At 49.9% G+C, this 200,144-nt stretch carries 158 protein-coding genes and 2 pseudogenes (1 of these 160 only partly in view); 118 read left to right on the top strand and 42 right to left on the bottom strand.

The genetic code is table 11. The annotated features are described in order from the left end of the window. Nucleotides 1–542: 542 nt before the first annotated feature. Nucleotides 543–977: a DUF2621 domain-containing protein gene (locus ACFQ0N_RS22970; protein WP_379330609.1), complete on the bottom strand. Its 435-nt coding sequence runs from the start codon at nucleotides 975–977 to the stop codon at nucleotides 543–545. 190 nt (nucleotides 978–1,167) lie between these two features. On the opposite strand from ACFQ0N_RS22970, the gene ACFQ0N_RS22965 reads away from it, so the two are divergent. The 3 genes from ACFQ0N_RS22965 to tkt all read left to right on the top strand — a co-directional run bounded on the left by ACFQ0N_RS22965 (nucleotide 1,168) and on the right by tkt (nucleotide 5,399). Beyond that, nucleotides 1,168–2,295 (top strand): deoxyribonuclease IV, encoded by a 1,128-nt coding sequence (locus ACFQ0N_RS22965; RefSeq protein ID WP_379330607.1) that lies wholly within the window; start codon nucleotides 1,168–1,170, stop codon nucleotides 2,293–2,295. A gap of 57 nt (nucleotides 2,296–2,352) precedes the next feature. Further along, complete coding sequence (purU, locus tag ACFQ0N_RS22960) at nucleotides 2,353–3,252, top strand: formyltetrahydrofolate deformylase (protein ID WP_379330605.1); 900 nt, start codon at nucleotides 2,353–2,355, stop codon at nucleotides 3,250–3,252. Nucleotides 3,253–3,380: 128 nt separating this feature from the next. Further along, nucleotides 3,381–5,399, top strand: coding sequence for a transketolase (gene tkt / locus ACFQ0N_RS22955; RefSeq protein WP_379330603.1), 2,019 nt, complete (start codon nucleotides 3,381–3,383; stop codon nucleotides 5,397–5,399). A 74-nt stretch (nucleotides 5,400–5,473) separates the two neighbouring features. Here tkt and ACFQ0N_RS22950 read toward each other — a convergent pair whose 3' ends face one another. Continuing rightward, complete coding sequence (locus ACFQ0N_RS22950; protein WP_379330600.1) at nucleotides 5,474–6,382, bottom strand: NAD(P)-dependent oxidoreductase; 909 nt, start codon at nucleotides 6,380–6,382, stop codon at nucleotides 5,474–5,476. 111 nt (nucleotides 6,383–6,493) lie between these two features. On the opposite strand from ACFQ0N_RS22950, the gene ACFQ0N_RS22945 reads away from it, so the two are divergent. The 8 genes from ACFQ0N_RS22945 to ACFQ0N_RS22910 all read left to right on the top strand — a co-directional run bounded on the left by ACFQ0N_RS22945 (nucleotide 6,494) and on the right by ACFQ0N_RS22910 (nucleotide 13,173). Beyond that, nucleotides 6,494–7,126, top strand: a complete 633-nt coding sequence (locus ACFQ0N_RS22945) for a YigZ family protein (protein ID WP_379330598.1) — start codon at nucleotides 6,494–6,496, stop codon at nucleotides 7,124–7,126. 224 nt (nucleotides 7,127–7,350) lie between these two features. Beyond that, the gene (cysT, locus tag ACFQ0N_RS22940) at nucleotides 7,351–8,157 is read left to right on the top strand and encodes a sulfate ABC transporter permease subunit CysT (RefSeq protein ID WP_379330621.1); all 807 of its coding nucleotides are present in this window, start codon (nucleotides 7,351–7,353) and stop codon (nucleotides 8,155–8,157) included. Further along, nucleotides 8,154–8,951 carry a sulfate ABC transporter permease subunit gene (locus ACFQ0N_RS22935; RefSeq protein WP_379330596.1) on the top strand — a complete coding sequence of 266 codons (798 nt, stop codon included), beginning with the start codon at nucleotides 8,154–8,156 and terminating at the stop codon, nucleotides 8,949–8,951. Before cysT ends, ACFQ0N_RS22935 begins: the two co-directional genes overlap by 4 nt. 3 nt (nucleotides 8,952–8,954) lie before the next feature. Continuing rightward, nucleotides 8,955–10,019, top strand: a complete 1,065-nt coding sequence (locus tag ACFQ0N_RS22930; protein WP_379330594.1) for a sulfate/molybdate ABC transporter ATP-binding protein — start codon at nucleotides 8,955–8,957, stop codon at nucleotides 10,017–10,019. 93 nt (nucleotides 10,020–10,112) lie between these two features. Next, nucleotides 10,113–11,231 (top strand): sulfate ABC transporter substrate-binding protein, encoded by a 1,119-nt coding sequence (locus ACFQ0N_RS22925; protein ID WP_379330592.1) that lies wholly within the window; start codon nucleotides 10,113–10,115, stop codon nucleotides 11,229–11,231. A 238-nt stretch (nucleotides 11,232–11,469) separates the two neighbouring features. Then, nucleotides 11,470–12,621, top strand: coding sequence for a hypothetical protein (locus ACFQ0N_RS22920; RefSeq protein ID WP_379330590.1), 1,152 nt, complete (start codon nucleotides 11,470–11,472; stop codon nucleotides 12,619–12,621). After that, on the top strand, nucleotides 12,608–12,832 hold the full coding sequence (locus ACFQ0N_RS22915) for a hypothetical protein (protein ID WP_379330588.1): 225 nt from the start codon (nucleotides 12,608–12,610) through the stop codon (nucleotides 12,830–12,832). The genes ACFQ0N_RS22920 and ACFQ0N_RS22915 overlap by 14 nt, the downstream gene beginning before the upstream one ends. Before the next feature lie 191 nt (nucleotides 12,833–13,023). Beyond that, a complete protein-coding gene (locus ACFQ0N_RS22910; RefSeq protein WP_379330586.1) occupies nucleotides 13,024–13,173 on the top strand; it encodes a hypothetical protein in 150 nt (49 codons plus the stop codon). A 70-nt stretch (nucleotides 13,174–13,243) separates the two neighbouring features. Here ACFQ0N_RS22910 and ACFQ0N_RS22905 read toward each other — a convergent pair whose 3' ends face one another. The 3 genes from ACFQ0N_RS22905 to ACFQ0N_RS22895 form a co-directional block, all read right to left on the bottom strand. Beyond that, the gene (locus tag ACFQ0N_RS22905; RefSeq protein WP_379330584.1) at nucleotides 13,244–13,519 is read right to left on the bottom strand and encodes a helix-turn-helix domain-containing protein; all 276 of its coding nucleotides are present in this window, start codon (nucleotides 13,517–13,519) and stop codon (nucleotides 13,244–13,246) included. Nucleotides 13,520–13,782: 263 nt separating this feature from the next. Next, on the bottom strand, nucleotides 13,783–14,580 hold the full coding sequence (locus ACFQ0N_RS22900) for a Cof-type HAD-IIB family hydrolase (RefSeq protein ID WP_379330582.1): 798 nt from the start codon (nucleotides 14,578–14,580) through the stop codon (nucleotides 13,783–13,785). Between the two features lie 87 nt (nucleotides 14,581–14,667). Beyond that, nucleotides 14,668–15,714 (bottom strand): hypothetical protein, encoded by a 1,047-nt coding sequence (locus ACFQ0N_RS22895; RefSeq protein ID WP_379330580.1) that lies wholly within the window; start codon nucleotides 15,712–15,714, stop codon nucleotides 14,668–14,670. Between the two features lie 186 nt (nucleotides 15,715–15,900). On the opposite strand from ACFQ0N_RS22895, the gene ACFQ0N_RS22890 reads away from it, so the two are divergent. Beyond that, nucleotides 15,901–17,319, top strand: coding sequence for a S41 family peptidase (locus ACFQ0N_RS22890; protein ID WP_379330578.1), 1,419 nt, complete (start codon nucleotides 15,901–15,903; stop codon nucleotides 17,317–17,319). Between the two features lie 148 nt (nucleotides 17,320–17,467). Here the strand turns inward: ACFQ0N_RS22890 and ACFQ0N_RS22885 are convergent, their stop codons facing one another. Continuing rightward, complete coding sequence (locus tag ACFQ0N_RS22885) at nucleotides 17,468–18,331, bottom strand: hypothetical protein (RefSeq protein ID WP_379330576.1); 864 nt, start codon at nucleotides 18,329–18,331, stop codon at nucleotides 17,468–17,470. A gap of 305 nt (nucleotides 18,332–18,636) precedes the next feature. Here ACFQ0N_RS22885 and ACFQ0N_RS22880 point away from each other — a divergent pair, with 305 nt between their 5' ends. The 13 genes from ACFQ0N_RS22880 to ACFQ0N_RS22820 all read left to right on the top strand — a co-directional run bounded on the left by ACFQ0N_RS22880 (nucleotide 18,637) and on the right by ACFQ0N_RS22820 (nucleotide 37,050). Beyond that, nucleotides 18,637–19,146 carry a sialidase family protein gene (locus ACFQ0N_RS22880; RefSeq protein ID WP_379330573.1) on the top strand — a complete coding sequence of 170 codons (510 nt, stop codon included), beginning with the start codon at nucleotides 18,637–18,639 and terminating at the stop codon, nucleotides 19,144–19,146. Nucleotides 19,147–19,794: 648 nt separating this feature from the next. Beyond that, nucleotides 19,795–22,857, top strand: a complete 3,063-nt coding sequence (locus ACFQ0N_RS22875) for an S-layer homology domain-containing protein (RefSeq protein ID WP_379330571.1) — start codon at nucleotides 19,795–19,797, stop codon at nucleotides 22,855–22,857. A gap of 301 nt (nucleotides 22,858–23,158) precedes the next feature. After that, the gene (locus ACFQ0N_RS22870) at nucleotides 23,159–24,022 is read left to right on the top strand and encodes an ABC transporter permease (RefSeq protein WP_379330619.1); all 864 of its coding nucleotides are present in this window, start codon (nucleotides 23,159–23,161) and stop codon (nucleotides 24,020–24,022) included. A 39-nt stretch (nucleotides 24,023–24,061) separates the two neighbouring features. After that, a complete protein-coding gene (locus tag ACFQ0N_RS22865; protein WP_379330569.1) occupies nucleotides 24,062–24,955 on the top strand; it encodes a carbohydrate ABC transporter permease in 894 nt (297 codons plus the stop codon). 151 nt (nucleotides 24,956–25,106) lie between these two features. Beyond that, nucleotides 25,107–26,786 carry an extracellular solute-binding protein gene (locus ACFQ0N_RS22860; RefSeq protein WP_379330567.1) on the top strand — a complete coding sequence of 560 codons (1,680 nt, stop codon included), beginning with the start codon at nucleotides 25,107–25,109 and terminating at the stop codon, nucleotides 26,784–26,786. A gap of 87 nt (nucleotides 26,787–26,873) precedes the next feature. Continuing rightward, entirely contained in the window at nucleotides 26,874–28,442 is a 1,569-nt protein-coding gene (locus ACFQ0N_RS22855; protein WP_379330565.1) for a response regulator, read from the top strand. A 22-nt stretch (nucleotides 28,443–28,464) separates the two neighbouring features. Beyond that, nucleotides 28,465–30,249 carry a sensor histidine kinase gene (locus ACFQ0N_RS22850; protein WP_379330563.1) on the top strand — a complete coding sequence of 595 codons (1,785 nt, stop codon included), beginning with the start codon at nucleotides 28,465–28,467 and terminating at the stop codon, nucleotides 30,247–30,249. Between the two features lie 519 nt (nucleotides 30,250–30,768). Continuing rightward, a complete protein-coding gene (locus tag ACFQ0N_RS22845) occupies nucleotides 30,769–31,152 on the top strand; it encodes a GntR family transcriptional regulator (protein ID WP_379330561.1) in 384 nt (127 codons plus the stop codon). A 22-nt stretch (nucleotides 31,153–31,174) separates the two neighbouring features. Next, complete coding sequence (locus ACFQ0N_RS22840) at nucleotides 31,175–32,578, top strand: hypothetical protein (protein ID WP_379330559.1); 1,404 nt, start codon at nucleotides 31,175–31,177, stop codon at nucleotides 32,576–32,578. A gap of 80 nt (nucleotides 32,579–32,658) precedes the next feature. Then, a complete protein-coding gene (locus ACFQ0N_RS22835) occupies nucleotides 32,659–33,666 on the top strand; it encodes a hypothetical protein (RefSeq protein WP_379330557.1) in 1,008 nt (335 codons plus the stop codon). A gap of 148 nt (nucleotides 33,667–33,814) precedes the next feature. Continuing rightward, nucleotides 33,815–34,210, top strand: coding sequence for a GNAT family N-acetyltransferase (locus ACFQ0N_RS22830; protein WP_379330555.1), 396 nt, complete (start codon nucleotides 33,815–33,817; stop codon nucleotides 34,208–34,210). Between the two features lie 723 nt (nucleotides 34,211–34,933). After that, nucleotides 34,934–35,425, top strand: coding sequence for an OsmC family protein (locus ACFQ0N_RS22825; protein ID WP_379330553.1), 492 nt, complete (start codon nucleotides 34,934–34,936; stop codon nucleotides 35,423–35,425). After that, the gene (locus tag ACFQ0N_RS22820; RefSeq protein ID WP_379330551.1) at nucleotides 35,422–37,050 is read left to right on the top strand and encodes a sodium:solute symporter family protein; all 1,629 of its coding nucleotides are present in this window, start codon (nucleotides 35,422–35,424) and stop codon (nucleotides 37,048–37,050) included. Before ACFQ0N_RS22825 ends, ACFQ0N_RS22820 begins: the two co-directional genes overlap by 4 nt. Before the next feature lie 48 nt (nucleotides 37,051–37,098). On the opposite strand, the gene ACFQ0N_RS22815 is transcribed toward ACFQ0N_RS22820, so the two are convergent. From ACFQ0N_RS22815 to ACFQ0N_RS22785, 7 genes are all read right to left on the bottom strand, one after another. Then, on the bottom strand, nucleotides 37,099–37,353 hold the full coding sequence (locus tag ACFQ0N_RS22815; protein ID WP_379330549.1) for an HPr family phosphocarrier protein: 255 nt from the start codon (nucleotides 37,351–37,353) through the stop codon (nucleotides 37,099–37,101). A gap of 13 nt (nucleotides 37,354–37,366) precedes the next feature. After that, entirely contained in the window at nucleotides 37,367–38,845 is a 1,479-nt protein-coding gene (locus ACFQ0N_RS22810; protein WP_379330617.1) for a PTS transporter subunit EIIC, read from the bottom strand. 20 nt (nucleotides 38,846–38,865) lie between these two features. Next, entirely contained in the window at nucleotides 38,866–39,360 is a 495-nt protein-coding gene (locus ACFQ0N_RS22805; protein WP_379330547.1) for a PTS sugar transporter subunit IIA, read from the bottom strand. 71 nt (nucleotides 39,361–39,431) lie between these two features. After that, complete coding sequence (locus ACFQ0N_RS22800; RefSeq protein WP_379330545.1) at nucleotides 39,432–40,271, bottom strand: PRD domain-containing protein; 840 nt, start codon at nucleotides 40,269–40,271, stop codon at nucleotides 39,432–39,434. A gap of 300 nt (nucleotides 40,272–40,571) precedes the next feature. Then, nucleotides 40,572–41,417 (bottom strand): carbohydrate ABC transporter permease, encoded by an 846-nt coding sequence (locus ACFQ0N_RS22795; RefSeq protein ID WP_379330543.1) that lies wholly within the window; start codon nucleotides 41,415–41,417, stop codon nucleotides 40,572–40,574. 13 nt (nucleotides 41,418–41,430) lie between these two features. Further along, complete coding sequence (locus ACFQ0N_RS22790; RefSeq protein ID WP_379330541.1) at nucleotides 41,431–42,324, bottom strand: carbohydrate ABC transporter permease; 894 nt, start codon at nucleotides 42,322–42,324, stop codon at nucleotides 41,431–41,433. Between the two features lie 110 nt (nucleotides 42,325–42,434). Then, complete coding sequence (locus ACFQ0N_RS22785) at nucleotides 42,435–43,799, bottom strand: extracellular solute-binding protein (RefSeq protein WP_379330539.1); 1,365 nt, start codon at nucleotides 43,797–43,799, stop codon at nucleotides 42,435–42,437. A gap of 556 nt (nucleotides 43,800–44,355) precedes the next feature. Between ACFQ0N_RS22785 and ACFQ0N_RS22780 the strand changes: the two genes are divergently transcribed. Beyond that, nucleotides 44,356–49,164 carry a beta-N-acetylglucosaminidase domain-containing protein gene (locus ACFQ0N_RS22780; RefSeq protein ID WP_379330537.1) on the top strand — a complete coding sequence of 1,603 codons (4,809 nt, stop codon included), beginning with the start codon at nucleotides 44,356–44,358 and terminating at the stop codon, nucleotides 49,162–49,164. 82 nt (nucleotides 49,165–49,246) lie between these two features. On the opposite strand, the gene ACFQ0N_RS22775 is transcribed toward ACFQ0N_RS22780, so the two are convergent. Then, nucleotides 49,247–50,371, bottom strand: coding sequence for a glycosyl hydrolase family 43 (locus ACFQ0N_RS22775; protein ID WP_379330535.1), 1,125 nt, complete (start codon nucleotides 50,369–50,371; stop codon nucleotides 49,247–49,249). Between the two features lie 20 nt (nucleotides 50,372–50,391). Continuing rightward, the gene (locus ACFQ0N_RS22770) at nucleotides 50,392–51,303 is read right to left on the bottom strand and encodes an ABC transporter permease (RefSeq protein WP_379330533.1); all 912 of its coding nucleotides are present in this window, start codon (nucleotides 51,301–51,303) and stop codon (nucleotides 50,392–50,394) included. Nucleotides 51,304–51,571: 268 nt separating this feature from the next. Between ACFQ0N_RS22770 and ACFQ0N_RS22765 the strand changes: the two genes are divergently transcribed. The 15 genes from ACFQ0N_RS22765 (at nucleotide 51,572) to ACFQ0N_RS22695 (ending at nucleotide 72,883) form a co-directional block, all read left to right on the top strand. Beyond that, nucleotides 51,572–52,611 (top strand): IS630 family transposase gene (locus ACFQ0N_RS22765; RefSeq protein WP_379330531.1). Its coding sequence is split into 2 segments (ribosomal slippage): nucleotides 51,572–52,075 and nucleotides 52,078–52,611, totalling 1,038 coding nucleotides; the frame shifts between segments, so codons are not numbered across the junction. Between the two features lie 257 nt (nucleotides 52,612–52,868). Further along, entirely contained in the window at nucleotides 52,869–54,608 is a 1,740-nt protein-coding gene (locus tag ACFQ0N_RS22760; RefSeq protein ID WP_379330529.1) for a sensor histidine kinase, read from the top strand. Nucleotides 54,609–54,610: 2 nt separating this feature from the next. Continuing rightward, a complete protein-coding gene (locus ACFQ0N_RS22755) occupies nucleotides 54,611–56,296 on the top strand; it encodes a response regulator (RefSeq protein ID WP_379330527.1) in 1,686 nt (561 codons plus the stop codon). Between the two features lie 107 nt (nucleotides 56,297–56,403). Continuing rightward, a complete protein-coding gene (locus ACFQ0N_RS22750) occupies nucleotides 56,404–58,089 on the top strand; it encodes an extracellular solute-binding protein (RefSeq protein ID WP_379330525.1) in 1,686 nt (561 codons plus the stop codon). Nucleotides 58,090–58,181: 92 nt separating this feature from the next. Then, nucleotides 58,182–59,228, top strand: coding sequence for a phosphotriesterase family protein (locus ACFQ0N_RS22745; RefSeq protein WP_379330523.1), 1,047 nt, complete (start codon nucleotides 58,182–58,184; stop codon nucleotides 59,226–59,228). A 16-nt stretch (nucleotides 59,229–59,244) separates the two neighbouring features. Then, entirely contained in the window at nucleotides 59,245–60,030 is a 786-nt protein-coding gene (locus ACFQ0N_RS22740; RefSeq protein WP_379330521.1) for an amidohydrolase family protein, read from the top strand. Further along, nucleotides 60,027–60,863, top strand: a complete 837-nt coding sequence (locus ACFQ0N_RS22735; protein ID WP_379330519.1) for an amidohydrolase family protein — start codon at nucleotides 60,027–60,029, stop codon at nucleotides 60,861–60,863. The genes ACFQ0N_RS22740 and ACFQ0N_RS22735 overlap by 4 nt, the downstream gene beginning before the upstream one ends. A gap of 30 nt (nucleotides 60,864–60,893) precedes the next feature. After that, on the top strand, nucleotides 60,894–62,378 hold the full coding sequence (locus tag ACFQ0N_RS22730) for a hypothetical protein (RefSeq protein WP_379330517.1): 1,485 nt from the start codon (nucleotides 60,894–60,896) through the stop codon (nucleotides 62,376–62,378). Nucleotides 62,379–62,393: 15 nt separating this feature from the next. Next, nucleotides 62,394–63,590: a M24 family metallopeptidase gene (locus ACFQ0N_RS22725; RefSeq protein ID WP_379330515.1), complete on the top strand. Its 1,197-nt coding sequence runs from the start codon at nucleotides 62,394–62,396 to the stop codon at nucleotides 63,588–63,590. A gap of 12 nt (nucleotides 63,591–63,602) precedes the next feature. Continuing rightward, nucleotides 63,603–63,980, top strand: coding sequence for a sensory rhodopsin transducer (locus ACFQ0N_RS22720; RefSeq protein ID WP_379330513.1), 378 nt, complete (start codon nucleotides 63,603–63,605; stop codon nucleotides 63,978–63,980). Continuing rightward, nucleotides 63,977–64,879: an ABC transporter permease gene (locus ACFQ0N_RS22715; protein ID WP_379330511.1), complete on the top strand. Its 903-nt coding sequence runs from the start codon at nucleotides 63,977–63,979 to the stop codon at nucleotides 64,877–64,879. Before ACFQ0N_RS22720 ends, ACFQ0N_RS22715 begins: the two co-directional genes overlap by 4 nt. Nucleotides 64,880–64,932: 53 nt before the next feature. Next, on the top strand, nucleotides 64,933–65,814 hold the full coding sequence (locus ACFQ0N_RS22710; protein WP_379330509.1) for a carbohydrate ABC transporter permease: 882 nt from the start codon (nucleotides 64,933–64,935) through the stop codon (nucleotides 65,812–65,814). A 24-nt stretch (nucleotides 65,815–65,838) separates the two neighbouring features. Then, nucleotides 65,839–67,866 (top strand): hypothetical protein, encoded by a 2,028-nt coding sequence (locus ACFQ0N_RS22705; protein ID WP_379330507.1) that lies wholly within the window; start codon nucleotides 65,839–65,841, stop codon nucleotides 67,864–67,866. A gap of 99 nt (nucleotides 67,867–67,965) precedes the next feature. Beyond that, the gene (locus ACFQ0N_RS22700) at nucleotides 67,966–69,696 is read left to right on the top strand and encodes a hypothetical protein (RefSeq protein ID WP_379330505.1); all 1,731 of its coding nucleotides are present in this window, start codon (nucleotides 67,966–67,968) and stop codon (nucleotides 69,694–69,696) included. A gap of 169 nt (nucleotides 69,697–69,865) precedes the next feature. Then, nucleotides 69,866–72,883 carry an S-layer homology domain-containing protein gene (locus tag ACFQ0N_RS22695; RefSeq protein ID WP_379330503.1) on the top strand — a complete coding sequence of 1,006 codons (3,018 nt, stop codon included), beginning with the start codon at nucleotides 69,866–69,868 and terminating at the stop codon, nucleotides 72,881–72,883. A gap of 82 nt (nucleotides 72,884–72,965) precedes the next feature. Here ACFQ0N_RS22695 and ACFQ0N_RS22690 read toward each other — a convergent pair whose 3' ends face one another. After that, nucleotides 72,966–74,012 carry a glycoside hydrolase family protein gene (locus ACFQ0N_RS22690; protein WP_379330501.1) on the bottom strand — a complete coding sequence of 349 codons (1,047 nt, stop codon included), beginning with the start codon at nucleotides 74,010–74,012 and terminating at the stop codon, nucleotides 72,966–72,968. A gap of 294 nt (nucleotides 74,013–74,306) precedes the next feature. Here ACFQ0N_RS22690 and ACFQ0N_RS22685 point away from each other — a divergent pair, with 294 nt between their 5' ends. Continuing rightward, entirely contained in the window at nucleotides 74,307–75,596 is a 1,290-nt protein-coding gene (locus ACFQ0N_RS22685; RefSeq protein ID WP_379330499.1) for a stalk domain-containing protein, read from the top strand. A 215-nt stretch (nucleotides 75,597–75,811) separates the two neighbouring features. Then, entirely contained in the window at nucleotides 75,812–76,309 is a 498-nt protein-coding gene (locus tag ACFQ0N_RS22680) for an RNA polymerase sigma factor (RefSeq protein WP_379330497.1), read from the top strand. A gap of 76 nt (nucleotides 76,310–76,385) precedes the next feature. Here ACFQ0N_RS22680 and ACFQ0N_RS22675 read toward each other — a convergent pair whose 3' ends face one another. Further along, the gene (locus ACFQ0N_RS22675; RefSeq protein ID WP_379330495.1) at nucleotides 76,386–78,500 is read right to left on the bottom strand and encodes a multicopper oxidase family protein; all 2,115 of its coding nucleotides are present in this window, start codon (nucleotides 78,498–78,500) and stop codon (nucleotides 76,386–76,388) included. 19 nt (nucleotides 78,501–78,519) lie between these two features. Continuing rightward, nucleotides 78,520–78,726 (bottom strand): hypothetical protein, encoded by a 207-nt coding sequence (locus ACFQ0N_RS22670; protein ID WP_379330493.1) that lies wholly within the window; start codon nucleotides 78,724–78,726, stop codon nucleotides 78,520–78,522. A gap of 185 nt (nucleotides 78,727–78,911) precedes the next feature. Here ACFQ0N_RS22670 and ACFQ0N_RS22665 point away from each other — a divergent pair, with 185 nt between their 5' ends. Both ACFQ0N_RS22665 and ACFQ0N_RS22660 read left to right on the top strand, forming a co-directional pair. Next, a complete protein-coding gene (locus tag ACFQ0N_RS22665; RefSeq protein ID WP_379330491.1) occupies nucleotides 78,912–79,610 on the top strand; it encodes a response regulator in 699 nt (232 codons plus the stop codon). Further along, nucleotides 79,600–80,943 (top strand): sensor histidine kinase, encoded by a 1,344-nt coding sequence (locus ACFQ0N_RS22660; RefSeq protein ID WP_379330489.1) that lies wholly within the window; start codon nucleotides 79,600–79,602, stop codon nucleotides 80,941–80,943. Before ACFQ0N_RS22665 ends, ACFQ0N_RS22660 begins: the two co-directional genes overlap by 11 nt. A 132-nt stretch (nucleotides 80,944–81,075) precedes the next feature. Here ACFQ0N_RS22660 and ACFQ0N_RS22655 read toward each other — a convergent pair whose 3' ends face one another. The 3 genes from ACFQ0N_RS22655 to ACFQ0N_RS22645 all read right to left on the bottom strand — a co-directional run bounded on the left by ACFQ0N_RS22655 (nucleotide 81,076) and on the right by ACFQ0N_RS22645 (nucleotide 86,010). Next, nucleotides 81,076–82,020: a cation diffusion facilitator family transporter gene (locus ACFQ0N_RS22655; RefSeq protein WP_379330487.1), complete on the bottom strand. Its 945-nt coding sequence runs from the start codon at nucleotides 82,018–82,020 to the stop codon at nucleotides 81,076–81,078. A gap of 177 nt (nucleotides 82,021–82,197) precedes the next feature. Beyond that, nucleotides 82,198–85,305 carry an MMPL family transporter gene (locus tag ACFQ0N_RS22650; protein ID WP_379330485.1) on the bottom strand — a complete coding sequence of 1,036 codons (3,108 nt, stop codon included), beginning with the start codon at nucleotides 85,303–85,305 and terminating at the stop codon, nucleotides 82,198–82,200. A 78-nt stretch (nucleotides 85,306–85,383) separates the two neighbouring features. Continuing rightward, nucleotides 85,384–86,010, bottom strand: a complete 627-nt coding sequence (locus tag ACFQ0N_RS22645) for a TetR/AcrR family transcriptional regulator (protein ID WP_379330483.1) — start codon at nucleotides 86,008–86,010, stop codon at nucleotides 85,384–85,386. A 202-nt stretch (nucleotides 86,011–86,212) separates the two neighbouring features. Here ACFQ0N_RS22645 and ACFQ0N_RS22640 point away from each other — a divergent pair, with 202 nt between their 5' ends. Then, entirely contained in the window at nucleotides 86,213–88,066 is a 1,854-nt protein-coding gene (locus ACFQ0N_RS22640) for a glycerophosphoryl diester phosphodiesterase membrane domain-containing protein (protein WP_379330481.1), read from the top strand. A gap of 153 nt (nucleotides 88,067–88,219) precedes the next feature. Here ACFQ0N_RS22640 and ACFQ0N_RS22635 read toward each other — a convergent pair whose 3' ends face one another. From ACFQ0N_RS22635 to ACFQ0N_RS22605, 7 genes are all read right to left on the bottom strand, one after another. Then, nucleotides 88,220–89,104, bottom strand: coding sequence for a metal ABC transporter permease (locus tag ACFQ0N_RS22635; protein WP_379330479.1), 885 nt, complete (start codon nucleotides 89,102–89,104; stop codon nucleotides 88,220–88,222). Then, nucleotides 89,101–90,039 carry a metal ABC transporter permease gene (locus ACFQ0N_RS22630; RefSeq protein ID WP_379330477.1) on the bottom strand — a complete coding sequence of 313 codons (939 nt, stop codon included), beginning with the start codon at nucleotides 90,037–90,039 and terminating at the stop codon, nucleotides 89,101–89,103. Before ACFQ0N_RS22630 ends, ACFQ0N_RS22635 begins: the two co-directional genes overlap by 4 nt. Nucleotides 90,040–90,044: 5 nt before the next feature. Further along, on the bottom strand, nucleotides 90,045–90,812 hold the full coding sequence (locus tag ACFQ0N_RS22625; RefSeq protein ID WP_379330475.1) for a metal ABC transporter ATP-binding protein: 768 nt from the start codon (nucleotides 90,810–90,812) through the stop codon (nucleotides 90,045–90,047). A 31-nt stretch (nucleotides 90,813–90,843) separates the two neighbouring features. After that, on the bottom strand, nucleotides 90,844–91,818 hold the full coding sequence (locus ACFQ0N_RS22620) for a metal ABC transporter solute-binding protein, Zn/Mn family (RefSeq protein WP_379330473.1): 975 nt from the start codon (nucleotides 91,816–91,818) through the stop codon (nucleotides 90,844–90,846). Nucleotides 91,819–92,255: 437 nt separating this feature from the next. After that, nucleotides 92,256–93,611 (bottom strand): Nramp family divalent metal transporter, encoded by a 1,356-nt coding sequence (locus ACFQ0N_RS22615; protein ID WP_379330471.1) that lies wholly within the window; start codon nucleotides 93,609–93,611, stop codon nucleotides 92,256–92,258. Between the two features lie 197 nt (nucleotides 93,612–93,808). Next, complete coding sequence (locus ACFQ0N_RS22610) at nucleotides 93,809–94,852, bottom strand: Gfo/Idh/MocA family protein (RefSeq protein ID WP_379330469.1); 1,044 nt, start codon at nucleotides 94,850–94,852, stop codon at nucleotides 93,809–93,811. Between the two features lie 8 nt (nucleotides 94,853–94,860). Further along, a complete protein-coding gene (locus tag ACFQ0N_RS22605) occupies nucleotides 94,861–95,598 on the bottom strand; it encodes a ThuA domain-containing protein (RefSeq protein WP_379330467.1) in 738 nt (245 codons plus the stop codon). 537 nt (nucleotides 95,599–96,135) lie between these two features. Here ACFQ0N_RS22605 and ACFQ0N_RS22600 point away from each other — a divergent pair. The 34 genes and pseudogenes from ACFQ0N_RS22600 to ACFQ0N_RS22435 all read left to right on the top strand — a co-directional run bounded on the left by ACFQ0N_RS22600 (nucleotide 96,136) and on the right by ACFQ0N_RS22435 (nucleotide 141,458). Further along, complete coding sequence (locus ACFQ0N_RS22600; RefSeq protein WP_379330465.1) at nucleotides 96,136–97,158, top strand: sugar ABC transporter substrate-binding protein; 1,023 nt, start codon at nucleotides 96,136–96,138, stop codon at nucleotides 97,156–97,158. 66 nt (nucleotides 97,159–97,224) lie between these two features. After that, on the top strand, nucleotides 97,225–98,760 hold the full coding sequence (locus ACFQ0N_RS22595; protein WP_379330463.1) for a sugar ABC transporter ATP-binding protein: 1,536 nt from the start codon (nucleotides 97,225–97,227) through the stop codon (nucleotides 98,758–98,760). Between the two features lie 19 nt (nucleotides 98,761–98,779). Continuing rightward, nucleotides 98,780–99,739 carry an ABC transporter permease gene (locus tag ACFQ0N_RS22590; protein ID WP_379330460.1) on the top strand — a complete coding sequence of 320 codons (960 nt, stop codon included), beginning with the start codon at nucleotides 98,780–98,782 and terminating at the stop codon, nucleotides 99,737–99,739. 106 nt (nucleotides 99,740–99,845) lie between these two features. Further along, a complete protein-coding gene (locus ACFQ0N_RS22585) occupies nucleotides 99,846–100,529 on the top strand; it encodes a GntR family transcriptional regulator (RefSeq protein ID WP_379330458.1) in 684 nt (227 codons plus the stop codon). Nucleotides 100,530–100,830: 301 nt separating this feature from the next. After that, nucleotides 100,831–102,957 carry a hypothetical protein gene (locus tag ACFQ0N_RS22580; protein WP_379330456.1) on the top strand — a complete coding sequence of 709 codons (2,127 nt, stop codon included), beginning with the start codon at nucleotides 100,831–100,833 and terminating at the stop codon, nucleotides 102,955–102,957. Between the two features lie 354 nt (nucleotides 102,958–103,311). Then, on the top strand, nucleotides 103,312–104,085 hold the full coding sequence (locus tag ACFQ0N_RS22575) for an SDR family NAD(P)-dependent oxidoreductase (protein WP_379330454.1): 774 nt from the start codon (nucleotides 103,312–103,314) through the stop codon (nucleotides 104,083–104,085). A gap of 46 nt (nucleotides 104,086–104,131) precedes the next feature. Continuing rightward, nucleotides 104,132–104,926 carry an MBL fold metallo-hydrolase gene (locus ACFQ0N_RS22570; RefSeq protein WP_379330452.1) on the top strand — a complete coding sequence of 265 codons (795 nt, stop codon included), beginning with the start codon at nucleotides 104,132–104,134 and terminating at the stop codon, nucleotides 104,924–104,926. 3 nt (nucleotides 104,927–104,929) lie between these two features. Continuing rightward, entirely contained in the window at nucleotides 104,930–105,970 is a 1,041-nt protein-coding gene (locus tag ACFQ0N_RS22565) for a DUF6786 family protein (protein ID WP_379330450.1), read from the top strand. 55 nt (nucleotides 105,971–106,025) lie between these two features. Next, nucleotides 106,026–106,778 (top strand): SDR family NAD(P)-dependent oxidoreductase, encoded by a 753-nt coding sequence (locus ACFQ0N_RS22560; protein WP_379330448.1) that lies wholly within the window; start codon nucleotides 106,026–106,028, stop codon nucleotides 106,776–106,778. A 36-nt stretch (nucleotides 106,779–106,814) separates the two neighbouring features. Further along, a complete protein-coding gene (locus ACFQ0N_RS22555) occupies nucleotides 106,815–107,054 on the top strand; it encodes a biotin/lipoyl-containing protein (protein WP_379330446.1) in 240 nt (79 codons plus the stop codon). Beyond that, complete coding sequence (gene lipB, locus ACFQ0N_RS22550; RefSeq protein WP_379330444.1) at nucleotides 107,047–107,781, top strand: lipoyl(octanoyl) transferase LipB; 735 nt, start codon at nucleotides 107,047–107,049, stop codon at nucleotides 107,779–107,781. The genes ACFQ0N_RS22555 and lipB overlap by 8 nt, the downstream gene beginning before the upstream one ends. Beyond that, nucleotides 107,705–108,724 carry a thiamine pyrophosphate-dependent dehydrogenase E1 component subunit alpha gene (locus ACFQ0N_RS22545; protein WP_379330442.1) on the top strand — a complete coding sequence of 340 codons (1,020 nt, stop codon included), beginning with the start codon at nucleotides 107,705–107,707 and terminating at the stop codon, nucleotides 108,722–108,724. Before lipB ends, ACFQ0N_RS22545 begins: the two co-directional genes overlap by 77 nt. After that, on the top strand, nucleotides 108,721–109,692 hold the full coding sequence (locus ACFQ0N_RS22540) for an alpha-ketoacid dehydrogenase subunit beta (protein ID WP_379330440.1): 972 nt from the start codon (nucleotides 108,721–108,723) through the stop codon (nucleotides 109,690–109,692). Before ACFQ0N_RS22545 ends, ACFQ0N_RS22540 begins: the two co-directional genes overlap by 4 nt. Before the next feature lie 12 nt (nucleotides 109,693–109,704). Then, a complete protein-coding gene (locus ACFQ0N_RS22535) occupies nucleotides 109,705–110,409 on the top strand; it encodes a 2-oxo acid dehydrogenase subunit E2 (protein ID WP_379330438.1) in 705 nt (234 codons plus the stop codon). Nucleotides 110,410–110,426: 17 nt separating this feature from the next. Further along, nucleotides 110,427–110,621 (top strand): annotated as a pseudogene (locus ACFQ0N_RS22530) (lipoyl synthase); the annotation flags it as partial. Between the two features lie 79 nt (nucleotides 110,622–110,700). Beyond that, complete coding sequence (locus tag ACFQ0N_RS22525; protein ID WP_379330436.1) at nucleotides 110,701–111,384, top strand: GntR family transcriptional regulator; 684 nt, start codon at nucleotides 110,701–110,703, stop codon at nucleotides 111,382–111,384. An 88-nt stretch (nucleotides 111,385–111,472) separates the two neighbouring features. Continuing rightward, entirely contained in the window at nucleotides 111,473–113,383 is a 1,911-nt protein-coding gene (locus tag ACFQ0N_RS22520) for an alpha-galactosidase (protein WP_379330434.1), read from the top strand. A gap of 74 nt (nucleotides 113,384–113,457) precedes the next feature. Next, nucleotides 113,458–114,447 carry a C-terminal binding protein gene (locus ACFQ0N_RS22515; RefSeq protein ID WP_379330432.1) on the top strand — a complete coding sequence of 330 codons (990 nt, stop codon included), beginning with the start codon at nucleotides 113,458–113,460 and terminating at the stop codon, nucleotides 114,445–114,447. 131 nt (nucleotides 114,448–114,578) lie between these two features. Then, complete coding sequence (locus tag ACFQ0N_RS22510; protein ID WP_379330430.1) at nucleotides 114,579–116,198, top strand: extracellular solute-binding protein; 1,620 nt, start codon at nucleotides 114,579–114,581, stop codon at nucleotides 116,196–116,198. A gap of 18 nt (nucleotides 116,199–116,216) precedes the next feature. Further along, nucleotides 116,217–117,299 carry an ABC transporter permease gene (locus ACFQ0N_RS22505; protein ID WP_379330428.1) on the top strand — a complete coding sequence of 361 codons (1,083 nt, stop codon included), beginning with the start codon at nucleotides 116,217–116,219 and terminating at the stop codon, nucleotides 117,297–117,299. Nucleotides 117,300–117,319: 20 nt separating this feature from the next. Then, nucleotides 117,320–118,222 carry a carbohydrate ABC transporter permease gene (locus ACFQ0N_RS22500; RefSeq protein ID WP_379330426.1) on the top strand — a complete coding sequence of 301 codons (903 nt, stop codon included), beginning with the start codon at nucleotides 117,320–117,322 and terminating at the stop codon, nucleotides 118,220–118,222. 360 nt (nucleotides 118,223–118,582) lie between these two features. Then, nucleotides 118,583–118,980: pseudogene (locus ACFQ0N_RS22495) on the top strand (DUF4272 domain-containing protein); the annotation flags it as partial. A 114-nt stretch (nucleotides 118,981–119,094) separates the two neighbouring features. Continuing rightward, nucleotides 119,095–120,867, top strand: coding sequence for a sensor histidine kinase (locus tag ACFQ0N_RS22490; protein WP_379330424.1), 1,773 nt, complete (start codon nucleotides 119,095–119,097; stop codon nucleotides 120,865–120,867). 2 nt (nucleotides 120,868–120,869) lie between these two features. Beyond that, entirely contained in the window at nucleotides 120,870–122,537 is a 1,668-nt protein-coding gene (locus ACFQ0N_RS22485) for a helix-turn-helix domain-containing protein (RefSeq protein ID WP_379330422.1), read from the top strand. A gap of 128 nt (nucleotides 122,538–122,665) precedes the next feature. Then, a complete protein-coding gene (locus ACFQ0N_RS22480) occupies nucleotides 122,666–124,375 on the top strand; it encodes an extracellular solute-binding protein (protein WP_379330420.1) in 1,710 nt (569 codons plus the stop codon). Nucleotides 124,376–124,460: 85 nt separating this feature from the next. Beyond that, nucleotides 124,461–125,357: an ABC transporter permease gene (locus ACFQ0N_RS22475; protein ID WP_379330418.1), complete on the top strand. Its 897-nt coding sequence runs from the start codon at nucleotides 124,461–124,463 to the stop codon at nucleotides 125,355–125,357. 17 nt (nucleotides 125,358–125,374) lie between these two features. Continuing rightward, nucleotides 125,375–126,262, top strand: a complete 888-nt coding sequence (locus tag ACFQ0N_RS22470; protein WP_379330416.1) for a carbohydrate ABC transporter permease — start codon at nucleotides 125,375–125,377, stop codon at nucleotides 126,260–126,262. A gap of 71 nt (nucleotides 126,263–126,333) precedes the next feature. Beyond that, entirely contained in the window at nucleotides 126,334–131,610 is a 5,277-nt protein-coding gene (locus tag ACFQ0N_RS22465; protein WP_379330414.1) for a DUF5722 domain-containing protein, read from the top strand. Between the two features lie 49 nt (nucleotides 131,611–131,659). Next, nucleotides 131,660–132,643, top strand: a complete 984-nt coding sequence (locus tag ACFQ0N_RS22460; RefSeq protein WP_379330412.1) for a sugar phosphate isomerase/epimerase family protein — start codon at nucleotides 131,660–131,662, stop codon at nucleotides 132,641–132,643. Between the two features lie 24 nt (nucleotides 132,644–132,667). Continuing rightward, on the top strand, nucleotides 132,668–135,844 hold the full coding sequence (locus tag ACFQ0N_RS22455) for a family 78 glycoside hydrolase catalytic domain (protein WP_379330410.1): 3,177 nt from the start codon (nucleotides 132,668–132,670) through the stop codon (nucleotides 135,842–135,844). A gap of 15 nt (nucleotides 135,845–135,859) precedes the next feature. Further along, nucleotides 135,860–137,962 carry an alpha-L-rhamnosidase-related protein gene (locus ACFQ0N_RS22450; protein ID WP_379330408.1) on the top strand — a complete coding sequence of 701 codons (2,103 nt, stop codon included), beginning with the start codon at nucleotides 135,860–135,862 and terminating at the stop codon, nucleotides 137,960–137,962. Beyond that, the gene (locus ACFQ0N_RS22445) at nucleotides 137,955–138,617 is read left to right on the top strand and encodes a class II aldolase/adducin family protein (RefSeq protein WP_379330406.1); all 663 of its coding nucleotides are present in this window, start codon (nucleotides 137,955–137,957) and stop codon (nucleotides 138,615–138,617) included. The genes ACFQ0N_RS22450 and ACFQ0N_RS22445 overlap by 8 nt, the downstream gene beginning before the upstream one ends. Before the next feature lie 16 nt (nucleotides 138,618–138,633). After that, nucleotides 138,634–140,130: a rhamnulokinase gene (locus ACFQ0N_RS22440; protein WP_379330404.1), complete on the top strand. Its 1,497-nt coding sequence runs from the start codon at nucleotides 138,634–138,636 to the stop codon at nucleotides 140,128–140,130. A 116-nt stretch (nucleotides 140,131–140,246) separates the two neighbouring features. Beyond that, nucleotides 140,247–141,458 (top strand): alpha/beta hydrolase family protein, encoded by a 1,212-nt coding sequence (locus ACFQ0N_RS22435; protein WP_379330402.1) that lies wholly within the window; start codon nucleotides 140,247–140,249, stop codon nucleotides 141,456–141,458. A gap of 419 nt (nucleotides 141,459–141,877) precedes the next feature. On the opposite strand, the gene ACFQ0N_RS22430 is transcribed toward ACFQ0N_RS22435, so the two are convergent. Further along, nucleotides 141,878–142,318, bottom strand: a complete 441-nt coding sequence (locus ACFQ0N_RS22430; protein ID WP_379330400.1) for a hypothetical protein — start codon at nucleotides 142,316–142,318, stop codon at nucleotides 141,878–141,880. 284 nt (nucleotides 142,319–142,602) lie between these two features. Further along, complete coding sequence (locus ACFQ0N_RS22425) at nucleotides 142,603–144,093, bottom strand: MDR family MFS transporter (protein ID WP_379330398.1); 1,491 nt, start codon at nucleotides 144,091–144,093, stop codon at nucleotides 142,603–142,605. 276 nt (nucleotides 144,094–144,369) lie between these two features. On the opposite strand from ACFQ0N_RS22425, the gene ACFQ0N_RS22420 reads away from it, so the two are divergent. The 8 genes from ACFQ0N_RS22420 to ACFQ0N_RS22385 all read left to right on the top strand — a co-directional run bounded on the left by ACFQ0N_RS22420 (nucleotide 144,370) and on the right by ACFQ0N_RS22385 (nucleotide 151,804). Next, nucleotides 144,370–145,413: a carboxymuconolactone decarboxylase family protein gene (locus tag ACFQ0N_RS22420; protein WP_379330396.1), complete on the top strand. Its 1,044-nt coding sequence runs from the start codon at nucleotides 144,370–144,372 to the stop codon at nucleotides 145,411–145,413. A gap of 116 nt (nucleotides 145,414–145,529) precedes the next feature. Continuing rightward, on the top strand, nucleotides 145,530–146,504 hold the full coding sequence (locus tag ACFQ0N_RS22415) for a TetR/AcrR family transcriptional regulator (protein WP_379330394.1): 975 nt from the start codon (nucleotides 145,530–145,532) through the stop codon (nucleotides 146,502–146,504). 227 nt (nucleotides 146,505–146,731) lie between these two features. Continuing rightward, nucleotides 146,732–147,640, top strand: a complete 909-nt coding sequence (locus ACFQ0N_RS22410; protein ID WP_379330392.1) for a helix-turn-helix domain-containing protein — start codon at nucleotides 146,732–146,734, stop codon at nucleotides 147,638–147,640. Nucleotides 147,641–147,814: 174 nt separating this feature from the next. Next, on the top strand, nucleotides 147,815–148,588 hold the full coding sequence (locus tag ACFQ0N_RS22405; protein ID WP_379330390.1) for a hypothetical protein: 774 nt from the start codon (nucleotides 147,815–147,817) through the stop codon (nucleotides 148,586–148,588). 120 nt (nucleotides 148,589–148,708) lie between these two features. Next, nucleotides 148,709–149,296 (top strand): class I SAM-dependent methyltransferase, encoded by a 588-nt coding sequence (locus ACFQ0N_RS22400; protein WP_379330388.1) that lies wholly within the window; start codon nucleotides 148,709–148,711, stop codon nucleotides 149,294–149,296. Continuing rightward, complete coding sequence (locus ACFQ0N_RS22395) at nucleotides 149,293–149,979, top strand: phosphatase PAP2 family protein (protein WP_379330386.1); 687 nt, start codon at nucleotides 149,293–149,295, stop codon at nucleotides 149,977–149,979. Before ACFQ0N_RS22400 ends, ACFQ0N_RS22395 begins: the two co-directional genes overlap by 4 nt. Before the next feature lie 27 nt (nucleotides 149,980–150,006). Next, complete coding sequence (locus ACFQ0N_RS22390; protein ID WP_379330384.1) at nucleotides 150,007–150,705, top strand: response regulator transcription factor; 699 nt, start codon at nucleotides 150,007–150,009, stop codon at nucleotides 150,703–150,705. Next, nucleotides 150,695–151,804, top strand: coding sequence for a HAMP domain-containing sensor histidine kinase (locus tag ACFQ0N_RS22385; protein ID WP_379330382.1), 1,110 nt, complete (start codon nucleotides 150,695–150,697; stop codon nucleotides 151,802–151,804). The genes ACFQ0N_RS22390 and ACFQ0N_RS22385 overlap by 11 nt, the downstream gene beginning before the upstream one ends. Here the strand turns inward: ACFQ0N_RS22385 and ACFQ0N_RS22380 are convergent. Further along, a complete protein-coding gene (locus ACFQ0N_RS22380) occupies nucleotides 151,794–153,326 on the bottom strand; it encodes a response regulator (protein WP_379330380.1) in 1,533 nt (510 codons plus the stop codon). The two genes, ACFQ0N_RS22385 and ACFQ0N_RS22380, sit on opposite strands and share 11 nt — an antisense overlap. Further along, nucleotides 153,323–155,167, bottom strand: coding sequence for a cache domain-containing sensor histidine kinase (locus ACFQ0N_RS22375; protein WP_379330378.1), 1,845 nt, complete (start codon nucleotides 155,165–155,167; stop codon nucleotides 153,323–153,325). Before ACFQ0N_RS22375 ends, ACFQ0N_RS22380 begins: the two co-directional genes overlap by 4 nt. 196 nt (nucleotides 155,168–155,363) lie before the next feature. On the opposite strand from ACFQ0N_RS22375, the gene ACFQ0N_RS22370 reads away from it, so the two are divergent. From ACFQ0N_RS22370 to ACFQ0N_RS22310, 13 genes are all read left to right on the top strand, one after another. Then, complete coding sequence (locus tag ACFQ0N_RS22370) at nucleotides 155,364–156,914, top strand: type 2 periplasmic-binding domain-containing protein (RefSeq protein ID WP_379330376.1); 1,551 nt, start codon at nucleotides 155,364–155,366, stop codon at nucleotides 156,912–156,914. A 14-nt stretch (nucleotides 156,915–156,928) separates the two neighbouring features. Continuing rightward, nucleotides 156,929–157,888, top strand: a complete 960-nt coding sequence (locus ACFQ0N_RS22365) for an ABC transporter permease (protein ID WP_379330374.1) — start codon at nucleotides 156,929–156,931, stop codon at nucleotides 157,886–157,888. Between the two features lie 15 nt (nucleotides 157,889–157,903). Then, a complete protein-coding gene (locus tag ACFQ0N_RS22360) occupies nucleotides 157,904–158,782 on the top strand; it encodes a carbohydrate ABC transporter permease (protein WP_379330372.1) in 879 nt (292 codons plus the stop codon). 31 nt (nucleotides 158,783–158,813) lie between these two features. Beyond that, the gene (locus ACFQ0N_RS22355; protein WP_379330370.1) at nucleotides 158,814–161,711 is read left to right on the top strand and encodes a glucosidase family protein; all 2,898 of its coding nucleotides are present in this window, start codon (nucleotides 158,814–158,816) and stop codon (nucleotides 161,709–161,711) included. 522 nt (nucleotides 161,712–162,233) lie between these two features. Next, nucleotides 162,234–163,889: a helix-turn-helix domain-containing protein gene (locus tag ACFQ0N_RS22350; RefSeq protein WP_379330368.1), complete on the top strand. Its 1,656-nt coding sequence runs from the start codon at nucleotides 162,234–162,236 to the stop codon at nucleotides 163,887–163,889. 190 nt (nucleotides 163,890–164,079) lie between these two features. Beyond that, nucleotides 164,080–165,051: an iron-hydroxamate ABC transporter substrate-binding protein gene (locus tag ACFQ0N_RS22345; RefSeq protein WP_379330366.1), complete on the top strand. Its 972-nt coding sequence runs from the start codon at nucleotides 164,080–164,082 to the stop codon at nucleotides 165,049–165,051. Between the two features lie 30 nt (nucleotides 165,052–165,081). Further along, the gene (locus ACFQ0N_RS22340) at nucleotides 165,082–166,089 is read left to right on the top strand and encodes a FecCD family ABC transporter permease (RefSeq protein ID WP_379330364.1); all 1,008 of its coding nucleotides are present in this window, start codon (nucleotides 165,082–165,084) and stop codon (nucleotides 166,087–166,089) included. Continuing rightward, nucleotides 166,086–167,096 (top strand): FecCD family ABC transporter permease, encoded by a 1,011-nt coding sequence (locus ACFQ0N_RS22335; protein WP_379330362.1) that lies wholly within the window; start codon nucleotides 166,086–166,088, stop codon nucleotides 167,094–167,096. Before ACFQ0N_RS22340 ends, ACFQ0N_RS22335 begins: the two co-directional genes overlap by 4 nt. Nucleotides 167,097–167,379: 283 nt before the next feature. Then, entirely contained in the window at nucleotides 167,380–168,288 is a 909-nt protein-coding gene (locus tag ACFQ0N_RS22330; RefSeq protein WP_379330615.1) for an ROK family protein, read from the top strand. A 4-nt stretch (nucleotides 168,289–168,292) separates the two neighbouring features. Beyond that, nucleotides 168,293–169,495: an MFS transporter gene (locus ACFQ0N_RS22325; protein ID WP_379330360.1), complete on the top strand. Its 1,203-nt coding sequence runs from the start codon at nucleotides 168,293–168,295 to the stop codon at nucleotides 169,493–169,495. Nucleotides 169,496–169,541: 46 nt separating this feature from the next. Continuing rightward, nucleotides 169,542–169,823, top strand: coding sequence for a zinc ribbon domain-containing protein (locus ACFQ0N_RS22320; RefSeq protein WP_379330358.1), 282 nt, complete (start codon nucleotides 169,542–169,544; stop codon nucleotides 169,821–169,823). Between the two features lie 110 nt (nucleotides 169,824–169,933). Then, the gene (locus ACFQ0N_RS22315) at nucleotides 169,934–170,953 is read left to right on the top strand and encodes a helix-turn-helix domain-containing protein (protein WP_379330356.1); all 1,020 of its coding nucleotides are present in this window, start codon (nucleotides 169,934–169,936) and stop codon (nucleotides 170,951–170,953) included. Between the two features lie 431 nt (nucleotides 170,954–171,384). Beyond that, nucleotides 171,385–172,578 carry an MFS transporter gene (locus ACFQ0N_RS22310; RefSeq protein WP_379330354.1) on the top strand — a complete coding sequence of 398 codons (1,194 nt, stop codon included), beginning with the start codon at nucleotides 171,385–171,387 and terminating at the stop codon, nucleotides 172,576–172,578. 101 nt (nucleotides 172,579–172,679) lie between these two features. Here ACFQ0N_RS22310 and ACFQ0N_RS22305 read toward each other — a convergent pair whose 3' ends face one another. The 3 genes from ACFQ0N_RS22305 to csaA form a co-directional block, all read right to left on the bottom strand. Then, a complete protein-coding gene (locus ACFQ0N_RS22305) occupies nucleotides 172,680–173,408 on the bottom strand; it encodes an S-layer homology domain-containing protein (RefSeq protein ID WP_379330352.1) in 729 nt (242 codons plus the stop codon). Nucleotides 173,409–173,475: 67 nt separating this feature from the next. After that, on the bottom strand, nucleotides 173,476–174,954 hold the full coding sequence (locus ACFQ0N_RS22300; RefSeq protein ID WP_379330350.1) for a M14 family zinc carboxypeptidase: 1,479 nt from the start codon (nucleotides 174,952–174,954) through the stop codon (nucleotides 173,476–173,478). A gap of 1,028 nt (nucleotides 174,955–175,982) precedes the next feature. Next, a complete protein-coding gene (csaA, locus tag ACFQ0N_RS22295) occupies nucleotides 175,983–176,312 on the bottom strand; it encodes a chaperone CsaA (protein ID WP_379330348.1) in 330 nt (109 codons plus the stop codon). Nucleotides 176,313–176,462: 150 nt separating this feature from the next. Here csaA and ACFQ0N_RS22290 point away from each other — a divergent pair, with 150 nt between their 5' ends. Continuing rightward, on the top strand, nucleotides 176,463–176,738 hold the full coding sequence (locus ACFQ0N_RS22290) for a hypothetical protein (RefSeq protein ID WP_379330346.1): 276 nt from the start codon (nucleotides 176,463–176,465) through the stop codon (nucleotides 176,736–176,738). 16 nt (nucleotides 176,739–176,754) lie between these two features. Next, nucleotides 176,755–176,925 carry an RsiV family protein gene (locus ACFQ0N_RS22285; RefSeq protein WP_379330344.1) on the top strand — a complete coding sequence of 57 codons (171 nt, stop codon included), beginning with the start codon at nucleotides 176,755–176,757 and terminating at the stop codon, nucleotides 176,923–176,925. A 93-nt stretch (nucleotides 176,926–177,018) separates the two neighbouring features. On the opposite strand, the gene ACFQ0N_RS22280 is transcribed toward ACFQ0N_RS22285, so the two are convergent. Together ACFQ0N_RS22280 and ACFQ0N_RS22275 are read right to left on the bottom strand one after the other, a co-directional pair. Beyond that, nucleotides 177,019–178,371 (bottom strand): TrkH family potassium uptake protein, encoded by a 1,353-nt coding sequence (locus ACFQ0N_RS22280; protein WP_379330342.1) that lies wholly within the window; start codon nucleotides 178,369–178,371, stop codon nucleotides 177,019–177,021. Between the two features lie 549 nt (nucleotides 178,372–178,920). Further along, nucleotides 178,921–180,153, bottom strand: coding sequence for an aminopeptidase (locus ACFQ0N_RS22275; RefSeq protein WP_379330340.1), 1,233 nt, complete (start codon nucleotides 180,151–180,153; stop codon nucleotides 178,921–178,923). A gap of 181 nt (nucleotides 180,154–180,334) precedes the next feature. Between ACFQ0N_RS22275 and ACFQ0N_RS22270 the strand changes: the two genes are divergently transcribed. From ACFQ0N_RS22270 to ACFQ0N_RS22250, 5 genes are all read left to right on the top strand, one after another. Continuing rightward, nucleotides 180,335–181,315 (top strand): aldo/keto reductase, encoded by a 981-nt coding sequence (locus tag ACFQ0N_RS22270; protein ID WP_379330338.1) that lies wholly within the window; start codon nucleotides 180,335–180,337, stop codon nucleotides 181,313–181,315. 67 nt (nucleotides 181,316–181,382) lie between these two features. Then, a complete protein-coding gene (locus ACFQ0N_RS22265) occupies nucleotides 181,383–182,945 on the top strand; it encodes a stalk domain-containing protein (protein WP_379330336.1) in 1,563 nt (520 codons plus the stop codon). A gap of 132 nt (nucleotides 182,946–183,077) precedes the next feature. Continuing rightward, the gene (locus tag ACFQ0N_RS22260) at nucleotides 183,078–184,892 is read left to right on the top strand and encodes a B12-binding domain-containing radical SAM protein (RefSeq protein WP_379330334.1); all 1,815 of its coding nucleotides are present in this window, start codon (nucleotides 183,078–183,080) and stop codon (nucleotides 184,890–184,892) included. Nucleotides 184,893–184,970: 78 nt separating this feature from the next. Further along, nucleotides 184,971–185,960, top strand: coding sequence for an L-glyceraldehyde 3-phosphate reductase (gene mgrA / locus ACFQ0N_RS22255; protein ID WP_379330332.1), 990 nt, complete (start codon nucleotides 184,971–184,973; stop codon nucleotides 185,958–185,960). Nucleotides 185,961–186,103: 143 nt separating this feature from the next. Then, entirely contained in the window at nucleotides 186,104–186,835 is a 732-nt protein-coding gene (locus tag ACFQ0N_RS22250; protein WP_379330330.1) for a hypothetical protein, read from the top strand. 53 nt (nucleotides 186,836–186,888) lie between these two features. Here ACFQ0N_RS22250 and ACFQ0N_RS22245 read toward each other — a convergent pair whose 3' ends face one another. From ACFQ0N_RS22245 to mnmL, 4 genes are read right to left on the bottom strand one after another with little or no spacing between them, the layout of a single operon-like run. Continuing rightward, nucleotides 186,889–187,857, bottom strand: coding sequence for a type I phosphomannose isomerase catalytic subunit (locus ACFQ0N_RS22245; RefSeq protein WP_379330328.1), 969 nt, complete (start codon nucleotides 187,855–187,857; stop codon nucleotides 186,889–186,891). 36 nt (nucleotides 187,858–187,893) lie between these two features. Beyond that, nucleotides 187,894–188,289, bottom strand: coding sequence for a VOC family protein (locus ACFQ0N_RS22240; RefSeq protein WP_379330325.1), 396 nt, complete (start codon nucleotides 188,287–188,289; stop codon nucleotides 187,894–187,896). A gap of 19 nt (nucleotides 188,290–188,308) precedes the next feature. Beyond that, nucleotides 188,309–188,887 carry a tRNA 5-(aminomethyl)-2-thiouridylate-methyltransferase MnmM gene (gene mnmM / locus ACFQ0N_RS22235; protein WP_379330323.1) on the bottom strand — a complete coding sequence of 193 codons (579 nt, stop codon included), beginning with the start codon at nucleotides 188,885–188,887 and terminating at the stop codon, nucleotides 188,309–188,311. A 4-nt stretch (nucleotides 188,888–188,891) separates the two neighbouring features. Then, complete coding sequence (gene mnmL, locus ACFQ0N_RS22230) at nucleotides 188,892–189,851, bottom strand: tRNA modification radical SAM protein MnmL/YtqA (RefSeq protein WP_379330321.1); 960 nt, start codon at nucleotides 189,849–189,851, stop codon at nucleotides 188,892–188,894. Between the two features lie 137 nt (nucleotides 189,852–189,988). On the opposite strand from mnmL, the gene ACFQ0N_RS22225 reads away from it, so the two are divergent. The 6 genes from ACFQ0N_RS22225 (at nucleotide 189,989) to rplT (ending at nucleotide 195,065) form a co-directional block, all read left to right on the top strand. After that, a complete protein-coding gene (locus ACFQ0N_RS22225) occupies nucleotides 189,989–190,192 on the top strand; it encodes a hypothetical protein (RefSeq protein WP_379330319.1) in 204 nt (67 codons plus the stop codon). Between the two features lie 78 nt (nucleotides 190,193–190,270). Further along, entirely contained in the window at nucleotides 190,271–191,053 is a 783-nt protein-coding gene (gene trmB, locus ACFQ0N_RS22220) for a tRNA (guanosine(46)-N7)-methyltransferase TrmB (RefSeq protein ID WP_379330317.1), read from the top strand. 1,304 nt (nucleotides 191,054–192,357) lie between these two features. Next, on the top strand, nucleotides 192,358–193,599 hold the full coding sequence (locus ACFQ0N_RS22215) for a glycosyltransferase family 2 protein (RefSeq protein ID WP_379330315.1): 1,242 nt from the start codon (nucleotides 192,358–192,360) through the stop codon (nucleotides 193,597–193,599). 322 nt (nucleotides 193,600–193,921) lie between these two features. Continuing rightward, nucleotides 193,922–194,419, top strand: a complete 498-nt coding sequence (gene infC / locus ACFQ0N_RS22210; RefSeq protein WP_379330613.1) for a translation initiation factor IF-3 — start codon at nucleotides 193,922–193,924, stop codon at nucleotides 194,417–194,419. Between the two features lie 30 nt (nucleotides 194,420–194,449). After that, nucleotides 194,450–194,650 carry a 50S ribosomal protein L35 gene (rpmI, locus tag ACFQ0N_RS22205; RefSeq protein WP_379330313.1) on the top strand — a complete coding sequence of 67 codons (201 nt, stop codon included), beginning with the start codon at nucleotides 194,450–194,452 and terminating at the stop codon, nucleotides 194,648–194,650. 55 nt (nucleotides 194,651–194,705) lie between these two features. Then, a complete protein-coding gene (gene rplT / locus ACFQ0N_RS22200) occupies nucleotides 194,706–195,065 on the top strand; it encodes a 50S ribosomal protein L20 (RefSeq protein WP_379330311.1) in 360 nt (119 codons plus the stop codon). 69 nt (nucleotides 195,066–195,134) lie between these two features. Here the strand turns inward: rplT and ACFQ0N_RS22195 are convergent, their stop codons facing one another. Next, entirely contained in the window at nucleotides 195,135–195,680 is a 546-nt protein-coding gene (locus ACFQ0N_RS22195) for a GNAT family N-acetyltransferase (RefSeq protein WP_379330309.1), read from the bottom strand. A 505-nt stretch (nucleotides 195,681–196,185) separates the two neighbouring features. Between ACFQ0N_RS22195 and ilvB the strand changes: the two genes are divergently transcribed. From ilvB to ACFQ0N_RS22175, 4 genes are all read left to right on the top strand, one after another. Further along, nucleotides 196,186–197,931 carry a biosynthetic-type acetolactate synthase large subunit gene (ilvB, locus tag ACFQ0N_RS22190; RefSeq protein WP_379330307.1) on the top strand — a complete coding sequence of 582 codons (1,746 nt, stop codon included), beginning with the start codon at nucleotides 196,186–196,188 and terminating at the stop codon, nucleotides 197,929–197,931. Then, complete coding sequence (gene ilvN, locus ACFQ0N_RS22185) at nucleotides 197,928–198,410, top strand: acetolactate synthase small subunit (RefSeq protein ID WP_379330305.1); 483 nt, start codon at nucleotides 197,928–197,930, stop codon at nucleotides 198,408–198,410. The genes ilvB and ilvN overlap by 4 nt, the downstream gene beginning before the upstream one ends. Nucleotides 198,411–198,642: 232 nt before the next feature. Then, nucleotides 198,643–199,635 (top strand): ketol-acid reductoisomerase, encoded by a 993-nt coding sequence (ilvC, locus tag ACFQ0N_RS22180; RefSeq protein ID WP_379330303.1) that lies wholly within the window; start codon nucleotides 198,643–198,645, stop codon nucleotides 199,633–199,635. 152 nt (nucleotides 199,636–199,787) lie between these two features. Beyond that, nucleotides 199,788–200,144, top strand: the beginning of a protein-coding gene (locus ACFQ0N_RS22175; protein ID WP_379330301.1) for a sensor histidine kinase. It continues 1,017 nt past the right edge of the window; 357 of the gene's 1,374 nt are visible here — the first part of the coding sequence; the start codon lies at nucleotides 199,788–199,790; its stop codon lies off the right edge, out of view.

Here is a 200,144-nt window from a genome sequence, read left to right as displayed (position 1 = left end):
CTTTTTCATGAGACCGCCTCGTTTCGATTAGTTTGTGGGGACAAACATTACATCGACTGGACGGTCTTTTTTATTAGTTTTTTACCATTTATTGCATACCTTTTTTTGGCTAATCAACAGGCCTACATTTAGTACAATAATTCGCCGCGAAACTGCTGCATACCGAGGACTTGTTGCACAACCTGCAACATTTGAGCTTGCTTCTCCGTTCGTCGGACGGTGGCAGGCAGCGCGGAGATTGTTTGGACAGTTTGCCCGGACCGTAGATCCGTTATCTGTGAACAAAACAGCTCAAACGGCTTGCTCGCGGACCGTGGTTCCGTTATATGCCTCAAATCACCGCTAAACCCCAGCAAAATCGGCAAATAACGGATCGTGTGTCCGCGAAACCTCCGAATGAGCCGGGTTTCGACAAATAACGGATCCTATGTCCACATGGCTCACAGTCGCCCGCTTCTGCGGCCTCCGCAGGTCCGCCCAGGCCGCGGGGCTGAGTCTGCTCGATTGCTTGCGAACTTTGTGGCGCCAAACTACGAAAAAACTTACTTATTCAGCAAATGCTCATAAGGGGCATAGTCGATGCCTTGCTTTTTAAGAAAAGAAACAAGACTGCGGTAGTCGCGCTTGGGCGTTGCTCTTATGTAGCCCTCGATACAATGATCGCGGTTAACCTCGGCAGCTCCGCTCTCGATGGCGACTTCAGCAATTTTGGCGGCGATAGAATGTCTGGCAATGTCGCGGAAAGCGCTTGGCACCGGCGAGACGAGCTGCTCCAGAAAGTCTTTCGTCTCTTCCGGCCACATGCCGCGGCTGCGCTCCACCCAATAGTTTTGCCAATCGAGCTTTGATTTACCGTCTTTTTTGGGCAGTACTTTCAAAAATTTGCGGAACATAAAAAAGCCGCCAATTGCCATAAAGACGAGCAGGACGATCGCCCAGAAGACGATGAAATACATAAACCAGTCGGGCGTACCCATACCTTTATGTCACCTCATTAAGATTAGTAACCGAATAATAGTTTGAAATTTGATACCATTATAAGCTACCGCGATTCGCGCTGCAACCGCCTGCTCCAAAGCTGGAAGCCTAATATACCTAGATTTCTTTCCATAATCCCTGTAAAATAAGAGGAACAAGTGTCTACTAAATGAGAGGGGCGAAAACGAAATGTTGAAGATTGGGTCCCATGTTTCTTTCTCGGATAAAGGATTGCTGACGGCAACGAAGGAAGCTGTTTCTTATGGTTCGAGCACGTTTATGATTTATACAGGCGCACCGCAAAATACGCGGCGCAAGCCAATCGAGGACTTATACATTGATGAAGGCAAAGCGGCGATGAACGAGGCGGGCATTGGCGAAATCGTGGTACACGCGCCTTATATTATTAATCTGGGTTCTTATAAGGAAGATACATTTAAGCTTGCTGTACGGTTTTTGCAGGAGGAAATCCGCCGGACAAGCCGGATCGGTGTGCAAAACATCGTGCTTCATCCGGGCGCGTACACGGATAAGGACGCTGAATACGGCATCGCCCGCATCGCGGAAGGGCTCAATGAAGTGCTTGAGGGGACCAAGGACTCCAACGTCAATATTGCGCTGGAGACGATGGCTGGCAAAGGGACCGAAATTGGCCGCAGCTTTGAAGAGATTGCGGCGATTATCGATAAGGTTCGCGACAATGAGCGGCTCACAGTGTGCATGGATACTTGCCATATGCATGATGCCGGCTATGATCTTATTGGCGATCTAGATGGCGTGCTCCAGCAATTTGACCATATTGTCGGGCTTGACCGTGTGGCGGTTGTCCATGTTAATGATAGCAAAAATCCGCGCGGCGCAGGCAAAGACCGGCATGCTCCAGTCGGCGCCGGCTGGCTTGGCTTTGAGGCCATTCATAACATTGTGCATCATGAGCTGCTTGAGGGGCGTCCATTTATATTGGAAACGCCATGGGTCGGACTGGACAGCAAAACTCAGCGTCCGATGTATGAAGCCGAGATCGCATTGCTTCGCGGCAACGCAATGGACCGGTTTGGAGAACAATATTTTGAAGATCTGGAGCGGCTTCATCACTTTTTTGACAAGCAGGAAATCGATCATCGCAGCTATGTGCTCTCGACTTGGGATGTGCTGAAAAACGATGCCAAAGCGAAAAAAGCCGACCCGCGCGAGCCGATGGATCGTCTGTACGAATTGGTGCAGGAACATCGAATTTTGCAGGATCAGTCCGAGGAAGCAATCAATCAGCGAATTACTGGCTGGTTTGCCGGCAAGACGCTGCTGGTGAATGCCTAGTGCGGCAGGCATTGCAGCAGTTACTATTTGATTACCGATGGAAGGAAGAAATCATTAATGTCTACGATGTATCACTCTGAACAGATCCCACAGAAGCCCGAAAAAAATAATCGTGTCCGAATTTTAATTTCATGTCCGGACCGCCCGGGTATCGTAGCGGCTGTTTCGCATTTTTTGTATGAGCATGGCGCCAACATTGTACAATCCGACCAATATACGATGGATCCGGTTGGCGGAATGTTTTTTATACGCTTTGAATTTGATTTGCAGGATTTGGAGAAGGAGCTGCCGGTGCTGCAGGAGGATTTTGCCCGGGTAGCGGACCGCTTCTCGATGAAATGGCATATGTTCCGTGCGAGCCGCAAAAAACGGCTGGCGATCTTTGTGTCGAAGGAAGATCATTGCTTGCTGGAGCTGCTGTGGCAGTGGCAGGCGGGCGATTTGGATGCGGAAATTGCGATGGTGGTGAGCAATCACCCGGATATGCGCAATCTGGTCGAATCGTTCGGTATTCCTTATCATCACATTCCGGTTACGGCTGCAACGAAGGAAGAAGCCGAGAAGAAGCAGCTGGAGATTGTATCCGATAAAGCGGATTTGATCGTGCTTGCGCGTTATATGCAAATCATTACCCCGAAATTTATCGAGCAATTTCCGAATCGGATTATTAACATTCACCATTCTTTCCTGCCGGCATTTGTGGGAGGCAAGCCGTATGCGCAGGCCTATCAGCGCGGTGTGAAGATTATCGGCGCGACTGCCCACTATGTGACTGAGGAACTGGATGGCGGCCCGATTATTGAGCAGGACGTTCAACGCGTCAGCCACCGCGATAATGTAGACGATCTCAAACGAATTGGCCGTACAATTGAACGCGTTGTGCTGGCGAGAGCGGTCAAATGGCATTTAGAGGACCGGATTTTGGTGCATCATAATAAAACGGTCGTATTCAATTAGTTTTGCTGCATGTGGAAATGCCGCATTGCAAATGATACAATATGGCAAAGTCTGCGCGTGATTTCCTGCGCTTGCAGCAGTGTGGAAGGCATACAATTCGGAGCAAGGAATAGGAGGATTTTCTCGCAATGACAGCTAATCAAAAAACGATCGATCAGCTATCGATCGATACGATCCGCACGCTCGCGATCGATGCAATCGAGAAAGCAAATTCAGGGCATCCCGGAATGCCTATGGGCGCGGCTCCAATGGGATATCAGCTGTTCGCCAAAAATATGAAGCACAATCCGGCTAATCCGTCCTGGATTAATCGCGATCGCTTTGTGTTGTCGGCCGGACACGGTTCTATGCTGCTGTACAGCCTGCTGCATCTGTCCGGTTATGATTTGCCGATCGAGGAACTGAAAAATTTCCGTCAATGGGGCTCCAAAACACCGGGACATCCGGAGTTTGGGCATACTGCAGGCGTTGATGCCACTACCGGACCGCTTGGACAAGGTCTTGCAATGGCTGTCGGCATGGCGATGGCGGAAGCGCAGCTTGGCGCGACCTATAATAAAGACGGTATGAATGTGATCGACCACTATACTTATTCGATTTGCGGCGATGGCGATATGATGGAGGGTGTAGCGAGCGAAGCGGCTTCGCTGGCAGCGCATCTGAAATTGGGCAAGCTTATCGTGCTTTACGATTCCAATGATATTTCGCTGGATGGCGAATTGAGCCTTGCTTTCTCTGAAAATGTACAAGCCCGCTATGAAGCTTACGGCTGGCAAGTGATTCGTGTAGAGGACGGCAATGATTTGAACGCTCTTGCTGCAGCAATTGCTGCTGCGCAAGCAGAGAGCGGTAAGCCGTCGCTGATCGAAGTGAAGACGATGATCGGCTACGGAAGCCCGAACAAAGGCGGCAAGGGCGGCAGCGCAGGTACGCACGGCTCGCCGCTTGGCGCCGAGGAAACGAAGCTGACCAAGCAATTCTATGAATGGCAGCATGAAGAGGATTTCTTTGTTCCGGCGGAAGTGCGCGCCCATTTTGCCGAAGTGAAGGCAAGAGGCGAGCAGGCCAATGGAGAGTGGGACAAGATGTTCGCTTCTTATAAGGCCGCTTATCCGGAACTGGCCGCGCAATTCGAAGCGGCTGCGAGCGGCGAGCTTCCTGCGGGCTGGGATGAAGATTTGCCGTCCTATTCGCCGGAGGACAAGCCGGTGTCGACCCGTGTCGCTTCCGGCAATGCGCTGAACGGTCTTGCTAAGCGTGTACCGAACTTGCTTGGCGGGTCGGCTGACCTGGAAAGCTCGACGATGACACATCTGAAAGGGTTGCCGGTCTTCAAGCCGGGCAGCTATGAAGGCCGCAATATTTACTTCGGGGTACGCGAATTTGCCATGGCTGCGGCGCTGAACGGGATTAGCCTGCATGGCGGCTTGCGGATTTATGGCGCGACATTTTTCGTCTTTACAGACTATCTGCGTCCTGCAGTCCGATTGTCCGCTTTGATGAAGCAGCCTGTCGTTTATGTGCTGACGCATGACAGCATCGCTGTAGGCGAGGACGGCCCGACGCATGAGCCAATTGAACAGCTGGCTTCGCTGCGCATCATACCTGATGTTACCGTCATTCGTCCTGCCGATGGCAATGAGACTTCGGCTGCATGGGCATATGCAGTAGAAAACAAGAGCAAGCCGGTAGCGCTCGTGCTGACGCGGCAGAACCTGCCGGTTTTGGAAGGAACGAATGCCGCGGCGCGCGAAAGCATCAAGAAAGGCGCCTATGTGCTGTCCGATGCGGCTGACGGCAAGCCGCAGGCGCAAATTATTGCCACAGGCTCTGAGGTTCAGCTGGCAATTGCGGCTCAGAAGGCATTGGCTGCAGAGGGCATTCAAGTGCGAGTCATCAGCATGCCGAGCTGGGAGCTGTTCGATGAGCAGCCGCAGGCTTATAAAGATTCGGTATTGCTGCCGGATGTGGCTGCCCGGCTTGCAGTCGAAATGGCTTCGCCATTCGGCTGGGAGCGTTACGTAGGAGATAAAGGGGCTATTCTTGGCATTAGCACTTTCGGGGCTTCGGCTAAAGGCGACCGCGTCATTCAGGAATACGGTTTTACAGTGGACAATGTAGTAAGCAAAGTCAAAGCGTTGCTGTAAAAAGCTGTGAAAAAGAAAGAGGCTGCTTCATCAGCGTCTAATATAGATGCTAGCGGAAGCAGCCTCTTTCTATGTCATTTATCGTCTGTCTGCTTGCCAGGGGCCAGACGTTTTCCAATCCACTCTTCATAGCAGTGCGCTAATGCGGACAGGTCGAGCGGGCCGAAGCCTTTGGCATCGGCTGCTTGGAACAAGCTTTTGGCTGCTCCGAGCAGTGGAGCGGGAGTCCCTAATTGATCGGAGAGATGGGAGGACAAACGCAGGTCCTTCAGCATCAGTTCAAGTGAAAATTGCACGCTGAAATCGCGCTCCAGCAGCTTTGGCGCCTTAAGCTCAGCCATTTTGCTGGCAGCTCCGCCCGAGTTGACGAGCTCAAGAAAAGCTGCGGCGTCAATTCCGCCGCTGGAAGCGATGGATAAGCCTTCAATAAGAGCGGCTGTATTAATGCCGACAATCGTATTGTGAGCAAGCTTGGCGGTAGCGCCGCTGCCATTTGGCCCCATATGAATAATTTTTCGTCCCATAGCAAGCAGCGGGGCTTCAACTTGCTTCAGGACGTCAGAATCGCCGCCTACCATGAAGACCAGGGTGCCGCTCTCGGCTGCCGGCTTGCTGCCTGTAACGGGAGCATCGAGGAAATAGGCGGATTTATCCGCGGCGTCGATTGCCAGCTGGCGGGCCAGGTCGGGCGAGATTGTACTGCTGTCGGCGATAATGGCCCCGGCCGACAAAGCTTCCAGCAGGCCTTCATCGCCGTAATAAATTTCGCGAATTGCCTGATCATTACTGATCATTGTGATGATAAAATTAGCGCTGCGGGCAACCTCGGCGACTGAAGGGGCAATGACGGCGCCGAGTTGAACGAGGGCGTCAGCTTTGCTGGGCGTACGATTATAGACAGTGACCTCAAAGCCTTTGCGCAGCAAATTGGCTGCCATCGGCTCTCCCATTGTGCCAAGGCCAATGAATCCGATTTTCGTCATTTGATCATCTCCAATGTTAGTTTAGGTGATGCCTTTAGCAAATGCAGGTGCTTGCCCCATTCTAACATATTCGCTTAAGGAGATGAATGAAGGAATGGACGGTGTTTACAAATGTTAAATCAATTCAAAACGCTGCGTCAGCAGGCGAGCAAGGAAATTGTCATCAAAAAATCCCGGTTTATCGGTTATGGCAAGCCGGTCGAATCGGAGGCTGAAGCAATTGCCTTCATTGAGGAGATCAAGAAGCTGCACTGGAATGCGACCCACAATTGTTCGGCTTATGTCGTGGGCGAGCGCGACGAGTGCCAGAAGCAGTCGGACGATGGCGAGCCGAGCGGCACGGCGGGCAAGCCGATCCTGGAAGTTATCAAGCATCAGCAATTGAAAAATGTCGTCATCGTCGTGACCCGTTATTTTGGCGGCATTATGCTGGGAGCAGGCGGACTGATCCGGGCTTATACGGATGGAGCGGTCGCGGCGATCGAAGCGGCGGAGGCGATTACCAATGTGCTGCATCGCCAAGTTATTGTCGATGTGGACTATACATGGTACGGCAAGCTGGAAAATGAATTTCATGCCCGCGGCGTCCGGATCGGCCAGACTGATTTTACGGATCGTGTCGTGATTGAATGTTTGCCGGAGGCGCCTGAAGCGGAGCGGTTTGCCGCTTGGGTTACAGACCTGACTCAGGGACAGGCTGTTATAACGATCGGGGAAGCGCGCTATTATATCGAGGGTGAGTGAATACGAGAGCCGTCAGACCGCCGGACAAGGGTGTCCGGCGGTTGTTTGCTTTGTCTGTTAGATGTGAATAAGGAAACGCTATCGGATTCATTAATTTTATTGATTTTTTCGATTGACGAAACCTGCCAGTTTCGGATATTATTAATACCAAGTAAGTTTATAGGAATTGGTACAAGTGTGAACGACGCCATTCAGTAAGGTCGGGGGGTTAACGGTTGAACGCCATGTTTCGCAACCGCTGGTGGAGTTTTGGCTTTCGCACCACGGTCATGTTATATTTCATACTCCTAATCGTGCTGCCTATAATAGGCATCTACACGCAGTCGTTCGAACGGGGCGGGGGAGCTTTTTGGGAAAGCGTCAGCGATCCGCTGGCATGGAAGGCCGTTCTCTTGACGCTCAAGCTGTCAGTCATTGCGACGATTATCAATGTGCTGCTGGGCACGATGATTGGCTGGGTGCTGAACCGCTACCGGTTCCCTGGAAGAAGGCTGCTTAACAGCCTGGTAGATTTGCCTTTTGCTTTGCCGACTGCGGTTGGCGGGTTAATGATTTTATTGCTGCTGGGGCCTAATAGCTTTGCCGGCGGGCTGGCGCAGCAGCTCGGCTTCGAGATCGTGTTTCACGAGCCGGCGATTGTCATTGCCATGGTTTTTGTTACGTTTCCTTTCGTCATTCGCGCTGTGCAGCCTTTGCTTGAAGAGCTTGACAAGTCGGAAGAGGAAGCGGCTTATACGATGGGCGCTTCGAAGGCGCGAACGTTTTTGAGGGTTATCTTTCCCTCGATGCTGCCGGGAATCGTCAGCGGCGCCATGCTGGCATTTTCAAGAGCGCTGGCCGAGTTTGGCGCTGTCGTATTGGTCGCCGGCAATATCCCGGGCAAGACGCTGATCGCTTCGGTGTATATTTTTGGCGAGATTGAAAGTGACAACCCGCAAGGGGCCGCGGCCGTATCTGTCATGCTGCTGACGCTTTCGTTTGTGATTTTGTGGGCGATTAACCTCGTGCAGGCGAGGAGGCATGGCAAATGAAAAAACTGTGGATTACGCTCACCTATCTGGTGTTTTTACTGCTGCTCGTTGTGCCGCTCGTAAAAATCTTTACCGGGGCCTGGGAAGAGGGCTGGAGCGGTTTTGTCGATGCGCTGGGGCGCAAGCAGTCGCTGCATGCTTTAATGATGACCGGGTTGATCGTTGTTATTGTTACCGTCATAAATACTGTATTTGGCGTCATGCTTGCTTTATACCTAGTGCGCGCCACTTGGCTGGGACGGCGGATCAAGCAGTTGCTCAACAGTGTCGTGGATTTGCCTTTCGCTGTTTCGCCGGTCATCGGCGGCTTGATGATCGTGCTGCTGCTGGGGCCTAACTCAGTGATGGGAACGTTTTTTGAAGATATTGGGTTTAAGGTGGTTTATGCGCTGCCGGGCATGGTCATTGCGACATTGTTTGTTACTTTTCCGCTGATGGTGCGGGAAGTGATGCCGATTCTGCAGGAGATCGGCTCGCAGCAGGAGGAAGCGGCCTCCACCTTGGGAGCCTATTCCTGGTATACATTTTGGCGCGTGACCTGGCCGTCGATTCGCTGGGGTGTTATTTACGGGGTCGTGCTGACTGTTGCGCGGTCGCTCGGCGAATTTGGCGCGGTGCTGGTCGTATCCGGCAATATTATGAATAAAACGCAAACGGCGACAACGCTCGTTTATCAAGATGTGGAAAACTTCAACGTGACTGCGGCCAACGGCGTAGCGTTAGTGCTCGCTGCGTTTTCTGTGGGTCTGCTGCTGATGATGGAATGGGCCAAAAAGCGAAAGGGAGTGCACTAGGCGATGCATATCGAGGTACGCGGTTTAAATAAGCAATTTGGTGATTTTCACGCGGTTCGCGATGTTAGCTTCGACATTGAGCGCGGCAAGCTGATCGGGCTGCTCGGCCCGAGCGGCGGCGGCAAAACGTCGATTTTGCGCATGCTGGCAGGACTGGAAACGCCGTCCTCCGGCGATATTATGTTCCATGGCAAACGGGTCAACGAGTTGCCGCCCCAGGAGCGGGGCATTGGCTTTGTTTTTCAAAATTACGCCTTGTTCAAGCATATGACCGTCTATGATAATGTCGCTTTTGGCCTGAAAGTGAAAAAGCAGCCGAAGGATAAAATTCGCGAACGCGTCATGGCGCTGATTGAATTGACCGGGCTAAAAGGCTTCGAGCACCGCTATCCACATCAATTGTCCGGCGGTCAGCGCCAGCGCGTTGCCTTCGCCCGCGCGCTTGCTCCGGAGCCGCAGCTGCTGCTGCTTGATGAGCCGTTTGCCGCCATCGATGCCAAAATCCGCGGCGAGCTGCGGTCATGGCTGAAGGAACTGATCGAACGCGTCGGGATTACGTCCATTTTCGTCACGCATGACCAGGATGAGGCGATTGAGGTTGCCGATGAAATTATGATTATTAATAAAGGCCGGCTGGAGCAAAAAGGTTCTCCGTGGGATATTTACAAGCATCCGCAAACGCAGTTCGTCGCCAGCTTTATTGGGGAATCGACGATTGTTGAACAGGTCGATCAGCTGAAAGGCTTCGAGGAAGCGGCGGCCTGGCCCGGAACGCAGGCGCTGATCCGTCCGGAATATATCGAAATCGGCCGGCGGCATGAGTTCCGCATTCCTTCCGCGACGGCGCAGGGCACGGTAAGGCATCTGCATTTTCGCGGCAGCGAGTGGATGGTGGAGGTTGAAGTGGACGGGATCAAGCTAATCACCTACCGTTCGCTGGAAAAAGAAGTACTGCAGCCGGGCCAGGACATTTTCGTGCTAATCCACCGGGCTTATTTGTTCAATGACAACGACAACTGGATTATGGAGAACAGGCTGAAGGAAGATCCGATGCCGATTCATATTTAGCACAGGATGCTGATCTGGAAGAACAGGACGTATCGGAGCTGGCCAGATCAGGTTCTGCTATTATTATCTTGGATAGAAAGTGTTGTGTGCATCATGAACATAAGACACGCCCGGGTGTATAGAAAGCGTAGAGCCCCCGGACGGTTCGTCCGTCTACTGGCGATAACGCTGCTGCTCACCGCGTTGGCGGCGGCGGCCGCCTGCAGCAATGGCGGGGAGCGGGACGGCGCAGCAGGTGCCGGAGCTGATGGCAAACCTGCCGGCGCTAATGCAAATGAAGTGACGCTGGTCATTGGCGCTTACTCGGTCGTGAAGGATGCTTTTGCAGAGCTGCTGCCCAAATTTCAGGCATTCTGGAAGGAGCAGACCGGCCAGACGGTGGTCTTTCAGGAATCGTACGAAGCATCCGGTACACAAGCGCGAGCGATCGCAGGCGGTTTCGAGGCGGATGTGGCGGTCCTCGCCATGGCGGGCGATATCGACAAAATCAAGAAAGCAGGGTTCATTTCACATTCGTGGAATGAAGCCCCTGATGCAGGCATGATCACCCGTTCGATCGTTGTACTCGGCACGCGCGAGGGCAATCCGAAACAGATTCGCGGCTGGGAGGATTTGACGCGCGATGACGTTAAGGTTTTGTATCCGAACCCGAAAACGTCGGGCGGCGCGCAATGGGATATTAATGCGATCTATGGCGCGGGCTTGAAAAAGTCGGAAGCGGAGACCGGCAAGGCAGATCCGGATTATGCCAAAGCTTTTTTGCAGCGTGTGCACGAGCGGGTGGAGTCGCTCGACAAGAGCGGCAGAGCATCGATGGCGGCTTTTGAATACGGGGTGGGGGATGTGATCGTTACCTATGAGAATGAACTGCTGGCACGGATCAAACAGGGCGTTCCGTATGAAATTGTTATTCCTGAGACGACGATCCTGATTGAAAATCCGGCTGCCATTGTCGATGCCAATGTCAACAAGCACGGTACGCGCAAGGTAGCTGAGGCGTTCCTCGACTATTTGCACGGACCGGATGCACAGCGCATTTTCACCGATTACGGCTTTCGTCCAGTCCTTGCTGAAGTTGCGGCCGAGACAGGCGACAAGTATGTTACCCCGCCAGGGCTGTTCGATATCGAATATTTAGGCGGCTGGGATTTTGTAAGGGAGCAGCTGTATAGCGCAAAAGGGATTTGGTATCAGGTGCTGGCGGGGCTGTAGAGCATAACAGCCGGGCTTCCAAAAAAGGCTGTCTGCGGCATTCATTTCCGGGTAGAGGGAGTGAATGCGCGGTCAGCCTTTTTTGTGCTGGTTGGCAAGCAGTACTACAGTTAAGGGGGCCAGTGATTCGGTTAAATTGAAGTGAAAGCAAACGAAAATACGAGATATGATATTATTTTGTCGCTTAATCCGTAGAGCCCCGAGAAGAGACAGAATTTACTTCAAGGGAGGTATTGCCTTGCCCGAAGAGCAAAATGGTAATCGTCCTGATCTGATTAGCTGGATCGGAGCAATACAAAGGAACTTTGATCCTATACTTCTAGAAGGCCGTAAGCATTACAGAGAAGCAGCTGGTTGGGTTGGAATATGGTTACTGCGTTCATTACTTGGGACAAGCTATCAGAAAATGTCACAAGATCGGGTGAACAAGTTCCTTGTTATCTTTTCAAACCAGTGGCAAACGTGGCTGACATATGTGGGACTGGGAGGGATTGTTGGTCTGCCGTCTATCTTCGACTTTCAACTTACTTTCTGGCCAGTTCTCATATCCTACAGTTTGATCGGTCTTTCTCTCATTATGTCGTTGTATGCTAACCTAAGTCGCATGCTAACACTTGACGATCCTTATTTTAACTCCAATGCTTACAGGTTGTTTCGTTCCCAAGAGTATTTCATGTTTTTACCTTACTTTAAGGAACATAAGCATACTTTCGAAACTGTCGTTGACTGGGTAAAACTATTATATAAAGAAAATGGCTTAGATTCAGTGATTGCTGAACATAAAGAGATTCACCGGCAATGGAAGGAAACAGTAGAACAACTCAAAAAAAGCTTAGATGAAAAGGACAATGGTTTAAAGCAGAGTCAAGCAACAGAAGCTTTGTTGAATCAGAAAATAGCGGAACTGGAACGTTTAGCAAAGATAAACGAGGATGGATTTAATTCTGCGATAAGTACGGTTTATCGACTTCGATCCAGTGATTCCCTATTCAGCACTTTCGACCTAAGAGTCGTTACTGATTTTTCTTTGTTTGAACTTGTAGAGCCAAACTTGGTCCGTCTTTGTGAGCAGGGAACTACAGAAACGCCAAGAATTATAAATGTTAACGATCCAGTCTATGCGCACTATTCTTCGGTGAAGTTGTTTCACGGGGAAGGAACAATTGAATATGCCACCAGCGATAGAGAGGGAAGAACAGTCGCAAGTTATTGGATCGACCTTCCCTCTGGTAGGACGTTCATATATAATTTTCACTATGACTCTACAAATCAACATATGGATGATATAATAGAGATGAAAGAGATGTATCGTTATATTAAGGGAATTTGCATAAACTTGGATGAACGAGGACTGCTAATCAAGGAGGGACAGCAAAATGCGGCAAACTAGACGATCACATAGTTTAAAGGCCAGCCATGAACGCTTGCTGGCCATCACGAATGATATTAATAGAATTCAAGAGGAAAGTGCGCAAACATGGGCTGTCTTGAAAATCAACAACGTTCGTACTAAGGAATTGCGTGAAAATATGGATAAGCTGCTTTCGAGGCAGGAAGAGAGCTTTAAGAAACTCGTCGCCCTTGCAGGAAAAGCACAATAGAGCAACATACAAGAAAGGGAGCCCACTGGGCTCCCTTTTCGGTGATACAGAATTTATAAACTTTTAGCAGATAAATTCTAAGTATTACCCCGAGAAAAGCCCCCGTCTTTTAAAGAGTGGAACCGTTTCTCTTGTTTAATTTTCATATAGTTGTCAATAATGCTTCTATTACCGTTAAGGAGTAGGTAGCATTGAAATCTAAAAATTCAAAGGTAATACGCGGTAAATTTCGTTTAGGAGAAAATGCCTTCCCCTCATCAAAAGAGAAACGAGAGAAAATTATGCGCGATGTGGAGCGAATCAACCGGATGGCAGCAGAGAATAGAAAGAAGCTGGAATAGACAAATAGACTAAATGGCGACGGGATACGTTAATTGTTTCAGTACTTTTTACAGCACCAAGATGAGCAATTTACAGAAACAGCTGCGAAACATTGATATTATAGCCGCGGGCCATAAATTCCGTTGGCGACATTGACGTGTACTTTTTGAAAATACGAAAAAAATAGGAGGTGTCATAGTAGCCAAGATGATTGGAAATTTCAGCAACGGTCATATCGGAATTAATGAGCAGGCTACAGGCCTCCATAATGCGCAGCTGGTGAATATAGTTGATCGGCGAAGAGCCGATTACTTCGCGGAAGATGGCGATCGTGTAGTTTGGCGAAGGGTGAATAAGGTGTGCCAACTGCTTGATCTCAATCTGCTCGCGATAGTGCTCAATTATGTACTTTTAATAAGCTGGGCAAATTTAACCTTCATAGGAGTAACTTCCGGCTTCAGTGCGGCAAGGCTGGAAGCAACTGGACGCGCTGACGGGGTGGAAGAATTGCGGAAAAGACATCCGCAGGAAGCGTAGAAGCTTGGAGAAGGAGCGATAAGACATCTACAGATAAATTAACTAAGCTTGCGTATAAGGGGAGGTCCCTTGGACGCAAGCTTTTTGCAATTCTACCTATTCAACACAAACTTCTCAATCACATGACGAACGCCCTCATCATTGTTCGAGCGGGTTACATAGTTGGCAATGTCCTTTAACTTGGGAAGAGCATTGTCCATTGCTACGCCCAGCCCGGCTACTTCGATCATTTCATGATCGTTCCAGGAGTCGCCGATGGCAATAACCTGATCCATCGTGCAGCCGATATGCGAGGCCATAAATTGAATGGCGTGTCCTTTTGTGCCTTCTTTGTGCATAAACTCAAGATAGTGCGGCTTTGATTTTGTAATGTGAACGCGATCGCCGATTACAGGAGCCAGCTGTTCGGCAATCCGATCCAATTTATCGGGATCATCGATGATCAGCATTTTGGTAGAAGGCTGGCCGATGAGACGGTCAAAATCTGGCTCAACGATGTAAGGAATTTTCGATAAGGCTGAATAGCCTTTAATTTTATCGTTATCTTCCTCTACATATAATTGGTCTTCAATATACAACTGCAGGTGCAGCCCATTATCCTGACAGAACTGATACAGCTCACGGGCAGCATCCTCAGGCACACTGCGCTCATACAACACTTGCTCGTCAAATAATGTTTTGACCAGCGATCCCTGATACGTAATAATCGGTACGTTCAGCTCGATCTGGGCGGCGATTTTTTTGGCTGACGGGAACATTCTTCCGGTCGCCAGCGTCACGAATACGCCCTGCTCGGCAGCCGCGGCGAGGGCGGCTTTCGTACCTTCGGTTACGGTCAAGTCGTCGGTTAGTAAGGTGTCATCGATGTCGATGGCAATTAATTTGTACATCTGGTTCATTCCGCTCCTTCATGTAGGCTTCCATTGATTGTAGCGGAAAAAGGCAAGCGGAACAAGCATGAATTGACTTTACCGCCTTTATAGGCTGTCCTCAACGCATCCATTCATATGTGCCTCCAATGCATGCACAAACTTTTCAGGCTGGTCGAGCGGCAGGTAGATGACGGCTGTTTGCAGCGGCATAAAGAGCAGGCTGGCGACCGGCTGCGGCTGATGCAAAGTTATTTTAATATTGGCGCTGCCAAGCATCGTGGCGGCTGTTTTGCGTTCTTCCTCCGATATTTCAAATGATGCGGCCCGCTCTACTTTGGCGATGTTGGCTAGCGGAATGTCAGCTTGCAGCTGGAGGCCGCAGCGCAGCTGCAAGGTTGGCGCGGTCACACGAATTGGCCGGATGACGGATAGCCGGCAGTCTGCCCAAATATAATAGAGCATCCAGACATTGAGTAAGGTCAATATCCAGGCAGCGGCAGAAGACCACATCTGAACGAGAAAATGAATGGTGACGCCTTCAAGCAGCAGCAGCTTGGTAAATAAGGCGGCATAGACGATCCGGCTGCTTTCGCGATGATACGTAAAGCTTTCCCCGTCTGGAATAAGCGCGCGTTCTGCGCGCGCTTTTTTTCCCCATGAGCCTGCAAGTGCCCAAAGCGCGGTAAGATCGTGCAGCAAAATGGCCCCCAGCTTCCCGCGGCCGGCGGTCTGGCTGACAGCGGCCCGCAGTGCCTCGAAACGATCGCTTTCTGTCAGGCGGGCTTGCCGGTAATGACGGTTCGCCTGCAGCAGCTTGCGGCCTTCCCATACAAGCAGGCAGGCTTCCAGCGGCAGCAAAAACAGCTCAGCGCGCAGAGCAAGCGCCTTATGCTCCTGGGGCAGCAGCAACCACGCCAGCACGGCGCCGGCAAACGGAAGCGGAAGTGCAGTCCAGAGCGGCTTCGTGCCTTTGCGGACAAAAAACAAAATGTACAGCAGGGGCAGGACGATAGTGAAGTCGAATAGCACTGCATAGGCCAGCAGCCGCTCATCCCCGCTTTGCAGACGAATGACGAGCGAATCTACGGTCAATACAAGCAAGGCGAGGGGGATAAACCAAAGAAATGAGCGACGAAGGGCTGATGGTTTCATAACGATATTTCCTCCTTTACTGATTAGTTGAAGATAATTATATTATGAATGATTTTTTCCATTATGGGATGATCAACGATGCAGCAAAACGTGACATTTTCATGAATGAGAGCCGGAAACTTGCGGCATGTCCTGCAAATGAGATAAAGTGTAACAAGCAGGATGTGAGGGAACGGAGAGGTTAGAATGAATATTTATGGGGCAGAGGCTGCGCGGCAGCGCAAACGGATGCTGCTGGCGCTTGCGCTCGTCGTTGCTTGCGCAATCGGCATCATCATTGGACGATGGCTGGTCTTCTATCAATATCCGATACTGGAGAGTACAAGCTTCCGCAATTTATCGTATACGTATGATAAAATAATGGACGACTATTTGGAAGGCGCCGAGTCTCATGCGCTTATTAATGGGGCTGCCGAAGGAATGGTGGCTTCGCTTGGCGATCCTTACTCCGTTTATTTGACGGGTGAAAAGGGCGAAGACTATATGAAGTCGTATGAGGATCATTTTGTCGGGATCGGGGTAGAGATTCGGCAGCAGGATGGGGACTATATTATCGAAAACGCAACTCTTGGGTCGCCGGCCGAAAAAGCGGGGCTGCAGCATGGGGATATTGTGCGGGCGGTCGATAACAAGAGCGTCAAGGGAATGGCTTTCGACCAGCTGCTGAAGCTGGTGAAGGGCAAGGAAGGGACTAAGGTAACGCTGATCATTGATCGGGAAAAGGTGGCAGAACCGCTTGCAGTAACCGTTGAGCGCGGCACGGTCCCTGTACATACGCTCTCCTACGAGATGAAAGGCGACCATATTGGAATGATTGTGATTTCCCGCTTTGCCGACAAGACGGGCGAAGAGTTCGATCAGGCGATTGCCGCGCTCAAGGAAAAGGGCATGCAGCGCTTATTGCTCGATTTGCGCAGCAATCCGGGCGGGCTGCTGGAGCCTACCATCCATATTGCCAATACGTTTGTGCCCAAAGGGAAAACCATCGTGCAAGTGGTTAATAAGGATGAGCGACGAATTGTGACCCATACATCTGAGCAGGCAGAAGCGTGGAAGCTGCCGCTGGCCATACTTGTCGACAGCCATACGGCGAGCTCCGCCGAAGTGTTGACAGCAGCGCTTAAAGAGACAGCCGGTGCAGAGGTAATCGGAGAGCGCACCTTCGGCAAAGGAATTGTGCAGCAGTTCCGGCAATTGCCGGACGGCTCGGTACTGAAGCTGACGGAAGCGCAGTGGCGGTCGCCGGACGGCCAGTGGATCCACAAGAAAGGGATCGAACCGACAATTGCGGTGGCCCCGCCGGACTACACCCAGCTGTCGCCAATAGCTGCCGGGAAGAAGCTGCAGGAAGGCGACTACGGCCAGCGGGTTGAGGCGGCGCAAAATCTGCTGCAGGCGCTTGGCTATTCGACAGGACCGGCCATAGGGATTTACAGCAAAGAAATGCGGGAGACCGTGCAGCTCTTTCAGCGGCAGCAAGGCATTCCGGAGACTGGCGAACTGAATGACCGGACCGCCTACGAGATCAGCAGGCGTTTGCTGGAGAAATATAAAGCGGAGGATCCTCAAATGAAGAAGGCATTGGAAGTGCTTCAAGCGAAGTAGCGCTGATAGCAGTGCGTAGATCAGTGTTTGAGTTGGGCATAGTTTCAGTTCCGCCCTAGAAATGAAGACCACAGCGTTTATTAATGATCTGCACCCGCAGCGGCTGGCCGTTGCCAAAGTACGGCACAGCCGCATTGTTGCGGCTTTATTAGTATTCTTCAATCATTAAGGCGAATTTGGCACCAACCTTGTAGATAGCCTCAACAGCCTTATTCTCATACTGGTTCCCTAGCAGCACTTTTTCACTTGCTTGATTGGAGAGCTTCATATTAAGTTCTTTGCCTGCAAAGGCTTGAACCATTAATTTCAGTCCGTCATACCTGTTCTGGGCAGACTGTAAATAATAATTACGGGCTAAAAGAAGCTCTGGCGATTTCGGTTTCACTTGCTTTATTTTATACAAATACTGAGTCTGCGCTGGAAGGATCGTATTTTTAATGACAGCGGAAACTTGTTTCATGTTGTCCCTACTGACCACAAGATCCATATTGTTAAATGTATCGAAGGATTTTTTCTTGTACTGATCCGCATCCTTCAATTGATTGAAGAAGGGTCGGTACTCTGCAATAAAAACTTTGTCTTTGTTTGACATTTCAGGCTTTACACGCTGCTCAGGCCTTTCTTGATCGAACGTACCAAACACGCGGAATCTTATTTTGAGCTTGACATAGTTTTGATGACTTAACAGAATGTAGCCTGCTCCGCCATTTTGGGCTGTCACAGTAATAACCCTTCCATCGGAATCAGCCTTTGCTGTCACCTGATTGCCATCAAATGAGACGATTGCTATATCTGAGTATTTTACTTTGGATTGATCGCATGCCAAAGTAATGGTTGCTTGTCTAGAGGAGTCATCTTCTCTCAAAAATAACACTTGTTTGTCGACTGTGACTTTGCATACCTTTAGCAGACTAAGCGCCGACGGTTTGGCACCGGCAAGAGGTACGGCTGCGGTCATCATAATTACAGCCATCAGCATCATACAGATTCCCTTTTTCATCTTTCTGTTCACATTTTTTCTCCTCTCATTACTCTAGAGCTCTTGTTTTTGGCTGGAATTTGAAAGTATCATCGCAAACTTTTCTATTAACATCCTTAATTCCCTTCCATTTGATTATATAACAGATTTTAACGGCGGTTAAGTATTGTTTGTATTGCAACAAATGATACCTTAAGTGCGTGCGGGGCAGCCTGGGGGAGGTAGTGATAATTTCACTAGTCGCGGGGCATTAAGCGCTGCAACAGATTCAAGCGCGTTACCACAAGCAGAATGCGCGCGTCAATTTAGCCGTTGTGCTGTATGATAAGAAACGAAATATGGATTTTCTGCGCAGCCGCGACGGAGGGAAGACGTGGGGCGAGCCCATACCGATCGAAGCCAAAGGCAAAGCGGCGCCCAACAACAATGAAACGACCGTCCTTTGCCTGGACGGACGGCGGCTGCTCGCGGCCGCCCGGACGACCGGCGATCAGCACGTCGAGCTGTACGCATCGGATGATTTCGGCGAGACGTGGGAGGAGAGAGGAGCCGTTACCATGCCGTGGCAGCTCCCGGGCCATTTGTTGAAGCTAGAGGACGGCCGCATATTGCTGACCTTCGGCATTCGCTGCAAGGGATACTTCGGCGTAGGCGCCAGAATCAGCAAGCATGGCGGAAACCATTGGGGGGCCTCGATTTTTCTGGTCGACTACCAGGCGGTCGCCGACGGGGGCTATCCGTCCAGCGTCCAATTGGAAGACGGAACGATCGTCACGGCGTACTACAACCATAAAGCACCTCATCATCACCGATACCATATGGGAGTCGTGCGCTGGAAGGGCGACTAGAAGCATTTCTCTATGAAGGCTTACGAAGTTTCATAAGTTCCAGGCCTGTTGATTTACCACAATATGGGTTGTTAAAGATTAAAGAAACTTGTAGAATAGCCCCGTTTGGCTGGGGATTTATTCATATTGGCCGACTAAATGGATTTTCTACAGTTCGTTTTTTGTTTTGTTCGCTAGATCGTTGGACTAGATGGAAAACCTACAGTTAGAATGGTAGTTAGAGATGGATAAACTCGATTTGGCCCGAACTAGCTGGATGATTTCCAGTTAGACTGCAAAAATCGTCTGTTCCGGGTATTCTACCTGCATAAAATCCAGTTAGTTGTGGGGAAAGGAAGTCAAGCACAGATTTTAAGGTTGAGCCCTATGTATTACTTTTTCTGGATAATCAACAGACGTGCATAAGTTCCAAGGTATATTTGCGGCAGTTCCTTCTTTTGTTTTATTTGGTAAAGAGCGGCTGGCGGTTTGCAAATTTTATTAAGGTGCGGAGCCGTCTCACATAGAGGCAATTTTTTAGTCTTCCAGTTAATCGATTAGGCGGCAAAAGTAAATGAATCGTTGAATTGATGAGTGGACTTCGTTCCCTTCCATTCGCTATCATTCCAATGTAAGCGTTTAAAAATGGAGGATAAGGCGGGGTGCTCAATGAGGAAGAAGCTGAGTTTTATGCTGTCCATTTGTTTGCTGTTCAGTACGATTGGAAGCGTTCTTGGAATAGCGGGCGCAGTAAATGCGGCAGATGAAGGGGAGAATCGGATTGAAAACGGCAAGTTCGAAGCTGGCAAGAATGGCTGGGAGGATTGGGGGAACACGGAAATTGTTGCTGACCCATTAAACGGGCAGGGCGGGAATGCGGTGAAAATTGGAACAGGCGAAGGCGGCATGGGCTATTATATCAATGCGGCGCCGGGCGAGAGCTATGTGATCTCAGGATGGGGAAGAAGCGAAGCAGAGGATACTCCGGCGATTCTTGCCGTGAAAAGCCTGGGCGGGCAAGGCAATGGCAGTCCGAAGTCCATAAATTACACGAATACCGATTATGAATATAAATCCGTTTCGTACACAGTCCCTGAAGGCGCGACGGAACTGCTCGTTTATGTTTACAAAAACGAAGGCTCCGGCGGCAGCGCTTATTTGGCCGATATCCGCGCAGTGCGGCAGCAAGCGCAGCAGCAGCAGGTTCATAATCATGCGTATTTGCCGGAGGAATGGATTTTTCAGTCCCAAACGGATCAATTTATTGCCGCTAAAGTAAATGAGATGAAAGCGTATGCAATCGAATATCAGTTCAACAATATCGGTACGCTGCGCGATGACGGGACGATCGACCGGGAGCAAATTACTGACTTTGGCCACTGGATCAAAGTGTCGCGCGAGACAGACCCGAACCAAAAGATCATCGCCTGGATTAACGGAAATACAACGCTGCATGCCCATACAACGCCTGAGAAGCGGAAGACGATCGTCGCTTCGTTGAAAGCAATGGTAGAGGAAGGCTTTCAGTATGAAGGCGTGTTTTATAAAGTCGACGGCATCCAATTCGATATTGAGCCGCTCCGCGCTGTCTGGAAGGACGATCCCGAGCTGCTGGCGCTGATGAAGGATATCCGCGCCGCGGTAGGCCCCGAGGTTCATCTGTCTATGGCGACACCTGCCTTCGAAATTGTTTGGTCCGATGCATACATTTCGCAAATGGCAGAAGTGATGGATATGTTGAATCCGATGATTTACGATACGCAAGGACCGGATAGCTGGAAGCCGTATGTTACCCAGACGGGGGAAGAATATGAGCAGTTATGGAAAAATACCGCTTTGCGCTACAGCGCGGCTATCGCTGCCAGCGGCAATCCGGATTGCCAATATGCGCCTATTATACCGGCCTACGATAAAAAAGGCTATTGGGACGATGAGGAAGATAAGTATATCGTTTATCACGAGCCATTCATCGAGAATGTGTATCATGCGGCAAGAGGGTTGAAGCAGGCGATGGGGGAAGGAGCCAATGTATATGGCTCGGGTATTTTCTGGTGGGAATTGTTTATTAGCGACACCCCCGACCCGCGCGATAATCAGGACTACTCGCATGCTCGCGGCTGGTGGCTGACGGAATGGGTCAACCAAGGGGAGTCGGATGATTTGCCGCAGCCTCTTCCGGCCATATCGGACAAAACGGCACTGCGGCAAGCGGTTAACGATGCGGAGGCGCTCTATGCTGCAGCGGAAGAAGGCTCGCGTCCTGGGCAATACAAGGGGGAAGCGAAGGCGCTCCTGAAATCGGCGATTGAGAAGGCGAAGGCGATCATTGACGCTGCCGGCAAGCAGCAGGCGGAGGTTGATGCGGCGATCGAGGCGCTAAAAAACGCCGTAGCAGCATTTAAAGCGTCGGTTAACCCCGAGACAGACGGATACTACTGGCCTATCATTACGCCTGCTGCTGAGGATGGGAAAAAGACAGATGAATTGATCGCCGATACGCGGCTTGTGGATAGCGAAAACGGACGAAAGGTTGTCCAAGTAACGTTAAATGGCGCTGTATTGAAAAAGAGGCTGGAGGGGCTGAATGATGACCCGAAGGGCAGCATTACCCTTGATGCAATTGGTCATAAGCAGCTGTCGGAGGCTGAAAATGGCGTCATTGTCGAGCTGCCGTTAAGCGCGCTGCGTCAGGCGTCCGCTGATTATCCCGAAGGCAGCTTGTCGCTGCGGACCGCATGGCTGGCTTGCGAGCTGCGTCTGGGGACGCTCGATATGGGGAAAATTGCCCGCGAACTGGAAGCCGATCTGGAGGACGTCATGCTCCACATTGTCATGGAGAAGTCTCCGGAGCAGATGAAACAGGAGATGAAAAAAGAGCTTGACCGCTGGGGAGCTTCCCTGCTGACGGATCCAGTCCAATTTCACATGATGGCGGTAGCGGGGGAGAAATCGGCAGAACTGAGCGATAGCGGGTTAGCGTTGAAAAGAACGCTGGCGGTCAACGATTTGAGCGATGCGGCATCGGCGGCAGTCGTACGGTATAACGAGGCAGCGCACAAGATTGCTTTTTCGTCTGCAGACGTTCGCCAGTCTGGCAGTGTCACATGGTTTGAAATCAAGCGGAACGGGACTGGCGGAAACTATGCAGTCATGCGCTCTTCCAGAACATTCGCCGACCTCGGCGATGTGCAATGGGCGAAGGATAGTATAGAGCGGCTTGCCTCGAAGCTTATTGTTTCCGGAACCGGGGACACGAGCTTTGCGCCGCGTGCAGTCATCAGCCGCGCCGAATTTGCCGCACTGCTCATGCGCGGACTGGGAATTGAGGAGAGCGGAGAAACGAATCGCTTTACGGACGTGACCCCAGGCAAATGGTATAGCGGCATAGTCTCCGCGGCTGTGCAAGCCGGACTGATCGGCGGCTATGCGGACGGAAGCTTCAGGCCGGGAGACGGTATTACCCGGGAGGAGATGGCAGTCATGTCAGCAAATGCTCTGGCTTATGCCGGGTACGCCTTTCCTTCAGGCCTAACGGGGAACGGAGTGCTGTCGGGGTTCAGCGACTATAGCGAAATAAGTGAAGAAATGCGTGTATCCTTTTCGCAAACGGTGGAAGCTGGACTCATTCTGGGAACGTCCGGCAACAAGCTTCAACCGGGAAGGGTTGTAACCCGTGCGGAAGCGTCCGTGCTGCTTCTCCGGCTGCTGCAGACAGCCGGTCTTCTGCAGTAGGCGGCGGCCATACGGTGCAGGCGGCTGGGGGCTGATCCATTATCTCCGGCCGCCTGTTGCCGCGCTTGCCGGACAGTCAGGATTCTGGCGCAGGCGGTTTTCGGTTGCAAAGTTAAAGTTTTCGTTGCTGCTGTCAGTTCAAGAATGCCTGTTAGCAAGCTATGATGAATATATAGCAAGAGTGGCTTGCCACAGTGGAGAGGGTGAATTTTTGAGAACGCAGTCAGTAAGCACCAAGCCGGCCGCGATCGGCAAAACGTCTGTCTGGAGGAAGTTTTTGCGTCAATGGGATGCGCAAATCATGGTTATTCCGGCGCTAATCTTTATCTTTGTATTTATGTATATTCCGATGTACGGTGTCCTGATGGCCTTTCAAGAGTATGACATTTTTAAAGGCATTACGGACAGTACATGGGTGGGCGTGAAGCATTTTGCCGATTTCTTCAACGATCCCGAGTTTTCCCGCATTATGCGGAATACGATCGTTATCAGCTTGCTAAAGCTGGTAATCGGCTTTCCGGCTCCGATTCTTTTGGCGCTGATGTTGAATGAAGTCCGCCATATGCTGTTCAAGCGCATCATTCAGACGATCAGCTACCTGCCGCATTTTCTGTCATGGGTCATCGTCTCCGGTTTCGTGATGTCGATGCTGTCCACTGATAATGGAAGCTTGAACATGCTTTTGGAACGATTGAATCTGATCGACGAACCAATCAATTTTCTGGCAGTACCCGAATATTTCTGGGCGATTCTGATCACCGCAGGCGTATGGAAGGAAATCGGCTTTGCGACAATTGTCTATCTGGCGGCAATTGCCAATGTAGACCCGTCTTTGTATGAATCGGCATCCATTGACGGAGCCGGACGGCTCAAACAAATCTTTCTGATTACCGTTCCAAGCATTGCGCCGGTCATTACGATCTTTTTGATTTTGCAGATCGGCAGCATTTTGAACGCGGGCTTCGAAGATATCCTGCTGCTCGCCCCGAATCCCGCTCTCCGCGATGTGTCGGATGTCATTGATACGTATGTGTACCGGATTGGCGTTTTAAATGCCCGCTATTCGTATGCGGCGGCAGTCGGTTTGTTCAAGGCGGTTATCAGCGTCGGATTGCTTACGATCGCCAATGCTATCGCCCGCAGATTGGGGACGAGCTTGTGGTAGAGCAATGCGGCTGCCTGGAATGGATGAAGGGAGAGAACGATGAAGCTCAGTCTGGAAGATAAGCTGCTGCATGTTTTGATTTATACGATCCTGATTATTATGGGGTTCGCGATGCTTTACCCCTATTGGAACTCGCTGGTCATTTCGTTTAATATCGGTAAAGATACGATGAAGGGCGGACTCACCTTCTGGCCGAGAGAATTTACGCTGGAGAATTATCGGATTGTTTTCCAGGATCACCGGCTGGTGAATGCATTTTTTATCACGGTCCTGCGGACTGTTACCGGCACAGTTTTATCGATTCTGTTCACAGCGTTGTTTGGTTACGGCATGTCCATAAAAGGGCTGCTCGGGAAAAAATATTACATGATTTATTGTATTATAACGCTGTATTTCTCCGGCGGTCTGATTCCGTATTTTCTGCTTATCCGTGAGCTGGGCATGATGAATACATTCTGGGTATTCATCGTTCCGGGAATCATCAGCGTATGGAATATGATTATTTTCCGCACCTTCTTTATGGGGATCCCGGCTGGTTTGGAGGAGTCGGCAAAGATGGACGGTTGCAACAATTTAGGCGTGTTTTTCCGGATTATACTGCCGATTTCCGGCCCGGTTATCGCTACTTTGTCGCTGTTTACGGCTGTCGGCCACTGGAACGACTGGTTCAGCGCCAGCATTTTCATCTCCAAGCCGGATTTGCTGCCGATCCAGACGGTGCTGCAGCAGATTATGAACTCCAACATTGTGTCGGATCAGCTCATGCAAGTAAACAGCGCGGCCCAGGAGCAGATGGCGAAAAAGATCGGAGTCACCACCAAATCGTTAACGATGGCTACGATGATTGTCGCCACAATTCCAATCATTCTCGTCTATCCGTTTCTGCAAAAATATTTTGTTAAGGGTGTGCTGGTAGGATCATTAAAAGAGTAGATCAGCTCAGGCAAAACTAAGCGGATGCTTCCGAAGCGAGTTTTTGCTCGACTGCGTCTGCGAAGCACGCAAAAACTAAGCGGATGCTTCCGAAGCGAGTTTTTGCTCGACTATGTCTGCAAAGCACGCAAAAACTTTCAGGAGGACCAAAATGAATAAAAAGAAACGATTTTTTTCTACAATGCTTCTAGTGCTCAGTGTCGCGCTAGGAGCGGCGGGCTGCTCAAAGGACGCTCCTGCGAACGATAGCAAAGGCGCCAATAGAAATGGGGCCGGATCCGGCGGCGAACAGCAGCGGGAGAAGCCGTTCGTGCTGGGCGAGGAGCCGCTGTCGTTCAGCTTTTACGGCAATTATGACTGGTTTAATATGCAGCCTTGGGGTGAAGATCCTGCGACGAAATGGATTAAAGACAATAAGAAGGTTACGGTAGAAGCGATATCGTCCGGCGGGGCGCCGGAACAAAAGCTCAATACAATGATCGCATCTGGAGAATTGCCCGATGTGATCTTCCTGGAGCGAGGAAGTGATGTCGAGCGGCTGCGAAAAGCCGGCAAGCTGGTCGCGCTGGATGATTACTTTGAGAAATACCCTAATCTGCGAAAGTGGCTCGATCCCTCAGCACTCCAAATGCTCCGTTCCGAGGACGGAAAGCTGTACCAGTTCCCGAACTGGCATACGACAGAACCCCAAGGCAACGGCGGCTACATGATTAATAAAGGGATCTATAAAGCGCTGGGTTCGCCCAAGCTGGAAACATTTGACGATCTGTACGCCTATCTGAAGCTGGTGAAGGAGAAATACCCGGATGTCATTCCGTTCGAAACGACGATCGGAGGACAGGGCGTTGATGTGCTCTATTCCGGCTTCGCTGACGATCATCCGCTCCTTTATTTGTCGCAGTTGGCCGTTCCGGAAGGGAATGAGCTGAAGTCGATTCTCTCCGACCCGGTATACCGCGAGTCGATGCTGTTTGCCAGCAAGCTGGCAAGGGAGAAGCTGCTTACGCCGGACGCGCTTACGCAGACGCTTGATCAGGTCCGGGAAAGGATGACGACAGGCCGCGTTGCCGTTATCGCCGCCTATAATGTCATGAATATCGGCGGACAAGGCAATATGGGGCTTAGAGACGAAGAACAGGACGAGAGCAAAAAGAATGATGTCGGCTATCAGCTGATCTGGCCGCTGCATAAGGAAGGCGTCGATAAGAACAAGGTTTGGCCGACCCAATACGATAAGCTCGGTTGGAATGTAAGCGTCATTACGACAGCCGCGAAAAATCCGGAAGGGATATTCGCCTATCTAGACTGGCAGACCGGAGATGAAGGACAGCGGGTGTTGACATACGGTCCGGAAGGGCTTTATTGGCAAGGCACAGATGAGATCGGCACGCCAATCTTTAAACCGGAATTTTATGATGACGAGAAGGAATACAACCGTCTGTACGGCGTATGGGACACATTTACCTGGAGCGCGAATTCCAGCTTTCACAGAAGCATTAAAGAGAGGGTCGAAAGCCAGACACCACCGGAAAAAGCGAAGAAGATGGCGCCGCCGCAGCCGGACTACAATTTGCGAACAGCGTTCAATGGCACTGCCTTTGTTAATCTCGAACCTCCTGCAGGCTCGGATGAAGCGATTATCGCGCAGAAGGTAGACGATATTTTCAAGGAAGCGCGCGCCAAAGCGATATTTGCCAAGAGCGACGAGGAAGTTATCGCGCTGCTCGACAAGGCGGAAAACGATGCGCTCAAAGCGGGATACGACAAATTGCTGAAATATAAAACGGAGCGTTGGCAGGAAAATCTGAGCAAGCTGAACAGCGGCAAGTAAATCGAAAATAGGATAGGCTCAAAGCCTGCAAAAAGGTATACTTTTCTCTGGGTATACCTTTTTGCGAACAATAGAGGTGATTGAGCGATGTATAACGTATTGTTGGTGGATGATGATGAGCTGGATTTGGAAGGACTTCGCCGGTTTATTAACTGGCGAGAACTGGATATGGAGGTTACCGCTGCCGTTACCAGCGGCTTTACGGCTCTCCAAGTGCTGGAGAAGGAACGCATCGATGTTCTTGTGACCGATATTAAGATGCCTAATTTATCTGGGCTGGAGTTGGCCAGAAGAGGACTGGAGAAGCATCCGGAGCTGAAAATTGTATTTATAAGCGGTCATGCCGACTTTCAGTATGCGAAACAGGCGATAGCACTAAATGCGAGCCATTATATTTTAAAGCCCTTTGACCGGCAGGAGATGGTCGAGGTATTGCAGCGGACCAGGGAGGAGCTGCGGCGGGAACGCGAACGTTCGGAACGGGAAAGCGTTCTGCATGAAACGATTCCTTACTTAAAAAATGATCTGATGTTCCGCTGGTTGGAAGGGAAAGAGGAGTTTAAAGCGATAGCCGCTCTGATGGAGCGGTTTGAAATCGCTTCAATTGATTACCCGGCTGCAGTAGCTATTATTGAGATCGACGATGTAGGCTGGAAGCTGAACGCGTATTCAGAAGAGCAGCGGCAGCAGGTGGTGAGCGGATTATTCGGCAAGCTGCTTGCCTTTTTTCAAAAAAACCGGATTCGGCACTACTGTACGATCGGAGATTACCGTATCGCCCTGATCATTGGCGAGCCGGCACCGGACACGATGCTGGAAGATTGGATCAGTAGTGTAAAGGCTGATTCGCCGGTAAGCATCACGATCGGACTTGGGGATATAGCGAAGGGCCCGGAGGCCATCCCCAGATCGTTCCGGGAGGCGGATGAAGCGCTCGGCGGCAAGCTGTTTTACGGCAAATGCAGACTGATTCGGGCTTACGACAAGCAGCCGGAGGTGGACAGGGATACAAAGGATCTGAACCAGATTTTAGAACAGCTGTTCATCGCGATGACGAAGTACGAGCTGCTGAGCATTGACGACTGTATCAGCGATCTGTTCGCGAGCGTTAAGCGGCTTGACGGGAAGCTGCCGGTTTGTCATTTTCTGCTCCACGCCATCTCTGAGCTGAACGGCCATCTGCATTCGCTGAACGAAGACTTTTACAAGCTGCTGGACATGGAGACGAATTGTCTGGAACTGATTTATCATATAGAAACGGTTGACGATATGCAATCGTGGCTCAGGAGGAAAGCTTTTGAAATTTCCGAGCAGCTTGATATGAAGAAACGTAAGAAAAACCGCAAATTGATTGCGGAAGTCAGGTGTTATGTGGACGAACAGCTCGGAGAAGATATTACGCTGCGGCAGGTTGCAAGCTACTTTTCATTTTCGCCCAATTATTTTGGACGTATGTTTAAAGAGGAAACAGGGATGAACTTCAGCGATTACGTGATTGCGCAGCGTCTTGAACGGGCCCGAAGAATGCTGCAAAATCCGAAATTGAAAATTTTTGAGGTAGCGGATCATGTAGGCTATAACAATATCACCTATTTTAACCGCCACTTTAAAGAGGTATATGGAATGACGCCGGGCGAATATCGGAGGCAGAGCTGACCGTACCGGAGAGAGGCTGAAGATGAGAAGGAATAATTTTGTGCCGTTTGGCTATAAGCTGACGTTTTCTTATTTGCTGTTCGTCCTCATTCCGATTCTAATTATTGGCTATTTTGCCTATACGACTACATTGCAATCTGTACGGGAACAGACGAATGCCGGTTACCGGGATACGCTGCGGCAAATGAAGGACAACATTGCAGGGACGATAGCGGATTTGGAGCGGGTTTCCGATCTTCTATACCTGGATCAGGATTTGCAGGAGAAGTTGCGATGGTACTGGGAAGGCTGGAACAGCTATGAAGTAACAAGTAAGTTTTTGATCCCCAAGCTGCTCAATACGATCAAATCTACCGGGATTCCGATCTGGCTGTCGCTCTATCTGGAAAATGAAACGCTGCCGGAAATTATGATGAATCAAGATGCCGCCATCGATCCGCTGAAAGCAAAAGCCGGCAAGTATGAGATTTATCATCTGCAGCGGATTGCCGAACGCTCTTGGTATCAGGACTTGCCCTTGCATGATAAAAACTATAATCCGACGATGATCTGGCAGCAGATCGAGAACGATGCCGCTTTCCATAATGTGTCGCTCTTGAGGCGGCTGGATGACGCTTATGGGGAGAAGCAGATTGGATTTATGCGGATTACGATGAAAATCCCGGAGCTGCTCAAAGCGGTCGATGCCGGCAAGCTGCAAGGTGTCAGCCGCATAACCGTTATGGATGGCGAAGATCGTATCCTGCTTACATCCGCAGCGGCAGAGGGGGCTATGCCGGAAGCCGCTTCCGCTGCAAGCGATCGCGACTATTTGACCATTGAGGAACGAATACCGAAAGCCGATTGGCGGATCACGACCTATATTCCGCGGGAAGTGTTCGAAAAAGATGCGGACAAAGTACGGCAATTGACGATTCTCGTTTGCTTGGGCAGTTTTTTGTTTTTGGCGCTGCTCAGTTATCTGGTGTCGAAGCTGTTCGCCAGACGGATCAGAAAGATCGTAACCGTCGTAAAAGCGTTCAGGGAAGGCGATTTTCAGGAACGGATTCACGATTCGGGCAATGACGAATTTGCCCAAATCGCTGCGGTTCTCAATAAGATGGGACAAAATATCGATGAACTGATCCGCGAGGTTTATGTGACCAGCATCCAGAAGCGGGAGGCGGAAATAGCCGTGCTGCAGGCGCAGATCAACCCGCATTTTTTATATAACACGTTATCCTCGATCAGCCGCCTGGCCGAATTTGGGGAGATCGGCAAGCTGAATGAAATGGTCATTGCCCTTTCCAGGTTTTATCGCCTTACACTGAACGGAGGAAGAATGATCATTTCCATCCATGATGAGCTGCAGCAAGCCAAGGCTTATATTCAAATTCAGAAAATCAGATATAATGCCAGATTGGAGGTTAGCTTTCAGATTGATGAGGAAGTTTTGCACTATGATACGGTTAAACTGATTTTGCAACCGTTTATCGAGAATGTGATGGAGCATTCATGGCTGGGCGACGACCGGGTTCATCTGAAGCTGCAGGCGTATCTGGCAGGCGGCGACATCGTGTTCAAAATTATTGACGACGGTGTCGGCATCCATCTGAGCACGCTTAATACTATTTTCGACAAAGACGGCATCGGCGTTGGCTTCGGCATTCGCAATGTCGATGAGCGGATCAAGCTTCAGTTCGGCGACCGGTACGGCGTAACGATTGCCAGCAGACCCGGTATTGGCACAGGTGTGCAAATCGTCATTCCTGCCTTCAAGAGCGATGTACAAGGCGCCAGATCGGACCAGGCCGCCGCAACGAGATGAAAGGATTGTCAGGACGGATCTACGGAGGCTATCGATTTTCTGTGGACAACTAGAAGTCTAGAAGTGAAGAATAAAAATCCAATTTTCGTTTCATGATGAACGAATGCTAACGGATGTCACGGCCGCTATTTTCGAAAATTCGACCGATTTGAAAATGTAACGGAACTGTGCGCCGCTATTTGATGATAATGAGCCCGATTTCGCAATAAAACGTCGAATTAAGATCGCTCAGTTCCGTTAGATTTCAAAAAGAGGGGTTAGTGGCGAAATAAGGTCTGTGGCTTCCGTTTAGGTGAAACCGCTTTGCAGCGTCCCTCTTCTTCGGGGCTCAAACCACTGACCACCGCTGCCGGCGATGGATGCTAATAAGAGTTCAGGGGAAGAAACTTGTTCCGCACCAAGGACGCCGTCAGGCGTTTTTCTTATGTGCGGCTTGCATACGAGGAATCGACAGTAAAGTATTATTTGTATTATAATAAGTGATACTTAATTGCAACAGCAGTTGAAAGGATGAGGAAGATGATCATTTCGTTGCAATTGGAGAGTGAGACGCCGCTTTATGAACAGCTGCGGAATCAGATCATTATCGGCATTGCTACCGGTGCGCTTGTCCCGGAGGAGAAGTTGCCAACTGTGCGCCAGCTGGCCGATGACTTGGGCATCAATGCGATGACAGTAAACAAGGCCTACGCCTGTTTGAAGCAAGAGGGCTATATTGCAATTGATCGCCGGCACGGAGCCAAGGTTAGTGCGGCCAGAACTTGTGATCCGGAGCCATCTCCACAATTGGAAGAGCAGTTGCAGCTGATTATTGCCCAAGCAACGATTCAGGGGATCGGTAAAGCCCGTTTTCAGGCGTTATGCTCGCAGTTATTTTCCAGGATGGCCTATCAGCAACCATAATTTTCAGAAAGAGTGATTGCCGATGATCACCGTTATTTTGATGGTGTCTGCCATCATATGCTGGTCTGTCGTGTGGGCGACCTACAAGCCGCAGGCCAAGTATAACAAAGGGATGCTGTTTGCCGTGATGCTGCCGGAGCATGCGATGGAGCATGAAGAAATTGCCCGGATCCGGCAGCGGTTCCGCCAGCAGTTTTTCCGCGCAAATAGTTGGGTAGCCATTACGCTGGGATTGGTCGCTGTACTGCATCTATGGACGGCTTATCAAGTCATTTATTCTTTGATCTGGTACTTCGGTTTCTTCTTCGTTATGATTGCCCCATTCCGCCATGCTTTTAGGCAGACTTTGGCGCTAAAGCGCGAGCAGGGATGGTTTATCGGTTCCAAACAGGTGGTTTTAAGCGATTTGCGCGCGGCCCGGCTCAAAAATCAACGTATGGCGCCGCTGTCTTTATTTATCGTACCCTTCATCATTGCGGCCGGGTTTATCGTGCTGACGGGACAAAAGTGGCAGGATGACATCAGTGTCGCCATTATTTTTGTCATCGGTTTGCTGCTTACGGTCATGTTCTTTGCGCTGTCGTTAGCGATGAGGCGAATGAAGGCCAAGGTATACAGCATGGATAGCGAAGTTAATGTGCTGCTTAATCAGTCGCGGCGGCGGATGCTGTCCTACCTGTGGTGGTGGCTGGCAATTGCTGAAAACATTCATATGTTTTTTATTTACAATTTGCTGGCGAATGAAAATGCAGCGATGGATGATATCTGGATCGCCAGCATTGTGTTATTTTCGCTTATTCCAGTTGTCATGATCTATCTCGTCTACCGCAAGCTGAATGAATTGGAGCAAGAGGTATTGTCCCAGGACGATAAGCCTGTCTACACGGATGACGACGAATACTGGGCGAATGGCTTTACGTACCACAATCCCTATGACAAAAGCGTGTTTGTTGCCAAGCGCGTCGGCATGGGGGAGACGATCAACACTGCTACAATCCCCGGTAAAATACTCGTCGGCGCGGTGATCGGCATTTCCGCGGCGGTTGTACTAGGCGTATCCTTCCTGTTAATTCGTTCGGAAGTAACTTCTCCGCAAATGTCGATTACGGCCGGGCAGAGGATTGAGGTTTCCTATCCGATGTACAATTATGAGTTCGATTTGGCTGCCATTGAGCAGCTTGAACTTGTAGATGAAGTGCCCTCCGGCCGAAAAAGCAATGGAGAGGCGACGGATAAATATGCGCGCGGGCATTTCCGGCTGGATGGGCTTGGCAAGACCAGACTGTATATTTACAAAAATAACACGCCTTACATCCGGATTAAGCTGGACGGCGCGTATCTGTTCTATAATGACAAGGATCCGGCGAATACGCGAAAGCTGTTTGAGCAACTGGAGAGGGCTAGTGAGTTGAATAGGCGAAATTAGAATGCGTAAGCCTTTTGATCATTTGATAGTGTAGAATGATAGTTAAAACAGATGCCTTTATGGCAGAAAGGAAGCCAACTATGAAAATCTATTCTGTGCTCCGCAGCAACCATTTGCAAAATAACCGGTATGTTAAAATTTTTGAAGCCGGCTCCATTTTGGAGGTGTTTCAAGGCTTTGCAGATTTTGCCAGGCAATCGGCCGAAGAGGGTGATGAGACGGTTAACGAGACAGAACTGTATTTCGGTGTTTCTATTTATGGTTCCTATGGATGGATTGAGGCCGTTTGCGAAGGGCTGGAGCTGAACACGTTAGCCGACCTGCAAGCTTCGCTTGAAGAGCATTGGTACACCGATGAAGTAATCGCCGAAGCCGGCTTCATGCAAATTTACACTGATGATGATGAGATCGACATGGTATGGTATCTGTTCGATGAACATTATGCTGCCAAACATCCGGAGCGGACCATTTTGTACACTGAATATGGGGACAGATTGCCGCTTCAGGCAGACGAAAAGCCGGACGCAGAAGGTTCTTTTAAATACGAGGGACAGCAGATCGATATCGCTCCTGCAGGTGACGGAGAAGGCCGGCTTTATATGGTCATGGTGGCTACATATGATAGTGGCGTGTTATGCGATTTACCGGGTTATGGACAAATTGACGGCATTCGCCTTCCTGAACTGGAGAACTGGCTGCGCGGCAGTCAGCCTGCCAGCGAGGAATGGGAGTATGATGCACCTATCCGCTATCTCTCCTTGATTGCCAAAGCGCTGCCGGAAGCTGATCTGGGAGCTATTCTGCAAGCATTTGCCTTTAAGCCGCTGTCTGATCTGTCCCAATCGATTAGTATCGACGATTTATTGCAAAAAGACTGGAGCGAGATTCAGACATTGCCGACGCGCAATAATACGGACAATACAGCTATCTATACGGGGGGACATATTGCAGAGATTCAGATCAACGCATCGAGCTTTGATCATGACCAATACTACGATTATTGCATCTTGTTTGATGATATTTGGGCTAATGCGCATCCGGTTCTGGCTGAGAACTTACTTCGTTTCGGGACGGGATATGAGCTTTGAAACCGGGAATAGTCGTGGTTCTACTGCTCAAAAAACATTGTTTTAAACATGAAGAATTGGTCTAATAAAAGATGTTAGAATTGGTTCTTTTCGTCGCATTCATTTATGTATATTATTCTGTTTATTAACTTATAGAAGAGGTGTTCCCATGGCAATCGAGTTCAAAATTAACGCTCCTCTCCATTCCGAAGATGTCTCGGAAGTATTTAAAAGTTCCGGAATTAAACGTCCTGCAGATGACCTTGACCGTATTCAAAAAATGATTGATAATGCCGATGTTAACGTTTCTGCCTGGGATGGGGAAAAACTTGTAGGAATCGCCAGAGCAATCACTGACTTCTCGTTTTGTTGTTATTTATCGGACTTGGCGGTAAGGAAGGAGTATCAAAAGAGCGGCATCGGGACAGGACTGGTTCAGTGTTTGCGGAAACACTTGGGAGAAGAGGTCTCTTTATTGTTACTCTCTGCCCCTACTGCAATGGAATATTACCCTCGGATCGGTTTTGAAAAAATTGGGAATGCATTCCTGATACCTAGAGTATAGTCGTTTTATTTTGCAGGAGCAGCTTTCGCGGTAAGCTTAATGAAGGTTTTAGCGAAAATCCTTAAAGATATGAATGCAAAAAAGAAGTAATCCACACCAACCCTCGAAAAGTTGATGGATTACTTCTCCTGCTACGGAGAGGTAGTGTGGGACTTTACAAAATATATCCATGAAAAAGTTCGTATTTTAGATCATTGTTGGTTTCTAAATACGAACTTTTTTATTTTAATTTGACACAAGGGGGGATTAGAAGATTGACTCTACCTTCGAGCAAAAATTTTGCACATAGGAGTCAATCTCATAATAACTACGCTGACGAGTGGGGGCTAGCGAACCTGAGACACGCTATTGGCCAAAAAATCGGCTTGCTCAGCGTGTAAGGAACCAGACACACGTTATTGGAGGAAAAAAGGCGGGAAAGCGGCCGATTTTTAATGAATAACGATCGGTAGATTCGTTACAGCTCACAAGGCCCCATTTTGAGGCGAATAAGGGTTGTCCGGTTCGTTAGCGGGTAGCTTATACCTCATTGAAGAGTTTGCCAGGCAAACCGTTAGATAGCTCATCCTCGAAGGACTTCGAAAGAGGCTTCTCCCATTAATCCGCACTATTCAGATGTGAATTAATAAAAAAGTCGTTGACCAATTTCCGAATATATGGTATCTTTCAATCAAATAATTCCGAGTAAACATACAGGAATTAAAGAGAGCGGAGGGGACAACGATGACAGCGACAGAAATTAAACAGGATGCCAAAACGGAGCTTCGCTCAGTACGGGCAGCTTCGCGGCGCATTAGCCGGTTTGCCAATATAAATGAAGTGCGGGGCTTCACTTTCCAGATTGACGAGCCGGTGAAGCTGGGCGGGACGGACACGGCGCCGACGCCGATGGAATATATGCTGGGGTCGTTCAATGGCTGCCTGCTCATTGTCATTGAAATGATCGCTAATGAGATGCAATTGGAGATTCGCGGCTTGCAAGCCGCATCTACAGGAACGGTCGATCGGCGCGGACTGTTCGGTACGGCCAATGTCAGCCCGCATTTTCAGGAAGTGTGCAACCGGGTCGTGTTTGATACGGATGAGCCGATTGAACGGATTGAGCAATTGAAAGAGCAGGTTAAAAAAAGATGCCCGGCTTACAATTTGTTTTACGATGCCGGGATTAGAATTGAACTAGACTGGAGCACGGCGAGAGAGGCGGAGCGGGAATGACGGTATACGGCGGCTGGATTATTGGATTTGCTCTTATCTATACAGCATTGCTCGTCGTTGCCGGACAATTGGCAAGGCGCCGCACGTCCAAAGCCGGCGGATATTTTGTCGGGGGGCGCTCGTTTAACAAGTGGATCGTCTGCTTCTGTATTACGGGCCTGTTTTCGGGCTCCACTTTTATCGCCGTCTTGGAAATGGCCTATTTGAAAGGCGTGTCGGCGATTTGGTACGGCGTGGCCGAGACGCTGCAAATTTTGATTATCGCGTTTCTTATTATCGGGCCCTTCCGCAAAAAGATGGTCGTTACCGTCTCGGGGTTGATCGGCGACAAATACGGGCGGAGCGCCAAGGCGCTGGCCGGGGCGATTACCGCATTTGCTTTTCCGATGTGGTCGGTGGCGACTGCGATTGCCTTTGCTTCTGCGCTGCATGTGTTTACCGGTTTTTCGCTCTCGCTTTCGGTTGCGTTCACGGCGATCTTGTTGTTTGCCTATTTGCAGGCTGGAGGCATGTGGTCGATCGCTTTTACCCAATCGATGAATGCGATCGTTTTCGTCATCATGTTCGCAATCGGCGTCATTGCCTTCTTTATTAATCCCGGAATCGACGGCTTGAAGGAGATGGCGGCAGCCCGCCCGGAAATGTTCGAATGGGGCAATGCGGGGCTGCAAGTAATTGTCGCCTGGTTCGGCACCTTCTTTGTCAATGTTATTTTGGCGCAAGCGGCATTTCAGATGGCTTTATCCTGCAAGACGCCGGAGGAAGGGCAGAAGGGGCTTAAGCTTGCAGCCATCTTCGGGATTCCGTTCACAGTGCTGGCTATTTTGTTCGGTTTGTCTGCGGCGGCTGTCATTCCGGAAGGTAAGCTTGGCTTGCTTGCTTTGCCGCAATATTTGGCCCAAGTATTGCCGGCGCCGCTGGTAGGGTTGTTCTTTCTCGGGATTTGGGCTTGTGCGCTGGGATGGGGAGCGCCTTGCCAGTTTTCCGGCGCCACCAGCCTGGGACGCGATACAGGGGGAGCGATTTTTCCTTCGGCAGATGAGAAGCGGCTCGTTACCTATACGAAATGGTCGCTGCTGATTTTGACGGGACTGATGGTGCTGTTCGGGCTGCTGCGTACCGAGCAGTCGGCCTGGTGGAACATTATGGCCTGGACCATTCGCAATTCCGCGACCTTCGCCCCGGTCGTCGCTGCGCTGTTCTGGCCGCAAGTAACGAGGCCGGCTGTCTTGTCCTCGCTGGCTGCCGGCTTTGTTTCGGGACTGGGCTGGTACTGGCTTGGCGGTTGGGATGTCAGCAAGTTTTATTTGAATGTCCATCCGGTATGGGTAGGTATGTCAGTCAATGTAGTAACCATTGTAGCCGTTACGCTGCTGTCGACGGCTGGCTCCTTTCGGATTCGCAAATTTGCCGAAGCGCCGGTTCATTATTTCTCCTTGGCGGCAGGCATCTTGCTGTTTGTCATTAACGGATTGAACTTTGCGGCACTCCACGATAAAGGCCTGACAGGCTTGATCGTATTTACAGCATTGATCGGTATCTTTATAGCGATTATCGGGATTGTGAGAGCGGCCGGCAAGCCCGTGCCGGGTGCAACAGAAACAGAAGCGGTTGCGGCAGTCTAGCTCAAGTGCGGCGCAAGGAGGCAAGCGATGTCCTCTATGCGCCGTTTTCTAGTGGGAGCTGTTCAGCAGGGCGCCCAAAGCTTCGACAGCGCAGTCTGCTTGCTCCCCTTCGGCTGCCACTACAACCTCGTCGCCGAATTTGGCGCAGAGCGTCATCACGTTCAAGATGCTTTTCGCATTGAAACGGATGCCGTTCTTCATGAAATAGATCTCGCAAGGATATCGTTTGGCCGTCTCAGCGATGATACGGGCTGGCCTTGCATGGATGCCCGCGGGATTCTGGATGATAAATCGTCTATACAATCAATAAAGCCTCCTACATCCTCGATTTGATCTCGTCTTTCAGTTTTTCGGCCTGCGTGCCGAAGACGGCCTGCACCGATCCTTTCCCCAAGCGAATGACCCCGAGTGCGCCCGATCTTTTCAAGGCTTCGTCATCTACGGCCTGTTCGTCCTTGACGACAAGCCGGAGCCGCGTAATGCAAGCGTCGATGCTTTGAATGTTCGTTTTGCCGCCAAGCGCCGCCAGCACAGAGTCTGCCGGATCGCCGTCTGCGGGAAGCCGGGCTGCCTCGGGGACCGGGGCAGAGGCGGAGGCGGGTACGGAAGGCTGCGGGCCTGTCAAGCTGTCGTCCTCTCTTCCGGGCGTCTTTAAATTAAATTTGACGATCATGGTGCGGAACAGAAAGTAATAGACGACGCTGAATCCGAGGCCTAGCGGAATAATGAGCAGCGGCTTCGTCGCCTGCGGCAAATTAAGGGCGTAATCGATAAAGCCTGCCGAGAAGCCAAACCCATACTTGACGCCGAATTCCGCCGCGATCAGTCCGCTGAGGCCTGTCAGCACCGCATGCACCACATACAGTAAAGGGGCGACAAACATAAAAGCCACCTCAAGCGGCTCCGTAATGCCCGTCAGGAACGAGGTCAATGCCGCTCCCAAAAAAATCGAAGAAACCACCTTCCGCTTCTGCGGCTGAGCGGTATGAATGATCGCCAGCGCTGCCGCCGGAAGCGCAAACATCATGATCGGGAAGAAGCCGGTCATGAATAGGCCGGCATCCTTGTCCCCCGCAAAAAAGCGGTACAGGTCGCCATGGATTTTTCTGCCGGCTTCATCGGCGAATTCGCCGATCTGGAACCAGGCAATATTGTTGAGCACATGGTGCAGGCCGAAGGGGATTAGGAGACGATTGGCGGTGCCGAAAATGAAGGCGCCGATCCCGTTCAATTCCACGACCCAGCGGCCGAAATCGTTCATTGCCGTTTGCACCGGTCCCCAAATCAGCCCGATCGGCAGGCCGATGACAATCATTAAAAATGATGTGACGATTGGGACGAATCGCTTGCCGCCGAAGAAGCCAAGCCAGTCAGGGAGCTTGATTCGATGATATTTTTTGTAGCAGTAAGATGCGGTAAGCCCGGCTAAAATTCCGCCCATCACGCCCATATTCAGTTCTTCAGCGCCAGGCGCCATTTGAAACACCTTGGGCACCTCAATCAGCACATTCGTGAGCACCAGGTATGCCATGACCGCGGCAAGCGTCGCGACAGCATCCCCGACGATTCCAATCGAGATGCCGACGGCAAAGATGAGCGGCAGGTTGTCGAAGATGGCTGATCCGCCTGCCTCCATGAACGGTGCGACATAATGGTTCAGATATTTTCCGAAGGTGCCAAAATGAAAATCCTGCGCGTAATCGATTTTGCCGAAACGCTGCATAATCGCGGCAGCCGGCAGCGCGGCAACAGGCAGCATGAGAGATCTGCCGATTTTTTGGAGTAAAGCGAGCATGCGCATGCGCCAATCTCCTTTCACTGGAACTTGTTCATTGCGATCCTGAACACCGGTTCTGAAGCGCGAACTTGACGGTACTTGCCAACTTGCATATCGACGCCTTGCTCATTGATGACGACGATAAGCGTAGTGGCATGAAAACCGGCTTGTCTGAGCAATTTGAGGTCAAATTCGATCAGCCGTTGCCCCGTTCGAACCCGGTCTCCTGCCTGAACCAATACGTTGAACCCTCTTCCTTTGAGATTTACCGTATTGATTCCGATATGGATCAGCAATTGCAAGCCCGATTGGTGCTCCACGATAATCGCATGCCCGGTATGAATCAGATGGATGACCCGGCCATCAAATGGCGCCACCGCGAGGCCCTCGGACGGTTCGATCGCCGCGCCGGTAAACCCCCGGGCGAATACTTCATCCGGCACATCGCACAGCGGGAGCAGAGTGCCGGATACGGGTGCGGCAGCTTCAACGCAGGAAGCTTTCTTCTTGCTGGCAAACCATTCATGAAACATTTCGGCCACCGCCCTTTATCTTAAAATTTCCCGAAAAACGCCAGTGCGCCCTTCGTGCAGGCAGTCGGCCGTTATTGAAACAAGCGATGCAAATGCATCGACATGTAACCGATTTCATCTATGGATACTTTAATCTTCAACTCCTGTTCGATAAATTCGGTTATTTCGGTCGCGACGGCGAATTCCTGCGGGTGCTGCTCACGGATTTCCTTTACTAGCGGGTTTGTTACAGTTTTGCCGTGCAAGAGCCTCTCCAGCATTCCTCTCAGGTGGGCGATAAAGCGGGCGTGGTTGCTGCTGTTTCTGGCAATTGTCCGTCCGTACAGCTGCTCGACGCGCTCCACGATCGTGTTGATCAGTCTGGTCAGCTTGACCAGTTGGACGACCGAAACCGGTTCAGTACAGGAATAAACGTGAAGGGCAAGAAATCCGATTTCGTCCTCTGGTATGGGGACGCCAGTTTGTTCACTGATCATGGCGGCTGCTTCCGCAGCGATTTCGTACTCTCGTGGAAAGCTCATTCTCGTCTCGAACAGAAACGGGTTATTAATGTCCATCCCGTTGCGCAAGCGATAAATGGCAAAATGAATATGGTTAGGCAGCGCAAAATACACTTTCGGATTGACCGGCGTTCCAATTCGTTCCTTTATCCTCTCGATGATCTGCTCCGATAGCTGGATGATTCCCGGATTAATGTCCTCTACTAGAGAATGATACTGCTGCATCGGCTCCTGTTCGTCGAGCCGGTATCGCTTCTCAATACATGGATTTTTCACGTCGATCCATTTTTCACCTCGCGAGGAAAACCCTATACCCTTGCCAAACAGCACGTATTCCCTCGAAGTGTGCGGATCCAATGTCAGAATAACATTGTTGCCCACGATGCGCTCGATTTGTAGCAGTCCATTCATTGCATCCTTCCCTCCGCTTTAAGGTCGTATTTTTTCAGGAAGATCGCGAAAAAAATAAAAAGCCGAAAAACGCCCGCCCCGCAAGGATCGGCCATTCCCCGGCTCATGCCTAGACATTCTAGTAGCACGCCATTTTTACGATCTATTAATACAATAAAACAGATTGGCAAGGTCGTCAATCTCTATATTCCTGGTATAGAAAGCAATGGCGGAAAAATCGCTGTTGGAGCGCATAAAGGGCCGCCCGCCAGTCTGAAATAAGACCGGGGGCAGCCCTTGAATGAGCGCAATATAGCGGCTTCATTTTACAGCTCCAGCTGTTACGCCTTCAGCTATTTGGCGTTGAAAGACGATATAGAGGACGATGACGGGAATCATTGAAAGCAGCAATCCGGCAAACAGCGGCCCCCATTCCGTGCGGTACTGCATTTCGGCCTGCATGACGGCTATTCCGACAGGCAATGTATATTTCGATGGATCATTGATAAATACGGTTCCCATAATGTATTCGTTCCAGATCGTCAAAGCATTCATAATGCCGACGGCAATGAGGCCGGAACGGGCAAGAGGGAGCATCACGGCAAAGAAGGTTTTGTAATGCCCGGCTCCATCGATAGATGCCGCTTCCTCCAGCTCCTTGGGAAGTGTCTTGAAGAAGCCGACAAGGACGAAGATCCCGAAAGGCAGTACGCTGGCGGTGTAGACAATGATCAGTCCGGGCAGTTTGTTAATCAGACCCAGGTCATTCAATAGAAAGAACAGGGGAACAAGACCGAGAATCATCGGGATCATCATGGCCGACAGATACAAATAGTACAGCACCCGGCTAACCCCGGAAGCGAACCGGGCCAAAATATATGCGGTTGTAGCGGCCAGCAAGATGGAGAGAAACGTGCTTGCTGCTGTCACAACAGTGGAGTTGATAAAATAGCCGCTGAATCCGTACTTATCCCAGACATAAGAGAAGTTGGACCAAAGCAGCGGAAACTCGGGCAAAGCCCAAGGCTTTTTGAGCAAAAATTGCTGATTGTCCTTCAGGGCACCTAGCAGGGTCCAGATTAGCGGATAAAGCACGGCTGCCGTCCAGATCAGCAGAATAGTAATGGTCAGTATTCGGGCAACCGGATTTTGTTTTGTGCTATTCACGTGGGATCACTCCTCAAGCCAATTCAATTGTATCCCGGCGAAGCAAGCGCTGCAGGACCACTGTCGTAATAAGAGAAAGAACAAGAATCAGGACACCGATCGCTGAAGCATACCCCATATGATACTGCCTGAATCCCATCTGATAGAGATAGGAGCCCATGACTTGCGTCGAGTTGTCCGGACCGCCTTCTGTCATGATCCAGACGATGATGAAGGAGCCATTCAAGGTTGTCATGACGATGTGCAAAATGCTGACCTTCATCTGCTCCCAGACGAGAGGGACAGTAACGGTCCAAAATTGTCTGCCTTGTGTTGCGCCGTCCAGATCAGCGGCTTCGTACAAATCTTTCGGGATGCTGAGAATGGAGGCAATCAGCAAAATCATATAAAACCCGATGCCTGCCCAGATGGAGGGCCATAGCAGAGACCACATTGCTGATCCCGGTTCTCCAAGCCATGCCTTCTGGACCGGCTCATCGGTGAACAGCGACAGGAAGGCATTCAGAAACCCGGTGTTCGGATTGTAAATATATCTCCACAGCACGCCGATAACGACAACGGAGATAATGTTCGGAATAAAAAAGATGACGCGGTAAAAGCCGCTTCCCCGAATGTTAAACCGGGTAATAGCGACCGCGAACAGCGTAGCCAGGGCGATAATGCCGATAACCTTGCCAATGACGAGAAAATAATCATTCTTGATGGCTGTCCAGATGATCGGGTCTTGCAGCAGCTCCCTGTAATTGTCCAAGCCGATAAACTTCATCTTTTTGGAGCCGCCGGACCAGTCGTACAGCGAAATATGCATGCCTTTCAAGATGGGATAAAGTGTAAACAGAGAAAAAAACAAAAACGTAGGTGCTAGAAAGATGGTGACAAACAAGCGGCGTTTTGCTAGTCGTGACATCACGGTTCCCCTTCCAAAAGAGTGATCATCATACCGGACAGCGCACAAGGCAAGCGCGGGTCATTCCTTGTACCTGTCCGGTCTTACTGCGCCGGGATTGTGCCAGCAAGCTATTTTCTTGCTTTAGCTGCTGCGTCTTCCAGCCGTTTCATCCACTCGTCAGGGTTGATTTTGCCAGTCGTTAGTGCAACGGTAGCGTCCTGCTTCACTTTTTCCACATCTGCATTCAGGACGGCAACCGGGGCAACGGTTGTCTTGTCAGAGTTGAAGAATGCCATCGCGTCCTTCACGACCGTGCTTGCAGAGGAGGAGCTCAAATCGGCTTTTACATTCATAATGGCGCCAGTTAGCTCCGCCCAGCGGACAGCATGCTGCTTCGTAAAGGCAAACGCCAGAAATGCCTTGGCCGCTTCCGGATTTTTGGCGTCTTTGGCGATGGCAATCGTGTTGGTGTAAGGGATGACGATGTTATTTTTGCCGGCTTCCTGAACGACTGACGGAATAAATCCGAAATCAAAGCCTTGCGGAATATCCTTCTTCATCTCGTTTTCCAGCCACAGTCCGTTAGGGATAAAGGCTGCTTTGTGCTGAAGCCATTGTGCCTGGGAATCGGTATGATTGAGCGATACAGAGCCCGGATCGATAAAACCTTTGTCGCGAAGCTCGACGATTTGGTTCAGCGCCTGCTTTACAGCATCGCTTGCGAAGCTGCCTTCCTCCAGCGCGGCCTGCTTGGTCAGAATCGACCCATCGCCGCCATTTGCGGCCACCATTGCGGAATCGAGCAGCCCGCCGTTGATGTAATAAGGATATACGCCCGTATGGATGAACGGCGTCATACCGGAATCCTTGATCTTTTGGCTCGTCTCGATGAAGCTTTTCCAATCTGTCGGAACGGTCCAGCCCTTTTCGTTGAACAGGGCTTTGTCATAGAACAAGCCCCATGACCCGAATACGAGCGGGAGGGTGTAATTTTTGTCTCCCTCATAGGCGGTAGGCTGTGAAATAAGAATGTCGGACAGCTTCTCTCCGTCCTTGTTGACCGCTTCCTTGATGAAGGCAGTGATGTCCAGTAGCTGTTCATCGTCAATCATCTGCCGCTCATTGGAGCCGGCGCCGTCAATGTATACGACATCAGGCGGATCGCCTTGAATCCAGCGCGGTTTCATTTGCTCGTTGATTTTCGGCCCTGCGGATTGCTTGATGTTCAGGTCGGGATTGGCCTTCTGGAATTCCTCGATCACTTCTTTCCACCAAGCATCTCCATACCCGCCTACAAAATATTGAATTTCGAAATCGCCGGTAAGTGATGCTGTCTTTTGTTCATTGCTGGACGTATTGCCTGGTGCGGTCTGGTTCGGTTTCTCTTCAGGCTTATTATTGACCTTGCCGTCATTTGCAGAGGAGCCGCAGCCTGCGACCGACAAGGCTAACAGCGGTACGGCAAACATTCCAATCGCTTTTTTGATTTTCATCGTTAAGAGCTCTCCCTTTTTATTTTGTGGCCGGGATACGTCAGGCATACATGGAGCGACACGCGAAAAAACGGTTTTCATGTCCGTCACGGCATGTTTGCAGGGTGGGTATTCTGCCATAACAGCAAAAAAAGGCATAAGTCGTGTAAGCATGGGGATGCTTACATGACTTATGCCCTTGCGGTCGCACGTCATGTTTTCCTGTGTATTTGGCTACACGTAGCATATTACCAGTAATGCACAAATGTCAACTGAAATTTTTTCGGGAACAAAAAAGTTGACACATGTTTCTTTTACGCCTATAATACGGATTGCAATGGATGTAACCGTTTGCAATGAAAGCAGGACGCAAGCGGCACAATTTCATATTAACGTGTTACCGTTCAGGGCATGAGTTAAAGGGCAGAATTCCGCTGCTTTTTATTCGTGCCCTTTTTTGCGCAGATTTTTCCAATTATTGGGTATTGTGAGGTGGTTTGCTAAACAAATCTAAACAAGTTAGAGGATTGGTCATCGTCTCACTTCTAAAAAACGAGAAAGAAGGGGTTTCTACAACATGAAAGAAAGACGACAGTTTAACCGCTTACGAGTATTGGTTTGTGTTACTGCACTGCTATGCTTCGTTTCACAGCTTTCTGTTTTTCCGCTGCAATCTGCGCATGCCGCTTCCTCAGCTTTGGAGCTGGAAGCCTTAAAACAGCCGCCAGTCATCAATCCGACTCCACAGCAGCTTTCTGTCAAGGGAGACGGGTTTTTGATCGGCAGCGAGGTTGGGCTCATTAGCGGTCCGCATACAGATCCGGAGGCGTTAAGAAGAATAAAGGCGCTGTTAACGGCGATAGGCGTTACGCAAATTATAGAGGCGGCAGATACAGACAGCCCGCCTGCAGCACCTGTGAATATTTGGCTTGGCGGTCCAGATGAGAATCAGGGAGCAGAAGCGGCGCTGCAGTCGATCGGCAGCAGCTGGCCGCAATCGATAACGAGCGGCGAAGGCTATATTGTGGCTGCCAATGCTGATGTTTCCGGTCAGAAGAACATTGTTATAGCCGGCAAAAGCACTCACGGAACTTATTATGCCGAGCGTACATTTGAGCAGCTGCTCGTTCAGACCGGGCAGGGCTACGGAATTTCCAGCGTTGAAGTGATCGATTGGCCGGTGTTCGAATATCGCGGTGCTGTCGAGGGATTTTACGGCAAACCATGGACGCACGAGGATCGGCTGAGCCAAATTGCATTTTATGGCGAGCAGAAATTGAACACCTATATTTATGCGCCGAAGGATGACAAATACCATCGGGACAAATGGCGGGAGCCTTATCCGCCGGAGGATCTGGCTCGCTTGAAGGAATTGGTCGACGCAGCGAAAGCCAATCATGTTGATCTTGTATTTGCAATTTCTCCGGGCGGGGACATGATCTTCTCCAGTGATGCAGAGTTTGAACTGCTCGTTCAGAAAGCGCAGGCGGCTTGGGATCTTGGTGTCCGGTCTTTTGCCGTGTACATGGACGACATCGATCCGAACCTGAGACATCAGGAAGACAGAGCGCGGTTTGGAGCGGATAGCAACCCTTCTGCTGCTGCGCAAACCTATGTGCTGAACCGGTTTAACCAGCAATTTTTGACTCCCAAAAAGAGCGAAGGCGCAAAGCGGCTCATTACGGTGCCGACAGACTACTTCGGGCTCCATACGACGCCTTATATAGACCGGTTTGCGGATCTGCTGGATGAGGATGTTCTTGTTCACTGGACAGGAGCAAGCGTGTTTGATGATCATATTACGACAGAGAAAGCTGACGCTGCACGAGCATTTTATAAGCATGATATTTTATTCTGGGATAATTTCCCTGTAAATGATACATCAAGGGATAAGCTGTACATGGCTCCGCTGCAGGGCAGAGATGCCAAATTGTATGAGCACGGCATTATTGGCATGGTCTCCAACCCGATGAATGAAGCCGAGGCTTCCAAATTGGCGCTCTACAATTACGGCGATTACTTGTGGAATCCAGAACAATATGATTATGAGCGTTCATGGCTGCAGGCACTGGATTATTTGGGCGGAGATATTGCAGAGCAGCTGAAAACATTTGCTGAAAACAATTATTCCACTCCAGTCAGTCCTAATCGGGAATCGCTGACGATTGCCCCGATTGTAACTGAGTTTTGGACACAGTACGTTCAGGAACAAATCGACATCCAGCCAATTGCGGATCAATTGATGACAGAGCTGGTCAAGCTGCAGCAAGCTGTATCGACAATTCGCCAACAGTTGCCGAACCGTCAAATGGTAAGCGAGATCGAGCCGCATTTGACCAAAATGGATTGGCTGACCCAGGCTGGAATCGAAGCGTTGCGCATGCTGCTTGCACAAAGAAACGGATACAGCCAGCCGGTCATTATGGAGCATCGCATCGGTCTTGTGATGCAAATGGATAAAATCAAAATGATGCCAGAAGTGCGCAACAATACTGTGATCTGGAGCTTTATCACCCGAGCGCTTGAAGAGAACAGCAAAATGTGGGGAAAAGAAGAAGTGGTCGAGCGTGTTCCGTTCTCTTCCTTAGTTACGCATGAGGATTATGCCATCGAGCGGATGGTCGACAATGACCCGAACTCGTTCTATTGGGCACACGGTAGTGTCTACGCCATGGATAAGGGAGAATTTTTCGGGATCGATCTTAAAGAGGCACGAACGCTAAAAGGAATTAAAGTGGTTATGGATGAGGGCGATTATCTGGACAAAGCCGATATCGAATTATCAATGGATGGCGTCAAATGGATTAAAGTCGCCAGCTCCTCCGGACAACCGACGATCGAAACAGCACTGCCGAATTACAGTGCGCGCTATATTCGTCTGGTTGCAGCAGCCAGAAACAGCAAATGGATCAAAGTAAAGGACTTCAACGTCGAGTTGGCCCGAAGTGATGTTAAGGTGAGTACGACATTAAGCTATACCGGCTATATTCCGGAAAATATGATCGATAACAATCCGAATACGTATTTCTGGAGCGGCAGCACACCTAAGGCTGGAGACGAGATTCGCCTTGATTTCCCGGAGCCGAAAGTGATGAACAAGGTCAGCTTGTTTATGGACTATAATTATAATGTCAAAAAAGGTGTCGTAGAGTACTTATCCGAGGACGGAAGCTGGACCAAGCTGTGTGATCTTCAGGGTGACAGCTTCAAAAGCGTCTCGTTCCCCGAGAAGCTGATTAAATCACTGCGTTTGCGCATTACGGAGAGCCAGCAAACTTGGCTGCAGGTATTTGAGTTTATGGCGGAAAGATCGGATGCATCCGACAAGCAATTCCCGGAAGTGTCTTTGGATCGTATGGCATATCAACTGCTCAAGGACGGTCAGCATCAAACCAGGGTGATTGCGCTTGATGCGGAAGGGAATTCAGCTGATGTGACGGCGAAGGCTCACTTCGTATCCACCAATCCGAGGTCTGCTGTTGTCGACGCATCTGGTCTCGTAACGGCTGTAGCTAACGGGAAAGCAGAAATCATCGCCTCCTACGAAGGACAGTATCGATTAGTCAATGTTACTGTAACCCCGGACGCTGTTGAAGTTCCTGAGCTAAGCTCAATCGAGCTGGGTACGGGCGAGTATCGTCTGGAAATCGGGCAGACCCATCAATCGGTCGTCTACGGATTGTACGATCATGGCGACAAGCAGATCATTACGGAGGCAGTTGAATTTGCTTCTGCTCATCCGGAGATCGCTTCAGTAGACAGCACAGGCAAGGTGACAGCGCTGAAGGAAGGCGAGACGGTGATCACCGCCAAATTCCAAGGTTTCGAAGCAACAGCTGCGGTGACCGTATCCCCGAACGCCGTTGAAAATCCTAAGCTAAGCTCAATCGAGCTTGGTACGGGCGAGTATCGCCTCGAAATCGGGCAGACCCATCAATCGGTCATCTACGGCCTGTACGATAACGGGGACAAGCAAATCATTAAAGAGACGGTTGAATTTGCCTCCGCTCATCCGGAGATTGCTTCTGTAGACAGCACAGGCAAGGTGACAGCGCTGAAGGAAGGCGAGACGGTGATCACCGCCAAATTCCAGGGCTTCGAAACAACAGCTAAGGTGACCGTACAAAGGGATAATCCGGGCGATGGCGGAAGCGGATGGATCCCGCCTGTAACTCTGCCAAGCATGAAAGGAATCCAGTTCGATGCGGCACCGTCTCGCATCAAGCTTGGAGACGCCCGGAAGCTCACTGTACGTGCTTTGTATGAGAACGGAAAGTCAGATCCGTTGACAGCGAAGGCTGTATTTACTTCATCTCATCTGGATATTGTGTCTGTGGACGCTGAAGGCAATATTACCGGACGTTCAGTTGGCTCGGCGGCCATTACGGCTAAATATGACAGCTTTACAGCAACTGTTGCGGTACAAGTTGTCGACGGCAGCAAACTGCAGCAGCAATCCGAACGATTCGAAGCGAATCAAGCGGGAGAATTAAAGCTGGGAAGCCAGCTGATTGTGCGCATACCTGAAGGCGCATCCGCGAAACCGGTAGCGATTACGGCAACCATCATCGATAACCCGGGCGGCATTGCTGCGTCTGGAATGGTCCTTGCCAGTCCTGTATTCGAAATCGTCAAAGAGCCGGCAGATGACTTTGCCAAGCCGGTTACAGTTGAGTTGATGATTGATCCAGACAAACAAGAGTATGAAGGGGCAGCAGTTTATTTCTTCGACAAGTCGAAGCAGGAATGGGTGAAGCTGGAAGGACAAACGGCTGGAAGGATGATTACTGTACAGGCGACCCGCGGCGGCGTGTTTGCCATCTTTGCTGCTGAGCCTGCCAAAGCAGCCCAAACAGAATTTAAGGACACGGTTAACCATTGGGCAAGGAACGCCATTGCTGAAGCGGCTGCGCGCGGAATCGTTAAAGGCATTGGCGAGGAAACCTTCCGTCCGAACGGCCTTGTTACCCGCGCAGAGTTTGCAGCTATGCTTGGCCGCGCGCTGCAATGGGAAGCGGAAGATGCTGAAGCTGTATTCACCGATCCGATCCCAGCCTGGGCAGCGGGTTATGTCGCAGCCGGAGCGAAGCTGGGGATCATTACCGGCTATGCCGACCAAACGTTCGGTGCCGAGCAGCAAATTTCCAGGGCAGAAATGACAGCTATGATTGTGCGAGCGCTCAAGCTTCCTCTTGATGCCAGTACCAAACCGGCGTTCAAAGACGCGAACCAGATCGCGAAATGGGCGAAGCCGTCCGTGGCAGCCGCAGCCGAGGCAAATCTTATTCGCGGCAAGGGCGGTCAGCTGTTCGCACCGCAGGACAAAACAACCCGCGCAGAAGCAGTAACTGTTGTCATGAACATGCTGAATATGCTGGACAATTAATAAAAAACGAGGCTCTAGGCTTGTCGGCAGACGCTAATTTATTAGCACCGGTAAGCCTAGAGCTCGTTTTTGTCTAGGGCGGCTAGTCGCGTACAGCCGGTTCCGGCGGAGCGAGCGGGATGACCATATTCCACGTATGATCAAAATGCCAGGCTTTCTCCCCGGTTCCGGTAGCGGCAAACAGATGAGTCGGCACCCCGTCTTCAATGAGCAGGAAGGGGCGTTCGAGGTTGCACATTTCCTTGACGCTGCCATCGTTCCAGACGACGGTTCGCGAGTAGGCTTTCGGCTCAGGGCAGATCGTCCAGTGCAGGCAATCTGCGCTAGTGGCGTAAACGCCGGCTCCCCATTCTCCCGTTAAACCGGACGAGTCGTTTTTGAAATCATCCTTGATCAGCAGATGGAACTGCTGGCCGTCATGCCACAGATACGGATCTTCGACATGCAAGTCCGGATTGGAAAATTGCAGAATCGGATCATCGGACAATCTGCGGAAAGGCCCGGCAGGGTGGTCGGCTACAGCTACGCCAAGCTGCAAGGTTGAACTGGCATATTCGCGCGATTTGTAAATCATATAGGTCGTACCGTCGGCCAAAATGGCGACGCTGGGATTGGTCGTTGCCGTACAATCCCAGCGGCCGCGCCGCGGCTCCAGCAGCGGCTGCTCCATTCTCGTCCACGGTCCGGCAATCGAAGGGGAGGTGGCCAGCCCAATCCGCTTGTTGTTCCATACTTCAGTGCCCCGTTCCGATGACACATGATCTCCTGACCCCGGGACTGGCCCGCCATAAGTCGTCCCCATATAATAGAGGTAATAAGTGCCGTTCCAATAACGGATATGCGGGTTATGCTGATTCATACCGTCAAAATAATGCCGCTCGCGCCGGCCAAGCACGACCTCTTCAATCGATAACGGATAGGCGGTCAGGACGACAAGAACTAAATTAATTATCGTACCGAAGACAACTCGCTGCAAGGTTATTCCGACAGAAGTGAGAAACTTCGGATTGTCGAGAATAAAGGAATATGACTTCAACGTCATATCGACAGGCCAAAAAGCTACCTCGCCGGCTGACACGGCAGCACTTGAACTGAATGAGATTGCCAAGATGTGTACAAGCGGCAAAACACATAAAATAGATATCGTAATGAGAAACAAATAGTTGAAAAGTTGAAACGCAGTCCGCTGCCACGATTTAGCTTGCATGATATGTCCCCCCCCTTTATTTAGAAAATGCGATAATTGGCGAAGCGGTAAGCTAGCCAGTAGGAGATAGAGATAAATGCGAACGAGACGACGGATTTTACTAGTCCAAGTGCAGTAGCTACACTATACTGGGCATCCTCCAGCCCTACCCGGTAAATGAGCGTATCTAGTACATCGCCACTTTCATAGACTTGTGGACTATACAGATTGAAAATTTGATCGAATCCGGCATTGAGCACATTGCCCAAGCTTAATGTTGCCATCAGTACGATGATGGGCACCATGCCAGGCAGTGTGACATGCCAGGTCTGCTTGAGCCGTCCGGCACCATCAATGACCGCAGCTTCGTATAAGGCAGGATTGATGCCAGTCAAGGCTGCCAGATAGACGATCGTACTGAAGCCAAATTCCTTCCATGTTTCCGTGATGACAAGAATATAGGGAAACCAGCGATTATCGCCAAGAAAAAAGACCGGTTCAAAGCCGAGCCAGCCGATAACCTGGTTAACGATCCCTTCGGATGGGGATAACAGGTCAATCACAATGCCGCCGAGGATGACCCAAGACAGGAAATGCGGCAGGTAGATCAATGTCTGAACTGAGCGCTTAACGAACATTTTTCCTACTTCATTCAGCAGAAGAGCGAATAAGATCGGGACAACGAGTCCAGCGGCGATCTTCATCCCGGAGATGACGATTGTATTGCGTATTATTTTCCAAATATCGGGCAATTCAAAGGCGTATCTGAATTGTTCTAGTCCCACCCAATCTGAGCCAAACCAGCCCTTGAAGGGTTGAAAGTCTTGAAAGGCAATAACACTGCCTGCGAGCGGGATGTAACTATAAACGACGACAACGATAATTGCCGGAATCAGCATGGCGTACAAAGGCCATTGACGCTTCCAGCGATTCATGGCGCCCTGTTCTTCCATCGGCTCAGCTCCTTTCCATACCGTAATAAGAAAGGGAGATGCTTAGTTCTTGCTTTCAGCATCCCCCGAACTGATTTGTTGCTATTGGGAAGACAGGTCGCGATTGATTTCTTCCGTAATTTTTTGTCCGCCAAGAGCATGCCACTTCTTCACAAACTCATCAAATGCAGCTATATAAGTTGAACTAAAGATTAGAAAACTATGGTAAGGATTTCACCCCTGTTTGTCGAATAAGTTAGAAAACCTATTCGGATTGGCAGGGAGCACAATGGAAATCAACTCAAGATTAGAAGAAGTTTTAAAGGCCATGAAGCAAGCAAAGGATCGTCGCATGTACGAACGTTATCAGGCGGTATATTTACACTTGAAAGGTACCCACCCCGCAGAAATCGCTTCGATTATCAACCGAAGTATGAAAACTGTCAAAGGATACATTCGTTCGTATGAAAATGGAGGGTTACCAGCCATGCAATTGAACCATTCTCCCGGTGCTCCCGTTCGCTTAACCAAAGAACAACAAGAAAAATTGAAGCAGAAGATTGTAAACTGCGTACCTCATGATGTTTGGTTTATAGCTCGTCACAACTGGACGCTGGAGATCATTGCGGCCTTTATTGAGCGCGAATTTGGATTCTCATATTCCCTGCGCGGCATCTCCAAAATGATGCATCGCCAAGGGTTGAGCTATACAAAACCGACCTATACATTAGCAGCAGCAAATGAAGAAAAACAACGCCATTTTACAGAGGCAACCTTTCTAGGTTTAAAAAAAGACTGATCCATGACGAGATCGATCATCTGCTCTCTGAAGATGAATCGATGATTCGTGATTACCAGGCGATTCAAAAAACGTGGTTTCTGCGCGGCAAACAGCGAATCATCCAGACCACCGGCAAGCATCGCGGAGTCAAACTGCTAGCAACGGTGGATTATGCCACGGGTCAGATCGTCTGGCAGGAAGATGATCAGTACACAGCGGAGACTTTTTTGGATTTCCTTCAAAAAGTGGTGGCTCATTATCCGACAGGCAAGATCGTCATGGTATTGGACAACGCCCGCATTCATCATGCTAAATTACTACAGCCGTTTCTGGATGAAATGAACGGCCGGCTGGAATTGGTTTTCCTACCGCCGTACAGCCCGCAATTTAATATTGTCGAGGGGCTATGGAAGTGGCTCAAGTCCGATGTCGTCAACAATGTGTTCTATCACACAGTGACGGAAATCCGCAACAACGTCCGGCAGTTTATGGATCGAATTATGCAATCCCCTTCGTTAATTATCGATCGTTTGTGTGTAAGGCTCTAGTTTGGAAATTCATTGGTTCAACTTATATAGATGCTACCCGATGCTAGGGGGTTCGTTAGCGGGAAGTTGATACTAGCTTATACCTCGCTGAAGAGTACGAGCTCTTGAATTTTCCTTGCGACGGTTCAGGAGCTTTTTTTTCATACTCGAAATTTGCAATATGTTGTTTTCTGCATCAGGCGGCAGGAATTTTTTGCGTGATGAAATGAGCAAGCTGTCGTATACTGTGTAGAAAAAGGGGAGGTGGATGATCTTTGATGGGGATCAAGCGAAGAATTGATAATATACCGATTTTTCCGAAGCTTATCATGACGTTTTTGATAATAACGCTACCTTTATTCACGCTAAGCCTTGTGCTGAATGAGCTTGGCAAGCAAGAAGTGAAGAGCCAGATCTCCAACTCGATTACGATGAATATCCATTATTATTTCATGTCGCTGGAGAAAGAATTGGAGCGCATTATTCGGACGCAGCAAGAATTCATTAATGACGAAGATCTCACGCAGCTAAGCAATTCTGTGTCGGTTATGTCGGATTATCAACGTACAAAAGCGATCAACGATTTGCAGCTTAAATTGACGACGTTAAAGGACTCCAGCATCTATATTAAAGATATTTATGTCTATGTGAAATCGCTCAACGGGACCGTCTCAACCTCCAGCATGGAGGGAGCTCCAAACACGGGAGAGGTAGCGCAGAAAATCGCCAATGCGACATATACGAGCGGGATACCAATTACTTTCTGGCAAGATCGTCTGTACTTAAATTTGACGTATCCAAACTATTTGACGAAACCGGATAAATCACCGCAGTTTATTCAGAATATCGAACTGTCCATGGAAGCGCTGACAAATGCATTGAACGATTTCCCGCAAGAGGGCGGGGCTGTCTTATTCAATGATAGCTGGGCGATTGCCAATGACAAGTATCGGGGGCCCTTTGCTGAAATCAGAAGTAAGCTGGCGGAGCCCATGCGGCAATCGGCGGCTTTTACGAAGCAAGTCGATGTGGATAATGTCAAATATATGGTCGTGTACGAAAAATCAATGTTTCTGGATGCTGCGCTCCTCTTTTATTTTCCCGAGAACGTCATTGTAGGGCAGTTGAAGACGTATGGCACCTGGTTTTGGCTGCTCATCGTCAGTTCAATCTTTATATTGATTTTGTTTTCCTACGGCATCTATTTGTTAATTCACCGACCGCTCCAAAATCTGATCAAGCGATTCAAGAGGGTAGAGGGAGGCGATTTAAATGCTGTATTATCCTCGCCCCGGCAGGATGAATTCGGTTATATTTTCAACCGTTTCGAGCGGACTGTACAAAGTCTGAAGACGTTGATCGACGAGCTTTATGTACAGAAAATCAGGTTGCAGCAATCGGAATTAAAGCAGCTTCAAATGCAAATTACCCCTCATTTCCTCTACAACAGCTTTTTTATTCTTCATCGCCTGATTAAGCACGACGAGAATGAAACGGCCGAATTGATATCGAAAAACTTGGGTGATTATTTTCACTACATTACGAGGAACGGGCTGGAGGAAGTTGCCTTCCAAGATGAAGTCAAGCATGTTCGATCCTACGTGGAAATACAGAATGTCCGGTTTTCCAATCGGGTCACCGTCGATTTCGAGCCTCTTCCCGAAAGTTTCCGAAATGTTATGATTCCGCGCCTGATTTTACAGCCGATCGTAGAAAATGCTTACGAGCATGGGCTAAGCGATATCGTAATGGAGGGGAAATTGCAAATTCGGTTTTCAGCAGTCGCGGATCGGTTATATTTTTCGGTCGAGGATAACGGCGTCGGGCTGACGGAGGAACGAATGGCTGAGATGTTTGGCAAGCTGCGTTCCGAGGAGGAAGGAGAGACGACTGGGCTGATTAATATTCAGCGCCGTTTGAAACTGAAATATGGCGCAAGCGGCGGGCTGGAAATGATGCCTGGCGCTATGGGCGGGTTGCTTGTTCGGATTTATATCCCGAGAGAAAAAGGAGACTAAACATGTATCGCATATTGATCGTCGATGACGAACCGCTAATCGTAAACAGCATGTATCGTATGCTTCAAGAAGCCGCGCATTTGGAGCTTGAGACATACCGCGCGTATAACGTCTACGAGGCATTGGAATGCCTGAAGCAAACCCGGATCGATGTCGTGATATCGGATATTCGCATGCCGGGAATGAGTGGGATTGATTTGCATCGGAAAATTATGGAAAGTTGGCCGCGCTGCAAAGTGATTTTTCTTACGGGCTACAACGACTTCGATTACGCGCGTCATGCCATACGTACAGGCGGCGTGATCGATTACGTGCTGAAAAACGAAGACGACCACATCATTTTGACGGCAGTGGAAAAGGCGTTTGCGCAATTGGATCAGGCGGATGACAGAACGGATTACATGCTGAACGCGCGAAAGATGCTTCAGATGGCTATACCGGCCTTGCAAAAAAATACGTTATTCGATTTGATGCGTGATTCGCCAACTTCTCGTAAGGAGCTTGAAAAACGATTCGAAGCGTCAGAGATCCCGCTACTGGCTGACAAATGCATCTACCTTGTTACGGGCAGAGTGGACAGTTGGACGGAGGACATTGGTGAAACGGATCGAATGCTCCTGCTTTATGCCTGCCAAAATATTGCGGAGGAATATTTGGCTCCGACTATCGCAAACGTATCAGTCGTCTTCGAGTCGAACAAGTTTGTTTGGTTTATGCAGCCTAAGGAATTTCTGACAACGGGCAACGACTGGAATGAAGCGCAGGAAGCTCAAGCTTGGCATCATATGAAAACGCGGGTATACAGCATTTTGGAGGCTGTTCAACAGACGTGCAGGCAGCTGCTGAAAATATCGATTTCACTAGTAATGGGACGGGAGCCTGTCGAATGGAAGGAACTCGGCGTTCAGTTTCATTACTTGAAATCGCTGCTCGGTCCAGGCGCCAATAGCGGGCAAGAGCTGCTCATCCTGGACTCGGATCAATTCGGGCTGAATACGGAACAAGGCAGACGTTACTACTTATCCGAATCCCAGCAGGGCAGGAAGCAGCTTGAGCTGTTGGAGCACTACTTGGCAAACGGCCAAAGGGAGAGGTTCACCACGCTATTTGACGAAATGATGAGCCAGCACGATATACCCGAATACAAGTTTCAACTGGAGATGTTTTATAGTTTATCGCTAAGCCTGATTTCTTACGCCATTCGAGTCGGGTTGTTCGACGAGCTGTTCAGGCGGATGGATCTTGGGAAAACGACGCAGTACGACGCGCATGAATCATGGAGCGACGCCGCTGCTTATTTGTTCAAGGTTGCCGATGAATTGCTCAGACAATACGAGCCTGTTCCCGAAGAGCAGAACCAGCGGCTGATCACCTCTATCCATGAATATGTTCAATCTCATCTCGGCGGAGATCTGTCTTTAACGAAGTTGGCAACCGTCGTTCATCACAGCCCGACGTATTTATCCCGGCTGTACAAGCGTATGACGGGCAAAATGCTGTCGGACTATATTACCGAGGAAAGAATGAAGAAGGCCCAAGATCAATTGGCTCATTCAAATATGAAAATTCAAGAGATTGCGGTGCAGGTCGGATACGAGGCGGCCCCTCAATTCAACCGATCATTCAAAAAAATGTTCAAAATGACGCCGCAAGCGTACAGAGATTTGTTTAATACGGGGGCTGATTAGAAGAACGCAACAGAAGTCAAGGAAGGCAACAATGGCAAATAGTATCCGCTCAGCTCTTCATTTATGCTAAGAATGAAAGATCATACTGATAGTGGGGGGAGCAAAGTATGAAAGGCAAGGCCGCAAAATTGATTTTGTTATCCGTATTGGCAATCGCAATGGTTACTGTTTCGGCCTGTTCCAAGAACAATGAGGGGAAAGAAGGACAAACGTCCGGCACTGCGACAAGCAGCGGAGAAGCAAGCAATACGCCGGATGAGCCGGCAGCCAGTTACGATCCGATGGGCAAAATCGACCCGCCGATCGAAGTGACAGCCGTAAGAGAGCTGGATTCAACAACGAAGTTTGCAGAAGGAGATTCTATCGACAATAACGCCTGGAACAAGCTGTACGAAGATGAGTTCGGCATCAAACTGAAATATTTGTGGGTCGCCGATCCGTCACAATATAACCAAAAATTCAATGTCGCAATGGCTTCCGGCAAGCTGCCTGACATTATGCCGGTCGACGCTACGCAGTTTAACCAGTTGGTCGAAGCGGATCAGCTCGAAGATCTGACCGAAGCGCTGGAAAACTACGGAACGCCGATAACGAAAGAATTGTTAACGAAGGACGGCGGGCTGGGGCTGGAATCCGCTACGTTCGGCGGCAAGCTGCTAGGAATTCCCGTAAACCCCGGAGCAGTTGACAACGCCCCGCTGCTGTGGGTCCGCACGGATTGGCTGAAGAAATTGAATTTGCCCGAACCGAAGACGATGGAAGACGTATTCAAAATCGCGGAAGCGTTCGTCAAGCAGGATCCGGACGGCAACAAGAAGGACGACACTTACGGACTTGGTCTGGATAAACTCTTATACGACCCGGTATTCGGACTGACCGGTTTGTTTAACGGCTATCATGCGTACCCGAAAATATGGGTAGAAAATGCATCCGGCGAATATGTATACGGCAGCATTCAACCGGAGATGAAAACCGCGCTGGCCAAGCTTCAGGAAATGTACAAAACGGGATTGATCGATCGCGAGTTTGGCGTTAAAGACATTGAAAAGCTGATCCAGCTCGGCAATTCGGGCAAGTTGGGATTATTCTTCGGCGTTATGTACGGCAATGTTTATTTCCTGGAAGGCAAGAAATTAGATCCCGAGATGGAATGGAAAGCCTATCCGCTTCCATCGATCGACGATAAACAAGCCAAGCCGCAACTGGTATTCCCAATAGGCAAATATTACGCCGTGAAAAAAGGAATGGCGCATCCTGAAGCTATAATCAAAATGTTGAATGCATTTGGTCACGATTGGGATCGCACGAAGTATCCACTTACCGCGATCAATCAAGACGGCGATATCGCGAAGTGGGTATATGCGCTTGTACAAGGCTCTAACCCGACGCAAAATCTGGACATGTACGACCACGTTTCACGGGCGCTGGAGGCGAACGATGAATCGCTCCTGGATCCGAAGGCGCCGGGCCAGAAAATATTCTGGGACAGCATTCATCAATGGCGGGAAGGGAATATCGACGGTTGGACCTATGCCACGATATACGGAGCGCAAGAACTTCTCTATAACTACAACAAAAATAACGGGCTGCTAATGACGAAATACATTGCCGGCCCTACGGAAACGATGGTAGAAAAAGGAACGACGCTTGACAAGATGGAACTGGAGACGTTCACGAAAATCATTATGGGGGAAGTTTCCATCGATGCTTTCGACGAGTTCGTCGCGAATTGGAAAAAGCTCGGCGGCGACCAGATTACCGCGGAAGTGGCGAAGTGGAAAGCAAGCAAATAAAAAGCTAGATGAACGGAAAAGCCGGCGAGGCAGGTTGCCCCCGCGTCGTCGGCCTTCCCTGAAGTTCATCCGATCATGAGGAAGTGAATGGAATGTCCGTTATGACAGTAACTGGGAAGGTGTGTGCGGACAGTCTGGGCCTGGTGCTGCCGCACGAGCATGCTTTTATCGACCTTAGAAATTTGGTGCCGGCGCCGCAGACGATTTCCGGCAAAGTGCTGGCACAAGAGAAGGTAAGCTTGACCAATCTGGGCAAGCTGCACAGAAATCCTTACGCGGTGCTGGATAACGCCGTACTGGATGAAGAGCAAGTCATGGAGTGGGAGCTTCACGAGTTCAAGAAAGCCGGCGGAAAGACGTTCGTCGATCTGACGCTGAGGGATATCGGCAGAGATCCCGTTCTGCTGGCCCGATTGTCCAGAGCTCTGGACATTTACATTATCGCAGGCTGCGGTTATTATATCCGCCCATCCCATCCGCCCGACATGGACGACAAATCGGTAGATGATATCACCGAAGAAATTCTGAGGGAAATCAATAGCGGAATCGACGGGACGGATATTAAAGCAGGTGTCATCGGCGAGATCGGCACAAGCGAAATCATATATCCAAATGAGCGGAAGGCGCTTATCGCCGCAGCAGTCGTTCAGCAGGAAACAGGGCTGGGCGTTCATGTGCATACCGATCTGTGGGCGCAGCAAGGCAGCGAGGTCATTAGGCTGCTTAAGGAGCATGGGGCATCAGTGGAAAAAATATGCATTAATCATATTGATGTAGATATTGACCTGGATTACATTAAAAAGCTGCTTGATCAAGGAGCTTACGTGGAATTTGATAATTTCGGGAAAGAGTTCTACGCCGACAAGAGGCATAGAAGCGTGCTAAAAGGGTTGTTTGCCAGAGATATTGAAAGAGTACGCGCAGTCAAGGAGCTAATAAGCTGCGGATATGGTTCGAAAATATTACTTTCCAACGATGTCTGCTTGAAGACATGCATTCATCATTACGGCGGCTGGGGCTACGATCACATAATTACCAATATTGTTCCGATGATGCTGGATGAGGGGATAACGACGGAACAGATCGATGCATTAATGGTTAAAAATCCGGCGGCGTTCTTGGACGACGGCAAAGACTGAGATTGAGAGGTATGGTATGAAAATAATCGATTCCAGCTGTGCCATTGGCTATAAAACGATAAATTACGAAGTGGTCAATCACGAAAATTTTCTGGTCAGGGAAAAGGTAAAGCAGGCGCCGGATGCCGAAGCGCTGTTGGCTGAACTTGATTTTTGCGGCATACACAGCGCTGTAGTCAGCCACAACACGATGGCGGATGTAGATCCGGATTACGGCAATCGGGCTGTCATTGCCGAGGCTGCCAAAGCTCCGGATCGTCTAATTCCGACTTGGACCATTTTGCCGCCGATTACGGAGAAGCAGTATGCGCCAATAGAGCTGTTTCCAGCTATGAAAACCAATAACGTAAAGATGCTGAGAGCTTATCCAGAACGAAATCGTTATTTTCTTAACCGGGTCGTAATGGGCGAGATTCTGGAGGAAATGTCGGCAGCACGTATTCCTTTGTATCTTTCTCCAAGTGAAGGCTGGCAGAGCCTATACACCGTGCTTCGTGAGTTTCCGAACTTGACGGTTATTTTGCACAACTATGGATTGTGGAGCCACGCCAGGTTCACCTTTCCATTACTGCAAGCTTATAAAAACTTCTATATCGAAACGGGAGATATGCAGACAGCGGGGGAAATTCGTGAAATTTGCCATAAGTTTGGCTCGGAAAGATTGCTTTTCGGATCTGATTTCCCGAGCAATGGCATTGGAGGACCTCTTGCTGCCCTGCTTGGATCCGGCATAGGCAGTGATCATATAGCGAATATAGCGCACAAAAACATCGAAAGATTGCTAGGGGAGGTGGCGATATGAGTCTGGCACGCATGACCAATCATTCACTGCTTGCCAAGGAGTTTGTAGATACCGGACGGTTGTCCAGCATATCGATTCTGGATATGCATACGCATATGGGACCTTTCTATGGCACGTATTTGCCGGAAGCTTCCTTGGAAAGCATGCTTCAAACGATGGACAGGGAAAATGTAGAGTGGATTATATCTGCACCACATAGCGCTTTATTCGATCCGTTGGGTGGGAATATGGAAATTCGCGAAGCCATGAAGCGTTATCCCGACAAGATTTATGGCTATTACGTAGTAAATCCGCATTATAATCATCAATTGGATAGAGATTTGGCTGAATTCGATACCGTCAATGGCTACGTTGGTTTTAAATTTTTGCCGGATTATCATAAATATCCGTTAAACGGAGAGAAGTACAAGAGAATTTATGAATTTGCCAATGAGCGAGGTTTGCTGCTGCTGTCCCATACTTGGGGCTACAGCTGCTACAACCCTCCGCAGATGATTGAAAAGCTATCCGAACAATATGAAAATATCACTTTTTTGCTTGGCCATTCAGCTCCTGGAGAGACTGAGTATGCAATTGAGCTGGCTAAGAAACTTCCGAATGTTTATTTGGAGCTTTGCGATACGGGACGTCTAAACGGAATGATCGGTAAAATGGTTCGCGAGGCATCGTCAGAGAAGGTTTTATATGGAACCGATTTTCCTTGGTACGATCCGAACTACATGCTTGGCAGCGTATTATTTTCCGGAATCGGCGATGATGATATCCGAAATATAATTCATCATAATGCCGCAAGGCTTGTCAAAGCTATTACGAAGAAGCAACAACAATCATAATATTGGCAATAACTGAAAGGATCAGGTGAAATGACAACCTATATAGAATCGTTTGAGACGGCAAAAGGCAATGTGTTCGGTGATTTATTATCAGCCAAAGTAGAGCGCAGGCCGCTAAGAATCGGGCTCGTAACGGTAGCTTTTTTCGAATATTGGAGAATGTTTTCGGAAAGCTTCAAGACGAACGTAACGGCGGACATGACACGGGTATACAACAACCTTTGCAGCCATATGGAGCAGGAAGAAATCGTATGGTCGGGCATCATTGATACATTGGACGCTGCCGAAGAAGCAGGCGTACAGCTAGCTGAGAACCAGGTCGATCTTATCATTTACGTAGCAGGAACGTACTGTCCCGATTATATGGCTATCCAGACGTTAGAGCACGTTAGGAATGCTCCGGTCATGCTTTTCAATACTCAAAACGATAATAAAATTCATCTTGATACGGAATATGAGAATATTCTGAGAAATTCCGCTCTAATCGCTAATTTGCAGTTGGCGGCTACGTTTAAAAAGATGGGCTGGTACAGCGATCTGAAAGTAGTGGTAGGCTCTATAGACGATCGAGACGCTTATGAAGAAATGACGAAATACATTCGTGCATATAAAGCATATATGTCGCTGCGAAACACGAATATCGGCGTGGTTGGACATGTGTTTAGAGGGATGTACGACTTTGAATATGACAAGACGATGATTAAAGGAACGCTAGGTCCTAATCTTATTGCCATTCAGGTGGATCACCTGATCGAACAGTTCAACAAGGCGGCCAATGAAGAAGTCGAAGCCATAATGGAAGAGACAAAACGCCGATTTAATATCATTGGACTGGGTGAGGATGACATCTACAAATCATCCAAACTGCATGTAGCTTTAAGTAATACTTTAAAGCGATTCAGACTGGATGCGCTTACTCTGCTTGGTCAGCATTATGTGGAGCAGAAGACGGGAACGACTCCTTATTTGGCTAACACGATGTTGCATGAGGAAGGAAAATATGTCGTGAATACCGAGGGTGATGTTCATGGCTTAATTATAATGACTTTGATGAAGCTGCTGACCGGTAAAGTTCCTACCTTTGCCGAATGGGGAGAATTCGATGAAGAACGCAATGCGATTTTAATGGTTCATCACGGTTATGCGAATCCCGAATATGCAACGGATCGCAATACGGTAAAGGTAAATCGATCGCCTGAGCAATGGGGACTGCAGGGCGCCGGCTTTGGCTTTGAATACACGTTGAAACCCGGTGTCGTGACGATCGGCCATCTCATTATCGACGCCGAAGGCTACAAGATGCTTATTGTGAAAGGCGAAGCGCTGCATATTCCGGATAATATCCCTTGCGAAGAAATTACGGCCGTCGTCCGGCTCAAGCCACCGATCAAGCAGTTTCTTAAGGAACTGATCAAGGAAGGCTTCGCCCACCACTGCATTATCGGCTATGGGGATCTGGCGGAAGAACTGTCCATGGTTGCCGACTTTATGAAAATACGAAAATTCATATTTTAATGGAGGGATGCTTCCGTGGTCAACATTCCAAAAAAAGAGTTTGTCGACAGAGTCGAAAAGTTGAGAGCGCTAATGGATGAGCAGGGGATGCAAGCTTGTTTGATTTACGGCGATGAATACCGCAAGGAGAACTTGCGCTATATCGGGAATTACTGGCCTTTATTCGAGAGGGGAGCCGTCATGGTTCCTTTAACCGGCGAACCGTTCATCATTGCCGCGCCGGAGGGTGAGATGTTCTGCCGCGAAATGAGCGCATGGCCGGACGTGCGGCTTCTTCCCGAGTTCAACTGCGTCACCGTGCCGGATGAAATCGAATATCCGCTTGCGCAATATACAAGCTTGGATGAAATCCGCGTAGGGTTGGAAAGCGGCGAACCCCTCAAAAAAATAGGCGTTGCCGGCATAGACGCGATGCCCGCGCCGTTGATGATGAAGATCGAGCAAAGCTTCGCGGGCGTCGATATCGCGGACGCGGGAGACCTGCTGTTCAAGCTGCGAATGAGCAAGTCGGCGCATGAAGTCGCCTGTTTGCAAGAAGCGGCGAGAATTGCCGACGAAGGGTATAAGCTGATGATCCGGCAAGTTAAGCCGGGCATGACCGAACTTGAGCTGGCGTCGCTTGCCTACGGGGAATGCACGAGGCAGGGCGCGGAAAGCATCCCGTTCTGTCTGCTAACTAGCGGTGAAAGAGTGAATACGATCATCGGGAGAGCGTCGAGGAAAGTGATCGAGGACGGAGATCTGATCATGGCCGCCATTGCGGTACAGGTCGAAGGATATGTGGCGACATTGAATTTTCCGTTCGTCGCAGGCGAAATTAGCGAGGAGCAAAAGGCTTTTATCGATCTGCTCGTAGAAGCGGAGGACATTGCTTTATCCCATATCAAAGCGGGCGCCAGGCAGAGCGAGGTTGTTCGTGCGGTGAAAGCGTACTTCAAAGACAAGAACGTGACGGAGTACGACTTGTATCCGCCCATGCACGGATGCGGACTGGCGGAGGCCGAATCGCCGTATCCGGACGAGCACGCCGAAGCGCTGTTCGAAGCGGGGATGACGGTTAATACGGACATCAGTCTGTTCGGGCATCCGCACGGTTCAAACCGGATCGAAGAAAGCTTGCTCGTAACCGAAACCGGTTATGAATCGATGTCCAAGCTCGTTCGTCAGCTAAGCGGTACTTGGAAAGAAAGAAGAATCATATCGGTAGATTAACGGAGGACGACTATGGAAAAACAAGGCGCGAAAAATTGGTACATCATCGACGGATATTTGCCTTATAAAGGGAAAGTAGATCATGAAAATCTGGAAGGTCACGAAGCGATCATAATCCTTAATTGCCACGACGAAGACGCGCATATCGCAATGGACATTTACTATGAAGACCGGGAGCCGGATATCGGTATCGGGATTTTCGTCCCAGCTCGCAGAGTGAAGTGCTTCCGGATGGATCATCCCGAGGAAATCGGCGGCATCGTGCTGGCGCCGCAGGTTCAATATTCCTTGCGGTTCAGAAGCCGGATCGACGTAATCGTTCAGTACGGGCGGATGGACGTCGCTCAGCCTAATCTGGCGTACATCGGCATGATCGGATATTCGGAATGATTAACAACGCCAAACTGAAACGCGAAATTCCGTTGCATGTGATGCTCGTTCCCGGCATAATCGTCACCCTGATTTACAGCTACTTTCCGATGGTCGGCATCATCTTCGCATTCCAGAAGTTCATCCCTGTGCAAGGGCTTTTTGGCTCCAAATGGGTGGGACTGGATAATTTCCGTTACGTGATGCAGATGCCTGATTTTTGGCAGGTGCTTTGGAACACGTTCTACATCGCGACGATGAAAATTATCGCCGGGCAAATCGTCCCGATCGCAATCGCTTTGCTGCTCAATGAAATGAAGTGCAAGTTCATTAAGCGAGGCGTTCAAACGCTCATTTATTTGCCCCATTTTTTATCCTGGGTCATTCTCGGCGCGATATTGGTCGATATTTTGTCTCCGTCGGAAGGGTTCGTCAATCAAGTGCTCCAATCGTTCGGTTTGAATCCGATCTTTTTCCTGGGAAGCAATCAATGGTTTCCTACCGTGATCATTACCTCCGATGTGTGGAAGGAATTCGGGTTTAGTACGATCGTCTATCTGGCTGCGATTACGAGCATTAATCCTGCTTTGTACGAGGCGGCGATCATGGACGGCGCGGGGCATATGAGGCAGGCTTGGCATATTACGCTGCCGGGCATGGTGCCGATCATTATCTTGCTGGCGACGTTAAGCTTGGGAAGCGTTCTGAATGCGGGCTTCGATCAGATTTTTAACCTGTACAGCCCGTCCGTATATGAAAGTGGAGATATATTGGATACGCTCATTTATCGAATCGGCCTTGTGGACGCTCAGTTCGGCGTTGCGACGGCAATCGGTTTGTTTAAATCGGTCGTTTCCTTGGTCCTCATTTCCGTGTCGTATATTTTGGCCTATCGTTTTGCCAACTATCGCATTTTCTGACAAGTGCGGCATGGAATGAGCCGGTCACGTTTTAAGAAAGGAGTCGAGCTGCCGTGCGTTATGCATCCGTGAGCCGAAAAATTTTCGTTTCCTTCAACTACACATTCCTCATTCTAATTTCGCTGCTCTGCCTGCTGCCCTTGCTCCAGGTGCTGGCCATCTCGTTCAGCTCCAGTCCCGCGGCATCCGCGGGGCTGGTAAAGCTGCTGCCGGTCGATTTCAGCCTGGATTCTTATCAGTATATTTTGCAAAAAAAAGAGTTTATCAGCTCTTTCGTTATTACGATGCAGCGGGTAGCGATTGGATACGTTCTCAATATGGTATTGGCGCTTCTGTGCGCGTATCCGCTGTCCAAAGAAGTGAAGGATTTCAGAATGCGCACGTATTATGCCTGGTTTTTCGTATTTACTATTCTGTTCAGCGGCGGTCTCATTCCAACCTATATCGCGGTCAGTGAAACGGGACTGTTGGACTCGCTCTGGGCTTTGATCATTCCGGGAGCGGTCGGCGTTTTCAATGTCATTTTGCTGCTCAACTTCTTTCGCGGCTTGCCCAAGGAAATCGAAGAATCGGCTTTCATGGACGGCGCGGGTCATTGGGTCGTACTCGCAAAAATGCATGTGCCCATGTCGATGCCCGTTCTTGCCACGATCTCTTTGTTTACATTGGTCGGCCACTGGAATGCATGGTTCGACGGGTTGATTTACATGAATTTCCCCGACAAATATCCGTTGTCCACCTACTTGCAGCTGATGGTCATTAACAGCAATCCGATGAAAATGGACATCAACAACTTAAGCGGAGCGTTGGAAATTTCGGAGCGTACGACGCGGGCGGCGCAAATCTTCTTGGGCGCCCTTCCGATTTTGATCGTTTATCCGTTTTTGCAGAAATATTTCGTTAAAGGGATCGTGCTCGGCAGCGTAAAAGGCTAATGAGGTTAATGGAGGAGAATCGGGATGACTGCTTCAAGTTATGAAAAATGGGTGTGGATTGAATTAATCGGGTTCGATAATACAGAAAGCGACTTCGGCGTTGCCGCTTATTTGGACACGGTCGGCACCGTTCCGGACGGAATTTCCCTGCTCTTCTTTACGCCGGATTTCGTACATGCTCACAAAGGAATGGAACAGGAATACGCACTGCCGATCGAGATGTGTTCTTATGCCGCGCGTCCCTATGGCAAGCTGCACGATCGGCAGCAGTGGACGAACTACCAGCTGCGCGGCTTGGTCAAGGAATTGCAGAAGCATGGTGTCAATGTCTATTGCAGCTTTTTTAATTTGTTCCTATATCAGGACAAGGGACTGGCAAAAGCGAGCGAATGGTGCGCGGCGCATCCCGAGCTGTATGAAATGAGGAAGACGGGCGAAGCATTCCCGGTCATTAATCCGCTGAAGCGGTTCAAGGACGGGACGTACTACGAGGATGTATTTGTCCGCGATCTGATGACCGTCATGCGGGATTACGGTTTCGATGGCTATCATGGCGCCGACGGCTATACGAGCCCTCGTCTTAGTCTGGCCGAGGCCGATTACTCGGACGACATGGTCGAGCAGTTCGTTCGGATAAGCGGCGTGGAACTGGCGGTTGGTTTGCAGGCGGCGTGCGACGGCGATCCGCTTGCATTGGAGAAACGCGCCGATTGGATTTGGACGCACAAGCGGATGGCGTGGATACGATTTTATGCCGTCCGTTGGGGGGAGTTTTGGCAGAAAATCATGCCGGCGCTTCGCAAGGAAGGGAAAAAAGCCGTTCTGAATTCGGTGTGGACGAGAGATCCGTTCGAAGCGTTGTATCGTTACGGCGTTGATTACCGGCTGTTGGCCGCGTCAGGTGTCGATGGCTTCGTCATCGAATCGGTCGCCGCATCCCTTTCGGCGGGAGCGGGAGAAACGGAATACGCCGAGCCCGGCTCCGAATTTATGGCGATGATAATGGCGATTAAAGCCTATGTGCCCGACATGAAGTTCATCTGTCTAAACGCGATCCAGGATACGAACGAGCAGTGGGACGGGATTAACCACGTGCCGACCATTGTGGAAAGGGATATTTACGCCTTCTCCAACGTTTATTTGCAGGATCGGGCAGGGCTGCAGCGCTGCGCTTCGGGGTTTGTCGCCTGCCTGGGCGACGGAATCGAGAAGATGAGCTGGGCCAAAATTTTGCGGCGCTGGGATCTGGGCTTCGACGGTGCGCCGGAGCGGGTTATCGGCGCGAGTTTTGTATGGTCGGACGAAGCACTGCAGCGTTCGCTGGAAGCTTATCCCGCGACCCGGAGCTGGAGCGCGCATAAATGGCTTGCGGAGTTGATCGAACGGGGCGCGCCGCTGTACGCCGTCGTGAACGTAAGCGAGCTGCGGCAGACGAACGGCGCGATATGCGTGACGGATTTGCATTTGCTCGGCGACGAGGACTTGGAGCGCGTTCTGGCTTATAGGAACGGACCGTCCGTGCTTCTCGGCACGATGACGGAGCGGCTGGCGCAGGCGCTGACTCGCTGCGGTTTGGCGGTCGAATGCGAACGGAATGGGCTATTTGGCGTTGTCCGCGATGAGAGCGGCGCATTGATCGAAGCGTTCGCCGGGGACGAGGCGGATCGCCGCCGCACGTACGAAGAACAGGACGATCTGTCCGCACTGAACGACATCAAGAGCTGGCTGGAGCCGTTATTTTACCGCGACGTTCCCACGGCGTTTTTGGATCGCTGTGTTCAGTCGCTCACCGATTGCGCAGGCGCGCCACGAGCGGTAAGCAACGCGCCGTACATTCGCGCTACCGCGCTGGAAATCCAGTCCGGCCGCTGGCGGCTGCTGATCCGAAACTTGCACATCAACTACAAGTCGGCACATCTGGATCTCGGCCGCTCCATCGTGAACATTAAAGTTTTGACCGAATTTCCGGGCATCCCGATATTTCCAAAAGGTTCAGAGTTCAGCTTGTACGTACCCGGACGCGGCATGGTAATCGTCGAAATCGAGTTTTAGGAGGCGCAGCTGTGCAAACCTATCGTCAAGCGTAGATTTCAAAGGCTTCGTGCTCGAGTAGCCGAACATCATTTGAATGAAGATATGAGGTGCAAACCAATGGGAAAACGTAAAAATAACAACCCGACGCCTGCCGTTTCCGGAGAATTTCCGATCGGCATATTTGTCGAGCCGGCGCCGGACAGGACGTCCGATGACACTTATGCGGAGATCAGGGCGATGAATGCAAATTTTGTCGTCGCCCAGCAGCTGACGACGCCGGCAACGACGGATTGGGCGTTGGAGAAGGCGCTAACGAACAATTTGAAAATACTCGTCACCGATACGGGCATCCGCTGGATTCAATCGGAATGGCTGTCTCAGAACGCAGACGACGGGGAAGGGGTGTATCTGCATAATGATGGCTCCATCGGCCAGACGTTTACGACACCGGATGTAGACGATTTAAGCCTTGCCGTCATTTCCTTCAAGCAAAACGGCGAGTGGCCGGCTGGTGCGTCCGTTACGCTGAACGTCTACGACAGTCCGGACAAGGGCACGCGCATTGCAGCTATGACGCTGAACGGGCCGATCGCCAGCCGTTATCCCGAGTTCAGGCTGAATGCAATGCCAGTTGCGCCCGAGACGCCGCATTATTCCGTGGCAGCCAACGCGACGTATTATTTGGAGTTGACGACAGATAGCGAAACGGCACTTGGCCCGTTCTGCACGAGCGCGATGGATCGTTACGAAGGCGGTCAAGCTTATGTCAACGGCGCCCCCATGCCTGACGATCTTTACTTTCAAATAACGTTAAAAACGTCACGCGGCGGCACGATATCCGCTTTTTCCCCGACGGGAAGACCGTCCGACGCTTACATTGAGACACTCGTCGCGCATTATAAATCCCATCCCGCCGTGCTGGGCTACAACTTGATTGACGAGCCTTTTGCTGAATTATATCCGATGATGAAGGAAACTTCCGACAAGATCAAAGAGCTAGACCCAGACAGACTCATTTATGTCAATCACTACCCTTTGAATGATGAAGGAAAAGGCTACTTCTCCTTGGAAGGAACGCCGCCTATGGGCTATGAGGATTATGTTAGCCATTGGCTGGATACGAATCCGGACATGATTTCTTTCGACTACTATCCTTTTAAGAAGGAAGGGTTCGATGAGCATTTCTACTATCTCTCATTGGAATATTATAGGGAGAGAAGCTTGGCTCATCACATCGATTTCTGGGCCTATATTCAGAGCATTGCGTATGATTATTTCTTTATTTTGGAGCCGACGGAAGCCCAGATGCGATTTCAGATTTTTTCCACTCTAGCTTATGGAGCAAAGGGCTATGTTTACTGGACTTATTGCAACCCGACAGGGGATGAGCCGGAAATAAAGCTTATGCACGATGCCCTTATTTTAGAGGACGGCTCGAAAAATAAAACCTATGACTATGCAAAAGCCATTAATGGCGAAATATTAAAAATAGGTTCTGTGCTATTGTCGCTTACTTCTGTAGAAGTCTATCATACGGGACATATACCTCCATTTACAAAACGTTTGCCGTCCGATTTCTTCTGGCAGCTATCTGAGAAGGATTCGAGTGCTTCGATGATCATCTCGTTATTCGAGAATGAAGCGGGGAAAAAGTATGTCATGGTCATAAACCGGGATTTCGAGCATTCGCAGCAATTGACATTTCAGCTTTCTGGCCATTTGCAGGCTGTGAAAGAAGTATGCAAGCAAACAGGAGGAGAGATTGCAACAACATACGATGCGACTGCAGGAACACTATCTGTAAGCTTTGCGCCAGGGGATGGCAAGCTATACGCTCTAGGTGATTAGTGCCTGTTTCATTACTCCTGCATAAACTTCAAATCGCTGACTCCACTGCATGGCAATCGAAAAATTAGATGTATTGCAGTGGAGCTTTCATATTGAGAGGGGGGATTAAAGGGATATAGCAAGTGTATTTTAATAGATACGCCAATAATTTGGATGAGGTGAATCGATAATGGCAAAGAAAGTAATGCTAAGCATTCTCGTTTTCATAGTCGCAATAGGAGGTGTGGTCCTTCCAGATGCAGACGCAAGTTCTAATCCTACTCCAACAGTTTCGGGAGAGTTTCCGATCGGTATATTCTTTGAACCGCCTCCGTCAGATGTTTCGAATACTTCCTTCGCTGACATTAGAGCGATGAATGCCAACTTTATCGTAACAAGCAACTTGAATACGACACCTGCTACTACGATGTGGGCTTTAGACAGGGCAGCTGAAAATGATTTAAAAATGCTTGTTACCGATACTGGTATTCGCTGGTTTCGCTCGGAATGGATATCGCAAAGTGATGATACCGGCACGGGGGTATATCTTCGCAATGATCGACCGATCGGTCAAACCTTTACGTCGCCGCCGATTAGCGACCCGGACATGGGGCTATGGAAGCTTTCGTTCAAAAAGAGCGGATCATGGCCAGCAGGGACTACGGTTACGGCTAGCATTTATGATAGCCCAGCCAAAACAAGCTTAATCAGCTCTTCTGTTTTAAGCGGTCCTGTTACAACCGATTATCCAGAGTTTACGATTCTTGGTGCATTTATGAGTGCGAGTACTTCCTATTATGTTGAATTAACGACTAACAGCACAACAGATCTGGGTCCGTTTAAAACAAGCGCAGCAGACAACTATGCGGGTGGACAAGCCTATGTAAATGGCGTATCGCAAAGCAACGATCTCTATTTTCAAATGACTCTGCCACGATCCGGCGGCGGCAACTGGGGCGCATTTTCTCCAACCACTGATATGACAGAGGATTATATTGAGCATTATGTGAATACTTATAAGGATCATCCTGCGCTTCTTGGCTACAACCTCGTAGATGAGCCGTTCGGAGATATTTTTCCAAAGTTGAAAGCGGTTTCCGCCAAAATTAAGGCGATCGACCCAAACCATATGGTGTACACGAATTTATACGGCGTTTGCGACGATTGTCAGCACTACTACAGCGGCACGAACGATCCCGTCAACGGCGGTTATGAAAACTACGTCAACGGCTGGTTGGCGACGGATCCGGATATGATTTCTTTTGATATCTATCCGTATACATCCACCGGATTTCTTGAGAAGGCATACTATCAGTCGCTTGAATATTTCCGTAAACAGTCTTTATTAAACGGAACCGATTTATGGGCATATATTCAGTCCTATTCTGATGATTACTTGGGTATGGTCAAACCAAGTGAAAGCCAATTAAAATATCAAATTTATTCTACGTTAGCTTATGGAGCGAAGGGGTATGTTTACTTTACCTATTACACGCCTAGCTTCTTTGATAATGGCCTTATCCTGCCTGACGGAACGAAAAACGATACATATGACTACGCTAAGTCGGTGAATGGAGAAGTGTTGAAGCTTGGGTCTACGCTTCTGTCACTAACGTCCAAGGATGTGTACCATACCGGCGGCGTGCCGCCGTTCGCGACAGCGCTGCCCGCGAATTATTTCTGGCAGCCTGCGGCCGGTCAGCCCGAGATGCCGATGATCGTATCGCGGTTCGAGAACGAGGACGGAAGAGAATTCGTCATGATCGTCAACAAGGATTTGGAAAATGCGCACACGGCCCAATTCACTTTGTCGAACACACCGTCTGCGGTCACGGAAGTTTCCAAAACGACCGGGCTCGAAGTAGCAACAACTTATAATGCAGGAAGCGGAATGTTAACGGCCGACTTTGCGCCGGGAGAAGGCAGACTTTTCGCATTGAGCGCTTCGGTAGCTAGCGGCGGCGATGGCGGAAGCGGATGGATCCCTCCTGCAGCACTGCCAAGCATGAAAGGAATCCAGCTCGATGCGGCACCGTCTCGCATCAAGCTTGGAGACGCCCGCAAGCTCACTGTACGTGCTTTGTACGAGAACGGCAGCTTGGAGCAGCTGACAGCGAAAGCTGAATTTACTTCGTCTCATCAGGATATTGTGTCTGTGGACGCTGACGGCAATATTACCGGGCGTTCAATTGGCTCGGCGACCATAACGGCTAAATATGATCGCTTTACAGCAGCTGTATCAGTACAAGTTGTCGACGGCAGCAAACTGCAGCAGCAATCCGAACGATTCGAAGCGAATCAAGGGGGAGAATTAAAGCTGGGAAGTCAGCTGGTGCTTCGCATTCCTGAAGGAGCATCCGCAAAACCGGTGACCGTTACGGCAACGATCATCGATAATCCGGGCAGCAATGCCACATCTGGACTGCTCCTTGCCAGTCCTGTATTCGAAATCGTCAAAGAGCCGGCAGATGACTTTGCCAAGCCGGTTACAGTTGAGTTGATGATTGATCCAGACAAACAAGGATATGAAGGGGCAGCAGTTTATTTCTTCGACAAGTCGAAGCAGGAGTGGGTGAAGCTGGAAGGCCAAACGGCTGGAAGGACGATTACAGTACAGGCGACCCGCGGTGGGGTGTTTGCCATCTTTGCTGCTGAGCCTGCCGAAGCAGCCCAAACAGAATTTAAGGACACGGTTAACCATTGGGCAAGGAACGCCATTGCTGAAGCGGCTGCGCGCGGAATCGTTAAAGGCTTTGGCGAGGAAACCTTCCGTCCGAACGGCCTTGTTACCCGCGCAGAGTTTGCAGCTATGCTTGGCCGTGCGCTGCAATGGAAAGCGGAAGATGCTGAAGCTGTATTCACCGATCCGATCCCAGCCTGGGCAGCGGGTTATGTCGCAGCCGGAGCGAAGCTGGGGATCATTACCGGCTATGCCGACCAAACGTTCGGTGCCGAGCAGCAAATTTCCAGGGCAGAAATGACAGCTATGATTGTGCGAGCGCTCAAGCTTCCTCTTGATGCCAGTACCAAACCGACGTTCAAAGACGCGAACCAGATCGCGAAATGGGCGAAGCCGTCCGTGGCAGCAGCAGCCGAGGCAAATCTTATTCGCGGCAAGGGCGGTCAGCTGTTCGCACCGCAGGACAAAACAACCCGCGCAGAAGCGGTAACGGTTGTCATGAACATGCTGAATATGCTGGACAATTAATAAAAAGCGAGGCTCTAGGCTTGTCGGCAGACGCTAATTTATTAGCACCGGTAAGCCTAGAGCTCGTTTTTGTCTAGGGCGGCTAGTCGCGTACAGCCGGTTCCGGCGGAGCGAGCGGGATGACCATATTCCACGTATGATCAAAATGCCAGGCTTTCTCCCCGGTTCCGGTAGCGGCAAACAGATGAGTCGGCACCCCGTCTTCAATGAGCAGGAAGGGGCGTTCGAGGTTGCACATTTCCTTGACGCTGCCATCGTTCCAGACGACGGTTCGCGAGTAGGCTTTCGGCTCAGGGCAGATCGTCCAGTGCAGGCAATCTGCGCTAGTGGCGTAAACGCCGGCTCCCCATTCTCCCGTCAAACCGGACGAGTCGTTTTTGAAATCATCCTTGATCAGCAGATGGAACTGCTGGCCGTCATGCCACAGATACGGATCTTCGACATGCAAGTCCGGATTGGAAAATTGCAGAATCGGATCATCGGACAATCTGCGGAAAGGCCCGGCAGGGTGGTCGGCTACAGCTACGCCAAGCTGCAAGGTTGAACTGGCATATTCGCGCGATTTGTAAATCATATAGGTCGTACCGTCGGCCAAAATGGCGACGCTGGGATTGGTCGTTGCCGTACAATCCCAGCGGCCGCGCCGCGGCTCCAGCAGTGGCTGCTCCATTCTCGTCCACGGTCCGGCAATCGAAGGGGAGGTGGCCAGCCCAATCCGCTTGTTGTTCCATACTTCAGTGCCCCGTTCCGATGACACATGATCTCCTGGCCCCGGGACTGGCCCGCCATAAGTCGTCCCCATATAATAGAGGTAATAAGTGCCGTTCCAATAACGGATATGCGGGTTATGCTGATTCATACCGTCAAAATAATGCCGCTCGCGCCGGCCAAGCACGACCTCTTCAAAGCGGTAAGGACCTTCAGGCGTCGAACTGGAGGCCCGCACAATCTCGCAATTGAACAGCCAGTTCACCCCGAAGCCCAGCTCTTTGCTCCAGCGGGAAGCGAACAGATGATAGCGCCCATCCTCACCCCGAATGCAGGAACCGCACCAAATAAAAGCATCTTCTTCGCGATAGCCGCCGCCGACAGGAGCGGGCAGCAGCCGTTCAAAGATCGGATTTGCCATTTGGAACAACCTCGCTTTAACGTTTGATTTAGAAAACGATCAAGCCCAGTTTAATTATAAGCGATTGCCTGCAAGTTGCCAGCGGATTGAATGAAGATCTCGCTCTTCTTTTTTTGGAGCTGCAATGCTACAATAAAGCAATCTGTACATACCCGCGTTTATGCAATCGCTTACCTTAATCGACAGCATGAGAACCAAACCGGCAATAATTCACCCAAGGCGAGCACGATGGTTTGTAGAGCTATTTTTTACTATGGGGAGGAATTTGTTTTGTTATCGTCTGGGAAAGCATGGATGAAGACCTTGTGTTTCACCGCCCTGATGTTGATGCTAACCGTGGTGCCCGTCGTTCAGGCTTCTGGTATTGCGCTAAGCGTCGACGGCCGATCGGTGTCCGGTAGCGTGCAGCCGGTCATCAGTAACGGGGCTATTCTGGTTCCGGTACGCGACACTGCTGATATATTTGGCGCGAAATATCGGTGGGACGCCACATCGCGAACGTTGACGCTGACGAAAGGCGAGATGGAGGTGCGCTTCTTATTAAACGCATCCACGGCAACGATTGTACATGGCAAAGACAGCAGGAAAGTGGTATTGAACACGCCCCTTCAAGCGATGAACAACCGCCTGATGGTTCCACTGCGTTCGCTGTCTGAATTTTACGGGGCGAAAGCAGTATGGAACAAAGAGCATCAGACGGTCAATATTGAACTGAATAGTACAGCCGCTCCAGACAAACAAGGGGACAAGGGAGACAAAGGCGATCCAGGATCAGCGGGGCCTAAGGGAGAGAAAGGCGAAACCGGAGCTTCGGGAAAAGATGGGGCCAAAGGAGATAAAGGCGATCCCGGATCAGCGGGGCCTAAGGGAGAGAAAGGCGAAACCGGAGCTTCGGGAAAAGATGGGGCCAAAGGAGATAAAGGCGATCCCGGATCAGCGGGGCCTAAGGGAGAGAAAGGCGAAACTGGAGCTTCGGGAAAAGATGGGGCCAAAGGAGAGAAAGGCGATCCAGGGTCAGCGGGGCCTAAGGGAGAGAAAGGCGACCCCGGTACAGCGGGAGCGCAGGGGCCAGCAGGACCAGCAGGGCCAGCAGGACCAACTTATGCCAAGCAAGGGTTCTCGGCATATCTGAGCTCTCAACACGTTTCAAGCTCGACAGTATTGACCGGCTGGAGCACTGCATCCCCTTATTTCACAGGTGACGGCTTCAATGAAACTACAGGGATATATACAGTTCCAGCAACTGGTAGATATGCAATTAATGCAACGATCAATTATAAAACAGAAAATACTGTCACTACAGGGCTAGGGGCGGGAGTAAAACCTTATTTCACCGTGAAACGTACGACCCCGGTTTCGACAGAGTTAATTTCCGGCTACATGCCGATCATTGATGTCAACGTTGCATTGGTTCTTGCACTGAGAACGATACTTGGCAGCGGAACTGTTTCACTGGAGGGGGATGTTCAATTAAACGAGGGCGACGTGCTTGAGTTAAGGTATGAAGCTAACGGGTTGGCCATCCCAATTAATCTGGGTGACGATGTCGGCGTCGTATGGTCTGTTCGCCAAATATCCGATTAAGCCGGAAAGGAAGTTTTCAAAGAAAGGGTTGGTATTCCGGCGATCGAAGCCTGCTTGGCAAGCTAACCCTATTTTTCTTGGAGATGTCGGCAAACTTCAGAGAATCTTAAGAATTGGTTTAGGTAGTTTTTATGTTTCAATTCTATACTCGATTGTAGTGAAAGCAAGCGGGAACAAGCTTGACTGCTTGAAGAGAAAGGAATTGGAACACTTCCATGACTATAGATAACGAACAAATCAAGAGCTGTTGGCAAGAACTTTATAAATATGTGCAAAAGCGGGTGCGCAGTCCATTCGATGCGGAGGATTTGACCCAGGAAACCTTTGCCCGCGCCTTGCGGGCGCAAATGGGAGCGGTCGAAGAGATCGCCTGCCAGATCGCCTTTCTGAAGACGATTGCCAAGCGGCTTATCATCGACAAGTACCGTAAGGATAGCCGCCATCCCCTGCATTTGCTGGACAATGCGCTGCCGATACCAGATCCGTCTGAACGTCCGGAGCAGTGCTATGAGCAGCGTGAATTTATGCATGAGATGAAGGAAATGTTTGCCAATCTGCATGTGCGGCAAAAAACTGTACTGGAATGCCGTTTGCTGCAGGATCTCACCATTAAAGAAACGGCAGAATGCTTGTATATGACGGAAGGAAATGTGAAAAGTCTGCAGTTCCGGGCTGTGCGAAAGGTGCGGGAGCAGCTGGGGAGCGGGATGTAGCCAAATTACATAGAGCAGCGACCATAAGGTCGCTGCTCTATGTAATTTGCAGGAAGGGGGAACGCCCGACTCATTATTATTCCGGCAAATTCCCCGATCTCGTTCCTACTTCATAAGAAGAGGTTACGTTGTCGTACATCAAGTGCAAGATCATGCCTGTCGCAGCATGGTCCAAGTTATGGCAGTGATCCATCCACATTCCGGGATTGTCCGCGATAAATGCCACCTCATAAGTCTCACCTGCATAGACGTTTAACGTGTCGGTCATCCAAGGCGTCCTTACTTTTTTGCCGTTCTTCTTCAATACCGTCATATGATGTCCGTGAAGATGCATCGGATGCTCCGTCAGACTTCTATTCACGAATGTTGTTTTGACCCTGTCGCCTTCCTGGACAACAAAGGTTGGGATATTGGGGTATACTTCTCCATTAATCGTCCACAAAAAATTAAATTGTCCGTTATAAAAGCCCATCCTGTTGCCAAGGATCATCGTAAATTCCCGATCGAATCTGGTTGCGGACGTTAATTCGTTGACGATTGGCTTCCCGTATTTTGTCGGATCGAACAAGTTGGATTCCGCTTTGAAGCTCGAGTCCATCGGCAGGGAACCCGTATCATCATCACCATAGAAGACGATGCCAGGATTCGCAGATTCCCTGTAGTCTCCGATTTTGAATTTCACGGGATGATCCGGCATCTTAAAGACGATATCATATCTTCCACCAGATGCGAGCCTGAATGCAGTGTCATCGGACAATAGGTCCGGATCATGAATCCGCACGCCGTCAATGCTTGTAATTTGATAATCGACGCCTTGCAGAAGGTATTTTTGCGAGATGTTATGCGTGTTGATAATTTTCAAGTTTACAATTTTTCCGGGCTCCACTTGCTTGAATTGCATTTGATCCTCGGTTCCGAATGCGATTTTCTTTCCTTGATCGGTTTCCCAATTATGATTTATAATCGTAAATTGTTCATCGTACTCGTCTATCCGGCCGCTTTTCGGCTCAACAATTAACGATCCGAAGAGCCCCTTCCTCACTTGCTCTGCAGCTTGCTGATGAGAGTGAAACCAATAGGTTCCTTCCTGCATCGCCCGAAATTTATACGTAAAAGATTGCCCCGGTTTGACGACATTCTGGGTCATTCCCGGCACGCCGTCCATCGCGTTTGGCACATTATAGCCATGCCAATGAATCGTCACGCCTTTGTTGATATCCTTGTTGATCAGCTTCACTTCTACCATATCTCCATATTGCACGCGAAGCTCGGGGGCGATTTCTCCATTGTAGGTCCAGGCATCGACCTTCGCGCCGGAAGCAAGTGTTATTTCCCGCCTCTGCGCGACGAGTTCGAACGTGACATCCGCCGGATCGGAGATATCTCCCGTCAAAGCAGCCACTTGGGCCATATTGGAATGATTGGAATGACCGTGCATCTGATGGGCTGACATCATCGTAGGCCTTCCGCCTCCTTCATCAATCAGATGATGGTTCATCATATCGGAGGCTTCGGGCAATTTGGATAAATCCGCTCCCCACAAGACATTAACGACAATGACTACGACCGCAGCAATTGCCGTTATAGCGGTCATCACAGCGAACTTAATCAACCTTTTCCAAAATTGATGCGGGATGAGCCCCCTCCGTAAGACCACAAGATATCTTCTCACGATGAAGAAAGCAGGCACGACCAGAATAAGCAGCAACAGAACAGGTCTTTGCACGATTTCAAATAAGCTCGGCATAACTGCTTGCGCGACAACATTGCTGAAAGCATTTATGCCGGAAGCCAATGCAGCTGCATAGACCGGAATAACCAGCAGGGGGTCCATTGCCTTGGCCAGCGTCACTGTCGACAATTGTTCTTGATTTGCTTCGCCTAGACGCCTTGCCCGTGACAATGTGAATATAACGACTGGCATATAACCGATAAGCGCAACAGGAACCATTCCCTTGACGGTCCCTTCAATGAGCAGCCAGTCACTTTGAAAATAACTGAAAATAAGTAGAGCCCCCCATAACCCGACGATTGTGAGAGCGATGTAGATGACCCCCATCAGAATCATTCTCCAGAGTCTTAGGCGCTGGTTATTTTTCACATAAGGAATCATCGTAACCAATAATCCGGCAATAGACCATATAATCGCCATCAGAAATGTCAAAATCATATTGGAAAAAATGTGGAACAATTCATCAACCCCTTTCGTGCTATGATTTGGATTTGTTTAGCTTTAAGATGACATCGACCAAATGCATGTTTTCAAGCGTGTAATAAAGCTGCTCTCCATTATCCGAGTTCAGCATGTACAACCCGAGCATAAACATACTAAAAACGCCGCCGAACCAACTTATAATCGAAATGACATGAATCGTAATCAACAATTGCTTCTTTTTCAAAGACAATCTGTAGCTCATGATCTAATCCTCCCATATCGTTCTTGTAACGGACTTAAAACTATGCTAACACCAGAATGTTGCGAACTTATGGAGACTTTTTTGAGAGGTTGTGATGCTTCCTTTCGTCGAATCAATTTGTTGTATAATAAAAATGTAGTTAAACCGGGAACACGAAAAAACGGAAAAATGAGCGAGGGACAAAAATGGGGATCAAAGTTCTAATCGTTGAAGATGAGGATAAAATATTGTCGTTGATGGAAGATTTCCTTCAGACGGAGGGCTACGATATTGTTACCGCCAAGGATGGGAAAACCGCGGTCAGTCGATTTGAAGAGCACAAGCCGGATATCGTCATTCTGGATTGGATGCTGCCGCAAATGAACGGTCTGGATGTGTGCCGTTACTTCCGGCAAATCGGAGAGCCGGGAATTATTATGGTAACGGCCAAAACGGAGGAAACGGACAAAATCGTCGGCCTGGAGATGGGAGCGGACGATTACTTAACAAAGCCTTTCAGCTTAAGAGAGCTTTCCGCTCGTATCCGATCCTTATTGCGGAGAATGAACAGAAGTGACAGCGGCGTACAGAGCAATGTGCTCCGCCGAGGCGATTTGACGATCTACGAGGAGAGCTTGCAAGCATATAAAGGAGATCAGGAGCTGCGGCTAACCCCGACCGAATTCAAGCTCCTTCATATGCTGGCGGCGAAGCCTGGCCGGGTATACAGCCGAATGCAGCTGCTTCAGCACGCTTTTGAAGAAGAATTCGTCATTGACGAACGGACGGTGGATTCACACATTAGCAAGCTGCGTAAGAAGATCGAGGACAATATCGATCAACCCGTATACATTCAGACGGTTTACGGGTTCGGATATCGCTTCGGAGCGAAGTATGAAAATTAGAACGAAGCTGATGCTGTCGATGAGCGTTCTGATCGTATTCATCATGCTCAGTCTGCTCGCTGTCACACATATCCAGTTTTTTATTGTTCGTGATCTTGCTTTTTATAAAGACAAAGCCGCCTTTAAATTGCTGCAAGAGGAATTTGAGCAATATTATGTAGATCACAATGATTCCTGGGAAGGCGTCCATGATGAACAATTTGAACATAGCCGCGGCTTTGCCGAGATCGCCATGGTAGTGGATGGCAAAGCATTGTACCGGCAAGGACAGCTGGACATCGAAAGCATGCAGGCCGATGGTTTTCATATCTCGTTGCATGAACAAGATCAGAAGATCGGACGCCTTTTTGTTATGAACGACAGCCAGTACAAAACCTATGAATTTAAAAACATGTGGTACAACATTCTCCCGAATACCCTTCTTGTATCCTTACTGCTGACTGCTATTGCCGCTCTGGGCATCATCTTCCTGTTATCCTGGAGGATGACACGTCCGGTACGCAAAATTGTTGCAGGAATCCATGGGATCAAGCAAGGAGATGCAAACGTGCTTTTCCCTGTGCGCAGGAAGGACGAGTTCGGGGCGATCTCAAGAGCGCTTCAGGAGATGAATCATAGCCTCGCCAGCGCAGAACAATCCCGTAAGCAGCTATTATCTGATGTTGCGCATGAATTGAAAACCCCGCTCATGGTTATACAGGGCGAGATGGAGCTGGCTCAGGAAAGAGATGTCCCGCTTTCCCCAGAAAAGCTGTCGTCTCTGCTCGACGAAGTGTTGCGGTTATCCCGGCTGGTTCATGACGTGCTCGATCTATCCAAGCTGGAGGCCGGCGGCACAGAGCTTCGCCCAACGGCTGAAAATATAGTCGAGATTGTCAGCGGGCTGATCGAGAAAACGCAGTTTTTGGCGGAGGATAAGCATATCGGCTTATCCATGCATGCTTCAGAGGATGTGATTGAGGTCTCGGTCGAGAAATCTCGTATTCTTCACGCACTTTACAATATTTTAATTAATGCGATTCATTATACGAACGAGGGGGGAGAAGTACAGCTTCATGTGGAACGGATGTACTGTCCCGACCGACAGGATGAGGTTGTCCGGATTGCAATTGAGGATAACGGAGTCGGCATTCCACAGGAAGATCTATCCCAAATATTCAACCGGTTTTACAGGGCCGATCATTCAAGAACTCGGCCGAACGGCGGTACAGGTCTTGGCCTGGCGATCGCGCAGCAAAACATTGTCGTACACAAGGGCTGGATCGAAGTGCGCAGCGAAGCGGGAAAAGGTACGGCATTCTCGGTATTTTTACCGACAGCAAAAGAGTGTTAAACGTTAAGCGCCGCCGCGGCAATGGCTGGAAGCTGAATAAACAAGAGACTGGTACATGGATCAAAAACAACCATTGTCAAGTTGCACACACAAAAGCTCCCTGCCAGGCGTAGGCAGGGAGCTTACCATTTTTCAAACCTTCAACGTTTCATGATGAATGCGGGCGGATTCAATTTGCAAGGTCGTATGCCGGATTTTAAACTGACCCTCAATAATGTGGATCGCTGCCTGAAGAACAGCCTGGCTGTCCGTTTGTTCGTCGATAACGATATGTCCGGTTAAAGAATCAAGATTGGAGGTAATGGTCCAAATGTGAAGATCGTGAACATCTGTTACGCCTTGGATGGCCATTAGAGCTTTCTTTACTTCCTGCTGGTCTACCGTTACAGGCGTTCCCTCCATCAAAATATGGACAGAATGCTTGATGACGCCCCACGCGCCTCTAAGAATCAACAGGGCGACAAGTACAGAAATAATCGGATCGGCAACATACCAGCCAAATAACATCATAATGAGACCGGCAGCAATAGCGCCTACTGAACCGAGAGCATCGCCGATCACGTGCAAATAGGCGCTGCGCAAATTAACATTGTTTTTGACATCGCCTTTGCGCATTAATGCCCAGGCGCTGACGAGATTGGCCAGCAATCCGACAGAGGCGATCAGCATCATTGAGCCGCTTGCTACAGCAGGCGGTTCGCTAAAGCGTTGAATGGCTTCCCATGTAATGAACCCGGCAATGATAAACAGCGTCACTCCATTGAACAAGGCGGCTAATATTTCAAACCGGTAAAAGCCGTATGTTTTGTTTGGTGAAGCTGGACGGGCAGCAAACCAGAAGGCGATTAAGCTAAGCAGCAATGAGCTTGCATCGCTTAGCATATGGCCGGAATCGGATAATAAAGCAAGACTGTTGGTGATAAGTCCTCCGAAAAACTCCAGCAGCATAATGCTGGATGTGATGATCAGCGCAATGAGCAAGCCTTTTTTATTGCCTTCTCTGGCGTGATCATGATGGCTATGATGATGACCGTGATGGTCATGAGCATGAGAGTGCGAATGATTGTGAACATGCATAGTGGCAGCCTCTTTTCATAAATATATTAACAACATATGAGCATGTATTCATATTATAATATATAAATTGAATTGTCAATATTGTCCTTACATCTTAGTATGGCGCCAAGGAAAAAAATAATGAGCCCGATCGACAGGCCCGAAAAGGGCAATCGATCTGAGCTCATTCGTTGTACTTTAGAAGTTGTTGGAGTAAACCTGCTTTTGCTCGCCTGATTTTTTGCTTTTTAAGGAATTAGGCAGTACAAGCAGAGCAGGAAGCAGCATTGGCAGCAACACATAGCATAGAACAAGCAGGCCGACAATGACCGCACTGGCCAGCTCGATTAGCAAAACAAGGCCGGATGGCATTAAGGTGGCGAAAGTGCCGCCGAGGATGACCATGGCGGAGATGATGACGCCCCCGACATGCTTGGCTGCTTCCACGATGGCGACGCCAGGTGCTTCGTGCTCATGCTCCTTGTAGCGCATCATTAAGAAGATGCTGTAATCGACGCCGACTGCGACGATGACGATAAAGGAGAAGAACGGTACGAATGAAGATACGCCATCGGCTTTCAGTATATGCTCTGTAACATAATTCGAGGAGAGCATGGCGACATAATAAGAAGCAAGCAAGGCGACAACAATGTAGACAGCCGGCCAAAATTTGCGAATGACGAGCAGCAGCACCAGGAAGACGCCGACAATGACGATAATGGCTGTACTCGTAAACGAATCGACCTGCGCTTCATTCGTGTCATAGGTTGTAGAACTTGGACCTGTGGCGCCAAACTGCGCTTGATCGAGCGCAGTGCCTTTAAGCGAATTGGCTAAGGTTGCGTTGATGCGGGCCACTGTATCAAGTGCAGCCGGCGAGTAAGGGTCCCTATCCAGTATGACGATCCATTTGACGATTTTTCGATCCTTGGACATGAAATTGTCCAGCGACTTGCCGAAATCCTCGCTTTCAAGCGCCTCGCGCGGGATGAAAAAGGTTTTGGAGCTGTTCAGTTCGGTAATAAAATCGCCGGTTTTGCCCAATCCCTCGGATATATCGCCAAGACCGTTTCCGCTCTTGCTCAATCCATCCTTAAGCTGATTCATGCCGTCAGACAGACCGTTCAGCCCTTCGCCGAGCTTTTGTTGACCGGTTTGTACTGTTTTCAGCGCATCATTCAGCTTTTTCATATTAGTCGTAATTTCACGATTGCCTGCAGCGCCTTTTTGGAGCCCGCTGGCAAGCGCCTTTGCCCCAGTCTCCAGCTGGGTGAGGCCTGTCGTCATTTCCGATTGCGCGGTGGAAATTTGCCCTAATCCTTTTGTCGCTTCGGCGAACGAGCGATTTAATTGCTTATGATTCGTTTGCAATGTTTTCATGCCGCCGATAATCTGAGCAAGACCGGTTTCCAGCGTTGCGCCGGTCTGCTTCAAGGTCAAATATTGCTTATCGGTTTGCAGATCGCTGTATTTTGCGCCGAGACCGCCGATCAGACCGTTCATGCCGGCAAGACCTTGCTGAATGCCCGGAAGCTGCTGCTCTAATTGGCCGTAGCCGTCCGCGATGGCCACATAACCTTGCTGCAATTGATTTAATCCTTTGCTGAGCTCGGAGGTATGGCCGGATACAGTTTTCATTCCTTGCTTCAGCTTGGCGATGCCGCTTTGAAGCTGCTCTGCGCCGCTTGCGCCTTGAGCGATTCCGTCGCCGACCTGACGAAGCGCGGTAGCAATTTGCGAATAGCCCTGATGAATTTCACCTGTGCCATCGACCAGCTTATTCACTTCCGAAAAATCAGGGCTGACCAGCTTGTTGTTCATCTGCTTAATGCCGTCCTGAATTTGATCGACGCCGTCCTTCGTTGCTGAGATGCCTTCTGCAACTGTTTCCGTCTGGGAACTGATATAGAATTGCTCGATCGGCTTCGATTCCGGCTGGGTGACGCCGGCTACTTTGCTGACGCCCTCGATGCTTTTTAGCGATTCGGTTACTGCATCGATGACGGCGAGCGAATCAGTGTTATCCATCGGCTTGTCGTTTTTGACGAGAACCGTTGTCGGCAATGCCTGACCGCGGCTGAAATGTTCGGCAGCAATCGTAAAGCCCTGCGTGGATTGATAGCCGTTGCCCAGCTCCTTCAATTGGTCGAAGCTTAGCTTTTGGCCGCTAAACATCAGCACCGGTATCATGATGATAACAATAATTACCGTAGTGAAAAGCGGATTTTTAACGGCGATGGCTGTTAATTTAGCCCAGAATTTACTTTCCTTATGTCCGGCTCCCTTCTTCGAAGGCCAGAAAAGCTTGGGACCGATCGTCTTCATAAAGAAAGGAGTCAGTGTCCAAATTTGCAAGAGCAGCACCGCCGTTCCGATAGCGACGACATTGGCCGACTTGTAAATGCCAAAGGTAGAGAAGCTTAATCCGGCAAAAGCGATGAAAACCGTTAAAATGCTGTAGAAAATCGTTTTTCCGGCAGTTTGGTAGGTGACGACGATCGCTTCATCGACTGTTCGCCCGTGGCCGAGCTCTTCCTTGAAACGATTGAACAGCAATATGTTGTAATCTGTGCCAATCCCGAACAAAATCAGGACTAGCAGCATTTGCGTTACACTCGTAATGGGGAAGTTCAGCTTATCGATCACTTGCGCAGCGATGCCCATCGAACAAAGATAAGTAATGCCGACAGCAAGCAGGGAAACGAATGGGATGATGACCGAACGGAACATCACAATAAGCACAAGCAGGATGAAGCCTACAGTAAGTAACGCGCTCTTCTCAACCCCGGCTTCGGATGCCCGGATATAATCGTTCTGAATAAAATCTTCCCCGGTCAGGTAATAATCTGTCTTTACATCCTTGAGCACTCCATCGAACTCGGCCTGAATATCTTCTATTTCCCGTCCAAGCCGATCAAGCCGGAAGCTTACCATAAGTGTCGTCCCGTCTTCAGATACAAGGGACGATTTGGCGTCAGGCATAGAGAACGGGTCAAGCAGTTCATCGACGCCGAGCTCCGTCTGCTTCGCTTTAACCTGTGCGATGCCTTGCTCAATTTGCTGCATATCGGTACTTGTCAGCTTATCGGGGTTATGAAAGACGATAATATCGCTTGCTCCGATTTTAGAGCCGCTCATTTCCCGCAATATTTGGGCAGCGACCTGTGATGGACTATCCTCAGTAAGGGGATTTTGCCCGCGCTGCCGCAAAATAGCATTCGTGTCCGGCTGGATGGCCACCAGCAGCACAGTTGCGGCGAGCCATAGCACAAGCAGCGTCCATCTCCATTTAATAACGCGATTCATTGACGTCTCAACTCCTTCTCCTTCAAATAGGGCCTGTTGTTACTCTACATATAGGCTTGATTACAGCGCTGGCGGCATCTATTCTGTAAGATTTAGCTTCTTGCTAATGCCAACAGTGTAAATATGCAGCAGTTCAGTAATAAGCCTGCTTACCGTCTGCCCGTCATCATAATCGCGCAGGATCAGGCAAATCCCTTCGTTAAGTGTGGACGCAGTAACATGAATCCACTGGGAAGCATCTGCAGCCAGCGGCGCTCCTTGTTGTAACTGGAGCATGACTCTTTCCAAAATATTTACAATGACCCCGGTAACATCCTGCTTTACTTTCTCATACTTGGACCCTTCGCTTTGATTGAGCATGATGCGAAATTCCGTGTTGGAATGTTGGATCAATTTCAAAATCATATCCTCAATAATATTGCAGTAGAGAAGGGGATTCCCGTCGCTTGCGCGGTTTCCCGGAAAGTTCTGTTCAATATCGGCTTGAATATCGCCCAAGTAGCTGGCAAACTGCTGATGAACCGGATGTAGCAGCTCGTCAAGCAAGTCTTCTTTGTTTTTGAAATAACGATAAATATTGCCTGGAGTTACACCCGCAGCCGTAGCGATTTGCCGCATGGACGCCTTTAAATAGCCGTGGCGGCTAAACTCGCCTAAGGCAGCCTGCAAAATATTGTTTTTCACATCATCCTTTAAATATTGCATTAGTAAACACCCGTTCATTATTGAATTTAACAAATTTATTATAACGGGAAACAAGTCTATGACGCAATATATAATGCTTGCCGGTCATCGGATTGTCACATTTGCCAGTCTTGGTCGAAAATGCAGTTTTTACCTCGAAAATATGTTAAAATTTATAAATATCGGAGTCGTTTGAATTTCTATTCTTAAGCAGGTGTGTCAGATGCAAAAGACCCGGAAAACTCGTATTTTTCCGATGATGGCCGATATTTTAAAAACGATGCTATTTACATTTCGGCAGCTTTTTATTTTTGAGCTGATTTATAAGACGATGGCCATCTTTATTTTTTTGCCGATGATATCGGTCATTTTTAACAAATTGCTTAGTATGGGCGGGTTTGCCGGGGCGACCAATTATGAGCTTCTGCGTTTCGTTTTAAGCCGCTATGGCCTGCTAAGCATGCTGATTCTTATACCGCTGGCAACGGCGCTGATCTTTTTGGAATTTGCGGTTTTAATTATTATTTCTTTCTATGGGCAGCACAAGAAGAAGATCGGCATTATCCCGGCCTTTTTTCAAGCGATCAGTTATTTGCCCTCCTTGTTCAAATACGGCTTTGTCGGCTGGTCGCTTTATCTGCTGCTCATTATTCCGCTGCTTAGTGACGGGATTGGACCGTCGCTGCTGCCAACGCTGGAAATTCCCAATTTTATTTCCGGCGAGCTGTTTAAGACCGGACAAGGATCGCTGCTTTATTTTGCCGCCTTTGCCGTTATAATCTTTTTTAATATACGCTGGACCTTTTTGCTTCATGCGATGGTTATTGAGGGGAAGAGCGGCTTTTGGGAGGCGGCCAAACGAAGCGCGGCCATTCAGCGCAAAAGCTATTTGAAAATGATTATGGTGACGATGCTGACGATGTTTTTATATTTGTTTGTTTTTGTCATTATATTGGTCATTTTGCTCGGGTTATTTATTTTGCTTCATTTTACTTTGCCGCAGCAGGCGAGCTATACCGGTTTCGTGCATTCGCTGTTCTCCAAGGGCGTCGTGCTCTCGCTTTATCTGGCTTCTGTTGTCGTCATTCCATTGTACATGACAACTTTAACCAGACTTTATATGACCAAGGCGAAGCCGGGGGATGCCGTTCTCGATTTGGCGGATCACCCCGCCGACGCTGACGCGCTGCCTTTTCTGAAGAGAGGGCTGCTGCGCAAGCATCGGCGCAAACTTATTGCGCTTATGCTGCTTGTTGCGCTCGGAACCAGTCTGCTGCTCATACCGGCAATGGGAGAGTTCAATATGCGGCAGGAGCAGCCGATCATCATGGCGCATCGCGGCTACATCGCGGCTGGAGCCGAAAATACGTTGGAAGCAATCGAGGGCGCTATACGAGCCGGGGCCGATTTCGCGGAAATTGACGTGTTGGAGACGAAGGATGGCCAGCTTGCCGTTATTCACGATACGAACTTGAAGCGGCTTACCGGCCATAATGCCGAAGTGTATGATATGACGATGGATGAGCTGAGGAAGCTCGATGTCAGACAAGGGGATTTTGTCGGCAAAATTAGCAGCCTGCCGGAGATCATGGAAGCTGCGCGCGGAAAAATAAAACTGAATATTGAACTGAAAACGCATGGCCAGGAGCGGAATTTAGTACCAGCCTTTTTAAAAACGCTGCATGAGCAAAACTTTATGGAGGAATGCATTGTTCAATCACTCGACTATAATATTGTGCAGCAGGTGAAGTCAGCGGAGCCGGGTTTGAAGGTCGGATATATCATGTTTGCCGGCGTTCCGCAAATGGAGCATATTAAGGCTGATTTTGTAGTGATGGAGCAATATTTGGTCAAGAAAACGGCAGTGGCCGCAGCACAGCTCCATAAAAAGGAGATCTATGTCTGGACGGTCAATGAGAGCGAGCAAATGGAGCAATTTTTCGGCATGGGTGTAGACGGCATTGTAACCGATTATCCGGAGGAGGCCATCCGTTTAGCGAACATGCAGCGCATCGAAAATGAGGATGACAAGTTCTGGGCTGTGTTCACGCAGTGGGTAAACGGGCTGCCGAAGTGAGAAAAACCGTCAAGCTTTCCGATAAAGCGGAAGAAGCTTGACGGTTTTTTTGATTTTATAGAATTTATAAGTTTCACTCGGCAAATTCTATAAAATTTCAGGGGAAGAAACTTGCCTCGCGCCAAGGACGGCGTCAGCCGTTTCTTCTTACGATTAGAACTGATTTTCCTGTACTAGCCGCTTCTGCTTGAATTTGCGAATTATAACACCATGCTTTGGCGAGAACAGCAGCGCGATAACAAAAAATACGCCGGCAACTGTAATCATGCAGCCTGCAATAGAGGCGTCCAGCAGATGTGCCACATAATAGCCCGCTACTGAGCTGAGACAGCCGATGACAATACTGTATACAATCATATGCCCGAGCTTGTCGGTTAACATATAGGCGGTAGCCGGCGGTACAACCAGCATGCCGACTACAAGAATGGCGCCTACGCTTTCGAAGGAAGCGACTGTGCTGACGGACACGAGCCCCATAAGCAAATAGTGAAACAAGGCGACAGGGATGCCGACGGCAGCCGCCATTGCCGGGTCGAAGGAGCAAATCTTGAATTGCTTATAAAAGGCGCTAATGACGATAACGCATAACAGAAGCGCCAGGCCGACGCCCCATACCGCTTTCGGCCCAATATCCACGCCGCCGATTTCCAGCGTATTCCACGGCACATAGGCAATCTCGCCGTAAAGCACGCAGTCGAGATCGAGATCGATATGCCGGGTGTACATACTAATCAGCACGACGCCGACAGCAAAGAGTGCCGTAAAGACGACGCCGATCGATGCATCGGACTGCACGCCGCTTTGATGGAAAAGCTGAATTAAAAATACGGTCACGAGACCGAGCGCAGCGGCGCCAAGCAGCATAAACAGCGAGTCCCGGGATTCGCTGACCAGAAAGGCAATGACGATGCCCGGCAGGACAGAGTGGCTGATCGCGTCGCCGATCATCGCCATCTTTCGCAGAACGAGGAAGCAGCCGACGATACCGCATGTACTGGCGACGAGAGCGCCGGTCAAGATAATCCAAAAGGTGCTCATACGGCTTCCTCCTTCCTGCGCTCTACGGCCGGCATCATCGATTCTTGCCTAACTTTATTTCTTACTGAGGCCCGCAGCAGCACTTTGGAAAGTATGCCGCGCCGCGGCGCGGCGATGACGGATATGACAAAAATAGCAGTTGCCACCAGCACGGTGAGCGGCCCTGTCGGCAGGTTGTTGCCGTTGGCGCTAATAAAGGTGCCGAACAGTCCGCTGAGTGCGCCGAACAAGCCGGCCAAGACGACCATTAAGCCGAGCTTTTCCGTCCAATATCGCGCGGAAACGGCAGGCGTAATTAGCAGGGCGGCCATCAAAACGACGCCAACGGCCTGGATGCCGACAACAACCGCGACGACCAGCAGAAACATAATAAGCTGATCCATAAAAGCGACCGGATAGCCTATGCCGCGGGCAAATCCGGGGTCGAAGCTGAGCAGCTTGAATTCTTTGAAGAGAAGGGAGCAAACTCCGATCAGAAAAACCGAAATAATCGCCATAATGATGACATCGGATTTCATCATGGAAGCCGCTTGACCGAACAGAAATTTATCCAGCCCGCTCTGGTTGCCGTTGCCGCTGTGCTGAATTTGGGTCAGCAGTACGATACCAAGGCCAAAAAAGACAGTCAGCACAATCGCTAGCGCGGAGTCCTGCTTGATGCGCGTGTTGCGCGTAATGTAGCCGATCCCGAAGGTGGCGATAATCCCCGCGATAGTCGCGCCAATCAAAAACAGAAAGATCGACTTGGAGCCGCTCAGCATAAAGGCGATGCACACGCCCGGCAATGCGGCATGGGACAATGCGTCGCCCATAAGCGACTGCTTGCGCAAATAGGCAAAGCTGCCGATAACGCCGCTGCTAAGCCCGAGCAGCATACAGCCGAACAGGATCCACTGGGCATTCGGGTCGGTAAAAATACGTAACCAATCCTGCATTGCCGTCACCTCCCGTTCGTAATCAGAGCTGTCTGGTCATTGCGCTCGAGCATCGTCAAGCGGCCGCCATACGTTTCCTGAAGCCGTTCGGTCGTAAATACCCGTTCCGCCGGGCCAAAGTCGATCAGCTTCACATTGAGCAGCATGACCCAATCGAAATATTCTTTGACCGTAGCCAGGTCATGATGCACGACGAGTACCGTCTTGCCCTGTGTTTTCAGTTCATTTAACAAGGTAATAATCGCTTTTTCCGTAGCGGCATCGACGCCCACGAAGGGCTCATCCATAAAGTACAGCTTGGCATCCTGCGCCAAGGCGCGGGCGAGAAAAATCCGCTGCTGCTGCCCGCCGGATAATTGGCTGATTTGCCGGTCGGCAAAATCAGCCATGCCGACCTTGGCCAGACATTCCATGGCAATCCGCTTTTCGGCCTGGCCCGGCCGCTTAAACCAGCCGAGATGTCCGTAGCGTCCCATCATCACGACGTCGAGCGCATTGGTCGGAAAGTCCCAATCGACCGATTCGCGCTGCGGCACGTAGCCGACAAGCCGCCGCTGTTCCGCATAGGGCTTGCCGTAAATCGATACCTCGCCGGACAGGCGCGGTATAAGGCCGAGAGCGGCTTTGATCAAAGTCGATTTGCCGGCGCCGTTCGGGCCAACGATCCCGATCAGCTTGCCCTCCGGCACATCAAAAGAGACGTCGCGCAGTACCGGCTTTTTCTGATAGGCGACCGAAATATTTTTCACTGTTAACGGATGTTGTTCTTTCATCTCTAGTACCCTCCTTTACTTCTTGCAGGCCTTACTTCAGTGCTTTCACGATCGTATTGACATTATGGCGCACCATACCGATATACGTACCTTCTACAGTTCCCTCTTCGCCCATGGCGTCAGAGAACAGCTCGCCGCCGATTTCCAGCTGGTGCCCTTTTTCCTTCGCACCCTGAATGACAGCATCAATCGCTTTGCGCGGAACGCTAGATTCGATGAAGACCGCTTTAATATGATGCTCTACAATGAAATCGCGCAGATCAGTAACGTCCTTCGTGCCGGCTTCAGATGCGGTGCTCATCCCTTGAAGCCCCATAACCTGCATGCCATAGGCATCGCCGAAGTAACCAAAAGCATCATGGGCAGTCACCAGCACGCGGCTGCCTTCCGGAATCGTCTTGATTTGCTCGGCAACCTCTTCGTCGAGCTGCTTCAGCTGTGCCAAATAAGCTTCTGCATTCTTTTTATAGTCGTCCGCATGATCGGGATCGAATTTGACGAGCGTCTCGCGAATCGTCTCCGTCGCCTTCATCCAATGCTTGACATTGAACCAGATATGGGGATCATATTCGGTATCCATTCCGTTCTCGGCGCCGGTGCGCAGCGTACTGTGATCAATATCGTCCGATACGGCTACAGTCGTTTTTTTCTTGGCCATTTTCTCGAAAATTTCAACCATTTTGCCTTCCAGATGCAGGCCGTTGTAGAAAATGACATCAGCTTCGTCGAGCTTTTGAATATCGCCTTGCGAAGCTTTATACAAGTGCGGATCGACCCCGGCCTTCATCAGCCCGGTTACTTTAACATGCTCACCGCCAACTTGCTCTACAACATCGGTAATCATACCGACGGTCGTCGTAATTTTGATTTGCCCTTCCTTGGCAGCCGGTGTGTTCTCTTTGTTGCCGCAAGCTGCAAGGGCAGCGACGCACAAGGCCAGCAGGAAAGCCAGCAGCACGCGCTTCAGGCGGGAAGGGGAAGTTGATGAAAATGGAAATGAGGGCATAGTATTCTCTCCTTATTTATAGTTTCAAAGTTCAGATTGGGTGAAGTGAAGCGTATGAATGGATTTTCAGATAGACAAACCTCTTTCCTCGGGGAAATTAAGTTTCTTTAGGGAAACATTTAAAGTAAAAAAATTTGCTTTGGCAATCATTTTTTAGTACACACATTTATTTTATTATACAACAAAAGAGTTTCATTGACAACAAAAAGTTTACTTAAGGAAACTTAAGCGCTTGTTTCAGCTCTTTTTGCTTTAGCGCTAACGAACCTGACGAGGCTGGGCTTCAAATGAGGATGTTTGAGTTCTATACGATACTATATTTGTTCGATTGGGTGAAGAAGGCGGGCGACGCATATGAAGCCGAAAAAAGGATTCCATCTACAGACTAACTTAGGTCTGCGGGATGGAATCCTTTTATATTGAGACTGGTAGCTTTATCATAACTCCTGTCCAGTAACGCAAATATAAACGACGAGGAAAACATTAAGGGCAACAATGACGGCAGTGGATGTCCAGGCGGTTACTTTGATCCACGTCTTGTTGGCGAATTCGCCCATTTTGCGTTTGTCGCTGGTGAAGAGCACGAGCGGCACAACCGCGAACGGCAGCTGCAGGCTGAGAATAACCTGACTCCAGAGTAGCAGCTCGCCGGTACCCTTTGAACCGGCAATCCATGTCACGATAAATGCTGGAACAACCGCGATCAAGCGGGTAATCAGACGCCGCAGCCAAGGCGAGATTTTCATCCGGATAAAGCCTTCCATGACAATCTGTCCGGTCAGTGTGCCGGTGATCGTCGAGTTTTGACCGGAGGCCAGCAGAGCGACGGCGAACAAGGTGCCGGCAATGCTGATTCCTAACGTCGGGCTGAGCAGCTCATAGGCGCCTTCGATCTCGGATACATCCAGACCGGTGCCGTAGAAAGCAGCCGCGCCAAGAATGAGAATGGCCGAGTTGATCAGAAAAGCGAAGAACAGCGACAGGTTGGAATCGATAAACGAAAATTTCAATGCTTCCTTGCGGCCTTCCGTCGTTCGCGCGTATTGACGGGTTTGCACAATGGATGAATGCAAATACAGATTATGCGGCATGACGGTTGCACCTAATATCCCCAATGAAATAAACAGCATTTCCGGATTGGTGACAATTTCGAATTTTGGCACATAGCCGCCAAGTAATGCGGACATTTCCGGCCTGGAGACGATAACTTCAAAAACGAAGACTAAGAATATGGTTGCCATAAGGACGATTACAATCGATTCAATCCAGCGGAAGCCTTTTTTCTGCAGTAATAATAGCAGCAGCACATCAAGCGTCGTAATGGCGATGCCAAGCAGCAGCGGAATGCCGAATAATAAATTTAGCGCGATGGCTGAGCCGATCACTTCGGCAAGGTCGGTGGCGACAATCGCCAGCTCGGTTAATATCCAAAGGAATGTGGCTGTCTTTTTGCCCACTGCATCCCTTGTCGCCTGAGCCAGATCTTTGCCGGTGACAATGCCGAGCTTCGCAGATAAGGCTTGCAGCAGCATCGCGATCAGGTTAGAAATTAGAATGACCGATAGCAGCGTATAGCCGAAGCGGGCGCCGCCGGCGATTGAGGTTGCCCAGTTGCCGGGATCGACATATCCGACTGCGACTAGTGAGCCAGGACCGGCAAAGGCAAGAAATTTGCGCCAAAATCCGGCCTTGCGGGGAATGCGTACCGTGTTATTAACTTCCTCCAAACTAACGTCATTGCTATTGCGCAGCCATCCATGGCTTTCCTTTGTTTGTTCAGTTCCCATAAACATATTGTTCACACCTTTCACTGGAACAATTCTGTGAAAATTAGTCCGTGATGTTTTTCATGTTCTTATTTTGCGCTCAAGAAACAATTTTGTCAACAACTAAAATATATGGGACAGGTCAAGCTTTTGAGCCGAAAAAAGATCAAGTTCAAGGGCTTCAAGCCCTGAACTCGATCTTTTATAAAATCGCCCAAATTTTACTACAAACGAATTTCCATTCCTTTTTGTGTGGACTCGTAAATGGCAGACAAAATTTTGATCATATCTACGCCAAATTCCGGTTTGATAATCGGCTCTGCCTTGCCAAGCACACAATCGACAAAATGCTGGATATTCGCGCTGTGCATGCTTTCGTTAGTACTGCTGAAGCGCGGAATAATATCGCATTGGACTTGTTCGATTTCAGTAAACAGCTTTAGCTCTCCATCTCTCATGCTGCATCCGGCCGATGTTCCGCGCAGCTCGAGAAAACGGTGCTCTTCCTCAATATTCGATGCCCAGCTGAATTCAATTTGCAACGTAGCGCCGTTATCAAAACGGATAAAGCCGGTCGCCAGATCCTCCACGCTGAACCCGTTGCCGCCATCACTTTGTGTGGAAGGAAGTATAGCTTGCGCCAATTTATTATAGGCAGCTCCCGATACGGCTATCGGACGCGGATTGCCCATTAACCAAATGGCCAGATCGATCATGTGTACGCCCAGATCGATAAGCGGTCCGCCGCCTGCCAGCTCCTTGTTCGTAAACCAGCCCCCAAGGCCCGGAATGCCGCGGCGGCGTACCCAGCCTGTACGGCCGGTGTAGATTTCTCCCATTTTGCCGCTCTCGATAAAGCTTTTCAAAAATTTTGATGAAGGCATAAACCGGTTATTGCGCATCGTCATCAAAATTTTGCCGGATCGCTCAGCTGCATCGGCCATCCTTTGCGCTTCGAGCGGATTAATCGCGTCCGGCTTTTCGCAAAATACATGCAGGCCCTTTTCAAGGGCAGCGATGGCGATTTCGGAATGATACAGGTTAGGCGTACAGATGCCGATGGCATCCAGCTGTTCTTTTTCCAGCATTTCGCGATAATCGGCATAAACCTTTGTTACCCCGTATTCAGCAGCCATTGCTTCTGCCGAGGCAAGATGCGGATCGCAAAGCGCGACAAGCTCCGCTTCAGGAGCCGCGGCCCAGCCAGGACCATGTGCATGCCGGAAAATACCTCCCGTTCCCACTGCACCTATTTTCAGAGTCGTCATTTGACCGCTTAACCTTTCTCCTTGATTGGCTCAAGTGATGGGATAAAATGGCCGTAACGCGGCGGAGTATCGCCGGTCGGTGCAGCCCAGTGAACAGCATTGGCAATCACGCGCAGCACGTTTTCATTATAATAGGTTGGGAATGTTTCATGTCCTGGACGGAAGTAGAAAATTTTGCCCAAGCCGCGCTTGTAGCAGCAGCCGCTGCGGAATACTTCGCCGCCTTCAAACCAGCTTACGAGCACCAGTTCGTCCGGCTCAGGAATATCGAAATGCTCTCCGTACATTTCCTCCTGCTCCAGCTCGAAATATTCGCCGATGCCCTGAACGATCGGATGGCCAGGCGATACAACCCATAACCGCTCCTTGTCTCCGGACTCGCGCCATTTCAGATCGCACGATGTACCCATCAGCTTTTTGAAAATTTTGGAGAAATGACCGGAATGGAGCACGATCAGTCCCATACCTTCCAGTACGCGTTTTTGCACGCGCTCAACGATTTCATCCTGCACATCGCCGTGCGCCATATGCCCCCACCAGATAAGTACATCGGTGTTTTTCAGCTTTTCTTCGGTCAGGCCGTGCTCCGGCTCGTCAAGCGTTGCCGTCTGAATGGCGAATTGATCGCAGCTGATTCCGTCGGCGATTGCCTGGTGCATTCCTTTCGGATAGATGCCTTTAACGACTTCATTGCTTAATTCATGCCGATATTCATTCCAAATAGTAACTTGGATTTGCTTGTTCATTTGTATCATCCTCCTGACTCATATGATAGCGTTATCCGCTGGACAGGGAACATTCCCAATTCTAGCAAATTTGTATCCAATTGTGCTCATTTCATCCTGCCCCAAGCAATGAGGCCTGAAACTTTATTATCGTCATTTGCGGAATGAGCATAGCTGGAAAAAATTTGAAGTAACATGAGGAGGGAAGAGACTGTGCCCGATTACTTTGAGACGAATTTCGCCGGCATGATGGGCCGTTAAAGCATCGGCAACGTTATCTCGGGTAAACACCGTTGTTTTGAACATATACAGCTGCTGTTTGAAACATGACCCTCTAAAAAATGTTGACAAAACTAATTTAATGTATACAAATGAACAAAAAAGTTGACAATATATGCGCACTAATTTACAATGAGGGCGAAAACAAAAACTTATTGGCCCAGAAATGTAACCGCTTCATTTCGGTTTTGTAGCTTAAATAAAGGGGGACAGGGGACGTAAGCGGTTGGACTTGCTGCATGTTGCATTATCTGAAAAGATCTCGGGAGGTTAAATGGTATGAGGAAGTGGCTTGCGATTATGTTGGCTGCGGTTATGCTGATCGTGGCGGGATGTTCGAAAAATGCTGAACAGGCGAAACCTTCCGATACATCAGGGGCGGAAGTTCAGCAAGGGGGAGACAAAGCTTACGATCCGAAAGACCATCCGCTTGCGATCGTCATGATTTTGAAGGGCCACCCTGTTCACAACATCGTTCAGATCGGCTTTTTGGAGAAAGCGAAGGAGCTCGGCTACCCGGCGGAAATTTTGGCTGGGGATGACGCAAACTCCGCCAATGCGATTGCGATGGGGGAGGCGGGAATTTTGAAAGGCGTGAGAGGGATGCTCGTATGGGCGCATGAACAATCATTTTTCCCTTTCATCAAAAAAGCTTCGGACTCCCAAATTAAAGTCGTCGTTCCGCACTTCCCTGTTGCGGAAGGAGAAGCGCCCGGCCTTGATGTCAACTTGACCGCAGATCCGTACAAGTATGGCCAGGACGCCGCCAAAGCCATCGCAGAAAAGGTCGGCGGCAAAGGCACCGTCGCCATTACCCAAGGCAGCTTCAACATATTGGAAAACAAAGCGGCCGAAGGCTTTAAGAAAATGATGTACGACAACTACCCGGATATTAAAGTGCTCGCGCCGATCGAAGAAGGTTTTGATCCGGCAATCGCGGTTGGCAAGGCGGTCGGCATTATCCAATCCAACAATGACCTTGTCGGCGCCTTCTCAACAACGGGCGGAGGAGCAGCAACCTGGGCAGGGGCCAAAGACCAGACGAGGAAATCGGATTTGATTTGCATCGGCATGGACTATACTGAACAGAACATCGATCTTGTCAAGAGCGGCAAAATTTACGGCATTGTAGCACAGCCGCTGTATGAAGAAGCGCAAGAGAGCGTTGTAATTCTCGACAAGCTTCTTCGCGGCGAGCAATTGCCATACTTCAAACCGTTGGAAGCGCCGGTCGTGACGGCCGAAGGCATTGACAAATACGCAGAAATTATTATGAAGGTCAAAGAATATTTCAAAAAATAAGCGAGAAGAGGCACGGGTCCCCATGATCGTTGCGGGAGCCTGTGTCGCTCATCAGAGGTGACGGCTATGGATCGCGCAATTATGCTAGAGGCGAAAAACATTCGAAAGCAATTTTCCGGCGTCACGGTGCTCGATCAGGTTGACATTCATGTTCGCAAAGGTGAAGTACTTGGATTGATCGGCGGAAATGGCGCAGGAAAATCGACTTTGCTCAAAATATTGAACGGTATTTATCCATACGGTACCTATGAAGGGGAAATTTGGATCGACGGTCGGCAGCTCAAGTTCATGTCTCCGCACGACGCGCAAAGGAAAGGGATCGGTTTCGTCCCGCAGGAAACGAACGTTCTCGACAGCTTAAGCGTGGGTGAAAACATATTTGCCGGACATTTGAGCTCGGTGAACAGTTCAAAATGGCGGGTCAATATGAAAAAGGTGAACGAAGCCGCCGGCGAGTTGTTCAAGCAATACCATTTCGAATTCGACCCGGCCATGAAAGCCAGGCTGCTGAGCGTAGGCAAGAAACAGCTGCTCATGATTGCCAGAGCGCTTTCTCTTCAGCCCAAAGTACTCATATTGGATGAACCGACGACTTCGCTTACGGTTAACGAAGTGGAAAACTTGATTCGAATCGTGGAAGGTTTGAAAAAAAACGGCACGAGCATTGTATTCGTTACGCACAAAATGCAGGAAATTTTTCAGCTTTGCGACCGGACGCTCATATTGCGAGACGGTCGCTGCATCCAAACCTACGAAAAAAGCCAATTTCGGGAAGAATGGATCGTTCGGGATATGACGGGTAGAGAAATTAAAAACTTGTATCCTGAACGGGTTAACCATATTGGAGAGGAACTGCTCCGCGTTGAGAACTTGACGGTTGCGCACCCCGAAGTCAAAAATCGGCTTAGCCTCGACAGCATCAGCTTTACGCTCCGCAAGGGAGAAGTGTTGGGCATTGCTGGTCTGACAGGAGCGGGGCGTTCCGAGGTGCTGAACGCTTTGTACGGTCGGCTTCCCTGGGAGAAGGGCGACATATGGCTGAACGGCAAAAAAATCAAAATCCGCAACGAACGTGATGCGATGAAGCATGGATTTGCTTTGGTAACCGAAGATCGAAAAAAAGACGGCATGCTGTTTTTGTCCTCCATCAAGCGAAATTTAACGATCAACCATTTGGTGCACATTTCGGCATACGGATTTCTTAAACCGGGCCAGGAATATGCCGTGGCAAACCGGTACTACAAGTTAATGAAGGTGAAAGCGACGGGCATCGAAGCGCTTATCGGAACGTTAAGCGGAGGCAATCAGCAAAAGGTTGTCATTGGCCGGGCTTTGAACAACGAGCCTGCGATATTGCTGCTGGACGAACCAACCAAAGGAATCGATGTCGGCGCGAAAAACGAAATTTATACGATCATCAACCAACTTGTGGAGCAAGGGTTGTCGGTCATCATGGTATCGTCCGACTTGCCAGAGCTGCTAGCGCTTTCGGACAGATGCATCGTTTTGGCTAACGGCGCTGTCGTGGAGAAGATTGACAAGGCGGATGCGACGGAAGAACGGGTCATGCTCTCGGCGACGCGCTCGGCTCACTTTGAGTAGGAATGAGGGAACGATGAATATGAAATCTAGTTTATACAGCCGTATGAATAAACTGTCCGGCGAAGTCGGAGCCATTATTCCTTTGGTTATTTTGGTCATTGCGTTCAGCCTGCTCAACCCTTCTTTTTTGTCGTTTGACAATATCGGCTCCATACTACGGTCGTCCGCCTTTATCGGGCTGGTGGCGATCGGGCAGACGCTCGTCATATTGACCGGTGAAATCGACATATCTGTCGGATCAGTTGCCGGCCTCGGGGCGATTTCCGGAGCCTGGATGATGACGCACGGAATCCACCCCGCCCTGGCGGTGCTGCTCTGCATTCTCGTTTGCGCGGTTGCGGGAATGGTTAACGGTGTTTTGAGCGTTAAATTCGGCATACCTTCTTTTATCGCGACAATCGGCATGCTGTACATTGCAAAAGGATTTACCAACATCATTACGAACGGCTATCCGATTTACCCGTTGCCGGACGCGATCAACACGTTTAGCTCCCTCTCTCCGCTTGGAACGTCGTGGGCGTTTTTATGCTTCTTTGTGCTGATAATCGTATTTCACATTATATTGACCAAGACCGTGTATGGGCGAAATCTGTATGTGACCGGGGACAATAAGGAAGTGGCCAGACTCGCAGGCATATCCGTCATGAAAATGAAATTGTCCGCCTTCATCTTGTGCTCGGTTTTATCCGGTTTGGCCGGAACCCTGATGTCGTTCGAGCTGCTGACGGGATCCCCTACGATCGGCTCCGGCTGGGAACTGCTGGTTGTCGCTTCGGTCGTCGTCGGCGGAATCAGTCTGCTGGGCGGCTCCGGGTCGATGATCGGAGCGTTTATCGGCGTAATGATCCTGATGATCCTGAACAACGGGATGATCTTTTTGGGCATCAACACTCACTGGCAGACGGTGACGATCGGCGTCGTCATGATTACGGCCGTATTGATCGACATGTTCAATCGCCGCAAGCGGGTAGCCTCCTGACTGTGGCCGTAACAACGGAATCCATATCCAAGTGTTGTTGACACCACTCACTGAGTTTAGGTACTATTTCAACATATAGACTATATACGGAATTGAGGGTATCGATGTGAAACCACAATCATTTGGACCGTTCGAACGTACGATCTTAACTAAAGATATTTTGAGCAAGCTTCGTCTCGATGTCATTTTGGGAAATCTGAAGCCGGGCGTCCGCGTGGTGGAAACCCAGTTGTCGAGCGAATACGGCGTCAGTCGCGGCCCCATTCGCACGGCGTTGCAAATGTTAGAGCAAGAAGGGCTTGTCAAAACGCTTCCCAATGGCGGGACGGTCATCGTCGGATTTTCCAATAAAGACGCCGAGGATATGTTTGATTTTCGCCTTATGATGGAGTACAAAGCGCTTGAATTGATTTTGCAAAACCCGATGGTCAGCTATGCACCGATTCTCGAAATTACGGAAATGATCCGCGACATTCACAATAAAGGGGAAGAAATATCGGCCCAGCAAATTACGGCTCTTGACATCCAGTTCCATCGAAGCCTTATGATTATGGCGGAAAATCAGCAAATGCAGCGCGCGTGGGATACGATGTCCAATTTGCTGTATACGATTTTGAATATCGCCAATACGACGTACGATTCGTTTTTTGACTTTTACAAGAAGCACAAGGAACTGGCAGACGCGATTATTCAAAAAAATCAAGACTGCTACAAAATTTTGGACAATCATATATTGGGCGCAAAGGTTGAACTGGCGCAGCGGCTTTCCAAGCAGTTGAAAGGAAAGTGACGCGGCCAAAGGTGCAATCGGAACGGCGCCGGTACGTGCCGCCTGTTTCCCTGGAGGGAATCGGGCGCTATTTTTTTGATCAATGAAATACTGTCTGCATAAGCCAGGCATCTTGTACGCATGAATTCCGGCGGATGTGCCGACGGCCAGCTAGCTTACATTTGCTTTTGGAATTTTGTGAGCAAATTTCATCCCCCTAAACTTATAAATGAAAACTGTTGACAATTTTTTTGTAAGCGGCTACAATCAGTTTGATGATGCAGATCATACTGATCAGGATAAACAGAAAGGGGACCATTACTTGAAACAAATTGATTATGCGTTCGCATTCGGCACCCCGCATCGACTAACAGCCGCTTTGCCGGATCATGGGGTCAAAACATTGCTCGATGCGGATCGTGAAGGTGTAACGATGAAGTGGACTTATGATCGGATGGACCAATATGAAATAGGAGCGTGCGTCGTACCAAAAGTTAATTGGAGTGTCCGGTTTAGCGTAGCAGCAGACGGAAGTGATCTCGTTGCGCATAGCTGGAGACGTCTAGAGGGATGGCTGCCGATTTTATATCAGGAATTTGGGGATGAGGAGGGGCAGGTTTCGCTTGCGATGGCGGGCACCGCTTCCGCTACGCTGGTAAAGATTACGGTACGGAATTCGGGAGAGCGCTCCAGGCAATATTCGATCAGATGCGGGCGAAATGAAGGCGGCGGTTTTAACCCGGCCTGGGTCGACCCGCGGGGTACCGCGAACGTGCTTCAAGCTGGGCACAATGATCGTGCCGACCGGATTCTGGTTCTCGGATTGGGTGCGGATCGGTTCATAGCGGGAATGAAGCAATTCACAATGATTTGGGAATTGGCGCCGGGAGAAGAGAGATCAGGTTGGGTCATAAGACCTCATGAAGCCTTTATGAGCGAGTTGAAGCAGCTAGAGGATGCGGATTGGGATGCGGAGTGGAACTCTGCCATCACAGCATGGAGATCGCGTGTTGAACCGGCACATAAGACGTTAATTCCAGATCCGGCCCTCTTCCTGGCATTTAAAGCCTCTCTTGCAGATTTGTTCGTTATGCGAGAGGTTTTCTCGGACGGCTATATTGCTTCGGTCTGCGGGACGGAAATATACCGCAACACCAACCCTTTCGAACCATCCCAGGTTCCGATCGTCCTGGATCAGCTTGGCATGGAGGAGGAAGCGGAACAAGGGATCCGCTTTTTTATGGAACAACAGGAACAGGATGGGGATTGGACGGGGGCCAAAGGATGGACCTTCACGATGTGGGGAGGCACTGGGTTTAAATCACATACGATAATGGAACATTACAGGCTGACGAATAACAAAGCTTATCTTGAGCTTGCTTTTCCACGCATGTTAGCCAGCTCGCGCTGGCAGGAGAGAATGCGAAACAGTACGCGATATTCCGCTGAAGAACTGGCTGAGCGGGGTCTGATGCCACGGGGGATGGGAGATTGCGGTCTCCTCAACGGCGATGACCACTTCGGAGTTTTTTATCCGCATAATATCTGGGCGGTGTATGCTGACAAGCTGGCACTGGAAGCTGCCGAAATTCTGGGGAAAGACGAGCATATCGCCGAACTGTCGCAGATATACCAGGAAGGGAGAAAAGCGCTTCTGGAATCGTTGTCTTCCGGTACCATCATCGCTCCAGACGGCAGCCGCTGGATACCGGCGTCGTCCAATAACACGTCGGGTAGTCGTTGGGGTGCGCTGCATGCTTTATATCCTACCGGCTTATTGCCGGAAGATCATGAATGGATCAATGGCACAATTCAATATATGGAGAACCATCTGAGCTTGGGTGGATTGCCGGTGGATACCGGCGGGCTCAAAGGGGGGATGTGGGTATCTGCCGCACTGGATGATTTAGCGAATGCGCATCTGGTCAGAGGGGATGGAGATGCCGCTGTCGAATATTTGTACAGAGCGATAAATCACGGAACCCCATTGATTACCTGGTGTGAAGAGCGTGGCCAGGAGCCCGGAACGAACACATGCACCGGTGATCGGCAACATTTGTGGACTCCATTGGCTATCGTGCGCGTGTTGCGAAACTCTCTACTGATGGAGAAAGGAGATATTCTTCATCTGGCCCAGGGCATTGACAGAGAATGGCTGACCAGCGGCCAGCCTGTCGGCGTCGTCGCGATGAACACCCATTTTGGGCAAGTAAGTTATAGGTTGCAATTCGACAAGACGCAGAGCATCATTCAGGGAACGTGCTCCTTGACCGGTACAGGCAGCAAACGTCCGGCTCAGACTTATCTGCATGTACGGCTCCCGGCGCAGTATGGTATAGTACAAGCTGTTGTTAACGGAACCCCGGTGCCTTGCCGGGACGAAACGATACAACTCGGACTGACGAAAGGTCCCATCACTTTTCAGATCGAACTAGAGGCTCTCAAATAATTGCTGGCGAGTACCCGCTGCCCCTCGATCGACAATAAACGGATGTTCGATCAATACGGTCTGAAAATTCCGAAAACATTCGATGAATTCAAACATGCCGTATGGGCCCGGTCACACGTCGTGTATTTGATAAGCTGGCGGACGATCATACTCCTCGTTTTTTTTGCGATCCTTTCCGCGGGGGATTGAGATACAGCAGTGATCGACGGCTGCAGACGATCGAACTGGCCGCATCCCAGGCGCCATCAAGAGTTAAAATGGTAAACAGTTGACAAAATGATTTAGGAATCGATATAATGAGTACGCCCATGGTGATTCATACGGTTTTGTCATTCAGATATAGGAGGTTGTTGCATGGGTTCTTTAAAGGGAAAGGTGGCCATCGTTACCGGAGCCGGCCGCGGAATCGGAAGCGATATTGCCCGGCAACTGGCGGCAGCGGGAGCAAAAGTCGTTGTAAACTATGCCAACAGCGAGCAGGGGGCATCCTCCACTGTTCGTGTTATTGAAGATGCAGGGCATGAAGCGATCGCCGTCCGGGCGGATATCTCTGGTATGGAGGGCATCGAGCGGCTCGTCGGCAGGACGATTGAAACTTACGGCCGGGTTGACATTCTGGTAAATAATGCGGCGGTTGACCCAACAGAAAATTTCTTTGACGTAACAGAGTCATTCTACGAGCAAGTGGTCAACACGAATCTGAAAGGGACATTTTTTTGTACCCAGGCGTGCGCCAAAGAAATGATCCGGCAGGGCGGCGGAAAAGTAATCAACATCAGTTCGATTCATGGACAACTGACGATGCCGCGATATGCGGTATATGCTGCGACCAAAGGTGCGATTAATGCGCTTACGAGGCAGTTGGCGCTGGATTTGGCGCCTTCACGTATTACAGTGAATGCAGTGGCTCCCGGAGCAGTAGAGGTGGATAAATTCATCGGCCAACCATGGTACGACGCCGAGCAGTTCGGAAGTTATATTCCGGCAGGACGTATTGGGAGACCCGAAGACATCTCGCCGCTTGTCGTATTCCTCGCTTCAGACGCAGCCGATTATATTACTGGACAGGTCATCACTGCTGACGGGGGATCGAGCACCAAGTTGTTTCTTCCGGTTGACGTGCGTTAGACAGGGTAATCAGAATTAAGTTTTGCAGTTGAGGAGGGGAAGAACTGTGGCGGGGACAGTCAGACAGATCGATGAAGCGGCCGTAGGTAACGGCCAGATCGCTGTGCAGTGGCTTGGGCAAGCAGGGTATTTTTTGAAATCGCATCTCGGAAAATACATCGTTATCGACCCCTATCTATCAGATTTGTGCGAGCACAATCATGGACCAATGTTCAAGCGGCTTATGCCGGCTCCAATGACCCCGGACGATATCGACCGATTGAATCCGGCCGCGTATCTTCTTACCCATCATCACGATGATCATTTGGATGCCGTCACGATTTCCGCATTGAAAAACACCGCATTTTCCTTTTTCGCTCCTCCTGCGTCCATACGACAACTTGAGTCTCTGGGCATAAAACGCGACAGATGCGAAGTTTTAACCAGCGGTTGCGAACACGATCTCGACTTTATGCGGATCCATGGAACATTCGCCGATCACGGAGAATTGGCTCCGGATGCGGTCGGAATTGTGGTCGAACTTGACGGATTTGTCATTTACCATATGGGCGACACGAGCTTCCATGAGGAACAGTTTCGAGAACTTCGTAACCGCTTCAATATAGATCTGCTGATCGTACCGATCAACGGGAAATATGGAAACATGAACGATGATGAAGCAGCGGAGGCGGTAGCGTTGTTGTGTCCGCGCATGGTGACGCCATGCCATTATTGGATGTTGCCGGCCAATTCCGGGGGAGATCCGGCTTTCTTCGTTGAAAAGGTGAGCAGACTAGCTCCGCATACGACAGTCATGCTGATGCAACAGGGGGAAATATCACTTCTTGGGAAGAGAGGCTAGACTATGGAATATGCGACGCTCCTTCGCGCACTCACGCTTTTGGAATGGCGTCATCACAGTCTTGTGAACCGACACGGAGGCATCGTGGTCGTTCTGGAGCGTGGAGCAAGAGTGATTGGCGTATTTACAGATGAGCAAACGAACAATCACTTATGGGTAAACCCGCTGTTGACGCTTCAACATCGAAAGCAATCGGGTGACGAAACTGGAATTGGCAAGGAATGGAATACCGGGGGGGACCGAATGTGGCTCAGTCCGGAAATCGAATATAACGTGCGGGACAGACATGCGTTCTGGGACAGTTATTCGATTCAGGAATCGATTGATCCCGGAACTTATGAAAGCGTCTATGACCCGAAGCTAAACTCCTTGGAGTTGAAGCAGCATGCACAAGTGCATGCTTTTCGGTCCGGCTTGCAGGCATCGGTGCGGATGAACAGAGTGATACGCTGCGTGAACGATCCTGTCAAGGCAAGCAATTGCCGGTTCGCAGGGTATGAAGTGGAATCCGGCCTCGTAATGGAGGAGAATGCTCCCAATATGCCGATCGCCTTATGGAATATTATGCAGTTGCCGGCAGGCGGAGATATCGTCGTTCCAACTCGCGGGAGAGCGGATGTGGATGATTTCTTTGCACACACGGGAAAGTCGCATCTGCAGATTGACGAACGGGAAGTGCACTTTCGCTTGGACGCTCGCTCCCAGCATAAAATATCCATCAAAGCACCGTTCGTTAAGGGAAGAGCAGCTTATGTACGCCATTATGGAAACGGCCGCGCGAACCTGCTTGTGCGTCAATTTCAGGTCGAACCGTCCGGCAACTATCTGGACGCACCCGCGCATGATCCAGAAGCAAGGGGACATTGTCTCCAATGCTACAACGACAGCGGCGATCTCGGCAATTTCGGTGAATTGGAGTATCATACACCAGCCATGGATGCCGGAGCGGGAAAGCAAAGCATCCGAGACTCCAGCCAAGTATGGTGTTATGAAGGAACAACAGCCGCCATTATGGAAATACAGGAAGCGCTGCTTCATGGCTAGATCGCTTTATTTGCACTAATAATGTCAACCGTTTACTAAGAAATGAGGGAAAACGATGCAATTGACGGATTTGCAACAGAAAGTTGCCGTATTAACAGGAGCAGGCGGTGGCATCGGGCGGCATATCGCCCGCCGTCTGGCGGAACAGGGTGTCAGGCTTGTACTTTGCGATATTCAAGAACAGCATCTGAAAGCGACAGAGCAGACGATCCTCGCTGCCAGAGGGACGGCAATTGCTGTGCGGACGGATATTTCGAACGAGGCGGATGTGGCGGCACTGTTCCGCAAGGCGTCGTCCCATTACGGGCGGGTGGATATTCTTATTAATTGTGCAGCGATATGGGATGAAGGAGACATTGAACAAATTACCGGAGAGCGGCTTGACCGGATGATTGATATTAACTTCAAAGGAACGTTTATGATGTGCCGCGCAGCGATTGTGCTGATGAGGCAGCAGAATAACGGAACCATCGTGAATATTGCGTCCACAGCCGGAGAATATGGCAGCATTCGCCCTGCTGCGCATTATGCCGCTTCCAAAGGAGCAGTGATCGCTCTTAGCAAGTCGCTCGCAAGGGAGGGGGCAAACGCTCGTATTCGGGTGAATGTCGTATCCCCAGGTCCGATCGATACGCCGATGTTGAACATTACCGACGAAAGACACAAAAGTCTGGTCGGGGAAAGAACGTTGCTTGGCAGAGTGGGCGAACCGGAAGATATTGCAACCGCGGTTTTATTTCTCAGCTCGTCAGTTTCGTCATGGATTACTGGCGAAGTGCTTCGCGTCAATGGCGGCAGTCTGATTTGATAAAATTTTCAAGATGAAACAATGGAGGGATAAGGCATGTATAAAGTTGTAATTCCTAAGATGGGGATGTCCACGGTAGAAGTTGATCTGACGCGATGGCACGTGAAGGTTGGCGACAAGGTCAAGGTGGGCGACGAGCTTGCGGAGGTGGAGTCGGAAAAGGCCAATTTTACGATTGAAGCTGAAGTGGACGGAACGGTCTTCGAGATTATCGTCGGGCTGAACGAGACGGTTGATGTAGGGACGGTCATCTGTTTGATCGCAGCTGATGTATAACCGGGATATGGCGCCTGATTTCCGTTATCAAGGCTTTATGGATTACGGCGAATCCCTTGCGTCGCAGAGAGAATATGTTCTGTTGCGTTCAGAGGAAAACATTCCGGACACTGTACTGTTCGTAGAGCACCCTCCAGTCTATACCGTCGGACGCAATGAAACGGAAAGCCGCACCATTATTGAGGATATCCCAGTGCATAAGGTGGACCGGGGCGGCAAAATGACCTTCCACGGACCGGGTCAGCTCGTGATCTACCCTCTCGTAGATCTAATGCTGTTTGACCGCGATATACGCAAATATGTTGGTTTTCTGACCGATACGGTGATTCACCTGTTGAGAGGGTACGGACTGTCCGCCGCAGAGCTGCCCGGGCTCCCTGGCGTATGGATCGGAGCGCGGAAAATATGCGCAGTCGGCATCCGCATCAACAAGATCAACAAACGCTGGATTGCCTCGCACGGACTTGCCCTAAATGTGTCAGTCGACCAACGTTATTACGCGGCGATTTCTCCTTGCGGGCTCAGTTCGGCATCGGTAACGACGATGGAGGCGGAACTGGGGCGCGTTGTTGATTTGACGGAAGTGACGGGGCTGTATCAGGAAATGTTTCGTAAGCATTATGCGATATTGGGTAAAGGAGTTGGGAAGAGTGACGGTTCATTCGCAAGTAACAAAAAAGCAGGCCGTTCGGTTTCTTCAGCAAATGCTGCGGATTCGCTTGTTTGAGGAACGAGTAATCCGGCTGGTCAACGATAATGAAATAGCTGGGGTCACCCATGAGTATATCGGGCAGGAGGCGGTAGCTGTAGGCGTATGCGAGGCGCTGAACGAGGGCGATGGCATTACGTCGACGCACCGGGGACATGGGCACATTATTGCGAAGGGCGGAAGAGTCGACCGCATGATGGCCGAGCTTTTTGGAAGAAAAACCGGATACAACAGCGGCCGTGGAGGATCGATGCACATCGCGGATTTGTCATTGAACATCTACGGAGCCAATGGAATGGTAGCCGCCGGGGCGCCGATTGCGATGGGAGCGGCTTGGGCGCACAAAGTGAAAGGCACGAATCAGGTTGCGGCCAGTTTTTTTGGAGACGGAGCGATCAATCAGGGCGTGTTGCATGAGACGATGAATATGGCTTCTTTATGGGCGCTTCCGGTTTTGTTCGTCTGCGAGAACAATGGCTACGCCGTAACCTTAAGCGCGGAGCAGTCCAGCGCAAATACTCGCCTGGCGGAGAGAGCTTCGGCCTACAATATGAACGGCAAACTTGTAGATGGGATGAATGTGCTTGAAGTATTCGCTGAGGCAAGCGAAGCTGTGCAGTTAGCGAGAGCGGGAGGCGGACCTACTTTTCTGGAGTGCAAAACTTATCGGTATATGGGACATCATACGGCGGAATCGACGATGAATTTAAACTACCGCAGTAAACAGGAAATTAACGAATGGAAGAAAAAGGACCCTATTGTTCAGTTGGATGCCTGGCTAAGGCAGTACTATGATTGGGATGTTGCAGACAAGCAGCAATTGGAAGAAGAAATCAGAGCAGAGATCGAAGCGGCGGTTGTCTATGCACGTCAAAGCCCGGCCCCAGATCCGCTGGAAAGCCTCCATAATATGTATGCAACCCCATATGCCGGGCTGCCGGCGAAAGGGTGGAACTTATGAGAACAATCAGGTATTTGCACGCTTTAAGTGAGTCGATTAATCAGGAAATGAGCAGTGATTCGAGCGTATTCGTCATTGGCGAGGATGTCCGGCACTCGCTGCGCGGAGCGACAAAGGGTTTATATGAGAAATTCGGTGCGGATAGGGTTATCGATACCCCGATTTCGGAAGCGGCGTTTACAGGGATGGCAACGGGAGCGGCGATGTCCGGCATGCGCCCAATCGTCGAATATCAGATCAGCGCGCTTATCTACGTGGCATTCGACCAAATGATCAACCAGGCAATGAAGCTGCCCTATATGATGGGGGGACAAGGATCGGTACCTGTCACTTATATGGTCGTCGGCTCTGGAGCGCGCTCCGGGCTGGCTGGACAGCATTCCGATCATCCGTATCCGTACCTGATACACGGTGGTATGAAGACGATTGTTGCATCTACCCCTTACGATGTGAAGGGATTGACGACCACCGCGATTCGCGATCAAGATCCCGTTGTCATCTTCGCTCCCGCCAAAGTGCTGGCAATTAAGGGAGAAGTACCGGAGGAGCCCTATGCAATCCCGCTTGGCAAAGCGGAAATAAAACGCGCCGGAGAGGATGTGACGGTTGCCGCCGTAGGCCATTTGGTGCACGATGCATTGAAAGTCGCCGGTGAACTAGAAGAGGAAGGCATCTCGCTTGAGGTGTTTGATCCGCGCACATTGTTGCCTTTCGACAAAGAAACGCTTCTGGCATCCATTGCCAAAACAGGACGTCTGATCGTATTCGATGATTCGAATCGCACTTGCGGCTTTGCCGCTGAAGTATCGTCAATCATTGCGGAGGAGGGTTTCTCTTATTTGAAATCTCCCATTATCCGTGTAGCGCGCGCCGATGTTCCTGTGCCTTTCAATGTCGAGATGGAGAATGCGGTCATCCCGAAAGCGGAAGATTTGAAGAAAGCTGTTTATCGGCTAATGCGGAAGTGAGGAGGACTTCGGATGGAGAACAGAACCGAGCTGTTGCGATTGCAGGCGGAATTTCCTCTTAAGAAGGCGCGCAAATTGATTTCGGGTCGCTTGAGCGCCATCTGGCACGAGGCTGTTCACGTTACTGTGCACAAGGATATCGATGTAACGGCCTACTACGAGCGCAGGGAACTGCTTCGGCAATCGTTCATCGATTATGTCTACCACACGGTTGTCCAGGTGTTGAAGAAAGAGCCGTTCCATACGTTCAACAGCTATTTCCATGGAGACGTTGTAAAGACATACAGCTCCGTCAATCTAGGTTTGGCCATGGATCACCCCAAAGGGCTGGTCGTGCCCGTTCTTCACCTTGCGGAGCAATTGGATATCGGGCAATTCGCCGCCAAGCGCAAGGAGCTGATCGCTCGCACGAAGCAGTGGAAGCACGAGCCATGGGAATTAGACCAGGGGACATTCACGATATCCAATCTTGGCCCGCTTGGCATCGACGGCTTTACTCCGATTCTCAACCCGCCGCAGGTGGCGATCCTTGGTCTGGGAAGAGTCTGGATGCAGGCGTTCGCCCGGGATTGGGAGGAGGCGCCTGCACGAAAAGCAATTATCCCATTCAGCCTAACGATCGACCATCGCGTGCTGGACGGAGCGGATGCTGCAAAATTTGTGAATGCGGTTGAGAAAGAACTGAATCTTCTATTTCAGCAGGAGGAGCCTATATGAGAGCAAAGCCTGGCTGGATGCAGGCGACGATGAAAAACTCCGCGAATCTGCAGGACTTACAGGAACTTGTTCGGGGGTTAAAGCTGCATACCGTATGCGAAGAAGCCCGATGCCCCAATCTGTTCGAGTGCTGGTCCGAGCGAACGGCGACGTTCATGATTTTGGGAAAGACTTGTACGAGAGCGTGCAGATTTTGCGCGGTACAGACCGGATTTCAAGTGTTATATTCTATTTGTTGACAATTTCTTGGGCAATCGCTATAATTCGTTTGAGGAAAGGAGGATTCAAACATTGAATGCTAACAAAGGACAGTTATCAAGAAGTTTTTTCAGCTCCCAAGTGCTGAGCGAGTTGCGCAATGCCATTATTTCTGGAAAGCTACCTGCGGGAGAGAAGATCGTTGAGTCCTCCATTGCGGAACAAATGGGTGTCAGCCGTGGACCGGTCCGCAATGCGCTGTTTATATTGGAGAACGAGGGTCTGATCACCTTTTTGCCGACTGGCCGCACCGTCTCCAACGGATTTTCCTTGAACGATGCCGAGAAACTATATGAAATGAGAGCTTTTCTTGAACTTAAATCGATCGAACTTTTGTTTACAGAAAAGGCGCTTCACTTTCATCAAATCAAGCATATCAATGATGAGTTAAAAAAAAATCAAGACGATGTATCCGAATTTACACGTCTGGATGTCAGCTACCATCATGAACTGATTAGGCTTTCTGGCAATAAATACTTACTTCAGAGCTGGCTGTCTCTGTGCCCGCTAATCGAAAGCGTTTTAACGATTACCAATGCCCGCTTCAGGGAGAAGGGAGCGGACGGATGGGATAAAGGTTATGTCATTGATCACCACGAAAAAATTCTGACCGCTTTAATGACCGGAAACCTGGGCAACGCCTTGCTATTCCTGAAGGAGCATCTGGATATTGGGAAACAGACGATGCTGGGTCAACTGGAGGAGATCGTCAAATGAAATCCCGTACAGGGCATTCGTTTGACGAGGCATTTTAAACAAAATATTTGTCAACGGTTTTCAAAATACAGTCTATGGGGTGCTTCGTATGCTGGAGTTATTGAAAAAAAATGGCATTATACCGTTTTCTTTTCGATATCAGAACAGGATTTCCACAAGTTTTCTTGAAGGATGGTCCGAAGAAACTGCAGTCAATGAGGGAGATACTGAGGGAGAACGGTTTTTCACGGATCCGGCTTCGGGGTTGCGCATCCGCGTTGCCTACATGAGATATCCGGCATTTTCTGCAACAGAATGGAAGATTACGTTCGAGAACACTAGCGATCGCGAGACACCTATCATATCGGATATATTGCCCTTGGATTTACGGATTCCTCATGATCAGGGGGAGCCTTTGATCGTGCACTATTCCAAGGGAAGCAGCGTCCAGCAGGATGATTTCCTTCCCACCGCTAAGCCTCTTGCAATCGATGATCACATTGTCATAAAGACCAAAGGCGGCCGATCGTCCGATACAGCTCTGCCCTTCTTTCTTACGGAGTCGAACGGCCAAGGGATCATTGCTGCCATTGGCTGGACCGGGCAATGGCAAGCGGTATTCACCCGAGATGCAGAAGGACTTCGCATACAGGGAGGCATGGAGCGGACGCACCTGAAGCTTCTGCCGGGGGAAACGATCGGAGGTCCGAGCATTCTGATCAGTACGTGGCAAGGGACCGATGCTGAAGTGGGGCATAATCAACTGCGCCGTTTCATACTAGAACATAAAACTCCTCGATTAAATGGGAAAATCGTTATCCCGCCGCTTTCACACATGACGATGTCCACCTTTCACCAAACCGGGATAACCAGCGAGGCATTAGAGCTCGCGGCGCTGAACAAAACGGCCGATATGGATCTGGAAGCTTTCTGGGTGGATGCTTGCTGGTACGGCAACGGCACCATGTGGTGGTACGAAACCGGAAATTGGCATATCAATAAGGAATTTTTTCCGAACGGCTTAAAGGTAATTGGCGATGCGGCTCATGAAAAAAATATGAAGCTCGTTCAATGGTTTGAGCCTGAACGGATATGGACCGGTACCGATATTCACAAGGAACATCCGGAGTTTTTGCTGAAATGGGACGAAGATGCGAGCAACTACCTTTACGATCTGGGCAATCCGGAGGCATGGGCTTTTTTGGTTGACTTGATCAGCGGCTTTCTGAAGGAGAGCGGCGCCGATATTTACCGGCAGGACTGTAATTTCGAACCTCTTCCTTATTGGCGACAGAACGATCCGCCGGACCGGGAGGGAATTACGGAAATACGCCATATCGAAGGTTTGTATGCGTTATGGGACGAATTGCTGCGCCGTTTTCCCGGACTCGCAATCGACAATTGCGCTTCTGGCGGCCGTCGCATCGATTTGGAGACGACGAAACGTTCATTCCCTTTATGGAGAAGCGACTACTCGGACGTTACCTCTCTTCAGTTGAGCCCAGGATCGCTGCCCATCGGCGACCAATCGCAAACGGCTGGCCTTTCCCGCTGGATTCCGTTGCACAGTGCTTCCGTTTGGGAATTCTCGCCATATGCATTTCGCAGCGCGATGTCGACCGGTCTTTGCATCTATTGCAGTATGGCGGACGACGCTTTTCCGAAGGAAGAAGCGCGCAAGGCTTTGGACGAATTGCGCAGAATTCGGCCGTTCCTGCTTGGTGATTACCACGAATTGGTGAAACTGTCTCTCAGCGAGCAGGAATGGTGCGCTTACCAATTCCATCGATCGGATTTGCAAGCTGGAATCGCTGTCTTCCTGCGCCGGCACGAGAGTCCCTACGATCGCGTGCAAGCTGCTTTCCGGCAAATCGATACCCAAGCGGAGTACGAATACGGCCTTTCCCGCGCATTTGAAGAACCGGTTTACACACATATAAGCGGTATGGAATTAAGCCGATTGCAAATCGAAATTCCCGAAAAGAAAGGATCGGTGCTGCTTGTATACCGCAAGCTGTAAACCGAATTCCCTTATTCTAAATTGTTAACAGTAAACCGAATGATCTTTTACAGTTTTTTGAGGGAGGACCTAATTTGTGTGAAAAAAAATATAAAGTCGTGTTGACTGACGCGGATCGCTTTCCTCTGACTGAAGCGAATCGTGCTGCGCTGGTCGAAATCGGGGCGGAGATCACGGAGACGCCTTACGGCATGTCGGAAGACGCGTTCGCCGAAGCGTGCCGGGATGCAGATGCGATCCTGGTCTACTCGACCAAGATTACCTCCTCTCTGGTCAGCCGGATGGAAAAATGCAAAATTATCGCCCGTTGCGGGACGGGGTACGACAATATCAACGTAGCTGCAGCAGTGGATCGCGGTATTGTGGTGACTTATGTGCCGGACTACTGTATCGAAGAGGTATCCGATCATACGGTTGCGCTGATGATGGATTGCTGGCGTAGAATCTCGAAAAGCAACAGCAGAGTGAAAGACGGCCATTGGGACAATTATCAGCAATTGGGTACGATCCACCGGATAGCCGGACAAAAGGTCGGCTTTCTGGGCTTTGGACGAATCGCACAGGCTGTCGCCCGCAAGTTGCAAGGGTTTCATGTACATTTGCAGTCTTACGATCCATATGCTTCGCCGGCTAATATGCATCAAGTGGGGGTGGAGGCGGCAACATTCGAGCAGGTCATCCAGTCATCCGATGTGTTGACGTTGCATACACCTCTGACTGAAGAAACTCGCCATTTTATCGATCGATCAGTTCTGGCCCGGATGAAGCCTGGAGCGATTCTGATCAATGCGAGCCGGGGGGAACTGGTGAATGAAACGGATTTGATTCATGCCTTGCAGAGCGGGCATATTGCTCTAGCCGGACTGGATGTTTGCGAACAGGAGCCGCCGTTGGCGCACAATCCTTTGTTGTCGATGGATAATGTCGTCATCACTCCGCATTCCGCAGCTTTCTCTGAAGAGGCGCTTATCGAATTGAATAATCTCGCGGTCAAGGAGATTATCCGCAAATTTAATGGATTGCTGCCACTCGCTGAAGTGCCGTTTTCCGTTAGGCCGCATTGATTTATGGTCGGCATCCGTTTTTTAGGCAAGTCGGCCTACCCAAAGGAGAGGAGGTGGGACTTTCTAAAAATTTGAAGGTCGGTATCGCTGTGGGGATTAGCCATTGAACAATTTTCAGGGAGGGTGCAAACATGAAAAAAGTAGGGTTGATTGTGCTGTCGTTCGTACTGACGGCCGTCATCATATCGGCATGCAGCAACACCGGCAAAAATGGCGCCGAGAGCAATAGGGGCAAGGAGACCAACGAATCTCCAAGCAATGCATCAAATGACACTTCAAGTGAATCGCCGGATGTCTCCCCGATCACATTCCAGACTTACATCGATTTTGATTGGTACCCGTTGGATACTTGGGGCAAGGACGACGTATCCAAAGAAATCACGAAACGCACCGGTGTTTCCCTCGATGTAACGAAAGGAACCGATTTGAAGCAACTTCAGATTTTGCTGGCGACCGACCAACTGCCGGAACTGATTTTCACCTCGAACCAGGTTGAGTTCTATCACAATTCGAATATCGTTTATCCGTGGGACGAATTGATCGAGAAGTTTGCGCCTGAATTTATGAAAGAGCTCGACCCGGTTGAAATCGCTAACAATACGGCGGAGGATGGACATTTCTACACGCTCAAAACGCATTACACGAACAATGAAGCATGGGATAACCCGAACAATCTGCCTTCGGTCGGCGGGCCGGGCCTGTTCGTAAGGGAAGACATTATGCAGGAGATTGGCAATCCTCCGCTTGAATCATTTGAAGACTTGCTGAACGTTTACAGACAGGTGCAGCAGAAGTATCCGGATCTAGCTGTATATCTTCCCCATCCCAGCTGGCAAAATGCGATTTTAGAGCTCATGGGACTGTCGACAACACCTTATGTCGATGCGAACGGTCAAGTCCATGTCGGATTTACCAATCCTGATTTCATCGATTACTTTAAATTTATGAACACGTTGTATCGAGAGGGACTTTTGAAGGCGGAAAGCTTTACCTACAAGCCGGAGCAATTCACGCAGATCGTGAACAGCGGCAAGGTGTTCTCAGCTTCCTACAACACGCATCTTGGCGATGAAGCGAACAAGGTATATGACGCGAATGGCATTAAAGCGCACATGGTCCCGGTCATGAAAGCGTTGACACTGAATGGAGATAGCCGATTTAAACCGGTCGATGCTTCCGTCGGCTGGGCGAGCTTCTTCATAACGAAAAAAGTGAAAGACCCCGCGAGAGCGATTCAATTAGTCAAATTTTTGAAGAGCCCCGAGGGCGTCGCGCTCACGCAATGGGGAATCGAGGGTAAACATTATACGTTGAACGAGGAGGGGCTGCTGCTGCGTCCAGAGGGCTTCAATGATCTGCCGATTACCGAAACGGGAATTGGGCCGTGGTACTTCCAGGCAAGTGGACTTGCGGATGGAATCGCGACAACTTCGGCTAAAATTTCCAACCCGAAATATTCCCAGCACGTCGATTTGCTTAAGTTCAGAAAGAAATATTACGAACGGAATCCGGCTCTTTCCTTCGTCAATCCGATGGCTGAGACCGACGAGATCAACATTAACGCAAAATTAAACGAGCTATTCGGCAATACACAGACAGGTATCATCATGTCCAAGAATGAGGCGGAGGTAGAGGCAAAATTCAACAAATTACTGGCCGATGCCAAGCAAATCGGTCTCGATAAGCTGGAAGCTTATATGAACGAGCAGTACAAAAAAGCTCAAGCAAGATACGAAACATTGAAGCAATAAGGGAGATCTTCTTCTCTGTTGTCTCATGAACCCGTACCGGGCAAGACGTTCGCGGGCGTACCGATCGTTTGTTTTGCTCCGTATGCCCGTGACCTGTTGACGGTAATGGGTTCATGCGTTCATTTTATATGGCTTATGCATGTTAGAAGTGCGGGGGTGAGCAGCTTGACCGAAGTAATGAAGAAAATTCGCTCGCAAGGCTTTTATCAGACGTTTGCAGTTCTTGGTGTTCTCTATCTGTTCGTATTTGCGTATATTCCCATGTTCGGGCTAATAATCGCGTTTAAAGATTTTAAGCTGGCATCTGGCATTCCGGGATTTTTTACTAGCGAATGGGTCGGATTGAAATGGTTTGAAGAATTTTATAATGATATTAACTTTTGGAAAATTATCCGGAATACGGTGGCCATTAGCGTATTAAAGCTGATCTTTACGTTTCCTATCCCAATCCTGTTTGCTTTGATTTTAAACGAGGTTAGAAAGCAAGCAGTGAAGCGGGTGGTACAGACGGTCAGTTATCTGCCCCACTTTATTTCTTGGATCGTCGTGTCGGGAATCGTTTTTTCAATGTTGAACGAGAGTAACGGATTGATCAACCAAGGTCTTATCGCCTTGGGAATGATTAAAGAGCCAATCTCTTTCCTGGCGAATTCAAATTATTTTTGGGCAATCCTTGTCGTCAGTGATGTGTGGAAGGAGATGGGCTGGTGGACAATCCTGTTTTTGGCGGCGATCGTCGGCGTCGATCAGACAATGTATGAAGCTGCTGTTGTTGATGGAGCCAGCAGAATCCAGCGCATCATAAAAATCACGTTACCAAGCATTAAGCCGACGATTGTGATCGTATTGATCTTAAGCTTGGGTAATCTGTTTGGCGGCGGCCTGGGAGGTTCGAATTTTGAGCAAGCCTATCTGCTGGGCAATCAGTTGAACAATGACGTATCGGAAATTTTGCAAACCTATACGCTAAAAATGGGACTAGCGCAAGGCCGATATTCTTATGCGACGGCGATCGATCTGCTGCAATCCGTCATTTCCCTGATTCTGGTTTTTACAAGCAATTATCTGGCGAAGCGGGCGTCGGGCGTCGGATTATTTTAGCAAGGAGAGGGGTTGGCAAAATGGGCAACCGGATTTTTCGGCGCACGACAGAGGATTACGTTATTGATACTTTCGTCTATTTCGTATTGGCGATTGTTTTTATAACAACACTTTATCCATTCTACTATTCACTCGTAATTTCATTTAACAATGGGGTTGACGCGTCAAGCGGAGGAATTTATTTCTGGCCCCGCAGCTTTACGTTGGACAATTATGCGGCTGTCTTCTCGAATGAGCAATTGCTCAAAGGATTCGGAGTGACAATATCCAGAACGGTGATCGGGACCGTGTTGAGCGTCACGCTTACGGCGTTGTTCGCATATAGTCTCGCTTATCCGCAGTTAATGTTCAAAAAAATATATTTTACAATTCTGATTATCGCAATGTACTTTTCGGGAGGTCTTATCCCTTATTTTATTCTTGTCAACAAACTGCATTTGATGAACACTTTCCTTGTCTATATCGTCCCTTCTCTTCTCGGTGTCTTTAATACTGTCATCATGATGAGTTTTTTTCGCGATTTGCCAATGGAACTGAAGGAATCAGCCAAGATAGACGGTGCGCGGGATTTTACGATCTTCTATAAAATCATGATGCCTCTGTCGACTCCCGTGCTGGCAACGATTGCGTTGTTCGTCGGTGTCGGACATTGGAACAATTGGTTCGACGCTGCATACTTCGTGACGGACAAAGACTTGAAAACCGCTTCTTTCTGGTTAATGGATTTAATAAACAGGGCAAATTTGACGGGAGTTCAGGGAGGAGAATCCAACCGAGGGGTCGGTATGGCCACTCAAACGTTTACCGCTGAAACAATCCGGATGGCAACGATGATTGTAATTGTCCTCCCGATTGTCCTGGTTTATCCGTTCCTTCAGAAGTATTTCGTAAAGGGGATAACAGTAGGGGCCATTAAAGGGTGACTGGCTCGAGCCAGCACCCTTCAAAAAAAATAATCGGCACACCGAACTACTCTCCCAGTCCGCTCACTCAGTTCCGCTTCGCTCATACTTGCCACAATTAGTCGATACCCTTCCGCAGGTCCACCTCGCACACTGGCACAGATCCTGCAACTCCTCGTTCGCCTCTCGTAGTCTTTTTGTCTACAAATGTATTAAAATAAAGTATAATTTCCTATATGAAGCTTAGACGGTGGAAGGCCGCTTCGATTTTCAGCTTGGCCGCGGAAAGTGGGTTCATGGCTCAACCAGCTATTTGGGCGTGCTTGCCAGTGCAGCGGTTGACAGCTTTACCTGGCTGCAGGCGAATATGCTCGAAGGGGACAAAGAAAGCGCAGCACGCTCGCTTATTTGCAGTCGGATGCCATTCCGTATACCGACTCCTTGCCCGAGCTGCCGCCAGCGGCGGCCTGTCAGTTTCGGACGCAGGAGGAAATCGCCGCGCGAGTGGTCGTTTTATTAATCGTCATCCAGTATGCCTGCGATGTTGCGATTCCTTCGAAGCATTTTATAAGAAGACGGCCTTGCGTTCCGCCGAAGAGCTGCTCGATGAAGCCGACAAGGTGTATCGTCTTCACTGGGCATGCGTCAACAGCAGGATTAAAGGCGAAGAAGCGCCGGCGGGGATGGATGAAAGCATCGTAATGGAGCGGCGCCGCGGTCTGTTCTGGCTGATTGGCTATCAGGGAGCCGAGTGGGACGAGATTCCGATGAATACCTGATCGTCTTTATATTGAATCTTCAAGGAAAGCATAGTAGATTTAGGAGTGAAATTATCTGGCGGAGTCGTTGCTGAATCATGACGATCCGCCAGTAGAAGGATGTGCATAGTCCATATGGCCGATTCCGTTCGAACAGGAAAGCTCCTCTCTTTTGGATTGTTTCACAAAATCCTCATTTCGTTTCTCGTTGCAATCATTCCGATTATGGTCGTAGGCTATGTGCTGGTCAGCAATGGCGAGAACATTATCCGCAAAGAAATCGAAAGCTCTCTTCATTCCCGCGTCCACTTCTATCTCACTGAACTGGCCCGCGAACTGGGACATATCACGAGCTTGAAGCGGGAATATATTTTCGATGAGGAGATTCAGCGCCTGAATGTGCTGTCTCCAGCAATGGATGACTACGACCGGCGGGTGGCAGTGCTCAATCTTCAGAAGAAAATGCAAACGCTATCATCCTCCAGTTCCTACATTAAGACTGTCAAGCTGCATATGCCGGCCGAGCAGAAGGTCATACAACCCGATCAGATCCTCTATGGCAGCTCCGATCGGGATAAAGAGAAGGACATACAGCTTCATGCCATGCTTAACCGCAGCGAGTTCCCGATTGTCAGCTGGAATAAGCAGCTTGTTATGGTAGAGCGCTACCCGACAGGCAATTATATGAACGGAGAGCTGCCGCTTTATTGGATTGAAATTGTATTGGATCGATCGAAGATCGTATCCGCCCTGTCCAATATTTTGACTGAGAATGGCGGCAACGCGATTTTGACGGGATCTGCAGAGAAGTGGGCGGTACTTGGAGATGACAGCGATCCTGCCTTCACGGAAGAGCTGACGCGGTTGAACCGGATGGAGGGGGATGCAAGCGATTCGGGCCAGAGGCGGATAACGGTATGGAATCAGGTTTACATGGTGGCCTATGAAAGAGCGCTAGATCTTGGGCTTGCATTGACGCTCTATATCCCGGAGAAGGTTGTGCTTGAGCCGCTGGAAATCTATAAAGTCTGGTTCCGTATTTTGGTTGCAACTGCGATGCTTATAATCGTCTTGTTCGCATACTGGATCTATCTCTTTTTGCAGCGCCCGCTTCAGCGGTTGATTCGTGCCTTCAGAAAAGTGAAGGAGGGGACATTTGATGTTCATCTTATCCACAAAAATAAGGATGAGATTCAATATCTCTATCAGCAGTTCAATCAGATGGTTGACACGATTCAGTCTTTGATTCGCGACGTATATGAACAAAATATCCGCTGGCAGAGAGCGGAGCTTCGCCATCTTCAAACACAGATTAACCCTCATTTTTTATACAACACCTATTACCGGATGCATCGTCTTGTTCAGGCCGAGGATACGGACAGCCTCAAGCGGTATACGCGTTTACTTGGCGACTATTTGAAATATATTGCGAGAAACGTACAAGAAGAAGCCACCTTGCGGATGGAGGTCGATCATGCTAGAACCTATGCAGAGATTTTAAAAATGCGGTTTCGCGACAAGATAGAGATCGAGTGGGCAGACCTTCCGGATTGTCTAGCAGAGCTCAAGGTTCCCAGACTCATCTTGCAGCCGATTGTAGAGAATGCATTCGAATACGGAGTGGAGGAAGTTGAAGGGATTGGGCTCCTGCGTTTTTCCGTAACGATGGGTGAGCAGAGTCTTACAATGATTGTGGAGGATAATGGCGGGCAGCTGTCAGATGCGGGGCTGCGGGATATTGTTATGCGGCTGGCCTCAAGGGAAGATGATATGGAGACGACAGGGCTTATCAATGTACACCGCCGGCTCCGGCTCAAGTATGGTGAAGACTATGGCATTCAGGCAGAACGCAGCGAATTGGGCGGACTGCGCATTATTATTAACATACCACTCGGGGAGGATGAGTAATCATGTACCGCATGCTGATCGTGGATAATGAAGACTACGTCGTCGAAGGGCTGCTTGAAGTTTTTCATCAATTGCCGCATCTGGAGCTTGAAGTAATAGGAGCTTCCTCGGCGAGAGAGGCGCTAGAGTGGCTGAAAAGAACCAAGGTCGATATCGTCGTCTCCGATATCCGGATGCCCGGGATGGATGGGATGGCGTTACATCGTGAAATCATCCATTACTGGCCGAGATGCCAAGTTATTTTCTTGTCGGGATTTAACGATTTCGATTATGTTCAGCGGGCCATCCGTGACGGAGCGCTCGATTATGTACTGAAAACCGACGGGGATGAGGCGCTCATTGAAGCTGTGGAGAAGGCCGTGCAGAAACTGGAGGCAGAAATTGAAATCAATGCGCTGATCGCCAAATCAAAAAGTCAGATCCAAGCCGCGGGTGCAGCGCTGCAAAAGGATTTCTTTTTCCATATGCTTCAGGGGGACCGGATTGGACAGAGCCGTCTGACCAGACAGTTCAAGGAACTGGGGATTTCGTTGAACCCTGCTGTTCCGGTATTGCTTATCGTTGGACGAGTGGATGAATGGGCGGAGGACATGGAGTATTATGAACGCTGCTTGCTATTATACAGTGTCCAGAACATAGCTGGTGAATATTTGGATACGATTGTTGTCCAGGTCTCGTTTGTGTATGACCGCTTCAACCTCATCTGGCTTGTTCAGCCGAAGGAGATGAATCCAAGCAGTATTCCGCGGATGCAGGAGGAGACATGGGGAATGATCGGACGATTCGTGCAGGGGACGTTCGAGCGGATTCAGGAGGCGTGCCGAGAATTGTTGAAGCTCAAGCTGTCTGTTGCCCTCGCGGGTCATCCCGTTATATGGGATGAGCTGTCCTCTAGATTTGCGAGCATGCGCTCAGAGCTGGCATGGGGGCTGGGAGCCGGGCAAGAGATGCTTCTGGTGAACAAGGAGGACACAGAAGGAGAGCTTCAGCTGAATTTAATCACGCCGCACAAATCCGTGTATCAACTCAATCGGTTGACCGAATGTGTCAATCATAATTTGCGGGAGTCCTTCAAGAATATTGTGGCCGAAATTTTGAACCAGGGGGCATTCGAACAAAATTATTATATGGTTGCATCACTGCTGCTCTCGCTGCTGCCGCCTTCAGCAGGATTGGAATCGCGGGCACAAGCTCAAACGCCAGCTAAACCCGTTGACGGTGGCAGACTGCTGCGTCCCGATCTGTTCGCTACGCGCGGAGAGGCAATCGACTATTTGTGCGCTTGCGGGGAGGTTGTATTTGATTGCAAAGACCAGCTGCTGCATGAACAGGAGGATGAGCTGGTATACCGGGTCAAGCAGATCATTGGCGAGCAATTGGGCGGCCACGATCTCTCCTTGACTATCATTGCCGAGCATGTGAAGCATAATCCGTCCTATCTATCCCGCTTGTTTAAACAGAAAAACGGAATAGGCATTGCGGAATACATTACGGATTGCCGAATTGGGAGGGCCAAGGAGATGCTGGCAGATCCGGGGCGCAAAATTCAGGACATCGCAGAGGCTGCGGGCTTTTCCTCTGTGCAATATTTTTACCGTGTATTTAAAAAGGCCGTGAACATTACCCCGCAAGAGTATCGGGAGCGGCTGCTCAACGAAGCGCGAACGTAAAGAAAGTATAATCCGGACACTACGTCATAAAAAACTTGCAATGCAAAGTAAAATCATTAGAATAGAAAGCCCGAATGGTCAGTTGCTACAATAAGGATGCAACAATCAAACGTTGAGGGGGACAACGCGTGAAGAGGAGAAAAAGGTGGTTGGCGATGCTTGCTGCTGTCATGATCGTGACATCGGTAAGCGCTTGCAGCAAAGGCTCGGATGACGAGGGCGAAAATGAAGGGGATAAGGGCGGACAAGGCATAAACGCGACAAACAATGCAGGCGGAAAGCCGGCCGACGATGGTCCTTTCAGCAAGTATGAGCCGCCAATTACGGCAGAATCCGTCCTGTATACGCAAGGCTGGGCGGTTTTCCCGGAAGGAGAGACCTGGGACAATGACAACCGCTGGCATCAGCTGATCAAAGAAACATTAGGCATTGATATCAAGTGGAAGTGGCAAGTCGATTCCACGCAGTACGGCAATAAAGTGAATGTTTCGATCGCTTCCGGCGATTTGCCTGATATTATTGCGGTGAGCAAACAGCAGCTCAACCAGCTGGTTGACGCCGATATGGTTGAGGATATGACGCAGGTATTCGAAAATTATGCCATGCCTTACTTGAAGGAACAGGTGAAGACCGGATTGGCACCTGCTCAAAGCATGGCGATGTATGATGGCAAGCTGATGGCGATTCCCCAATACCAGGGAGATCCGAGAGATTCGGCGTTGTCCTTATATATTAGAACCGACTGGCTGGAGAAGGTCGGGCTGCCTGAACCGGCTACTATGGATGAACTGATCAAGACAGCAGAGGCGTTTGTCCGCCAGGACCCCAACGGCAACGGGAAGGACGATACTTACGGACTCGGCATGCTGCCTAGCATTGCGGGAGCGGCTTCCATGACCGGATTTCTCAATGGCTATCATGCTTATCCAAGCATTTGGGTTCCGAATTCCTCTGGACAATTGGTGTATGGAAGCACCTTGCCGGAAATGAAGACGGCACTTGGCAAGCTCCAGCAGATGTACAAAGACGGCCTGCTGGATCGCGAATTCGGAACGAAGGACTTTAACCGGCTGAAAGAAGATGTTGTTGCCGAGAAGGTGGGAATGTTTTACGGAACAGTCTCAGAGTCTGCCACGGTCCTCGGGGATGCAATGAAGAAAAACCCGCAGGCGAGATGGAAAGCGATTGCACTCGTCTCGGCAGATGACCAACCGGCTCGTCCGAGCGTTCCCGTTACCGCAGGTATGTTTTACGTCGCGAAAAAGGGCTTCAAGCATCCGGAATCGATTATGAAGATGATGAACCTTTTTGTAACGAAGGTTTATGGGGAAGATGGAGCCGGAACCAACTCCGAAAACAAAAAATACGCCTGGGTTGACAATGCGAAATATGCGGTCTTCCCACAATCGCCGGTACAGGGCTTTGTCAAGGATTTCAATTATGAGGCGGTCAGAGATGCATTGAAGAATGGCGATGGCTCGAGCTTGCCTGAGGAACTAAAGAAGACATATGAACAGGTAAAAGACGATGATGGAACAGATATGGACAACTGGCAGCAATGGTGGATCTATCAAACGGATGTCAGCCCATTCGAAGTACGCGCCAATTATCAGAAAGACCCTAATTTTACTGTTGTGGACAGCTATTACGGTGGCTCCACTAAGACGATGGACGAGAAAGCGGCAACATTGTTCACGATGGAGAATGAGACTTTCGTCAAAATTATTATGAACTCCGCTTCTGTAGATGAGTTCGATAAATTTGTTATTAATTGGAATAAATTGGGCGGCGAACAAATCACGAAAGAAGTAAACGACTGGTATGAGAAGAGCAAATAAGAATGATATGCAACGAACTGTCATAACGGAGGGGGCGCGGCACGCCGACCACCCTCCGGCTGATGGAGAGATGGGGAATGGGAGGATGAAGAAGCGAGGCCTGTCGCTGGAAGTGCCGTTTCATCTTATGTTGCTGCCGGGAGTTGTACTTGTATTTATTTTTTCCTATATTCCCATGTTTGGAATCATTATTGCCTTTCAGACTTATTATCCGACCAAGGGCATCATGCATTCGGTATGGGTGGGACTGGACAATTTCAAGTATATCTTTCAGCTTCCGAATTTTGGCCGTGTAATGTGGAATACGGTTTTTATTGCAACAGCGAAAATTGTATTGAATCTGATTATTCCAATTATTACGGCCCTGCTGTTGAATGAGGTACGGAATCGTATGTTCAAACGTACCGTGCAAACATTTATTTATTTGCCTTACTTTCTTTCTTGGGTAATCCTGGCCGGCATCATGATGGACGTTCTGAGTTTAGATGGTCTAGTCAATCAACTGCTTGGCAAATTGAATATCGATTCGATATTTTTTCTGGGCGACAACAATTGGTTTCCATGGACCCTTATCTTCTCGGACACCTGGAAACAATTCGGCTTTGATACGATTATCTTTTTGGCTGCGCTTACAGGAATCAATCCGACGTTATATGAAGCTGCTGTGCTGGACGGCGCCAACCGCTGGAAGCAGACGCTGTATGTCACGCTGCCTGGCATGATGCCGATTGTCATTCTAATGATGACGCTTAGCCTTGGCAATGTGCTTAACGCTGGATTTGATCAGGTATTTAATCTGTACAGCGCGCCGGTGCTGGAAAGCGGGGACATTATTGATACGATGATCTACCGGATTGGACTACAAAATTATCAATTCAGTGTTTCGGCTGCATTAGGTGTCTTCAAATCGATCGTCTCGTTTGTGCTGATCTCGGTTTCCTACTGGTTTGCCTATCGCTTTGCTAATTACAGAATCTTTTGATTGGGGTTGCAAGCGTCATGTTAGAAGCAATGACTTGGAGTCGAAGAACGTTCGTCATGATCAACTATGCGATCCTTACAGCATTGGCCGTTGTATGTATACTGCCTGTCTTGCACATTCTGGCCATTTCCTTCAGCTCCAAAGTGGAGGTGTCCGCTGGAGCCGTATTTTTCTGGCCGAAAGAATTTACGGTCGCCTCTTATAAATATGTAGCGTCGCAGAGTCAGTTTCTGGCTTCCATGAAAATTACGCTTGGACGGGTTTTTCTGGGCACGGCTATAAATTTGCTGCTGACGCTGTTGACCGCTTATCCGCTCTCCAAGGAAATACGGGAGTTCCGGCTGCGCACCGTTTATGTCTGGTATTTTGTAGTGACAATTCTCTTCGGCGGCGGCTTGATTCCCTGGTATATCACGATCAAAAATTTGGGGCTGCTTGACTCCATCTGGGCGCTTGTGCTTCCCGGAGCCGTCCCTGTCTTCAACGTTATTTTACTATTGAATTTCTTCCGCCGTCTGCCCAAAGAGCTGGATGAATCGGCCAAAATCGATGGAGCGAGCGAATGGACGATCCTGTTTAAAATTTACTTTCCGCTGTCGCTGCCGGCATTCGCCACCATTCTTCTGTTCACAGTCGTCGGCCACTGGAACGCCTGGTTCGATGGATTGCTGCTCATGAATAGTCCTTCCCATTATCCGTTGTCCAGCTATTTGCAAACGATCATCACCATGCCTGATCTGTCAAAAATGACAGATCCTGAAAGCAGTAAACTGATCAGCCTAATTTCAGATCGTACAACACGTGCAGCTCAAGTATTCGTCGGCATGTTGCCGATTCTGCTCGTTTATCCGTTCCTTCAGCGCTTCTTTATCCATGGCATCGTACTTGGCAGTGTGAAGGAGTAGAGCGACTGGGCGGATTGAAGCGGAAATCAAGGGTACGCACGAAATAGAATGACAGGAGGCCGAGTATGCAAATGATGAGCAGAATGCGATTGAAAAGGTTTCACTCTTTATTTCGGATCACGCTTGCATCAATGCTGTTGATTACATCCTCTATGAACAGTTGGGGAGAGGGGCGAGCAGAGGCAGGGGGAGCAGCTCCGGTACCGACGCCAAATACCATTAAGGTTGAACAGTTCGATACGTCGACAGTCGTCATCGATGATTTCGAGACGGCAGGCTCTGTCGATAATTGGCATGCCGGGATGAATGTAGATAACGTCATGGTTGATACCCATGATTCATGGCAGTCATTTACCGCTTATGAAGGAACGAAATTTCTGATTGCACAAGGAACACCGAACATGCCGAACAACGTGTGGCGCACGGTATACCGGACATTTAGCGCACCGCTGGATCTATCTGGGTCGCGGTATATCATGATGGGCTTGAATCATCGCAGCTATTACGATTATGCGGAGCCTTATTTGGTGAAAATGAAGGCTTTCAGCGGAAGCAAGTCGATTGAAGGCATCGTGGAGGTGCGTAACAACTGGTGGAACAAGATCGGTCTGGATTTAAGCGGCTGGGCGGGAAGAGGGGCGATTGACAAGCTGGAAATCAGCTTTCAGCATACGATGGATCATGCCGATCACCCGGATGCGCCGGATTCGTACTGGCCCTTGCCCGAATTTTATATCGATTATGTCCATGCCGAGAACAGAACGGTCGAACCGACCCCAAATACACGGACGGTTCAGCAATTCGGTACGCCGGCTGTTATTATCGATGATTTTGAGATGGCAGGTTCTGCCGCAAAATGGCAGGCAGAAGAAAATGTAAATGCTGTTATGGTTGATACCCGCGACTCATGGAACGTTTTCGCCGCCTTTGAGGGAACGAAATTTCTGATTGCCGAAGGAACGCCGAATCAGCCCAATAATGTTTGGCGCACCGTATCGCGCACATTTGGAGAGCCGCTGGATTTGTCCGATGCGCGTTATTTGATGATGGCGTTTAACCATAGGGGCTATTACGCCTACGAGGAGCCTTACTATGCGCGAATAACGGCCTATAGCGGCAGCAGCACGATTCAAGGAATCGTCGAGGTTCAGAACAATAATTGGAATAAGATCGGACTTGATCTTAACGGCTGGCCGGGGCGCGGTTCCATCGACAAGCTTGAGATCGGTTTTCTGCATACGATGGATCATTATAATCATCCTAACGCACCGGATCCGTATTGGCCGCTGCCACAATTTTATATCGACTATATTCATGCTGTACAAAGTCTGGATGGCGAAACGCCGATTTTTGATTACGCCGGTACAGTAAATTCGGTATCCGTCGATGCCAATACCGTCGTTGTCGCAGGTACGATCAATCCGGAAGAAGATATCACCGGGCGGACGCTGTCCCTATACGCATTGAAGCCGCATCAAAGCGAAGCGGCTGTCAAGTCGCTCGCCCCGGTCGCAACGATGGCAGTGCCGGCCAACCGCACTTTCACATTCTCCATTCCTCGCTATGAGGGGGAACGTGATCTTTACTATGCCCGGTTTGCAGTTGCATTGGGGAACCCGCAAAGCCCGGATACGCCGTTATTTGTAGATGTACCCAAGTCGGCGGCAACGATTACATTCCCGGCCCAGCATGTTTTTCCATATCCGGTCGTATCATCCAAGAAGGGGCTGGAAGTGCAGATGACAGACGACGCGGAGGAGTTGGGTATCCGTCATGCTGTCATGACCCTCGCCTTGAATTACGGCATGCTGAGAGACGGTTCGAATCCCTCCAACACGATCGAATATGAGGTCGAAGGTAAAACCTATTATTTCAGCAAATCCTATTTCGAGTGGCTGGATAATCAGATCAAACCGTTGTCCGATCAAGGCATTATTGTTAATCTCGTTCTCGTTCTGCTTGATTCTTCCGATCAGACGCTGGCGACTGACGTGCTGGTTCATCCTGATGCAGCCCGGGGGCAAGGCTCGATCTATGCTTTCAATACGGCATCAGAGGCCGGTGTGAGTCATTATAAAGCCGCTATGGAATTTATTAGTGAACGTTATACGCGCGAAGATGAGCAGTATGGGCGAGCGCTCGGATATATTGTCGGCAATGAAGTGGACTCCCAATGGATCTGGCAGAACATGGGCGACAAGACGGTGGATCAGTTCGTAGAACAATATGAGAGGGCCGTGAGAATTGCTTATCAGGCGGTTCGTAAGCACTCCAGCAGTGCACGTGTGTATATTTCACTCGATAACGGGTGGAATGAGCCGTACATTCCGCAGCCCTCCACAAGGTTTTATAAAGGGCGCGACATTGTTGATAAGCTGAATGCGCTGACGAAGCAGCGCGGAGATTTCCCTTGGCATGTGGCTTATCATCCTTATCCGGAAAATATGCTCAACCCGGATACGTGGAACGATCATTTGCATGTAAAGAATAGCTTTGATACCCCGAAAATCACGTTTAAAAATCTAGAGGTGCTGGACCAATATCTGGGGCAGAACGCGCTAAAAGTAGACGGTGAGCAGCGCAGAATTATATTGTCCGAGCAGGGCTTTAATTCTCCGGATTACTCGGCATCATCATTGGCCGAGCAGGCGGCTGCTTATGCGTATGCTTATTACAAGATGCACTTCATCGACGGTGTTGATTCGTTTATGCTTCATCGCCATGTCGATTACAAAGCGCAAGGCATGCAGCCCGGTTTATGGAAATGGGATGAAGCAATCCCGGAGCTTGCGATGAACCCTCCAGGGGAGAAAAAGCCGATCTATGACGTCTTTAAGAAGATTGATACGTCGGAATCGCTTGCGGCAACGAATTTTGCGAAAGCAATTATCGGGATCGCAGATTGGAACGAAATTATTCCCGGCTTCGACCCGAACGCGCTTGACTTGCGGGAAGAGCCCAAGGTACTTCATATGCAGCTCAACCGCTCGGCACCGGCAGGCGGAACAGGGGACGGATTCGAGTCCGGTACCGATGGTTGGGAGAGGGCGGATAATGTTGCATCTGTAGTCCGCACTACCAACAATCCATATACCGGAAGCGGATCGCTCGAGGTGCATTTTACATCGCTGATTAAACAATGGACTGGTGCCGCTAAACGATTCCCTGCTGCACTGAATGCGACGACAACACCTTATCTGAATGCTGCTGTCAAGCTGGGAGGTACCGACGCGGCTGATCCTTACTATGTGAAGGTGAAGCTGTACAGCGGGGACAAGGTCGCTGAAGGGAGCGCAAGGCTCGACCCTTCGCAGGGCTGGCAATCCATATCGCTTCCACTCACAGGCTGGTCCGGAATTGCAGGCATTGACAAGATCAAAATTTGGGCTTCATCACCTGCCAACCATGCGTGGACCGGCACATTGCAAATCGATGATGTACGGTTCACGGCGATGAATGCAGCGGATAGTGATCTCGTCAATTTGGATGTCTCTGCTTCGGCTGATTCATTGCTGCCGGCCATAGGGAGCACATATACAGTTACGGTAAAGAACCAGGATACTGTAACGCTTCAGGGAAATGTGAATCTGCGAAGCTTTGGCGGCATCACATTTAATCAGGACACGTTGAATGTAGACGGATTAGCTCCAGGTCAGTCGAAGACGGTCGCCTTATCCGTAACCGGATACACGCCACCTCCGATCGGAACTGCTATGGGCATAGAACTGCAATATCGGGACACGGTCATTCGCGAGACATGGGCCGTTCAACAAGATGACGGCATGGATCAGATTCCGGCCGGGACCCGTCTATTATATAATTTCGAACGGTCGACAGAGGGATGGACAGCCAAGGATAATGTGATCGTAACAGGAGCCGCAACATACTTTCTGAACCAGCCGAAACGTCCGTATCTAGGATCATATTCGCTGATCGCCTATGCATCGCCGGTTGAAGCAAACCTTTGGCGGACGGTAGAAATTGTACCGAAGCAGCCTCTCAACATGGCGGATGCCTCAACATTTTTCTACTCTATTAACGGCTACAAATTTAATGGGATAAGCGAGAATTATGAAACCCGCGTGCGATTGTATAGTGGTTCAAACATGTTGGAGAAGGTTATACCTGTTACGCCAAACACCTGGAACCGGGTTGAACTGGATATTAGTCAATGGGGATATAAGAATCATATTACGAAGATTGAAATCGGCTACAGATCGGCGCAAGGAAGAGCAGCGTGGAGCGGGATGCAATTCCAGCTTGACTATATCGGTTATACGACGGCGGCTTCAGCGGCTGGGGAGGAGGAGAAGGCGATGAAGCCGTTCTGGCAGGGCAACATGATGAACGACGAATCGGTGCTCATGATTTCGGAGGACGGCAGTTTGCCGGAGGCTAGCCTGCTGTTTGCGCCCACGAACATCGTTTCGGTACGCAATGCAAGACATGATTTGACTTATGAAGAAGGCCGGGACTGGGTCTTTAGTGAAGGGAAACTCAAATTGACGGCTAATTCTCGAATCCCGTTCATGACGTATGCGCAGATGTACCCTGATGAGGAAGCAACGTTCGAGACGATGCCGAAAAAAGGCGGCGGATACGTCATTTATCGCGAGGGATCTTACTTTCATGATCGGCAGATCAATGTTACGTATGAACATGCCCCTAATGTCTGGACGGGACCGAAACCGCTATTCGCGGACAGCGGACTGCCGAAGACGATCGGCAAGCTTAATGCCCGTTCCCCCTTGAAGATCGCGATTTATGGCGACAGCATTGCAGTTGGCGCGAATGCGAGCGGGTTTACTGGCGCGCCTCCCTATCTAGGATCGTGGAGTGAACTGGTCAAGCAGGCATTGGAGATGCAGTATGATTCTTCGATTGAACTCGTCAACGCATCGCTCGGCGGTGCAAATTCGGAATGGGGGATGCAGCATGTACAAACGCTTGTCGCATCGGAGCATCCCGATCTGGTGATGATAGCCTTTGGCATGAATGACGGAGCAGGAACAGGTGTTCATCCGAGCACCTATAAAGCACATATCGAGGCGATGATAAGTTCGGTTCGCAGCGCCAATCCGAATGCGGAATTCGTGCTTGTCGGGACGACGCTGGCCAATCCGGAGACGGATTTTCTGGGTAAACAGCCGGACTATATCGCTGAGCTGGAACAGATAGCGCTGCATGGCACGGGCATCGTTACTGCAGATATGACAAATGTGCACCAAGAACTGTTGCAGCACAAGAGATTTGCGGATATGACCGGCAACAATATCAATCATCCGAATGATTTTCTGTCCCGCTGGTATGCCCAATTCATAGCTGGCTTACTGATTCCGTCAGTTTAGATCCAGATGAGCCAGTTATTACATGCATTCATTACAGGAGGAAGCAATTATGAACAATTACTCGGTTATTTTATCGAACGTGGGAAGCTGTTCAGATCGTTATGTGACAGGCGGCTATGCGGAGCCGTTTACCATTGAAGAGTTGTTTGCGCGCGTGGCGCAAATTCCTCAGGTCAATGGCGTAGAGCTTATTGGATCCTGGCATGTGACGGAAAGCAATGTGAAGCAGTTAAAAGGATTGCTGGAGCAGTATGAATTGAAGCTCGTCTCGATCATTCCCGATCATTTCGGCCAGATGAAATGGAAGAATGGCAGCTTCGCAGCCAAAGACCATGCAGTCCGCAAGTCGGCTATTGCTCATACGAAAGAGATGATTGACGCCGCAGTAGAGCTCGGCGGAAGCCTCATCTCGCTGTGGCCGGGCCAGGACGGCTACGATTATTTGTTTCAGGCTGATTACATCCAGGAACGCGACTGGTTCGCCGAAGGCCTCCTGGAGGTTTGCCGCTATCGGGCGGACGTGAACATCAGCCTGGAATACAAGCCGAAGGAACCGCGCACCCACAGTTACTTGAGTACTGTTGCCACTTCACTGTTGATGGCGCAGGAGGTTGGAACGGATAATATCGGGGTTACGATCGATTTTGGCCATGCGCTCAATGCTTATGAGACGCCAGCGGAATCAGTAGCCATGCTCAAGAAATACGGCGAACGGCTCTTTCATGTTCATATGAATGATAATTTCCGTCATTGGGATGACGATATGATCGTGGGCAGCATCCATACGATTGAAACACTTGAATTTTTCTATTGGCTGAAGCGTACAGGATACAAAGGATGGCTGTCAATCGATCAGTATCCTTACCGTGAAGACGGACTGGAAGCGGTTCGGGAAGGCGTACTGGCGATGGAATCCTTTGTCCATCTTGTTGACTCGATTCCTTCAGGAGAGATCGAAGCGCTGCTGCAAGGGGGAAAATCGCCGGAAATTACAGCCTACTTGCGCAAACTGCTGCTGTCCCTTGATCGTTAACAGCCCAAAGGAGAGAATGGCCTCATGATAACCATAAGTAAGCTGACCGTCGATTATGAAGAAAATCCGCTTGGCATTGATAACACCCAGCCCGCTTTGAGCTGGCAGATGGAAGCGGACCGGCGGGGAGAATTTCAGAGCGCTTACCGCATTCTGGTCGCCGAGAGCGTGGAAATGCTGCATAACGGACCTGATTACTGCTGGGACAGCGGCATCGTTGTATCGGGTGATTCCCAGCACATTATCTACAGCGGGAAGGGGCTGCAATCAGGCAGCCGGTATTATTGGAAGGTCAAGGTTTGGGACCGCGACGGCAAGGAGAGCAGTTGGAGCGACTTCGCTTACTGGGAAATGGGACTGCTTGCGCAGGAAGAGTGGAGGGGGCGGTGGATTACCGCACCTTTCCTGACTGAACCTCAGCCGGAACCTGATTTGTTGAAAGGCGTTCCCGTCCTCTGGGAGCGCCCCTTGGTACGGGAGAGTCAGGAGAATCCTTCTGTGAATGGTGACAAACGTTATTTCAGACTCTGCTTTGCGATTGGCCGCGAGCTTCCGGTCGAAGCGAAGCTGCATGTGTTTGCTGCTGATTCGCTCTGCATCTATGTGAACGGTCATGACGAAGGGCTCTACTATCCTTATCTTCAATCGGTCGTTCTGGATGTAGGCAGTCTGCTGCAGCAGGGACAGAACGTCATTGCCTGCAGCACAGACTGTGAAAAGCAGGGGTTCGTTGCGGTACTGTCGCTCGTCTATGCAGATGGGAGGAGCGAGCTGTACGCCGATGAAACCGGATGGAAAACGGCCGGGCATCCAGGAAACGAATACGAGTGGGTATCCGTATCCATGGATGATAGCCAATGGGCTGATGTGGTCTCTATTGGTACATTCGGTGAAGGGGACTGGACGGTATACAAAAGAATTCTTTATCCGGTCAATACTGCTTACGGGCCATGCCCAGTCTTCGGAAGATCCTTCCGGATCGACAGGCCGATTGAGGCTGCGAGGCTCTACATCTCTGCACTTGGAATATATCAAAGCAGCATCAACGGCAAGGCGGTCGGCAGCGATGTTTTCGCGCCAGGCTGGACGGATTATCACCAGCGAATTCCGTATCAAGTCTATGATGTCACATCACTGCTTCAGGCAGGCGACAATTTGCTGGAGGCCGTCGTCGGCTCCGGCTGGTATGCGGGCCATCTAGGTATTTGCGGACCCTATCACTATGGAACAAAGGTTGCCTTCCGAGCGGAAATACGGATCGACTATGAAGACGGCAGCCAGGAATATATTGCCACAGATGAGGATTGGCTGGCCGCCAGGAGTCCAGTGGTATCAGCAGACATTTATATGGGGGAGACTTACGATGCGCGACTGGAGGTTATTGACCCGACCAACTGGGAGTCTGTCACGGCTCTGGAGCAAGAGCCGACAGGAAAGATGTCGGCGCAACAGGGTCCGGCTATCCGGCCGATTAAAGAGCTCGTGCCTCAGTCGATAACCCGAATCGGCGAATCGCTTCATATCATCGATATGGGGCAAAACATGGTCGGCTGGCTCAGACTGAAACTGAGGGGTGCGCGCGGCGAACGGGTCACGCTGCGTTACGGTGAACAGCTTGGCCCGGAGGGGCGTCTGTACCGGACTAATTTGCGTACCGCTAAACAGACGGACACCTATATTGCCAGCGGGCATGGCGAAGAGTGCTATGAGCCGCGTTTCACGTATCACGGGTTTCAATATGTGGAGATTGAGGGGGATCCCGGTGATTTAACGGCAGAGCGGGCAATCGGAATTGTCGTTCATTCGGACGCCAGGGAAATCTCGGAGGTTCACACTTCTCATCCGCTTGTCAACCGGCTGCTGGATAATATCAAATGGAGCCAGCGGGGCAATTTTTTTGGCATTCCGCTCGATTGTCCGCAGCGGGATGAGCGGCTCGGCTGGACAGGAGATGCGCATGCCTTTGCCCGAACCGCTACTTATAACATGAATTGTGCTAGCTTTTATACGAAATGGCTGACCGATATCCGCGACGGCCAAGGAGCAGACGGCGCCTTTCCGGATGTCGCTCCGTTCGTGGAGCATTTCGGAAGAGGCCATGTATTCTTTGCGGATGGCGGCGTTATTTTGCCCTGGACGATGTACCGGGTCTACGGCGATCGGCGATTTATTGAGTGGAATTATGATGCGATGGCTCGTTGGATCGACTGGCTGGTGTGCGACAGCGACGAGGAATTGATTCGCCGGTCCGAGAGCTTTGGTGATCATTTGTCTTATGGGGCCGAAACGCCGAAAGCACTAATCAACGCCGCATTTTTCGCTTACAGTGTCAAGCTGATGGCGCGGATGGCCGGCGAAATGGATAAAGTGGACGATCGGGCCCGCTACGAGGCTCTATTCGAGCGGCTGAAGCAATCGTTTCAGAAGCGGTTTGTTCAGGCAGAGGGACGAATCGCATGCAATACTCAGACAGCCTATGTGCTTGCACTGATGATCGGTCTGCTGCCGGAAGAGGTCAGAGAAGCGGCAATGGGTCGACTGGTGAACAATATCCAGAACCAGGATTGGCACTTGACGACGGGATTTATGGGCGTCAGTTATGTTCTTCCGTTGTTGTCCGAATTTGGAGAGGCGGAAACCGCCTATCGGCTTTTGTTGCAGGAAGCCTTTCCATCCTGGCTGTATCCGGTTAGCCGCGGCGCGACGACGATATGGGAGCGCTGGGACGGCTGGACGGAAGAGAAGGGCTTTCAGGATCCGGAAATGAACTCCTTTAATCACTATGCGCTGGGATCTGTTGGGGAGTGGATATACCGTTTCCTATTCGGTATCGATCTGGATGAGCGTGAGGCCGGCTTTCAATCCTTCCGCATCCGTCCGTTCCCTGGCGGCGGGTTTGCTCATGCCAGGTGCCGCTACGACAGCTTATATGGCCGGATTACGAGCGACTGGGAAATTGCGGAGGAGCGTTTCATATTACGGGTCGAGGTTCCTGTTAATTGTACAGCAGAAGTCCGCTTGCCCGCCTGCTCGGACTCGGCGATATGGATTGACGGCTCTCTAATTTCATTTGACCGGGAAGAAGACGAGGTAAACAGAGGGTGGACATTTATCAGCCGCGATGATCAGGCCGCGTTCTTCCGGGCAGGTTCCGGCTGCTACGAGTTTCAGGCAGAATGTTTCGCAACAATTATGGATTAAGGGAGAGGTAAAGAAATGCATGACAACCTACATCGGGCAACCTGGATCTGGTATCCGGACGATTATGAGATATGGCTTCATCAGAAGGTTTCCGTACTGCGACAGTTCAGAGGCTACATTTGTCCCCCCTCCTGGCGGCTCGATGCCGCTTATACGAGCGTTAAGTTCCGCAAGATCTTCGAGCTTGAGGAGCCGGAGCTGCTAACCTTGTCCGTACAAGGTGATTTCGTTTTGCTTATGGATGGCAGCATGACACCAATTCCGTACGAGAAGACGCAGATCACAAGTGTGCAGATTCCTGCCGGCCATCATGAATTGACGGTGAATGTCTATAATGACCGCGAAATTCCCGCCATGTTCGCATCAGGAGAGACCTGCGGCACGGATGGAACCTGGGAGGTAACTGCGCTCAACGGCAAGTGGGTGCCTGCTGCATCTTGGCATTTTGATGATATCGTGCATCCGCCGGCAGCTTTTCCATTTCACTATGAAACGATTCAACCTGCTGCTATTACAGAAACCGATGAAGGGGTGATTGTTGATTTTGGACAGGAAACGTTCGGAACGGTCACCTTTTTGGGAGCGGCAGGTCGAGGCAGGATTCATTTGTACTACGGTGAGTCACTGGAAGAAGCGATGGCCGGGGAAGGGGCTGAGACCTTTGATACTCTGTCTGTGGACAGCTCTGAACCCCTGGATCTCGCAACATCTGTTACCCGGGCCTTCCGCTACATCCAGATCAAGAAAGATCCGGGCGTTTCTTACGGACGGGTAGAGCACCAGTACGAATACTTGCTAATGGAAAGACGCGGCGGGTTCAACTGCTCCGACTCACGCCTTAATGAAATTTGGGAAGTGTCGGCACGTACGCTGCACATCAACATGCGGGAGTTTCTTTACGACGGGATGAAACGGGATCGTTGGGTGTGGAGCGGGGACGCGAATCTCGGATTTTTGATCAACAACTATTCGTTCTTCGATCAGGATGTCACCAAGCGTACAATGATTGCACTGCGGGGCAAGGATCCGGTAGAATTTCACATTAATACGATCATGGACTACACCTTGTACTGGTTTTTGAGCCTTCATGATTACTATCTATATTCAGGCGATGTCGCGTTTATCCGATCCAGCTATCCGAAGCTGATATCGCTTATGGAATTTTGTCTGAACCGCTGCAATGAAGCGGGGATGCTGGAGGGCTATCCGGAGGACTGGGTATTCATCGACTGGGCGCCGATGGAGCGTCGCGGTGAGCTGGCAGCCGAACAGCTGCTGCTCTGCCGGAGTTTGGAAGCGGCGGCTTTGTTCGCCGGGGAAGTTGGGGACAGCGAGAAAAAAGCCAGATACAGCGAATTGGCTGCACAGCTAAAGGAAACGATTTTCCGACTGTTTTGGGATGATGAACAGGGCGGTCTGATTCATGGACGGCATGAAGGGGAGTTGAATCGTCAGTTGTTGAAGTATCCAAGCATTTTTGCGGCTCGCTTCGATTATTTGAACGAAGGTCAACGGGTAGCAGTGCGCGAGAAGGTGCTGAAGAACGACACGGTGCAACAAATCAACACGCCATTTATGCGTTTTTTTGAGCTGGATGCACTCTGTTTGCTGGGCGAGCACGATCATGTGTTCCAAGAAATTCGCCAGTACTGGGGCGGTATGCTCGACCTGGGAGCCACGACCTTCTGGGAGGAATATGACCCTGATTTGCCGGCTGAACTGCAGTACGATATGTATGGCGACAAGTTCCGCAAGAGCTTGTGTCATGCATGGGGAGCCGCACCAATCTACCTGATCGGAAAATATATGCTGGGTGTGAAACCAACGGAACCGGGCTATTCCCGTTATCGGGTGGAGCCGAAGCTATGCGGGCTTGATTGGATGGAAGGAAAGGTCCCGACCCCGGATGGCGAAATCGCCGTATATATGGACGCGCAGCGAATTCGGGTTACTTCAAATGCATCGGGAATCGGGACGCTGAAATTTCGCAGCCATACGAAGCCGAGTGTAAATGCCGGGGAATTGTCAGTTGTTGGTGAGGATGAGTACGAACTTCTGCTGGCCATGCCATCCTGTGACTATGAAATCGAATTTGGAAAGGTTGATGTTCATGCGTAATGCCGACTTGCGAAACGAACTGTGCAACTACGCGCGCAAAATAGCGAGCAGCGGGCTCGTGGTCGGTCCAGGAGGCAATCTTAGTGCCCGTACAGGCGATTGGATGTATTTGTCCCCGAGCGGATTTGCTGTGGAGGAAATCGAGGCGAGCCAGTGGGTGGAGATCGAGATTTCTACAGGAGCCATAACGGACAACGGATTGCGCCCGTCTTCGGAAGTGCTGCTTCACCTGTATGCCTACCGCGTTAATCCGCTCATTGAGGCGATCGTTCACACGCATCCTTCGTCATGTATCGCCTTCACATTGGTGGAGACGGAGCTGCCGGTTATGTTCCCTGACCAGGCTGCGCTCGTTGGCCGAACTGCTTATGTTCCTTATGTGCTGCCAACGACGGAACAGCTGGCGGTTGCCGTGGCCGGGAAAGCTGGCGAAGCCTCTTCCATCTTACTTGGCAATCACGGATTGGTCACAACCGGACGGAACCTTAGGGAAGCGTATTATCGAACGCAGATTGTAGACGAAAGCTGTAAGGTGTACCTGTCCGCACATGCCGTGAGCAGTGAGCCGTCTGTACTTGACGAAGCGCAAGTGGCGGAAATTGCATCTCTTGAGAGTGAAGAATACCGGATCAAGCTGCTTCAACAAATGAAATAAAGGCAGGTGTGAGGAGGTGATACGGAATTCTGCTGCACTTGCCTTTGATCTCGGTGCCGGAAGCGGCCGCGCCATACTCGGCGAGCTTATTGTCCATACAGATGGAACGAAGAGGCTTCAGGTAACGGAGGTTCACCGGTTCGCGAATGAGCCGGTCGCTACTGGCGGCCATTTATACTGGGATATCTTGACGATCTTGCGCGAAATGAAGAAAAGTATCCGGATTGCCTGTGCGACGGGCGTCGTACCGGACAGTTATGGCATCGATACATGGGGCGTCGACTTCGGTTTGGTGGACGCTCGCGGAGAGCTGCTCGGCAATCCTTATCATTACCGGGATAATCAGACACAGGGGCTTGTAACCGAGCTCGCTACTATGATCGGGGAAGAAAAGCTGTATCAGGAGGGCGGGCTGCAATTTATGCCTTTCAATACGCTCTATCAGCTGTATGCAATGACGAAAACAGGCTCTCCGAAATTGGCTGCAGCGGAGACGCTGTTGCTGACGCCGGATTTGTTGAATTATTTTTTGACAGGGGTTAGGAGCTGTGAGTTTACCATGGCGACGACAACGCAGTTGCTGAATCCTGCGACGAGACGATGGAATGCACCTTTAATGAAGCAACTGGGCATTCCGGTTTCCTTGTTTCCTGATCCGGTTCAACCCGGCACAGCAATCGGATGCTTGAGCGATGAGGTGTGTCAGGAACTGGGCGTACCGCCGATCCGATCCATTGCCGTTGCTTCGCATGATACTGAATCCGCCATTGCGGTCATTGGCGGAGGCGAAGACAAGACTGCTTATTTGGTATGCGGTACCTGGTCGCTATTAGGCACAACGCTTCCGGAAGCGCTGCTCAGTCCAGAGGCGCGCAGCCTGCAGTTTTCGAATGAAGGCGGCATCGGCGGCATGTATCAGCTGCTCAAAAATATTATGGGTCTCTGGCTGTTGCAGCGCTGCAAAAGAAAATGGGAGACTCAGGGAGATACGGCCTCTTATGAAGCGCTGGTCGGCTTGGCGAGTGAAGCTGAACCGTTCCGGAGCTTCGTTGACCCGGATGACCTCAGATTCATGAACCCGCAGGACATGGAAGAAGAAATCGCAGCTTTTTGTTTGGGTACAGGTCAGAAGCCGCCGGGGAGTAAAGGTGAGGTAGTCCGTTGCATACTGGAGAGCTTGGCACTCCGTTATCGCAAAGTACTAGGTCAGGTTGAACGCTTGACTGGGGAGTCCTACTCCACCCTGCAAATGGTTGGCGGGGGCATTCAAAACGAATTGTTGTGTCAGTTTACGGCAAATGCGATCGGCCGGCCTGTCTGGGCAGGCCCCGTAGAGGCGAGCGCAATTGGCAATCTGCTCGTCCAATTTGTCTCGGCAGGAAGCATACAAAGCTTTGAAGAAGGGTCAGCCATCATTCGCCGTTCATTCCCAAGCCGCAAGTACGAGCCTTTGGAGAAGGAGAAATGGGATGCAGCATATGAGCGGTTTGAAGCCATCTCAGCTTCTATATAGATTCTTTTCAGAATAATTCAGAAGCTTGTTATCAGGCAGCGATAGCCGCAGTAGCATTCATCTATATGCAGGGAGGAGCGGAACAGCGTACAACTCCCTGGGAGAGCGAGGTATTTATGGAGGTTCCAGGATTTGAATATGCTCCCGAATATAATGTAGGGGAAGATTTAAAAGCACTTTTCTATGATGCTCTCCCCTATAAGGGTAAAGCTACAAAAGTATTCGCTTATATCGGCATACCTGAACGGCACGAAGGACAGAAAGTCCCCGCGGTAGTGCTTGTACATGGCGGTGCGGGCACCGCTTACGCCGATTGGGTCCGCAAGTGGAATGCCCGGGGATATGCCGCCATTGCAATGGATCTGGAAGGTCATATCCCCCAATGGGATGAGCAGTTGAAAACCTATAAGCCGCATGAATCGGGCGGACCGGCCAATCAGGCTGTATGGAAGGATATTGGAGAGCCGATAGAGGAGCAGTGGACCTATCATGCGGTTGCCGATGTTGTGCGGGCTCATTCTCTGCTCCGTACGCTGCCGGAGGTCAACCCCGATAAGATTGGCATTGTGGGCATTTCTTGGGGTGGCATATTAACCGGGATCGTCTGCGGCATTGACGAGCGGTTCAAGTTTGCCATTCCCGTCTATGGCAGCGGATTTGTTTATGAATCAGAAAGTTATTTTGGCGATGCTTACCGCAGTTGGTCCCCGGACTTACAAACAGCGTTCATACAGCTATGGGAGCCATCGACATATTTGAGAAAAGCCAAATTGCCGATGTTATGGGTCAATGGGGACAACGATGGACATTTTCCGCTGACTGTCTTTACGAAGTCATACAGAATCGTTAAAGAACATGCCGTGCTTAGCATTCATCCGGGCATGTCGCATAATCAGGAAACCGCTGTACAACCCCCGGAAATTTACGCTTTCGCTGACAGTGTTGTCGGGAAAGGCCAGCCGCTTGCACGTATTACCCGTCATGAAGAGTGGCAGGGGCAGGCAAGCCGTAAGGTTGCCGTACAAGTTGAATCGGCGGCGCCGATCGTGAAGGTGGAAATGTATTACACACTGAACATAGCCGACCGGCTTCGTCCCGTATGGAACAAGGCGATCCTCGAGCTGCCGGAAAAAGGGACGGAAGACCATAAACTGTCCGGGCAAGCTAACGGGCAGACAAGTGAGCAAGCTGGCGATGCATCAGGGCACCTATACAAACTGCCGCTGGAGACAGATCTGCCTGATAAAGCAAAAGCTTATTATATCAATTTCATCGATGAGCGAGGTTACATCGTCAGCACCGAATTGACCGATATGCCGTTGCCGTGAAAGAGACACTCCCTTAACTAAAGGTAATATTGAACAATGTCCGATTGCCGATATTCATGTTTCGAGGAGTATATTTTACAAATACAGATCAAAACCCCATAATTTAAGAAAAGCGAGAAATATAGAAAATGCTGATAAACCAATATACCGATATATTAATTATGAACATTATCAGGTTTTACGGGTATTTTCCCAATCATAGGATTGACTCTTAATCATTCCCAAGGATATGAGCCTTTTGGCTTGGTATTGTTGACCTGGGGTTCCTATCATATAGCCATCAGAATGTAAAATCCCCAAAAGGAAAAAATTTAATTTTCTTCCTTTTGGGGGTGCGATATTTAGCCTGATGGGCTTGGGATATTACCCCTATAAGCATTAGTTTGCTTTGTATGGACTTACCGATTCACATGCGGAGTTTATGCTTTGCTCCTCAATGTCCGCAACTTTATACCGTCTCGAATATTAAGTCCCATGAGCGATACAATCGTGATACCAGACATTATTTCAAGGACTTGTACCGTGACAAACCAATTTCCCCAATACCCGGCATTGGACCATAGATACAAAACAACAGCTGACGGAATCAGAATAATAATTGCGTTAATGCCAATCAGCCTCATACGCTGCTTTTTTTTCAGGATGAGAGGATGCTCAGCGCCTCCTGCTAACGATCGGCCGGAGATTTCAGCAATCAGCAATAACGGTATTAGCACAAAAAAGCCATAAAGGATTAATCGTTTCACCGTCGCTATTATGTCATGATCTCCCAAAGCTTCAAATACAACGGTAGAAATCTGGAAGCTTAAGATGAGGATAAATGCTAATAACGCCGATGTTTTATGTGCACGTTTTTTCATATCCACTCTCCTTGGGCTCGAATATTTTTGCTTAAAACCTATTACATTTGACTAAGTCCACAAAAGGCGCAGGCCGGATATTCAATCACAGCACCGCTGTTTTGTTCGTAGTTCATTGGCTCCATCAATACATTACCTCCCAGCCTACCACTTCTTTGTAAAAATCGCGTACATCTTCGGCTAGATTAACGGTTAACATAGTTCCAACAAGATTCCCCTGTATCATTGTGGTTTTACTTTTCTCCATTTTTCCACCACTCCTTATGTGTTTATTTTAAAGTCTCTCAATCAGATGTTCCTATTGAGCTTACACGATCTGGACTTATTAATTCATCCTTGGGTTCCACCTTAGGTTTGCGAAGAATGATGCTGATTACCACCCCGACAATGGCAAGACCAGCCGAGAGCAGGAAGGTATCTCCATAGGCTGTGATTGCCGCTTCTAGCGTATTATTGTTCGGTCCAGCATTCATTGCATGCTCCCCCGTTCTGAAGGTGAGAAAACCGGTTAGTCCCGCCACCGCAAATGAGGTTGCTACTTGCAGCGTAGCCGTTGTCAGTGGTGTGACACGGTTAACGAGATTTGGAGGGGCTGAACTGAGCACATAGGTTTCCAACGTCATAACCGTTAGTCCCATTCCTGTCCCCATCATAAATAATGGCACAATGATCATGATAGTAGGGGTTTCCAGATCGATTAATGAAAATAAATACAATGCACCAGCTACAATCGAAAAGCCGGCTAACGTGAGCGGACGTGCACCGAATTTATCGTACAAGCTACCTCCGATCGACATGAAAATCATCGCGGCAATTGCCTGTGGTAAAACGGTCAAGCCTGTCTGCAAGGGCGTGAAATGTTTAACGGATTGCAAAAAGAGCGGAACAAGAATCGTCACAGAGAATAAACAAATTTGAGCAATCCACATCAACAGGATGCCGCGCGTAAAATCGGAAGAACGGAACACGCGCAGTTCTAGCAACGGCTGCTTATGGCGAAGCTCGACAATAATGAAGAGCAGAAGGGCTATTCCGCCGATAAGGAGTCCAGATAACGACAGATTGGACGTCCAGCCCGTTTTCCCGGCTTCGCTGACGCCGAAGGCCAACATTGTAAATGCGATCGGGGCAAGAATCATACCGGGAATATCCAATGCAAGTGCTTTATTCTGCTCGAACATCGGCAAGTACTTGATTCCGATCAGCACGCCAATGACCCCAATCGGCACGTTAATCCAGAATAACCAATGCCATGATGCAAATCCGATCAGCCAACCGGAGAGGACCGGACCAAGCGCAGGAGCGATGAGCATCGGTATCCCAATCATGGCCATCACAGCCCCACGTCTTTCAGGAGGCGCAAGTCGGAATATGATCGCCATTCCGATCGGTATGACCATTCCGCCGCCGAGACCTTGAATGATCCGGTAAATAATGAGTTGCTCGATCGTTTGAGCCGTTGCGCAGAGGGCCGATCCGATTGTAAATAACGCGATCGCGAACAGGAAAATACGTTTGGTGCCGAACTTATCCATCATCCAGCCGGCGATCGGAATGACGGCAGACAGTGCGAGCGTATAACCGGTAATTGTCCATTGAATGGTGGACAATGTGCTTCTCAACTCTTGTTCCAATTCGTGCAAAGCGACGTTCACGAGCGTGCTGTCTAAAATGACCATGAACATTCCAAAGATGACGGTTATAAGCGGCGCGAGGATCGATCTCACGGAGAACGGTGAATCGGAAGCGGACGGCACTGCTTGTTGAGACGACATGTTTTCTAACCTTCCTTTCATCATGTTTTGATACATAATATGACTTATGGGTTTTTTTATAAACTAATTAGTCATGAGGTAAGTATGTGCGACGTAAGAGTGCTTTGTCAATACTTTCCTGATAATGATTTTAGGTGGTGAGGGGAAATCTCATAACATTCGATGAAATCGTTGCATTGCATTTTTGACCATTTGGTTTTACAATAAACCATACGGTCATTTTCGAGCGATAATGACGTTACATGCATTTGCAGTTGTAGAAGGAGGAAAGAAAAAATGATAAAGTACATCCAACCATCCCCTGTCTCTGCAGCCAAAGGGATGCTGTATGATATGTACGGACAAATCCGGAACGACTTTGGCTTTGTAGGGGATATTTTCATCATCCACTCCCTCTCGCCCTCGCTAATGGCGGGTTTATGGTCATCTATGAGAGAAACGGAAATGGTCGGCAAAGTACCAAGAAGCATCAAGGAGGCAGTGGCCGTCGCGGTAGCCAAATCCAATCAGTGTCCCTTTTGCGTGGATGCACACAGTATGCTGCTTATGGCCACCGGTAATAATGAAGTTGCCCAAAAAATCAACAGAGATGAGGTGGACCTCATCCCGGATGAGAAGATGAGATCGATTGTGCAATGGGCGTTAGCCACACGGTCGCCCGGCTCGTCCTTGTTGCTGGATCCACCTTTCACAATTCAGGAAGCGCCCGAGATAATCGGGACAGTTGTGACGAACCATTATATTACGCGAATGGTCGACGTGCTTTTATCGAATAAATCGCCGATACCCGTCAGAAACACTTTATTGAAAAAGCTGTTGCAGCGGTTAGTGGCTATTGTTTTTGCTTCCTCTGTCCGAAAAAGTAGAAAGCCGGGAGCATCGCTGGTGTTTGCGACCGAATCCGAGCTGCCTGACGACTTTTGGTGGGTGGAACATCACCCTTATATCCGCTGCGCATTCGCTGCTTTTGCGGATGCTGTGAATCGTGCAGGGGAACAGATATTAACAGAAGAAGCACGTACGGTTGTTAAGCAACATATTGATGCATGGATGGGCGAGGAACCCGGAATTAGCCGTAAATGGGCGGAGCAAGCGGTAACGTCGCTTGCCGGACGAACCAGAATCGCAGCCCGACTCGCACTACTGACCGCCATTGCTCCCTATCAAATTGACGACGAACTGATCCATGAATTTCAATCTGCGTATAAGGAGGATATGCACCTCCTCAATGTCCTGTCCTATTCTAGTTTTATGGCCGCCTGTCGGATCGGTACGTGGCTTTCGGCTCCATTTAAGGCGAACGAAGCAGGGAACCTGTGATATGATTTGAATAATTATAAAGATCTTCTTATTATTAGTGTGGGTTCAATTGAAAAATGTACTTAATTGTAAAATATAATTCGAATGTCAATATTTTTTTGAAATGAGGTAATCAAATGAGTTTACTTAAGCAGAAGATTATGGATTCCGCCATGCGGTTCTTCGCAGAGAAAGGATATATGTCGACTTCAATGCAGGATATTGCGAATGATTGCGGGGTCGCCAAGGGATCATTGTACAAATATTTCCCCTCCAAAGAAGAGTTGCTGATCGAGGTCTATTATTCGGGTGTCCAGGAAATGTATGACAAAGCAGAAATGATAAATGCAGATAAAACCCAACCGCCAAGAGACAGATTTATCCGTGGAACGTCGCTCCAGTTGCAATATTTTGCTGAATTAAATTTCAGCATAGAAGAATATCAGGATCTGCCGATGCAAGAAAGCGGGAAATTCATTCCCTTCTGTCACCATCTGAGAGCCCGTCAGTTGAATTATTATAAGGAGAGCTTGCTTTCAGTTTATGGACAGCAGCTGGAAAAGTATATTTGGGATATGGTTGCCGTTTACCTCGGAATGGTGAAGGAATTTACGCATTTCTCGAATGTTTTGAACCAACCATTGAATCTGGAAAACGCTGCGGTATTCATTGTCGACCGGATAGACGATATTGTGGAAAGCATTTTGAAAAGCGAACGTCCACAACTCCTGCAGTATTCGGTCATTTCCGAATATGTACAAAGTGGATTGAAGGGAGCATCGGTTCCGGTCACCAAACAAATAAGAAATTTGTTTGAAACCCTTATTTCTACTATAAAGGAGTTAGCTACGCCGAATACGCGAAAAGAGGAGCTGAAGGGAGCCGTTCAGTTGCTTCAGGAAGAAATGGAGAAAGATCAGCCGAAGCGGATTTTAATCGATATCCTGCTGGGTCATTTACGGTTGCAGCATGAATTAATAAGCATCGTTGGTCAATTAGAAAAACTGCTTATAAAGAATTGGGAAACCCAACTACCGCGACAGATTAACAATCAAGAGGATATTAATTCCACAGTGGTCTCAGGATCAAGTTGTACTGTTGACAGGTTATAACAAAGATCGCTTCTCAGACAGAGGGAACGGGTTGGGTCTCCTACGGTCCACCCAGCTCCGCTCATACTTGTCACAATTAGTCGATACCCCTCCGCAGGTCCGATTCCCCACTGGACACAAATCCAGCGATTCCTCTTTACCTTCTGAGCGTCTTTTTGTCTACAAATGCATTAAAATACAGTATAATTTCCAATATGAAGCTTAGACGGCGGATCGGAGGTCAGGATGTGAACGCCCATCATGAAAATGTTCACTATCAAAATCCTTTTCTATGTTTGAAGATTTGGGAAATTGTATGTCCCAAGCTGGATAAAAGGCAGGAAGCGGCCTCTCCGGATCAATCGCATCCGCATTGGCATTATCATAAGGAAGTTGAGTTTCTGCTTATTTTGCAGGGCGAGATGGAGGTGGTTGTGCCCGAGGAACGCTGGACGGTTCGTACAGGCGAGGTAGCTTTGCTCGGCTCTTCGCAGCTGCATTATACCCGCCAATTAAGCCGGGAGCTAAATTATCTTGTTTTTCAGGTTGACTTGTCTGCGCATTTCGATCAGTCGGTCGTGATGTATTGGTCGCTGTTTCGCGAGCAACTGCAGCCGCTGAGCAGCCTTAATTATATTTTGCAAGAGAATGACGATGTGAAGCGACAGGTGGCAGAAGCGATCCGCAACATCTATGAAGAAGTAAACCGCCGCGAGAAGGGCTACGAGATTTCCGTCTCCCTTTTAGTCAAGACGATTATATTGCAGCTTGTGCGGGGCGACTGCCGCAATGTGATGCAGTATGAGCGGGGAGAGCAGTTTCAGGTTATTGAGCCTGTGCTGACCTATGTCGACCGGCATCTGAGTGAAAAGCTGACTGTCGAAGAAGCAAGTCGTCTCATCAATTTGAGTTACCATCATTTCATCCGTACCTTCAAAAAGGCGGTAGGGCTGTCCTTTACGGAATATGTCAATTTAAAGCGCGTTCAAAAGGCCGAGCAGCTGCTGCTCACCGAAAAGATGAGCGTTGAGGAAATTGCTTATGCGGTAGGAATTCCGAACCGGGCGCATTTTCATGAGATGTTTAAAAGAAGACACGGCTGCTCGCCCAATCAGTTCAAAAACAGATTGCAGCCGGGGGCAGTGCATGAGGCTTAATAGAACGATTTGAAACCTAATCGGGAGGGCGATGGAGAATGGCGGACACTAAACGATTGCCGCGCGGCCGCTTGGAAGACCAGGGTGTGGCAGCTGGCGGTATAAGAGAGTTTGTAAATGCTGTAAGCGGGCAGGAGCTTCACAGCTTCATTCTGCTCAGACATGGGCATGTTGTTGCCGAGGCGTGGTGTATGGGAAGGAAAGCGGCTGCTCTCCGAGAGCTGGGTGGAAGAAGCGTCTTCTGTACATATTTCCAATGGAAATGGAGGCGACAGCGATTGGGCGCAGGGATACGGATATCAATTTTGGCGCTGCCGGTATGGGGTTTATCGCGGAGACGGGGCTTTCGGCCAGTTCTGCATCATTATGCCGGAGCACGATGCTGTAATGGCCATTACGAGTGCTGACAATGATATGCAAGCGATTCTTAATGCCGTATGGGAGCACGTGCTGCCGGCATTTGCACCCGCGGCGCCGCTGCCCGACGACGGGAAGGGGGCTGCCCATGCGCTGCGAAGCGAGCTGGGGCAGCTTGTGATTGAGCCCCCTCGCCATGAAATGAGCTCAGCGTTGGAGACGGCTGTGTCCGGCTTTGAATATGTGCTAGATACCGGGCATCATGCAGCTCTTGCAGTGCGCTTTGATATGGATACGGCATTGCTGACTTTGACTAACGAGCAAGGCCGCTTCGATTTTCAGCTTGGCCGCGGAAAGTGGGTACATGGCACAACCAGCTATTTGGGCGCGCCTGCCCGAGCAGCGGTAGGAAGCTTTACCTGGCTACAGGCGAATACGCTTGAAGCGACGATTCGGCTAATTGAGACGCCGTTCTGCTTGACGCTGCAAGTAAAGTACAGTGACGATGCTGCAGCAATCGAGCTGGAGCAGCGGCAAAATGTTTATTTTGGCGCGTCGGAGCCTATCGCGGCAAAGGGACGAAGGCAGTAAAGGCCGTTTTACGCAGCTTTTCTTCAGAATTAATTCAGAATCTCCCCCAAAAGTTCTACACAATTTTTGCTTATGATTAGAGCAAGTTCATAAGCAAAGGCAAAGGCGGGAGATAAGCAAATGCTGAATTTAAAACAATCCATTCATGAGAAATTTCTGTTCTTTTCTAAATTTCTGAAATCGCCGGGGCAAGTCGGAAGTATAACGCCAAGCTCGCCATTTTTGGCTAAAGCGATGGTCGATGCAATTTCATGGGATACGGTATGCTGCGCCGCGGAATTTGGCGCCGGCACCGGAGCGATTACGAAATTTATTCATGCATCCGCACAGAAGAAGGCGAAGGTACTGGTGTTTGAAACGGATGGACAAATGCGCCAGCGGCTGGCGCAGCAGTATCCAGGCTTTGATTGCCATCCGGACTGCCGCGATTTGCAGCGCATACTGGAGCGGGAGCGGCTTGGAGAGCTCGACTGCATTATAAGCGGATTGCCGTTTTTCAATTTCCCGCAACAGCTGCGGGACGATATTATGGCGCAGGCCGTCGCATCGCTGAAGGAGGATGGTTTGTTCGTCGCCTTTCAATACTCGCAGCAGATGAAGCGGCAGCTTAACGAGCAATTTGTGATCGAAGACATCAAGTTCGTCCCGATGAATGTGCCCCCGGCTTTTGTCTATGTATGCCGCAAAAAAGGCGGTGCGTCGGCATGATCAGGTTAAAAGCGGGCTATAAGCCGTTGTTGTGGATGCTGGCCATTCCGGCCTTGAACATTTTTTATGTCCTGCTTAATAACGAAAGCGGAACCGTATACAATCTCGCTATGCCATGGGATGATCGGACTCCATTTTGGCCGCTGTTTATTGTGCCGTATTTATTATGGTACCCGTATGTAATCGGCATGCTCGTTCTGTTTTGTTTTCGCAAAAGACGGGTGTATTACCGGACATTGCTCGCAATATGTCTGGGTCTTGTAATGTCTTATCTCGTTTACTTCTTTTTTCAGACGACGGTGCCGAGGCCGGAGCTTTCCGATAGAGGACTGCTCCACAGCCTGGTCGCATTCGTATATGCGACGGACGCCCCATTTAATTGTTTTCCGAGCATACATGTTCTGACCAGTTATTTAGTAATGAAGGGAATGACGGACTGGCGTTCCCCTGCCGGGATTAATCATATTGCGGTTCAATTCATGTCCTGGTCGATCATTGCTTCAACGCTCTTTGTGAAGCAGCATGTCATATTGGATGTCGCCGGTGCGATCTTGCTGGCGGAGTTTGTCTTTTTTATGGCGGGAAGATGGCTAAGGAGCAAGGATCAGCCGGAACCGATGACTTTGGCTGCTGATCGGTATGGTGCGTCAGGCTTCGGCAATGCTACAATGAAAGAGGAGTAAGAGAATAAGTCAAGGAGAGCAGACCGCATGAAAACGACTGTTTTAGTAGCTGACGACGACCGGGAAATCCGCGATATTTTGCACATTTATTTGCGAAATGAAGGTTATAGCGTGCTGGAAGCCGAAGATGGCCGGCAGGCGCTCGAGTATCTGCAGAACGAGAAAATCGATTTGATCATTCTCGATATTATGATGCCGGTTCTTGATGGCATCCGGGCTTGCTTCAAAATCCGCGAACAATCGAATATTCCGATTATTATGCTTTCCGCAAAAAGTGAAGATATCGATAAAATAACCGGGCTTTCAACGGGAGCGGACGATTATGTGACCAAGCCGTTCAATCCGCTCGAGCTGATTGCCCGGGTTAAAGCACAGCTAAGAAGACAAAACTTTACGTCTGTAAATACAGCCGACGATAGTGCGGAAATTGTGATTGACGATGATCTGATCCTCTATAAAAATGAGCACCGGGTTGCCGTCCGCGGCAAAGAGGTGGCACTGACTCCGATCGAATTTTCAATATTGCTGCTGCTGGCGACACATCGCGGACAAGTGTTTAATATAGATACCATTTATCAGAAGGCATGGAAGGAACAGAGCGAATTTTATTCCGACAACACCGTGATGGTTCATATTCGCAATATTCGCGAGAAAATCGAAGTGAACCCGAGAGAGCCGCAATATATTAAAACGGTGTGGGGAGTGGGGTATAAGATTGATCGATAAGCTCTGGAGTTTCCTCAATGCCAGAAAAAGCATCCGCGGCAAAGTGCTGTGGGCGATTGTTCCGAGCCTGTTCCTTGCCACAGTGACGAGCAGTGTATTTGACAACTATGTAATGACGCTTATGCCGGTCATGGGCGAAATTACGGAAAAAATCGTCTCATTCGGTTTTTTTATCGCGGCTTTTGTCTTCTTTTTTCTCATCCTTACCCGGCAAATTGTCCGCTATTTGAAGACGATTATCGGCGGGCTGCAGCTTATTGCCGAAGGCAATCTCGATCATCGGATTCCGCAGCAGCGAAAGGATGAGCTCGGAGACGTAGCTGAAAATATTAACCATATGGCCGAGCGGCTGCAGAGCCAGCTGCAACGGGAACGATTGCTGGAGAAGTCGAAGATGGAGCTCATTACATCCATTTCCCATGATTTGCGGACGCCGCTGACGAGCATTATCGGTTATCTAAATTTGTTGAAAATGCATAGCTTCGAGAGCGAACAGGAGAAAGAGCGCTATATTGACAATGCTTTTCAAAAAACAGAGCAATTGAAAAAGCGGATCGACGATTTATTTGAATACACCCGTTTGGCGAATGGGGATGTCCGCTTAATGCGGATGCAAGTCGATCTGCTCAACCTGCTGGAACAGATCATTACAGAGTTTGAACCGGTAGCCAAAGAACGGGGGCTCTCCATTGCCCATAATATTGCGGAGCAGAAAAGCTTGTCCGGTGCTCCGGTTATGGTCGATATTGATATCGAGATGATCGTAAGAGCCATTGACAATTTGCTGATGAATGCGTTGAAATTTTCCATAAATCCGGGCACGGTGCAGGTGAAGCTGAGCATTCATGAGCATCATGCAGTCCTGTCGGTAGAGAATGAAGGTCAGCCGATTTCCAAGGAGACGGAGACTCAGCTGTTCGAGCGCTTCTACAAGGGTGAAGTGTCCAGGTACGATCGGAATATGCCCGGCGGCTCCGGGCTGGGGCTGTCCATTGCCCGCAATATTGCCGAACTGCACGGCGGGCGGCTGTGGCTGGAGCATCGCGCAGGCCATTACCGGTTTATGCTGGAGCTGAGCCTCGCTGTACCTACAGATTAGTCCGGTATTCAGCGGGGCCGTATCCCGTCTTTTCCTTGAAGATGCGGCTGAAATGCTTCCAGTCCTTGTAACCGAGCCGCTCGGCCACCTCGTAGATTTTAACGCCGGGCTCAGCGAGCAGTGCTTTTGCTTCCTCCACTCGCAGCTCAGTCAAATATTCGACGAACGTTTTTCCGGTTCGCTTCCGAAACAGGCGGCTCAGATAGGATCTGCTTACAAAGGTAATATTGGCAATATCCTCAAGAGTCAGGTTTTCAGCCAGATGCTCCCGGATATATTTTTTTGCCCGGATCAAGATCGGTCCCTCATGCTCTTCAGGGTTGAATGATTGATAAATGTCTCCGGCCCATTCGAGCAGGGCATGGATTAATTGCTCGGCCGTCTGCGACCAGCAAAGCCTGGACAGAAAATCGGCCATTGCTCTTGTGGCAGGCGCCCCGTCCGCCTGGTTGCTATCCTGTATTTTGTGGTGGACGATCATGAGCAGCCGTTCGATTGAGGCGATGAGGGCGGCTGCGCTCCCCTTGGCGATGCTCTCATAAATATAGTCCCGTACCAGCTCCGAGAAGCGGGAAAGATCGGCAGTATCGAGCGCTGCCGACATTTGCGCCAGTATATCGCCACTGGCCCTCACAGCCGCTGTATCGCCGCCAGTACCGCTGCCGTCGGCCGCCCCGCTGATAACGGCGCTGTCTGTTTTGCCGCTACCGCTGCCGCTGCTGCGCAGCAGTCTGGTCAACAGGGCAGCCTGCGCATTGTTGTATAGCGCATTGTCCGGAGCTGACTCTTGCTCATACCCCGACTGGCCGAAGCTGATTGGAATACGCACATGATCGACCCAGAATTGGTTCAGCATGCTGATGAACGCCTGCGCCTCCCTGCTGGCTGTCCCCGGAGTGCTCCCGGCGAAGCCGTAAACCATGTTGGTGGATCGCATTTTATTGGCTTCACTGATCAGATAGCCGCCGGTTTCCCGCAGCGTTTCTACAGATGTTTTGCGCAGCATCCAGGAAAGGGTCTGCTCATCGCCGAACTGGCGGGCGCGGCTGGATGCGGGGTCGTCAATATCGGCTACGACGATCGCACGGTAGTCGCCCTTTTTATTCAGATCGCTCCAGGACAAATAAATCTCTTTGCTCAGCGGTCGTTCCTCCTCGACAATTCGCTTGATGGTGGTCATAATATCCGCTTCGCGAACGGGCTTGAGCCAGTAGTCGCAAGCTCCGCTACGAATGGCATTTTGGGCGTAGACAAAATCGGCATACCCGCTCAGCACAATGGTATGAATATCCGGATAGCGGTACCGGACCCACTCGAGCAGCTGATGGCCATCCATCCCTGGCATCCGGATATCGGTAATGACCAAATCGACCGGGAATTTGTTCAGGAAGTCGATGGCGGCCGACCCATGATCGGCTGTGCCGACAACGTCCAGCTCCGTGCCGGGAATCCGGCATTGTTCGAGCATCAGTTTTAATCCGCGGCAAATTTGCGGTTCATCATCTACAATAAGAATCTTCATGCCGAATCGGCTCCCTCCATTCCGTCTGACGGATGATCCGGCAGCGGTATATGCAATGCTACGACAGTGCCTGCCCCTTCCCAGCTGTCGATGCTCATATTTCCCTCATCCTTATAAATTTGTTTAATCCGCTGATACACATTCGCCAGCCCGATCCGCTGATCGGAAACGAAGCCGACTTTTAGCCCTTCCAGCACCTCGGCAAGCCGATCTTCTGACATTCCGGCGCCTTCGTCGATAATGGCCATGACCAGCTTACCGTCAGTTGTATTCACTCTGATCGTTAATTGCACGGTAAAGTCATAGGGCGACCGTCCATGCGCCAGTGCGTTTTCGACCAGAGGCTGCAATATCATGCGCGGAATGATCACATCTCCTGTCCCGGGCTGAATATCAATCTCGACCTCCAGCTTGTCCCCGAATCTTAGCTTCTGAATTCGCAAATATTGCTCAAGAAATTCCAGCTCTTCCCTCAGCAATACCGAATCGGCAGCTTGAATGACCTGATTGCGGAATACGTAGCCAAGCGATACAAGTGACGCTTCCACCTGCTCCAGCTCGCCTTGCTTGACGGTCATACGGATGGATTCCAGTACATTGTACAGAAAATGAGGATTGATCTGGCTTTGCAATGCTTTGATTTCAGCTTCCTGCTTAAGCAATTTGGCTGTCAGAACCTCCTCGACAAGATTGCGCACGCGTCCTACCAGCTGGCGGAAGGAGTGGGACAAGTAGCCGATTTCATCAAAATTGACCTTATCGATATCGAGCCGCAGCTCATCCATTTGCAAGGAGCGGACCTGCCGGTTCAGGTTGCGGAGGCGGCTAGTGAAACCATAAGAAAGCGCAATCGACAGCAGCGCGGCGACAACGACGCCGAGTATAATAAGGAGGGCGGTCCATCCGCTTATTTTCGAAATGCCTTTGCTGAAATTTTCCATCGGAATAATGGCAAGCACAGTCCAGCCTGTTCCGGCCGACCAATTATAGCTGGTAAGAAACTGCCGGCCCTCGATTTCAATCATTTGTGAATCGGCCATGCGCTGCAATTGATGCGAAGGAATGCCGTAATCGTTGTCTTTCCACGGTTTGCCGATCATATTGGCGGCAGAGGAGTAGACGATCATATCCTGATTATCGATAATATAGAGATTAGAGCCTGGGCCGAAATCGATGCCGGCCATAATGCCTTTTAATGTATCCAGCCCGCCGGAAACCTGCAATGCGCCGATCAAGTCCTTCGTCGCGGTTCGCCGAATCGGCTGGACGATGGAGAACACTAGGGAGTTGCGGGCTGTCTCCGGCGCCCGAATAATCGGATTCTGAATTGTCCCTAGTACAAGGGGAGAAAAATTGATCAGATCCAGCTTGCTGTACCAGTCGCGTTCGGCCAAGGAGGATGCTGTCCATGAACCGCCGATTTGGTCAAATTCATAGGCAAGACCGTTCATTGTATATAGACTGAATGTACGCAAGCTATCGGATGTCCGCATCTTTAGCGACTCCATAAATTGCTGAATCGCCATCGTGTTCTGCAAGGCAGGCTGGCTGTCGGAACGGTTAATTTCTGAAACCGCTTTATAAATACTGCTGTAGTAAGAAGGTGTCAGCACCCACTGGGAAAGATTGACTAAATCGCTTACATAGTTTTCAACCTGACGGTTCGCTTGAAGCAGCACTTGCGGAACGAAATCCCGGATTTGATCCTCCATACTTTGCCGATACACATGGAAAGAGATCAAGCCGCTGATCAAGATAACTATCGATACCATAATGGAGAAACCAAACGTCATCTTCATAAAAATCGGCCAGTGATTGTAGCGTACAAATCTGGTTTTCAAAGCAAGGCTCATCTCATTTCGTTCGAATAATAGCTATAGTGTACTTTGTATATAGCGCAAACAGGCCGGATTTGCAACAGAAAAGGGCAAAGAGTCAATATAGGTTCCTTTTTTGTCCGATCCCCTTATTTTTCCTCTTGATTCGTATGCCTATAATTAACTGTGAAGACAAAATAAACAGAGGGGACTAAACATAATGAAAAACATCAAGGTTGTAAGTGCGGCGCTGGCACTGCTTCTTAGCGGGATGGCAATCGCCGGATGCTCCTCGAATGAAGCTAAGACTCCGGCGAACGCCGGGCAAGGGGAAGGCGAGAGCAAAAAGAAAATCACAATTGAATTGCTTGAAGGCGGATGGGATAACACGCCGACAGATGAACATGATCCATTCAAAAAATGGATTGATGAAAAGTTCAACGTTGATTTCAAGCTGAGCAATGTGACCCAGGCCGATTTTGAAACTAAAGTGTTGACCCGTTTCGCTTCGCAAGATCCGCCGGATATCATTTATACCCATGACCGCAACGTGATGATGAAGCTGTATAATCAGGGCGTCTTGCTGGAGGACTGGAAGCCTGTATTGGATAAGGTACCAACAATTTCCAATGTGCTCGATGATGCGGCAAAGGGCTTTGTTACGATCGACGGCAAAATGATTGCACTTCCGAAACCGCCCGATCTGGGGAACTGGTCGCTGAAAATCCGCAAGGATTGGCTGGAGAACCTGAAGCTGGACATTCCGCGTACCGATGAGGAATTGATAGAGGTTATGCGTCAATTTACGTTTAACGACCCGGACAACAACGGCAAGAACGATACTTGGGGCATCAGTTCCAACGGGGAAGGCAAAAGTATAGGTACGCTTGCCAGTCTGGAGGCGATGTATGGTCCAATAGGGTTTCAAATCAAGGACAATCAGGTTGACCATTCCATCGTGAACGGCACTCACAAAAAATTCCTTGATTTTATCAAGAAAATATCGGACGAGAAATTGATCGATCCGGACTGGTATACGCAGAGCTGGGCGCAAAAAGGAACGAAAACATTTACGGATAAGCTGGGCGTAGAGTGGTATCCGGGTGTTCTTGCAGCCGAATACGATCAGAACAATGGCTCTAACGGAAAAGCGGCAGATATCTGGGAGTACATGGACATGCCTAAGGGCTCTGATGAAGGGGGAAAAGTATTCCCGGGGGCACCGATTGGCGGGATGATCAGCATCTCTGCCAAGGCAGCTCAGGATCCTGAGAAGCTCGAGCGGATACTGGAGCTGGTTGACGCCGTTTCCTATCCGAATGAAGGCTTCTGGGCGCTGCGCTGGGGCGTAGGCATTGCCGATCAGAAAGTAATCGATTTGGAGGGCGGTTCGAAGTTCTTCTCACAAAGCGATTCCGACTACAGAAAGAAGGTTACCGGAGCGTGGGACTATGGCACTTGGATTGCCACCAACCGCGATCAGGTACTGCAAACGCCTTCCAAGGAGCCGGGGCCGGTGGAGAAGACAATGATTGAGTTAGACCAGAAGGCAACTGCGGCGGAAACCTATAAGAACTACGAAGCCTTTCTAACGCTTGATCCTCAGCTGATCAGTGATGTCGGCAAGCTTCAGCAGGAGTTTGATATTAAATATGTTTTAGGCGAGAGCACGGATTATGAAGGGTTTGTGAAAAATTGGCTTGCTTCCGGAGGCCAGCAGCTTCTGGATCAGGCAAAAGAGCAGTTCACCGCTGCCGGACAACTGAAATAGCGAGGACAGCTTATATGAAAACCATGTATCAAGAAGCAGTTGCCTCACGGCCGGCAGCGGGTGGCAATAAACGCTCGCTGGCGGCAAGGATGAGGCCTTTCTGGCTGTTGTATTTGCTCCTGATTCCGATTCTGGCTTACTATTGCATCCTGCGTTACTATCCAATGGTGCTGCAAATTATACTGTCATTCAAGCAGTATACGCTAATGGGCGGCGTGTGGGGCAGCAAATGGGTCGGTGTAGACAATTTTAACAAAATTTTTTCAAGCGACGAATTTTATCGCGTCCTTTTCAATACGCTTGAGATCAGCTTGCTGAGAATGATAGTCGGATTCCTTCCGCCTATCATTCTGGCCATCATGCTGTTCGATCTGCACTCCAACAAATTAAGACGGTTCAGCCAGACGATTCTTTATATTCCTCATTTTTTTTCGTGGGTTGTGATTTACGGCGTAGTGTTCGCCATGTTTTCCAATGCAGGCTTTATCAATCAAATCATGATGCAATTCGGCGGGGAGGCCCAAAATTTTCTGCTCTCGGAGCACTGGTTCCGGCCGCTTGTCGTCGGTTCCGCTGTGTGGAAGGAAATCGGATGGGGAACGATTATTTACTTGGCAGGGCTGACGATGATCGACACATCGCTTTTCGATGCCGCGAAGATCGACGGTGCCGGCCCGTTTCGCCGGATTTGGCATGTGACCCTTCCGGGCATCCGCCCGGTTATCATCTTTTTATTCACGCTGTCGCTGGGCGGCATATTGAATGCCGGCGGTGAACAAATCCTGCTGTTCTATAGCCCTGCAACTTACCGTGTCGGCGACATTATTGATACTTTTGTATACCGGCAGGGCTTGGCGCAACTGCAATACAGTCTGGCCAGCACCGTGTCACTCTTTCAATCTTTCATCGGGATTGTCCTTATCCTCGTTTTTAACCGCATTTCCAAAAAAACGACGGGTACCGGCATCTGGTAAGGAGAAGTATGCATTATGGCGGAAAAAACTTATAAATGGCTTTCAATTACGATTATTCTGGCATTGGTAGTCTCATCCCTTGTTCCTTTACTGTATGTGCTCGCCACTTCACTCGTAACGGAGAAAGAGTATCTTGCCAAAGGCGGCTTTATATTATTCCCTTCCGAACCGACGCTGCTTGCTTACAAGCGTTTGTTTAACGGCTCGCTGTTTACCGACGCGCTTCTTGTAAGCGCGACCCGTACAGCTCTGGGAACGGTGTTGACGCTGGCCACCACAACTATGCTGGCTTACATCGTCTCCCGCAAGAGCATGCCGGGTCGCAAACCGGTTCTGCTGGCGGTATTGATCACCATTTTGTTCAACGGCGGCCTGATTCCGACTTATTTGGTGGTTCAGGAATTGCACCTGCTCGACAGTATTTGGGCGCTTGTTATTCCCGGACTTGTGGACAGCTGGAGCGTGCTGGTGTTAAAGCAATTTTTTGAAAATTTGCCTGCGGAAATGGAAGAGTCGGCCAAGATGGACGGAGCCGGCGAGATCCGGCTGATGACCAACATTATGATTCCGATGGCGCTGCCCGCGATGGCGGCAATTGGATTATTTACAGCGGTTGGACAATGGAATGCCTGGTTTGATGCGATGATCTATTTGCATAATCCCAAATGGTATCCGCTGCAGCTGCTCATTTCCAACATGTTCTCCAGCTCAGCGCTGACGAGCATGGGCAATGTGGCTCAAACCACAGCACTGGTGAATATGCAAAATCGGGTTTCGACAGAAACATTGAAAATGGCGTTAGTCGTGTTCGGAACCGTGCCGATCCTTTGTGTATATCCATTTTTGCAAAAATATTTTACGAAAGGCATGTATTTGGGAGCAGTCAAAGGATAAGTTGATTTTGAAAAGGAGCGTGGGTGTATTCATGAAGAAAGCATTTCGCATCATGACAACTGCAACAGTAATGACCTTGCTTCTATCCGGTATGCCTGTTCAGGCATCGGAAGACGCTGCCGCATCTGGACAAGAAACAGACAACAACGCAAATGGTTTTGTAAAAACTTCATCCCCTGCCGTTACGGACAATTCTAATCTGTTCTGGTCGATTTACGGAGTGGCGGAGCATCCGGATCCGGATATTAAAGGGAACCGGTATGGCGACAATACGGCTTGGACCGAATGGGATGCTTTGAAATTTGCCTGGACCGGATCCAAGGATTATCGCACTCATGTCAAGCAATCCTTGAACCGGGCTGTAAAAATAAACGGTTATAACGCGACCGGATCGCAGCCGGACGGGTATATCTGGTCATGGGGGATATCGGAGGCTTGGCCTGACGGTTCCTACCACTATGATCAGAATCCGCGCTTCATCAATGCAGTCTACAATATTTACATGTGGACGAAAGATGATGACTACCTGAATAAAATGCTGCCTAAAGCAGAACTTGTCATGGACAGTTATTTGCTGAATCATGAACAAGGCGGCAGCGGCGTGCTGACGATACCAAATACGGCCAACAACGGCACAACGAATGGCGATCCGAGCAATTATTGGGATCAGGCCAGGTACGGGTACCAAGACGCTTGGACCAATGAAGCCTTTTATACTGCTTTGAAGAGTATGGCCGAACTGGAGCTGGCGCAAGGAAAGACCGTGAAAGCCCAGCAGTATGAAACGCTCGCCGCTGCTTTCCCGGCCCGCTATAACAGTGCTTTCTGGAATAACAGCACGAACAGGTATAGCGGCTGGAAGGATGTCAATGGGACTGCCCATGATTTTGGCTTTACTTTTATTAATATGGAAGCTTTGGCGCGCGGTCTGGGCGATGAGAATAAAGCGCAGCAGATTTATGAGTGGATCGACGGAGGGAATGCTGAGCCAACCGTCGGCGGGGCACATCCCGGCAGCACGGATGTGTATCAGCTGGTTGTGGCTCCGCGCACGAACACAGTGAACATTCCCAATGCATACAGTGATCCGTGGTCCGATCCGCCAACCGGCCCGAGACCTTATGGGGAAGGGCTGCCGAACGGGGGTGCAGCGATGTGGACCTCGTATTATGACATTATGGCCCGTCTGCAATATTTAGGTGCAGACAATGCCTTTGCCCGGTATGATGCGATGTTGAGCAGAGTGGCTTCCGATTCGAAATTTTTGACGTTCAATCCTGCTTCCGGCAGATTCTATAACGATTTTGGCGAGAGTCTGGTGGAGATAGGCTCAAATGATCCGTTCCCCGAGACGGGCATCGCCATGCTGCCCTATGTTTACGGTTTTATCGGGGCTAAGGCGGATCTTGCAGGTTTTCATCTGACACCAGATCTGCCGACAGCCTTGCTCTATGCGGAAGCGGCACAGATGAATTACGCCGGACATCCGATGACGGTAAAAGTCAGCCGTGGCGAGCAGGTTATTGAAAACGAAGCCTACAATGCGGCTATCGCGGTGAATGCGAACAGCACCGCTACCCAGGGTTTTACGGCAGCTGCGCCATTTAACGAAATCGGAGTCTATCTGAAACCGCATGCAACGGGAGAGGCTACAGTTGCAGTTGGGCTGGAGAAGTTGGCCGGCGGTGTGTGGCAGCAGATTTCATCTCGATCCGTTGCTTACGTTAACCGCGAGGAATGGGTATACATGGCCGTACCGGAGCAGGAGCAGGGAGCGACCTACCGCATCCGCATATCGGCCACATCAGGATCAGGGGCGTTCTCCTGGTTTGTCCAACAGAACGGGGCGACAGACGGTGCTGCTTTTTTGAACAACCAGCCCGTTAACGGCAGCTTCGGCTTTCGCGTCATCCACAGCGCGCAATCAACCGTATTGCAACAGACCCAATTCGACACGTCCGATTCAAATAATCAGATATTGGGTCAATCGTTTATCAGCGGGGTTCCGTTCAACCGTGTCGGGATTATGATTGATACACCTGCAGGGGGAAGCGGAGAATTTACGCTAACGCTATATAAGAAGCTGAACGGGAAGTGGACCAAGCGCACGCAGCAGATATACCAAAATGCGCAGGGTGTTCAGAGCGGCCGGAACAGTCAAGGCGGCCAAGGCGGTCAAGGAGGCCAGGGCAGCCGAGGAGGTCAAGGCGGCCAAGGCAGTCAAGGAGGCCAGGGTGGCCGGTCCGGGAATGCTGGCAGCGGCACGTCATCTGAAGTTGTACTGAACTTTTCTACGGAACAGCCTGGAGAATACAAGCTGGAATTGAGCCGCCAGCAAGGAACCGTCGGTTGGCTTCGAAATTCGCAGTCGGCGGCGGCGGACGGTTTTGAAGCCTCGACAGATGGGGCATTGGCGGCAGGGAAAAGATGGTTCAAAGTCTATCGCGACCAGTATCATATCGTGATTCCGGAACTTCAGGTCGATGCCGTGGTTGCTGCCGGGGATACGTATTCCATAACGAACCTGACTCCAATCATTACGCCGGATCCTGTTCTGAGCATCCCGGAACCGCTCACGGCAGGCAATTCACTCGGTCAAAGCTTTGCATCGTCCGAAGCGTTTAATACGCTGATCCTCAATACGCCGACCTGGACAAACACAGATTCGCGCTATACTGTCACGTTAAAGAAGACAGGTCCGGCAGGAGAGGCGCTCTTTACAAAAGAAATCGTAAATGTGATAGACGGCAATAATACCATTCAGGTTGGCTTGCAACAGCCGGGAAGCTATTATGTTGAAATCAGCAATCCCTACAAGTCAGTCGGATGGTGGACCGTGGATGACACACGTTCAGACGGAACCGCATTCCAGAACGGATCGCCTATTCTGGATCAGGATCGGCTGATGGAAGTAAAACTGGTTCCATAGCTGGTGAGGTAAGCAGTATCAACGGATCCAGGTCCGCTCCGGTTCGCTTCTGTTCATGAAGAACGAATGCTAACGGAAGTCACAGCCGCTATTTGCGAAAAAACGACCGTTTTGAAATTGTAACGGAACTGAGAGCGCTTATTGATGAAGATGAGCCCGATTTCGCAAGGAAACGTCGAATTAAGAGCGCTCACTTCCGTTTAGATTTCAAAAAGAAGGGTTATGGGCGAAATAAGGTCTGTGGCTTCCGTAAGAAGAAACCGCTTTGTAGCTTGCCCCTTCTTCGAGGCTCAAACCACTGACCGCCGCTGCCGACGATGAATGCTAATTGAATTTTAGGGGAAGAAACTTGTTCCGCGCAAAGGACGCCGCTAGGCGTTTTTTTCTTATTCGTCTAGAATGGGCGCTGTCTATAGCACCACCACGTTTATAGCGGACAGAGCTGCTTCCATTTTCGGCTTTACGCCTATCTATAGTATAATATGATGAACTGTTCACTCACTATTAATGGAGGCTTTAATTGTGAATTATGCTGACTCGGAGTGGGAAGAATCTTATTTTCCATTATATGCTTCATCCGGCGTTGTTTCATTGTATGGAACCTCGAATCTTCCAATGCACACGATCAATGAGCCTTTAACGGTTGTCATTGCAATGGCCAGCGGAAAAGGAAGCCTGCAGGCGGACAATAGAACCTACGAGCTTGAGGAAGGAAGCGTCGTCCTGTTGCCTGCACATTGTCAGGCCTCTTTAATAATGGATCGCCAGGAATCGCTTCATGCCTATATGCTGAAAATCAGCACGCAAGAGAAGCTGCTCCCACACCGTTCGGAGGCAGTTATGCAGCGAAGCGAAATGACGTCCCGCCGGCATGTACGCTGCCATCTATACGAACCGACGATCGTCGCCAAGGTGGAGGAATTATACGTCCATCGTTCCCCCGCTGACGAAGTCCGCCATGTTCGGAATCAATTGCTTCTGCATGAAATCATTCTGAGCCTGCTGGAACGGGACGAGGCCAAATACAGGGCCAATGAGCAGCCGAGCATGGAGCGCAGCATCGCTTATATGGAAAACAATTTCAGCAACAAAATATCGCGTGAGCAGTTGGCTGCCTATGCCGGTATTAGCCGATCCCATTATTCCATTCTGTTCAGGCAGCATACCGGATTTTCGCCTAGCGACTATTTGACGCGCCTGCGCGTGCATCGGGCAATCGAGCTGCTGATGACCTCTTCCGGCACGCTTAGGGAAATTGCCCTGAAAGTGGGATACCGCGATGAGTTTTATCTCAGCCGCCGTTTTAAACAATTGACCGGAGCCGCGCCCTCCGGCTACAATCCCGGGTCAATCCCGCGTGTCGCAGTAGTGCTAATCCCCTATGCCAGTCATTTGCTGCTGCTCGGACTGGAGCCTGCCGTTACGATCTCAGACCAAAGCACCTATGTGCATACTGCCGGACTGAAGAAGCCGGAGTCGATGATTTTCATAGATGCAGAGAGCACTGTTGACCAGATGAAGTCGGTGTTGCTTGCCAACAAGATTGAGCTGATCATCGCGGCCAGGCAGCATCTGCAAGGTATGGGGCTGACCCCAGAGCAGCTGCGCGCGGTGGCGCCGGTGATAGAGATTCCGTGGATGGAGATTGGCTGGAAGGAGCAGCTGCGCTTAATTGCCAAAGCCGTCCGGCGAAGCGAGCAAGCCGAGCGCTGGCTGGCTGCTTTTGAGCAGGAGGAGCGGGCGGCCCGTTTGGCGGTGCAGCACAGCGCGGTTGCGGAAGAATGTGTAACGATTTTCGTTTTGCGGCCGGAAAAGCTGCTCGTTTATGGCGGGCGTAATATCGGCTATGTCATTTATCAATCGTTGGGCCTGAAGCCACCGGCGCTTATTCAGCAGCAAATGGAGAAGCAGCGAGATCAATTTCATTCCGTTCCGATTGCGCTGTCGCAGCTTGCCGATTATGCCGGAGACCGGCTGCTTGTCGTAATGTATCCCGATGAGCGGGGCTCAACTGCTCATGCCGAGAAAATATTCCAGTCTGCCGAATGGAACGCGCTGCCCGCCGTCCGGCGCAAATGTGTACATATGCTTGATATCGATGAATGGGTGCCTTACAATCCAGTTTCTATCCGCTTGCAGCTTCACCGGGCGGAGGCTTTGTTCAATCATCCGGTATAAAGCGGGAGGAATGCCTGTGCTGCGCGGAAGGCGCGGGCAGCCCGCTGGGGGCGTTTAAAAATACAAAGCTCTTTTCGAACAAAAAGGCATGGTATAGCGGAGAGGGGATCAATATAATAGTCTATGTCGGTATTGATAATGATTATCAATATTAACGAATTCAACGATTGCTTAAAGGGGAGTCATATTGATGAGAAAGCTTTTTTTGCCGATCATTTTAATTTTAGTTGTTGTGCTGAGCGCTTGCGGCAGCAGCGAGCAGAAAGACGCAGGTGGCGAAAGCGGCAAGCCTGCGGAATCGACTTCCAATAACCCGGCGCCGTCCAATTCCTCGGACAAGGAGTCTGCCACAAGGACCTACCAATCGGAGGAAGGGCCAATTGAGGTTCCGGCGAATCCGCAGCGGGTCATCGTCCTTACCCGCTTCTTGACAGGCAATGTTATGGCGCTCGGTGTTCCTGTAGTCGGCGTAGACGAGATGTCCAAGGATAATCCCAGATTCCAAGAGCAGCTGAAAGATGTCGAAGCGATATCGGATGAGAGCCTTGAAAAAATTATGGAGCTGGAGCCGGACCTCATTATCGGGCTTGACGGCGTCAAAAATATGGATAAGCTCAAGCAAATCGCTCCGACAGTCGTATATACATATGACAAGGTCGACTATTTGACGCAGCAAATTGAAATCGGCAAGCTGCTGAACAAAGAGCAGGAAGCACGGGCTTGGGTCGACGATTTCAAAGCGCGGGCGCAAAAGGCCGGTGATGAGATTCGGGCCAAAATCGGCGAAGACGCCACGGTTTCGGTCATCGAGACGTTTAACAAGCAGCTTTACGTTTATGGCTATAATTTTGGACGCGGCACTGAAATTTTATATGATGAATTCAAGCTGAAAATGCCGGAGAAGGTCAAGGAAGCGACGAGCAAGGACGGCTATTTGGCTCTCTCGACAGAGGTTTTGCACGATTACCTTGGCGATTATGTTATTTTCAGCAAAAATGCGGAAGAGGACAGTTCCTTCCAGAATACCGAGCTGTACAAAAATTTGCCTGCCGTCCAAAATAACCGCGTCTTTGAAGCCGATGCGAAAACATTTTATTTCCGCGATCCGCTCAGCCTGGATTACCAGCTTGATTTCTTTATTCAGAGCTTCCTGGGCAAATAATTATGAACCGTGCAAAGAGATGAGATTCCTATGAAAAGAAAACAACGCGTCATCCCTTTTCTGTATAAAATAATTGCCGGTGCAGCAGTGCTGGTCCTTTGCTTCATCGCGGCAATGCTTTTCGGCGCTGCTGATACGACGCTGCAAGACCTGTGGCTGGCGCTGTCGTCCGACGCTTCAAGCAACACCATTTTGGCGCTGCGCGAAATCAGAATGCCCCGCGAGCTTGCAGCGATGCTCACCGGGGCGGCGCTGGCCGTATCCGGGGCAATTATGCAAGGCGTGACCCGCAATCCGCTGGCCGACCCCGGCTTGCTCGGTCTGTCCTCCGGCGCCAATATGGCGGTGGCGCTGGTCTTCGTATTTTTGCCCGGGCTGAATAATTTCGGAATTATGGTCGCCTGCTTTTTCGGCGCAGCTCTGGGAGCGACGCTCGTATTCATTCTCAGCTCGGCAGGCAAGGGCCGGCTGTCCCCGATTCGTGTCGTACTCGCCGGCTCGGCTGTATCCGCCTTTCTTTATGCGGTCTCTGAGGGAATCAGCATTGCTTTCAAAATTTCCAAGGATGTGTCGATGTGGACCGCTGGCGGGCTGATCGGCACGACATGGGGACAGCTTCAGACGATAGCTCCTGTTATTATTGTTGGCGGGGTAGCGGCTGTCGTGCTCTCCAATCAGGTGACCATTCTCAGCTTGAGCGATGATGTAGCGAAGGGGCTTGGACAAAGGCTGGCGCTGATTAAAACTGTTCTGTTTGTGCTCGTTGTATTGCTAACCGGCGCATCGGTTGCGCTTGTAGGGAACATTGCGTTTGTCGGGCTGATGATTCCGCATATCGTCCGGATGATTGCCGGCACCGATTACCGCTATATTATGCCTCTCTCCGTGTTTGCGGGAGCGTCTTTCATGCTGCTGGCCGACACATTGGGGAGGACGATCAATGCGCCGAACGAAACGCCGGTGGCGGCAATTATCGCCTTGCTGGGCTTGCCTTTCTTCTTGCTTGTCGTACGCAAAGGAGGCAAAGCGCTCTCATGATAAAAGCTGCACAAATTCGTAAACAAAGGCTGATCGTGCTCAGCTCTCTGCTGCTCATTATGATAACGGCTTTTGTGAGTATGGGCTGGGGATATTCGTCCTTGTCCTTTGGCCGCCTGCTTCCTGTTTTATTCGGCGACGGCACCCCCAATGAGGATTTTATTCTGTTTTCTGTCCGTTTGCCGCGAGTCCTGATTACGCTGCTGTCAGGAATGGCGCTGGCGCTATCCGGCTCGATTCTGCAAAGCGTTACCCGCAACGACCTGGCCGATCCGGGAATTATCGGCATTAATTCTGGAGCAGGCGTAGCGATCGCGATTTTTTTCTTGTTTTTCCCGATTGACGTCGGATCGTTCGCCTACCTTATGCCGCTCGTGGCCTTTGCCGGCGCCCTGATTACCTCTGCGCTCATCTATATTTTTGCTTTCAGCCGGACGCGAGGGCTTAATCCGATCCGGCTGGTGCTGATCGGGGTAGGCTTTTCGCTGGCATTATCCGGCATTATGATTATGCTTATTTATTCGGCGGAACGCGCCAAGGTTGAGTTTATTTCCAAATGGCTTGCCGGCAGTATCTGGGGAACGGATTGGCCGTTCATCAGAGCGCTGCTTCCTTGGCTGCTGCTTCTGCTTCCATTTACGCTTTTCAAGTCACGCGCCCTTAATATTCTCAGTCTTAATGAGGAGACGGCAATCGGCGTCGGACTGCGGCTGGAGCGGGAGAGACTGTTCCTTATTCTCGCGGCTGTTGCTGCAGCCGCAGCCGCGGTATCCGTTACCGGAGGCATCGCCTTCATCGGCCTCATGGCTCCGCATATTGCCAAGGCGCTTGTCGGCCCGCGCAATCAGCTGTTTATTCCCGTAGCCGTCTTGCTGGGCGGGTGGCTGCTGCTGATTGCCGATACGATCGGCCGCAATCTCGCCGATCCTGACGGTATTCCCGCCGGCATTATGGTATCGCTGATCGGCGTGCCTTACTTTGCCTATTTGTTGCTTAAGAAGCATTGATCATATGGAAAGTAGAGCGGCCTCGCCAGCAGCCAATAAACTGCTGGAGAAGCCGCTCTTTTTAATTAACAGCAAATTGTGATTGACGATTTTCTTGAAGCAGAATTATAATATGACTTATTATAAATATTTTAATAAGTACTTAGAAAAGGGTGTTCCAATGTCGCAAATTTCTAATAATGCGATTCGGGTCAAGCAAATCAATGTCGAGCTGGTGAAAAAAACGTTGAAAGCGATGGGATGCGGCACAAAGCTGGCCATTGCCTCTGCTACAGGCTTGAGTGTGGCGACATGCGGCAATATTTTGAATGAGCTGCTGCAAAGCGGCGAAGCGTTGGAGCTGGAGCTGGAAGAATCAAGCGGAGGGCGTCCGGCCAGAAGATACAAGCTGAACGCCGACTACTCGTATATCGCCTGCCTATATGTAAAATCGGAGGGTGGCGTCCATTCCATGACCTATGGGGTCGCCAATTTGCTCGGCGAGCTGGTCGAGGAACAGACTAGTGTGCTGGAGGGAATTGAATATGACAGCATTGAACACCAGCTTGATGCGTTGATTGAGCGGCACGGGAATATTAAAGCGATCGGGATCGGCATTCCGGGTGTCGTGAATAATGGCGTGATTGGCGTTTGCGATATTGCGGCGCTGTCCGGACGAGAGCTGGGCGCCGAGCTGAAGGGAAAATACGGGCTGGAGGTAACGGTCGAAAATGACATGAATTTGACCGTTTACGGTTTTTACAGGCTGCAAAACTTCGATGCCGAGCAAACGTTTGCCGTCGTCACACTTGCTAAGGATACCTTTCCCGGAGCGGGCTTTATTGTCAATGGCAATATTTTGCGGGGCAACACTCACTTTGCCGGGGAGGTTTCTTATTTGCCTTTTGCGCTGACACGTGAAGAACAGCTGAAGCGGACGTCCACTTCCAGCGGTTTTTTGCCGTTGGCCGTTCAAATTACAACGAGCATTGCAGCGCTTATTAACCCCGTGTCAATCGCGCTTACTGGCGAGCTGTCCAGCGAAGAGCTAATGGAAGAAATTTATGCAGGTTGTCTGCAGTATATCCCGCAGGAGCATATGCCGGAGCTGCTAGTAAAGAAAAACACACATGATGAATATTTGCATGGTCTGGTCTCGGTTACGCTGGAAAGCTTGGCCTGCAATTTTCAGCTGGTAGAAAAGAGGATTTAGCAGCATGATGGATAGGAAACAGGAGCCGGAAGTATCAATGAAGCTGTGGCGGATCTCATTGTTTATTATTTTTGCATTGCCTGGGCTGGCATTTTCCACATGGGTAACCCGGACGCCGACGGTGCGCGATCTATTGGCTGTGTCTACAGCAGAGATGGGCTGGATTATTTTTGGGCTGGCAGTAGGCTCGCTCGCCGGACTCGTATTTGCCAGCCGTGCTGTTGCCCGCAAAGGGGCCAGATTCATTATTGTCATTTGCGGACTATTGTTTATGCTTGGACTCGGAGCCGTGGGCGTATCCGCCTATTTTGCCTCCAGTACAGCGGTGTTTCTCAGCTTGCTGTTCTTTGGCTTGGGCTATGGTCTTGCGGAGGTCGCCTTGAATGTAGAGGGAGCTGCGCTTGAACGTGCTGCGAATAAAACGCTGATGCCGGCGCTGCATGCCGGATTTAGCGCGGGCACGCTGGCCGGAGCGGGGATCGGCTCTGCTGCCGCGGCCTACGAGGTGCCGATTTTGCTGCATCTTGGCAGTGTGGCCGTTATTTTGGCAGCTGTTATGCTCTATTTTTATCGCTATTTGCCTGAGGGGACGGGAAAGGAAGAGCAGCGGCAGTCAAGCGGAGGCTCGATCCCGCTTCAAGAACGGCTCGGCGTATGGAAGGAGAAACGGATCATTATGATTGGGCTGGTGGTACTGGGGCTGGCATTTACTGAAGGTACGGCGAATGATTGGATTCCGATTTTGATGGTAGACGATTATCAGGTAAGTGCGGCGACTGGATCGCTGATCTTCTCTTTATTTGTAGGCGCGATGATGGTTGGACGGCTGTTGGGGGGATATTTTCTTGACCGCTTCGGCAGGGTCGCAGTTCTGCGCGTGACGATTATAATGGCAATTGTTGGAGTGCTGCTCGTCATTTTGGGTCAGCATTATATCGTGGCTTCAGTCGGTGTTGTTTGCTGGGGCTTGGGAGCTGCCCTCGGCTTTCCCGTCGGCATGTCAGCTGCCGGAGATGAGGAGCAGGGCGCGGCGGCCCGGGTAGGGGCCATTGCAATGATCGGCTACATCTCTTTTCTTGTCGGTCCCCCATTTATCGGACTGATGGGTGAACACTATGGCCTGCAGCGGGCATTAATCGCTATCTTAATCTTTTTAGTTATTTCTGCGCTGCTAGCACGTTCGGTTAACCCGGTTCGCAAGAATTAACGTATAATAGAACTTGGAAATCATGGTTGAGAATGGAGGGGGAGCTTTGGAGGCGATTGGCGTTGGAATTGTCTGGATTTTGGGAATTATTGTGACCTATATGATCCTGCAATCGATTATTTTGGGCGCTATTAATCATTCGAAACTGGCACATGATGTGAATGAAATCAAGGCTTTATTAAGTCAGATTGTAATACCTGAAAGTAAAGCTGCGTTCGACGAAGCGACGAGGGAGAAGTGTCCCGGCTGCGGCTCTCCCGTCTTAAAGACAGCCATCTATTGCTCGGCATGCGGCTTACGGCTGCATGGAGTGGATGAAGATGTCTAAGAAGTCTAGCAACCGTTGAATGCATGATTGATAATCCTCTGTTCCTCCTGTACAATAGGGATTATATGATAATGATTCTCAATTGATGGAGCGAAAGAAGGGGAACGATCATGCCTGCTACGATTGAGCTTAGCAATTTAAATGAATACTTCGATCGTTTCTCCGCACTTCTTGATGGGCAAAAGCAGCATTTGACGGGAGATGACGGGGTGCGTACCGTGCTTGCGCCGCAATTCGGGGAGGGCAGCATTACCCGAATCCCGATCAGGCGCGGTATGGAAGTCGTGATTACGGATATGATGCTGGATGAAGATATGAAGCTGCACGTTCAGAACTCGTATGGCTTGTTCGAGCTGAATTACTGCCTGGATGGGCAAATTTACTGTGCGTGGGAAGGCAATGAGCATTATACGGGGCAGCATAACGGCAACGTATTTTTTATGGAAAATATAGAGCTGTACATGGAGAAAAAAGGCGGTGTCCGCACGCAGACGGTTGAAATCCGTTTTAGCCCGGATGAGCTGCTCCGATATGTCGCAGGAACGTCCGATCAGGTTGAGATGGAGAAGCTGCTGGCCCGCCATAAAGGCAAGCTCTCGCGCTATGAAGACTCGCCCGCGATTCAGCGCTGTGTTCACGACTTGTTCCATATTCATCGCCAAGGGCCGATGAAGCGGCTGTTTGCGGAATGCAAGATCATGGAATTGATCGCGCTCATTGCCGGAGAACAGGCTGCAGATGAACATAAGGTGCTATCCATCGCCCTTACAGCAGATGATGTGAGAAAATTGAAGGAAGCAAGGGAGTTGATTGTCCGCCGCCTCGAAAACCCGTTATCTGTGAAGGAGCTTGCACTGCATGTTGGGCTGAATGAATACAAGCTCAAGCGCGGCTTTCGCGAATACCATGGGATGACGATTTTCGAACTTGTCCGTCAGGAGCGGATGAAGCGGGCAATTGGCTTGATGGAGGATGAAGGGCTTAACGTCAGTGAGACGGCTGCCTGGCTGGGGTACAGCAATATGAGTAATTTTACAGCAGCCTTCAGGAAGCAGTACGGTGTGAATCCCGGACAATATATTAAGGCATTGAATCGGCGGATCGAGCGTCCGCTTCATTTGCCGCATTGATCGTATGACAACGAGGGCTACCTTCGAGTTATCGCTAAGATAAATCGAAGGTAGTTTTTTTTCTGCATAACAATTTATAACTCACCTTTAACGAACCTAACAACCCCTATTCGGCCCAAAATAGGGCCTTGTGGACTCTAACGAATCTACCGATCGTTATTCACAGAAAATCGACTGCTTCCCCGCCCTTTTTCCAGAAATAGCGTGTCTCTGGTTCGTTACAGGTGGAGCAAGCCGATTTTTCGGCCAATAGCGTGTGTCAGGTTCGTTAGCCCTTGGTTATTTCATAACCAACCGAAAAATTTGCCCGCTCCTTTTGCAGGGGATAATACTCCTTTGACAGGTAGTCGCTGCATCGCCTTGTACAGCATAATAAAGATAAAGAAATACGGATGGTACCGGTTCATGGAGAGAGAGGAGTCACATACCGTATGAAAAAGAACTTTATCGTTATCTTTATTACTGTACTTGTAGCGATGGCCTCGATTGCGACATTCAATCCGATCCTTGGCTTGCTTGCGCGTAATTTGGGGTTATCGGAAATTCAATCCGGCAGCCTGGTCACAATTACAGGATTGCTATGGATTATTGGCAGCTTTTTATGGGCAAAATGGGCGCGTACTCGCAGAAAGCAGGTCATGATTATTGCGTTAACCGGTTACGTGCTTACTTTAGGGGCGTTTGCTTATGTTGCCGATTCAGCGGCGGAAGGCGCGGCGAATTTAACGCTGCTCTATTGGCAACTGTTTGCTCTGCGGGCGGTTGGCGGTTTTTTCTTTGGCGCGATACCGGCAATGGCGCAAAGCTACCTGATGGAGTGGACGACAGCGGAAAACCGTGCAGCGGGGATGGCCTTGTTTGGCGGAGCGAATGGGCTTGGCTTCGTATTAGGGCCGGCGCTCGGTGCGTCACTCACTTCTGTTGGCTTTACAGCTCCGATGTATGCTTCAGCGATTCTTATTGTCATTGTTATCTTTATTTTCGGCGCGGTCATTCCGGCAGGCAAAACGGCTGCAGGTGGCCAGCGCGGCGGAGCGATATCGGCTTTTGACCCGAGAATCAGGCTTTTTATCGGCATTGGACTGATTTTGTCTACCGTTATGATTATTTTGCAGGTGACCTGCGGCATTTATATTCAAGACCGTCTAGGCTATTCTGCGACGAAGTCGGCGCAAGCTGTCGGCATCGGGCTGTCGATTGGCGGCCTGCTGGTCGTAGCCGTTCAGCTCATTATCGGGCGATTGTTGAAAGGGAAACCAAAAATACTATTACGAGTCGGCCTAACGGCACTTAGTGCGGCATTTCTATTATTTCTGCTGGCGCCGGCGCTCTATATGGCCGTGTTTGTATTGTTCGGTATTGGCATCGGCTTTACGCTTCCCGGCTATATTACCGCGGCATCGCTGGCAGTTGCCGAGCAGGAGCAGCCGTCGGTTGCAGCTTATACGGCAGCCGCACAAGGGATGGGTACCTTTATTGGACCATTGACGGGGACATTTTTGTATTCCCTGCAATTGTCGATTCCCTATATCGTATGTGCAGCCCTTCTTCTTATTTTTTTGGCGCTTGTGCTCATGAAAGGCGGGCAGGCTGCTGTGTCGAAGCGTCAAACTACAAGCAGCTAGAGCATAGCAGGTGGAAACAAAACCGTCCCCCTTCCTTATAGGTTAGAGGGACGGTTTTTCAATAGTGCGGTTAGAATGTGCCTTACGGAGCCGTTTTTTCTTTATTGCGTTTCAGTGGATACAGTCTCATCTGTGCTTCCGTTGTTCGGATCAACTTGATCGGCAGGCACTGCCGGCTCCTTCTGATGGTTCTCCGCGAAGGCGATGGCATTGTACAGTATCGCTGCCGCTTCGCCGCGCGTAATAATTTGCTTCGGATTGAAGTTGCCGTCAGCATCCAGTTCAGTCAGCTTATATATAAGAGCACGTTGGATCGAACCTTGGTAGGATGGCTCGATTTGATCTTCATCGTTAATGGTAATGTACATTTTAAACAGCGGGTAGTTGCCCGTTGATTCCAGACCTTGTATAAGATAATGCAGGAAAGCTTCGCGAGTCAACTGCTCGTTCGGATCGACATCTGCAGGCAGATCTACACCATTGATCTTGGCAACCATCATCGCATTGGCATACCAGGCCTTATCATTGGTCACTTTGGAGAACATATCGCTGGCAAGCGGCTCTTTGATGAAGGTGAATGCAGCAAGGCTCAAATTCATCGATTTGACGATCATCGCAGCGCCCTGCGATACAGTCACTGCTGTATCCGGCTTGAATTCAGTCGCAGATACGCCGTGGACGATGCCGCGCTCCTTCAAAGACTCGATTTGCGTCCGGGCACTGTTTTTCCCAATATCGGTAAAGGCCGTTGTTGCGGCAAAAGCCTGCCCGGCAACTGGCAGTACAAGGGCACAGGATAAGACGGCTGCTGTTAATGTACGTTTATTCATGACGGATCACTCCTGCATCTGGTTAGTTAGCATTTGAACCGGTTCTTTCTAACAGACGCAGGCGGTTCTATTTTTGTTGCAAAATTTCTTTAGCATCGCTTCTTTCAATCCAGCGTAATCCTTCCGTAGTAGAGACAAGCAGCCAATCCGGCCAAACCTCGCGCACACTGGCCTGCTGAAGGGCGAGCTGCGGTGCTGGCTCTTTTTCATGCGGCGACTGGTAGCTTGCAATCTCCGGCGTCAGTTCGATCAGCAGCTGCTCTGGTATATCTACAGGACCGGAAAGCACGTAGCGCGAGGAAATCCATTTATTTGGCTTCGCTGCTGTTTTGTCGTCGTTTGCGCCTGTTATTGGCTGCACCTCCAGCCAATCTCCTTTTTTACGCAAAGTTTTATAGCGGCCAGGTGAGAGCGTGCCGAGCTTTTGCGCGTTCAGATCAGGGTATAAGAAGGCGGTTGCAGCAGCAGTTAGCCGAATATCGGTATGCAGCGGCGCAGCCTGCTGCTTTTTCATCCATAAATCATAGGCGGTTTGAGCCATCAGCCAAATTGTATTTTTCTGCTGGCTCCAAATTCTGCTCCATTCGGTAAGCGGCACATTGGTTTCGCCTGCTGAGCGGCCAAGCTCCGGCGTTAAGCCCGGGCGGCCGAAATCTTGAATGAACCAGTCGGTAAAGCCTCCTCCGGATGGGTTAGCGCTGGGAGTCACCATCCGATAGCCGGTCATTCGGGCATATGCGGAAGCAAATGCATAATCGCGAGCCAGGTTAGCCGGCTTCGTATGAAAATTCCAGTACAAGATTTCGCCGGAGCTATGATAGGCAACAGCAATTTCCGGATTTGTCCGTTGCGTTAATTCATAGACGGCTTTAACCTCCTTAGCCTGTAAAGGCTTGTTTCCTTTGTAGTTCATATAAGATGGCTTTGCAGCGGGGAAGTGAATATGCTCCCAATCCGCCGGATATTGCCGGTTCAGGTCGATCCCTTTGCCATTGGCTTTCCAGCGCTTGAAGTTGGCGCTTCCGCCGTTCATGCCAATGAGCGCTGCATGGTCGGCTTTAGGGAAAGCGGAAAGCCCCAACTGCTGTAAGGTGACGCCGTCCGGATTGACCATTGGCAGCAGGCGGAAGGTAACGTGATCCAGCAGCTCGCGGGCTTTAAATCCCCCGGAAAGTGAGCTGTTATTTTCATATTGAATCGCCATATGTTCAAGCATCATCATCATGTTGACGGTCGTAATCCATTCCCGCGCATGGTGGGAGCCGAGCAGCAAAATAACTGCCGGTCCGCGGCCGATGTCGGCAGTCAGCAACTCACGTCCATATTCGCTTTCTCCGGCAGTGTCCAGTGTAATCAGCTCGGGGTACTTTTTGGCTAATGCTTTAAGGTCGGAGGTCATTCGTGCATAGGTATAAATTTGTTGGGGATTGACAATAGGGTCAGACGATTGAGGCTGGGAATTGGCGGAAGCAGAGGAGGCGAATGCGCCCATAAAAAGACTGCATAAAACGACAAGTGCGACAAAGCTGCGACGGTTGAAATGCATAGTAGTACTAATCTCCTAATTGTGTGATAGTTTTGTATAGACAAAGTTCGACACGAATAAGGAGATTCCTTTGCTCTAGCGAGGAAAAATTTCTCAATATCAGTAGTTTTGAACTAGTTAATGCGGAAAACACATAGATAGGGAGTCCGCTTGTCGACGACGACCGAACTCCCTATCATAACCTGTCCGAACTATTCAATTGTTACTGCACACTCCGTTCTAACAACTTCCGTTGCCTGATTGTCTTTTTACAGTCATCCATTCAAAGAAGTTTAAATTTTTTTCAAGTGCCATTCTTTGGGTTCCCACATGTCTCGGTAAGCTTAATAAACTGCTTACTCCTTCCTTATTTTTAAAATATAAGCGTGTAAAGGTTCACCTTATCCTTCGCTTATATTTCTAAGGGGAAGAAACTTGGCGACAGCGCTACGAACAGCCGTTTCTTCTGGCCTGAACGCGATCTTGAAATGGATCGTTAGCGCCCTGCTATAGCCGACAGGGGTAAGAGTGCCGGATATGTAGACGCTGACCTCAATTTTTAATCCAAATCAACGATTCCACTACAGGCGGCTATACTTGATTTTATAGAATCTATAAGTTTTCACCCGATAAATTCTATAAAACATCAGGGGAAGAAACTTCGTGATAGCGCCATGGACGGCTCAACCGTTTCTTCTCATTGCACTCGGTGTAACTTCCCGAAATCCCGTTCTCCAATCAGAGAAGCTTACCGGCAACAAGCCCTAGAGACATGCTTCGCTTACCTGCTTCAATGGACTATCCCCTCTCTGTGGACTAACCACTCCAGTAAAGACTGATTCGGAGGTATTTGTCTTGTACCGGGTGATATGTCTCTATTATAAGAGAATATTAAACTTGTGTAAATATTCAGAAAATTTAAAATTGAATGAAAAATCATAGGTTATCGCCTATTTTCGCGTTATTTCAAATTAGTTTGTTGCATTTTCACGATTTTTCTAATTATCAGCAGAAGAAGTCAAGGTATGACAATCTTCTGCTAATGATGTTCAGGCGATCGGAGTCCCATTCGGCAGCGGTTCATCGGGACGCAGCAAGACAACATCGTCGGTACCGGGAACGCCGCCGAGTACGAGTACTTCTGATTTAAAGCCGGCTATGCGGCGCGGCGGAAAATTAACGACCGCTGTTATTTGGCGTCCGATTAAAGCTTCGGGCGTGTAGCGCTTCGTTATTTGGGCGCTGCTTTGCTTAATACCCAGCTCGCCGAAATCAATTTGAAGTTTAATCGCGGGTTTCCGCGCTTCCGGAAAGGGCTCAGCATTAATTATGGTTCCGATCCGAATATCGATTTTGAGGAAATCTTCGATAGTGGCCAACGATCATGCACTCCTTTATGCTTCCTGCACTCTGAACTCAGCTTACGATAACATAAGAAGACAGAGAATGTAAAATGGCCTCCCTTAAATTGGTATTCGACAAATAGGTGCGTTATAGTTTAATTAGGTCGTGTTAAAAGGAGAATGATGATGAATAAACGGAGAAAAAGTCAGCTGCTGCTGACATTGCCATTGGCTGCAGCAATGATGACTTTTGCTGCTTTGCCCGCTGCTGCCCAGCCTTTTACGGAACAAGCAGCAAAGCCGCAATCTTCAAAACTGCAGCTGAACACGATGTCGATGATTGTTAATGGACAAGCGCTGCAGGTTCCCGCCGGTCTGGCAGGGAATGAAACGTATATCGGCTTGCTTGACGCTGCAGCAGGCGGCAGGCAATCACCCGGATTACATAGATATCATCAATAACGAGATCAAGCGCCAGATGAAGCAAAAAAATGTTGAACTGCTCAGTCCGTTTAAAACGATTGACAAGGACCAGCGTTACTATTTGCGCGGCAATGCAATCGTCGTTTATTTTTCCCTGTATGAGTATTACCCTTATGTCGAAGGAATCCCGGCCTTTGCAATTCCGCTGTCTGCATTTAAGCAGTAACGAAAAAGAAGCGGAGTCTTAGTTCCGCTTCTTTTTTTGGTACGCCCAGCTTGGGCTTCATCTTTTCATCTTATACAACAATTGACGGAACTCTCACTGCCCAATCATAACATGCTCTTTCGGGTAACGAATACGGACAGGCTGTTCATCTTTGCGCAGCAGCAAAAAGTTGACAATGCCGATCCGCCCAATAATCATCATAAAGATCAGTACGAGTTTGCTTGCTACGCTTAAATCGCCGGTAATGCCTGAGGACAGGCCCGTCGTACCAAAAGCGGAGCAGACCTCGAAAATAAGCCACTGAAACGGAAACGACTCAAACAGTGTAAGCAAAATAACCGCCGAAAACACGAAGCCGATTGCGACAAAGAACACGATGAAGGCACGGCGAATATCTTCTTCCTCCAGCTCTCTGCCGAACACCTTGACCTCCTTATAGCCCCTCATATAAGCAATAGTTGCAGCAAACAGTACAAAGAGTGTCGTTGTCCGAATCCCGCCGCCCACACTGCTTGGCGAAGCACCGACAAACATTAAGCCGGACAGCATCAACAATGTAGGCCCGGTCAGCACCGAAATGTCCATCGTCGCCAATCCGCCGCTGCGCGAAGATACGGAGTGGAACAAGGAGTAGAAAAGCGAATCGCCCCAGGACTTGTCCGCCAGGAAATGATTGTATTCGAGTAAAAAGAACAAGACTGTTCCGCCTACAATGAGTACGGCGAAGGTGAAGGTCGTAATTTTGGTGAAAAGTGAAAAATGATGCCGCTTCTCCTTGCGGCGAATGAGCCGGTGCTTCAATTCCAGCAATACCGGAAAGCCGATTGCCCCGCTAACAATAAGACACATGATGACAGATTGATAAAAATAATCGCCGGCAAAGCTGATCATCGAATCTTCGCGCAAAAAGAAGCCGGCGTTCGTAAACGCGCTGACAGAGGTAAACAAGCTATGGAAGTAAGCTGTATACCAATGGTCATAATAGCCGGCAAACAAGGTGTAAGTACCAAGTATAATGGTGCCGATAAATTCGATGGATACAGCAAGCACCAAAATATTGCGCATTAATTGCACCAAGCCGGACAAGCCGCTGCGGTTATGATCAGCGGCAATCGTAATCCGCTGCTCCAGCCCGATCCGTTGGCCGAATATTAACCAGAACATCGTACTGAGGGTCATAATGCCAATGCCCCCGATTTGAAATAAAATAATGAGCAGTACGATGCCGCTCATATTAAACACTTCGTGAATCGTTACAACGCTGAGCCCTGTTACGCTCACTGAACTCGCCGAAGTAAACAGCGCATCGATGAATGTCAATGTCACCCCAGGATTATGAAAAAACGGGAGGCGCAGCAGTACGGCGGAAAGCAAGATTGTAATAATGTAGAGTAGAACAACAAGTTGAACAGAGCTTAACCTTCGTTTACGGGAAGGTAAACGCAAATAAATCGCCTCCAGCAAGCTTAGTGATGATAATAAAAACGGGGGCAGGGGGACTTTGCCTTGCCTTTCCGAAACTAATATGTCAATCGGACCGAAGATCCGCTATTTTGTTAATAACCGGCCAATTCGAAGGTTTCGCAGACACACGATCCACTCGGGTCCGCTTCGTTCACGCTGAACGAATGCTAACGGATGTCACGGCCGCTATTTTCGAAAATTCGACCGTTTTGAAATTGTAACGGAACTGTGCGCCGCTATATGCTGACGATAAGCACGATTTTGCCAGAAATCGCCCCATTAAGGTCGCCCACATCCGTTAGATTCCAAAGAGGATGGTTATTAGCGAAATAACGTCTGTGGCTTCCGTCAGATACAATTCAAGAGCCGTTTTTCGACAATCATGATATGTATGATACCAAAAATGGTGCGGCAAAAAAACTATCATTTTTTGATAAAGGAAAAGGACGCTCCATGAAAGGTTCGCGTCCTTTTAATATTGGTGTACGTTGCCGTTAAAACGCAGGTTGCATCTTTTTGCGGCTTGACTAGTTAAAATGCCCAGTTGCCTTTGCGGAAGATCGGTTCGGCCGTACCGTCGGCTCGGATGCCGTCGATATCCATTTCGGCAGAGCCGATCATAAAGTCAACGTGGGTGATGCTGCTGTTGACGCCATGCTTTTCCAGCTCCTCCGGGCTCATCGTTTTGCCGCCTTCAATGTTGAAGGCATAGCCGCTGCCGATCGCCAGATGGTTGGAGGCATTTTCGTCGAACAACGTGTTGTAGAACAAAATGCCGGATTGTGATATGGGAGACTCATGCGGTACAAGCGCAACCTCGCCCAAAAAATGCGAGCCTTCGTCGCTGGAGATCAGCTGGCGCAAAATTTCTTGCCCTTGCTCCGCCTCCGCCTCGATAATCCGGCCCTTTTCAAACGTGATCTTAAAGCCGTCGATAATGTTGCCGCCATAGCTGAGCGGCTTGGTGCTGGAAACGTAGCCGTTGACGCCCTCTTTGAGCGGAACAGTAAACACTTCTTCTGTCGGCATATTCGCCATAAAGGAGACGCCGTCGACGCTGACGCTGCTTGCCCCAACCCATAGATGCTTATCATGCAGCTCGATCGTCAAATCAGTGCCGGGAGCGCGGTAGTGCAGCTTCTGATAATGCCGTTCATTCAAAATATCAACCTTGCTATGCAAGTTGTTGTTATGTTCTGCCCAAGCCTGTACAGGATCAGCAGTATGTAAGCGAACGGAGTTGAAGATAGCTGCCCAAAGCTTTTGCAAGGCTTCCTCAGGCTGAGCATCAGGGAAGACCTTTGCTGCCCAGGCCGGAGAGGCGGCAGCGACGACTGTCCAGCTCACCTTATCGGACTGAATGGCCCGCCGGAATTCACGCAAGCCTTGGCCGGCTGCTTTTTGATAGTTGGCGATACGCGACGTATCGACTCCTTTAAGTAAATCCGGATTGGAGGAGGCAATGGAGATGAACGCCGCGCCGCGCTCAACAAAAGAATCGCGCTTCAGCTTTTCCCATTCCGGAAACTGGGTAAACACATCATCCGCAGCCTGTTCATACTTCAAGCGCGACAGCTCATCGTCTGTCCAATCCACATGTACGTTTTTGGCGCCTGCCTTATAGGCCTGCCGTGCAATTAGCCGCGCCAGGGGAGCCGTATCGATGGAAGCCGTGACAAATACTTCTTGCTGCTGCTGTACATTAATGCCCGTTTTTACAATCAATTCAGCGTATCGTTCCAGTTGTTGCTCGAACTCAGTCATCCTCTCGTTCTCCCTTCAATAATAGTTGTACCTGCTTAGTATACCTCATTATTTCAGGGGAAGAAACTTGCCTCGCGCCAAGGACGGCATCAGCCGTTTCTTCTTACGGCATTTTGCTTGGACGTGCAATCTGGTATAAGGTAAACTATTACTAGATGCTGAAAAAAGGAGTGGATGAATAATGAAATATCGTCGTTTGGGCAATAGCGGGCTGCAGGTGTCCGCGCTTGGCCTTGGCACGAATGCTTTTGGCAAACGGGCAGACGAGGCGTCGTCGCGGCGCATTCTGGATCATGCATTGGACAGCGGCATTAACTTTATTGATACAGCGAATATTTACACCGGCTCTGAATCAGAGCGCATTATTGGCATGGCGCTGGAAGGCAAGCGGCAGCAGGTCGTGCTGGCGACCAAAGCCGGCTTGACTAAAGGGCAAGGTCCGAATGAGCGCGGCTCTTCGCGCGTCCATATCATGCAGGAGTTGGAAGGCAGCTTGAAGCGGCTGCGTACAGACTATGTGGATCTATATCAAATACATACGTTTGATCCGGCAACGCCGCTGGAAGAAACGATGCGCGCACTGGAAGATATGATTCGCTCAGGCAAGGTGCGTTACATCGGCGCATCCAATTACAAAGCATGGGAGCTGATGAAGGCGCTTGGTATAAGCGACCGTTATGGGCTTAACCGCTATGTGTCGACACAGTGCAGCTATTCGCTCGCCGATCGTACGCCCGAGAATGAGCTTGTGCCGCTTTGTCTCGACCAGGGAGTCGGCATTATTCCGTATTTCCCGTTAGCAGGCGGCATTTTGACAGGCAAGTACAGCGCTGCCGATTCTGTGCCGGCAGGCTCGCGGGCAGATAAAGATCCGAGCTTTACGCGCTTTTTAATTCCGGAACGCATTCAACTGGGAGAGCAAGTGGTAGAGCTGGCGGCTGGAAGCGGGACGACAGCGACGGCATTATCGCTGGCCTGGCTGATGACCCGCCCCGCTGTCTCAACTGTGATCGTCGGCGCAACACGTGCGGAGCAACTAATGGAAAGCTTACGCAGTGTGGAACTGGTACTTGAAGCGGAAGTACTGGAACAATTGGAGCAGCTAAGCATTCATTTTCGCTATGAAAAGCCGATGGCTGTCTATCGGCTGCCGAAAGAGTAGACAGTCATTCATAGGGGTGATAGGATAGATTCGTGGGAGAATAGGAGATAACTGGAGGATATTGAAAGTGAATGTAAAATTGAAACAGCGATTGTTGTTGCCCGTACTTGCTGCAGGGCTTATGCTGACACCGGTGCTCGGTATGCCGGGGCAGGTTAATGCTGCTCCCGTCCAAAGCACAGCTGTACAGTCCTCAGTTATTTCTGTCTATGTGGATGGCAAAAAGCTGCCTTTGCAGCCTGCACCGATCACGGTGAATGGAACGACGCTCGTGCCGATGAGAGCGATATTCGCCGCGCTGAAGGCCAATGTGAACTGGGAGCCGCAGACGAAAACGATCTTTGCTACAAAGGATCATATTAAAATTTCATTGCAGATCGGCGCTGCACAGGCGATGAAAAATGGCAAAGCCATCAAGCTGCAAGTACCGGCGAGACAAGCTAAAGGGGCTACTTATGTGCCATTGCGCTTTGTAGCGGAGGCATTGGGAGCCAAAATAGAGTTCGACAAGAAGACCAGTGCCATTCGGATAACTTCCGCAGAGCAGCAGTGGATTGATGAAGAGGAAGAATGGGACGATTACGAGGATGCGGCTGCGGATGCGGCTGCGGCTGCCAGTCAGATGCTGAGCGTAGACCAAATCGTGCAAATGAATGATAACAGCGTCGTCATGATTGCCACGGACCGCAGCCAAGGCAGCGGAGTCGTTATCGACAGCAACCGGATACTGACCAATTTTCATGTGATGCGGGACGCAAGCGAGGCGACGATCACTACGCTTTATGGCAGCCAGGTGGAAGTGGAAGGGATTGTCGGATATGATGAGGCCGCTGATCTCGCCATCATTCAGACGAAGGAAAAGCTGAACATTGATCCGGTTGTGCTGGGGGATGGGTACAATGTGCGAAAAGGCGATCATGTAGTCGCGATTGGCAGCCCGCTGGGACTGCAAAATACGGCATCCGACGGTGTAGTCAGCAATATTATCTACGACGGGGCGCAATTGTTCCAGATTAGCGCGCCGATCGATCATGGCAGCTCCGGCGGCGCACTGTTCAACGATAGCGGAGAGCTGATCGGCATTACGACTTCGGGCATCGATATTTCGAATGCGAATTTGAATTTTGCGGTATCGGTCATGAATGTGAATATGCTGATTAATGAAATTAACGACACCGACGCGAAAAAGATCGGATTTTTGCCCAGAAAGCTTCCTGAATCGCTAGAGGGCGTGTCGACGGACGATATTCGGCTGCTGATGAACCGGGAATTTGGCTCGATTCAGACTTCGCATAAGACTGCGGCCCTCAAGAGCTGGGATGTTAAGCGGGATGCGAGCGGCTGGCTCGTGCTGTCGACGACGATCGATCCGGCGTTTTATATGGTATACGGCCACGCGGATGCCGAAGATTTGCGGATGTGGGCAATTAATGCAGGTACTGAGCTTCGCCGCATGCTGCCAAAAGACACCATTCGTTTGACGATCTATTACGATCAGCAATTTTCTTTCGAGCCGCGGGATTTCAAAGCCGATGAAGTAACAGCGCAAAGCGACGGTACATGGCGCGTCCGTTACCCGGTAGTCGATGTGCAGGCGAAAGAAAAAATGCATGTGCAAGTACGGTCCTAATTTTTTAATTTTATAAATAGAAGGGATTGCCGGAGGGCTTAAAGGCGCCGCTTAGGCAAGCCCTTCTTTTTTTGCCCTTTATTCGGTACAATGGATGATAGTGACGTAATAATGGAAAAGGAAGCTATGCCAATGAGAGTAGTGTTATCGACTTTAAATGCAAAATACATTCACACTTCGCTTGCTTTGCGTTGTTTGAAGGCGTATAGCGAAAAGGATTTTGATATTGAAATTGCCGAATATACGATAAAAGATCCGCCGCTTAATATTGTCTCCGATCTGTTCGCGCGCGAACCGGATGTGATCGGATTCTCTTGTTATATTTGGAATATCGAGGAGACGATAACCGTCATCGATATGCTGCGGAAGATCAAGCCGGAAGTGAAGATCGTGCTCGGCGGTCCAGAAGTGAGCTACGATACGGACTATTGGATGGAGCGTTTGACCCAGGTCGATTTTATCGTCGTTGGCGAAGGGGAGGAAACGTTTCATCATCTGCTCAGCGAGATCGGCGGCCAGCAAAAGTATCACATGGTATTCGGGGCAGCTTACCGCAAGCAGCTGGCTGACGGTACGCAGGAAATCCGGATCAATCCGCCGCGGCCGAAGCTCGACCTGGCGACACTGCCGTCGCCGCATCGCTTTGCGGAGGATGTGCCTGATTTGGGCAAGCGCGTCGTTTATTTTGAGACAAGCCGCGGCTGCCCGTTCAGCTGTCAGTTTTGCTTATCCAGCATTGAGGTAGGCGTACGCTATTTTGATATTGAGCGGACGAAGGCGGACATCCTTTATTTGATTGCTTCGGGCGCGAAGCTGATCAAGTTTGTCGACCGCACCTTTAATATTAAGCGTGATTATGCGCTCGAGATGTTTCAGTTTTTGATCGAGAACCATCAGGGCTGCGTATTCCAATTTGAAATTACAGCCGATATTATGCGACCAGAGGTGCTGGAGTATTTGTCCGAGCATGCGCCCCCGGGCGTATTCCGCTTTGAAATTGGCGTCCAATCGACGAACGATCCGACGAATCTTGCGGTGCAGCGCCGGCAAAATTTCAAGAAGCTGACGCGCACGGTCACGATGGTCAAGGAGAGCGGCAAGATCGATCAGCATCTCGATTTGATCGCCGGCCTGCCGCACGAGGATTATGATACATTTCGCAAAACGTTCAATGATGTATTCGCGCTGCGCCCGGAGGAGCTGCAGCTCGGCTTCCTCAAAATGCTGCGGGGAACCGGCATGCGGCTCGATGCGGACAAATACGGCTACAAATATATGGAGCGGGCGCCGTACGAGATTCTGGGGAACGATCTGCTGCCGTTTGCCGATATCGTGCGGATCAAACGGGTGGAAGACGTGCTGGAGAAATATTGGAATGCCCATCGAATGGATCATGCGCTGCTCTATTTGGTGGAGAAGGCGTTCCCGTCGCCGTTTGATTTCTTTCAGCAGTTCGGCGATTATTGGGAAAACCGCGGCTGGCAAAAAATCGGCCATCAGCTGGAAGATTTATTTTCCAGATTATGGTCATTTCTGCGGGAGGCGGCAGCGGTGGAGGAAGCCAAAGAGACGCTGTCCTGGCGTCCGGATGTGGCGCTCGGCTTAATGAAGCTGGATTACTTCCTGAACCATAATTACAAGCCGCGCAAAGTCTGGTGGGAGTTCACGATGGACAAGCCGGTGTGGAATGGCTGGATGAAGCGGCTTGCCGAACAGCCAGGCGATGTATCTGGGCAATTTGCCGATTTGCAGCTTGGCGAGAAAGAGCTGCATAAGCATGCCGTTATAGAAAGAATGCCTTTCGATCTGGAGCGTTACTTGCAGACAGGCGATATTGCCGATGAGGCGGATACATTGTTAATCGTCGTTTACAGCGGCGGAGGGCGCATGGACGGGAAAACGCCGGCTGCGCCTTACTTGCTCAAGCTGGCTAAAGCAGAGGTTTAGAATATAAAAGATTCTTTGATTTCATTGAATACTTCGTTATACTAAAACTATTAAATTAAATGGCAGGAGTGATGACAAATGGTATATGCAGCAAATGAAGCACGTTATGAGACGATGAAGTACAATCGCTGCGGACGGTCAGGCTTGAAGCTGCCGGCGATTTCGCTGGGGCTGTGGCATAATTTCGGCGGCGTCGATACATTTGAGAATGGCCGGGCTATTTTACACCGGGCCTTTGATCTGGGCATCACTCACTTTGACTTGGCGAACAATTACGGTCCCCCTCCTGGATCGGCAGAAGAGATGTTCGGCCGGGTGCTGGCCAGCGATTTCAAGCCATATCGGGATGAGATGATCATCTCCTCGAAGGCAGGCTATTATATGTGGCCTGGTCCTTACGGGGAATGGGGTTCGCGCAAATATTTGATTTCCTCGCTGGATCAAAGCTTGAAGCGGATGGGGCTTGATTACGTCGACATCTTCTATCATCACCGTCCCGATCCGGACACGCCGTTGGAAGAGACGATGGGAGCACTTGATCAGATTGTCCGCTCAGGCAAAGCGCTTTATGCCGGCATCTCCAATTACAGTGCCGAGCAAGCCGATGAGGCGATCAAGATTGCCCGCAGCCTGGGGACGCCGATCGTCATCCATCAGCCATCCTACAGCATGCTGAACCGCTGGATCGAGGGCGGCCTGCAGGATGTACTGGACGAGCAGGGCGTTGGCAGCATCGTATTTAGCCCGCTGGCGCAGGGTCTGCTGACGGATAAATATTTGAACGGCATACCGGGCGATTCGCGCGCCGCCAAGCCGACCGGCTTTTTGCAGGAAAGCGCCGTAACCCCGGAGGTTGTAGGTAAGCTGCAGCAGTTGAACGAGCTTGCGGCAGAGCGCGGCCAGACTTTGGCCCAGATGGCGCTAGCATGGGTGCTGCGCGGCGGACGGGTTACGTCTGCGCTGATTGGCGCAAGCCGGGTAAGCCAGGTCGAGGATAGCGTAGCCGCGCTGGACAATTTGCAGTTTTCTGCTGAACAATTGGAACGGATCGAGAATATACTGCGTTAAATAAGGAACGTCTTTTCGCTGGCAGCCGTATGCTGGCGGGAGGACGTTTTTTTGATCAATTTTTATTTTTTTACGTGGAACTTTATGGCTGCGTTAACCGTCATCTTTATATAGGATATAGAAATGAAGGGAGACTTCCAAGGATGAGGTGGTCGGCTTGTTTCACGCTTCTAATCGGTTGTATCGCATTATCGGCCTGTACGGCCAAAGGGGCCGGAACTGCCGGAGAGCAGCCCGTCTTTGAGGAACCATGCACCGCTGAAGAGGTCATTGATGACGTATCGGCTTTACAATGGAACGGGGTTCACTATCGTGCGGATATCTCCAGCGACACTTCATCATTGCAAAAAGGCAGAGAGATCGGACAAGTGAGCAAGAAGCGGCTTGATCAGGTCAAGAGCGGGGATGACATGAACGATGGCGACGCAACCTTATTAGAGGCCGGCACCAAGCTGTACGAAGTGCAAGGATATAAGCCGGAGGCCCGCTTGCTGACCGGAGACGGAAAGCTTTTTGTCGCCTGCAATAATCCAGATGCCAAGACGATCAATGAACTGCTCGATATTGAAGGGAAGGTCGTTGCCGTGCGGTTTATTAGCGGTCGGGACAGCTCGCCGCTCTCCGAATTCACTCCGGAGAAGATACCTGTATTTGCAGAGCAATATGCGAATTTGAGTTATTCGTCCTATGATGACCTTGCACAAGCGTATAAACATCTAGAAGGCACCAACTATTCATTGGAAATCGAGCTGCAGGATCGTGCGCTAATCCGTCTGTCGTACAATCCAAGGCATCATGTGATGATTCCAGGGGGAGCTGTGAGTGAGGAGATGGATGCACTGCTGACCGAGCAGCGTGCTCTCATTTATAACTAAAAGAAGGAGCTCATTAAGCGACCGTCTGGCTGCTTAATGAGCTCTTTTTTCATTTATGGCGCTACACTGCGCAAAATCGTCATATGACCGTTGAGCTCATATTCGCCAAGATTGGCAGGGAGGAGGAAGCATTCGCCGGCTTTGACAGTCTGCTCTCCGTTATTCCATTTAATAACGCCATTGCCGTCAGCGATGACAACAATCACGAAGCTGTCGGCCGTTGTCGAAAGCGGCCACGATGCGCGAACATTGCCTTTTTCGACGATGAAATATGGCGATTCGGCGATTTTCAGCCATTCATTGTCCCCGATTCCATCTGTTTTCATCCGGGTCGCACCCGCGCCTTCATAGGCAATGACATTCAAGGAATCCTCTACATGCAGCTCGCGCAGCTTGCCGTCAAGGCCCGGACGGTCGTAATCGTAGACGCGATAAGTGGTATCCGAGTTTTGCTGAATTTCCGCAACGACTACGCCAGCACACAAGGCATGCACGGTACCGGCCGGAATATAGAAGGCGTCGCCTGCTTCAACAGGCACTTCTTGCAAGCAATCCATAACGCGGCCTGCTTCAATGGCGGCTGCGAGCGTAGGGCGGTCGATCCCGTCCTTCAGACCGTAAATAATTTTTGCGCCGGGCTTGGCGTCAAGAATGTACCACATTTCGGTTTTGCCAAGCTCCCCTTCGGGCAGTCCTTCATACGAATCGGTAGGGTGAACCTGAACAGACAGATCATCATTGCAGTCGAGCAGCTTGATGAGCAGCGGGAAACGGCCGTTGCGCTCCGAGAAGCCTTTTGTTCCGAAAAAGTCTCTGCCGTACCGCTCGCGGATTTCATCTAGCCCAAGGCCGGCAAGCTCGCCATTTACAACCTTGGTCGTGCCGTTGGGATGATCGCCAATCATCCAGCCTTCGCCAATGGCGCCTTCCGGAAGCTCCAGTCCGAATTGCTCCAGCGCGCGGCCTCCCCAAATGCGTTCCTTCATCTCCGGTTTAAATTGCAGCGGGTATGGTTGTGTCACTTACAATCTCTCCTATCCTTTATATATATGAAAGTGTTAGTTGGCAGGCGCCGGCTGAAACATTTCTAAAAACTCTCCGTCCGGACCGTAGAAAAAGAAGTAGCGCGCGCCATTCGGCAGCGTCGTAATTTCGGTATCTTTGAGCGGAATGTCAAGCGCCTTGATGCGGGCAAACTCTGCTTCCACATCATCAACAGTAAAAGCGACATGGTGGACGACAGACTCACTGCCGAGCTGGCCGTCATAGCCTTCTACCAATTCGATTTCCGATTCACGGGCGTCAGCACCGGCGAGGAAAGCAAGACGAATGACGCCATTCGTGTGGGTCATCGTGTAAAGATGCGTCAAGCCGACGACTTCAGTATAAAACGTGATCGAAGCTTCCAAATTTTTAACCATAATGCCAACATGCTCAAGTTTACGGACTGCCATAAATTGTTTCCCTCCGACATTATTTTTTTTCGACAGCGATCAGATAAGGGGCTTGCGGCTTTTGCACAAGCCGGTAAAGGATGGCTTGTCCTTCTGACTGCGGCAAAGCGGCTGCCCACTGTTCGACTGCTGCCGCTTCCTCTTCTCCCCCGTCATGGCCGGGGTAAAGGACAATAGTGAGAATGCCTTTTGCGCGCAGCAGCGACAAGGCGGCATTCAGGGCAGCAATGGTGCCGTCAGGCATCGTAATAATACCTGGATCGGCTCCGGGAAGATAGCCTAGGTTGAACATGACAGCTGCTACATGGCCTCGGTCTGAGGCTGCTATATGACTTCTCATGTCAGCGTGGCTTTCCAGCAGCAGGTGAAGCTGCGGCATTGTGCCGGCGGAAGCGAGCGGCATAAGCCGCTCGCGGGTACGGCTGAGCGCCTGTTCCTGAATGTCAAAGCCGTACAACGTGCCGCGCGTTCCCAGCAGCTCGGCAAGGAAGCGGGTATCGACGCCATTGCCGCAGGTAGCGTCAATCGCGATATCCCCTGGAGAGAGCCGCTCGGCGACCAGCTTCTGCGCCATGCCGAGCACGGACAGAAATCCCATCAGACTATCCCTCCCACAGCCGGCCCTGCCATGCGCCGCGGTTTATCAATTCGCGATCGATCGCATTGAGAACCTCCCATTTTTTCAGGCTCCACATCGGACCAATCAGTAGCTCGCGGGGCGCGTCGCCGGTCAGCCGGTGAACGATCATCTCCGGCGGCAGCAGCTCAAGCGTGTCGACTACCAGTTTGATATACTCGTCCTGTTCGAGAAAGCGCAGCAGACCGGCGTTGTATTGCTTGACCATCGGCGTTTTGCGCATCAGATGCAGCAGGTGGATTTTAATCCCTTGTACATCCATATGCGCCACCGCTTTGCCGGTTTCGATCATCATTTCATGCGTCTCCTGCGGCAGGCCGTAAATAATATGGGCGCATACTCGTATGCCGCGAGCCCGCAGGCGGCTGACCGCATCTTCGTAGCATGCTGTGTCATGCGCGCGATTGATGAGCTGCGAGGTGGATTCATGGATCGTCTGCAGCCCCATTTCGACCCATAGATAGGTATGTTCATTCAGCTCGGCCAGGTAGTCTACAACATCGTCAGGCAAGCAATCCGGCCGGGTGGCAATCGATAGGCCGACGACGCCCGGCTGTTCCAAGATTGCCTCGTAATATTCTCTCAGCTTATGAACCGGAGCATAGGTGTTCGTATATGCTTGGAAATAGCCGATGTATTTGGCTTCCGGCCATTTCTGATGCTGCCGGTCGCGGATGTTGTTAAATTGTGTAACGAGATCGTCTCTGCGGCTTCCAGCAAAATCGCCGGAGCCCCGGGCACTGCAAAACGTACAGCCGCCCGCGGCAATCGTGCCGTCCCGATTCGGGCAAGTGAAACCGGCATCCAGCATCACCTTGAACACTTTGCCATGGAACTGCTCGCGCATTTCATAGTTCCAGGTGTGGAAACGTTTGTCGTTCCAAAGCAGAGGAGCGCCGGTACCGGCAGGCGTGGAAGAATGCATAATTGTACTCCTATACGTATATAAATTTATGACCATCATTTAGATGAGGCAGTAGCTGTCTATCATTGTAACGAAAAAACGGGCGGATTGCTATTCATTCATTTGTCCAATACTTGTTTTTTAATGGAGGGAATATGATGGAAAAAGAACTGAAAATACCGCAAGGCGGGATGCTGATTACAGTTGAATTGACGGTCAAGGAACTGATGGCGCTTACAGGAGCGAAGTTTCCTTTCCATCAGGAGGTTGGAATGACAGCAAGAAAAAAACTGAATGCAGCGCTGGAGCAAGTCTATACCGCTAAGGGAGAGCGGGATGAACTCAGACATTGGCTGATCTAGTTTTACAAGAGGGCTTTACAACTGCAGCTTTGTTCGTCACAATAAGGCTAGTTTTCTAATTTGGAGGAATCGATCACTATGCGTCTCAGAGGAAGAAAAGGAATACTCGAAAGCATTCAAAATCAGCCAGAATTAGTCGTCTTGGACGGGGCTACCTGTAAAGCCCGCTGGCATGAGTTTTTTGGCAATCGCAATCCGATTTATGTGGAGCTCGGCATGGGAAAGGGACAGTTCATCAGCACGATGAGCGTTCGCAATCCGCATATTAATTTTATCGGTATCGATATGTATGATGAATTGATCCGGCGCGCCAGCGAGAAGGCAAGAGCGGCCTGGGCGGAGCAAGGGCAGGGAAATCCGCCGAATTTGGCGCTGCTGCGCACAAATATTGAGACGATTGAAGACGTGTTTGATTCTGGCGAAATTGAGCGGATTTTTTTGAATTTTAGCGATCCATGGCCAAAAACGAAGCACGCAAGACGACGGCTGACGCATCCGCGATTTTTGGCGAAATATAAAGAAATTTTGAATGATCAGGGTGAAATTCATTTCAAAACGGACTCCCAGTCGCTGTTCGAATTTTCATTAAACAGCATTGCTGAGATGGAGCTGCAGCTTCATAATATTTCGCTCCATCTGCATAAAGATCAATTGCGGGATGATTTGGTGCTAACGGAGTATGAGGCAAAGTTTGTCGAACGAGGGAACAATATTTACCGCTTGGAGGCAATCATTGGCGAGAAGGCGCTTGCTGCCTACAGAGCGGACAAGCTCGCCGCTCAGAAGAAGCGCCAGGAAAAAGAAATGGCCGCAGAAATGAAAAAGCCGAGCGGAGCCTCGGCAGCTACATCCGAAGGGTAATGAAATCTGCTGCAAGTTATTTTTGGCCGCTTTGAAATTGCAAAGCGGCTTCTTTGCCTCATAAGAGAATTTATATTGCAATTTTCGCAGCAACCGCTAACGAACCTGACAACCCTCCCTCGGCTCAAAATGGGCCTTGCGGGCTGTAACGGAACTGTGGAGGCTGTTGATTTTCTGCGGACAACGATTTTTTCCGGGGAGGCGGGCAACTGGAGGTCATGCAGACCTACGATCCGCTATTTTGTCGAACCCCGGCTCATTTGAGGTTTCGCGGACACACGATCCGGTATTTGCTCGTTTTGCCGGGTTTTTGCGCCGTTTTGAGGCAAATAACGGAACCACGGTCCGCAAGCACGCCAATTAGCTGTTTTGTTCACAAATAACGGATCCACGGTCCGCTCATGCCCGCTTCGCCCCGTGCTTACAGATGTCCGCAATGAATCGACAGCCTCCTGTGCGCCGCTCGGGCCCGCTTCGTTCGTGATGAACGAATTCTAACGGATGCCGGAGCCGCTAATTGCGAAAATTCGACCAATTTGAAATTGTAACGGAACTGTGAGCCCCTATTTGATGAGGATGAGCCCGATTTCGCAAGAAAACGCCCCATTAAGATCGATCACTTCCGTTAGATTTCAAAAAGGAAGGGAATTGACGAAATAAGGTCCGTGGCTTCCGTAAGATGAAATCGCTTTGCATGCGACCCTCCTTCAGAGCTTTCGCCCCCTGATCTCCGGTGTTAGAAGAAAAAACTTGGCGATAGTACCGAGGACGCCACTAGGCGTTTATTTCAAAATAAGTTTCACGCCTATAACGGCACTTATATTTGTACAAAGAAAACTGTTTGCGCCCCCAAAGGACGGCGCAGGCCGTTTCTTCTTGCGTAAGGCAATTATGAGAAAATTTTTAGCGTTTTACATTTGGCTTTGATTGGGCAAGCTGTTAAGAGTCGTTTGTCACCTGAATAACATGCACGGCTGCCAATGATTATGAAACCTTTTGTGCAGCTTGTTCGTTAATGGAGATAAGCCATGTTTTTCATGCAAATGGATGAAATATGAAATAGGACATTGAAAAACAAGGCAACAGGCGGCTGGAAGCACATTGCAAACGTTTTTCTCCGCACTTCTGACCATAAAGGCGGAATTTAAGCTTTTGACAAAATGGTTCATTGTGTGGAAAATCAGTATGTCCCGGCAAAAAAATAAAAGATCGGGCAGGCGAAACGGGCGCATCCGTCTCGCGGGGTAATACCAAAACACAGAGAGAGTATCAAAAATGGGGTCTTAAGGGGGCAGTAACCGTATATGATTAATGTTGTGTTAGTAGCGCTTCAAATCTTTTTGGCTTTTGTCGGCGTGTATCAGTTCACATTAGCTCTGTTCGGCATCGTTAGGAAACGCAAAGCATTAAAATATGAGCCGCAAAAATCGTTTGCAGTGCTTGTTGCCGCCCACAACGAAGAAGCGGTTGTCGGTGCGCTCATCGAGAATTTGAAAAATCTTGAATACCCGAAAGAACTTTACGATATTTTTGTGATTTGCGACAATTGTACAGACCGTACGGCGGCAATTGCGCGCGAGCACGGCGTTTACGCATGTGAACGCAACAATCCGCATCTGCGCGGCAAAGGCTACGCCATCGAGTGGATGCTAAAGGAACTATGGTCATATCAGCGCCAGTACGATGCGATTGTCATGTTCGATGCCGACAACCTCGTCAACACCGATTTCTTGCAGCATATGAACAATGATTTGTGTGAAGGGCATCAAGTTATTCAAGGCTACCTGGATACGAAAAATCCGAATGATTCCTGGGTTACGGCTGCTTATGGGATTACATACTGGTACTGTAACCGGTTGTGGCAGCTATCCCGCCGCAATTTGAAGATGGCCAACTTCCTTGGCGGTACGGGAATGTGCTTTGAAGCGAGTCTGTTGAAAGAAATGGGCTGGGGAGCGACAAGTCTGGTTGAGGATTTGGAATTTTCCATGCGCTGTGTAAAGCGCGGCGTTCACCCGGTATTGAATTACGAAGCAAAGGTTTACGATGAAAAGCCGATTACGTTTAAAGCCTCGGCACGTCAGAGGCTTCGCTGGATGCAAGGCCACTTTACGGTGGCGCGCCACTATTTTTTCCCGCTGCTGTGGGCAAGCATCAAGGAGCGCAATTTTGTGAAATTCGATGCGGCGCTGTATTCGGCTTCAGTATATACAACGTTTTTCGGATTTATCGTTACAGCGATGATTTGGGTAGATAATATCATTCCGGCTGACAACGTATTTGTGTCCATCTACAACTATTTGCCGTGGTGGGTTGCTGCAGTTGCCATTACGCTCGCCGCTGCGATGTTCCCGTTTGTTATGATGCTTGAGCGCGTGACGAACTGGAGAATGTACGCGCATCTGTTTACGATGATTTTCTTCCAGCTTTCGTGGCTGCCAATTACGTTTTACGCCTTCTTTACGCAGAACAACAAGCAGTGGAGCCATACAGAGCACACGCGGGTTATTCGCCTTGAAGAGGTGCAGAGCAAACAAGTGTCATAGCTTGCATCGGCAAGCTTATGGCAGCGGCGGCTTATCCGAAGGAATAATTCTGCAAATTGCATGTTGACAGCATTTGATGCCGTATGCTATATTAATTCGGTAGCATTTACATGTTTATAGCGCACAAGTAGAAGCACCCGCTTCTCACCTGCCCGGCAATACCGGCTGGTAAGCGACCGATGAAGTTGATTTGGACAGCTGAGCTGATTGCAGCTGCTGTCATTCACCTTGGTTACCGAATGCGGGTCTGTGCGACCCGCTTTTTTTATTGCAATCATGAGAATATTTTTGGAGGTGTTACACTATTAGCAGGGAACATCAAATCAATGATGAGATTCGGGCTAGGGAAGTGCGTGTTGTCGGAGCTGAAGGCGAGCAAATTGGCATTAAGCCATTGCGTGAAGCGTTACAGATGGCAATTGATCTGAATCTCGATTTGGTCAATGTCGCACCGACTGCAAAGCCGCCCGTTTGCCGGATTATGGATTATGGTAAATTCCGTTACGAGCAGCAGAAGAAAGAGAAGGAAGCGCGGAAAAATCAGAAGGTTGTTGATCTGAAAGAAGTTTGGTTTCGCGCCAACATTGAAGAGAACGACTATCAGGTTAAATATCGCAACGTTGTGAAGTTTCTTGGCGAGGGCGACAAAGTAAAAGCTTCCGTTCGTTTCCGCGGCCGTGAAATCACACATGCCGCTATCGGTCAGCGCATTTTGGACCGGTTGGCCAAAGAAGTAGCTGATCTCTGTATCATTGAGCGTGTTCCAAAATTGGAAGGCCGCAGCATGATTATGATTTTGGCGCCTAAAAACAACAATTAATGAACCAATCTTTTTGAGGAGGAACACCTAATGCCTAAGATGAAAACACACAGCAGCTTGAAAGACCGTTTCAAAATTACGGGTACTGGCAAAGTGAAACGCTACAAAGCGTACAGAAACCATTTGCTTTCCGGTAAATCGGCTCGTCAAAAGCGCGTTCTGGCAACACAACCGCTGATGGCTCCCGGCGACGTTCGTCGTCTGCAACAAGGTCTTTCAAACTTGAAATAGATCCGGCAAGCGGATTTTTAATACGTTTAACCAACATTCGGGAGGGTAACTACTCATGGCAAGAGTTAAAGGCGGATTCGTCCGCGCACGTCGTCGCAAAAGAATTTTGAAGCTGGCTAAAGGTTATTTCGGTTCCAAACACCGTCTATTTAAAACAGCAAAAGAGCAAGTGATGAAATCACTGCTTTACGCATACCGTGACCGCCGTCAACGGAAACGCGATTTCCGCAAACTGTGGATCGTGCGGATCAATGCTGCAGCTCGCCAAAATGGCTTGTCCTACAGCAAATTTATGTTCGGTCTGAAGCAAGCCGGCGTAGAAGTAAACCGCAAAATGCTTGCTGACCTGGCTGTAAACGACATCAATGCATTCAATTCTTTGGCTCAAATCGCTAAAGAAAAAGCGAATGCCTAGTATATAGAATGAAGCAGAGAGCTGCACCAAGGGGTTAACTTTTGGTGCAGCTCTCTATTTGTCTCGTTTCTAGTGGGGATTCCAATGCTGCTTGCGGTACAGCCGTTTTTGCAGATTAGGAAGAAGTGACATTGGAGCATGGAATGCCGGCTCTTCAGCGCAGCTCGAGAATGATTTTTCCATGCTGTAGCAGCGCATGGCCGGGAAGTGGCTGGCCACGGCATAACCAAGCTTGCTGTAAAGCCGGTAGGCTGTATGATTGCCTTCATCGAAATAGAGCAATCCTTTTGTGCACTGCCGGGAGCGCCCGTACGCTTCGCCGTACATCATGAGCGCTTTTCCCCATTGCTTGCCTCGATGATCGGGATGAATGGCCAGCAGGTCAAAAAGAAGCGTGTCGCCTGTCAGATACAGGTGTACGAAACCTAGCGGCTTGCTCCAGCGCGTCTCGGATATGACAAAAGTGACTCCGTCGCGCAGCCGCAGCGGCAGCTCGCGGATTTGTCGATGATCGCGAGGATCGATAGTATGCGAGAGAGGCATCAACTCGGTTTGAATCAAGTGAATGATTTCCGCATTGTCGGTGCGGGGATGAGAGTGACGAATAATCGCCATGCGGCTCAGCCTACTTTCTTCTGTGGCAAGATAAAATTAGGATATGAGCCGTCATTGGAAGTGGTGAGGAGCGCTTTGCATAACTTTTTCTTGTTATGGGCAACCTGCTTCTTGACGAACTGAATTGGAAGGAATATAATAAGCTTTAAGCTAATATGTTATCGGCTATGATGAGGACGAAGTGTTAAGGGCTCTTTTGCTCAGAGAGTGGATGGATTTGCTGCAACCATCGCCAAAATCCCTTTTCAACGAGCTCACCTCGGAGCTGTTTCCCTGAAAAGACCAACAATCGGTTGGCCGTATTAGGGGGAATCGCGAGGCACGCGTTAAGTGCCAAGGTATGAACGATCTGCGTGCACGCCGTTCTTACCTATTAAGGTTATATACTGCGAGGTATATGACAAATTTGGGTGGTACCACGGAAGCTAATCCTTTCGTCCCTCGATGCTGATTCAGCGTCAGGGATGAAAGGTTTTTTTGTTTTTCTAAGAGAGGAGGACGACTGATGGTCGCGCAAAATGCAACGTTAAGATCAAAGGAAGAAATTATGGAGAAAATGAAGCGGTCCGAGGTCATTTCGGGTTCGGAAATTCTGCTTCGCAGCTTGGTGTTAGAGGGCGTGGAATGTGTATTCGGCTATCCGGGCGGCGCTGTTTTGTATATTTATGACGCGATGCACGGGTTCTCTGATTTCAATCATTTGCTGACCCGTCACGAGCAAGGTGCGATTCATGCTGCTGACGGCTATGCACGTTCCAGCGGAAAAGTAGGCGTCTGCATTGCGACGTCAGGTCCGGGGGCGACAAACTTGGTCACAGGGATTGCGACAGCCTACATGGATTCGGTACCGCTTGTCGTCATTACCGGCAACGTGGCAACGAGCCTGATCGGGACAGATGCATTCCAGGAAGCGGATATTACCGGCATTACGATGCCGATTACGAAACATAGCTATTTGGTACGCAAGGCAGCTGATCTGCCGCGGATCATTCATGAAGCTTTCCATATTGCGAACACAGGCCGCAAAGGTCCTGTACTGATCGATATTCCGAAAGATGTATCTGCCGAGCTTACACTATTTGAGCCGGTGACTGAAGTGAGCATCCGCGGATATAACCCGACAGTAAATCCGAACAAGCTGCAAGTGGATAAAATGCTGGCAGCGATCGCCGAAGCCGAGCGTCCGCTGGTGCTTGCCGGCGGCGGCGTCGTTTACTCGGGCGGACATGAGGAGCTGCATGAGTTCATTACGAAATCGGAAATTCCGATTACGACGACACTGCTTGGCTTAGGAGCATTCCCGAGCGGCAACGAGCTGTGGCTGGGCATGCCGGGCATGCATGGAACATATACGGCGAATATGGCGATCCAATCGTCTGACTTGCTGATTAATATCGGTGCTCGCTTCGATGACCGCGTAACAGGCAAGCTGTCCGAATTTGCTCCGCATGCCAAAATTGTCCACATCGACATTGATCCGGCGGAAATCGGCAAAAATGTACCGACCGATATTCCGATTGTCGGAGATGTCAAGACGGTACTTGCGATCGCAAACAAGGAAGTAAAGCGGGCAGACAAAGCGGACGCATGGCGGGCGCAGCTGAGCAGCTGGAAAAAAGAAAAGCCATACAAGTATCAGGATTCCGATACAGTGCTCAAGCCGCAATGGGTTATCGAGATGATTCATGAGGAAACGAAGGGCGATGCGATTGTCACGACTGACGTTGGGCAGCATCAAATGTGGGCGGCGCAGTATTATAAATTCAATCAGCCTCGTTCCTGGGTAACCTCAGGCGGACTTGGCACGATGGGCTTCGGCTTCCCGTCGGCAATCGGAGCGCAGATGGCAAATCCCGACCGCATGGTAGTATCGATCAACGGTGACGGCGGCATGCAGATGTGCGCGCAGGAGCTGGCGATTTGTGCAATCAACAACATTCCGGTCAAGGTTGCGATCATCAACAACCAGGTGCTTGGCATGGTTCGCCAGTGGCAGGAACTGATTTATGACAATCGTTACAGCCATATCGATTTGGCCGGCAGCCCTGACTTTGTGAAATTGGCTGAAGCATACGGCGTGAAAGGATTCCGGGCAACGAATAAAGAAGAAGCGCGTTCAGCATGGGTTGAAGCGATGAATCATCCGGGGCCGGCAGTGGTGGAATTTGTCGTTGCTAAAGGCGAGAATGTTTACCCGATGGTTACGCAGGGATCTGCGATCGATCAGATGCTAATGGGGGATGCGGAATGAAGAAGCATACGATTGCTGTTTTAGTGAACAATCAGCCAGGCGTCCTGCAGCGTGTATCCGGCTTGTTCGGACGCCGTGGCTTCAATATTGAGAGCATCACTGTCGGGACGAGCGAGGAGCCTGGCTTGTCCCGTATGGTCATCGTCACAAGCGGCGACGACAACACGCTGGAGCAAGTAACCAAGCAGCTGTATAAGCTGATTGATGTTATTAAAGTAACGGATTTGAGCGCGAATCCGATGGTAGCCCGCGAGCTGGCATTGATTAAAGTCAATGCAGAGCCGGCGTCACGCCCTGAAATTTTGGGTGTCGTGGAAACCTTCCGTGCTGCTGTAGTCGATATCGGCTCTCATTCATTAGTTGTACAAGTTGTTGGCGATTCTGAGAAGATTGATGCAATGACCGAGCTGCTGAAGCCATACGGCATTCGTGAATTGTCGCGTACAGGCGTGACAGCGATGATTCGCGGCATCCGCTAGTCCGGGCTGCCTGTTGTGCAGGCTGGCGTCGGGGGCGATGATAAAGCCCGATTGTTGCACAAAATGCAACATTTCCCAGGAAATTTGATACAGCAATTTTATTCTAGCAATAGACAATAGATTAGTAGGTAGACGCCCGTTTTGAGCGGGGGTTCAAGTGAGAGAGCCACCCGCGCTCTCTTCCTTCAACACCCGCTCAAAAGGGTTCAATTTAAAGGAGGCATTCATTCACATGGCAGTTACTTTGTACTATGAAAAAGATGCAGACCAAAGCGTTCTGCAAGGCAAAACAATCGCAGTTATCGGTTATGGCAGCCAAGGGCATGCTCAAGCGCAAAACCTGCGCGACAGCGGTCTGAAAGTAGTTATCGGTCTTCGTCCAGGCAAATCCGCTGAAAAAGCGAAAAACGACGGTTTCGAAGTATTGTCCGTTGGCGAAGCAGTAAAAGTTGCCGACGTTGTACAAATTTTGATGCCGGATGAGACGCAAGCCAGCGTCTACAAAGCAGAGATCGAGCCTAACCTGAAAAAAGGCGCAGCTCTGATGTTCTCGCACGGCTTCAACGTTCACTTCGGTCAAATCGTGCCGAACAAAGATACTGACGTGCTGCTCGTAGCTCCAAAATCCCCAGGCCACATGGTTCGCCGTACGTATGTAGAAGGCTTCGGCGTTCCTGGCTTGATCGCAATCGAGCAAGACGCTACCGGCAATGCTAAAGCAATCGGCCTTGCTTATGCAAAAGGTATCGGTTGTACGCGTGCCGGCGTTATCGAGACTTCTTTCCGTGAAGAAACAGAAACTGACTTGTTTGGTGAACAGGCTGTTCTGTGCGGCGGTACTTCCGCACTCGTTAAAGCTGGGTTCGAAACATTGGTTGAAGCTGGTTACGCCCCAGAAATGGCATACTTCGAGTGTCTGCATGAGCTGAAGCTGATCGTTGACCTGATGTATGAAGGCGGTCTGGCTTCGATGCGCGACTCCATCTCCAACACAGCTGAGTACGGCGACTATGTTACCGGTCCTCGCATCGTAACTGAAGAAACGAAAAAAGCGATGAAAGCCGTTCTGGAAGATATCCAAACTGGCCGCTTTGCCCGCGACTTCATCCTGGAGAACCAATCCAACCGTGCTATGCTGACGGCTACTCGCCGCAACGAAGCTGAGCATCCGATCGAGCAAGTAGGCGGACAACTTCGTGAATTGATGCACTGGATCAAAAAGTAATCCCTTTTAAAATAAGAACGGCCGCTCCTGTAAACCTTATCGGTTTGCCGGGACGGCCGCTTTTTTTTCCAGGCGGGGTAATATTTGCCCTCCCCGAATGTTCAGCATGTTATAATAGAACAATGAATATGGGGCGGGGGACAATGTGAACAATGCTATTTGTATGGATTGCCTTATGGCTGGCAGCGGCGTTGCTGCTCATTAGCGACCGGAAAAATCCGTCCATTCGCTGGTTGAGTCTGCTCACGTTATGCGGCGGCATGGGGGCGCTCGCATCGGTCATCGAAGGCTGGATTATTATGCTTGAAGGTACTGAATCGATAACGGCAGACCAAGAAAGACTGCTGCGGATTGTACAGCGTTGCTGCTCATGGATGAGCTACTATGGACTTCCTTACAGCTTTCTAAATTTTGCTTTCTCTTATCATGGAGAATTGCTCGCGCGCCGCGGTGCGCGGGCGTTTCCGTATTTGACGGCGCTGCCGGTGCTGGCTATGCTGTTTTTGCCA

Origin of the sequence: Paenibacillus sp. GCM10027626, from assembly GCF_042676285.1 — a bacterium.
GTDB lineage: Bacteria > Bacillota > Bacilli > Paenibacillales > Paenibacillaceae > Paenibacillus_Z.
The sequence above is the reverse complement of the archived record's forward strand: the minus strand, read 5'-3'. Positions and strand labels throughout refer to the sequence as shown.

Excerpts from the sequence above, each read along its gene's own strand:
- ACFQ0N_RS22620 (WP_379330473.1), bottom strand. The coding sequence starts at position 91,818 with ATGCCCTCATTTCCATTTTCATCAACTTCCCCTTCCCGCCTGAAGCGC.
- ACFQ0N_RS22640 (WP_379330481.1), top strand. The coding sequence starts at position 86,213 with ATGCAAAAGACCCGGAAAACTCGTATTTTTCCGATGATGGCCGATATT.
- ACFQ0N_RS22925 (WP_379330592.1), top strand. The coding sequence starts at position 10,113 with ATGAACATAAGACACGCCCGGGTGTATAGAAAGCGTAGAGCCCCCGGA.
- ACFQ0N_RS22950 (WP_379330600.1), bottom strand. The coding sequence starts at position 6,382 with ATGACGAAAATCGGATTCATTGGCCTTGGCACAATGGGAGAGCCGATG.
- ACFQ0N_RS22880 (WP_379330573.1), top strand. The coding sequence starts at position 18,637 with ATGGATTTTCTGCGCAGCCGCGACGGAGGGAAGACGTGGGGCGAGCCC.
- ACFQ0N_RS22790 (WP_379330541.1), bottom strand. The coding sequence starts at position 42,324 with ATGTCACGACTAGCAAAACGCCGCTTGTTTGTCACCATCTTTCTAGCA.
- ACFQ0N_RS22380 (WP_379330380.1), bottom strand. The coding sequence starts at position 153,326 with ATGAAGATTCTTATTGTAGATGATGAACCGCAAATTTGCCGCGGATTA.
- ACFQ0N_RS22485 (WP_379330422.1), top strand. The coding sequence starts at position 120,870 with ATGTACCGCATGCTGATCGTGGATAATGAAGACTACGTCGTCGAAGGG.
- ACFQ0N_RS22370 (WP_379330376.1), top strand. The coding sequence starts at position 155,364 with ATGAAAAACATCAAGGTTGTAAGTGCGGCGCTGGCACTGCTTCTTAGC.
- ACFQ0N_RS22800 (WP_379330545.1), bottom strand. The coding sequence starts at position 40,271 with ATGAATGGACTGCTACAAATCGAGCGCATCGTGGGCAACAATGTTATT.
- ACFQ0N_RS22430 (WP_379330400.1), bottom strand. The coding sequence starts at position 142,318 with ATGAAAAAACGTGCACATAAAACATCGGCGTTATTAGCATTTATCCTC.
- trmB (WP_379330317.1), top strand. The coding sequence starts at position 190,271 with ATGCGTCTCAGAGGAAGAAAAGGAATACTCGAAAGCATTCAAAATCAG.
- ACFQ0N_RS22310 (WP_379330354.1), top strand. The coding sequence starts at position 171,385 with ATGAAAAAGAACTTTATCGTTATCTTTATTACTGTACTTGTAGCGATG.
- ACFQ0N_RS22535 (WP_379330438.1), top strand. The coding sequence starts at position 109,705 with ATGGAGAACAGAACCGAGCTGTTGCGATTGCAGGCGGAATTTCCTCTT.
- ACFQ0N_RS22390 (WP_379330384.1), top strand. The coding sequence starts at position 150,007 with ATGAAAACGACTGTTTTAGTAGCTGACGACGACCGGGAAATCCGCGAT.
- ACFQ0N_RS22645 (WP_379330483.1), bottom strand. The coding sequence starts at position 86,010 with ATGCAATATTTAAAGGATGATGTGAAAAACAATATTTTGCAGGCTGCC.
- ACFQ0N_RS22935 (WP_379330596.1), top strand. The coding sequence starts at position 8,154 with ATGAAAAAACTGTGGATTACGCTCACCTATCTGGTGTTTTTACTGCTG.
- ACFQ0N_RS22735 (WP_379330519.1), top strand. The coding sequence starts at position 60,027 with ATGAGTCTGGCACGCATGACCAATCATTCACTGCTTGCCAAGGAGTTT.
- ACFQ0N_RS22605 (WP_379330467.1), bottom strand. The coding sequence starts at position 95,598 with ATGAACAAGCAAATCCAAGTTACTATTTGGAATGAATATCGGCATGAA.
- ACFQ0N_RS22355 (WP_379330370.1), top strand. The coding sequence starts at position 158,814 with ATGAAGAAAGCATTTCGCATCATGACAACTGCAACAGTAATGACCTTG.
- mnmL (WP_379330321.1), bottom strand. The coding sequence starts at position 189,851 with ATGCATTCTTCCACGCCTGCCGGTACCGGCGCTCCTCTGCTTTGGAAC.
- ACFQ0N_RS22435 (WP_379330402.1), top strand. The coding sequence starts at position 140,247 with ATGGAGGTTCCAGGATTTGAATATGCTCCCGAATATAATGTAGGGGAA.
- ilvC (WP_379330303.1), top strand. The coding sequence starts at position 198,643 with ATGGCAGTTACTTTGTACTATGAAAAAGATGCAGACCAAAGCGTTCTG.
- ACFQ0N_RS22305 (WP_379330352.1), bottom strand. The coding sequence starts at position 173,408 with ATGAATAAACGTACATTAACAGCAGCCGTCTTATCCTGTGCCCTTGTA.
- ACFQ0N_RS22705 (WP_379330507.1), top strand. The coding sequence starts at position 65,839 with ATGACTGCTTCAAGTTATGAAAAATGGGTGTGGATTGAATTAATCGGG.
- ACFQ0N_RS22720 (WP_379330513.1), top strand. The coding sequence starts at position 63,603 with ATGGAAAAACAAGGCGCGAAAAATTGGTACATCATCGACGGATATTTG.
- ACFQ0N_RS22805 (WP_379330547.1), bottom strand. The coding sequence starts at position 39,360 with ATGTTTCATGAATGGTTTGCCAGCAAGAAGAAAGCTTCCTGCGTTGAA.
- ACFQ0N_RS22360 (WP_379330372.1), top strand. The coding sequence starts at position 157,904 with ATGGCGGAAAAAACTTATAAATGGCTTTCAATTACGATTATTCTGGCA.
- ACFQ0N_RS22270 (WP_379330338.1), top strand. The coding sequence starts at position 180,335 with ATGAAATATCGTCGTTTGGGCAATAGCGGGCTGCAGGTGTCCGCGCTT.
- ACFQ0N_RS22335 (WP_379330362.1), top strand. The coding sequence starts at position 166,086 with ATGATAAAAGCTGCACAAATTCGTAAACAAAGGCTGATCGTGCTCAGC.
- ACFQ0N_RS22395 (WP_379330386.1), top strand. The coding sequence starts at position 149,293 with ATGATCAGGTTAAAAGCGGGCTATAAGCCGTTGTTGTGGATGCTGGCC.
- ACFQ0N_RS22425 (WP_379330398.1), bottom strand. The coding sequence starts at position 144,093 with ATGTCGTCTCAACAAGCAGTGCCGTCCGCTTCCGATTCACCGTTCTCC.
- ACFQ0N_RS22290 (WP_379330346.1), top strand. The coding sequence starts at position 176,463 with ATGAATAAACGGAGAAAAAGTCAGCTGCTGCTGACATTGCCATTGGCT.
- ACFQ0N_RS22890 (WP_379330578.1), top strand. The coding sequence starts at position 15,901 with ATGAATATTTATGGGGCAGAGGCTGCGCGGCAGCGCAAACGGATGCTG.
- ACFQ0N_RS22715 (WP_379330511.1), top strand. The coding sequence starts at position 63,977 with ATGATTAACAACGCCAAACTGAAACGCGAAATTCCGTTGCATGTGATG.
- ACFQ0N_RS22830 (WP_379330555.1), top strand. The coding sequence starts at position 33,815 with ATGGCAATCGAGTTCAAAATTAACGCTCCTCTCCATTCCGAAGATGTC.
- ACFQ0N_RS22565 (WP_379330450.1), top strand. The coding sequence starts at position 104,930 with ATGGAATATGCGACGCTCCTTCGCGCACTCACGCTTTTGGAATGGCGT.
- ACFQ0N_RS22475 (WP_379330418.1), top strand. The coding sequence starts at position 124,461 with ATGAAGAAGCGAGGCCTGTCGCTGGAAGTGCCGTTTCATCTTATGTTG.
- ACFQ0N_RS22325 (WP_379330360.1), top strand. The coding sequence starts at position 168,293 with ATGATGGATAGGAAACAGGAGCCGGAAGTATCAATGAAGCTGTGGCGG.
- ACFQ0N_RS22865 (WP_379330569.1), top strand. The coding sequence starts at position 24,062 with ATGAAGCTCAGTCTGGAAGATAAGCTGCTGCATGTTTTGATTTATACG.
- ACFQ0N_RS22445 (WP_379330406.1), top strand. The coding sequence starts at position 137,955 with ATGCGTAATGCCGACTTGCGAAACGAACTGTGCAACTACGCGCGCAAA.
- ACFQ0N_RS22575 (WP_379330454.1), top strand. The coding sequence starts at position 103,312 with ATGGGTTCTTTAAAGGGAAAGGTGGCCATCGTTACCGGAGCCGGCCGC.
- ACFQ0N_RS22945 (WP_379330598.1), top strand. The coding sequence starts at position 6,494 with ATGTTAAATCAATTCAAAACGCTGCGTCAGCAGGCGAGCAAGGAAATT.
- ACFQ0N_RS22930 (WP_379330594.1), top strand. The coding sequence starts at position 8,955 with ATGCATATCGAGGTACGCGGTTTAAATAAGCAATTTGGTGATTTTCAC.
- ACFQ0N_RS22285 (WP_379330344.1), top strand. The coding sequence starts at position 176,755 with ATGAAGCAAAAAAATGTTGAACTGCTCAGTCCGTTTAAAACGATTGAC.
- ACFQ0N_RS22315 (WP_379330356.1), top strand. The coding sequence starts at position 169,934 with ATGCCTGCTACGATTGAGCTTAGCAATTTAAATGAATACTTCGATCGT.
- ACFQ0N_RS22450 (WP_379330408.1), top strand. The coding sequence starts at position 135,860 with ATGCATGACAACCTACATCGGGCAACCTGGATCTGGTATCCGGACGAT.
- ACFQ0N_RS22855 (WP_379330565.1), top strand. The coding sequence starts at position 26,874 with ATGTATAACGTATTGTTGGTGGATGATGATGAGCTGGATTTGGAAGGA.
- ACFQ0N_RS22820 (WP_379330551.1), top strand. The coding sequence starts at position 35,422 with ATGACGGTATACGGCGGCTGGATTATTGGATTTGCTCTTATCTATACA.
- ACFQ0N_RS22730 (WP_379330517.1), top strand. The coding sequence starts at position 60,894 with ATGACAACCTATATAGAATCGTTTGAGACGGCAAAAGGCAATGTGTTC.
- mgrA (WP_379330332.1), top strand. The coding sequence starts at position 184,971 with ATGGTATATGCAGCAAATGAAGCACGTTATGAGACGATGAAGTACAAT.
- ACFQ0N_RS22690 (WP_379330501.1), bottom strand. The coding sequence starts at position 74,012 with ATGGCAAATCCGATCTTTGAACGGCTGCTGCCCGCTCCTGTCGGCGGC.
- ACFQ0N_RS22470 (WP_379330416.1), top strand. The coding sequence starts at position 125,375 with ATGTTAGAAGCAATGACTTGGAGTCGAAGAACGTTCGTCATGATCAAC.
- rpmI (WP_379330313.1), top strand. The coding sequence starts at position 194,450 with ATGCCTAAGATGAAAACACACAGCAGCTTGAAAGACCGTTTCAAAATT.
- ACFQ0N_RS22850 (WP_379330563.1), top strand. The coding sequence starts at position 28,465 with ATGAGAAGGAATAATTTTGTGCCGTTTGGCTATAAGCTGACGTTTTCT.
- ACFQ0N_RS22275 (WP_379330340.1), bottom strand. The coding sequence starts at position 180,153 with ATGACTGAGTTCGAGCAACAACTGGAACGATACGCTGAATTGATTGTA.
- ACFQ0N_RS22685 (WP_379330499.1), top strand. The coding sequence starts at position 74,307 with ATGAAGACCTTGTGTTTCACCGCCCTGATGTTGATGCTAACCGTGGTG.
- ACFQ0N_RS22250 (WP_379330330.1), top strand. The coding sequence starts at position 186,104 with ATGAGGTGGTCGGCTTGTTTCACGCTTCTAATCGGTTGTATCGCATTA.
- ACFQ0N_RS22555 (WP_379330446.1), top strand. The coding sequence starts at position 106,815 with ATGTATAAAGTTGTAATTCCTAAGATGGGGATGTCCACGGTAGAAGTT.
- ACFQ0N_RS22540 (WP_379330440.1), top strand. The coding sequence starts at position 108,721 with ATGAGAACAATCAGGTATTTGCACGCTTTAAGTGAGTCGATTAATCAG.
- tkt (WP_379330603.1), top strand. The coding sequence starts at position 3,381 with ATGACAGCTAATCAAAAAACGATCGATCAGCTATCGATCGATACGATC.
- ACFQ0N_RS22970 (WP_379330609.1), bottom strand. The coding sequence starts at position 977 with ATGGGTACGCCCGACTGGTTTATGTATTTCATCGTCTTCTGGGCGATC.
- ACFQ0N_RS22630 (WP_379330477.1), bottom strand. The coding sequence starts at position 90,039 with ATGCAGGATTGGTTACGTATTTTTACCGACCCGAATGCCCAGTGGATC.
- ACFQ0N_RS22195 (WP_379330309.1), bottom strand. The coding sequence starts at position 195,680 with ATGGCGATTATTCGTCACTCTCATCCCCGCACCGACAATGCGGAAATC.
- ACFQ0N_RS22260 (WP_379330334.1), top strand. The coding sequence starts at position 183,078 with ATGAGAGTAGTGTTATCGACTTTAAATGCAAAATACATTCACACTTCG.
- ACFQ0N_RS22340 (WP_379330364.1), top strand. The coding sequence starts at position 165,082 with ATGAAAAGAAAACAACGCGTCATCCCTTTTCTGTATAAAATAATTGCC.
- ACFQ0N_RS22875 (WP_379330571.1), top strand. The coding sequence starts at position 19,795 with ATGAGGAAGAAGCTGAGTTTTATGCTGTCCATTTGTTTGCTGTTCAGT.
- ACFQ0N_RS22895 (WP_379330580.1), bottom strand. The coding sequence starts at position 15,714 with ATGAAACCATCAGCCCTTCGTCGCTCATTTCTTTGGTTTATCCCCCTC.
- ACFQ0N_RS22455 (WP_379330410.1), top strand. The coding sequence starts at position 132,668 with ATGATAACCATAAGTAAGCTGACCGTCGATTATGAAGAAAATCCGCTT.
- ACFQ0N_RS22840 (WP_379330559.1), top strand. The coding sequence starts at position 31,175 with ATGATCACCGTTATTTTGATGGTGTCTGCCATCATATGCTGGTCTGTC.
- ACFQ0N_RS22900 (WP_379330582.1), bottom strand. The coding sequence starts at position 14,580 with ATGTACAAATTAATTGCCATCGACATCGATGACACCTTACTAACCGAC.
- ACFQ0N_RS22825 (WP_379330553.1), top strand. The coding sequence starts at position 34,934 with ATGACAGCGACAGAAATTAAACAGGATGCCAAAACGGAGCTTCGCTCA.
- ACFQ0N_RS22365 (WP_379330374.1), top strand. The coding sequence starts at position 156,929 with ATGAAAACCATGTATCAAGAAGCAGTTGCCTCACGGCCGGCAGCGGGT.
- ACFQ0N_RS22660 (WP_379330489.1), top strand. The coding sequence starts at position 79,600 with ATGAAAATTAGAACGAAGCTGATGCTGTCGATGAGCGTTCTGATCGTA.
- ACFQ0N_RS22845 (WP_379330561.1), top strand. The coding sequence starts at position 30,769 with ATGATCATTTCGTTGCAATTGGAGAGTGAGACGCCGCTTTATGAACAG.
- cysT (WP_379330621.1), top strand. The coding sequence starts at position 7,351 with ATGTTTCGCAACCGCTGGTGGAGTTTTGGCTTTCGCACCACGGTCATG.
- ACFQ0N_RS22400 (WP_379330388.1), top strand. The coding sequence starts at position 148,709 with ATGCTGAATTTAAAACAATCCATTCATGAGAAATTTCTGTTCTTTTCT.
- rplT (WP_379330311.1), top strand. The coding sequence starts at position 194,706 with ATGGCAAGAGTTAAAGGCGGATTCGTCCGCGCACGTCGTCGCAAAAGA.
- ACFQ0N_RS22415 (WP_379330394.1), top strand. The coding sequence starts at position 145,530 with ATGAGTTTACTTAAGCAGAAGATTATGGATTCCGCCATGCGGTTCTTC.
- ACFQ0N_RS22225 (WP_379330319.1), top strand. The coding sequence starts at position 189,989 with ATGGAAAAAGAACTGAAAATACCGCAAGGCGGGATGCTGATTACAGTT.
- ACFQ0N_RS22760 (WP_379330529.1), top strand. The coding sequence starts at position 52,869 with ATGGGGATCAAGCGAAGAATTGATAATATACCGATTTTTCCGAAGCTT.
- ilvN (WP_379330305.1), top strand. The coding sequence starts at position 197,928 with ATGAAGAAGCATACGATTGCTGTTTTAGTGAACAATCAGCCAGGCGTC.
- ACFQ0N_RS22750 (WP_379330525.1), top strand. The coding sequence starts at position 56,404 with ATGAAAGGCAAGGCCGCAAAATTGATTTTGTTATCCGTATTGGCAATC.
- ACFQ0N_RS22595 (WP_379330463.1), top strand. The coding sequence starts at position 97,225 with ATGGATCGCGCAATTATGCTAGAGGCGAAAAACATTCGAAAGCAATTT.
- ACFQ0N_RS22680 (WP_379330497.1), top strand. The coding sequence starts at position 75,812 with ATGACTATAGATAACGAACAAATCAAGAGCTGTTGGCAAGAACTTTAT.
- ACFQ0N_RS22745 (WP_379330523.1), top strand. The coding sequence starts at position 58,182 with ATGTCCGTTATGACAGTAACTGGGAAGGTGTGTGCGGACAGTCTGGGC.
- ACFQ0N_RS22510 (WP_379330430.1), top strand. The coding sequence starts at position 114,579 with ATGAAAAAAGTAGGGTTGATTGTGCTGTCGTTCGTACTGACGGCCGTC.
- ACFQ0N_RS22695 (WP_379330503.1), top strand. The coding sequence starts at position 69,866 with ATGGCAAAGAAAGTAATGCTAAGCATTCTCGTTTTCATAGTCGCAATA.
- ACFQ0N_RS22610 (WP_379330469.1), bottom strand. The coding sequence starts at position 94,852 with ATGACGACTCTGAAAATAGGTGCAGTGGGAACGGGAGGTATTTTCCGG.
- ACFQ0N_RS22650 (WP_379330485.1), bottom strand. The coding sequence starts at position 85,305 with ATGAATCGCGTTATTAAATGGAGATGGACGCTGCTTGTGCTATGGCTC.
- ACFQ0N_RS22780 (WP_379330537.1), top strand. The coding sequence starts at position 44,356 with ATGAAAGAAAGACGACAGTTTAACCGCTTACGAGTATTGGTTTGTGTT.
- purU (WP_379330605.1), top strand. The coding sequence starts at position 2,353 with ATGTCTACGATGTATCACTCTGAACAGATCCCACAGAAGCCCGAAAAA.
- ACFQ0N_RS22490 (WP_379330424.1), top strand. The coding sequence starts at position 119,095 with ATGGCCGATTCCGTTCGAACAGGAAAGCTCCTCTCTTTTGGATTGTTT.
- ACFQ0N_RS22635 (WP_379330479.1), bottom strand. The coding sequence starts at position 89,104 with ATGAGCACCTTTTGGATTATCTTGACCGGCGCTCTCGTCGCCAGTACA.
- ACFQ0N_RS22755 (WP_379330527.1), top strand. The coding sequence starts at position 54,611 with ATGTATCGCATATTGATCGTCGATGACGAACCGCTAATCGTAAACAGC.
- ACFQ0N_RS22560 (WP_379330448.1), top strand. The coding sequence starts at position 106,026 with ATGCAATTGACGGATTTGCAACAGAAAGTTGCCGTATTAACAGGAGCA.
- ACFQ0N_RS22460 (WP_379330412.1), top strand. The coding sequence starts at position 131,660 with ATGAACAATTACTCGGTTATTTTATCGAACGTGGGAAGCTGTTCAGAT.
- ACFQ0N_RS22465 (WP_379330414.1), top strand. The coding sequence starts at position 126,334 with ATGATGAGCAGAATGCGATTGAAAAGGTTTCACTCTTTATTTCGGATC.
- ilvB (WP_379330307.1), top strand. The coding sequence starts at position 196,186 with ATGGTCGCGCAAAATGCAACGTTAAGATCAAAGGAAGAAATTATGGAG.
- ACFQ0N_RS22670 (WP_379330493.1), bottom strand. The coding sequence starts at position 78,726 with ATGAGCTACAGATTGTCTTTGAAAAAGAAGCAATTGTTGATTACGATT.
- ACFQ0N_RS22520 (WP_379330434.1), top strand. The coding sequence starts at position 111,473 with ATGCTGGAGTTATTGAAAAAAAATGGCATTATACCGTTTTCTTTTCGA.
- ACFQ0N_RS22740 (WP_379330521.1), top strand. The coding sequence starts at position 59,245 with ATGAAAATAATCGATTCCAGCTGTGCCATTGGCTATAAAACGATAAAT.
- ACFQ0N_RS22615 (WP_379330471.1), bottom strand. The coding sequence starts at position 93,611 with ATGTTTATGGGAACTGAACAAACAAAGGAAAGCCATGGATGGCTGCGC.
- ACFQ0N_RS22665 (WP_379330491.1), top strand. The coding sequence starts at position 78,912 with ATGGGGATCAAAGTTCTAATCGTTGAAGATGAGGATAAAATATTGTCG.
- ACFQ0N_RS22870 (WP_379330619.1), top strand. The coding sequence starts at position 23,159 with ATGGTTATTCCGGCGCTAATCTTTATCTTTGTATTTATGTATATTCCG.
- ACFQ0N_RS22215 (WP_379330315.1), top strand. The coding sequence starts at position 192,358 with ATGATTAATGTTGTGTTAGTAGCGCTTCAAATCTTTTTGGCTTTTGTC.
- ACFQ0N_RS22965 (WP_379330607.1), top strand. The coding sequence starts at position 1,168 with ATGTTGAAGATTGGGTCCCATGTTTCTTTCTCGGATAAAGGATTGCTG.
- ACFQ0N_RS22240 (WP_379330325.1), bottom strand. The coding sequence starts at position 188,289 with ATGGCAGTCCGTAAACTTGAGCATGTTGGCATTATGGTTAAAAATTTG.
- ACFQ0N_RS22500 (WP_379330426.1), top strand. The coding sequence starts at position 117,320 with ATGGGCAACCGGATTTTTCGGCGCACGACAGAGGATTACGTTATTGAT.
- ACFQ0N_RS22300 (WP_379330350.1), bottom strand. The coding sequence starts at position 174,954 with ATGCATTTCAACCGTCGCAGCTTTGTCGCACTTGTCGTTTTATGCAGT.
- ACFQ0N_RS22590 (WP_379330460.1), top strand. The coding sequence starts at position 98,780 with ATGAAATCTAGTTTATACAGCCGTATGAATAAACTGTCCGGCGAAGTC.
- lipB (WP_379330444.1), top strand. The coding sequence starts at position 107,047 with ATGTATAACCGGGATATGGCGCCTGATTTCCGTTATCAAGGCTTTATG.
- ACFQ0N_RS22625 (WP_379330475.1), bottom strand. The coding sequence starts at position 90,812 with ATGAAAGAACAACATCCGTTAACAGTGAAAAATATTTCGGTCGCCTAT.
- ACFQ0N_RS22785 (WP_379330539.1), bottom strand. The coding sequence starts at position 43,799 with ATGAAAATCAAAAAAGCGATTGGAATGTTTGCCGTACCGCTGTTAGCC.
- ACFQ0N_RS22345 (WP_379330366.1), top strand. The coding sequence starts at position 164,080 with ATGAGAAAGCTTTTTTTGCCGATCATTTTAATTTTAGTTGTTGTGCTG.
- ACFQ0N_RS22810 (WP_379330617.1), bottom strand. The coding sequence starts at position 38,845 with ATGCTCGCTTTACTCCAAAAAATCGGCAGATCTCTCATGCTGCCTGTT.
- mnmM (WP_379330323.1), bottom strand. The coding sequence starts at position 188,887 with ATGGGATTTCTGTCCGTGCTCGGCATGGCGCAGAAGCTGGTCGCCGAG.
- ACFQ0N_RS22700 (WP_379330505.1), top strand. The coding sequence starts at position 67,966 with ATGGGAAAACGTAAAAATAACAACCCGACGCCTGCCGTTTCCGGAGAA.
- ACFQ0N_RS22420 (WP_379330396.1), top strand. The coding sequence starts at position 144,370 with ATGATAAAGTACATCCAACCATCCCCTGTCTCTGCAGCCAAAGGGATG.
- ACFQ0N_RS22915 (WP_379330588.1), top strand. The coding sequence starts at position 12,608 with ATGCGGCAAACTAGACGATCACATAGTTTAAAGGCCAGCCATGAACGC.
- ACFQ0N_RS22775 (WP_379330535.1), bottom strand. The coding sequence starts at position 50,371 with ATGCAAGCTAAATCGTGGCAGCGGACTGCGTTTCAACTTTTCAACTAT.
- ACFQ0N_RS22860 (WP_379330567.1), top strand. The coding sequence starts at position 25,107 with ATGAATAAAAAGAAACGATTTTTTTCTACAATGCTTCTAGTGCTCAGT.
- ACFQ0N_RS22770 (WP_379330533.1), bottom strand. The coding sequence starts at position 51,303 with ATGGAAGAACAGGGCGCCATGAATCGCTGGAAGCGTCAATGGCCTTTG.
- ACFQ0N_RS22835 (WP_379330557.1), top strand. The coding sequence starts at position 32,659 with ATGAAAATCTATTCTGTGCTCCGCAGCAACCATTTGCAAAATAACCGG.
- ACFQ0N_RS22655 (WP_379330487.1), bottom strand. The coding sequence starts at position 82,020 with ATGCATGTTCACAATCATTCGCACTCTCATGCTCATGACCATCACGGT.
- ACFQ0N_RS22600 (WP_379330465.1), top strand. The coding sequence starts at position 96,136 with ATGAGGAAGTGGCTTGCGATTATGTTGGCTGCGGTTATGCTGATCGTG.